The organism is Bacillus sp. PK5-006, assembly GCF_054161415.1.
This window is the reverse complement of sequence record NZ_CP096414.1, coordinates 402,221-632,906: the sequence shown is the minus strand read 5'-3', so window position 1 is coordinate 632,906 and position 230,686 is coordinate 402,221. Positions and strand designations below refer to the sequence as shown.

Below are 230,686 nucleotides of genomic sequence, written 5' to 3'. Positions count from 1 at the left end.
CCCCGGTTTCTCACAGCGCCTAACCCTTGATTGGATTGATGGATTACCCGGAAACGCTCATCACGCTCAGCAAATGCTTCAAGCCATTCACCGCTGCGGTCGGTCGATCCATCATTGATAAGAATGACTTCTATATCGGAAAAACTTTGATCTGCAATTGATTGAAGACATTGCTCCACATATTGACTAGTATTGTAAACTGCGACCAATAGACTGATAGCTGGCATTACAGCATGCCCCACCTTTCTTCAAATCTACTTATTAAATATCGTTCTATACGGCAAAACCGAAGAATCGAACGGCATCAGCATGATGCTGTACAGAATATAGCAAACAGCAATCCCTACATACATAAACACATTAGACCGCTGATCAAAAATGCGTGTGAAATATGGCAGTAAAATGAGCTGATACAAGCCAAAATAAATATGAAATCTTGCATAAATGACATCCTTCGTTGCAAGGATGCCAAACAAGAAACCAAGCAAACAAAAATTCACAATGTAATCACTCTCAGGCGTCAGCTCACGAAGTCGTTTTCGATAAAAGAAAGCAAGCAGAAGCGGCAAAATCAAGACACCGATTTTTGTCACATTCATTCCATTCGTATTCGTTGTGAGCCATTCCTCGTAATGACCATATGAACTGCCTTGCAGCATCACGACAAACACCGAGACAAAACGGTCATAAAGAGCGGTTAAGCCTAAGAACACCAGGCATAAGACCAGCATCATCCAAGACCAAGCCTTTGTTCTCACAATAAAATACACAGGAATCATGATGAGAGCGGATGAATGAAACAATGAACATACAAGGACGAGCGGAAAATACAATTTCCACTGACCATTGATCACCAACCGGATGGCATAAAAAAGAATCGCTGCCACCATATACTGGCGCATGCCATTAAATGACGCATAATAATGAAAGGTTCCAAGAAAAAGCAGCATACTCAGCTCAAATGGACGGCCATATTGAATAAGCGTCTTGATGATAAAAAAATAAGTAATGGCTCCGACTGAGATATACATGATTTGCGGATCATGAGACAGTTGATTAAGCATCCATAAAATAAACGTAAACCCTGGATCCGTTGCGGCCTTCTCCACACCGAAGCCGAATATATGCCAAGGCTTTTCGTAGTTGATGGAGAACTCATACATCTGGCCATATGTGACAAAATCGGTTCCTACTTTATACCGAATACCAGCTACGATACAAAGAAACAGAAACGGAAAAAACACCAGAAGCTTATTAGGCCGCCATCCGCTTTGAATGGTATCATCACGCCTGCCGTAAAATGCGGCAAAGCTCGACCATAAATAGACCATGATCATGTTCACCAAATAAACCGCCATCTGCCCTTCCTTCCTTACAGTCCATATAGATTCATCACACGTGTAATATTCTGTTTCACATCAAATCCCCTTTGTTCAAGCTGAGAGGTAATGATCTCTTGAAGAGGAGGTTCTGCATGATATGCTTCAAGCACCGCCTTCATCCATTCATGCGCGGACTCTCGCAGGGACATCCTTTTCACAAGCCCGCAGCCTAAATCTACTTCCTCTGTAATATGATCTGAAATCACACAAGGAAGACCAGACGCCTGTGCTTCCACTAATACAAGTGGAAGACCTTCAAACAAGGAAGGCATCACAAATACATCAAATGCTTTCATATACTGTGGAACGTCTGATACGACGCCTGTAAAGACAATGTCCTCCATCAAGCCTGCCTTCTCTGCATACGATTCGACTACTTGCTTCAGCGGTCCATCTCCTACGAGGACAAGCTGAAATGAAACCCCTTGCTTCTTTAAGGTCTGTGCCAGCTCTATAAAAAAAACATGATTTTTTTGCTCATGGAACCGCCCAATATGACCAATGACCATGTTTTTTCCGCAAAGATGAAACTGCTTTTTCATCTCTGCCTTTTCGTCTGGATCAGGCTGAAAAAAAAGGGATAAATCAATCCCATTTGGCAGCACCTCAACTTGCCCGTTCTGCATTTTTTTCTGTCCAAATAAAAAGACACCGGCATCCTCGCCGCATGCAACAAGCTGTGTAGAGAATGCAAAGATCAGCTGGCGAAATCCTTTGAGCATCATATGATCCAGCCAGTTTGGCGACTGCTTCCACGCTGTATTATGTGAATGGCAAATGCGCACCTTTACACCCGCTAGTTTGGCAGCAAGTGCGGAAAAACCCGTCTGAAAATCCGTATGTGCATGCACTGCCTGATAGGGCCCTGTTTGCCTAATTGTCTTGGTCAATGTTTTCACAAAAGCAACCGGAGAGGACGCCCCAATACTTGGGACGTAAAAGATTCGTCCCCCAAGCCGGCGAATTTCCTCATCATAATCACAGACGTCCTGCCGGTGAGTAATGAAATCAAATTGAAGGACATTTCTGTTGAGTGCACGATAGATGTTCATAATCATCGTTTCAGCTCCGCCGCGGTTCATTCCGCCCACAATATGAAGCACGCGCTTCGGCTCACTCATCTTGAACCGCCCTCCCCTTCAGCATAGACGCCGCCAGCTTCCGGCGATGATAAAGCTTCATGATCTTCGGTGACAAGCAGGCACGGACCACCGGCTTTAGAGCAAATAAATAGTCAAGCGGCGACAGCTTTAATAGCCAGCATGCTTTCAAAACGAGCCAGGCATTATCCATCGAATATCGAAACTTTCGCCGCTGAAAGGCCGCTTCATCCTCTCTCACCAGATATAACGGCTCTTGTAAATTAAAACCTTTCCTCCCAGTAGCAAAAAAGCGGATCCAAAGATCGATATCTTCCATCCGCCTTGTTGTTTTTACAGAACGATAGCCTTGTAAAGCCTTGTAAGCAGAAGCCCTCATCATAATGGTCCCATGACAAAAAGGAGTCCCTCTTGCCAACACCTTCCGATCAGGCTCTGAAACAAGTGCCCGCACACCCTTTGTTCCCGTTTCATCAAAAACCGTCATTGCCGTACCGACCACATCATATTCAGGATATGTATCGAGGAAATGAACCTGTTTTTCTAAACGAACAGGCACTGATAGATCGTCGCCATCCTGCCTTGCAATCAACTCTCCCCTCGCTTCAGCCAGGCAGCGATTGAGACTGGCAGCGAGTCTTTGATTTTGTTGATTACGGATCAGGCGAATTCTTTCAGGATGTCGTTTTGTATAAGACAGCACTTTCTCATAAGTGCCATCTGTTGATGCGTCATCACATATGATGAGCTCCCAGTTTTCATATGTTTGATGAAGAATAGATTCAATGCTTTCTTCTACTGTCTCTTGGCAATTGTAGACGCCCATGATCATAGACACCTTTGGTTTATGCATGCTGTATCACCTTCTCTGCTTGATCCATATAGATTGTATAAATTTCTTCCATTGCACTGACCGTCTGCTCCTGTGCAAATGCATGAGCCATAGAGCGTCCCGCTTTTCCCATGAGGGGCAGCTGATCTTTTTTGTCGTAGAGCTGCTGCAAGTAATCAGCTAAACTATTCACATCTTGCGGTTTAACTAAAAAACCATTGACGCCATGTTTGACAAGCTCACAATGTCCTCTATTCTCCGTTGCAACCACAGGTTTTTCTGCCGACATCGCTTCAAGCAGGTTCATGCCGAGCCCTTCTCTCAAGCTGGTGGAAACACATACATCGCTCATATGCATCCATTCCTCCATTTGTTTGCAAAATCCAGCAAAGTGGACATGATTTTCAAGATGGAGCTGGCGTGTAAGCTTTTCATAGTTCGGCCTCATTGTCCCTTCCCCAGCAAACACGATCTTTATATTTGGTATTTTCCTAGACAGCTGTGCACATGCTTTGATGAGCATCCCTTGATTTTTATTCGTATTTAATTCACCAGCACACAGCACGATAAAATCTTCCGAGGAAAAGCCATAGGCTGCGCGAAGGCTCTGCTTCTCTTTTTCATCGACAGGTGCGAACCGCTTCATATCCACACCCATACCGGGCACATAATAAACAGATGTCCGCTCTTTTGATAGACGGTCGGCTCTTTTAAAATCTTCTCCATTAATGGTGATCAGAGCGTCTGTATAGCGGGCGAGAAATCTCTCTATTGGATAATAGAGCAGCCAGTTTTGAAGCGGCGCCCCCTGCCAAAAGTGAAAGCCATGTGCCGTGTAAAGAACCTTCGTTCCTTTTTTGCGCGTACCTTTGGCTGCGAGCCTGCCAATGACACTTCCCATTGGTGTGTGGCAATGGATGAAATCATAGTGCTCTTTCGCTAACAGCTTCTTCAGTTCTACATACGCAAGCCGGTTGCGTACATGAAAAGGAGAGCGCTGAATCGGAATTGAGTGAGCTTGATTCACATAGGGCAGCTTCAGCTGGCCGTTTGCCGCTGTATGCACTTCCCATCCTTGTTCCTGAAACCACCGGAAATACGGAAGATGAAAGGCCTTAAAGTGATAATCAACCGTTGCGCAAAACAAGACTTTTTTCTTCATTGGCAAGCGCTTCCTCCTCTCGTGTCATCTGATCGGACAACATATCATGCGACTCAATGGCAGCAAATAATGCTTGTCTCATCTGCTCTTCACTCATCATGTCAAATTCATGGATAAAACGGTTCAGCACATATGGGTCACCATCCAGCGCATGGCCGATGTGAATTTTCGGGAAGATTTGCTCCTGTGCTTTTTCATGCTGGTTGAGTAATTCCTCGTACATTTTCTCTCCAGGACGAATGCCTGTGAAAGTGATTGGAATCTGGTCTGTGGTGTAGCCTGAGAGGTGAATGAGGTTTTCTGCGAGGTCCACGATTTTCACTGGCTCCCCCATATCTAAAACAAAAATCTGTCTTCCTTCTGCCAGTGCACCTGCCTGAATCACAAGCCTTGATGCTTCTGGGATGGTCATAAAATATCTTGTCATGGCTGGGTGTGTGACCGTCACCGGCCCGCCTTGCTCGATTTGTTTCTTAAAAATAGGGATGACGCTCCCTCTGCTTCCGAGCACATTTCCAAATCGTACAGCGACAAATTTTGTTTCGCTGCTTGCCCCCATTTGCATGATCAGCATTTCAGCAAACCGCTTTGTGGCTCCCATCACATTGGCAGGGTTGACCGCTTTGTCAGATGAGATGAGGACGAATGTTTCAATGCCGTGCTCGTGTGCGGCTTCTGCGACATTTTTTGTCCCGATAATATTGTTTTTCACAGCTTCTTTCGGACTGATCTCCATGAGCGGGACATGCTTATGTGCCGCAGCATGATAAATCATATCCGGCTGAAATTGACCAACGATTTCACTCATTTTCTGTTTATCTTGAATATCCGCAATTTGTGGATAGAGTCTGATGCTGCCTCCATATAATTCTTTCAGCTCTAGTAAAATAGAATGAATGCTAAATTCTCCATGTCCCACAAGTACAATCGCTTGAGGAGCAAACACACAAATTTGACGGCAGATTTCTGATCCAATTGATCCGCCTGCCCCTGTGACCATGATTGTTTTTCCCTTTAAATGAGCAGATAGACGGCTCGTATCTAATTGAATTGGTTCTCTCCCTAGTAAATCCTCTGGCTGTACATCCCGTAATTGATTCAGTGCATGGGTTCCTTTTAAAATCTGCTCCATTTCCGGCATGATCTGTGTTTTGACTCCGGTCGCGACACATTCCTTATACAGCCCTTTTAAGGTGTGGCTGCTTTTGGACGGAATGGCGATGATGATCTTCTGAATATCCATCATCACGACAGCTGTTTGAATTTGTTCTTTTCCTCCTATAACAGGCAGACCCATAATTTCAAGCCGATGTTTCGTCTTGTCATCATCGATGAAGGCGACTGGCTCAATATGTACATCACTCGATTGCTGAAGCTGACGAACGAGCATGGTTCCCGCTGATCCGGCACCAATAATTAATGCCCGCTCTTTTTCTGCCTGAAGCCGTTTGGCCCCGTCATGAAATAACCTGGAAGCCATACGAGAGGCACCGATGAATAAGATATGAAAAAGCCACACGATGAATAAAAACCGAAATGGCCATGTCTGCACGAAAAGGTACAGCATCGTCATCGAAAATAAAAAAGAACACACAAAGGTCTTCATTAAAGAAAATAACTCTCTTACTCCTGTATAAGCCCATACTTGCTTGTACACATGAAACATGCAGGCAAATATATGGTGCCCAATGAGCAGACTGAGTGAAGAAATGGCGAGCATTTCAAATGTATAAACGGTTAAAGCCGCCTCTTGGACAAATTGAAAACCAAAAAAGACGGAAACTAAGATGAGATATGAATCTAGTGCTACGATGATTGATAATCTTTGGGCGTAAGTCAACGCTCCTCCCCCTTTTTAAAGCATCACTATTCTTACGTAACATGGGCATCAAACCCGTCCTCACATCCCACTACTGATGACGAGCATCTAAGGCACGGTTATGCCCACAGCAGGATCGAGTGCCTCCATTGTTAAAGATTAGGAGACATCACCTATCAATCTTTTTAATACATATACAGCCTTCCCTTTTTCTCTTTCTTGCCATTTAGCATAGCTCCAAGCAGTTTACTTGTTGTTCCTTCTAATACTTCTTTTGATTTCTTCACAGCAGCAATCTTTGTTTTGCCGCTTAAGACAACGAGAATGCTCCCATCCGTCCGGTTCGCCAAGATCTTTGCATCTGCAACTGGCAGAAGCGGCGTGGAATCAACAATCACCATGTCATATTGCTGTTCAATCTCATAAAATAACTGCTTCATTACAGAAGAGGAGAGCAGCTCAGCTGGATTCGGCGGAATGGTTCCGCTCGGAAGCAGCTCTAAATGCTCAATCGGTGTCGGTAAAATGGCTTCTTCCAAGCTGCAATTATTTAATAGCACATTCGTCAAACCGGTATGATGACTCAAGTCAAAATATTCATGGACGGCCGGCTTTCGCAAATCAGCATCCATGAGCAGCACCCGCTTGTTCTGCTGTGCAAAAACAGCTGCTAAGTTTGCAGCCGTAAATGATTTCCCTTCCTTCGGTAAGGAGGAGGTCACTAATATCGATTTCAGCCTTGTTTGGATCGATGTGAATTCGATGTTTGTTCGGATCGTACGGAATTGTTCCGCAATGACAGAGTGAGGATTTAATACAGAAATACAGGATAAATCTCTCTTTTCTCTTTTCTTCCTCTTAAAGATCAATGTTCTGTCCTCCCGTTATGACGGACTGCTTGTCTTTTTTGGCCCTCCTGTCTGCCTGCATCTGATAGACACTGCCAAGCGACGGCAATCCGATCTCTTCTCTTATTTGATGTGTTCGTTTTACAGTATCATCGAGTAAATTCATTAAGAAAATGAGTGTCATGCCCCCTAATAAAGAGGCGCCTAGTGCCAGAACGATATGAACGAACTTCCTTGAATTCATCAGAATCGTGTTGGACAGCTTGGCTTCAGACAAAACATTAATGCGATCCATATTCATTGTTTTTTTGATTTCTTCTTGCAGCACCTCTGTTGCGGTATTCGCAATGGCGACTGCCTTCGCGCGATCCTCATCTTGTACAGAAATATTGATGACCTCAGACTCATTTTCTGTACTTGTGGCAATTTTGTGTTTTAGTCCTTCTGCTGATTCTGTGAGATGGAGTGTTTCTTTTACTTTTTCAATGACGATTGGGCTTTTTAATAAAACTTGAAAGGTACGTGTATATTGAAGGTTCATCTGAATATCGTTTAAATCTGCTTGTGCGTCATTGCTGCGTTTATGAACAAGAATTTGAGTGGTTGCCTGATATACAGGAGTCGAGACATAGAACTGATAATAGGCTGAAATGCCCGTTACGATCAGGACAATCAGGATCAGAAGGGCCATTTTCTCTTTAATGACAGAAAACAGCTGCTTAAAACCTATATTCTCATTCATAGATACCTCCCGATTTCATCATAAAAAGGTTATATATGGTTTCTTTTTGTTAATGATTGGATTATAAAAGATAATACCCGCAAAGAAAAATGTCATAATAGGTCTTATAGTTCTTTTTAAAGAACGAAATCGTTCGTTTTCTTTTGTTTACTTCCTGATTCTTACGTTTTTGAATTTTATAAAGAACAATTTATTTCTTATAATGAACGAAAAGGTCGCAGAACTATTCGCCGGTGAGAAGGGAGATCATTGATCGAATGATAGGCAAGGTGATACGCATTTACCGAAAGAGAAAAGGATACTCGATTCAGCAACTGGCTGAGGATGCTCATGTCTCTAAGTCATATTTGAGCAAAATTGAGCGTGGTGTCCACAGAAATCCATCTGTCCAGTTCTTAAAAAAGGTATCTTCTTCACTAGAGATTGATTTACAAGAGCTGTTTGATGCAGAGACGATGATGTTTCATTACGCTGAGGGTGGTGAACACGAATGGCGGGAGCATATCGTAAGTGCCGTCCAATCAGGCATGCCTAAAGAAGAGCTCTATCAGCTGCTCCAAACGTACCGAAAGGAGCAGGAAGAAAAGTCGTTACATGTCACCCATAGAAAGCTGACCGATTCAAATATCACAGAGTGGAAGCGTCTAATGAGTGAAGCAAAGGCAATTGGCTTAAGCATTGAGGAAGTAAAAGCTTTCCTCAACAACATGGGAGAACGCCGGGCGTAAGCCTTTCAGGAAGAATGATTGCGGGGAGAGGCGTTTGACGCTTCGATGAAAAAGAGCCTTTGATTCATGAAAGGCTCTTTCAGACTGTTGACAAAGGGCTAAAATAATTTTTATTTTAGCCCTTTGTCTTCTTTTCAGCGTGATAGAAAACCTTTGCAGCCCTAGGAAGGGCGAGTACCGGAGCGGAGCGAATTGAAACATTCGTGAGCACCGGAGCGCAGACCTGCGGGCGAATGCGAGGGTTTGTCTACACGCTGAAAGAGCCTTTGATTCATGAAAGGCTCTTTTTTCTGTTATTCTTCTTTTTTTGTTCGTGCTTTTTTCGTTATATCATTGTTTTTCCAATAGGCCCATAGTGATGTAATTCCCAGAAAGGCCAGTGTGATGAATTGTTGAACGCCTTCTTCATCAATAGGAATTGGGCTTTTTCCCGCAGCAGTTAGCGCACTATTAACAAGCGCCAGTAAAAGCAGCACAAGCCTTGCAATCGTACCTGCACTAATTTTTTGAACCTCCAACTGTAACCCCTCCCTTTCCTCTTCTCACGGGCGGTATTGCTCGTTCTCTCTCATATGTATGCATCAGCCGAATGAATAGAAGAACGAATCAAAAAAAGAGACATCATTCCTATATGCGGAATGATGCCTGATTTCATTTGCTATTTATTTAGAAAACATCTCTTTTGCTTCATCCAATGCCATTTTATTGCCTAGAGCTGAGTAATCGAGCCACGGCTGATCGGCAATCGGATAGACTTGGTTTTTCTTCACTGCTTTTAGACCTTTCCAAATCGGAGTCTTTTCTAATTGCTTGAATGCCTGCTGCGCTTTATCATCACGGTTGACAACGACAAAGATCGCATCAGCATCATAATCAGGAAGAACCTCTTGAGAAATCACTTCAAACGGGCGCTTGCTGTCCAGCTTTTTCACACCATCGACAGGTGTCAGGCCTAAATCCTCGTATAAAATAGGACCCATTGGGCGCTTCATGCTAAATACGCGAAGCTCCTTTGCTGTCACACGGATCGCCATGACTTTTCCGTTTCCAATCTTTTTCTTGATGAGCGATTTGACCTCTTTTGCTTCTTGATTGTAATTCTTAATATATTGATCCGCTTCTTTTTCTTTATTGACGTGTTTGGCGATTTTTTTCAAATGATCCCGCCATGTGCCATCATTTAAATTAAACACTTCTGTTTTGGCGATCTTCTTATATTTCGATAAGTCTTGTCCGGCTAATTCTTCATCAACATAAATGACATCTGGCTTTAACGCAAGCAGTGATTCCATATCTGGATCAGCTGCAATGCCGAGCTTTTTCGTCTGACTCAGCTGCTTTTTCGCATGTGGAAGGAAATCTTTTAAGTCTCCTCCTACAACAGAGCCCGCCGGTTTGATCCCGAGTGCTAACAAGTCATTTGTTAAATGAATAGACAAGGAAGCAATCTTTGGTGTGCCATTGGTCTTTTCATTTGTTGTATTCTTTGTTTCCTGTTGTCCACAAGCGGCAAGCAGCAAGAAACAGAGCGTTAATCCAAATACTAGTAGTTTTTTCATGATGAGTTCCTCTTTCATATTTATTTCGTTTTAGTTAATAAATAGAGAAAATACGGGGCACCGATAAAGGCCACGACCACACCCGCCGGTATGGCATTTGGAGCAAAGATGGAACGTCCGATTGTATCGGCACTGACTAAAATCAACAAGCCAAGCAGCGCACTAACTGGTAAAAAATACTGATGCAGTGAACCGACAAGCCTCCTGGCCAAATGCGGGGCGACGAGGCCAATAAAGCCAATACCGCCTGTCATTGAAACACTTGCACTAGCGAGGCCTACCGCTAAGGTCAAGAGGAGAAGACGTTTACGCTGGACACGTACACCTACACTTGAGGCGACAGCATCTCCTAATGTCAATGCATTGAGCGTGTTTGTCTGCATCAGCGTAAGCGGCACAAGGCATACAATCCAAGGCAGAAGCGCCAGCACATGAATCCAGTCTCTCCCCCATACATTGCCCACAAGCCACCTTGAAGCAAACGTGTATGTATCTTCATCCAGCTTCAATGACAAATATAAGGTGAGTGCACTAAATCCCGCAGCAACCGCAATGCCAACTAAGATCAGCCGGATAGGAACAAGCCCTTCATGCCGGTCATATGCAAGAAGCACGATGACAGCTGCCGCAAGCAGTCCGCCGCCAAACGTAAAGAGCGGAATAAGAAGAGACGGATTGCCTTCAAGTGCGTGAAAATATGTCACAAACACAATTAAGCCAAAGGCTGCCCCTGCATTCAATCCAATAATCCCAGGATCGGCCAGCGGGTTACGGGATAAGCTCTGCAAAATGCCGCCAGCAATGCCAAGACCAATACCAGCTAACATCGTCACCACAATTCGAGGCAGACGATAGTCAAACAGCACCGTTTCACTTTGGAAATCTCCAAAGCCAAATAACGTCTTGATGACCATGACAGGGCTTAGTTTCAGCGTACCGGTATTTAAACTATACAGCACAACAGCCGCACTCAGGCAAAGCAAAACGAGTGTCACGACAAGAGCACGCTGTTTCTCTCTCATGACAGGTTCCTCCCTTCTTTTCTGGCAATGTATAAGAAGAAAGGAACACCAACAAGTGCCACCATCACGCCAATGGCAAGTTCTCTTGGCGGATTGACTGTACGGCTGGCAAGGTCTGCAAAGACAAGCAGCATTGCGCCTAGTATCGCTGACATCGGAATGACGAAACGATAGTCTACACCAACAAGCTTTCGTGCAATATGAGGAATGACAAGACCGACAAACCCAATCGATCCGACTGCTGAAACAGAAACCCCTGCTAATAACACAGCAGCAGTCATTCCTAGTATTCGCACTTGCCGTGTTTTCACCCCTAAATTTGCCGCTGTATCTTCACCGAGCGATAGTAAGGAAAGTGACCGACCTAATAGCATTGCCCATACGATCACAATTAGAATAACCGGAGCGAGAATCGTCAGCTGCGGCCATTTCACACCAGCTACCCCGCCTGCATACCAAAAAGCCAGATCCTGACTCAGGTCAAAATAAATCGCAATCCCAGAGCTGAGCGCATGAAGCAATGCGGCTACAACCGCTCCTGCTACAGTGAGGCGCAGCGGTGTCAATACGCCGCCAGCCGCCCCAATCGCAAAGATCAGCAGCGTACTGAGCACAGCACCAATAAAGGAAAAAAACATCAATGCCGAATAAGGTATTCCTGGAAAAAAAGCAAAACAGAGAGCGACCACAAACATCGCACCTCCATTAATGCCCAAAATCCCCGCATCTGCCAGTGGATTTCTTGTGATGCCCTGCATAAGAGCACCCGCTACGGCAAACGCCGCTCCCACTAGAGCTGCCCCTAAAACACGAGGGAGTCTTAATTCATGGATGATCTGCTGCTCTGTAACATTTGACTGGTAGTCAAATACAGCTGTCCACACCGTTTGCAGAGACAATGTTTTTGCACCGTATGACACAGCAAAAAACATGGCAGCCGCTAAACCAATAACGGCGAGAAAAAATATCAAAAAGAACAGAATATGTGATGATCGTTTTTGTTGAGGTGTTCGCTTATCCTGCAAAATCGGTGTCATCCTTTTCTTCATTAAAAGTCAGTTTGAAAATGAGAATCATAATCAACAAAATTATAGCCGCCAGCCTCTAAAAAATCAATGTACACCCTATTTTTTAATTAATGAAGGTATGTGCAGGGCAGAGAGGGGAGATTTCTTTTTGCCGCTCAGAACGGCCTATCATTTTTTCTCATAGTTTAATAGGAAAATAGTTGACATTTCGCATGAATATCCCCTAAAATTACAAAAGTAAGTCAAATGTTATAAAAATATTACAAACAGATGTCAAACTAATAAAGAATGACCCGTCATGAGAGGAGATTTGAAAGTTGTGTCAGTAAAGGGAAAATGGAGTATCGTCCTATTTGCGCTTGCAGTCGTCATTGGAGCAGTTGCTTTCTTTCAAAATCAACAAGCAAGCGGTACAGAGAAGAAAAATGTAAAGCAGGATACGAACTATAAAAACGTAGAAATTGTCACTCTCGTAAATGACGGGAAATTTATGAGATATGCAGTCAACTATCCTCTTTTTCATCAAAAAGAGCTAGATGACAAGATTCAAAGCTATGCCAATTCGGCATTAGAGCATTTCAAAAAAACATTCAGTGAAGCAAAGGATATCGATGAACATAAACGCTATGAACTGAATATTGATTATGAAATGGTGCATTATGCAAAGCAGTCTGCTGCCATTCGTTTTACGACCTATACGTATACTGGCCAGCAAAATGGAACCACCAATCATCTCACGATTAACTTTGATTTTCAGAAAAAAACCTTTCTTGACACAAAAGATCTATTTCTGCCTAAAACCAATTATTTAAAGAAATTATCCTATATTACATATACGGAACTTCGAAAGGATAAAACCTTATCTAAGGATCAGCCTCTCCTTCAGAAAGGAACAGCCCCTGATGCTCAAAACTTCAGTCAATTTGCCTTGAAAGACAAATATGTAGAATTTTATTTCCCTGCATCTCAAGTAGCCGCAGAGGATCTTGGTCCGCAAACACTCGCGATCAAAAAGACATTGCTGAAGGACATATTAAAGCCAGAATATATGGATAAACTGAAAAATAAAAATGAAATGAAAGAACCGAATCCAAAAAGAAAAGCCGTCAAGCTGCCGCAAAAATCAAAGCTTGACCCGAATAAAAAAGCCATCGCACTCACATTTGATGATGGACCGAATCCAGCGACAACCTCAAAAATTTTAGATGCGCTGAAGGCAAATAAAGGACATGCTACCTTTTTCGTATTAGGCAGCAGGGTGCAATATTACCCTGGAATGCTTGCCGATATTTTAAAAGGCGGGAATGAGATCGGAAACCATTCCTACAATCACCCTTTATTAACAAGACTGCCTTTAGATGAAGCGGTGAAACAAGTGAAAGACACCCAGCAGCTGATTGAGAAAGCTAGCGGATATACACCTACGCACTTTAGACCGCCATATGGCGGTACAAATCAAGATATCAATCATGCAATTGGGATGAAGGTCACTTTGTGGGATGTTGATCCTGAGGATTGGAAAATCCGCAACAGCCAGCAAATCACAAACCGCGTTCTCTCACATGCAGCCGATGGCAGAACAGTGTTAATGCACGATATTTATGAAAGCTCAGCCCAAGCTGCCGTAAAGATCATCCATGAACTCACCAAACAAGGCTACCAGCTCGTCACAGTGAGTGAACTTGAACAATTAAAAAAAGAACGACATGAACAAACCCCTGTAGAGTAAACAGGGGTTTTAGATTGTTGACAAAGGGCTAAAATGATCTTTATTTTAGCTCTTTGTCTTCTTTTCAGCGTGATAGAAAACCTTTGAAGTCTAGGAAGGACGAGTACCGGAGCGGAGCGAATTGAGCATTCGTGAGCACCGGCACGCAGGACTGACACCGAATGCGAGGGTTTGTCTACACGCTGAAACCCCTGTAGAGTAAACAGGGGTTTTCTTTTATGACTCCAAAGACTTTTTTTGTTTCAATAATGCTTGAAATGTCTCTTCAAGCTCTTGCGACGGCTCAATACTTAAACGGCTGAGCACTTCAGACAGCTGCATATCAATTAACAGAAGCTCCTCTTCTCTATTTGTCACAGCTGGTTTTTCTTCCTTTTGTTTATAGGCTTCATATGTGCCTTCAAAAGCTTCAATACGTTCCTCGTGAATATGGAAAATACGAGTGGCAACCTCTTCAATCAGCCTGCGATCGTGGGAAACAAACACAACGGTACCTGGGTAATCCTTCAATAGACCTTCAAGTGCTTCAACTGCCGCTAGATCTAAAAAGTTCGTCGGTTCATCCAGCATGAGAACATTGGCATCACTGACGAGCAAGGACGCAAGCATCGTCTTCACCCGTTCTCCCCCGCTTAATACCTCAACAGGCTTGTGCACATCATCCCCTCTAAATCCTAGTCTCGCCAAAACCGTTCGAACCACTGTTTCATCTTGAACTGCCTCTTTCAGCGCATTTTGTAAAATCGATTCATCTACCTTCAATCCTGACAGATCCTGACGAAAATAGGCTAGCTTGACAGCCTCTGAACGAGTAACTCCGGGATGTCCATTCACTAACATACGGAGAAATGTCGTTTTTCCGCTCCCGTTCTTTCCGATAATGGCAACCTTGTCTCCGCCCCTCACTTCCACATTCGCCTGCCTCCAAAGCACTTTATCGCCCGCCTTGCCATCTACATTTTCCACTCTCAAAATGGTACGGCTTGCAGTTTCCTTCATCGTATGCTGAGTCATGTGAATGGGCTGAATGTCCTTTACCTTCTCAACCTTTTCTAATTTCTCCATCCTTGTTTCAATGGATTTGGCTGTTTTTTGCAGTTTTTTTTGCTTATTTGCATAGTAGGGCTTTGCAATTTTAGGTCCTGAGGATTTCACCTTTTGGGAGGGCTTTGTCGCTTTGTCCGCCTTTTTCTTTTTCTTTTCCAGTGCATGCTCTAACTGTTTTTTCTTTTGTGTATAGGCTTCATACGCTTCCACCTGCTGACGATGTGCCAGCTCTTTTTGCTGTGCAAAATGTGTGTAGTTGCCTTTGTAATGATGAAGCTTCCCATGATCCAGCTCCCAAATCTCCGTACATATTGCATCTAAAAAAGCACGATCATGTGAAACAACAATGAGAGCTCCTTGATAATGACGCAGCTTATCTTCCAGCCACTCAATATGCTCCGTATCCAAATGAGTGGTCGGTTCATCTGCTAATAAAAGGGCAGACGGCCGGCTTAATGCTCTTTCAATATAAGCCTGGGTCATTTCACCGCCACTCTGTCTGCCGTCTCCTTGTTTCAATTGAGGAAGCAGCGTACAGACCGCTGTGGCGGCAACCGTGCCGCTGTCTGGTGTTTCCTGTCCTGCCAGCACATGCAATAAAGTCGTTTTTCCGCTGCCATTTGTCCCTACAAGACCAATGCGATCACCTTGATGGATGGCGAGTTCCTCAATATCAAATAACAAGCGATCTTTTCGAAATACCTTTAACTGATTGGCTTTTAATAACATCCAATCCTCTCCTTTCATATCAGGAGACATGAAAAAGCCTCCCATTCTCAGAATAGGGGGCAAAATGGTGTACAAAAATAAGCGGATTGATCCAGTATGGTGTGCCGTTCATATTTGAACACACACATTCCACGTATCAATCACTTCATTTTTTGATTCCCAAGCTGTACCATCCTATTCCGAAGCTAAAAAATGAAAACGCAGCAAACATGGCAAACTGATCGTTTGCTCACTGCCTTCGTTCGTTCATTTTGCTTACAGGTCATAGGATTAGTACTTCATTGCATTGGGTCACCCTTCCGTCGTTTGTTACGTATACGATAAAAGATTGGTTATTTTTTGTCAAGCTGAAATGGCATAAGTGAGTCGATTAATTGGAGTGTAAATGGATGGGACACTTCAAACAGTTCGTCCTTTTTGCATTCTTCCACTAGGCTTCCTTCATGTAAAAATAGAAGGCGGTCACATAGATACACCGCTGCTTCTACATCATGAGTAATGAGAAGCATGGTCATGTCTAGCTCTTGTTTTAATGTCTCAAGCAGCTCCAATATTTGTACTTGAACAGAGACATCCAGTGAGCTCAAGACTTCATCTAGTATAAGAATGGCTGGATGCGTTGATATAGCTCGTGCGATGCACACTCGCTGGAGCTGACCACCGCTTAGCTGATGAGCATATTGATTCAGCACAGACGAGGGCAGCCTGACTTGCTCAAGTAATGACAAAACCTTCTGATCCATATTCTGATTCTGCTTTAACAAACGCATCGGTTCTGCTATGATCTCTTTCACCGTAAAGGAGGGATGAACAGAAGATAGATAATCTTGAAAGACAACACTCATTTTCCCCCGATTCACCCTCCGCCATTTGTCAGCTGTCATACCATCAATCTGTACCTCGCCTCCATCTATTTTTTCTAAACCGAGCAGGATACGTGCCAATGTACTTTTGCCACTGCCGCTCTCACCGACTAATCCGGCACATTGTCCTTTTTCGATTTGAAACGAAACATTTGATATGCGGTCTTTTGGTTTCTTTTGTTTTGAAAAAAGACCTTTCTTCTCACCGTGTTTGACTAGATCGATAGCTGTGATCAACATAGAAACGCCTCCACTCTCTTCTGCTGCCGCAGTGCTTCAGTAGGGGCAGATAATCGAAGCCTCGTCTCAAGTAAATGCTTTGTTTGGGGATGCCCCGGTGATGTGAACACTTCCTTGGCTGACCCATGCTCAAGCATTACTCCTTGGTGCATAACCATCAATTCATCAGCAATTTCCTGAACGATGCCTAGATCATGCGTTATGACGATTAAGGTAACACCCGTTTCTTCCTTTAGACTGTGTAATTGTCTGATGACTTCACGCCGATTAAAGGCATCAAGTGATGCAGTTGGCTCGTCTGCAATGATCATGTCTGGAGAAAGCATCATCGTGATGCCAATCATCACACGCTGAAGCATTCCTCCAGACAGTTCATACGGATATTTTTTCATCAAATCATATGGATTTTTTAAATGGACACATGTAAGCCCAGCCATAGCATGTGCTTTCCCTTCTTTCCCTCGTAAGCCCAAATGCTGCTGAAATGTTTCCACCATTTGATGACCTATCGTTTCGATAGGGTTGAATGCATTCATGACATCCTGTGAGATGAAACCTATTCGTTTACCCCGCCATTGATGCGCTTCTTGATTTGTTAATGTTTTGCCGTCAAAAATGATCGTTCCTTCCACTTCTAGCGAAGGGGCGACAAGATCAATTAACGCTTTGGCGACAGTTGATTTTCCACTGCCACTTTCTCCAATGACGGCTAAACAGCGTTGTCGATGTAAAGAAAATGTGATATTCGTCACTATATTCTTTTGCTGCTGTGGATCATGTACGGACAGATTTTTTACGTCGATTAAAGGCAAATGGTCTCACCCCTTTCTTTCTGGTATGATGCATGGCAGGATTCGCGGCATGCTGAAGGCTGTCTCCTAAAAAGCTCAATGCCATGACCACAAACAAGATGGCAAGTCCAGGCGCAAGCATATGGGCTGGATGTGTCACCATGACATTCTTCGCCTCATTGAGCATCATGCCCCATTCTGGTGTAGGTGCACTCACACCTAATCCAAGAAAAGACAGTGCTGATATATTTAAGATTACCCAGCCCGCATCAAGTGTCGCAAAAACAGCAATTTCTCCTGAGATGCGAGGAAATAGATGTCTCCTCAATATGTAAAAGGGTTTGCCGCCAGTCACCTTTGCAAATTGAACAGAAGGTTCATTCGCATATTGAAGGACAGACGAACGAATCATTCTTGTATACCAGGCCCATTTCGCTAGGACATTGGCCAAAATAATATTGAATAGTCCAGGTCCGAGTATTCCCACAACCGCAAGAATCATCACCTCTGCTGGAAAGGACAGCATGACATCACACAGCCTCATCAAAACCCCATCCACCTTTCCTCGAAAGAAGCCTGCCATGAGTCCAAGTGCGCTGCCAATGAGCATCGTGATACACATCGTCAGCATAGCTGCAAGCATTGTTGTCCGAATGCCATATAAAAGCCTCGATAATACACATCTCCCTAGATGATCCGTTCCGAGTGGGTAAGTAAGACTGATACCGGCATATTTTTGAAGAATGTTCGTATTTGTTGGGTCATGTGGTGCTAACATTGGAGCAAACAGTCCAGCTAATGCGACAAGCGCTAACAGCCAGATTAAAAGAATCGCCATACGGTCTTTTCTTAATTGATGCCACCCTATCATTGTTGTCATACCTCCTTTCGCAATTGCGGATTCATGGTCATTTGCATCATATCAGCGATGAGATTGCACATAACAAACAGGAACCCCATCACAAACAAATAGGCTTGAATAATAGGGAAGTCAGCATGGAAAATAGCAGTTACACACAACCGGCCAACCCCTGGCCAAGCAAAAAGGTTCTCAATAATGACAGTTCCCGCAATGAGCTTTGGAATAGACATGCCAAGTGCTGTTACCGCTAATTGCAGGGCATGCCTCATGATTTTCAGTTGAACGGTTCGTTCTTTTAAACCACGTGCTCTTGCATAAAAAACAAAGGGCTCGTGCTGAAATTTTAGAATTTGATTACGTATGAGTCTCACATAAGTCGATAAGTAGCCAAATGATAATGTGACAGCTGGAAGAAGAATCGATTTGAACCCTTCCATTCCACTCGTATTAACCCAATTGAATTTGACAGAAAAAAGCCAAATCAACAAAATCCCCAGCCAAAAACTAGGCATTGAAGCGGCGATAAACACAAAGGCTCTCAATAAACGGTCCACCCAAGTGTGAGCAGCATATGCACAGATCACCCCGAACAATAAACTGAGCACTATGATAAAAAAGAGCGCTGCTCCTGCAAGCTGCAATGTCGCAGGCAGCGCCTCCATGATAAGATCAAAAACGGGCTCCTGAGTGACATAGCTCCTGCCAAAATCACCTGTTAATCCATTTTTAAGCCATGTGGCATAGCGGATGAAAAATGGCTGGTCTAAGCCTAACTCCTGCCGCATCGATTCAATCATTTCTTCTGTTGGAGTGACTTGATTCACCCGCAAAGCGACCTCTGCTGGATCACTTGCCCGCATCGTCAGCAGTACAAAAGCAAAGAAGGTGATAAAGATCATAAGCGGAAAAAGCATCAGTATTCGTTTTAAGAGATAGCGAGTCATGTCTCTGCCTCCGTTTTATGACGCAAAATACATACGGTCAAATGGGATTTCATACTGAGACACATGAAAACCTACGCCTTTCAGGCGCTTATTATAAACAGCCTTTGTCACAGAATAAGAGATTGGGAGGTAAACATTTTCATCATGGATATACGTCAATATTTCTTGATACATTTGTTTCCGCTTTTGCTCATCTGGTTCTACTAATACTTCCGTAATCGTCTCGTCCAGCCACTTTTTCTTTTTCAATCCTAATTGAGCTTGATAATCAGCATGGGATGCTACACGGAATGAAGAGACATAAGTTTGTGGATCATAAGGAAGCCCCCAAGACAGCGAGTACATCAGATCGAACTTTCCTGTTTTTTGGCGATCTAAGAATGCCTGTTTTTCTTCTCCTCTAATATCCAGCTTGATCCCCACCTGCTTGAAATCTTGTTGAATCGATTCACTGATCGTTCTTTCCCCTGCATTATCGGAATTATAGTAAATAGCCACACTCAGCAGTTTGCCATTTTGATAGCGATACCCGTCTTCTTTCATCCTCCAGCCTGCCTCATCCAATATTGCCTCTGCTTTCTTCTTTTGATAAGTTTTCTTTTTCAGTGGAATATCTGCGTAAGGGACAGAAGGAGCAAGCAATGTGTGTGCCACCTTTTCCGTTCCATTTAAAATGCCTTCAGTGATCATGTCCTTTTGAATGGCGTATTGAAAAGCTTCTCTTATTTTCGGATCTTTTGTGATTGGCTGGTTTGAATTAATCACAATCGATCTTGAACCAACAGGAGGGCTAACGGTGACACCATATTGCCCTGCTTCTTTTAAAGCCTGGAATGAGTCTCCATCAATCATGTCACCATCTGCTCCAAATAAAAGATCAATCTCTCCTTTTTGAAGCGCAAGTAAGATGGTTTGGTGATCCGGCATGACTTTCCATTTCACAGTTGAAATTTTCGGCTTTTGCCCCCAATAGTGGTCATTCATTTCAAAAATGGCATATTGATTTTTCTTATGTTCCTTTAGCACATAAGGACCTGTACCTGCATAGCTTTTAACTCCTTTTGCAGTCGTTCCATCAATGAAGCTTTTTGGAGAAATAAAACGGAAGGGGCGTGTTAAGCCCAGCTCTTCTAACGTAGGATAATAAGGCTCTTTCAACGTGAGAACAAATGTATCGTCATCTACCGCCTTTGTGGATTTGATTTCAGATACGAGATTAAGCCAAGCGTTCTTTTCAATATTTTTGACGACAGCATCAATATTCAATTTCACTGCCTTTGCATTAAAAGGCTCACCATCTGAAAAAGTCACACCTTTTCGAAGATGAAAGGTATAGGTCCTTCCATCCTTTGATATGTCCCAGCTTTTCGCTAAGGCAGGCTGAACGCCCTTCTCTGTATTGACGACAAGCGATTCAAACACCATATTTTGAGCAGCCATCTCTCCGCCGTATAGATGGGGATTAATGTCCCTGATATCTTTTGTACTTGCATACACGAGCTCATCTTCTTCTCTATCATTCATGCTGGAAGATGCTTTGTTTCCAGAGCATGAGGCCAATAAAAAACAAGCCATCACTGAAAACAGCATCAAAGTGTATGTCACATAGGGATGCTTTTTCTCATATTTCTTCTTTATGTAAACAGGTTGATCACTCATATGTACTTCCTCCAATTCAACATTATCGTAATCATTACGATTTTTAATCGAAATGATTACGAATTGAATATTAGCATACAGAAATGGGAAATACAACGTCTTTTCATAAAAAAACAGACTCATGATTGAGTCTGTTTCGCTTGTATAAATTGGTCAATCACCTTTAATGCTTTTTCTGTTCCACCTGCTGCTTGGAAGCTTTCTTCAATTTTCTCAATCCCCGCACGGTACGTGTCACTGCCTAAAACCTTCTCAACAGTTTCTCTTAGCTGCTTTGGTGTCAGCTGATCTTTATCAAGTGTACAGGCAGCAGATAATTCGGTCAGTCTTTGTGCCACCATCGGCTGATCTTTGTCGACTGGAATGACGACCATCGGAACGTGGTAATGAATTCCTTCATTGACACTATTCATCCCGCCGTGCGTTATAAACACATCTGTCAGTTCGAGCACTTCAAGCTGCGGCACATAAGGCTCGATCAGAAAATGAGCAGGCGCCTCTTTTAAGAGAGAACGATCTACTTTTTCACCTGTTGCGATAATCACTTTTCCGTCAAAGTCTTCGAAAGCATCTATACACATATTAAAAAATGCTTCTGTATCCCCAAGAACGGTGCCCATGGAAATAAAAACGACTTTTTCTTGCTCAAGTGCTTCCAGCGGGAAATCATGCTGGTCGGCTCTTTTTAGAAAGCTCGGTCCAATGAAAACAAACGAATCGTTTAATGAATCAACAGACGGCTGGAAATATTCACTTGTATAGACGATATTCAGTTCTCCACGATTTTTCATAAATTGCATCAAACGCGTTGGCTGAACGCCAAAACGCTCTTGTATTTTTTCTAACAGATGATCGGCTTTCTCATCCTTTCTGTATAGCGGTGTATCAAAATGCGCCTCTTGCAGCACAAAAGATGGGTTGGACCCAATGCTCGGAATGTGCAAGTAATCTCGAACAAGCTCCCCTGCCCCAAACATATCAAAGTAAACCAAATCAAATGAATGCTTCTCGGAAAGTGTTTCCACCACCTCTAAAATATCATAGGATGTTTGCAGCATGGCATGAAAGAACGGCTGCATAGAATCTAAATCTCCTTCTTCCACATGTAATGTCCGAATATAGTCTGGATGTATATGTACGTGAGCGCCTAAGCGTTTGATCCGTTCCTCATAATGTACAGTTGTGACCGCATGCACTTCATCGCCTCGATCCGCCCATGCTTTGATCATTCCTAACATAGGGTTCACATGTCCTTCAGCTGGAAACGTAATCAATAAAATCTTCGCCACAAGAAATCCCTCCTCATTGTCAATTCCCTTCCATGTTAATCATATACAGCAAGCCGGCTCAACAAATACGCCTGAGAAGGGAAGAAATGAGTCTTACGTCCAGTATTTCATGATGAAGCGGCATGAAAAAAGACAAAGTCTCCTAATGAGCACTTTGTCTTTTTCACATTATGATTTGAGCAGCATTTTTTTAAATGCAGCAGATTGTTTTTCAATGGAGATTGGATCTGCATAGATAAATTCCTTGATTGAGTAGTACAGGACATGTCCTTGCTTCACCGCTTGATTTTTCTTCCATACACCGCTTTTCGTAATATCAAGATTTGGCTCTTTTCCATCCTTTGTTGGTACAAGTAAATAGTCCCCTGTATACTCATTCATCTCTTCTAGTGAAATCCCGAGATAACCTTCCTTTGGAAGTGCCTTTTCTGCCTTTTCAGGCAAGCTGAATCCATAGCCTTGATAGATGACTTCCCCGCCGCGGCCAAAGTCTGTACCAAATAAGTACACTTGCTTTGGCTGGACATCCATAATGGAGAATGTCTTGTCATCACCAATTTTCGCTTTCACTTCTTCCCCGTCTTTCTTCAGCTTCTCATCCATTTCTCGTATTTGTTTTTTCGCTAACGCTTCTTTTCCAAGAATCTTTCCAATTTCAATATGCATTTCTTTGAAGCTGTGTTTACTTGTCGTAAACGTGATCGTTTTGGCAATCTTTTTATATTTTTCAATCTGTTCGGTTTGTGAATAAGCAATGATCAAATCAGGCTTCAGCTTTGCAATCGCCTCCACATTTTCGATCGGTACCCGCTTCACACCTGTTTCATCTAAAAATGATGATTTAGGATAAACATCCGTCATGCCAACAGGTGTCACACCTAACTTTTTAAAGTTCCCAAGCTGCGCTGTTAACACAACAATCCGCTTCGGTTTGGCAGGAATGGTGATCTTTTCACCCGTTTCCGTTGTATATGTACGCGTACTTGCTGCTTGCTCTTTATTCTCTTTCTGCCCGCATGCCACTAACAGCAGTGCCAGCAGACTGACCAGCCAGATCATTTTTTTCACTTACGAAACCACCTTTAATTGAGAATGATTATTAATTATAGCATAAATAACCATTCATAGATGAAAAGTTTTAAAAGTGAATCATACATATAGCGGAACGAAAAAACCCTCTCCAAAGGAGAGGGTTTCGTGAGACCATTGTCTATCGTAAGCAAGGTCAGATACGCGCTCGGAGGGATTCGAACCCCCGGCAGACGTGGTACCGGAAACCACCGCTCTATCCAACTGAGCTACGAGCGCACGATATGTTTTTTGAACGTCAGCATATCAAATTATAAGGGAAATGCTGCAAGAAAGCAATGATTAATCATTCGCCTTAATGATGTATTTTCTTACTTTGTATTCATACACTAATATGATGGTTTGAAGTAGAATGATTTTGGGGAAAATGGATAGGGGTATTTGAATTTAGGTCAGCGTTTTGTTTGACCTTTATTGACCAAAAATGTATCATTGAATTACATACTTACCTAAAAGGTGAAGGAGGAACATTATGAATTTAATACCTACAGTCATTGAGCAAACAAATCGTGGGGAAAGAGCTTACGACATTTATTCTCGTCTTTTAAAAGACCGTATTATCATGCTTGGTTCTGCGATCGATGACAATGTTGCCAACTCCATCGTGTCACAGCTGCTTTTCTTGGAAGCTGAAGATCCAGAAAAAGATATTTCTATCTACATTAACAGCCCTGGCGGTTCAATCACAGCTGGTATGGCCATTTACGATACGATGCAATTTATTAAACCAAAGGTATCAACTATTTGTATTGGTATGGCTGCATCTATGGGTGCGTTCCTGCTTGCTGCTGGAGAAAAAGGTAAGCGTTATGCTCTTCCAAACAGTGAAGTCATGATTCACCAACCACTCGGCGGTGCCCAAGGTCAAGCAACAGAAATTGAAATTGCGGCAAAACGAATCCTTTCTTTACGCGATAAACTGAACCAAGTACTTGCTGAACGTACTGGTCAGCCAATTGAAGTCATTGAGCGCGATACAGATCGTGACAACTTCAAAACAGCGGAAGAAGCACTTCAATACGGACTCATTGACAAAGTCTTGACCCGTAATACAGAAGACCAAAAATAATGACCACAACACAAACCGTCTGTTCCTTGAACAGACGGTTTTTTGTGATTGACATATACTTTAAGACAGCTCCGTCCATTTCTGCTGAAGAGACGGTGTTTGATAAGAAGCCATCTGCGTGATTAATTCCTCCGGTTCACTCGAAGCATGTAACAATTGAAGGTGTGATTCATTCGAAAAACCTTCCTGTACACTGAATTTCACCATGTCTATGAGTGGATTGAAGTAGTCATTTACTTGATACAATCCAATTGGCTTTTGATGGATGCCGATTTGTGCCCAGCACAGCACCTCAAATAATTCTTCATATGTACCAAAGCCGCCTGGCATCGCAATAAACCCATCGGCCAGCTCGCTCATTTTTGCTTTTCGTTCATGCATGCCTGTTACCTCAATTAGCTCTGTCAGCTCTTGATGCACGACTTCTCCTCTAAAAAGCCCCTTAGGCATGACCCCGATCACTTGCCCGCCATGTCTCATGACCTCATCGGCAATCGCGCCCATTAACCCAATACGCGATCCGCCGTAAACAAGACGAATGCCCTGCTTCGCCATATAAGCACCCAGCTCTACAGCCTTTTGTTTATAGACATCATTTACACCTGGATTCGAACCAGCAAACACACAAATCGTTTTCATCAAAACAGCTCCATCTCTCTCTATGATTTCTTCACCCACTCATTCTACTATAATGATTTGTAAAGAAACAGCCGTTTCTTCTATATATAGTGTAAAATCAAAAGAGTGAACACCATATAAGGAGCTGTATAGAGAGAATGCAAACAACTGAGATGGAGAAGTGGATCAAGTATTTTTATCAAACGAGAAATTGGACAGAATACGGACCGTTTATCCGGTTAGGCTTCTTAATGGAAGAAACGGGAGAACTCGCTCGCGCTGTTAGAGCAATAGAAATCGGACGAGACCGGCCTGATGAGCAGAGACAGGAATCATCTGAGCTGAAGAAAGAACTCATCGAAGAAATGGGAGATGTTTTAGCAAATCTCCTCATTTTAGCGGATCAATATGATGTCACAGTAGAAGAGATCTTCAGCGCTCATCAACAAAAACTCACAAAGCGTTTTTCTGGAGAAAAAGAGCCAGTAAAAAACACGTGACCAAGCTGTCACGTGTTTTTTACGCCTTAAAGATGCTGTGGTGAAATGTCATCCGTTCGTTCAAAGAAATGCTGTTTTCCGATATGATGGAATAGACCTGTTCGATGCAAAAGCTCCTTAGGCTGTGATTGAAGTCCAACGATCATCAGCTTTCCATTATGATGCTTTAACCGATTGGAGATATTCATGAGAACCGCTTCTGCCGATGTGTCCATATAATTGACTTTATTCATAAGCAGAATGAGCGTTTTCGGTTTTGTTTGAACATGATCCAATATCGAATTTTCTAATGAATCTGTTGTTCCGAAAAAGAGCGGCCCTTCAATGGAATACATACTGATCCCTTTCTCCTCTGTCTGTTTTTCTAAAGCAGCTGCTGTTTCCATTTGAGGAACGGCGACATTTGTATGGATATTGGTCGTCTGGCTCATTTTTTTGATAAAGGCGATAAATGCTAAAATGAGACCAGCAGTGACGCCAATAATCAAATCACCGATCACTGTGAGCAGGAAGGTCACGACCAGTACAAGCGAATCAGCATTTTTCACTTTCAAAATATTGATAAACTCTTTTCTCTCACTCATATTCCAAGCAACAAACATTAAAATCGGTGCCATTGCAGCAAGTGGAATCATCGACGCATACGGCGCAAATACCATTAAGATCAGCAAGACGACAACGCCATGCACCACACCAGAAATCGGACTTGCCCCGCCATTTTTTATGTTCGTTGCCGTTCGGGCAATAGCTCCCGTCGCTGGAATTCCTCCGAAAAGCGGTGCCGCCATATTGGCAATTCCTTGCCCCACAAGCTCTTTATTGCTGTCATGCTTAGAGCCTTTCATATTATCAGCGACCATTGCGGACAAAATCGATTCCACGCCGCCTAAAAGCGCAATGACAATTGCTGGAGGCAGGAGGTATATCATTTTTTCAATCGTCAATTCAGGAAAAGCGAAGGTTGGCAGCTGACGAGGGATTTCACCATATGCAGAGCCAATCGTTTCAACTTGTCCTTGAAAAAAGAGAACGGCTAGAAACGTAGAAGCCAATAAACCTAATAGAGCACCAGGTATTTTGGGAATGTATTTTTGTGCCGCCAAAATCACGATGAGCCCGATGACGGCTGTGACAATGGCGAGACTGTTTGTGGTACCAAGATGGACCACGATTTCTCTCATATTGAGGAAAAAGCTTTCATGTTTTTCAACACCCTTTAATCCGAGGAAGTTGGCAATCTGTCCTGAAAAAATAATGACAGCAATGCCAGCAGTAAAACCGATGATAACCGGACGAGGAATAAATTTCATGAGCTTTCCTAGTTTGAATATTCCGAATAATACAAGCATACAGCCTGCCATAAAACCGGCAATGAGCAAGTTTTCAATACCGTACTGGCTGACGATCCCGAATAAAATTGGAACAAACGCCCCGGTCGGCCCGCCGATCTGATACTTTGAACCACCAAACAATGAAATCAAAATGCCGGCAACGATGACTGTGTATAATCCATATTCTGGTCCGACACCAGATGCAATGGCAAATGCCATGCCTAAAGGAATTGCCACAACGCCCACGACAAGCCCAGCGATTAAATCGCGTCTAAACTTTGATGAATTGTACCCTTCAAATCTTCCATAAAAACGCATGGTATGTGTTGGCCTCCTTCAAGTATGTGTAGATGATTTAGGTATACTGTGGGTCAATTTGTTTGTCTTTCACTACGACATCCAGCTTTCCTGTCGCTGGGTGAATCACCAGTCCATGAACTGCCACATCACTTGGCATCAGTGGATGCTCTTTCACTAATTTCACACTTTGGGCCACGCTTTCTTCAACTGACTCAAAGCCTGTCAGCCAGCCCTTTAAATCAACTCCTGAGTTTTTCACAATGCTTAAGCATTTCTCTTCAATTCCGCGTGCTTTCGCCTTTTCAAGTAAAGGGTCCGCCGCAAGACCTGCCATTCCGCATTCATGATGCCCTACAATGCATACTTCCTCTGCCTTTAGTTCATAGATAGCTAGCAGGATACTCCGCATCACACTGCCGAACGGATGTGTCACGATGGCACCTGCATTCTTAATGATTTTTGCATCCCCGTTGCGCAGACCCATAGATTGCGGCAATAATTCCAAAAGACGGGTATCCATGCACGTTAAAATAACCAGTTTTTTCTCAGGAAATTTCCCCGCTTTGTAAGGCTCATAATGTCTCTCATTCACAAACTCTGAATTGTGCTGAAGAATCTGTTCTAATTTTGACTCCATTTTGCCATCTCCCATCTTTTTTTAAGTAACGTAAGCTCTGCCTGTCCTCCTTTTCTTTCTTGTGTTCTCAAGAATAGAGAAGAAAAATGATAGAAAAAAAAGAAAAAAATGAGAAAACGATGAGAAGAAATATCATCATTTTCTCTATTTTACGCTGCATCCCAACGGCTTCGCGGGTTTGTTTTCAATCTATTGTTCTCATCACACCAAAAGACAATAAAATGGTTTAGTAGAAAATGATCATCCCGTTTAATACATTTCAAATATAATAAATTTTCTATCAAAAAGTCTCGATCTATTTTCCAGTTTGTCAGATAATCTCTCGTAAATTTTTGCAATTTCACATGTCTCATCTACTATCAGCTTATTTTTATATAGATAAAAAATGCATCAGATGGCATAAGAATCTACTTTTTCACTAAGAAAATGTCTTTCTTTACCGTTATTTCAGTATATTAAATATTGAGCTGCTAACATTCAAACGTGTTCTGCCGAAATCGTTGCTTTATAATAAAAGGAGTAAGATGACCATGTGAAAGGAGCGAATTGACTGTGACACCACACATTTTTGTCGCCAAACCCTTGCCTGCCTCTTTTGAGGAAATGCTAAAGGAACATTGTACATACGAGGTTTGGCAATCCAAAGACCCTATTCCAAGAGACATTTTGTTTGAGAAGCTGCAGCACGCTGATGGTCTTTTAACGTCTGGAACAAAAATCGATCAAGAGCTGTTAGATCACGCACCAAAACTCAAGGTGGTGAGCAATAACTCTGTCGGCTATGACAATTTTGATATAGAAGCGATGAGGCAAAGAGGCGTGATTGGTACGCATACTCCTTATACGCTCGATCATACCGTGGCTGACCTTGCCTTTTCGCTCATTCTCTCGTCTGCGCGAAGAATCGCCGAGCTTGACCGTTTTATCCGTGAAGGAAAATGGACGAAATTCGTACAGGAAGAAGAGATCTTTGGCATCGACGTACATCACCAAACGCTCGGTATTATTGGCATGGGACGTATCGGAGAACAAGTGGCCAAACGGGCAGCACATGGTTTTGATATGAACGTTCTTTATCATAACCGAAGCCGGAATGAAAAGGCTGAATCGGCGTATGGCGCTGTCTATTGTGCACTTGATGATCTTTTAAAACAAGCTGATATCATCGTGTTGATTACACCGCTGACCGAGGAAACATATCATATGATTGGGGAACGAGAATTGAAGTTAATGAAGCAAACGGCTTTATTTGTAAACATTTCCCGCGGGAAAACAGTGGATGAAAAAAGCCTCATTCAAGCACTTCAGGAGGGATGGATCAAAGGCGCTGGTCTTGATGTGTATGAGCAGGAACCGATTCAAGAGGATCATCCTTTCAAAGAGATGAACAATGTCACCCTAGCTCCTCACATCGGTTCCGCTACTGAAACAACAAGGGATCTCATGCTGAAACGAGCCATTCATAATGTGATTCATGGAATAGACGGGAAAGCGCCTGTTGATGTTGTGAAGGAGCTTGCTTCATCTTGAACTGAAAAGACGCAGAAACAGCGTCTTTTTATTTATTTCTTCAGTAGACATCAGGAGAAAAGACTCATTTTAGCAAAAATCCTGATTCTTTACATTTCCTTCATGTTCGGGTGCTATAATATGAGCTAGACAAGCATCAAGAGGACGGCATCCGATTTCCTTAATAGGAGGATGAAGATGAAAAGATTGAGTTCGGTTTTTACTATGTTCGCTCTGATCGCTGCTATTCTGTTTTCTGGATTTGTCCCGCAGCAAGCTCATGCAGAAACACCTCTTACACCAACAGCCACAACTGAAACTGCTTCTATTCAGCTCACGCCAGATGTGCGTACCCTTGCCGTCATTAATACGTTTGATGGTGTAGCAGATTATTTAATTCGCTACAAACGACTGCCTGATAACTACATTACGAAATCACAAGCAAGTGCTCTCGGATGGGTGGCATCTAAGGGAAATCTAGCCGAGGTGGCGCCAGGTAAAAGCATTGGTGGAGATATTTTCTCAAACCGGGAGGGACGTCTTCCTTCAGCAAGCGGCCGAACATGGCGTGAGGCAGACATCAACTACGTTTCAGGCTTCCGCAATGCAGACCGTCTTGTGTATTCAAGCGACTGGCTCATTTACAAAACAACAGACCATTATGCGACTTTCACACGTATTCGATAATCAATAAAAAAGACAGCCCTATTTGATTTGGGGCTGTCTTTTCGTATGGTGGTTTACGGTATAAGCTTTTTTACGTAATCCTCAAAAGGAATCGGCAGCGGCTTTTTCGACACTTCTTCGTGTTCATGTGTGGTGACATGATCCTCAGTAACGATCACACGTCCTGTTGGCGTGAGCTTTGACGCAAGCGGTCTTTTGTTAAATGGAGAGGATTCATTTTCATAAATCTCGTGTCTCATTTGGGTCAATACAGACTCGTCCACCTCGTTCAATGTGAAAGCATAGCCTGTTTCAGCGCCATCTCCCTTATCTAATTGGAGCAGATGTGTCCCTTTTTCGGTTTCCTCAGCTTTGACGCGAAACCTCATTGACGCTCCTTCCACCCAATCTCCTGTAAAAGGCACAGGCTGAAGAGGTAAATTCACACCAAATCCCGCATCAATGAGGAAGCGTTCGTTGTGATGCTTCAACATGATGGCTACGTGCGTGCCATCAATTGCCCACGTATCCGCTTCTTTGTTATACACTGTGCCTTGAAGAAGCTGTACAGAGAGCCCTGCCTCTTTTAACACATAGTATAAGAGAGGATTGAGATCATAACAAAGACCTCCTCTGTTTTCTTCAAGAAGATGCTGCTTCAATCCTTCTTGATTCAAAGCGTAGGATTGTTTGTTCAAAACAGATCTATTTTCGAATGGAAAGGTATAGGCCATTTTTTTTAATAATACAGGCAAGTCTTTAAAGGTGATGGACTGGCCTTCATATCCGACCTTCTGTAAAAAAGCTGATTGAATCATGACATTCCCTCCTAAAAAAAACTGAGCCTTTGAAGAGACTCAGTTTTCTTGATTGATAAAATCTGTTAACGCCTCAATGGCTTCTTGTTCATCTGCACCATCTGCAATCAGTGTGACAGTAACCCCAGAGCTGATCGCAAGACTCATGAGACCCATAATGCTTTTCGCATTGACTTTTTTCCCATCTTTCTCTAGAAAAATATCAGCACCAAAGCGATTGGCTTCTTGTACGAACAAAGCAGCTGGACGTGCCTGCAAGCCTGTTTTCAGCTGGATGGTGACCGTTTTTTCCACCATATGATCTGCCTCCCTTTTTCATTCTCCTATTTGAGTGTAACAGCTTGTCCGTTTCGTAATTGTTCTGCGATTTGATCTAGCTTTCTTAAACGGTGGTTAATCCCTGACTTGCTGATCTTGCCGCTTTCCACCATTTCTCCAAGTTCCTTCAGCGTGACCTCTTGATAGTCGACTCGCAGTTTGGCAATTTCACGAAGCTTTTCCGGCAGGGCATCAAGCCCAATTTTTTCATCAATGAATTGAATGTTCTCGACCTGACGCAGTGATGCACCAATCGTTTTATTCAAGTTTGCTGTTTCACAATTGACGAGCCGGTTGACGGAGTTCCTCATATCTCGGACGATCCGCACATCTTCAAAGCGGAGCAGTGAGTTATGAGCACCCACAACGCTTAAGAATTCCGTGATTTTTTCTGCTTCCTTCATGTACGTAATGTACCCTTTTTTGCGCTCAAGTGTTTTACTATTGAGATGAAATTGATTCATCAGCTCACAAAGGGCATCATTATGTTCTTTATATAGTGAAAAAATTTCAAGGTGATAGGAGGACGTTTCTGGGTTATTCACAGAACCGCCTGCTAAAAAAGCACCTCTCATATAGGAGCGCTTGCAGCATCTTTTCTTCACAAGTTCTTCTGAAATATTGCGCTCAAATACAAATTGCTCACCTAATATTTTTAAATCCTCTAAAATGGTTTTCGCTCGTTCTACCAGTCTGACAATATACACGTTATTCTTTTTCAATCTCATTTTTTTACGGACGAGCAGTTCGACTGTCACATCGTATTTCTTTTTGAGCAGCGTATAAATCCGTCTTGCAATGGCTGCGTTCTCTGTCTGTATATCTAAAATCAATTTTCGATTAGAGAAAGATAATGAACCGTTCATACGGATGAGGGCAGAAAGCTCTGCTTTTGTGCAGCAGTCCTTCACGTCCAGATTAGTCAGCTCTTTTTTTGTTTCGGATGCAAATGACATCCTTGCCACCCCCATTCCTATTTTTTCTGTTGCAGCAGATCGACAAGCAGCGAGGCTACTTTCAGCGTGTCATGACGAATGACATGCTGGTCATATGTAATGATTTCTCCTGGAATCACTTCTAGTCCCATTGCTTTCAGTGCATCTGTGTCGAATTGGACAGGCTGTGCCTGTTCTTCTGCATATTTTGCTTTGATTTCTTCTGGAATTTCTTTATTGTTCACAAAAATCGTATCGATAAATGGACGATCCATATGATCATTTAATGCCTGAACATGATCAGCTGCACTGTAGGAAAGCGTTTCCCCCGGCTGCGTCATGACATTGCATATATACACTTTTTTCGCCTTAGAGCGAATCACTTCTTCTCCAATATGCGGGACAAGCAAGTTTGGCAAAATACTCGTATACAGGCTGCCAGGCCCAATCACGATTAAATCCGCCTCACGAATGACTTGAATGGATTCTGGCAGCGGTTCAATCGTATCGGGTGTGAGGAACACTCGTTTAATTCGCTCACCATAGGTAGGAATTTTCGATTCTCCTGTCACCATTTGCCCATTTTCTAATTCCGCATGAAGAACAACACTTGAATTTGCTGCTGGCAATACTTTTCCTCTCACATTTAAAACCTTGCTCATTTCAGTGACGGCATGAAAAAAATCACCGGTTATATTTGTCATGGCCGCAAGAATGAGGTTGCCAAGTGAGTGGCCTGTTAAGTCATTCCCTTTGTTAAAACGGTGCTGAAATAAATCTTCTACAAGCGGTTCAACATCAGAGAGAGCCGCAAGGACATTTCGAATATCACCTGGAGGGGGAATATTCAAATCATGCCGCAGTCTGCCTGAGCTGCCTCCGTCGTCAGCAACCGTTACTATAGCGGTAATGTCCACCGGCTTCGTTTTAAGCCCTCTGAGCAAAACAGATAAGCCAGTGCCGCCGCCAAGAATGACCACCTTTGGTAATGTCGTCATCTATTTTCTGCTTCTCTTTTCAATGTCCCGGTGAGTGACATGTGTATAGTAATCGTTTTTAAAATACTCCGATAAATAGTTGGCCAGTGTCACAGATCGATGCTGTCCGCCTGTACAGCCGATGGCAATCACAAGCTGGCTTTTTCCTTCTCGTTTATAGGACGGAAGCATAAAGCTGAGGAGATCGATTAATTTCTCTGTGAATTTTTGTGTTTCAGTCCATTTCATCACATAGGAGCGCACTTCTTCATCGTTTCCAGTCTGTGGACGCATGCTCTCAATATAGTAAGGATTCGGCAGGAATCTCACGTCAAAGACAAGATCAGCATCAATCGGCAGACCGTATTTAAAGCCAAAGGACATCACGTTTACTGTAAACACCTGCCCCTGATTCGTGGCAAAGTGCGTGACAATTTTTTCTCGCAGCTGTTTTGGTTTTAAATCCGATGTATCAAAAATCATTTGAGACCGGCCTTTTAACTCCTCTAACAGCTCGCGCTCCATTGCAATTCCTTCAAGCGGCAAACCTGTTGTCGCAAGGGGATGCGAACGTCTCGTTTCTTTGTATCTTGAGACAAGTACCTTATCATTTGCATCTAAAAATAGAATCCTTGGCGTGATCCAGTCAAGATCACTCATTTCATCTAACGCGGCAATTAAACTGTCAAAAAATTCGCGTCCGCGCAAATCCATCACAAGAGCGACCTTGCTCATCTTGGAATTCGATTCCTTCATGAGCTCTAAGAACTTCGGTAAAAGTGATGGCGGCAGGTTATCAACACAAAAGTAGCCTAAATCTTCAAAGCTTTGAATGGCGACGGTTTTCCCCGCACCTGACATTCCTGTAATAATCACAAGCTGAATATCTTCTTGTTTGTGTGTATTCATGCCTGCTTCCTCTCCTTCTTTATGAAAACGGTTCATGTATTATTCTCCCTGAGGATCTAACCGATAAGCAATCAGCTCAAAATCGGGTGTATACGTAAAAGTGCCGTGCAGAAGTCCTTTTCCTTTAAGCATGAAATCAAGAATATGGGAATCTCCTGGGGCCATCGGCAAATGAGGCACATCCTTTACGTCATGCCATTTTAAAATGCCTTCCTCTGACTCTGTTACGTTTTTTCCAGTAAATGAATCTGCCATAAAGGTGAACATCATCCACTCTTGAACGATTTGATCGCCTTCTTTTATGATAAAGGTAAAAACACCTTTTAGCTGCGGATTTAAAATATAAATACCTGTTTCTTCTCTATATTCTCGAACGACTGAATCCTTGACCGATTCTCCGCTTTCCATCTTGCCGCCCGGCGCTACCCACCAGCCCCGTCTTGGCTTTTGCAGCAAGAGAACTTGATCTTCGTGATGCAGCACACAATTCGTTACTCGTTGCATCAGCTGTCACCTACTCTTTTATGTCTTTAACTTATTATACAGGTTCAACCTGACTCCCACAATGAACATGCCCGTTCTTCCCCGAAAACAGACAGGTTTTCGTTTGAATAGTGTAACGGGCCATTTCTCTACTCTTTATTTTACAGCATCTAATGGTTCTCCATGCGTCATTTGTGAACATCTCGTGAATTTCTGATTTTAGGCAAAAAAAAGGACACGGATTCACATCCGTGCCAAACATGTATTCCTTATAAAAGGGGGTCAATTACTAGCTTTATCATAACGGAAAATTATTTCACCCGTGTTACATTCCAGTTAAAAGCCCATGACGCTATATTAAGGATTTACGACAGCCTTTTATTTCGTTGCTTTGAGTTTTTCAGCAAGCTCTTCTACATAATGCTGTGCGCTTTGTGCTGCAATACTTCCGTCACCTGTTGCTGTCACAATTTGACGAAGTGTTTTTTCTCGAATGTCACCAGCGGCGAAAATACCTTCCACTCTTGTTTCCATTCTTTCGTTTGTCTCGATGTAGCCTTCTTTATTTGTAATGCCGAGATTTTCAAATGGTTTAGACAGTGGCAGCATGCCGATATAGATAAAGGCGCCGTCTGTTTTAAAGTCTTCTTCTTCACCAGTCACCGTATCAACCAATGTCACACTGCCGACTTTCCCGTTTTCTTCATTGATCTGTTTAACGGTTTTGTTCCACTTGAAGTCAATTTTTTCATTATCAAAGGCGCGTGCTTGTAAAATGCTTTGTGCACGAAGTTTATCGCGTCTATGGATAATCGTTACTTTAGAAGCGAAGCGTGTGAGATACACACCCTCTTCTACCGCAGAATCACCGCCGCCGATGACGACAAGCTCTTTGTTTTTAAAGAAAGCCCCGTCACATACTGCACAATATGATACGCCGCGGCCGCCAAGTTCTTTTTCACCTGGTGCACCGATTTTTTTATATTCAGCCCCTGCCGCGATAATGACAGAGCGTCCTTTGTATTCTTTTGAGCCGGCTTTGACGATTTTATATTCTTCACCGTTCACGATTTCTTTAATATCGCCATATGCATACTCTGCACCGAATTTCTTCGCATGCTCAAACATTTTATTTGAAAGTTCCGGCCCTAAAATACTTTCAAAGCCAGGATAGTTCTCGACATCTTCCGTATTTGCCATTTGTCCGCCTGGAATTCCTCTTTCAATCATTAATGTTGAAAGATTTCCCCGTGATGTATAAACAGCGGCTGTCATTCCGGCAGGACCCGCTCCAATGATGATCGTATCGTAGATTTTTTCTTCTGACACAACTGTCACTCCCTCTTCAATTGCTGCTCGCATTTCTTATTAGAATGCCCTTGGGTGATGCTTCCATTCATGACAGATAGCATCATTTCCACTCTTAGCTTTTATTCCTTACCCATATCCTATTAAATCTGCGGGGAATAAGCGAATCATTTGCTCATATCTTCAAAAAAAGAAAAAGCTTCCTTAAACTGCTGTTTAAGGAAGCCTGTTTACGGTTATATAAAAAGTAATGATTTATTCAACGACTCTTCTTACAACGCCATTGAAAGCTTTTTTCCAGTATACGTTGTTCATTGAGTCAACTGAAACACCGCGAGAGCTGTTATCGTTCAAGAATGAACCGTTTCCTAAGTAAATACCAACGTGTCCATTTACTTTATACGTATCAAAGAACACAAGGTCTCCGCGTTTCATGTCAGATGCACTTACAGCTCTTCCTTTACCTACAAGCGTATCTGTTGTTGTACCGCCAACTGGTCCAAGGTTGATGCCTGCTGATGCAAATGCCCAGCGAACGAATGAAGAACAGTCAAAACGACGTGCGTCAATATCGGCTTGTGATCTGCCGCCGCCCCATTTATATGGAGATTGTCCAACAATCGTAGAACCTGTGCTGATCGCACCTTCAATTCCGCCTACGTTACTGCTGACAGGTGATCCACCGCCAGAAGATGGCTTCTTGCTTGGTGCACTGCTGTTGCTGTTATTGTTGTCATTAGAAGATGATCCACTGTTACTTGAAGACGGGCTGCTATCGTTTGAGCTGTTGTCTTCCGCTTGGACACTAGCTTGACGCTGCTGCTGTTGTCTTTGCGCTTTTTCTTCTTTTGCTTTTTGAGCTGCTTCCCTTGCTTCTTTTTCAGCTTGTTTTTGTGCAGCGATTGTTGCGTCTTTTTCAGATGCAATGCTGTTAGCCTCACTGTTTAACTCGCTGATTTCAGAAAAAGCACTTCCTTTTTGCTTTTTCACTTGCTTGAATAGCTTGTCTTTTTCATCAAGCTGTTTATTCAAGTCTGATTGAAGCGTTTCAAGCTTTGCAAGTGTGTTTTGCACATTTTCAAGCTTTGTGTTTAATTCGTTTTCAGACTTTTGAAGTTCTGCTTTGTCTTTTTCCTGCTCTTTAATGATTTCACTGTCTGCGTTGATCAGTGTCGATACTGCACCTGCACGGCTGATGAAATCGCTAAAGCTTTTTGCTCCTAGTAATACATCTATGTATTTCGTAGAACCGCCGCTCTCTTGAAGGGCACGTACACGCTTTTTCAAGAACTCGTTTCTTTCTTCAATACGTTTTTCTGTATCAGCAATTTCTTTTTTCAGTGCTTTGATTTCTTTTTTTGTTTTTTCATTTTCTTTTTGTTTTTCTTCGATTTGATCACTTGTTTTTAAAGCTTTCTCATCAATATCTTTAAGCTTTTGGGCAAGTGCCTCTTGTTTTGCTTCAAGCTTTGAAAGCTCTTCTTTTTTCTTTTGAAGATTCTTGTTTACCTCAGATTGCTTGCTGTCTAGTTCTTGTTTCTTTTGTTCAAAGTTCTGTGCGTTTGCTTCATGCGTAAATGGAATAAATAAACCGCTCGCTCCGATCACCGAAGCTAAACCAAAAGTAATAAACTTTTTCACGAATAGTTCCTCCTTTGACAATTTCCCAAGCGACATTAGAAAGCAGCAAATTCTCTGCGATCAATCTGTGCTCTCTATGTCTTTTTTCCTGATTGTTCAGTCAGATGTTGACCAGATTGTTTCTATCACTAGGTGTTTCATTATGTATAGTAAAATATTTAAATATCTATCTTTGTTTTAATCCACGAGTTTCATTATACATGAGACATCGACAAAATGAGCTAATATTTTTATTACATTTATGTTTCAAAAACATGTCGTGATTGTCATACTTCGCCAATTCCTTGCAAATCCCACCTTTTTATCCAAGAAAAAAGCATGACCTTTTCGGCCATGCTGGGATGTTCTGAATCTATTTACCTATTTAATCGATTAACGTACAGATCTCTCGTTCGTATTTAGACAGTGTTTGAACACTGATCTGAAAAGCGGACGCAACATCTTTTTTGCTGACAGCTGCTTCTTGTTCATTCATCCATAGATAATAAGATGCTGCTGCCCAGGCAGGTGCATTTTTCTTATCAATACCAGAAGCACGTGCCTGCTGAATAATATGGAATAACCAAAAATAAGGCATATGGCTGTCAGGCTGAACCGCTTCCTCCAGACTGGATGCCGCCTGTTTTGCAAAAATTGCATCTTCTGAAAAAGACTTTTCTTTCATTTCATCTTCATATAAAAGCAGTTCTATGAATTGCTGTTCAAAGGCCGTTTTCGCTGCGCGTGCATCAAGGACAGACTGCAGAACGTCACGTTCCCCTTTTTGTTTACTGACGTAGTACGCAGTCAGCCGTTCCTCAATCGAGACCATTGGCTCAGTCACCTCAGGTTTATCCTGCCACGGCTTGATTTCATCTGCATCGATATCCTCTTCGACCATCTTATCCCAAACCGTTTGGGCGAGCGTCTTGTGGCCTGTATGATAGGCTGCGCTTGCAAGCCAGTATAAAAATGTACTATCTCCTTGAAAACCTGTTTTGTACAAAGAATAAAGCCATTTAAAGGCCCATTCAAATTCTCCCACAAGGGCAAATGTTGCACCAAGCTTATAACGCTGTTCACTTAGTATTGGATACACGTGCGTTAATTGCTTTGCTAACACATTGACCTTTTCTTCTTCTTTTTCATAATGGTAGAAGACTAGCTGGTTGCAAAGGGCATGCAGATTACCGGGATTTTCATGAAGGACCCGGTTCAACATTTCTTTCGCCTGATGGATTCGGCCAGAATAAAAATAGGCCAAAGCGAGATTATTATACGCCGACCAAAATTCTGGATACTCAACAATCATCTGTTCCAGCATCTCAATGGCTTCATCGAGTCTGCCGCTTTCTAGCAAATGGTTTGCTTGATCCTGCTTCACAATCAGGTCATCCTGATCATAAGGAAAATCTTCGTCCTCTTCGTCGCTCATATCGAGCAGGTCAAGAAGGTCGTCATTTTCATCCGCAAATTCCCCGTTCTCTTCCAGCGCGGCATAAGCAGTAGCTGATTTATATGCCTCTTGAAACAGTCCGAGATTCGCATAATTATTGGCTTTAAAATAGTGGCACTCAGACATGTTTTCATCGATGTGTTCAAGAATAAAATCAAGCAGTTCGTTTGATTGCTGGTAATGACCCATTTCAGTATAAATAATGGCAAGCTGTGACAGCATTTCTACATTTTCAGGCTCAAGTACAATGGCCCGCTGTATCAGCTTACTTGCCCTAGACAGATTTCTTTCTCTATATGCTTTAAGACCTTTATGAAAAAAGTAATGCCCATCTTGAAATAGCTGGACGACTTGTGTGTGATTATTTTGAGAAGTGTATTTACTCACCGATACCCTCCATTTCGAACAGTGTACCGTGTGTAGTATAACATACTTCACCAGTCGTCACATAGAACAAAAGGAAAGGAAGGATTTGTTTTTCATTTAAAAATAAAAAGCCTGGGATATCCCCCGGCTTTTCATTCACCTTGATGACGTTTTTTTAATACCTTTAATACATCATCAAGCGGCAATTGCTGTTCACGTAATAATACAAGAAGATGATAGAGAAGGTCAGCAGTTTCCCATTTCAATTCTTCTTGATCCCGATTTTTCGCTGCAATGATCACCTCGGACGCCTCTTCCCCTACCTTTTTCAGGATTTTATCGACCCCTTTTTCAAATAGATAGGTTGTATAAGCCCCTTCTGGCATTTCCGCCTGACGCTTTGCAATGACCTGTTCAAGTTCATTTAATATCGCAAAACGTTCCTGCTCTTCGCTCAGGCGTTTTACGCCTTCTTCCGAAAAACAGCTATAGCTGCCAGTATGGCAGGCTGGGCCGCTTGGCGCGACAAGGACAAGCAGAGCGTCCTTGTCACAGTCATATCGAATAGAAATCACTTGCTGGGTATGTCCAGAGGTGGCGCCTTTATGCCAAAGCTCGTTTCTCGACCGGCTATAAAACCATGTTTCACCTGTCTCCAGCGTTTTTTCATAGGATTCTTGATTCATATATGCAAGCGTCAATACTTCCTTACTTTGAGCATCCTGTACAATCGCAGGAATCAGGCCTGCTTCATTAAAGGTTAATTCATTTGCCTGTTTCATCTGACCTTCACCCCGTGTTCTCTCAAATATGTCTTCACCTCATGAATGGAGGTTTCTTTATAATGGAAAATGGAGGCTGCTAATGCTGCATCAGCTTCTCCTTTTGTAAAGGCCTCGAGCATATGCTGAGCATTGCCAGCGCCGCCAGAAGCGATCACTGGCACATTGACCGCCTCTGATACAAGCTTTGTCAATCGATGATCAAAGCCTGTCTTTTCACCATCAGCATCCATACTTGTCAGCAAAATCTCTCCTGCCCCTCTCTGCACAGCTTCCTTCGCCCAGTCGCTGACCTCTAAATCAGTTTGACGGCGTCCTCCGTGTGTATAGACCATGTATGCTTTTTTCTCTTCATCGTATTTTGCATCAATTGCGACAACGATACACTGTGAGCCAAAAAAGTCAGCACCTTCTGAAATCAGTTCCGGTCTTAACACAGCTGCTGTGTTAACAGATACTTTGTCTGCACCCGCTCTTAATATACGCTTCATGTCATCAAGGTGGTTAACCCCGCCTCCCACCGTAAATGGTATCGCAAGCGTAGACGCGACTTGTTTGACCACATCCACCATCGTTTTCCGGCCTTCATGAGAAGCAGAAATATCAAGAAAGACGAGTTCATCCGCCCCTTCCTCATCATAGATCTGCGCCAATTCAACCGGATCACCAGCATCTTTTAAGCCAAGGAATTGCACCCCTTTGACAACACGCCCTTCCTTCACATCAAGACATGGGATAATTCGTTTTGTCATCATATGCGGTCAAGCCCTTCAAATGCTTCTGCTAAAGTAAACTGCTTTGTGTAAAGTGCCTTTCCAACGATCGCACCAGACACACCAGACTGTTTTTGCGCTGACAGCTTTTGAAGATCAGCTACTGCGCTGACACCACCTGAAGCAATCACTTGTTTGCCGGTTGCTTTCGCTAAGCGAACCGTGCTTTCTACATTGGGACCAGACAGCATGCCATCCATTTGAATATCGGTGAAAATAAAGACCTCAGCGCCTTCCTTTGCCAATTCCTTGCCGAGTTCCTCTGCCTTTACTTTAGATGTTTCAAGCCATCCTTCAGTCGATACAAAGCCATTTCGCGCATCAATCCCAATTGCGATTTTCTCTCCATATTGCGCCAGCATTTTTTTCACAAAGGCTGGGTTCGAAACAGCTGAGCTGCCGAGAATCACTCTATCTACGCCGCTCTTTAAATAAAAGGCAACGTCTTCTTCCGTCCGAATACCACCGCCGATTTGTACCTTCACATCTAAGGAAGAAGCAATCGCCAGCACATGCTCATGATTGACACGTTTCCCTGCTTTTGCACCATCTAAATCCACAAGATGAATCCATGCTGCTCCATCCTTCGCAAATTGCGCAGCCATGTCGAGCGGTGAATCTCCATAAATGGTTTCTTGATCATAATCTCCTTGCACAAGACGTACACATTTGCCATTTCTCATATCAATCGCCGGATATAATGTAAACTCACTCATTTGCTCACCCTCTGTTCGTTTGCTAATTGAATAAATTGTTTGAGCAGCGCCATTCCCGTTGTACTGCTTTTTTCAGGGTGAAACTGTGCTCCAAGCACATTTCCCTTGCCAACAACAGCTGGTACTTGAACACCATAGTCCGCGCTTGCTAATTGCTCATCTGGATTCATATCGCTCACATAATACGAGTGAACAAAGTACGCAAATCCTTCTGGTACACCGTCAAACAATGGGGAGGGCTGATGAAATGTGAGCTCATTCCACCCCATATGAGGTACCTTCAATCTTTGCCCGTCCTGATCATGACCCTTTAAAAGAACGACACGCCCTTTTAACAGCCCCAATCCTTTTGTGAGGCCTGCCTCTTCGCTTTCTTCAAATAACAGCTGCATGCCAAGGCAAATGCCGAATAACAGCTTTCCTTCCTGCACAACTTGGTGAATAAACGCCTCAAGTCCAGTCTCTTTTAACAGCTGCATTGCATCACGAAACGAACCTACTCCGGGCAATATATAAGCATCTGCTTTTTTCAGCTCCTCCACATCAGAGGAGACGATATAGCGGGCACCTGCTCGTTCCAGTGCTTTTGATACGCTGAACAAATTTCCCATTCCGTAATCAATAACTCCGATCATTAGAGCATCCCCTTTGTTGAAGGAATTCCTTTCACACGTGGATCAATGGTTGTTGCTTCATCTAAGGCACGTGCCATCGCTTTAAAAATGGCTTCAATCATATGGTGTGTATTGGTTCCGTAGTGAACAATGACATGAAGGTTGATCCGGGCTTCAAGTGCAAATTTCCACAGAAACTCATGTACTAGCTCTGTATCAAAGGTACCAACCTTTTGACTCGGAAAAGCCGCTCTCATTTCCAAATGAGGACGGTTGCTTAAGTCGACCACGACCTGGGCAAGTGTTTCATCCATCGGAACAAAGCTGGAGCCATACCGCTTAATCCCTTTTTTATCGCCTAACGCTTCCTTAAACATTTGCCCAAGTACAATGCCGATATCTTCTGTTGTGTGGTGATCATCAACATCCGTATCTCCTTTCGCATCGACGGTCAAATTAAAGTGTCCATGCTTCGTAAATAAATCAAGCATGTGCGTCATGAAAGGGACATCTGTTTGAATATCCGCTTTTCCTTCTCCATCAATTTCTAGCGCTAATGAAATGTTCGTTTCATTTGTTTTTCTCGCTGTTTCCGCCTGTCTCATTACGATTCCTCCCGCTTTCTCGCTTCAATTGACCTTGCATGTGCTTCAAGCCCTTCTAATCTGGCAAATGCCGCAATGCTTTCCCGGTGTGTTTCAAAGGCTTCTTGACTATATGAAATAATGCTCGTTTTCTTTTGAAAATCAGTCACACCAAGCGGGCTGGAGAATCGAGCTGTTCCGTTTGTTGGCAGCACGTGATTCGGCCCTGCAAAATAATCGCCCACCGGCTCTGGACTATAGCGTCCCAAGAAAATTGCGCCAGCATGCTTGATTTGACCAAGAAGTGATTCTGGGTATGCTGTCAGCACCTCTAAGTGCTCTGGTGCTAATTGATTGATGACGTCTACTGCACGATCGATTGATTCTGTCACGTAAATACGGCCATGATCTTGTATAGATTGTGCTGCGATTGATTTTCTCGGCAAAGTATCCAGCTGCTTTCGAACTTCAGCCTGCACACTTTCAGCAAGTGTCTTAGACGGTGTTACCAAAATACTAGATGCCAGCGCATCATGCTCTGCCTGTGAAAGTAAATCCGCCGCTACCTCATGCGCGACTGCTGTTTCGTCTGCTAGAACTGCAATTTCACTTGGACCTGCAATCATATCAATATCTACCTGACCAAATACTTCCCGCTTTGCCAGCGCGACATAAATGTTGCCTGGACCTGTGATTTTATCAACAGGCTTGATGCTTTCCGTCCCATAGGCAAGTGCAGCAACCGCCTGTGCTCCGCCCATTTTATACATTTCTGAAATACCAAGCTCCTTCGCCGCTGCCAAGACTGCGTCAGAGAGACGGCCATCTTTCCCAGGGGGTGTCACAAGTACAATTCGTTCAACGCCAGCGACTAGCGCAGGGATCACATTCATTAATACAGATGATGGATAGGCAGCTGTTCCACCGGGGACATACACACCTACTGCATCAAGCGGTGTTACCTTTTGTCCAAGCATTGAGCCGTCCTTTTGGTGATAAAACCAAGAGGACGTCAGCTGGCGCTCGTGGTATGTGCGAATATGCTTGATAGCCGTTTGAATAATTTGAACCATCTCTTTGTCCAAGCGGTCGCAGGCTTTTGCCATTTCATCCTCTGTGACAAGTGAATCTTCAATCAACACCCCGTCAAATTGCTTTGTAAAAGACCGTACAGCATCATCACCATTTGTTCTTACTTCTTGTATAATGCGCTGAATAGCCTGACGCTGCTCCTCTGTTCCTGTATCTAAGGACCGTTTGAGTGAGAGAGTATCTGTCTCACCTTCTTGTAGATAGGTGATGTTCATGATGATTCCTCCCCTTCTCCAATGATTTTTGCAAGACGCTGCGCCATTTCATCGATCACCGTATCCTTCATCCTATAGCTCACAGGATTAACAATAAAGCGTGACGTGATATCACAAATATGCTCCGTTTCCACAAGTCCATTTTCTTTTAATGTTTGACCTGTAGAGACAATGTCTACAATGCGATCGGCAAGCCCAATAAGCGGTGCTAATTCTATGGAACCATTCAGCTTAATGATCTCCACCTGCTCCCCTTGCTCTCTAAAATAGGATGATGCGACATTGGGGTACTTTGTTGCCACACGCGGTGCGACACCACCCCAGCTCGCTCCTGGCAAGCCAGCAACAGCTAAATGACATTTACTGATGTTTAAATCGAGCACTTCGTACACATCACGAGCTTCTTCGAGCATGACGTCCTTCCCTGCAATGCCAACATCCGCCACGCCGTGCTCTACGTAGGTGGTCACATCCATTGGCTTGGCTAAAATAAAGCGGAGGTTTTCTTCTGGTACATCAATGATTAATTTTCTTGAATCCTCGAATTCCTCTGGCAGCTGGTACCCCGCCTGTCTTAACAGCCCTGCTGCTTCTTCAAATATCCGGCCCTTTGGCATCGCCATCGTCAACACTTTACCCATTCCGCTCTTCCTTTCTAGCGCCGATAAAATAAGTCACCTGTTGAAATGCCTTGGTCATCGCGTCAATATTTTCAATCCCCGCTAAGTCTTGCAGGACGATCTTTTTCCCTTTTGACCGCTCCTTTTCTGCAAAAGCAAAGGCTTCCAGTCTTTGTTCTTTACTAAAAATCACAGCCTCCTGCGGCTCAATGATTTCTTTTGCATCGAGCGCTTCAAGAAGACGGTCTAGTCGAAGTCCGAACCCTGTAGCTGGTGCAGGTGCATCAAAGTGAGCAAGCAATTGATCATATCTCCCGCCGCTTCCGATGACCGACCCAACATGATCTGCAAATACTTCAAACAAAATACCCGTATAATAGCTCATATGACTCACCATGCTTAAATCTAAACGGATATATTCTGTACAACCGTAATCTTCAAGTGTCTCCCAAAGCGACTTTAACTGTGCGAGCACCTCTTTTCCTTCTTGTGAAACGACGATTTCCTCTGCCCGCTCTATAACCTCTTGGCCGCCTCTTAACTCTAAAAGCTGTAACAGCCTCGTTTTATCGATGGAGGAAAGCGGTAATTGTTTCACATGCTGACGGTATCCCACATAATTCTTTTCATATAAGAAGCGGCGAAGGACGTTTGCACGCTCTGTATTTCCGAGTACATCGACAAATAACGTCTCTGCTAAAGCGACATGCCCGATCGCGATTTTGAAGAACCTTAGCCCGGCATTTTTTAATGCAAATACGGCAAGCGCGATGACTTCAGCATCTGCGCTAATCGAGCCATCACCAATCAATTCAATTCCGACCTGCTCAAACTCTGACGGCCTTCCACCTTCTCTTTCCTGGGCACGGAACACATTGGCTGCATACCCAACACGAAGCGGATACGCCTGTTCATGAAGCTTGGAAGCCGCCACTCTTGCAATCGGACCTGTCATATCAGGTCTCAGCACTAGAGTTTGCCCGTTTTGATCAAGAAGCTTAAAAAGCTGTGTATCAGTAATCGCCGATTGAACACCGACTGTATCGTAAAATTCAAGCGTTGGTGTCTCCATCAAACGGAAACCCCAACCAGTCATGACCTCTGTTAAGGAATGCCTCACTTTTTTTTTCGTCTCATACAATCCAGGTAATGAATCCCGCATACCATATGGTTTCTCAAACATAAACATGTTTCTTCCGCACCTCCAACACATTAAAACAAAAAATTCCGAATCCTTTAGTTCGCTAATATGATAATATGCTAACAAAATAAAGTGATTAAATCAATCATTTTTATTTCTACCTATTTTCATCAACATATTCTGGAATTATTACATTCAAGTGACACCTGTGCCTTTTCTGTATGTTCGATGAAGGAACATGCTATAATACTTAAAAATATTGAATAACACAGGAGATTAACAGTGAAGTTCATCCAGACATTCATCTTAACTTTGTTGTGCGCATGTCTTGTTTATTTCGGCTTTATATACGTTTCACAAATCGATCAAGTCAAGAAAACAGCTTCGCCGCAAAAAGCAGCAAAAGAAAACGATACAGCACTTGCGGCTGAAGAAACTCGTTCAACGAAAAAAGCAGAAACCACACATCATTCATTAAAAGGAAGCAAAAAAGCCATGGACGTCATCCTCTACAATCAAATGGATGCGCCAAGGCTTTATAACGGATGTGAAGTCACGAGCTTAGCGATGCTGCTTCATTACAGCGGCTATGAGCAAGTAACGAAAAACACATTGGCAAATGAAATCAAACGCGTTCCGCTCAATTATGAAAATGGTTTAAAAGGAAACCCTCATGACGGGTTTGTAGGCGATATGGAGAATGGACCGGGTCTTGGGGTTTACCATGAACCGATTTATCAGCTTGCGAAAAAATACGCGGGCGATCAAGTTGTCGATTTAACCGGAAAGCCTGTAAAAAAAGCCATCTATCAGTCACTTGAAAAGGGCTATCCTGTCTGGGTGATTACGACATCCACCTTCGACAAAACCGATAACATCGAAACTTGGAATACACCAAATGGCAAAATAGATGTAAGCTTTAATGTGCATAGCGTAGTCATCACAGGCTATGACAAGGAGCATGTCTACTTGAATAACCCCTATGGAGAAAAGAATCAAAAAGTCGACCGTGATCAATTTGAAGATTCTTGGGAACAGATGGGCAGTCAGGCGATTATCATTAAAGCGTAAAAAAACAACCTCTATTCACGTAGAGGTTGTTTTTATTGCTTCATTTTCCTAGTAATTCCTTCAGGCGGTCTTCAAGCTTTTCAGCTGTCATCGCACCTCCGCCCAGGCTGAAGGATTCATCCCCTCTTTTTAATAAAAGTGTAGGATAGCCGTTCACATGAAGTTGATGAACCTTCGCAAAGTCGGCATACGCATCATTCATCGCTTCTTTTGTTTTCATGCGTTCTATGACTGCGTCAGGATCAAGATGATGCGCCAAAGCGATCTCCCGATACGTTTGTTCATCACTCAGGCTTTTTCCGTCTTGATAAAAAGCCTTTTGCATTGATGAAGCCAAGTACAATGCGTGCTCAGGTTCGATGGATCTTAATGCAGAAAAACCAATGGCCGCAGCCTCAGAGTCTAAAAGAAACGTTCCATTTGCTAACAGCTCCTGATAACGTTCTCCAAACTCGACACCAGTCAGCTGACTAATACGCTGATTTGCTTCTGGAATGTGTGGATAATCCTTTATTGGAAGACTTCTTTCCCCTACAAATAAACCGCCCGACACAAGTGTTAGTGATATCTCCGGATGATTTTCATGCAAAGAACGCATACTGTTTGAAAATCCATAACACCAGCCACAATACGCATCCCATACATAGATGAAAGACAATTCTTGCTCATTCATACGTTAGACTCCCTATTTACCATTTTTAGGCGGCCATGAAACTGCTTATTCAGCTTCAGATACAACGGTAAAACGTTCTCCAACATGGGCTGCCTGCTCCACCTCATCAACCAGCGCAATGGCGTAGTCAGCATAGCTCACATAGCTGTCACCTTTAGAATTGACAATCAGATGGTCTTTCCCTTTCACATAAGAACCTGTACGTTTGCCAGCTGGATTAAAGAATGCAGCTGGGCTGAGGAAGGTCCATTTTAATCCCTCTGTCTGTTGAAGATCTTTTAGGTTTTCTCCTTGCTGTGAAGCCGTAGCAACAAATTCTTTAGGAAACTCTGGTGTGTCCACTAGTCTTGTTGTTTTCGCCTCATCTACAAATAGACTTCCTGCTCCGCCCACAACGATCAAACGAGTCTCAGGAGCCTCTTTTAAAATATCGATCAGCTTTTTCCCAGCTTCTACGTGAAGATGCTCTTTTCCAGCAGGTGCGCCAAATGCATTTACAATCACATCAAAGCCTTTGATGTCTTCTGCTTGCAAGTGAAACACATCCTTCTCAAGAACAGCTAGAGATGAATCTGTCACCTTTTGTGCATCACGGACGATTGCCGTTACTTCATGTCCTCTTGATTGGGCCTCTTTCACAATTTCTTGTCCTGCTTTACCTGTTGCACCAATAATTCCAATTTTCATGTTAACTCCTCCTGCAATATGATTTTATGTTGATAAAGATAGGTGTAACTAATACGGTTACAACAGAGGTAAAAAAAATTGAATAGATCATCCAATTTTTTTGATTAGCACATGCGTTAGTTCACTTAATTTGATCTCAGCAAGCACTTGCTCCATCGCACTTTGAGCGCGGCATAAAATTAATTCTAGCACCGCTTGAATATTTGCACCGATCGGACAGTCAGGATTTGGGCTTTCATGAATTTGAAACAATTCTCCCTCATCTACGACTTCAACCGCTTTATACACATCGAGCAGTGTGATGTCGTCTTCACTGCGGTTCAGCTGAGAACCACCTTTGCCAAGACTCGTTGAGATTAGACCTGCTTTTTTTAATTTACTCATAATGCGGCGGATGACCACTGGGTTTGTATTCACACTTCCCGCGATATCCTCCGAAGTCTGTAATGATCCTTTTTCAAGTGATAGCAAGGCCAGAATATGGACAGCGACAGTAAATCTGCTGCTGATTTTCATGTTTTCTCACCTCTGTTGTAATCATTATAGTTACACCATGTCACATTGTCAACAAAAAAGTCTGCCGAGCTACTCAGCAGACGTAGATTGACGTGCTTCCATTTCTTCTTTCGTATAAATCATGCGCATTGGATTTCCTCCAACAAATGAGCCTGCTGGCACATCCTTATGAACAAGTGTACCAGCCGATACGATCGCTCCATCCCCAATGGTCACACCAGGTAAAATAGTTGAATTAGCTCCAATTAAGACTTCATCACCAATATAGACTTCCCCAAGTCTGTACTCTTTAATCAAATATTCATGGGACAAGATGGTTGTGTTATAGCCGATCACACTATTTCGACCGACAGTGATTTTCTCAGGAAACATCAGATCAACCATCACCATTAAGGCGAACGCCGTATCCTCGCCGACCTTCATACGAAGAAAGGTTCGGTAAATCCAATTTTTCATTCCCATAAAAGGCGTGTACCTTGCCATTTGAATAAAAATGAAATTTTTCACCACTTTGAAAAAGGGAACTGTCCGATAGACTTGCCGGAGCGAATTGACCCCTTTTACAGGATAACGATCTGTTTTTCTCAACTTAATCAGCTCCAACAATCGCCAGGAGATCACTCATTTTCTTCAGCATGAAATCAGGGCGATGCTTTAAAAGGGCCTCTTCTCCCTTAATCGACCAAGCAACACCTGCCGTCTTTGTCCCTGCCGCTTGACCAGACAAAATGTCGTGATAATTATCACCGACCATCACCGCTTCATGCGGATCACTGCCAAGCTTTGATAATGCCAGCTGAACAGGCTCCGGATGCGGCTTCTCATTTTGTACATCATCGAGCGTCACAATGACCTCAAAGAACGGCTCTAAACCGGTCAGCTTCAATCCCATTAAAACCGTATCCCGTATCTTCGTTGTGACAATACCGAGCTTAAATCCTCGATCCTGCAGGACTTTCAATGTGTCGATAACGGTCTCATATTCAGTCACAAGCAGATCATGCTGCTTATGATTAAACGTGCGGTACATCTGAATCATGTCATCTGTCAAATCAGGGTCCATCGCAGAAAATGTATCAAACAAGGACGGACCAATGAAATGAAGAATATCCTCACGGCTGTACTGACCAGGGTAATAGTGATCCAGCGTATGCTGAAATGAAGCAATAATTAATTCATTTGTATTGATTAATGTGCCATCTAAATCAAATAGCACTGTGTTGATCGTTGATTCGTTCATATGGCTTCCTTTCTAACAGCTGCATGTTCCCGCTTCCGCCAAATATAGCTAATGGCAGCTGTCAATAAAATTGCAGAAATCAGGCGGATCACAAGAAGCGGCCATACTGGAATACCAAGTGGAATAAAAACCAGCGTATCTTCGACCACCGCATGGCAGGCAACAAGGAAAATAAAGGCAAGGGTTAAGTCCTTTTTACTCACACCGTCCTCTTCCACTGCCTTCATCATCACACCGGCTCCATAAGCGAGACCAATCGTTAATCCAGCCACCATCGTCATAGACGTATTTTCTTTCATTCCAAGCATTCTAGTAAAAGGTGACAGCCACTTAGACAGTGTATGGAGCCACCCTAAATCTCTCATGAATTGAATGATGATCATGAGCGGGATAACGATACAGGCAAGCTGCAGCACACCGAGTACTGCTTTTTGTAAAGCAAGAAGGACGATCATGTACCAGCTGGAAGGCACATCAGCCGCCTGAGCTGCACTAAGCAGTCCATATTGTGCCGGCTCCTCGCCTCCCTGCCAAACGAGATGAATGACAATCGCAGAAATAACAGCAAGACTGATTCTAACCAGCAAAATCACAGATACTCTCAGTCCAACCTTTGCTGCCACTGTTGATTCGATGATCAAGTTATGGCAAAAGGACAGCATCACTGCCAAAATAAACACTTCCTTCACAGGAAGCTCTAATGTCAAAATGGCAGCAATCCCCGCATATAAATTCAGCATATTTCCTAATACAAGCGGAATAGCCGCTTCCCCCGAAAGACCAAACAGCCCCATAAATGGCTGAATGAATCGGATGATCCAATCCATGACAGGCGTATGCTGCAAGATACTGACGAGAATGGTCACTGGAAAGATGACTTTACCAAGTGTCCAAGTTGTCGACAGCCCTGCTTTCAAGCCGTTTTTCCATGTCTCTCCCATCTTCTTCTGATCCCCCCTGCTTAATTCGATGAGTTGTTCTCTTTATACGGAATCGATGCGTATCCTTTCATTCTTCTAAAGAAAATCAGTAGAACAGCCACTGCGAATATCGCAATCGAAATCATCTGTGCGACTCGAAGATGCTCTGTCAGCATTAAGCTGTCTGTTCTCATCCCTTCAATGAAGAAACGGCCGATTGAATACCAAATTAAATAAGACAAGAAAATTTCGCCTCTGCGCAGCGAAGTTCTGCGTAATAAAATCAAGATGACAACACCAACAAGATTCCATAATGATTCGTATAAGAACGTCGGGTGATAATAGGTACCATCAATATACATTTGATTAATGATAAACTCAGGCAGATGCAAATTTTCTAAAAAGGTTCTTGAAACCGCCTCACCATGCGCTTCTTGGTTAATAAAGTTCCCCCAGCGTCCAATTGCCTGCCCTAGTAAAATACTAGGTGCTGCGACGTCAGCTATTTTCCAAAAGGATACCTTTCTCACTTTTGTAAAAATGATGGCTGTCAGCACGGCACCGATCAGCCCGCCGTGAATCGCAATTCCACCATTCCAAATCTTAATGATTTCGTTTGGGTGCTGCTGATAGTAATCCCATTCGAAGGATACATAATAAATTCGGGCACAAATAATCGCTATTGGAATGGCAAATAAGATTAAGTCAATAAACAGATCTTTATTGATTCCTCTTTTTTCACATTCTCTCAAGGCGAGCCAAAGTCCAAGCAAGGCCCCGATCCCAATAATCACACCATACCAATGAACCGAAATAGGTCCGAGGTGAAAAGCAATCGGATCAATTGGCTGAATTGCTTCGTTCATATAGTCAACTCCTATTCATCCTGGCCATTGTCTTCAATGACATCAGCAAGTTTACTTGTAAATTGTTCCGCTGCATTATGTCCCATACGTTTCAGCCTGAAGTTCATCGCAGCCACCTCAATGATGACCGCTAAGTTTCGACCTGGCCGCACAGGGATCGTCAGCTTCGGCACATCTGTATCGATGATGCGCATTTTCTCTTCTTCAAGTCCTAAACGATCATACTGTTTGCCTTGTTCCCAAAGCTCAAGGTTCATTACAATCGTAATTCTCTTATAGCTTCTGACAGCGCCTGCTCCAAATAAGGTCATCACATTAATAATGCCTAACCCGCGGATTTCTAAAAGATGTTCAATCAGCTCAGGTGCACTTCCGACTAACGTATCCTGATCCTCTTGACGGATTTCCACGCAATCGTCTGCAACCAGCCGATGTCCCCTCTTCACTAATTCTAATGCTGTTTCACTTTTCCCTACTCCGCTTTTCCCAATTAATAATACACCTACACCATATACATCTACGAGCACACCATGAATAGCAGTCGTTGGTGCAAGTTTACTTTCTAAAAAGTTGGTCAATCGACTCGAAAGTCTTGTCGTTTTTAGGCTAGATCGTAAAACGGGCACGCCATTTTCATTTGATGCTTCGATTAATTCCTTCGGGACATCACGATCTCGTGACAAAATAATGGCAGGGGTAATATCTGTACAAAGAGACATCATTCTCTGCTTTCGTTCGCGTTCTGGGAGCTGTTCAAAAAAAGAAAGCTCTGTTTTCCCTAAAAGTTGAACTCTTTCTTTTGGGTAATATGTAAAATAACCAGCCATTTCAATACCTGGTCTGGAAAGATCACTGATTGTAATGGGACGATTAATCCCTTCTTCCCCACTTACCAGTTCAAGATGAAATTGTTCCATTATGTCCTTCGTACGAACTTTCGGCACGCTTCTTCCTCCTTTTATCACAGGCGATTCAGAAATACAGCTCTATTTTATCACTTTCAATGATGAACCCAAAACAGTATTTTATCCTGTTCCTGTTTCACCGCCCTAACTGGTATAGACAACTATACTTAAAAAGAGTAAACTTAAATGAAAGATAACGAATAAGGGGGCTTAAACATGAGCGGTTCTTTATTGCTCTCCAACATTCATATTGTGACAAAGACAAAGGTCATTGAAAACGGTTTTGTCGGTTTACGCGATGGCAAGATTGACTATATTTCAACATCACCACCGACAGGAAATTATGAAAAAGTATATATTTCCCGGGAAAACTTTTATTTACTCCCTGGAATGATTGATATTCACATCCATGGCGGATATGGTGCAGACATGATGGATGCGACAGCAGAAGCAATGAATACGCTCGCTGACAACCTTCCGTCAGAAGGAACGACAAGTTTTTTAGCGACAACCATCACACAAAACCATCATGAGATTGAGCATGCACTTAAAAATGTCGCTCAGTGGAAACAAAGTAATGAAGCACAAGCAGGAAATCAGGCACAATGTATAGGAATCCACCTCGAAGGTCCATTTATTTCTAAAGATAAGGCAGGGGCACAGCCTGTTCAATGGATTAAACAGCCTGATATTCCGCTTTTTAAAAAATGGCTGGATGCTTCTGATCAGCTCATTCGAATTGTCACGTTTGCACCTGAGGAAGACACAGATTTTGCATTTCTTTCTCTATTACAGGAAAAGAACATTATCCCTTCTATTGGACATACGAATGCCCATCATGACATGATCAATTTAGCAGCTAAGCATGGTGCACGCCATGTAACGCACCTTTATAACGCAATAAGTTCGTTTCAGCACCGTGAACCGAACGCTGTAGGTGCTGCTCTTACGAACGAGAATCTTCATACTGAGCTGATCACAGATGGAATTCACTCCCATCCTCTTTCCATCAAGCTTGCGTATTTGGCAAAAGGAAGTGATCGTTTAATCATGATCACAGACTCGATGCGTGCAAAAGGGCTTGGGAATGGAACGTATGAATTTGGCGGTCAGACGGTCACAGTCAGCGGCGAAAAAGCATTGCTGAACGATGGTACACTTGCAGGATCGATTTTGCGAATGAAAGACGGCGTCAAAAGGATAAAACAGCTCACAAATTGTGATTGGACAGAGATTGCGAAGATGACCTCAACCAATGCGGCTGCTCAGCTGGGACTTGATCAACTGCTCGGTTCCATCGAAGTTGGAAAACTAGCAGATCTGGTGATTTGGGATGAATCTGGTGAACTGATGATGACGATCTGCCGTGGACAAATCGTCTTTGAAAAAAAGGAGGCCGACCACTAATGAACATCATCGAATTTGAAAGCAAAGAGCAATTAGGAAAAGAAGCAGCTGCCATTATTGCAAGGACAATAGCTGCTAAACCCGATGCCGTACTCGGCCTAGCAACAGGCGGTACACCTATTGAAACTTACAAAGAGTTAATTCAACTTCATCAAGCGCGTCAATTGTCTTTCAAGCAAACAAAAACAATCAATTTAGATGAATATGCAGGACTCAATCCAGAACACGAAAATAGTTATATGACCTACATGAAACGTCATTTATTTGACCATATTGATCTCCCTCAGGATCAGTATTTTCTTCCAAATGGCAATGCAGCTCATTTAGAAAAGGAATGCTTAAGATATGACCAGCTCATTGAGGCTGTAGGCGGCATCGATCTTCAGCTCCTTGGAATCGGTCAAAATGGGCATATCGGTTTTAATGAACCAGGTACCCCTTTCAACTCAAAAACTCATGTTGTGCAGTTAGATGAAAACACGAGACAGGCTAACGCAAGATACTTTTCTTCTATTGATGAGGTACCTACACATGCCATCACAATGGGAATTGCGAGCATTCTTTCAAGTAAAAAGATTCTCCTTCTTGCTTCGGGAAAATCAAAAGCGAAAGTGATACAATATTTAGAACAGGCAGAGATTCATCCGGACTTCCCAGCGTCTGCACTGAAACTTCATGAAGATGTAACGGTCTTGATTGATCGAGATGCTGGATCACTACGCTAAAAACGAGAGGATTTTCACATGTTTATTGATAAGCAGTCACCTATTCCGATGTACCATCAGATTATGGAGAACCTGAAAAAACAGATTGAGGATGGAACATTAGCACCTGATACACTCATTCCTTCTGAAAGAGAATATGCCGAACGCTTTGGTATTAGTCGAATGACTGTCAGACAAGCCTTATCGAATCTTGTGAACGAAGGATATTTGTATCGACAAAAAGGAAAAGGCACCTTTGTTAGCCGGAAAAAATTTGAACAGCCGCTTCAAGGCTTAACAAGCTTTTCAGAGGATATGCGCCAGCGTGGACTCAAAGCATCAAGCCAGCTGATTGACTTCAAAAAAATTACATGTCCAGAGCACTTGCTGCCAGTCTTACAGCTGTCTAATAGTGATGCTGTATTTGAGCTCAAACGGATACGCCTTGCAAATGATGAACCGATGGCGATTGAAACGAGCTATATACCTGAAAGATTCGCCGGAGATTTAACAAAGAAACATTTAACTGGCTCTTTATATGAATATATAGAAACTCACACTGGACATGTCATTGCTCATGCCAAACAGGAGCTTGAAGCCAATGTTGCCTCAAAGGAAGAAGCACACTTGCTGTCTATTTCAGCAGGAGACCCTGTGCTGTCCATAACAAGAACGACTTTTTTTCAACAAGACATTCCATTTGAGTATGTTGTTTCCGTTTATAGAGGGGATCGTTATAAGCTCATTCATACAATGGAAAGATAAACAGTGCCCCTGACACGGAGCACTGTTTTTTTATTTCCTAAGAAATTTTGTTTCGTCATCATCTTTTGTATGAATTTTCCATATTGGTGAAATGGCTTTTCCTTGAAAACGATCTTTTGCTACAGTGTACCAATAATAATCTTCATTTGGCTTTAAGCCCTTCCACTCAAAGCTTGCTTTTTTGCCGCTTTTTACGCCGCGCGCTTCTCCTAGAAGAACATTCGTATACACATTGAGTTCAAAATAATTGGTTTTGACAGATTTCATTTTCGGTTTCAAATCTACATCGATTGAAAATTCATCCTGATCTCCATACGTTTTAGGATCATAAAAATGCTCTTGATTCAAGTAAGGAGAGTATGTCGTAAAATGAAGTTGATTTTTTTCTTGATCGGCTGTTATGACCCTCATAAACCCTTGACCACCTTCAGGTCCTGACTGATAATCGGCGAGTATTTGATATACTTTCCTGTCGACTTTTCCATCATGGTCATCATCAAGCTCATCTACTTTCCTGCTTGCTCCATGGTAATGGCCGCTAAATACGGCCACAATATTAGGATGGCGTTTCACCACTTGGTGGAAGATGAGGTCGCCAATCGGGCTTCGGTTGCCGCTCACTAACAAATATTCATGGAAATTTAAAATGACGATACGATCTGGATGCTCAGAAATTACACGGTTTAACCAATCAATTTCATCTTGCTTAATCCCCCAGCCCATGTACACCATCATATAATCATTGCCGCCGGCAGAGATGAGATCATAATGACCTTTATTGTTTCGATAGGATTCACCATAATAAGGCTTATCGGCAAAGCGCTTTTCCCCGAAATATTTCCCGTATTCCGCATATAAACCGTCCTTGTGTCTAACATCATGATTTCCTGCTAAAACCCCATAGGGAATGTGATTCTGATCCAATACACGCATAAATGTATCAGCACGGTGCCATTGCTTATCCTTTGAATCATCCACAATATCGCCTGTGTGGAACACATATTGAATGTTTAATTTTTCTCTTTGATCTCTGATCCATTCAACCATTTGTTTAAAGATATGAGGATAGCTCTTTGCATAATATTGAGTGTCAGACATCCATACCATCTTATATGGCTTTTGCGATTTGTTGATTTCATCCTGTACTAGCAAATCAAACGTTTGATTCTTCATGTACTGTCTCACTGACAGCAGCCCTTTCAGATAAAATTCCTTTTGATCCTTGGCAAAGTGATGAGTGATTTTATCCCACTTTTCCTGCTGGTGATTCCACGCGTACATTGTCACCTTTCTCCCTGACAATGAACTCCCTTTCCATACAGCTTCGACGACATCCTTTTCACGTACACTATGATGAACCTTAATTTGAAAACGATGATAAGGAAAACGCTGTAAATCCTTCGTTTCAACTGACTTTCCATCAACAAATGCAATGCGGTTCCTTTCTTGATCAGAAAAAATCATTTCTCCTTTTTGCAGATAACTCTTAGGCGGTTCTGTCTCTGCTGCATACTTAAAAATCTTCATTGAAGGATGCAGCGATGTATATTGATAGGCACGATAAAAAGAGTAATCTAACTTATCATTCGTTGGATCCTTGGTTAGCACAGTTTGTTTTGATGATTTCATATTCGTCTTATCTGCCACCCGCTCTGGTGTTTCTGGATGCTCATGTACCGTCTTGAACTCTTTTTTTAACGTCGACATGTTCCCGGCAGCGTCTTTTGCTTTGATCGTAAACGTGTGCTTCCCAGGCTTTAATTCACTAGAGGACGTCTGATATGGCAAAGAAACTGGTTTGCCATCCACATATGCCTTCAACTCCTCTATGTCACTCCAGCGATCCGTAACTTTTGCTTTTAATGTAAAGGCGCCTTTATATTGATCCTTTGCTTGTACGTTGGTCTTAATTCTCGGCCCAGTGTTATCAACTTTCACACGTACTGAAGCGTGCTCGTCTGAGGTTTTGGCCTCAATCAGGTGCGGCCCTTCTTTCAGCCTTTTTGTGTCCCACTTTATATAGGTTGAAACATACGCCTCTTTTGGAATCTCAAATTGAAACGTTCTCACCTTTTTTGCGTTCCCGCTGTCTCCCATTCTCCATTCTTTTAGCGGCTTCGCATTGATTGGCGGAATTTGTGTTCCATTTGATAAGATCATCCTGACGTTTTTCAATTCAAAATCATCATGATTCTCTCCAGGCAGGCGGTCTACCGGAGAAGACTTTGTGCCAGCGTGAAAAGAGATCGTTTGGAGACCTGCCTTTTTTATCTCTTCTTCGGGTATTGGCATTGTATAGGTACGGTACACTTTTGTCGAATCATCAAAAATAGAAAGTAAACGCCTACCTATAGACACACCATTTTTAAAATATAAATTTGTTCCTTTGACATCAAATGCGATATATGGATCTGCTTCAAGGGCAGAGGATACTTGCTGATTCCGTTTTCCATCTATCCGCAATTCGATGCTTTTTTTCTGATCAGACGTTGCCTTTAATGAAAATAAACCTGATACCGTATCTCCCTCTTCCACATTGAATCGTAGACCGTGGGCTTTGCTGACCTGCTCCACATCAATCGTTTTTTTCAACGTCTTGGCTTCATTTTCGCCGTCTGACGCTTCAAGCTGATATTCCAATTGTTCTTTCCCAATCAACTCAGGTGAATAAATAATATGATGAAATAACCGGTCATTATGGTCTTTTTGCAGCAGTATTTCCTTAAACGGATCTTTTCGATTCGTTCGATAGCGCAGCTTGACGGTTTTCACGGCCTGATCATCTTGGACATCTGCTTTAATCTCTACACTTTCAGTTGGTTTCACCGGCTTCCTTACCGTCATATCTTCAATCACAGGTTTATGGATATCTTGAGAAATTTCCTTTTTTTCAGATGGAATTTGTGCTTTTAGCACTTTACCTGGAGTGGGTTCTTCCTCAATTTTCGAAATCAGCTTCGTCTGCGTCGTACCATCCATTGGATACTTAAACAGCAAGGATTTATGCTCGCTAAACCATGATGGCTTCAAACGAAAAGCGGCAGAAGAAATTTCTTCACCTATATTTGTTGTGATCGAAACAAGACGAGATTTAGAGTTGGACAGCCCTTTGCTCTCGATAATAGATAGATGCTCGCCCTCTTTTAATTGGCTTTTGTACATGGCATTAAAGTCCGCTGTCGTTAAATGCTCCTGCCCTTTTTTTCTCAGCCAGAATACATAAGGTTTTCCAGGTGAAATGGTGACTGGATTTGTGTGAAAGGAATATACATCATCCATTTCAATGCCCTGTGCAGGATTGCGGTAGCGGAGCTGATAATGTTTAAGAGAGATAGGCGCATGTGTCGTGTTATACACTTCGATAAACTCAAAAGCATCTTTGCCTTTTCGGTTTTTTGAATTGACGACAATTTCTGTGATGAATAAATCCGGAATATGTGAAAGATCTTCTTCAAATCCATTTAAATGAACCGATTTCTCTGCCGTTTTGATTACTGATTTTTGCGTAAGGAACTCTGTATAGTAACGAACGGTTGGATTCCATAATTGATCTGGCGGAATTTTCGCTGTGAATTCTGGCTTCATCCCTGGCAGCCGTTCCATTGGAATCAAGCGGTACCCCAGTTCATCACTTTGTTTATAATACAAGTTCGCAGACAAAATCTGTTCTTGGTCACTAATGGACGCACGAAACTGTAGATCATGGCTTTTTCCTAGAACCGGGCGGACGTCCACATGAAATTGGTCAAAGATAAAAGGCGAAAAAGGCTTGTCCGGTACATTCACTTCTGTTTGAAGAAAAGGGCCTGCTGAAGCAGGCTGACTGAAACAAAAAAGAATGATAAAAAAACATAAAAGCATGATTTGTCTGCTCACGTTCACCATCTTGCACCGCCTCCCTTCGGATATTGTGTCTCCTGAAGGTCGTTTTTATGTCAGATGGAACGGAGAAACGATGCAAATTTGCACAAAAAAACCGTTAGCTTTTTTTCGCTAACGGCTCTACAATTCCTTTTTGTATCAACAGATGGAAAATGGATAAAATGACAGCCATCCAAATGGCCGTTCCGAATCCATCAATGTTAAAGCTATCTCCCATAAAGCTCGATGTCATCATGAGTGTAATCGCATTGATGACAAATAAGAACAATCCTAGTGAAAGAACGGTCACTGGAAGCGTTAAAATGATCAAAAACGGCTTCACTAAAATATTGAGCAAGGACAAAATGATACTTGCCACAATGGCTGCGCCAAAACCTTCAATATACACGCTCCCGAGCCCAGGCAGAATGCCCGAATCAAAATATCCAGCAATGACGATTAAAAGTAATGCATTTACTAAAATACTGACGATCCATCTAAGCATTTATTTAGTGCCTTCTTCCGGAACAACAAAATACCAGATGAAGTAGATCAGGAAGATCGGCATAAATGCTGTCAAAAATCCGATTATGACGGTTAAAATGCGAAGCAGGGATGCATCCACACTTAAATATTCCGCAAGTCCACCAACAACACCCGCTATTTTTTTATCCGTTGCTGAACGATAAAGCTTCTTCATGTAGAATCACTCCTTGTCTGATTGGTGCTTTACTTGTATTGAGCCTGTTTTTGTTTCTGCAAAAATGGATATACTGTGCACCGCTTGTTGATTTGCTTTGATCATTTTCTCTTTTTGTAATGTTTCATTTTTTTCTTTAATCATCTCTGCATCAAGTAAATCGTGAGAGATAGACCCAAGATTGCTTTTCAGCTCAGCGGTCACTGCACATGCACGCGGAATCTGAACGTCCACACTGCCTGTTGTCGTTTTCGCATAGATGGAACGGCACTTTTCATCTGACAGCTGAACAGCAATATTTCCATTAAAGCTTTGAGCATCAATTGATTCACTTTTCCCGCGCAGGTCTATGAGCCCATTGATGGTTTCTACTTCAATCATACCACACTCGTGATCTGCCAGTTTGATTTGTCCGTTTGCTGTTTCTATTCCGACTTTTTCTGCTTGTAACGAAGCAAACGAGACAACACCATTTGTCGTTTTCGCGGCAAGTTCTTTTGTCTTTAGCTTTTCCCCGCGAATCGGTCCATTAAACAGCTTGACCTTGATCTTATCGTATTGGATACGCGGTACGTATAATGTAACATTGACTTTCATCGTCTTCTTTTCGGTTCGAATAAAAAATTTATCTCCTTCAAGCCCGCAGTCCAATTGATTGAGAAATTGCTGTCTTGCCTGCTCTCCATCCTCTGCACGGTAAATTTTTGCATGACACTCTGCTCGAATATCTCGATCGTCCCAAGGCATCACGTTGAGGCTGCCGTTCGCCAATTGAATATCTAAATGGGAAAGCGATGCGTCCTTGAACTGAAAAATGTGCTCAACATCAACGGACTGTCCAAAGTTCAAATCAAGATCCACGTCTTTTACCTTTTTCACCGCAGAGTCTAACCAGCCAAACAGCTTTGCCCCAAGATTTTCGGTGCCGTTTCCTTTGCTCTCTGCTCCAGCTTTTTCTTCATGAAAGGTGTGATCAGCCGTAGACTTTTCTAATGAGACTGACTGACCTTCTTCTAGTTTTTCCAGCAGCGTAATTGCTTCTTTTGCTGATAATACTCCGTCTTCTACTAATTTTAAAATTCGTTCTTTTTCATTCATACAAAGCCCTCCTAAGATTTGATGGATTGAAGTACTTTAATACCTTGAATGATATTCCAAATGACAGAGATCAAAAAGCCAATGACTACTAAAAAAGACAAGATGAACACCATCATGACTGGAATGAGCGAGTCACCTGCCTGTGTCGTCAATAAAAATGGGATAGACCCAAAAATCAACAGAATGCACGCTGCGACCGGCAAAAGATGTGACCATAATGCCCGCAATGCGTGCCGCTTCGTTTCCTTTTGATCTACTACAAAAAACGCCACGATCGGTACGATAAACGGCATAAATAATACACTAAAATAACAAATAGAAGCAATAATCGACTGATCTCTATTCATATATATTCGCTCCTTCATAACGAAAATTCCTTTCTAACTCATACGTTTATTGCGTATAAAAAGTTTCAAAATCATTCGATTTACATATGACCTTAGACACAAATTATTTCTTTTTGCACCTAAGAGTAGATTCTTCACAGATTACCCTTTAAAATATGTTGAAAAGATGGTGATTATCAATATAGGGGGTAATTATTTTGACAGATCATCATAATACAAAACAAACGGCTCAAACGCTTTTAGACCTTATACAAAAACAGAAAAGCATGAACAGCGATATGATCAAGGAGCTTGAGACCATTCATCCGTCTCATCCAAAGTATGGTGATATCCGTTATTTAAAGGTACTGCTCGACAGCAGCAGCACCCATATTTTAAAGGATTTAACGCACCTCAGTAATTTAATGCCGAAGGAAGATGTGCAATAAAAGAAAAACCCCTCTTATCGAGGGGTTTTCTTTATGAAGAAGTCACACTTTCCGTTTCTTTAACTAACTGTTTCATGCGCTCACGGTCACGCTCTAAAATAGGCTTCAGGTATTTGCCTGTGTAAGATGCTTCTTCTTTTGCAATGTGCTCAGGAGTGCCAGAGGCAATGATCGTTCCGCCGCCTGCACCACCTTCTGGTCCGAGATCAACGAGATAATCAGCAGCCTTGATAATATCAAGGTTGTGCTCAATGACCAACACCGTATCTCCGTTTTCAACCAAACGCTGAAGCACCTTTAATAAACGGGCAATATCATCCACATGCAGTCCTGTTGTCGGCTCGTCCAAAATATAAAGGGACCTTCCGTTTGAACGGCGGTGAAGCTCAGATGCCAATTTCACGCGCTGCGCCTCTCCTCCGGACAATGTCGTTGCAGGCTGTCCAAGTGTAATGTATCCAAGCCCCACATCATAAATCGTTTGAAGCTTCCGCTTAATTTTCGGGATATTCTCGAAAAATTGGAGTGCGTCCTCCACAGTCATTTCAAGCACATCAGCAATGTTTTTCCCTTTATATGTGACCTCGAGTGTTTCGCGGTTATAACGTTTCCCGTGACACACTTCACAAGGCACATACACATCTGGCAAAAAGTGCATTTCAATTTTAATGATGCCATCCCCGCGGCACGCCTCACAGCGGCCGCCTTTGACGTTAAAGCTGAATCTGCCTTTTTTATAGCCTCGTACCTTTGCTTCGTTGGTTTGTGCAAACACATCCCGCACATCATCAAAGACACCTGTATACGTGGCAGGGTTGGATCTTGGTGTACGGCCAATTGGAGATTGATCAATATCAATGACCTTATCCAAATGATCCATTCCTTTGATTTCTTTGTGCTGCCCTGGCTTCGCCTTCGCTCTGTGCAATTTTTGTGAAAGTGATTTTAATAGAATTTCATTCACAAGCGTACTTTTTCCTGAGCCGGATACTCCGGTCACAGCTGTAAAGACGCCAAGAGGGAACTTCGCATTCACGTTTTTCAGGTTGTTTTCTTTTGCACCTTTTATCTCAATATAGCGGCCGTCAGGCTTTCTTCTCTCAATTGGCAGCGGAATAAATTTCTCGCCAGATAAATATTGTCCTGTTAAGGATTTCGGGTCCTTCATGACTTCTTCTGGCGTTCCAGCTGAAATCACTTCTCCTCCATGAACTCCTGCTCCAGGTCCAATATCTATTAAATAATCAGCGGCTAGCATGGTATCTTCATCATGCTCCACGACAATCAGTGTGTTCCCGATGTCACGCATATTTTTTAACGTCCCGATCAACCGGTCATTATCGCGCTGATGCAGACCAATGGATGGTTCATCTAATATATAAAGAACACCTGTCAGCCTTGAGCCGATTTGAGTTGCCAGGCGAATCCGCTGCGCCTCTCCGCCTGATAGTGTGCCAGCGGAACGGCTCAAATTCAGATAATCTAATCCCACATTATTTAAGAAGGACAAACGCTCTTTGATTTCACGTAAAATGAGCTGGGCAATCTGCAAATCTTTCTCAGACAACTCAATTTTTTCATAGAAATCAAGGGCATCAGAGACAGACAAATCGGTGATTTCTCCGATATGCTTGCCATTGATGAGAACCGCCAGCGTTTCTTTTTTCAGACGATATCCTTTACATGTCGGACATGGCTGATTGGCCATATATTTTTCCATTTGTTCTCGAATATAATCAGAGCTGGTTTCCTTATAACGCCGTTCAATATTACGAAGAACGCCTTCAAACTCAATTTCATTTTCACGTACCTGACCAAAATCATTTTCATATTTAAAATAAATCCGTTCAGATCCGCTTCCATATAAAATTTTATCAAATAAATGCGATGGGATATCTTTCACTGGAATGTCCATGTCGATGCCATAATGTGTACAAACAGCCTCAAGAAGCTGTGGATAGTATTGCGAGCTTTGCGGCTCCCATGGTGCAATGGCATGCTGCCGTAAAGTCAGATCCTTATTAGGAATGACAAGCTCAGGGTCGACTTCCAGTTTTGAACCGAGCCCATCACAGCTCGGGCAGGCACCAAAAGGACTATTAAATGAAAACATTCTCGGCTCAAGTTCACCAATAGAGAACCCGCAATGCGGACAAGCATGATGTTCGCTGAATAACAGCTCTTCTTGTCCAATCACATCAATCATCACTCGGCCTTCGCCCAGCCGCAGCGCCGTTTCAAGGGAGTCAGACAGCCGAGCAGCAACGCCTTCCTTCACGACAATTCGATCAATGACTACTTCAATGGAATGCTTCTTGTTCTTTTCAAGCTCGATATCTTCTGAAAGATCCTCCATCTCGCCATCGACTCTCACTCGTACATAGCCCTGCTTCCGAATTTGATCAAGCACTTTCACATGTGTTCCTTTGCGGCCGGATACAACTGGCGCAAGCACTTGTAATTTCGTTCTTTCAGGATACTCTAAAATACGATCTGTCATCTGCTCAATCGTTTGTGACGTAATTTCAATTCCATGTATAGGACAAATAGGTTTTCCGACTCGAGCATACAAGAGACGCAAGTAATCATAAATTTCAGTGACAGTACCAACTGTTGATCTAGGGTTTCGGCTCGTCGTTTTCTGGTCAATACTAATCGCCGGAGAAAGACCTTCAATGGCATCTACATCCGGTTTATCCATCTGCCCAAGAAATTGGCGTGCATACGCTGAAAGAGATTCAACGTACCTGCGCTGACCTTCTGCATAAATCGTATCAAAGGCAAGCGACGATTTTCCTGAACCAGATAATCCCGTAATGACCACTAGCTGGTCACGCGGGATATTGACATCAATATTTTTAAGGTTGTGGGCTCTAGCACCTTTCACCTCTATTCGTTCCATAGCCATCAGGCAATCATCCTTCCGCTTTTAGCTCTAGCAATAGATCTCTTAATTCTGCTGCTTTTTCAAAATCAAGCGCTTTTGCTGCATCTTTCATTTCCATCTCGACTTTTTCGATCACTTTTTCTCGTTCTTTTTTGCTCATTTTCGAAAGCTTTGGTGCTGCTTTTGTTTCGTATTCTTCTGAATCCTCATGTATCTTTGTTGCCTTAATGACATCTCGAATTTTCTTATGGATCGTTTGCGGTGTAATCCCGAATTTCTCGTTATATGCTTCTTGCTGTTCTCGTCTTCGCTTCGTTTCTTGAATCGCAATGTCCATCGATTTCGTCATATTGTCTGCATACATAATGACCCGGCCTTCTGCATTTCTCGCTGCACGGCCAATCGTCTGGATGAGGGATCTTTCAGAGCGCAAAAAGCCTTCTTTATCCGCATCTAAAATGGCCACGAGCGACACCTCTGGAATATCCAGTCCTTCACGAAGAAGGTTGATTCCAACAAGCACATCATATTTACCGAGACGCAGATCACGGATAATCTCAATCCGCTCAAGGGTCTTAATCTCTGAATGCAGGTAATTCACCTTGATTCCGATTTCTTTTAAGTAATCTGTGAGATCCTCAGACATTTTCTTCGTCAGTGTGGTCACGAGCACACGCTCATTTTTCTCAACTCGTGCATGAATTTCTCCAATTAAGTCATCAATTTGTCCTTCAATCGGACGGACTTCAATGATTGGATCAAGTAATCCTGTTGGACGGATAATTTGTTCCACAACCTCTGGTGTTTTCTCAAGCTCATACGGACCAGGCGTTGCTGATACATGCACAATATGATTGATATGCTTTTCAAACTCATCAAAGGTGAGCGGTCTGTTATCAAGTGCTGATGGCAGGCGGAATCCGTGATCAACCAACACTTGCTTTCTAGCTTGGTCCCCGTTGTACATGGCGCGGATTTGCGGAATCGTCACATGCGACTCATCGACCACAATCATAAAATCATCTGGGAAATAATCAAGCAGTGTGTAAGGTGTTGAACCAGGCGGACGCAAGGTTAGATGTCTTGAATAGTTCTCAATTCCTGAACAAAAGCCCATCTCTCTCATCATCTCAAGGTCATATCTTGTCCGCTGCTCAAGTCGCTGCGCTTCAAGCAATTTTCCATTTTCGCGAAGCTTTTCAAGCTGTTCTTCTAGCTCTTGTTCAATATTGATAATGGCTTTTTCCATTTTTTCTTCTCTTGTGACGAAGTGAGATGCTGGGAAAATCGCCACATGATCTCGATCACCAAGTATTTCTCCAGTCAACGCATCCACTTCACGAATACGTTCAATTTCATCACCGAAAAACTCCACTCTGATACAATGCTCATCTCGTGAAGCGGGAAAAATCTCAACAACGTCTCCTCTGACTCGGAAGGTTCCGCGCTGAAAATCTATATCATTACGAGAATACTGAATATCCACCAGCTTACGAAGCAGCTGATTGCGTTCAATCTCCATTTCAGTACGCAAAGACAGCACAAGCTCTCTATATTCCTCTGGCGAACCTAAGCCATAAATACAGGACACACTGGCAATGATGATGACATCTCTTCTCTCAAATAACGAGGACGTAGCCGAGTGTCTCAGCTTATCAATCTCATCATTGATGCTGGCATCCTTCTCAATAAATGTATCGGTCTGAGGTACATATGCCTCTGGCTGATAATAATCATAGTAACTCACAAAATATTCAACAGCGTTATTCGGAAAAAATTCCTTAAATTCGCTGTATAACTGACCGGCAAGTGTCTTATTATGCGCAATGACAAGTGTCGGTTTGTTCACTTTTTTGATCAGGTTGGAGACAGTAAAGGTCTTTCCCGTACCTGTAGCACCTAACAGCGTTTGATGCTGTTTCCCCTGATGGATCCCCTCAACAAGCTTTTCAATCGCCTTTGGCTGATCTCCTTGGGGCTGATAGTTAGAAACTAATTCAAAGCGGTCACTCACATCAAAGCCTCCGTTTCGTATACGAAATCTATCTAATGAATATATTATCATAAAAGAACACAAAAATACGAACTAAAGTTCGGCTTTTACTTGATTTTTATTTCCAATACAGTCATACCCTCTCTCCCATGGCAAATAACCCTCTTAAGAAAACCTTCCTTTCAGTATGGAACATTTTGGAGTGAGATATTCGATGAGCAGAAAAAGAAAGCTGCGCTTACTAGAAATCGTAAGCACAGCTCTTGTTTAAAACATGTCAATTTTCAGCCATCATGCTCTTGATGGCGATGACATCATTGATTTTCTTCAGCTTTCTCTCTTTTTTCGATTTCTTTCTTAGCCATAAACAAAGCCCCAGCTACTAAAGAAATAATATCTAATCCCACAATAAAGTAGGTTTCTGTATAGCCTTTCATGTACGAAGCAAATAAAAGCGCTGCTGTTAACGCAATGCCCACATAATGATTATAAGTAACCTTTGAAAATAAAATAACGAGCAAGAAAGGAAAAACTAGTGCAAATATGGCTTTTGTAATCACAAAAACCCTCCCTCTTCATGGTCTACTTCCTTGATTATAGTAAAGATTGGCATATTGAACAATTCACAGTTTTCAATTTCGCCTTTTTTCTCCATGTTCGGAGACTTTTGTTTTAGAAATAGCAGGAAATTAGTGAGATTGTCCCCTTTGTAAAGATAGGTCTTTCCGTCTTTGACAATAACATCCAATCAATCCTATGATTAAAATGATAGTGCGCACTATCATTTTAAAAATAGAGACATACAAACCATTGGCTATTTGGATAAGGGGGCATTCCCATGTATTCAGTTTTATTTCATGCGGCTGAAGAATCCGCATCACTCGCAGGGGCAAAAGGCCTGAATTTAATCAAATTAAACAATCACGGCCTGCCAGTCCCAGATGGATTTATTATCAAAACCAACAGCTTTGCAAGCTTTCTTTCATATCACAATCTGCAGCCAGCAGAACAAAACCTTTCTCAAAAAATCAAAGAAGCATCGTTTCCTTTACAAATGGAAGCAGAGCTGCTTTCGTCCTTTCAATCCTTGCGGAAGACTTACCCCTCAGTTGCAGTCAGGTCCTCTTCTGTTGCTGAAGATCTCGAAGGCGCCTCATTTGCAGGACAGTACGAGACTTATTTAAATATCAAAACAAATGAAGAGTTTTTACAGGCAGTCAAAGAATGCTGGTCTTCTTATTTTGCAGCGAGAGTCACAGAATATAAGGAAGAGATGAATGAAAATGAGGAAGAGATGCCGCTCATGGCCGTTGTCGTTCAAGGATTGATCCATTCTGACGTCTCCGGTGTCATCTTTAGTGAGAATCCCGTATCGGGGAAAACAAATGAAATGATGCTGACCGCAAGCTACGGATTGGGAGAAGCAATTGTCTCCGGTCTTGTGACACCAGACACGTTTATTGTAGATAAAGAGAACTTTTCGATTGAAAAAACACTTGGGGCGAAAGAGCTACAAATTGTTCCTTTCCAAGAGGGTGTCATCGAGGAGCCAGTATCGGAGGAAATGGCTGGTCAGTTTTGCCTGAACGATGATCAATTGAAGGAAATCACACAAATCACGAAACAAGTAGAAGAACTTTACGGACATGGAGTCGATATCGAATTTGGAATTGCAGATGGGTCGTTTTATCTACTTCAAGCAAGGCCGATTACTACAGCTCTTCCAAAAGCAGTAAATGAAACAGCAGGTGCTTCTTTTCAAATGAAGCCAGAAGAGCTGCAGGATTTCTGGATTTCAATGGATGATCATATGCCTGGTCCAACGAGCCCTCTTTTCTCAAGCCTGATCATACCAGCCTTAAAAAGCGGGATGAAGAAAAATGGAGAAAAGTATCAAGTACCTGATATGAACATCAAAGATATTAAGCTTTACAGAGGCCACCTATACTCAGCACCGGATCTGCCAGAAGCGCAAGAAGGAGCTGCACCCGTTTTTGATGAAAGCATATTTGAGTTATTTCCTCATTTAAGTGAACGGATGTATGAGATTCTAGAGAAAAATTTCTTTCCATTTTACGAAAAACTCGATCGCCAAATGAATGAACCTATGACCATTGAAAAAGCCATCATTGGCTTTGAAGAATTAAAGGATTTTTATATCCAAGCATATGATGATCATTTTGATATCGTCATACCACAAGTCATTCTATCAGCCATCATTGAAGACATGCTTGTAACGTATACTGGTGATCAAACCCAAGTCGTCTTGCTGCACGAAATGATGATAGGCGTGATGAACAAATCTCTTGAAACAGACAAGGTGCTATCTGATATCGCAAAGGATGTCCTTCAAGATCCAGAACTTCATCAAGCATTTATTCAACATGAAAAGAACTCGGAGCTGTTACATGCACTCAATCACTCGGAAAAAGGAAGGCATTTCATTTCGAAATTGGAAGATTTTCTCCAAGTTTACGGCTGGCGATCTGTTAAAAGTCATGACCTTACAGATGAGACTTGGGCAGAAAACCCGGAGTTTATATTAGATATCATCAGAAATAACATCCATTGCCATTGTGATTTTGATGAAGAATTTGCAAAAGCAGTGATCAAAAGACAAGAGACATATAAACATTTTGTGAGTCAAGTGAAGGATGAATCGTTTAAAACAAAATTTGAGACGCTGTATCAATTTGCCCTTCGAGCAGCGAATATCCGAGATGACCACCACTTCTATATTGATGCCATGTTAGATGCAAAGGCCCGGGTATATCTATTAAAAATAGGTGAACTTCTTGTACAAAAAGGAGCCATTCCTCATCAAGAAGATCTTTGGTATCTCTACGATGAAGAGGTACAAAAAGCGCTCACAACGTCTATCTCATTTGATTCGGTTATCCAGCAAAGAAAGATAGAAATGAAGGAAAATGAAGATATTCAACCACCGGCTTACATTGGTACACCAACTGAAGCGGAACTGCAGCAAGTAGAAAGAATGCTTGGTTCATTAAGAGAAAATGAAAACAACACACACGATGTGATCCATGGAATTGGCGCATCCAGCGGTATTGTTTCTGGAAGAGTAAAAGTCATTACATGTGCTGACGAATTCTCACAATTTCAAAAGGATGATATTTTAGTTTGTAAAACGACCACACCTTTATGGACAAGCTTATTTAGAGATGCGAAAGCAGTCATCACCGATGCTGGAGGCATTTTATCTCATTCAGCTATTATCGCAAGAGAGTATATGATGCCAGCTGTCTTAGGTACTAGAATAGCAACTGAAACACTTCAATCCGGTGACCTTGTGACAGTAGATGGCAGCAATGGACGCATTCAGATATTAAAACAGCATTCGCGTGCATAAATTTATCATTTTGGATGATATTGGCGGTCATAGGTTTTATCGGTATACTTACTTTGTTGCAAACACATTCATAACCTGAGGTGAGTATGCTTGTTAAAATCTACAAATCAACGAATCATTCGCGCAACAATGGATTTATTAACTGAAAAAGGCTATCAAAAAACAACAACCAAAGAAATAGCGACAAAAGCGAATGTGAGTGAAGCAACTATTTTTCGCAACTTTAAAAACAAACGCGGCGTGATTGCTGCCATTATGAAAATGAAATCAACACCGACAAAAACCCTAGAAGCAGAATTCAAAGGCGATTTATACACCGATTTGAAGTTTCTCGGTACCTATTTCCTTGAAGATTTGACTTCCAAAAAAGAATTTATTTATATCAGCATGCGAGATCCGGTTATGTATAAGGATTTAACCAGTCACGAAAAGATTTATCCTCAAGAATTGAGAGAAATGCTCATACAATATTTCAAAAAAATGGGTGCCCAGCATCATGTATTAAAAGGAAATGAAGACATTTATGCAGACATTTTCATTAGTACGTATTTCGGATTTTTCATTCAGCAGCTAGAGCAAGATTTTCAACTCGTTCTCACACAAAAAGAAGATTTTATTGAAACATGCACACACATTTTCATGAGAGGAATTTCTCCCGCTTAAAGGGTGGAATTCTTCTTTTTTACAAAAGGTGGTATACACATTGAGGTTAAAAAAAGAGAGTTTCGTCATCTATTCTTTGTTGCTTGGAGCTATACTAGTTCCAGTCAATTCAACGATGATCGCTGTCGCTCTATCATCCATATCAACTTATTATGATCAATCCCTTGCAAACATCACTTGGGTTGTCACAATTTATCTAATTGTCATGGCAGTCACTCAGCCTATCGCTGGTAAGTTAGGAGATATATACGGACACAGGCGAATGTATTTAATTGGGGTCATGCTCTTTTTAATTGGATCAATTGGATGTGCTTTAGCTCCTAATCTAGCTTTTCTCATCACTTTTCGTTCCATTCAAGCAGCTGGCGGTGCTATTTTAACACCTAATAGCATTGCATTAATTCGTGCAACAGTATCCCCCAAAAAACTGTCTAAAACAATGGGGTATTTTGGGTTTGGAGCCGGTATTGGTGCCGCACTTGGACCTTTTATTGGTTCGATTCTTATTCAGAGTTTTGATTGGCATTCTATATTCTTTGTCAATATCCCATTCTTGTTCCTTACACTTGTTACCGGCGTATTACTCATTCCAAAAACAAAGCATACACGCTTACAAGCAAATGTAGACATCACTGGTTCACTATACTTAACCATCGGGATTGCCACACTCATTCTATGCACTAAAAGCCAATTGCTAAATGAATACTTGATCTATGGAATTCTAGCATTGATCGTCATTCCTTTATTCTTTAAACATGTACGAAAAGTAAAGAATCCGATTATCGATTTGTCGCTTTTTAAAAACAGTTCATTTACAAACGCAAACCTGTCGATCATGCTAAGTAATTTTGTGATGTATGCCATTCTTCTAATTATGCCGCTGTTTATGGAACAACAACTTGCACTTTCTCATACACAAAGCGGTATTATTCTATCAGTATTTTCTCTTTGCATGTCTATTAGCGGCTTGTTAGGGGCAAGACTCCATCCGAAAAAAGGCGCGAAAAAAATGATTGGCTTTTCATTTCTCTGTCTCACTTTATCAGGCATCATGTTAATCACACTCAGTCAGTTCCCTACCTTACCACTGCTTATCGTGACACTTGTCGCAGGCGGAATTTCATCAGGTATTGGAATGACCAGTATGCAGATGGCTTCTTTAACGTCTGTTGATCAAAGCTTATCTGGTTCAGCATCTGGTATTTTCTCTACCTTTCGATATTTTGGCAGTATCATTTCGTCTACATTGATTGGGATCATGAGTGGTTTTCAATCTTTATTTATTGTATTAATGGGTGCAGGCATTCTTGGTTTCCTTTTATCTCAACGTGTAAAAACCAAATCAACCTCCCCATCATCTGAACATTCCGCCTAATGACTCCCTTGCTCTATGTTTAGTTAGAGCGGGGAGTTTTCATCATTTGTATCACTGTAAACTATAGCGAGTGCATCCATCAAATCCTGAAAATCATCTTTTAAAGAAGAAAAAATGGCATATGTCCAGACAAAAAAGGAACTTCAGGTACAAATGGTCTCCCTCACTTACCTAAAAGCTTCTTTCCATTCTTTCAGCATGGATAACTTCAATTTTTTTTCACAATTTTTGTGGTATGATTTTGAAAATAGAGAACGCAAAGGAGCGGAAGAATGGAACGTGTGAAATATGTTTTGATCTGTTTATCAGCTCTACTTTTATTCCTGACAGGCTGTGGAAAAGAACAGCAATTTACGCCGCCAGGCAGCTCTCAATCCATCGCTGTCATCTCTCAATTAAAAAAAGCCTCCTTTTCAATAGTTGATATACAAAAAAATAAAATGCTCTCTTCTGTGGATTTAAAACACCCACTCACTGATCTTATTCAAATCAATAAAGACGTCATCATCGCTACAAGTAAAGAGGGAGAATCCCTTATCGAAATTAATCTAAAACACGGTACAGCAACAGATTATATGAATGTGGATAAAGGACTGACTTCCCTTACATATGATGCAGCTTCTCATACATTAATCGCTGCCAACTCACAGAAAAATGTCGTTTATTTTATTGATACGGAGCGCAAAAAAATAAAATCGACTGTGAAAACTGGAACATTACCTTCTTCTATGACTCTTTCTTCATCAGGTATTTTATTTGTTTTAAATGCAGAAAGTCATACTGTCTCCGTCATAGATATTGAAAAGGAGAAAAATATACGTACGTTTTCTGTACTTGAACGGCCTTCTGGAATTCATTTTGATGGACAGTTCATTTGGATCGGCGGCCACGGTAAACAAGGCACCTTAAATAAGAGTATTTATGCTTATGACCCTAAAACTGGAAAAAAACAGCGAGAAATAAAACTAGGCGTTATGCCTGTTGCATTTTTTCCAGAGAAAAATTCTTCTACTTTATATGTACTATGTCATGGAGATCATACGCTATACAAAGTAGATACCAAAACTAATAAACAGCTTGCTTCTGTTGAAACTGGTCAAAATCCGAATTATATCACCGCTGATACGACATCAATTTATGTGAGTAACTTGGATGACAACTCAGTATCCATCATCGATAAACACTCACTTATCATGAAAAATCAACTGAATGTCCCATCAGGACCTTATGCTATCGTGTTGGAGGAAAAGAAATGAAGGAACAAATGCGTATTTTAATCATAGATGATGAGCTTGATATGCTTGAGTTAATCGGGTCTTTTTTAAAGAGACATGGCTTTCACATTATCACTGCGAATAATGGAAAAGATGCCTTGCATCAGCTTGAAAAGGAATCTGTTGATCTTGTTGTATTAGATATCATGATGCCTGACATGGATGGATTTGAAGTCTGTCAGCGTATTCGACAAACATCTCAAATACCGATTTTATTTTTAACAGCGAGGAGTTATGAAGAGGACCGAATTAGAGGACTTGAAATTGGAGCGGATGACTACATCATGAAGCCTTTCAGTCTGCGTGAGCTTGCAGCAAGAATCGAAACCACTCTGAGACGAATTAGAGGTCTTTCGCTAAAGCGCAGCCGAATACAGATTGGTGACATGGAGATTGATCAAGATGGCAGACAAGTTTACCTCCATCAACAGCCCGTTAATTTAACAAGAAGAGAATTTGATTTACTCATATTTCTTTTGCTCAACCAAGGACAAGTGTTTTCACGAGAACACCTTTATCAAAAATTGTGGGAATCATATTCAACGAGCGGCTCTTTAAGAACTGTCGATACACATATTAAAACGCTGCGACTGAAATTAAAGGAAGCAGAACGATATATTAAAACCGTTTGGGGTGTCGGCTATAAGTTTGAGGAGGAAGAATGAAGCCATTATCGATTAAAAAGAAAGTACTCTTCTTAATCCTTGCAGTGATCGGAATCGTTGCAGCCTCAGCGCTTGCCCTTACCTTTTACTTATACCAGCATTTATATATTGATAAACAGATCGATTCCTTAAGTTTGCAAGGTAAGAAGCTGGCAGAAATCTATCACACACATGGGAAAGACAAGTATTTTACCGACAGAATGAAATGGGCAAATGACTCAAGTCAGGCAAACATTATTTTTACAGATGATCCAATGGAGCTTTCAAGTGGACTTCCTTTTGATACGGACACAAATAATAATCTCATTACGTTCAAGGAACGCCAAAAGCTCCTTCAAGGTGAAACCGTCGTGTTAATTAGAGAACACCCAAAGTTTCACCAAGATATTCTTGGCATCGCCATCCCTGTTTTCTCAAGCAATGATGATCTATCGGGAACTATTTTCCTCTCCATGCCCTTATCAGATGTATATGAACCCTTTGTCCAAATTAGATTGACGCTTGGCATATCCATCTTAATGATTCTGCTCCTGATATTCGTGATCGGATATAAGAGCTCCAATAAAGTAGTGCAGACAATTAATAAAATGAAAGAAATTGCAATGGAAATGGAATCTGGTGATTTCTCAAAACGAATGGCCGTAACCAAAAAAGGAGATGAGTTAAACCAGCTTAGCCGCTCCTTTAATAAACTGTCTTCAACCCTCGAAAAAGTTGAACAGCACCGCAAGGAATTTCTTGCGAATGTCTCTCACGAACTTAGAACGCCTTTAAGTTATATGAAAGGCTATGCAGAAGGAATTGAAGAAGGGATCATTGATCAAAAAAAAGGAATGCAAATCATTCAAGATGAGGCCACACGTTTAAGCCGGCTAGTGCACGATCTTTTAGATCTTGCACAGTTAGAAGGTGACTCTTATCCACTTACGATGGAGCCAATCGTTTTTGCACAGCTGATCCACGATGTTCTTGATCAAATGGCATTCATCGCTGACAAAAAAAGCATTACTTTCAAACGAACGCTTGAAGAGGATTGTATTGTTTATGGTGATAGCGACCGTCTCCAACAAGTGATACGTAATTTACTGGACAATGCCATTCATTACACACCATCTGGAAAATCAATATCGATTGAATTACAAGTTCACCAAGGTGTTGCTGAATTGAAAGTGACCGACGAAGGCAGCGGTATTCCAAAAGAAGATCTCCCACATGTTTCTGAGCGATTTTATCGTGTAAATAAAGCACGAACAAGAAAGGATGGCGGCTCTGGCCTTGGACTAGCCATTGTCTATCAAATCATTAAAAAACATCATGGAACATTCGACATTCAATCTGAACCTGGCTTTGGTACGACAGCCATCATTCAACTTCCCAATGCTCCATTCAATGAGAGCTCACCTACACTATAGCTACTCACATATTTTAAAATATCATTTGGAATTACTATTTTATCAATAAATTCTGCAACCATATGATTTTCTACAACTTGAACAGCTCTTTTCACCAAGAGCTGTTTTTATTTCTAAAAAATAAAAAAATGGTCTTTTTTTATTAACATTTTATTCATATTTGCTTGTTACACTTTTTTCAAGTGAAAAAAAGGAGTGACTTGCTTTTGATCAGACGTTTTCAGAAATTTGATATTTATTTATTTTTCATATTGATCTTATCTGCCATCTTAAACATTTATAACATTTGGGAAGATGACACGGTGAATGCGTATTATACTGCGGCGGTCACAAGTATGATGCAAAGCTGGCATAATTTCTTCTTTGCTTCATTTGATCCAGCAGGATATGTCACGGTGGATAAACCCCCGCTCACCTTCTGGCTGCAAACGATCAGTGCCAAAATTTTTGGTCTGCATGGATGGAGCGTCATCTTGCCTCAAGCTTTAGCAGGCATTGGATCTGTTTATCTAATCTACCGTCTTGTCAAACCAACTTTTGGTCAAGCAGCGGCGAGATTAGCGGCACTTATCATGGCGTGTACACCTATTGCGGTTGCTGTATCTCGCACAAATAATATTGACAGCTTACTTGTCTTTATACTTTTACTAGCAACAGGAATGATGTTCAAGGCTGTAAAACAGCAAAAGGTGCTTTGGGCGATTGCTTCGTTTGCGATGATTGGCGTCGGCTTTAATACAAAAATGCTGCAAGCCTATATGATCGTACCAGCACTCATTCTTTTTTACATCATTGCCTACCGAACGACATGGAAGAAAAAATTGTTATCACTGATGATTTCAATGATTGTTCTTTTAGGTGTATCTGTTTCTTGGTCTATAGCGGTTGATCTCACTTCCAAAGACAATCGTCCTTATATGGGATCTAGTCAATCGAACTCAGCACTAGAATTAGCCTTTGGTTACAACGGTCTTCAGCGGTTGACTGGTCAACAGTCTGGCGGGGGAGGCGGCACAAATCAGGGTGAGGGACAGCCGCCTTCACAGCAGGGTGATCAGCAAAATGACAATGATTCATCCACCATGCCTCAGCCGCCATCTCATGGAAATCAAAACAACTCAGACAATTCAAACCAATCATCCAGTCAGGAACAGCCTTCAATGCAAGGACCACCAAGCAATGCAAACGGCACAACACCACCTGATATGCCTTCAGGCGGTAATGGTGATGGACCGCCAAATGGCGGGGGCGGAAAAATGGGAAATGGCTCCGGCATGTTTGGTACAGGAACCAAAGGACCGTTACGTCTGTTCCAATCTGAACTGTCCGATCAAATCAGCTGGCTGCTTCCATTTGCGATATTCGGTGCGATTGGTATCTTCTTCTCAACAGCCTTTGAAAGAAGACGTCTCAATACAAAACAAAAAGAAACACTATTTTGGTTAGCTTGGCTTATACCTGTTGCTGCATTTTTCAGTGTAGCAGGATTTTTCCATCACTATTATTTGATCATGCTGGCACCGCCAATTGCTGTATTAGCAGGAGCCGGATGGGTTTCTATGACACAATTATTTCAAACAGGAACTGGCTTTAAAAAATGGCTGCTTCCATTTGCGATATTCGTCACAACCGCATTTGAAATCTTTATTCTATCCACTTTTACAAGCACGATCGGTCTTGGACTAAGCATTGCAGTCGGTATCATTGGTGTTGGAACAATCCTTTCTCTGCTTTTGGTAAAAAGAAAAGAAAAACTAAAACAATTCGTGTCTCTCATCGCCATCCTTGGCATGCTGATTGCACCACTATACTGGGCAAGCACACCTCTTCTTTATGGGGGAAACAGTATGCTTCCAGAGGCTGGTCCTCAGCTTGCAACTTCAAGTGGCAGCATGAGTTCACAAGTCAATGAAAAGCTGATCAGCTATCTTGAGAAAAACAATACGGGAGAAGAATTCCTATTCGGGACAACAGATGCAACCACTGCTTCACCTTACATTATTAAAACAGGAAAAGCTGTTATGGCATTAGGTGGATTTAGTGGATCTGATAACATTCTCACGCTTAGTGAATTCAAACAGCTCGTCAAAGACGGCAAAATCAAGTACTTCTATCTTTCTGGTATGAGAGGCGGCAGCTCTGACATTCTCACTTGGATTCAAAAAAATGGCAAAGAAGTATCTGCTTCTAAATGGCAGAACAGCTCTACATCCAAAACGAACCAGCAAACAGACAGCCAACAATCAGAACAAAATGATCGGTCAAATGGAAGAATGGGCGGAATGGAGAGCGGCACTCTTTATGAACTATCCGTTGATTAATTCATCTATTAAAAGGGAGGAAGGATGACTGATGGAAAACAACATACGATATTCTATTGTAGTCCCAGTCTATAATGAAGAGCTTGTGATCCATGAATCCTATCAGCGACTGAAAACAGTCATGGATTCGACGGGAGAAGCATACGAGCTTCTCTTCGTCAATGACGGTAGTATGGATCGAACAGCTGAACTAATTAAAGGGTATTCCCAAAACGATCCGAATGTAAGACTCATTGATTTCTCACGTAACTTCGGACACCAAATTGCCATTACAGCTGGGATGGATTATGCAAAGGGAGAAGCGGTCATCGTGATAGATGCAGACCTACAAGATCCGCCTGAATTGATATTAGAGATGATCGCAAAATGGAAAGAAGGCTATGAAGTCGTATACGCCGTGCGCACCAAACGAAAAGGCGAAACTTTTTTCAAAAAGCAAACCGCTTCCCTTTTCTATCGCGTTTTACGTCAAATCACCGAAGTAGATATCCCAATCGACACCGGTGACTTCAGGTTAATGGATCGTAGAGTGTGCCATGAAATGAGAAAAATACGAGAAAAAAATCCATTTGTTCGCGGCCTAGTCAGCTGGGTAGGTTTCAAACAAATTGCAGTAGAGTACGTTCGAGATGAACGTCTAGCAGGAGAAACAAAATACCCGCTCAAAAAGATGCTCAAGCTCTCGATGGATGGAATCACTTCCTTTTCCTATAAACCTTTGAAGCTAGCGAGTATAGCAGGAATTGCCCTTTCCGCTATCGGATTCATTTCAATGTTTCTTGTACTTTACTTAAAGCTTTTTACAAACAGCACCATTACAGGATGGAGTTCATTAATTGTCATACAGCTGTTCTTTAGCGGCATCATCCTCTTTATGCTGGGAATGATTGGGGAATACATCGGCCGAATCTACGACGAGGCAAAAGATCGACCACTTTACATCGTAAGAGAGAGTTACGGGCTTCAGTCAAAGCCACATCCTGTTCAACCCCCTGTTCATTTCAAGCAATACAAACAGCATTAAAAAAAGCGTGTGAGACCTCTTTAAAGGTCCCGCACGCTTTTTGTATTAAGCGGCTGTGTCAAACCGCTTTTTGTTGATGAAGAAAGAAAGAGTAATTATCAAATAAATGCCCATCGTGACCATCGTTTGGACAATTGGAGTTGTTGACACAACGCCGATGAAAATGGCAATGATCGCAATCACAGAAAACCATGTTGTGAAAGGATACAGCTTCACGCGATATCCTCCTGGTTCTGTTACACTTCGAGATTTTAAATGCCCGACAGCAATAATAAACCAGATGAATAAGACCGTATAGCTTAAAGATCCCATTAAATAATTAAAGGTTTGACTTCCTACAAAAAGAGAAATCAATACAGCGGCATACAATGTAGATGTACACACTAGGATCGCTCTAACAGGCACCTGCTGTTTTGATAGCTTTGAGAAGCCCTTCCATACACGCCCATCCATCGCTTGCGTATAAAGTACCCTTGAGGATGCGTACAGCCCAGAGTTCATAGAAGACAAGATCGCTAGTAAAATGATACCGTTCATTATGTCACTTGCATATGGCACGCCAATCGTTGCAAACACGGTGACGAATGGACTCACTTGCTCATTGTTTACTTGATTCCAAGGAATCAAGCTGACGATGATGAAGAACGGCAGTACATAGAAGCCGATGATTCGTACAAATGTACTTTGGATGGCCTTTGGGATGACTTTTTCAGGGTTTTTTGTTTCTGCTAATGTGACCCCGATCATTTCAGTCCCGCCATATGAATACACCACAACAAGCATGGCCGCAATTAAGCCGCCTGTTCCATTCGGGAAAAATCCTCCGTGGTCGGTTAAGTTGGATAATCCCGGTGCTGCATGCTGACCAAATGAGACAAACAACATGGTTAACCCAATGATAATAAATAAAAGAATGACAGCAATTTTAATAGAAGCTAACCAGTACTCCGTCTCAGCAAACATTTTAACAGAACAAACATTGATCAATGTCACAACAAGTGAAATGATTAACACAAGTATCCAAATCGGCACTTGTGGGAACCAGTACTGAATAAAGATTGCAGATACGATTGCTTCTGCTGCAATGTTCAGCACCCACATTTTCCAGTATATCCAGTCTAAGAAATAAGCCGGATATTTGCCTAACACCGGTTCAATTAAATCACGGAATGTTCTTGCGCCAGGTCGTGCAACCGTCATTTCGGCAAGTCCTTGCATAATAAATAATAAAATAAGACCACCAATCATATATGCCAAAATGACAGCAGGACCTGCGATATCAATAGCAGAGCTGCTTCCTTTAAACAGACCAGCACCAATTGCTCCGCCAAGTGCGAGCATCATAATATGCCTTGACGTCATTGTTCGTTTTAACTGCACATGTTCCTTTTCCATTTTCTATAGCTCCTTTAAATTTGAATCTTCAGACAAATATAGGATAAAAGCATATAAAAAGGCCAGTCATCTCCTTGAAGAGACGACTGACCTTGCAACCGCGTTACCACTCTAATTGATTCAGCCATAGCTAAATCCAACTTAAAACCCGTTAACGGAGGTCACACGTAAAGACTTACTATTCATTCAGTCTTACCGCTCTTTGAGCGAGTTCAATGATTCGTTTTACTGCGTTGCACCACCCCGCAGCTCTCTAAAAAAACGGATGTTCATCTACTATTCTCAAGTCAAAGCGTTTATAGTCAATTTGTATATTCATCAAAGATTTTATTTTTTAAATATACTGACTAACCACGCAATTGTCAACATCCTTTTTCAGACATTCTCTTTTAACGAATCCAAACAGCGACTTCATCCATCGGACGGCGCGTTTTGCCGCGCTTCGGCTCAGTCACACGATAACCAAAGGCTGCCATGACAGAAATATCATACTGACCATCCTCAAGCAGCCCTTCTTCATCTAGAATGCGATGAATCTCATCGTAGCTGAATCCCTCGACCGAGCATGAATCAATGCCAATTTGTGCAGCGGCTGTCATCATGTTTCCAAGAGCAATATACGTTTGTTTTGAAGCCCAATCAAAGAGCGTGCGTTCATTTTCTAACAAATGAAGATCATTCTCTTGGAATTCTTGGTAGCGTCCCTTCACCATCTCGAACGTTTCGTCTGACATTCCTTTGATTTGCTTGTTGATATATTCTGCATATGCTGAATCATAACGGGCGTCTGTTCTTGCCAAGATGATCACAAAATGGCTGGCAGTAGGAAGCTGCTTTTGCGCTCCCCATGTATACTCTTTTAATTTTTCTCTAAATGCTTCATTTTGAACAACGAGGAACTTCCAAGGCTCAAACCCTACAGAGCTTGGGGAAAGTCTTCCTGTTTCTAAAATAAATGCAAAATCATCCTCTGGTATTTTTTTCGTTGGATCAAACTCTTTTGTCGCATGGCGGAACTCATACGCCTCAATGATTTCTTTTTTTAATTGCTCTTTGTCTCGCATTGTATTCATCCTTTCTATTAACCAATTAGGGCGTTAGTTTCATCAATCCAATTTCTTTCCATTTCCATATAGAAATTGTTATGATAAAAAAACAACAGCCCGAATGTGTGATGTGATATCTCTATGGTATAAGAAAAGCTTCGAGTGATTCAAGTACGCACATTTTTGTTCGTTAGTTACCATCTTGTTCGTATATCACCAAATTTGTCTAAGAAAGGCGTGTTAAGATGAGTGCACCATCCAACCCAGTCAGTATTGTCAATCATGGCTGTCCCGTTTCAGTGACGACAAGTGTCATAGGAGGGAAATGGAAAGGAGTGATCCTTTATCATTTGACTTGCGGACCAAAACGCTACAATGAATTGCGCCGGCTGCTGCCAAGAATTTCTCAGCGTGTCCTCACACTGCAATTGCGTGAGCTTGAACAAGACGGCGTTGTCCATAGAGAAGTCTATGAGGAGGTCCCCCCTCGTGTCGAATATTCCCTCACTTCTCTCGGAAATACATTAAAGCCTATCATCTTCGCCATGCGTGAATGGGGCGAATCCTACGGGAAAGAAGCGCGCCCAAAAGAAAAAAGCTGCCATCTCTAGCAGCTTTTTTTTAAGATGAAATTGCCGTTGGTTTTTGCTGTGGATCATCCTTCACAAACAGGATGCCAAGCTGATGATGCTCCCCTTCGTAAGAAGCACGTTTCTCAAATCTTGTCTGACCATTTAAGCCAATGATCTCGAGCTTTGTTAGAGCACGATTGGTTTGAAGGGCTTCATAAAATTCCGAAACGGTTTTGACTTCAATTCCATTCACTTTTGTGATGACTTCTCCGATCTCAAGCTTTAAATCAGCCGCTGGTGTATTTGGAATAATCCCCAGCACCATCAGCCCTTGATTACGCTTAGAGAAGTAGAACGGGGCAGCATTGTCATTGACCCTCTGCTTCCATGAGAGAAAGGCTCTTCCTATCACCGCAATCAATACAGCTCCCCAAGCAATCGGTTCAAACCAAATACTTGCAGCACCTAATAAGGCGACAGCGAGTCCGAGCATGAGAATACGCCGCGCTGTAATTTGAATACTAACAATTGGCAGTGAGCCTTGAATTCTCTGACCGAATCCGATGATATATGGAATCAAAATAAATGAAAAGCTTTGATCATGCACTTGAAGCACCGGCCACCATGGCAGAGAAGAAGTGAATTCACCTGCCGGCATTAGCAAAACAAGCGGTAAAAGCCACAGACGGTTTGCCCGCTGCTGACCAATTAAAAGTCCTCTCGCACTCATCACCATAGCAGGCGATGTACGTAAATGCGCCGTTCGATAGGCTAGAATTCCCTCGGTCATTAATAGAAGTCCTAGCAGAATGACAACGGCTGATGCATTCATCATTGAGAGCTGCGGCAGCCAAGAATGACTCACTTGGAAATGCATCAGTCCAAGTGCCGCAATAAAACTGAAACCGAGTGTGTATGCAGACGAAAGCGCACTCGCCTTAAAGAATAAAGAGAAAACGATGGTCATCGCTGCAATCAGCACGATGAATCCAGGGGGGAGGGCAATCCCTAAGCCTACTGAAATAACGGATAGGCAAATCCCTAGAATCCATCCCTTTGAATATGTAAATTTAAGTTCATCGTATACATCTTCTATTCTTGTTTGAAACGCTTTTCTCTCCCGCTTTACGCGGATGTAGCCATGCAATAGGCTGATTAATATCATGAAATAAAAAAGAGGATGGATTAAAAACAGACCGACCGCTTTTAATCCGGCTCCCATCCACTCCGAGCTCATTATCGTTCACCGCCCAAGTCAAGCATTTTCTCTTATTCTATCAAATAAATCGATGCTTGACATCAGGTTTATTTCTCCTGATTCATCCAAAGTGTGACATTCGACAGTGAAAAATCTTTTAAGTAGTGATTGACATCTACATCTAGTATGCCGCCGAGCAGCTGCATCGACCTCTTGATGTCGGTTAAGTTTATACCAAGTCTCTTATGATTATCCATTAAATAATTGAAGTATATCTCAGCACAGTCTTCATCGATTTCATCGACTGATTCTACCGTTGTGTAATTGACCAAGTACCTGCTTAACAGCATGAGCAGACTTAATGCCTTTGTAGCGGAAAACGTCACATCTTTCGTACGACTCTTAAGTTCCTCTACCAACTCGTAATATTTTTTCTCTCTCACAATACTTGCCCTTTTCAATTGTGTACCCCCATTTACTAGTTCTTTTAAGAAAAGCGCAAACCTCGGTACAGCTTAATGCTCAAGCTGAATATCCGCAAAAAATAAAATATTTAAAATGAGTGCTACTTTTTATTGTAAGAATTATTTATGTAACATACAACTTTCAAAAGTTTCATTTTCATGACATGTTTAAATCAACAGAAAGTCTCTTATATACATATGTTATCGGGTAAAATTGAAGGAATGTTATGTTTTTTGTAAAATAAATGAATATATTTCTCGATATAATTTATTTTTAATCATAAATTATTACATGTTCATGACACTTATGAACCAAAAAAAAGAGGCTATTATTCGCCTCTTTATTTTTTAAGATATAGTGCTTTTAGTGCAGTCTGTAATTGAAGGTCATTTTTTTCGTATGATTTCACTTCATCCACCATTTTGTTCATCATTTCTGCTGTTTTTAAATCAATGACACCTGATTTATCGAGATTGTATGTGCTTTGGAAGGCAAGTACGGCCTTTTTCGTTTCTTCATCAAAGTATCCATCTACTCTGCCAGGGTCAAATGACAATCCCTTTAACAGCGTCTGCGCTTGTCTCACTTCTTCATTGTTCATATCAAGCTGAAGGGGTTCTTTCAGCTGAAGCGGACCTGCGGTAAAGTAATCCGGCTGATGAATCGCAATTGTCGGTACGACGCCTTTTTTGTGAATCCAATTGCCTTTTGGCGTGAGCCATTTATACAGCGTTAATTTAATATTACTTCCATCTCCCATCGGAACCGCCTGCTGCACAGTTCCTTTTCCAAAGGAGACATCACCGACAACTTCATACTTTCCAGCTTCTTTCATGGCTCCAGCAAGTATTTCCGAAGCGGAAGCACTGCCTTTATCAATTAAGACGTTGACTGGGTAAGGCTTTTGTTCTTTTAGTTTTGAAAAATATCGTTTCCGGTCGCCATTCCGTTCTGCGATTTGAATATAGGGCTGATCCTTCGTAATAAAATGCTTCAAAATATCTTCCACACTTTGCAGATAGCCGCCAGGGTTTCCTCTCACATCCAGTACAAGACCTTCTATGCCCTTTTTCTCGAGCTGTTTCAGGCTTGACGTGAAATCCTTCGCCGTATCTTCAGAGAAGCTGGAAATCGCAATATAGCCTGTTTTATGACCATTGACCTCTTTTACAGAGGAAGTCACTGTTTCAAGCGGGATTTCTTCTCGTTTGATATGGAACGTCAGCTCTTTTTCAATCCCGTTTCGTTTGATTGTTAAGGCGACAGACGTACCTTTTTTTCCTCTTATTTTCAGTACAGCATCGTTTAAGCTTTTTTCTTTCATCGGCTCACCGTCAATGCTGATGACCTCATCTTTTGGCTTTAGACCTGCTTTTGCCGCAGGGGATTTTTTAAAGGCGGAGACGATAATGATCTTTCCTTCATCCATCCCCACTTCTGCCCCAATTCCCTCAAAGGAAGAATCAAGCGAATCAGAAAATTGCTTTGCGGTCTGCTTGTCCATGTATACTGAATACGGATCGTTTAACGTCGAAAGCATTCCTTGGATCGCGCCTTCAAGCAGCTTTTGCCGATCCACTTCCTCTACATATTCATTTAAAATAAGGTCATAGGCTTTCTCGATCTTTTCCATCCCATTCTCTTTCGCCTTATCACTTGATTGAGCTTGTCCAGCCATTGCAGCGGCTGCTTGCGGTGACTCCGCATGAGTTCCCTCTTTATGCGTCATCACACCTGCACTTATTAAGAGAACGACACTTGCCATAATAGATGCGATTTGTTTTTTCATATTTGGCCTCCTTCTTCAACTCTTCCTGATGACCTGAGTTATTATATGCCAGAAGAAGGGATTTCATGTAAAGACATTCTCCCGTGAAGGCTTGACGAATCATTTTATTAGGTGTAATTTTTATTTTGTTATGATTGAGAAGGAGTCTTCGCTATGTATATTATCTTGACGATGCTTTTATTAGGAATTTTATTAGGTTTTGTAGGAGCAGGCGGGGCGGGATTTGTCATCGCATTGCTTACATTAATTTTTGATATCCCTATCCATACCGCACTTGGGACGTCATTAGCCGCTATGGCATTTACGACACTATCAGGTGCATACAGCCACTACCGAGAAGGGAACATTCAGCTGAAATCTGGTTTGATTGTCGGGGCTCTTGCTTGTATCGCTTCTTTTGCTGGGGCTAAGGTTGCTCCTTTTATTCCAGAAGAAAGTCTGCACTATTTAACAGCAGGAATGCTTTTTTTATCCGCTGTTTTTATGATGATCAAACTATTTGTTCTTAATGAAGAGGCTGAACAGCAGCCGCTTTCTTCACGTCAGCTGATGACAAGAGGCATTATTTTAGGCCTTGTATCTGGGATGCTGTCAGGCATGTTTGGTATCGGGTCTGCACCATTCATTCAAGTAGGGCTTTTGATTTTACTTAAGCTGTCGATTAGGCAAGCCGTTGGCACGACCATGCTTGTCATTATTCCGATTTCCATCGGCGGTGGAATTGGATATATTTCAGAGGGTTATGTTGATTTTATCTTGCTGATTCAAATATTAATTGGAACCGTATTAGGCGCATTTATCGGCGCGAAATTTACACGCCTTGCACCGAAGCTCTTATTGAAATCAGCTGTTCTGTTAACACCTATTATTGCCGGATTACTGCTGCTGTTTTAATTCTATCTAGACCAAAAAAGCCGATAACATCATGTTATCGGCTTTTTGATTAGCGGATATATTGCGCTGGATTGACTGCATTTGATTTTGCGCCATTCCATAATCCTTTATGAATTTCAAAATGAAGATGCTGACCATGCGATTGGCCAGTATTTCCCATATAGCCAAGGAATTGTCCTTGTTCAACTCTCTGTCCTGTTGACACACTTCTTGTAGACAGGTGGGCGTATACAGTTTGATATGTCTGTCCATTGATATTGTGCGTAATGAACACAACATTTCCATAGCTCGATGAGTAGCTTGAGTTTGTGACGGTTCCAGATGCTGCTGCATAGACAGGAACTGTGCCCTTTGCTGCAATATCTAATCCGAAGTGGTTTCCGCCAGAACGCCCGCCAAAACCAGATGAGAATCGGCCAGCAGCTGGTTTAATAAAGCCTGAGCTGCTTGCTGGTGTATCAGATACTTGATCTGAGCCGCCGCTGTGAGGTGCAGGTGCATTTTTTTCAGCTGCTTGTTTTGCTTTCTTCGCTTCTTCCTTTTGTCGGTGTGCTTCCTCAGATTTCACTGCCGCTTTTTGATTCGCTAGGATTTCTTGTTCATTCTCAAGCTTGCCTAGTTCATCATGTGCATGATTTTTTTTATCTGTCACATCACCTAAAATGTGTTCTTTTTCTTTGTGCTTCTTAGATAAATCTTTTTTCAGTGCTTCTAGCTCTTTCAAAGATGTTTCAAGTCCGCTTAGCTGATTATTTAGCTCTGCTTCTTTTTGCTCCACCAGCTTTAAATCATTTTCATGTTCTGTAATCATGTCTTTGTCTGCTTCGACAATCGTTGTGACAGCCCCAACACGACCGACAAAATCACTAAAGCTGCGAGCACCTAGCAGCACATCTAAATAGTTGATCGTACCGCCGCTTTTTTGCATTGAACGAATTCGGTCTTTGAAAATGGCTTTTCTTTTTTCAATTCGCTCATTGATGACTTGAATGTCTTTTTTTAGCTTCTTGATCTCTTGCTTCGTTTTTTTAACTTCTTTCTCTTTTTCAGCGACTTTTTCAGTTGCAGTACTTACCTTTTGGTCAATTTGTTCAATTTCTTTCTTGAGCTTTGATTCTTTCTTTTCAAGCTTTGCCAGCTCTGATTTCTTCTTCTTCAAGCTTGATTCAGTCTTCGATGTTTTCTCTTCGATTTGTTGACGTTTTTGATCTAGGTCTTCGTATGCGAATGCACGATTCTCGTTCCCTGGAATGTATAGCCACGTTGTTCCAATAAACGCTGCCATTCCAGCCATCATCAGCTTTCTTTTCAAAACGATATTCCCCTCCCATGACAACTGTCGACATGAAGAGCCGACCGGATGAATCGGATCAACCGGTCACATCTTCTATAGAAATCTCGAATGCTGCCATCAAAATATATTTATACTTTTAAGAATTTACGGATAGACGTTAAGCTTCCCCATACCCCAATGATTGCACCGATCACTAGCAGGATCAGTGATACTTGATAGACAAACGGGTTGTATGGAAGCATTGAAATAAATGAGCCTTGTACTCTCGGTGCGACCCAGCCCACTGCATATTGATACGTGCCAAGCAATAGAGCAATAGGTATAATGGAGCCAAATACACCAAGCAATAATCCTTCAATGAAGAATGGCCAGCGGATAAACCAGTTCGTTGCACCTACCAGCTTCATAATCTCAATTTCTTTACGTCTAGCAAAAATCGTAATTTTGATCGTATTGGAGATTAAGAACATAGCTGTAAATAACAGCCCAATAATGAGCACAATACCGACATTACGCGCTACTCCGACTACATTAAAGAGTCGGCTGACCTCTTCTTTTCCATAGGTTACTTTATATGTACCCTTTAGTTTTTCTAATTTCTTCGCTACTTTTGGTGTATCGTGAGGATCTGTTGTTTTCACAATAAACGCATCGTTTAATGGATTTTCTTGATCAACAAGTCCCATGGATTGTCCATTTTCTCCAAAGCTTTTAATCAGTGCTTTCAGTTCGTCATCCTTAGATGAGTACTTCACATCACTGATTTCAGGAATCTTTTCAATTTCTGCTTTTAATTCATCCTGCTGCTTTTGATTCGCCGTTAATTCGATTAATACTTTTACTTCTACTTCTTTTTCAGCGTTCGATGCCATGTTATTCAAGTTGAGCATAATCACAAGGAAAACCCCAACTAAAATCAATGTGACAGTAACCGCACTAATTGATGCAAATGTCATCCACGTGTTTCTTCCAAGTGAACGGAAGCTCTCACGTAAATGCCGCGAGAGAGTTTTAATCATAAATTCCGTACTCCCCTCTTGCTTCGTCACGCACAATCATTCCATCTTCGATTGCGATGACGCGTTTCTTCATGGTGTTTACAATTTCTTTGTTGTGTGTCGCCATAACCACTGTTGTTCCGCGGTTATTAATCTCTTCGAGCGTCTTCATGATTTCCCAGGAAGTGTCTGGATCAAGGTTTCCTGTCGGCTCATCTGCAATGACGACCTCAGGGCTATTGACAATCGAGCGGGCAATAGACACACGCTGCTGTTCACCGCCGGACAGCTGGTCAGGAAATTGACGCGCTCTGTGCTTTAGCTGAACCAGATCGAGAACATCAAGCACTTTTTTCTTAATGATATGAGGCTGTTCACCAATCACTTCAAGAGCAAATGCTACGTTCTCAAACACAGTAAGAGTTGGAAGTAGCTTGAAATCTTGGAATACTACGCCAATTTCTCTTCTTACGTAAGGAATTTCTTTTTCCTTCATTGATCCTAAATCTTTGTTATTAATTAAGATTTGCCCTTTGGTTGGCTTCTCTTCACGATACATCATTTTGATGAAAGTGGATTTACCAGCACCACTTGGACCAACAACATACACAAACTCTCCTGGATGGATAGAGACATTGATTCCATTGATCGCCTTTACGCCATTAGGATAGATCTTGTAGACTTCCTTCATTTGAATCATGTAATCACCTAATCTTTTCTTATTCGCTGACTAACAGCTTATCATGATGTTTTGACACTTCTCGTCAAAAAACGTTATGTATGGTCACGCACATACCCTTCGATACTTACTAACAATTTATGTCCTTTTCATCCAAAAAGATGAAAAAATTGAATCGTCTAAATTTCAACAACTCCAATTATACGTCATGAATCGACGCAATGGTATTACATTTATATTTCAAAACTTATAAATAAAAGGTAAATAGAACAATCAAAACCGAAAAACATGCCTTTATACCCTTATTTTTTAAATAAAATTTAATATAATGCGTTTTCATACTATCCAAAAGTCTTTTTCTACATATAAAAAAACAAAAAAACCTTGTCGATTAGACAAAGGTTTTATTTTTTCTCTGCAAGCCATTTTGCTACTTCTTTTGCTTGCTTCTCATCTACCATACCGCTTGGCATAGAGCCTTTACCATTTTGCGCAATATCTGCGATCTGGCTTTCATTATATTTCTTCCCTACTTCTTTCAGGCTTGGTCCGCCTCCGCCAGATAGGTCTTTCCCATGACAGCCAATACAGTTTTGCTGATAGATCTCCTCACCACTGCTCACAGATGATGCACTTTTGCTGCCTTCTTTGTCACTGCTGCTTGAATTTCCTCCACAAGCCGCGAGAACAAGAAGCATCGCTGCAAACAGCATCGTTAATCCGCTTTTTTTCATCTATTTCCCTCCCTTACAATCATTTGGTCAACGCTATTATATCCTTGTTTATGCCCTTTTAAAACCCTCACCAAGCACCTCTTTTGCATCCATCACGATGACAAATGCTGATGCATCGATTGCTTTCACCACTTGTTTCAACTTTGTGAATTGTGACTGCCCAACGACACACATCAAAATTGGGCGGTCATGATCGGTATATCCTCCGACTGCTGAGATCTTCGTCACACCACGGTCAATTTGATCAAAAACCGCCTGTCTGACCTCATCTTCATGCCCTGTAATGATCATTGCCATTTTTGAATGACTGAAGCCAGCCTGTACCACATCAATCGTTTTACTAGAAATAAACACACCAATGACCGCGTATAGCCCCTCTTCAATTCCAAAGACCGTCATCGCAGCCAGAACAATCAAGCCATCCATCATCGCTAAACAGGTGCCTAGCGTGAGTCCTGTGTACTTATTGATGATTTTGGCAGCGAGTGCCGTTCCACCAGTTGATCCATTTCCAAGGAACACGAGCCCTATTCCGATCCCAATGACCACACCGCCAAAAATAGCCGCCAGCAGTGCTTCATGTGTGACAGGTGCAATATGTCTTGTGACAAACACCATGAAAGGTAAAAAAATCGAGCCGACGAGTGTTTTCACTCCAAATGTACCGCCTAATAAATAAAAGCCAGCGATAAACAGGGGAATATTGAGCCCCCATTGCACATAAGCCGCTTCAAAGCCGAATGACTGCATAATGGTACTAATGCCGCTCACACCGCCTGCTGCAATCTGATTCGGTAATAATAACGTATTAAATCCAATCGCCACGATGGCTGATCCGATTAAAATGAACAAATAATTTTTCACTTCGATCCAAAATTGTGAATGTTCCTGCTTCATGTCTTTCTTCCTCCGTTACTTCTGAATGCACACCTATTTTAAGCCCTCTTAAAACGATTGTAAATAACAGCCAAATGCAGTGCTAATGGATTAATACTTTATCACACAGACGGATCAGCGCACTTGCCGGTTGGCATAGGAGTAAATGATGGTATATTTAATATGTACTTGAGAAAGAAGGGGCATGCGATGAAGAAAATACTGAAGATAACAGGTTTGACATTACTTGCACTGATCATCTTAGCTTTTGGTGCTTTCTATACATGGAGCCGCTTTACATATGGACCATCAGAAGCATTAAAAAAACAGGTGAACATTGAGCAAGTGGAACATAAAAACAATGTTTATACATTTAAAGCACCAAAAAGTGATACTGGCATCATTCTCTATCCTGGGGCAAAGGTGGAACCACTTGCGTATGCCTATATCGGGGATACGCTGATGAAAAAAGGCTACTCTGTCTTTATCCCTGACATGCCATTTTCCTTTGCGATTTTCAATCCAAACAAAGCGCAGGACATCATCAAAGATCACCAAACAATCAAACACTGGTATATTGGCGGACATTCACTTGGCGGGGCAGCTGCCGCTATGTTTGCAGAAAAAAATCAGAGCAAGCTCGATGGACTCTTTTTCCTAGCATCTTATCCAGCATCAGATGATCTGAAACAATCTTCATTGAAAGTCCTTTCTATTTCAGGTGAAAAGGATGGGCTGGCAACACAAGAGAAAATCAAGAAATCGAAAGCAAATCTGCCGTCTCAAACCGTTTATCATGAAATAAAAGGCGGGAATCATGCGCAATTTGGCATGTATGGCAAACAAAAAGGGGATCACCCTGCGGACATTCCAGCCCTGTCGCAGCAAAATGATCTCATTCAGACAATGCTTGACTGGCTTAAGCCAGCAAAAAAGCTCCCGTAATGGGAGCTTCAGCGTGTAGACAAACCCTCGCATTCTTTGTCAGTCCTGCGCGTTGGTGCTCACGAATGTTCGATTCGCTCCGCGCCAATGCTCGTCCTTCCTAGACTTCAAAGGTTTTCTATCACGCTGAAAAAAAGAAGACAAAGAGCTAAAATAAAGATCATTTTAGCCCTTTGTCAACAGTCTGAAAGCTCCCGTAATGGGAGCTTTTCATTATTATTTTTTTGTCACTTCTAAAAATTCTTCAGCATCTGCTACAGCCAAACGAATGGCTTCTTCCCAAAATGCTTTTTGGGTAAGGTCAACGCCTAGATGCTTTTTGGCTAAATCTTCTACTGTCATTGAAGCAGTATCTTTTAATAATGCAATGTATTTCTCCTCAAACGATGTACCAGCCTGCAATGCTTTTGCATAAATTCCTAACGAGAACATGTATCCAAAGGTGTATGGGAAATTATAAAATGGAACATTCGTGATATGAAAATGCAGCTTAGACGCCCAGAAATGCGGATGGTATTCATCTAATGAGTCACCGAACGCTTCCTTCTGTGCTTCGACCATCAATTCATTCAACCGATCAGCCGGCACTTCTCCTTTTTTACGCTCTTCATAAAAGCGCTGTTCAAATAAGAAACGAGATTGAATGTTCATGAAGAAAGCTACACTGCGCTGCAGCTTATCCTCTAACAGGCTGAGCCGCTCCTCTTCATTTGCCGCTTCTTTTAAAGAGGCATCAGCTACAATCATTTCTGCAAAGGTCGACGCTGTTTCAGCTACATTCATTGCGTATTTGCGATTCAGAATGCGAACATCCTGCATCACTTCCTGATGGAACGAATGACCAAGTTCATGCGCTAGTGTCGCCACATTGGATGGACTTCCTGAGAAAGTCATAAAAATACGTGATTCTCCGCTGTCAGGGAAATTTGTACAAAAGCCGCCTACCCGTTTGTTTGGACGGTCCTCAGCTTCTACCCAGCGTTCATTAAAGGCTTTTTCTGTAAAAGCAGCGAGCTCTTCTCCAAATCCAGCGAAATGTTTCACAATAAAAGCAGCTGCTTCTTGATAAGGATAGATTTTGGTCTCACTGCCGATAGGAGCCCCAACATCGAACCAGCTCAGCTTATCCACTCCAAGCATGTCAGCTTTTCGGTGTAAATAATCAATGAATGGCTGCTTATGTTCATCAATCACAGACCACATCGCATCAAGGGTTTCTTGTTTCATACGGCAAATTTCAAGCGGCTCTTTTAAAATGTGCTCCCAGCCTCTTGCTTCATACACTTGCAAACGAAAACCAGCAAGGTGATTGAGCGTACTAGCAAATAAATGTTCATCCTGCGTCCACGCATGCTCTAGGTTGTGGTAAACGGCCTTTCTGACTTCACGATCTGAATCATCCATCGCATTTTCTGCTTGGCCTACAGAGATCATCTGTGTTTCTCCATGCTGTTCAAACGGAATGGTAATTTTATTCACTAAGCTGGAATAAAGCTCATCCCACGCATGGTACCCATCTACAGCCAGCTTTTGAATCAGCGTTTCTTGTTCAACAGGTAATTGATCCTTCACACGGTCTCTCCGCTCATTTAATATGTAGCGGACATCTGAAAAGGCTGTTGAATTCATCAGTTCTTCCCACTTGTTTGCTGGGATAGCAGCAAGCGCTTGATCAAACAGTGCAAGGATTGTTCCTAAATCAGCTTCCAGCTTGGCAATCGTACCTCGAAGGCTGCCTGCTTTCATATCCTTCGTATTTTGGGCTTGGAGGCAGGTTACAAATGAACCTGCTTGAGATAATTTTTTATATGTAGTTTCATACGTGTCAAGGACAGACGTTAATTTGCTTTCAATGTGTGTATCTTCTTTTGAAAAGGCATTCACCTTTTGTCGTAATTCATCTAATAGCTGCTGAATATGTTGCAGGTATGTCTTAAATTCTGGTGAAGAACTGCCTCCTTTAAAAAAGGCATCTAAATCCCACGTTTCTTGCAATGGTGTTAATCCCAAAATATTTCCCCCTTTATTTGCTAATTTCATCATACAAAGGATATAGAATCAGTATGTCGTATGTATTCCTTTATATTCATTATATTTTCTCACAATTAAAAAAACCCGGCAAGAAGCCGAGTTTTTATGATAATTTCGAACGCAGGTACGCATCGATAAATGAATCTAAATCTCCATCCATCACCGCTTGAACATTTCCCATTTCCGTATTGGTTCGATGGTCTTTCACAAGAGAATAAGGGTGGAATACATAAGAGCGGATTTGGCTTCCCCAGCCAATTTCTTTCTGCTCTCCTCTGATTTCGTCCAATTCTGCCTGCTGTTCTTCGATCCGTTTTTGATAAAGTTTCGATTTCAGCATTTTCATCGCACGTTCTCTGTTTTTAATTTGTGATCTTTCTGTTTGGCATGTCACGACGACATTCGTTGGAATATGTGTGATACGAACGGCAGAGTCCGTCGTATTCACGTGCTGGCCACCTGCTCCGCTTGCACGATACGTATCTACCTTGATATCCTCTGTCCGAATATCAATATCAATTTCTTCATTGAATTCCGGCATGACATCACAGGAAACGAAGGATGTATGTCGGCGGCCAGAAGAATCAAAAGGAGAAATACGAACTAAACGATGGACACCTTTTTCAGCTTTTAAGTAACCGTACGCGTTATGCCCTTTGATGAGCAAAGTCACAGACTTAATTCCTGCCTCATCACCTGGAAGGTAATCAAGCGTTTCGACCTTAAAGCCTCTGCGCTCTGCCCAGCGAGTGTACATTCGCAGAAGCATAGAACCCCAGTCCTGTGATTCAGTTCCGCCTGCACCTGGGTGAAGCTCCAGAATGGCATTGTTTTTATCATAAGGTTCGCTTAAGAGAAGCTGCAGCTCAAATTCGTTAAACTGCTTCGTTAAGTTCTTCAGCTCTTTTTCAAGCTCTGCATGAAGCTCCTCGTCATAATCTTCCTTTAATAAGTCATGCGTCATTTGCAGCTCTTCATGCGATTCACTGAGCTCATGGTAGGAATTCACAGAATCCTTCAGTGCATTGGCTTCATTGATAACGCCTTGAGCTTTTTGCTGATCATTCCAAAAATCAGCCTCTGACATCGTCGCTTCAAGCTCTGCGATTTTGGCCTCTTTTGTTTCTAAGTCAAAGAGACCCCCTAAAATCAGCTAGCCTGCTAGCCATATTTTCAAGCTCTTGTCTAATTTCTACTAATTCCATATCCTTCACCTCATAGATGTATGGGGGCTGACATGAATAGAAAGAGGTTTTCACCTCTTTCCATTACTTATTCTGTCTTCCCATGACAATTTTTATATTTCTTGCCGCTTCCGCAGTGACATGGGGAGTTTCGTCCAATGTCTACGACTTTACGTACCGGCTTCTTCTTCACTGTCTTCTCCTCATCGCCCTCTTGCGGCTGATGAGCCGTTGTTTGACCTTGAACCACTTCTTCACGTTCTAGGTTGTTTTGGATTTCTGATTTCAAGACATACTTGGCCACGTCATCTTCAATTGAAGCAACCATATGCTCAAACATCGCAAATCCTTCCATTTGGTATTCACGAAGCGGATTCGTTTGTGCGTACGCACGTAAATGAATACCTTGGCGCAGCTGATCCATTGCATCGATATGGTCCATCCACTTCGAATCCACCGCACGAAGAACGATGACTTTTTCAAATTCACGCATTTGTTCTTCGCCAAATGTTTCTTCTTTTGCATCGTATTTTTCTTTAATACGATCCATGATGAAGCTTGTGATTTCATCTGCTTCTTTACCGAAGATATCTTTGACCGTAATGGCACCTTCGTCTAAATAGTTCGTGTTGATTAATTCAACAAGACCATCTAGTTTCCATTCTTCAGGCAGCTCTTCTTTTGGCGTATAAGATCCCACAGCACGCTCAATTGAAGATTGGATCATATTGATGACAATTGATTTTAAGTTGTCAGAATCGATGACTTCAAAACGCTGTTTGTAGATTACTTCACGCTGTTGACGAAGCACATCGTCATATTGCAGAAGCTGCTTACGGGAATCAAAGTTGTTCCCCTCTACACGTTTTTGAGATGATTCAACGGCTTTAGACACCATTTTACTTTGGATTGGTGTAGAGTCATCCATGCCAAAGCGGTCAAGCATCGCCATCGTCCGCTCTGCACCAAATCGGCGCATCAATTCATCTTCCATGGAGAGATAGAATTGGGTAATCCCTGGGTCTCCTTGACGTCCAGAACGTCCGCGAAGCTGGTTATCAATACGACGGGATTCATGACGCTCTGTCCCGATAACAGCCAGACCTCCAAGTTCTTTTACACCTTCGCCAAGCTTGATGTCTGTACCACGTCCTGCCATGTTTGTTGCAATGGTCACAGCACCTTTTTGACCAGCCTCTTCAATAATTTGTGCTTCACGCTCATGGTTTTTTGCGTTTAACACTTGATGAGGAATGCCTTTATTTTTAAGCAGCTTAGAAATAAGCTCAGATGTCTCAACTGCTACTGTTCCGACAAGAACTGGCTGCCCTGTCATATAGCGCTGCGCAACATCCTCAGCCACTGCTTTAAATTTACCATCCATTGTGCGGTAAATTAAATCAGGTCTGTCATCACGAACCACTGGTTGGTTGGTCGGGATTGACACAACCTGCATGTTATAAATGTTACGGAATTCTTCTTCTTCCGTTTTTGCTGTACCAGTCATACCAGATAATTTTTCATACATACGGAAGTAGTTCTGGAACGTAATTGTTGCCAGTGTCATGCTTTCGTTCTGCACTTCAAGACCTTCTTTTGCCTCGATGGCTTGATGCAGACCTTCACTATAACGGCGTCCTTTCATTAAACGTCCTGTGAAGGAGTCAACGATGACTACTTGGCCTTCTTCTACCACATAATCCACGTCTTTTTGCATCGCAACATGTGCCTTCAGTGCCTGAGCGATGTGATGGTTCAGCGCAACATGTTTGACATCAAACAGGTTCTCAATGCCGAATGCTTTTTCCGCCTTCGTCATTCCGCTTTCAGTCAGCTGCACACTTTTTGTTTTAATATCATACGTGAAATCATCTTCGATTTTTAATGTGCGGACAAATGCATTGGCTTGTACATAAAGCTTTGTTGATTTCGCAGCTTGTCCTGAAATAATAAGAGGTGTTCTCGCTTCATCAATTAAAATGGAGTCAACCTCATCGATCACGGCATAATGAAGCGGTCTCTGAACCATTTGCTCTTTGTAAAGCACCATGTTATCTCGTAAATAGTCAAAGCCGAGTTCATTGTTTGTTGAATACGTGATATCAGCGGCGTACGCTTCTCTTTTTTCATCTTTGTCTAAGCTGTTTAAGTTTAAGCCGACTGTTAAACCAAGAAACTCAAAAATTTTGCCCATTTCCTGCGCATCACGGCTTGCCAAATATTCGTTGACTGTCACGATGTGGACGCCTTTTCCAGAAAGAGCATTTAAATAAACAGGCATTGTTGATGTCAATGTTTTACCTTCACCTGTTTTCATTTCAGCGATGTTACCTTCGTGAAGCGCGATGCCCCCCATGAGCTGCACCTTAAACGGGAACATTCCTGTTACGCGGCGGGATGCCTCGCGAACCGTTGCAAATGCTTCAACCAGCAGGTCATCCACGGATTGTCCTTTTTCAAGTTTTTCTTTAAATTCAATCGTTTTATTTCGTAAAGCCTCGTCAGATAATTTTTCAAAATCTTGAGCGAGAGCTTCGATTTCATTTGCCTTTTTTTCATATCGGCTGATCGTACGTTTCGTAGGATCAAACACTTTGTTTAAGATTCCAAGCATATAATAACGCTCCTCTATTTCATGCAATTTTTCGGCATGTCCAAAAGTTTGACAGGTCCATATTTACCTGCATTTATCATACCATACCTTCTTTCATTTCCAAAGAATTTGCCATAATTTCGCACAAAAAACCCGCCCCTAATGAAGGGAACGGGTTTACTTTATTTAGGTTGTTTTTAAATCAGCATCAACTGATATTTAAGCGTTTGGCTCAATGAGTCCATATTTACCGTCATTTCGGCGATAAACCACATTGGTCAAATTTGTCTCAGCATTTGTGAAAACGAAGAAACTATGACCTAACATGTTCATTTGGAGAATGGCCTCTTCACTATCCATCGGCTTTAAGTTGAAACGTTTTTGTCTGACGATTTCTGTTTCATCAATCTCTTCGTCATCTTGAACTGCTACTTCAGCCGTACCATTTCCTCCAGCAAATAAGTGCTTTTTGGCACCTTGCTCGCGGAATTTACGGTTTACTTTTGTTTTGTGCTTTCTAATTTGACGTTCTAATTTACTGGCTGCTAGGTCTACTGCATTGTACATATCCTCATTATGCACCTCAGCTCGAAGTGCTAGATCAGTCATTGGAATGGTAACCTCAACTTTAGATTCTTGATCGTTGTAAAACTTCAAGTTCACGTTGACTGAAGCATCTACATCTGTCTCAAAATAACGCTCCAGCTTTCCAATTTTTTTCTCGACATGATCTCTTAGTGCAGGTGTTACGTCGATGTTTTCTCCTCTGACATTGTAATTCATGTAAAGAACGCCTCCTTTAAAATTAAGGATATGTAAACCTATTTCTACTTTTCCCTCCTTTTCTCCTGCTCAAACGTAAAAAAAATGTGAATATTTATTGAAATTTGTCGAATTTTGCGGTGCTTCAACTGTTGCTTGATAGGTGATGAATATATATTCGGCTGATTCTTGAAAAAGACCAGCGCACATTAAATGGTAAAAGATGAAATCGATGTTTTCAGCGATTGAGATAAGGATTTTAAATCCTCCGCAGCGGCTTTCATCTCTTCATTGGCGGCTAATGATTCTTCAACAGCAGCAGACATGTACTCTGTTTCTTCTGAGTTTCGTTTCGCACCTTCTTCAATGACACCAACTGTTTGAGAAATTTCCTCTGTACTAGCAGAAATTTGTTCTGCAGTGGCTGACAGCTCTTCTGCTTTCATTGAAATATCACGAATAGATTCCAAGATTTCATGGAAGCTCTGTTCAGATAATTGTGATACTTTTACACCCTTTGCTACATCCCGCTCGACCTTCGTCATCGATTGTGATGACTTTTCTGTATCTTTGTTCACGTTTTCGAGTAATTGACTAATTTGATCTGTCAGCTGACTAGATTCTTCTGCCAGTTTTCTCACTTCATCTGCTACAACTGCAAAGCCTCTTCCATGCTCTCCTGCCCTTGCTGCTTCTATAGCTGCGTTTAAAGCAAGCAAATTCGTCTGGTCAGCAATGGCATGGATATGACCTAACAGATCTTGAATGCCTGTAAACTGCGCTTGCACATGGGTCATTGTAGAATGGTGTTCATTCACAGACTCTTTTATAGAACTCATTTGTTTCACAAACTGTTGAATAAGGGCCGCGCCCTCTTCAGCCTTTTCAGTCACTGAAATTGAGTGACCCGAAACATCGGATGTGTGTACAGATGCATTTTGCATGCCAGTCGACACTTCCTGAATGGCGGATGCTACTTTTCCGACCGCATCTGATTGTTCACGTGAAGCTTCACTGACCTGTTCAATCGAGCTAGATGTCTGCTCACTAGCCGATAACGTTTGACTGATGGTTTCCTCAAATTGAGCAGCAGAATCAGCAAGCTGCCTTGATCCGCTTTGCACCTGCAAAATAAGCTGACGCAAATGAGCCGTCATTTGATTAAAGGCTGTGCCGAGTTGACCAATCTCATTTTTAGAGGTCACTTCAATCTCTTCAAGGGTTAGATCACCATCTGCCATCCTTTTTGCGGCATTTGTGACAGAAACAATTGGTTTTGTCATGCGATGAACAAATCTGATCCCAATCACCAAAAGGCCAACAATAATCGCTGCACTGACCAAAATGAGTGTAAGCAATAATTGATTACTATCTTGATTGAGCTGATTGATTTTTTGATCACGTTGTTTTAGCTGATGTTGAGCGAACTCTTTTGTAAAGGTATGTATTTCTTGTTCGATAGGTTGTAATTCTTGACTGAGGCGGGTGTTGAATTCTTTTTGATTTTGCATATTTAATGAATTAAATAATCGATTTGTTGAGGTGTAGTAGAGATAATTTTTTTCTGAGATTTGATCTAATAGATTTTTTGCTTGTTTGACCGTACTCATTTTCGAAGCTTCTGCTGTTTTCTTATTAATATCTTCATATGTTTGCTCAATTTTCTGCAAATTTTCAGCATCTTGTACGACGACATATGTTTTAATCTGTGCTTCCTGCTTTTGAAGAAGCGCTTCTAATTCAAGCGAGGTCTGATAAAGCTTCACTTCCTTGCTTAATAACGCTTTATAGGATTGATCTGTTTTGTAATAGAGAAAGCTTGAGAAGCCTAACATACTGACAAACAATACACATATGACAATAAGCCCAAATAAAAATTGATTTTTTAGTCTCATAAATTCCTCCGAATGGTCTGAATTGGACAAAAATTAATGAATGACATACGGCCTCATACAGGCATGTATTTCATCCATCCACTTTCTATATTCAGGTATAAAGTATGTTTTCAGGAATGATTGGAAGTGATTTGAAGGGAATGTATAGAAAGCTAGTATATCAAAACTTAAAAATATTTGATCAAACGAACGAATCGTTTTGGCAAAGTGTTCATTTTCAATAATTGAAAGCAGAAGAGGATGTGTTGTGTCTAAATGAAAGAAGGCATGGATCAGATCATTAAAGATCCGATCCCCTTCTGTTTTGTCAAAATCCTTCTCAATTTCATCTAAATAGTTTAGACTCTCTTCTATCGTGTATAGAAGTTCATAATATGTGGTTAATAAAATATAGTCATTTGAACGATACGCCACAGGTCTCACCTATTTATTTCCGTTTATCGTAGTATACGCCGTCACTCGTTATGGGCTGGTATGGATTTTGATAATTCAGCTGTTTTGTTTTCTTTTTTTGAATGGCTTGAATATCTGCTTTTATCCCATTTTGGATAACCGTTAATTGTTGCGCCATCTGTTGATCTGTTTGGATGATTTCTCGAATTTTCTCTTTTTCTTGATCCGTCAATACATGCTGTATATCTCTCATTAATTCGTCTCTCTCAATTAAAAAGGCATCAAAGTCTTCAACAAGTGTCTCACTTTGCGGATTTTCCGCTATTTCGGCTGCCATTTTTAATGTTTGATCATGCAGCTGGTCCACAATACTCATAGAGAACCCCCGATAGAGTGGTGACGGCCTTTTCGATCGGTTTGAATGACTTCCTTCCACGCATCACGGAAATCAGTTACATACTCTTCTACTTCATTCAATATCTCTTCGTCATTTTGAAGATTGGCTTCTATCAGTCTGCGATAAATGTAATCATACATACTTGCCATACTCTTTGATACGTCATAGGAACGATTTAAGGTGACATTTAATTCTTGAATGATGTTTTGAGCCTTTTTTAGGTTCAAGTTTCTCGTTTCTGCATCCTCTTTTTGAATGGCATGCTTCGCTATTCTGATGAACTTTAAGCAGCCTTCATAAAGCATAAGCGTCAACTCGGCAGGTGTTGCGGTCTCAATAGAATTTTTCTGATAGGCGGCATAAGGGTTCTGTATTGCCATATGTTATAAACCTCCAATTATTGTCCAAGCAGTTGAGAAAGGTAGCCAGATTGGTTGTTTAGCTTTTGAATTGCACTATCCATGGCGTTAAACTTCGTATAGTAACGGGCTTCAACCATCTTCAAACGGTCTTGGAACGTACTCATTCGTTTGGTCAAAGAGTCAAGGTCCTTACCAAGTCCGTATTCCTTTAATTCCATAGTTGTGCTGCCAGCCTTTTTTTGAATGCTCTTCGAAAAGTCTGATAAGGAATTTTTGACACGATAGATAATTCCTTGTTCTTGATATTGCTGCTGCGCTTTGTCTTTATCCTTTGAATCCACATTTAAACTACCCGATATAAACATTTGTCTGACCTTCTCCGGGTCTTCTTCAATAGCTTTCTTTAATTTCTCTACTCCATTACTATCCTTACTAAATTCAAGCTTTCCGCCATCTTTATAGCTGGATGATGTCGAAATACCGATTTGTGTGAGTTGAATTTTATTCCCATCACTTGTCGTAATATTAGCATACAAATCACTTCTTATTTTAGAGGCACCAGATCGTAAAATGGAATCACTTCTCAGCAAGCCAGACTTCGCGGTCGTTTCCCATAGCTCTATTTCTTTTTCAGACATCGCTTTTTTCTCTTCAGCCGTTAATGGATGATAGTCCCTGTTTTTCTTTTCATTGACTTTACCATTAATCTGTTCAACAAGCTCATTGTATTTATCAACAAATTGCTTAATTTTATCATAGATTGCATCCACATCTGTTGAAACGTTTAAGCTGACGGGCTGATCTGTGGTTGCTTTAAGCTCGTACGTAATATCAGCCTGTGTGAATGTATTGTTGTTATTTTCCATTTTCAGACCATTAATCTCGTATTGTGCCTTCTGTCCTTGAGTAGTCGCAACTAATTTGTTATCTCCATCTACTTGGAAGCCTAATTGCGTTAAAAATGAAGCCGAATTGCCATCAGCTGCTTTAATACTGACGCCTTCACCCGTTGTCCGAGAAGTAAGAGCAATTGTATCCACGTAGTTAGTGCCATCAGAGATTTGGCCTTTGTAAGCCGTCACACCTAATTGAGCGTTGTTTAGCTTTTTCACGATGTCATCGATTGTATCGGAATCAGAAGTATTGATCGTCACCATTTTCGGTTTTGTTGAATCTGGTGTCGTCACTTCAAACGTAAACGTGCCATTTGCTGGTGTAAATCCAGATGTACCAGAGGATTTGAAGACAGAAGCTGTCGCTAGTTGAGTGACATGAATAGAGCCAGAGGTCGCATTTGTTGATCCAGTTGCTGTGACAGCAGATTCATTAGAGCTTGTCACCTTTTTGGCGCCATATGTACTTGGACGCGTTAAGTTTAAACTGTTGATCAAATCATCTAATTCTTTAATTTTCGAGTTAACCTCGCGATAGCTGTCTCTTTGCCATTCAAGTGTTTGTTTCTGACGCGTCATTGTATCAAGTGGTGCTTGCTCCGTTTTCATCAGCTTTGATACGATTTCATCAATATCGAACACATTTGAAAATCCAGTAATACGATTGACCATTATTTATGTTCTCCCTTCATTTACATTCTTTTATCTACAAATAGACCGACAATTTCTGTCATTGCTGCATAGAAATCAAGCCATTCCTTAGACGGAATTTCTCTTATGACTTCTTCTGTTTGGTTATCTACGACTTTGACATAATATTCATTGAGTTTTTCATGTAATTCGAATTGAAGATGAAATTGAGTAGGTTCAATCAGCTTGTTTGCGCCTTGAAGCGTTTTTTCAATTTCTTCTTTTGAAACAGCTCTGCCATTTGCTTGTGAGTCAGAGTTTACATTGTCATTCTGGTTATTAGAAACACGGGTTTGAAATGCATCGATAATTGGCTCTAGCGATGTCAACTTACCAACAGACATAGTTATTCAGCTCCTGTGCTTTAATCTATCTTTTATATCGGCTTTGAATTTGCAAATTAAATATAGATGGACCGATTTGTTAAAGTTTCCTATAGATCATGAACATCTGTATCGAAACGCTTTCACACGGAGAAGGACAGCTGAATGCGATAAAAAAATCCTCACTTTTTTTGTGAGGATAATTGAGAGAGGAGATCTAATGTTAAACTCGCAGCACGATTGTTCTCTTCTTGAATAGACAGGTACACTTCTTTCCTGTGAATATCGATGTGCTTAGGAGCCTCAATCCCGACTTTCACTTGATCGCCTTCGATTGAAATAATCTTGACTTCAATATCATCGCCTATTTGAATCGACTGGTTTAATTTACGAGACAGCACTAACATGAGGATGCCACCTCTAACAAATGTTTTGTATGATAGGCTGAATCATGCAAAATCACCTGCTTGGCTTTCATGTTTTTCCGGTTCACAATAATAGGCGCTCTTAAATTGGCTGTCGTTTTTTCAATAGATGATTCCATTGTTAAAATAACCATTACTTCCACATCATTGGCATCTTCTACTTCCAGAATGTCTACAACCGTTTCGTCTAAATCAAATTCGTATTGATTGAAGAATAAAAACGGGCTGCTGACGATAAAACCTAATGCCGAGTTATTTAATGATTGAAGAACTAAAAATGGAGACTCTTCTGATAAAGGCAAAATGACAAACTGTTTTTGATCCAGAAATCCTGGTATCCCGTTAGAGAAGTGAATGATTTGCTCCTCTTTGATTGTCACTTCACCATGGTATTTTGTTTGAATGATCATAATTCACGACCTTTTTCGTTTTTCTTAACTATACCTTATCACCATTTTGGCCCGTTTCGTCAACTTCTATTTTTAATTCTGGATATTGTAACATATCAATATTGACCTTACCTGGCTGGTAGTTAACGATTGGTTTATGAGGTGTGGCCTCTATGATAGCTTTTTGCGGCTCCACATCAATTTGAAGCTCAGAAGGCTGATAGTGAATTTTCACACTAAAGAATGAAGGTATCACACCAATGGTGAATTGTTTTGCTGGGGGACTGCCATTGATTTTGGCAAACTCAGCAATCGCATTCCCACCATTCTCGATCTTGATGAGTTCACTTCCTTCTTCCGCTCTGCGACCCATTCCTTCTCCAACAGCACGCTTCCCCTCAGCTGCCCATTCCTCAGAACGTCTAAAAATTGACTTGATGTCCATATCGGCAAACGCCTCGGTTTGATCAATGGTTAATTTCGACGGTGTCCTTTTGATATTCATGACAGCTCGTGGTTGCTGAATCTCAAGATCAGCTTGTGGCTGCTCTACTTCTTGCCGAGAAGGAGTTGTCGACATTTGAAGTTTTGCATAGGTTTGCTGCATTAACAATCTAGGGATTTGCATATGTTCACCTCCATGATGCAAAAAAGCACCCATCGGATGCTTTTTATTATCTTAAGAAATCTACAAGAGATGGCTGAATGACTTTAGCTGTTGTCGCTAAAGCAGCTCTATTCACTGTCTCTTGTTGAAGAAGATCAAGAATTGCCTTTTCACTTTCAACATCTTCATTATCTGATTTAGCATTTTTCAGTACTTGGTATTGTGAAGTCAAACGACTTCCTACTAAGTCAACACGATTCGAACGCGCTCCTAGGTCGGATCGCTCAGCACTCATCACTTCTTTGAACTGATCGATACTTCCTAGTGCATCATCAGAATTCGCAAACGTTCCATTTTTCAATGAGTTTTCTAAATCAGTCAGCATTTCAATGACATTTTGACCGTTAGCCTGTCCGCCAAACGCTGAGATTGGATTTGAGTTTACATTTAAAGTGATACCATCAGAAATATTCGCTTGAACAGCATTCGCATCTGTATAATTTTCGAAGTTAAATGTATACGTTCCGTCTGCATTCTCAACAACTGGTTTAACATTTGTATTTGTCCCATTAAATACGAACTTACCTAGCATTTGAGTGTTCATTGCATCAATGATTTGATTCTTCATCTGGCCAATTTCCACTCCGATAGCTGCTAAATCTTCGGGCTGCTTTGTTCCATTTGCCGCATCAAGCACTTTATCTCGTATATTTGACATAATATCAATGATTTCAGTGACACTTGTTTCAGATGTATCAATCCAGTTTTGTGCTTCATTTAAGTTATTTTTATATTGTTCATTTCGAAACAAGGCAGTACTATATTGAAGGCTTTTTACGGCTGCAACAGGATCATCAGACGTTTTCGTAAAGCGTTTGCCTGTTTGTGCCTGTTCATTAATTTTAGAAAGTTTTTCATAACTTTTACTAATATTTCGAAGTGAGTTTTGAGAAATCATACCTTGTGTGACTCGCATCCGTTATCCCTACCTTCCTACGACACCCATGCCGTTTATGACCTTATCCAATACTTCATCTTGTAATGTCATAATTCTCGCAGCCGCATTATATGCATGCTGGAATTGGATCATATTCGTCATTTCTTCATCAATGGAGACAGCGCTAGTCGACATTCTACGTTCATTAGCTGAATTGACAAGAGCAGCTGAACTGCTTTCAAGCGTCATGTTCTTTTTCCCTTGTACCCCCATCTCAGCAATAACATTTTGGTAATAATCCTGAATTGTCGTTGTATTGCCGCCGATTGGTAACTTTAAGTCTTGTATATTAGCTAATTTCGTAGCATTCGAACCGTCACCTTGTGTTTGATTGAGAGATGCAGCAATATTATCTGTTGATGCTAAAATGACATCGCTCACTTTAATACGAGCTGCCAAACCTTTATTCAACTCATTGTTATTTTCGATATCAAAAAAGTCTTGTCCACTTGCACCATTTAACGTATACCCCTGCTTATGTACATCGTTAAATGTATCCATGAATACTTTTGCTACTTCATCCAGCTCTGCAAGCATATCTGGATACATGCCTTTTTCAGCACCGTTTGACATGTAGCCATAAGCCTCAACAAGTGCTTTTACTTTACCGTTCACTTGTAATTGATCCGCTGTAATTGTTGTTGTTCCGAATTGTAGTGAGTTAACAAGTCCCGTTGTATTATCATAAGAGATTTGCAGTTCAGACTTTTCGTTCGTAATACCATTCAAAATGTTTCCAGCTGATTGTCCATTTGCACCGATAATGTCGATGTTGACAGTTCCTTCAGCAATTTTGAGCGCATTACCGCCAGGTGGATTGTAACTGACCTTAATATCAACAAGTGAGGATAATTGATCGACCAAAGTATCACGTGTATCATAAAGATCATTTGGAAGATATCCATTTGGCTCAACTGCTGCAATCTGTTTGTTCACTTCATCTATTTGAGATAAAAGAGTGTTTACATCTTTGGCCGTTGAATCGAGTTCGGTTTTCAAATTCTTTTGTATCGTTGTTAAAGAAGAATTGAGCAGACGGAATTGATCAACTAAAGCCTGTGCACTTGTTTTAACAACTGTACGTGCAGAAGCCGTATCAGCATTCTTTGATTCCGATAAGACCTGTAATGATTTCCAAAGGTTATCAAAGGCTCTGTTCAAGCCTTCATCCGTCAAATCATTCATAACCCCTTCCATCTGTGAAAGGGCATCTGACTTCGTTGAGTAGTAAGATAAGTTATTATTATGATCTCTGTATTGTAGATCTAAAAAGCTGTCTCGAATTCTTTCAACCGTTCCAACTTGTACGCCTGTCCCCATTTGGCCATACGTCTTGCCGTCATAAACAGAAATGACTGGATAAGGATTTTCTGCTTTAAAGGTCACTCTTTGTCTTGAGTAGCCCTCCGTATTTGCATTGGAGACGTTGTTTGATGTGACATAAAGCCCTGCACGCTGGGCTGTGATTCCTCTTTTTGCCGTTTCTAGTCCCATGAATGTAGAACCCATTGGTATCCTCCTTGTTTACGCCTTTGAATCAAACAAAGCCCTTTGCTGTTTAGGCTTTGAACTCTCAAGGCCATTTTGTCCGTAATTCATATTTTCTTTATTAGGGTTAACGAGATCGAATGTCAGTGAAATAAATTGAAGTGACTGCTGAATAAGCTGCTTGTTCAGTTCATTTACATCTTTTAGTTCCACCATGATGTCATTTAGTTTCTCATATAATGAAATGAGCTCTTCTTGATCTGTACCTTCAGCCTTTTCGATACATGCAGTGATGGTTGGTGATTGATCACTTTGTAAAAATTGAACGGTCGCTTCAATTCGTTTTTCTTCTAATTGAGAAATGGCCTGAATATACTTTTGCTCTAAATTCAGGACCTCTGAAAGAGCATCAATCTCATTGCTTTTCAGCATTTCTGTTTTATCCTTAGACAACTTTAAAAGCTGTTCATGCAATCCATAGAGACGATGCAGTTCTTCAATAATTATTTTAACTGACATTCACGCTGCTCCCTTTTGTTATTGTTGTTTATAAAAATTCAGCATTTTATCTGCAATGCCTTTTGTATCTACTTGATATGTTCCGGCTTCAATGCTTTTTTTAATTTGGTCAATTTTATCTTGGCGTTCTCTCATAATATTCGGCACCTTTTGCATTTCGATTGCCTTTTTAGAAATTTCGACTTTATCAGTTGATTTAGCTTGATTCGATTGCAACGTTTGTTTCTCATATGTTTTCTTGTAAGGATTTACTGGTTGTGTTCCATATCGATTAATTTTCACGGGATTCCTCTCGCTTTCCGTTACAGTCTGTCTTGATTCTATCCATTTTATCGACCAAACTGCAACTTAGTTTAGGGAATCAGTCGTTTTTAGGATTAATGGCATAATAGGTGTCTTTTTTCCTAGATTCAATCTCCCTTTTACGCTCCTCTTCTTGGTTCATTTGGCTGATTTGCGAATGAATATCCTGTTCACATTGGCTGCATAGCTTGTTTTTCCTGATCGCTTTGCCACATCTTTCACAAGGATAATTAATATTTGGAAATTGACTAATTTGCAGTCTTTTCAAACGAATAAATTTCAAGATTAATTCTTCATCAACTTCTGTTGCTTCTACTATTTCAGCGATGGTTGATTGTCTATTACTTTGTTTTCTCAAGAATTTATATACGATATCAAAAGAACGTTCTTCTTCTTCAAAGCATTTGTTACAAACCGTTTGGATGGTGGTTTTTAAAAATAGCTGATTACATTGTGGACAGTTTGCCAATTGATTCATAACCAAAACCCCTTACGTTATTTTCTTTTCTTATTATCGGTTAATTATCATGATTTTTAACTACGTATCAACGTAAAAGAAGAAACACTTTTAGCACCTGCGTCTTTCAAAATTCTTGCCGCATCATAGATGGTTGCTCCCGTTGTATAGATATCATCAACTAATATAATATCCCTTTGAACAATCGCATCTGTTTGCTTTATTTGAAACAATCCTTTTTGATCTAGGCGTTCATTTTTCTTTTTTTTAGACTGCTTACTTTGATGTATTTTCACGAGTGGCTGCAATATTGGCTTATCTAGCAAAGAAGCGATTATCACGGACTGATTAAATCCTCTTTCTTTTAGTCTTTCATGACTTAAAGGAATCGGTATCAGCAATGGGTCTTTTATGCAGAAGGAATGTTTAAATGCTGCTTGTACATCTTTTTGAAACAGCTCAGCTAAAGCCGTATCACCCCGAAATTTAAAGCGGGCAAGGACATCTTTCATCAACTCGTTGTAAGTATAAACTGACCTATTTTTTACAAGGATTTTAATAGAATCAGAGCGTTCATTCCATCTGTTACAGTCCTGGCACAATTGGTCATTTGACTGCGCCCTTCCGCATGTTGGGCAAATAGGATGCTCAATCTTCACTAAGTGATTCTTACATGCTACACAAAGGCGATCATCATTTAATAGTAGGAATGATTTCCATGTAAAAGCAGGCACAAAATGTCCCTCGCAAATTTGGCAAATCAATTGGTTTCCTTGTTCAGCAGCAGACGATTTTCACACCTTGGAAATGCAGAGACCTTGGAAGCTGCTTCTGTCAGAATGACCAGCATCGCAGTATTCTTCTGTTTATCCACCATCTCAGATTTACTGTAAGATATTTTATCGATATCTGTTATATATTGTGGTTTCACTTGATTCAGTGAAATCGCTAATACATCTTCCATACACTTTTCACAATGACAAATCATGTTTAATTGGTTGAGATATTGATTAAGAATTTCCTTGAGTAGTATTTCTTTTGCATTGAGTAGCATATTTGTCTCTCCTGCCATTTGTGTATTGTGAATATAATGTACCATGATTTAGTTGAACCCACACTGTTTTTCAGAAAACTCTTTTGCAGCCGTATCATTCATTTTTGCGATATGCTTCTTTGCTTGTTTCATACTTCTCGTTAAACCAAAATGAAAAAGGAAAACATCTCCTGTACAATAATCCGGGTGTCTGCCTACCCGTCCAGATATCTGAACAAGTGCACTCTCTGTAAAAATAGTAGATTCCGAACCTAGTACTCCCACTTGAACATTTGGAATCGTTACGCCTCTTTCTAGAATAGTGGTTGTAACTAGTACATCGTATACGTAATCTCTAAAGTGCTGAACCTTTTGTTTCCTATCCGGATCATCGGCAGATACTCCCTCCACGTTTAAGGATTGTTCTCGAAGAATCTTCGTTACCTTCTTCATGGTAGCAATTGAAGGAACAAAAAGTAATATTCTTCTCCTATTTGCAATATGTCTCTGTATCCAATTCATCACTTTAGGGGGCAGCTGGTTCTTTTTTAATTTCTTTTTCCAATGACCGATCCAATGAAAGGTCGGTACGGGTAATGGTTGCTCGTGAAAACGCAAAGGAATTTTTATCGCTTCCAGTTTTCCACGAGAAACCTCTCTCGTCATTTTTTTAGAGGGTGTCGCACTTAAATAAATCCTAACCCCTCTGTTCTTTCTCATCGCCTTTAGAACAGCAAATTGGAGACGCTCATCCATTGAATAAGGGAAGGCATCGACTTCATCTATAATGAGCACATCAAAAGCATTTTTGTATCTCATCAGCTGGTGGGTTGTGGTGATCACAAGCGGTGTTATTTGAAACCTTTGAGAACTGCCTCCGTAAAGTACGGTAATTGTCACCCCTTGAAATGCTTTTCTAAGCCGTGGTTCGAGTTCAAGTACAACATCTGTTCTAGGTGTCGCAATACAGACACTCATTCCTTGATTTAACGCATATTCGATTCCGTGAAAAAGCACTTCCGTTTTCCCTGCTCCGCAAACCGCCCAAACAAGTAGATCAAATTTGTTTTTAATAGCTTCAATCATTCTTTCTGACGCTCTTTTTTGTCCTTTAGACAGCTCTCCCTGCCATGTTAATTCGGCTCGACATGTTTCTACCATTTGTGGACCTGTCCATTCATAAAGAAACCCACATTCAGTTGCTTTTCCCATCATGATGCATGATCTACAGTACACACAATCCTTTTGACACACCTCACATGGAGAATGAGCGAAATACCGCTTGTGTGATACACCGCACCGGCAGCATGTAAAACCATTTGCTTTCCTCTCAATGGCAGGAGACCGATTGACTAATCCTTTCTCCTCCAGCCAATCTAAATTGGACTGTGGGCACTTTGTTTCAACGGTGAGCAGATGGCGTGAATGCAGCTGCCGCATTAGTTCCATTGCTTTGTCCAAATTCAACATTACCAAACACCTTTCAATTGATGTTTGGCTATTATGCACAAAGACATGACATTTCGTCCAACAGGTAAAATAGAAAAACAAAACCCCTTTCCCATAAGAAAAGAGGTTTTTTAGGAATTATCTAATCACCCAGCCAAGGGCTAAAGAACCTTCACCTAGATGGGTGCCGATTACGGCACCAAAGTAGCTTTTATAAAATTCAACATGAGGATATTTTTCTGATAAGTGCGCAATTAATTCTTCTGCTTCTTCTTCTCTATTACCATGTATCAGTGTTGCTCTCATCGGAACACCACGTGATGCATCTTCATCAAATAATTCAAAAATACGTGAAATGGCTTTTTTACGTGTGCGAATCTTCTCAAAAGGAACAATTAGCTTGTTGTCAAAATGCAAAATAGGCTTTACCTTTAAGAGGCTTCCAATAAAAGCCTGAGCACCATTTAATCTGCCGCCTCTTTGCAAATGAGTTAAATCGTCTACCATAAAATACGCCCGCTGACTTTCTTTTAGGTAATTTAGATGTGCTAACACTTCTTCTAAAGAAGCACCTTCTTGGATTTTTTCAGCAGCTTCTAACACATAAAAACCTTGTGCCATACAGCTTGTTTCTGTATCAAACGGGTAAATATCAATCCCGTCAACTAGATCATTCGCTGAGACCGCACTATTATACGTTCCACTAATTCCACTTGAAAGGTGGATACTAATCACGGCGTCGTATGTTTCACTTAGTTTTTCATATAAGGCTATTAATTCACCGAAAGCAGGCTGAGAGGTTGTTGGAAGATCTTTGTGTTTTTTGATTTCTTCATAATATGTCTTCCAGTCCATTTCTATTTCTTCACGGTATGATTCACTGCCAAAGATGACGTTAAGGGGGATCATATGAATATTATGTTTATCACGCAGCTCTTGTGGTAGATAAGCAGTACTGTCTGTTACAACGGCTATTTTCATTCTTAAATACCTTCCTTATTCGTTAAGTTACTCTTTTTTATTTTAAAAGAATGATCATTTTTTCATTAGATTTATAATAGTAATCAAAAAAGCCTGCCTAATCAATAGGCAAGCCCGCTATATCCGAAAAAGACTCCTTACCCTGTCTATCATTTCTCTCCACCTAAAATGTGAGAGAATAAAAACAGGCGAAAAAGGAGTACTTGTCCGGAACATTATCTCATTTCTACCCAGCCGTTTTTAATAGCTACAACAACAGCTTGTGTACGGTCGTTTACATTCATTTTTTGCAAAATGTTACTCACGTGGTTTTTAACTGTTTTCTCACTAATAAAGAGCGATTCACCGATTCCTCTGTTGCTCTTTCCGTCAGCTAACATTTGAAGAACTTCACATTCACGTCTAGTTAAGATATGAAGTGGTCTGCGAATTTCAGGATATACCTCATGCTGTGGATGTGCTGAAACGCCGCTAGTTGCCAAGCGTCGGAATTCATTTACTAAATTATGAGTGACTTTCGGATGTAAATAAGAGCCTCCGTCAGCTACAACTTTCACTGCTTCGATAAGTGTGTCTGCATCCATTTCTTTTAGCAGGTAGCCTCTCGCCCCTGTTTTCAATGCATGTGTTACATAGTTTTCATCGTCATGAATAGATAGAATAATGACTTTTGATTCGGGATAAAGCTCAACAAGCTGCTTTGTAGCCTCAACACCATTTACATTCGGCATATTAATGTCCATAATGACAACATCCGGATGATAGTGTTCTACGATACGTGCAGCTTCGTCACCGTCGTCTCCTTCTGCAACTACTTCAAAAGTAGGTTCAAAATCTAAAATCCGTTTGACACCTTCACGGAATAATTGGTGGTCATCAATAATTACAATATTTACTTTAGTCACAAGCTACGCCTCCCCATGTTTATTGTTCTACACCTGAACTTTATGGTCAATATGTCTTTTGACTCTATTTTACAATTTTATTTTGCAATGTTAGTGGCACGCGAATCATGATGAATGTCCCTAGACCTATTTTTGAGTCTATGGTCATTTTACCTTCCAGTAAGTCTACGCGTTCTTTCATACCAAGTAAACCGAAGGATTTGTTTTTGTTTGTTTTCACATCTTTCATATCAAAGCCTTTTCCATCGTCTTTAATAATTAAGGTCACAAAGTCTTTCGTTACTTCTACTTTGACAGAGATTTCTTCAGCTTCAGAATGTTTTAATGAATTTGTGACAGCTTCTTGGGCTAGTCTAAACAGTGCTACTTCAAATTGTGAAGCAATTCTTTCGCTTTCTGTATCACCTAGGCATTGGAACGTAATTTTGGTTTTCCCATCATATTCTTCAATTGTGTTTAAGTATTTTCTCAGTGTCGGAATCAGACCCAAATCATCTAAAGCCATCGGTCTTAAATCATAAATGATTCTTCTCACTTCGTACAGTGCATTTCGCACATTCTGTCTGAGACTTCTAATTTCTTTAAAACCTTCTTCTGTACCGCGGTCTCTAAAAATCCGTTCAATTAATTCGGAACGCATCATCACGTTTGCCAGCATTTGAGCAGGGCCGTCATGAATTTCCCGAGACACTCTTTTGCGTTCTTCTTCTTGGGCTTCAATAATTCTCAGCCCAAAATCTTGTTTTGCCTGAGCATCTTCAAGTAAAACACCAACCTGGCGTAAATCCTGGTTGAGATAGTTGAGAACAACTGTAATCTGACTCACAAGCGTTTCAGAACGTTCAATGACGTCTTGTAAGCTTAATAATCTTCTTTCCAGATCGTCTCTTCTTTCTCTCAGCTGCTTCTCGCGCTGCTGAATCATGGTGAGTTCCACTTGCAAGTTATGTGCTTTTTCGTAGGCCTCACGTATTTCTTCTTCGCTGAATTTGTTGAAGTTTCTGCTGACCTCAGATAAGCGGTTTCTAGCATGTCTTGTATGGACTTCCAGCTTATCCCCAAAATCAATTACTTCGTTTACTTGCTGTTTGATTTGCTTCAGCTCTTCTACTAGGCTTTCATATTGTTGACGGGACTGTTCGCCTATTCTAAATACTTCGTCCTTGCTGCCATCAACTGTACTTAGCATTTTCATGATGATTGAATCCAATAATTTCGGATCCATTTTGGGTGTTGTCATGGCTTTTCCCTCCCGTAACAGTGATGTCATCTTTTTTTATTATAAATGTCATTGATCTGCATTTTATGTCGAATTATAATGAAAGAATGCGTATAATCATGAAGTTTTTATGACGACCCTTTTTCCGCTCCTATCATCATAACAAAATACGCTGTAAAATTCTAAAACCAATGCAAATTTTCACTAGTCTTACAATTTGCTTGTCAGGAGGGTATGTCTTTTGCTGAATCGCTATCTTACAGTAAAAAGTCGTGGCGAGCATGAGATCGTCATTGAAAAATCACGTTTTATTTGTCATATACAGCGTGCTGTCTCAGAAGAAGAAGCACAAGCATTTATACAATCCATTAAAAAACAACATTGGAATGCCACACATAATTGTTCAGCCTATCTCATTGGTGAACATGACCTGATTCAAAAAGCGAATGATGATGGTGAACCAAGCGGTACAGCAGGTGTGCCAATGCTTGAAGTGCTAAAAAAACGGAAGCTGAAAGATACAGTCGTTGTGGTCACTCGTTATTTCGGCGGTATCAAGCTAGGTGCCGGTGGATTGATTCGTGCCTACGGAAAATCTGTATCAGAAGCTATCAACCATGTTGGAATGGTAGAGCGCTGTTTAATGCGTACAATGCACACAACAATAGATTATACATGGCTTGGAAAGGTAGAGAATGAGCTTAGAGCCTCATCTTTTCAGCTAAAAGAAATCCATTATGCAGAAGATGTTATTTTTGAGACATATGTCGAAGAAACACAAACAGAGCAGTTCATTGAGTGGATGACTGAGCTGACAAATGGAAAGAGTGTTACAAAAGAAGGCGAACTGATTTATTTAGAAAAGGACATTGGTCCGATAAAGGAGACAGATGAATGGCACAACGAGTAAAAGTGCGTGTACGAAAGAAAAAGAGTAAGAAGAAGAGAATTATCAAACGTATTCTGGTCTTATTTTTGCTTCTTATCATCTGCATGGGCGGATTTGCAGTATATAAAATCGTCAATACTCTTCAAGCTGCTGACAAAACATATGATGAACTAAACCGTGGAGAGAAATCGAATCTTCGTGATGCTGTCATTGATATTAAGAAAAAACCTTTCTCTGTATTATTTGTCGGAATTGAGGATTATGCCACAAAGGGTGATCATGGCCGTTCAGATTCACTCATTGTCGCAACGATTAACCCTCAAGACAAAACGATGAAAATGGTTAGTATTCCTCGTGACACACGCGTACAGCTTGCAAGTGATACAACAGGAAGTAAAGAAAAGATCAATGCAGCATTTGCTAAAGGCGGTAAAGATGAAACGATTGAAACTGTCGAACAATTCTTGCATATTCCGATTGATAAGTATGCAACCGTTGATTTTGACGGATTCAAGGATGTCATTGATGAAGTCGGCGGAATTGATATCGATGTTCCATTTGACTTCAATGAAAAAAGTGATGTTAAAAAATCGAAAAAGATTTACTTTAAAAAAGGCAATATGCATTTAAACGGGGAAGAAGCACTTGCTTACGCACGGATGAGAAAACAAGATCCACGCGGTGATTTCGGACGTAACGATCGTCAGAAACAAATTTTACGTGCAATGATTGATCAAATGGCGAAGCCAAATAACATTGCGAACGTCGATAACATTGCTAAAGAAGTCAGTGATCACATTACGACCAATTTCCGTATCACAGAAGGTCTTGCGCTTCAGCAAATCTACAGCGGATTTAAAGGAGACGACACAGAAACTCTTTCTATTAAGGGATCAGACCTTTATTTAGGGCCAAATCGCACGTATTACTTTGAGCCAGATCCGACCAATTTAGCTAACGTACAAAATGAATTACGGACGCATTTAAAGCTTCCTACTGAATCTTCAACTGAAACAGATTCACAAACCAATCCGTCTTCTGGTGAAACAGGGTCAACTGATACAACTAACTCATCGACCAGCACACCTGGACAATAATAAAAACAGCCCAGTTCCTAGGAACGGGCTGTTTTTTATTGTCTTTTGACCATTCGTTTATAAAATTTCGTAAATGGTTTAAACTCTTCATTCACCAAGCCTGTGACTTCTGCAATCACCTGCATGAACATGACCAGTAAAAAGATAATAATCAGTGATAACCAAATGGTGGCGCTCGTCAGCAAAATCGCACTTAAGCTAAAGACTAAGCCAATCATATAAATCACGATGACAGCCATGCGATGTGACAAGCCAAAGGCCATCAGTCTATGATGAATATGAGACTTGTCAGGTGCTGAGATCGGCTGTTTGTTTAATATTCGTCTAATGATGGCAAAGGTGGTATCGAAAATTGGGACACCTAAGATGATCACTGGGACAACAACACTAAACAAAGTGACACTTTTGTACAGCCCTAATAGTGACAACACCGAAATCATATAGCCTAAAAAAAGCGAACCGGTGTCACCCATAAAAATCTTCGCTGGATGAAAATTGTAAAAGAGAAAGCCGATGGTACTGCCAATGACAACAAGTGATAATGAAAGAATCAAAATTTTATCAGCTGAAAATGCCATCACGGCAATGGTTGATAAACCGATGACAGAAATACCGGCAGCCAGTCCATCAAGGCCGTCAATTAAATTAATGGCATTTGTGATTCCGACAATCCATAACACGGTTAGGGGATATGCCATCCAGCCTAACTCAATTCGATCTGTTAAGAAAGGAACAGAGAAAAAGTCCATTTTTAAGCCCGTGCTTACAATCAGGCAAGCAACAAGAACTTGGACGAGAAATTTAAATCTTGCACTTAAATTATATTTATCATCAAATATACCTAGAATGACGATAAGTACGGCACCAACTGAAATTGCTGTAATTTTATTATGTAGAAACAGCCCGCCTGCTAATGCTCCAGCCGCTACCCCAATAAAAATTGCCAAACCGCCCATTCGAGGCATTACTTTATCATGAACTTTTCGTTTATTCGGCTGGTCCACTGCACCAATCTTAATTGCAAACTTTTTGACGATTGGTGTCACAATTAAAACTGTAGCCAGAGAGACAAAAAACGCTAATAAGGCGCGTTCGTAATCCATAGGTCAGTCTCCTTCTAAATTGAAATCTGTATTTTGTATATTGGCCGCTCTTTCCATTATACAATTGAATAGAGGATGATCACAAGCTCCCCCTGTGAAGAAGAAACAAATAAAAACGCACAATCCCTGATGAATTATGCGTTTTCTTTAATATTCGTTAGTTCCACCATATTTGTGAACAGCGCGTGCCAATCTTTTTTCTTCGCTCGGCTTTGTCTTAGATGTCTATAGGTCATGTCGTCTTTTTTGCTGATCACTTTTTGGCAGGCTTCTACGAAGAGCGAAGGATCCTCGCCTTCTAAATATTCATACACATCATTCTCTTTTAGCCTTTCCGTTGACGGAAGATTTAAACCAACAACCGGTATTCCTGCGGCTAAAAATTCATATAGCTTGAGCGGAAACACGGCTTGATTGTAAGGAGATTGTTTGTATGGCATCATGCCTACATCAATCAGCTTCATATACGCAGGCACTTCTTCTGGTGCAACAGCACCTGTCCAAATCACATTCGGCAGTTTAAGTGCATGCTGAAAAGATGGATCACCATTTGTTCCATCCGGACCGACAAATAAAAATGTCCAATCAGGCTGCATACGGGCAGCTTCTGCTATCATGTCAAAATCGAGCTTCGGCTTGATGCCTCCAATAAAACCAAGAACAGTTCCTTCTCTACCTTGCAGCACATCCTCCTTACATGGAAGATTGCTTTTTGCAAACACATCGTACTCAACGCCATTTTCCACTGTAAACACATCTTTTGGTTCGCCCATAAGACGCTTTTTGATTTGATCGTGTAAGTATTGAGAAGAGCATGTAATGCTGTGTGCGTATTTGATGATTCGATTTTCTGCTTTCACAATGACACGCTGCCTCATATAAGAAAGCAAATTATTTTTGCCGCTTATCGGCTCTCCCCACAGGTCACTGCAGTCATAGACAATATGTTTCCATTCAAATAAAGAAGATAAGAGCGGAAAGCCCGGAAACGTATACCATAAGCAAACAGCGATTCCCTTCTTTTCTTCCTGCCGCAAATGCTCAAGAAGAGGGGACAATTTATGAATATAGAACATATCTTGATATCGGCCAAAGCGGAAAAATTTGCTCTTGAGCACATCAGGAATGGTCAATTGCTTCATTCGATCGGTTATGGGCTGAAAGGGAGCTGTATGACGGGATGCAGATGGGCATACCCAGATGACCTCTTTCGTTTCTGGATCAGATGCTAGAAATTCCGCCAGTCGATGCCGTCTGTACCTCAAGCCGTCCTGTCCCCATTCTCCCGTCGCTACGATAACATGTATGATCGAGTCTGCTTTCACCTTTATCACCTTTTTTCCCTTCTGTTTATAAGCGCTTCTTCACAGCATTTGTCGCATAGTGCATAAAACACCAAGATGCTTTGACAAAATGAAGCTGCTCAATTTCTCTGTAGACGAACCACGTTTTTTTCGCTGCTTTCCACTTGTTACTAGAGATCGAGTTTCCAACGATGCGGTATTCACTGAGCGGTTCACTCATTCCATAGGCTGTAAATCCTCTTTTTAATATGGACAGCCACGTAGCTAAATCCTGTCTTGTGCGGATGTTCGGCATTTCTACATGTCCTATCTTCTCTACATCAAGCATCACCGTTAAACAGCCGATAATGGTATTTTTCAAAGCTTCATCATAGGTTAATCTTGCTGGTGCAGTGACAGTTTTTTCTAAAGGCTCTCCATTTTCTGCAATGATGTCATATGCCGTAAATGTAAAGGCATAATCGTTTGTCAGCATAAAGTCTACCTGCTGTTCAAGCTTCGTCTCTTTCCACTTATCATCGCTATCTAAAAAAGCAATAAAGCGGCCTTTTGCCTGTTTGATGGCTGCGTTTCTAGCGATGGCGGCTCCCCCATTTTGCTCTAAATAAATGACGTGGATTCTGTCGTCTGCTTCACTTAAGTCCCCAAGCAGCTTCCTTGTTCCATCTGTTGAACAATCATCTGCGATGATCAGTTCCCAATTAGAATAGGTTTGGGCAAGGACGGAATGAACTGTATCCGTTAAATAGCGTTCCGCATTATAGGCCGGTGTAATGATTGATACTAACGGTTGATTGTTCACCTAAGACTCATCTCCAGTTCATCATTAAGATTCTTTGAACACTTCGGGTAAGACCACAAACATGAGCGAGATACTAAAGCCAATGACAAGTCCAAGCAGTGCCCGCTTTTTCGCTGACATGCCTTTATTGCCTTCATCAAGAACTTGAGCAGGATCAACAATCTTCGCCTGCTTCATTCCAAGCTTTGTAGACTCCAATTCATATAAAAATCGCTCTTTATCTACTTTGGAATCGTTGCTGACAGATTCGTCTTCTAGAGCAGATAATCTACTTTCAATCACCTGCTGTCTTTTTGTAAATAATGCTTTGTCTTGCTTTAGAAATGTATCCGACACCTGCTTCACGACAGCTAAAGCATGATCCTTATCAGCATCTGTGAAGGACAGCTGTAATTGTGTATCTGATTGATTGGTGAGGATGAGGCGGCTTTTCACATCCTGCCTTTCTTCTTCTTTCACATCACTGAGTGCTTCATTTAAAAATGCATCGCTTTTTAATAGAGATGTCACTTCTGCGATATTGTTATACACTCCGTCATCATATTTACCAAGTGTAAGCGTAACGGCAGCTGTGTAACTAGACTGCTGCATAGTTCCTTTGGCAAAAAAGAATCCAAAAGCGCCTAATACGACAGGCAGCAGCACAAGCCATACAATATACTTTTTGATTCGCTTCCCTATTCTAGATATGAAACCAGACATGTTCATTCTCCCAACATTGACGTATTTGCTTTTTCATTAGTGTAGCCATACCAGCGCAGCATCACACCCGGTTTACCAAGCGCTGTTTGTTTTTCAACATATTCACCGCTGCGATCACGAGTCCTAAAAAGACCCAGTGGAAATATAAATTCGAGACAGAACTAGGACTGATACTTGAAACGAGAAAGCTCAGCATGGCAGCAAACAAACCTTCAATGATCATTTTTGCTGATCTTGTGTCAGCCCATTGGTATTGTTTATACAGCGTGAACATGAGATAAGCGTAGACGGAGATATAGCCCAGCATGACCGCAAACCCAAAGTTCGTCATCACTTCCAGCAGCCAATTGTGTACTTCAACGACTTGATCTGTATCAAAGATCGAAAAGTGGGCTAAGTAGTAAGACACATTCCCCGCTCCGACACCAAACCCGTATGAATCCGTAAAGAAATGCCATGCATTTTTGATCAAATTCGCTCTCGCAATGTTGGATGGGAGTGGTTCACTAAAAGAATGCGCGACCTGAGAAGCGAGAAACAAGTCATAAAAGACTGAATAAATCTTGGCTGAAAAAACAGCGATACAGATGACACCAAGTCCGCCTGCTGTGATGAGTGACCACTTTTTGAGAAAGCGCGGCATGAGAAGCCACACATAAATGGCCGCTCCTGCAAATATGCCAAGCAGGCTCGCGCGGGATTCTGTTAACAAAATGAGATACAGTGCTGCAATGGCGCCAAATAATCCAAATGCTTTGATATAACCATTTTTCATTTGCCGCATACACGCTAAATACAAGAAAAAGCTAATCGATAAAAACGTTGCAAAGTCATTTTGATTAAAAAAGACAGCTGTAGGATAGTGCTGTTTATACGCCGGCCCAAGATACAATGAAGTATTTGGTAAATGGTTCAAAGTAAAGTGATTATAAAACCCTATCCCCATGACAAATACAGTCATGACAAGCCAAATGCTATAAAAGGTGACAACTTGATCGATTCGCTGAATGTACATGACCACAAGAAAGACAAATCCCATCCCCATAGCAAGCAGGGACATATATTTAAGACCATCTGTCACCGAATGAGCCCACAGCAGTGAGATGAGCCCGTAAAGAAACCATGCAGCGAAAAAACCAAGAATGCCTTTTACACGAATCTGCTGCCACTGCGATATGTACGTCCCCTTATGTCTCATCCGCCATATGAATAAAGCAAAGGCGGCAATGAGCATGATACGGTAGAGAAAAAGACTAAAGAACCCGGCACTAATTGAAAAGAAAGCGTTGTTGAGAAAGGTCAATGCAATTAAAAGATATATGGCTGACATGAACACTTGCTCACCGTTCATGTATAGCTTCATTAACACGAGAAAAGCCGTCAGGACTAAAAGCAGGACCGGAATGGCGACGATCTTTTTTAACCCGGCGGGCTGCGCAGACGCCAATTGTACAAGTCCTAGCCCTGCTGCAAATAATATACAACCGATCATGATTTGCCATGCTGTTTGTTTCACACTCATACCCATTTTCCTCCTAAGCAACCCATCCGATTTGAGGGATTAAGCCTTGACTTCCTGTTTATAGTAGGAAATGGTACGAGCCAAACCTTCCTGTAAACTCACAACAGGCTCCCATGCTAAGACTTGTTTCGTTTCCTCATTTGCCAATGTACTATGCACGATATCTCCTGCACGCTGCGGCTTGTAAATCGGTTCAAGCTGTGATCTCGTTACCCGTTTCATCGTTTGAAACAGTTCATTCACAGTGATGGAATCACCACACGAAATATTTAAACAAACGTTTGATTGGGCTGTTAAAGCCGCAACATTTGCTGCCGCTAGATCACCCACATAGATAAAGTCTCTTGTTTGTTCCCCATCTCCAAAGATAAAAGGAGCCTCATCCTTTGCAAACTTATCAGAGAAAATAGAGACAACACCGCCTTCGCCAAGTGCATCTTGGCGCGGACCATATACATTGCTGTACCTGAGAATACAATAGTCCACATCATAGAGTGATTTTGCCATTTCTAAATACCGCTCTACTGTCAGTTTTGCTAAGCCATAAGGTGAACCAGGCTTCAGCCGGTGAGCGGTGTCTACTGGCAGATACACCGGGTCTCCATAGACAGCTGCCGATGAGGCAAAGATGACTTTTTCCACTCCTGCTTCAGCCGCAGCTTTCATGACGTGCAGAGATCCTTTTATATTGACCTCTTCGTCATATACGAAATCCTGAACGGAAACCGCTACACTTACTTGTGCTGCAAGATGAATGATATAATCCGGTGCGATTTGTTTGATCAAATCAATCGTCGCTGGCTTTGTGACATCTGCCTCCATGCATTGCACGGAAAGATGAGCAATATTTTCTCGTGATCCAGTTGAAAAGTTATCAAGAACGATGGGCTCATAGCCTTTTTCTAGTAAAGCCTCTACCGTATGTGATCCAATAAATCCGCTTCCCCCAGTAACCAATACTTTCTTCATCCAAGCTCCCCCTGTTATTGTGCCTTCGATACCAATTCTGCTTCCCATACACTTGGGCGGCCGATCGACTGGTAAATAAATCCTCTCTCTTTCATTTCTGCTGGATCAAACAAATTCCTTCCATCAATTACAATCGGCGAGCGAAGTAGCTGCTTGAGCTGGTCTTTATCCATCTTCTGTACGTCTTCCCATTCTGTTAGGATGAGACAGGCATCTGTATCTTTTACTGTTTCGTACAGGTCGTTGCTGAAAACCGCCTGCGGGCCAAGCTCACGTTCAGCTTCTACATAAGCAATCGGATCATAGGCTTTCACAAAAGCCCCCAGCTCTCTCAGCATTGGGATAATATCTAGTGCAGGCGCTGAACGCATATCATTCGTATTCGGTTTAAAGGCGAGGCCTAAGACAGAAATGGTTTTTCCTTTAATATCACCGAACACACTCATCAATTTGCTGACCAGGTGGGCTCTTTGGTTGTTGTTCGTTTCAATGACAGATTCGATCAGCTTGAACCGGTACCCAGATGTTTCGGCAATTTTGAGAAGAGCCATCGTGTCTTTCGGGAAACAAGAACCTCCAAATCCAATGCCTGCTTTTAAAAATTTATGCCCGATTCGGCTGTCTAATCCAACTCCTTCACTGACTTTTTCAACGTCAGCGCCTACCCTTTCGCAAATATTTGCAATGTCATTAATAAATGAGATTTTTGTGGCAAGCATGGCATTTGCAGCATACTTAATCATTTCAGCACTTTCTAAGTTGGTCTCCACAACCTCTGTTTGAAACGGATCATGCAGTCTTTTGATGATGCTAGAGGCATGAGTGCTAGTCGAACCAATGACCGCCCGCTCCATATTCATCGTATCTTGAATCGCTGAGCCTTCTCGGAGAAACTCTGGATTGGATACGACATCAAAAGGATATTTACTGCGCGATGCCTTTTCCACAATGGCTTGAACGAGACGGCCTGTTCCAACGGGCACTGTGCTTTTATTGACGATGATTTTATAGCCATTCATGTGTTCACCGATCGTTTGAGCGACAGCCTTCACATACGTTAAATCTGCTTCCCCCTGTGGTGTCATCGGTGTCCCTACGGCAATATAGATAATCTCTGATTCCCTAATAGCGGCAGGAATATTCGTTGTAAAAAACAGTCTTCCTTCTTCTGTATTCTTTTCAATCAATTCTTTTAAACCTGGTTCATAAATGGGAACGACACCACTTTTTAAGCTGTTGATTTTTGATTCATCGATGTCACAGCAGATGACACGATTTCCGATATCAGCAAAACAAGTACCCGATACTAACCCGACATAACCTGTTCCAATCACAGCAATTTTCTTCAACATTTTTCATCCTCTCAGTAAAAGCATATTGTCCGTTCCAAGCTGTTTATCTATCTATCATTCTTTGCACATTTCATCTTGTTTAAACGATGGATGTTGATTGAGCACCTTCTCATATTGCTGAATGAGATGTTTCGCATTATGTTCTGATGAATATTCTGTATGAACCATTTCATAAAGATCGTTCTTCACTTCTTCATTCCATCTGTTTTCATAAAGGCAGGCGTGAATCGCCTCTTTCAGCTGACGCGTCGAACGCGGTTCAACGAGCAGGTGTTGATAGGTTGAAAATAAGGATGGGAGACCACCAACCCGTGTTGCAATGACAGGTACTTTTAAAGCGAGCGCTTCTAGAACGACGGTTGGCATTCCTTCACTGTAGGAAGGGAGTGCAAACAGATCAGCTGCCATTAAGTAGTCTCTCACTTGCTCATTCGGCACCTGCCCTGGGAGTATAATAGATGCCCCCGCCCGTTCCTTGAGTTCGTTTGCAAGGGGGCCTTTTCCAACAAAGACTGCTTTCACTCCATCCATGCTGCTGACAGCTTCAGCTAATTCAAGCAAGCCCTTCTCTTTCACTAAACGCCCGACGAAAACAACGAGCTTATCTTGAAGCGGTAAACGTAAGTGCTTTCTGATGCCTTCTTGACCTTCTTCCGTTCTGGAAAATGATCGGAGCGGAATACCAAGCGGAAGACATTTTGCTTCTACCTTCGTCATCTCATTTGTCTTTTTAGCCAGCTCCTCACTCACTGTCAGAACAGCAGATGCCTGCCTCACCGCCGTTTCAAAGGCTGCCTTCGCCCCTTTGCTATAGTTCGGATATACGTTCACATCACTGCCGTGCAAGGTCAGAAGATAAGGGATTTTCGTTTCTTTCTGAATAACAGCCGCCGCTCCGCCAGACGGCATGGCAAAGTGCGCATGGATAAAATCTGGTGACAGCTGATGACGCTGCATTGCTCTGAGAACGGAAGCCGCTATTCGTTTACTCGGCTGCGCCCATTTCAGCTGTCCAGGGAGCGCTGGATAAGGCGGTCTGTAAACCTTCACTCCGTTCCTCACTTCCTGTTCAGGCAGATCCCTTTTCTGCCGATAGGATGCCTTGAGCATCCGTAAAACCGGTGGATTCACTGGATTAGGACAAATGACAGTCACTTTTATTCCTTGTTTGAGCAGCTCCTGTACTTGCGTTTCATGAAATACACCCTCACTCGGATGTTTTTCACTGGGATATACACTTGTCAGCCATAGTACCTTCATGACGAACGACCTCTTCTCAATAATTTGCCTGCAGCCTGCGGATACATTTTGATGAGCAGCAAGCCATACAATGCAGCACTGACACAAACAGTCAGTAGTAATTGAAGTGAAATATCTGCTGATGTCAGCTTCATCCCTTGATGTAAAGCTATCGCACAGACCGCCATGAGCAGCGTCATGACAGCGGGCTTTCCAAGTGATTTTAAATACACCTTCATATCAAGCTGAATGACATATGCCATGAGCCATCTGCCGATAATAAAGTTGAGCAGACTGACACCTGAGTAGATCCAAGCTACTGTGAGCAGACTGCCTGTCGTGACACCTGCATATAATGCGCAGCCATACACGATAAGCATCCCCGTATCCCAATAAAAGGCTAAGTCCGCTCTCCCTTTTGCAAGAAGGATTGAACCGTTTGGATTCATCAGCACACGCAGAAGGCCAACAATGCACAATATATTTAAAACCGGAACCGCTACTAGCCATTTCTCTCCAAACACGACCTCTATAAAGCTATCTGATACGGCAGCAAGGCCGATTAATAATGGAAAACTAACCAATGCGAGCATATTCGTCATACTCAGGAAGCCCTCTCGCAGCATGGAGTGATCCCGTTGACTTTTTGCGAAAACCGGGAAAGCCACTCTCGTCACAATCGGATTTATCTTCAGCACGGGTATTGTTACAATTTGATACGCCAAGCTGTAAATACCTAACGCTTCCGCTCCAAGAAACCGGCCGATTAAAATCATGTCGATGTTTGATCCTGCTCGGTTAACCAGTCTGGATGCGAGCTGGAATGCACCGAATGAGAAAAATTCCTTCACTTCTCCTAATGCAAATACAGGTGCTGGACGCCACTTCTTCCAATAAGCCGCTGCATACATGAGACCTTTTCCTGATTGCAGCAGCACTTGAGAAATGACATAGGCGACAATCGGATTCATGAAGAAGGCGAAAACGAGTAAAACGAGCAGCGATATGATGGTCGCAATGGCTTCAATGGTGCTTAATGTTTTAAAGGCTAAGTCTTTTTGCATCATATACTGGTACTGCTGGCCAATCGGTGCGATCAGAAACATAATCGATAATAGCTTGAGCAGACCCTCTAGCTCTGGCCGGTTATAAAAAGCGGCTATCATTGGGCTTAGCAGGATGAGCAGACAAAACAAGAGAATCCCTGTGAGCAGGTTGATCCAATATAATGTAGATAATTGACGTTCTGTCGTTTGTTCCTTTTGAATGATTGCTGCCCCAATTCCTAGATCAAGTAAAATCTGCGTAAATATTGTGACAGTTGTGATCATGCCAACGAGTCCAAACTCCTTGAGTGACATCACGTTCCCTAAAAAAGCGAACTGTGCAATTTGGATGATGGTGATGATCAATGCGGACAAGCTTGTCCATTTTGCCCCGCCTAGCATGCTTTTTTTCATACTTGCCATTTCTCTTCCCTACTTTACTTATCTGGCTCCGTCACCAGTCATGATGACTTTTAACGTTTTTACCATAATCTTCGTGTCGAGAGAAAATGTCAAGTTTTGAATATACTGTAAGTCATGTGTTAATTTTTCACTTGGACTCATTTCATATCCGCCATTTACTTGAGCAAGACCTGTCAGCCCCGGCTTTACCGCCAACCTTTTTGTGAAGCCTGGAATCGTCCGATTAAATTCTGCGGTAAACATCGGTCTTTCTGGACGAGGACCTACGATACTCATTTCTCCTTTTAACACGTTGATAAATTGCGGAAGTTCATCAATTCTTGTTTTACGGATGAATGCCCCCACTTTGGTGATACGCGGGTCATTTTTTTGCGCCCATTTCGCTCCTCCGCTTTCTGCGTCAATTCTCATCGATCTGAGCTTCCATAATTTAAAGTAAACACCGTCTTTCCCGACCCTTTCCTGCATATAAAAGGCTGGCCCTGGTGTTTCCAGCTTAATCAAAAGAGCAAACAGCAAAATGATTGGCGTACTCAACATCAATCCGATGAACGAGAACATTAAATCTATGAAACGTTTTGCAAATAAATAACGAACCATATGTTCTGTTAAGGCAAAAGAGTGATTTCGTCTCACTTCATATTCTCTGTAAAGATTCATCGCTTTCTCTGCACTCACTGACCTGCACCTCACCATTCAAAGTAGTTGTTGTGTAAAGAGATGTTCTATGAAAGTCAGTTTAGCAGAGCAACATTAAGCAAATGTAAATGCGCTGTTAAGTCTTGTAAAACTGTGTTAAGAATGTGCACTTATATCAAGTTATGCCCTTTTGAACGTAAAAAAGACCCGCAATTCTGCGGGTCTCCGGGTCTTTTCTTTATTTTGCTTTTACAGATTCGATCGTTTTTAATCGAAGTGTTCCGTTTGCATCTTTTGTATAGGTTACTTTTACTTTTGATTCTTCTTTTAAGCTGTTCACTTGTTTAGAAAATGTATTTCCGAATTGAATAGCTACTTCTTTTCCATCAATGTTGACAGCAATTGTATGTCCATCAGCCAAACCGACATATGTGCCTTCTTTGGTGACTTCATTTTTCTTACTAGTCGTTGATTCTTTCTTTGTTTTAGAGTCACCTTTTGAGTCAGCTTTTGATTGGTCTTTAGCAGGTTCTTCTTTTGTAATTTCTTTGCTTGAGCTGTCTTTTGCCTCTTCATCAGATTGACTTGCTGGCTCTTCTGTTTGAGCAGCTGTTTCTTTACTTTGATCATCTGATTTTTCATTTTTTGATGATTGATCTTCTGATTTTTTGTCCGCAGCCTTATCTTTGTTTTGATCGGCTGCTTCGGTTGTTTCTTTTTTGCTGTCATCCTTTTTGTTATCGCTTGATTGATTTGTTGTGCCGCACGCTGTGAGCAATACACCTAGAAGCAATACTAGAAACGGCATTGTGATTAATTTTTTCAAAATCGTCACCTCTTCATGATTTGTCGGTTTGCTGTCATTTGAAGATTTATGTGTAAACCATTCACCTTCTATGTTTCAATTATAACAAACATAACCAAAAATGAAATGTATTTTTAACTTGACACATCATTCGTGATTCATTTTACGTCAAAGTAGTTGGACACACCAGTTGCAATTCCAGAAGCCAGCCGGTCCTTTGCAGCGGTAGATTTTAAAATACTCGCATCGATTGGACTTGTTACAAAGCCCGTTTCTAGCAAAATACTCGGCATTCTAGAATATTTGATGACGTAGAACCCTGCTGTTTTCACTCCGCGATCTTTTGTTCCAAGGGCACTGACCATTCGAGGCTGAACCTGTTGTGCCAGCTTGACACTATGAGCAGCTGCATATGTCGTATCATAATACGTCTCTGTTCCATTCGCACCGTTGTTATCATTTGCGTTGGCGTGGATACTGATGAATATATCAGCACTTGCCTGGGCTCCTTTACTGACACGTGTCTGCAAGGAGTCAAATGTATCAGAAGTTCTCGACATGACAATAAGTGCACCCGCTTGGTGAAGCCTTGACCGCAGCTTTAATGCTACTTCTAAATTGATGTTCTTTTCAAGCAGCCCATTCCCTATCGCTCCCGCATCCTGCGCACCATGACCTGGATCAATAAAAATTGTTTCGCCTAACACCGCATTTTTCAACTGCGTGATGACATTCGTTTGAACGGTTGATGTTCCGCCTACCACAGAAAAAGCTGACATCTGTTTGGCTCCGATGACTTTTCTGATAGCATCCGGCACCGTTTGAGCGTCTGTAAGAAGAAGGGTTTGGCCCTGTTTCGCTGCTATACTTGCCGCAGCGGCTGCATCTGCATAGGCATACCCATAACTCATAAATGTTTGGCTTGTCTTCATTGGATACGTTTTAGCAATTTGGGCAGCCACCTCATACCGATTGGCTCCGCTTATTCTGACTGGTGATGGAAGCTTTTGAAAAGCCGTTTTATTGACACTTGCTTCTCCGCCGATCACAATGGTCCGCTTGACTGCTTTGTTTTTTAATAGATTGGCTGTTTCCTCGCGCAGTCCTTTCGCATCTGTTAATAAAATAGGATAGCCTTGTTTAGCAGCGTATGGAGCAATCGCGACAGCATCAGCATAAGCAGAACCATTGACGACGACTGCCGCACTAGCACTCTTCATGTGCTTCGCCACATTTGCCGCCAATTCATAGCGGTTCTTTCCTTGAATACGGGAAACGGATAGATTCATCGCTTTTAACTGCTTCACGACTTTTTCAGAAATACTCGCAGTCCCGCCAAGAATTGTTACACGCTTCGTTTTCAGCTGCTGCAACCCTGTCTTTGCAGCATCCGAAAGACTGCTAGCATTCGTTAAGAGGACTGGGGCCCCTTGCTGGTATGCATAAGGCACAGCACTCAGGGCATCTGCATAAGCATCACCGCCCACAAGAACAACGGCAGGCGCTTCCTGCCAGCCCCTTTTCGCGGCATTTACCGCCACCTCATACCGATTGCTTCCTTCTATCCTCGATACAGTGTGCTGGGCAAAAACGGATGGTGTATATAAACATAGTGAAATAGCAATCAGTAACATACATTTGATATCAACACGCATGAAGTCAACCTCCTTGGTTTGAACCCTTCACCCAGGAACTTCATGAACTTTTGAAAAAAGGCTGCCGAGTACGTTCTCGAGCAGCCTAAGAGGAGTATCTGAGGCACCCCTCAGGTTTGTGTTTTCTTATCTAAAATAACCTGACACACCGCTTGAAATACCTGACGCTAATCGATCTTTATACGTAGCAGATTTCAAGATGTTTGAATCAACTGGACTGGAAACAAAACCAGTTTCCAAAAGAACGCTCGGCATCTTAGAATATTTAATGACGTAGAAGCCAGCTGTTTTCACACCACGGTCTCTTGTACCTAGTGCGCTGACCATTTTAGGCTGGATGTTTTGCGCCAGCTTCAGGCTGTTTGCAGCCGCATAGGTTTTGTCATAATACGTTTCTGTTCCGTTTGCACTGCTGTTATCGTTTGAGTTCGCATGGACACTGATAAAGATATCTGCATTTGCTGACGCACCTTTGCTCACTCGTGTTTGAAGACTATCAAATGTGTCTGATGTTCTTGACATGGTCACAAGTGCACCAGCGTTGTTTAATTTCGTATTTAAACGCTTTGCTACATCTAAATTCAAATTCTTTTCATATAATCCGTATCCTACAGCTCCTGAATCATGCGCACCATGACCTGGATCAATGAATACTTTTTTCCCAACAGCCGGGTTTTTCAGCTGGTTCACAACAGTTGGTGTCACTGTATTTGTACTGCCTACGACAGTAAATTTGGTGATTTTCTTACTGCTCACTGTTGCTCTTGTTACTTTTGGCAGTGTCTTTTCATTCGTTAGAAGCAATGCTTTGTTTTGCTTCGCTGCAATGCCTGCAGCAGAAGATGAAGTGGCATAACCAAATCCTCTTCCTACATAGGTATTATTGACACTCATATTGTACTTTTTCACAATATTTGCCGCGACATCATAACGAGTCGAGCCTTTGATCCGTGTTGGTGATTTCAATTGGTTATAAGCTGCTTTTGTGACGTAATTCTCTCCGCCGACTACAATGGTTTGTTTCACATTGCTTGCTTTTGCAACAGAAGCGATTTCAGAACGAAGTCCCTTTTTATCTGTATATAGAATTGGGAATCCTTTTTGAGCTGCTACAGGTGCAATCGCAATCCCATGTGCATAGAAAGAACCCTCAACGACAACGACGCCTGCTGGCTTTTTCATTTTTTTCGCGATATTGGCAGATAGCTCATATCGGTTTTTTCCTGAAATACGCTGTGTGGAGATGCCCATTTTCTTCACTTGGTTGACCACGTTATTTGACACACTTGATGTGCTGCCTAAAACGATCACCGTCTTTGTTTTTAATGAAGTTAAGGCTTTCTTTGTATCACCCGAAAGACTTTTACTGTTTGTGTAAAGAACTGGTCCATTTTTTTGATATGCAAGTGGAATTCCTGCTGTTGCATCTGCATACGCAGTTTTCCCTACTAAAACGACTGTACTTGCAGTTCCCCATCCTTTTTTCGCTACGTTTGCCGCTACAGCATATCTGCTCCCGCCATCAATTCTTGAGACTGAATTGTCTGCCAATGCTGTTGGAACGATAACGAAAATGGCGATGAGGCTGAGGATGGCTGTTTTCATCATTGAGCGCATCTTCTATGTCCTCCTTTTACCCTTTAATAGTTTGTTAGTTTTGTACCTGGATAGTAGAACGAGAGTATGGAAGAATATGAGTTTCCAGATTCAGCTCTCGCTTTGGCTCCGTATTGGCTCATACCAATGCCGTGGCCATATCCTTTTCCTGAAATCGTGAAGTCATTTGTGTTGTTTTTGACTGACGCAAACGTGCTTTTCACCTTTGTTGCGCCCATGACTGATCGAAACTCGGTCATCTTCATACTTGCCGTTGTGCTTTTGTTTACCGAATATGTGCCTGTTTTGTTTTTCAGATGGTATGTCAGTTTGATCGATACCGTCTTCGCACGCTGGCCTTTTGTTTTCCCTGAGAACGTCAGGCTTGAGATCGATGCGATTTTCATATCAGATGCAGCAGTTTCTTTGTTTTTGAGCAACCATGATTTCAGGCCGGCAAGGTCAGCTGCATTTGTCTCTTTTGTTTTAGACCATTGAGAAGCTGCTGTGCTAGCAGTCCATGTCGTGCCTAGTTGTTTTTTAGAGAGTTTCAGTGTCCATGGATTGACTGGATCTTTTGGATCCTTTTTGGCCACTAAGTATGGCAGTGCATTTCCCCATACTTCTTCACTTGCCTCTGTATAACCGCCATTGCTAGAGTAATAGGTTGCTGAAATGAGCTGATTGTTATATTTCAGAACCTTTCCTTTTGTGGCATCGACAGCTTTTGTCGAATTTGTATACCAGTTATATCCTCCATATACTTGGAAGGCTGTTGTATCAGGGACGACTTTTCCAATACTTTTCACCGAATACGTTCTAGCAGCAACCGCCTGTGCTTTTAACGCTTCAACATTCCAGCTTGCAGGCATTTCATTTGGCACTACACCTTTTAAATAGTCTTCAAATGGAATATTTTCGAGAGTCGGCCTGATATACCCTGATTCAATTGCAAAGTTTACGCTGCCTAAATACGGCTTTCCTGCAATTTGAAGGACATTTTTTGTTGAATATTTCTCAGGAACAACTCTTACTGTGTTATACGTCTTTATGCCTTTTAATGAAATTTTTCCGTTAGAAATATTCAATTGGTAGTTTTGATTTTTTTTCAGATAGACTTGTTTGGCTAATGAGTTTTTCAAGCTATCTTTAATTGCACTTGTGCTGCCAGCAAGATGATAAGCATATGTACCTTTTTCCTTCAGCAGTGCTTTTAAAGACGCTGTGACAGAATCGGGCTTTACATACACAACCGTACTGTTAGATTTTGCAGCCAATTGAGACAGCGGCATCGCATAAATATAGCTAGAGGCTTTTGCCAAATAAACTTTATCTGCATTAATATTTAATTTCTTTATAATATTCACAGATAATTCATAGCGATTGGCACCGCTGATTCTTGTCACCTGTGAGGTTTTTTTGATTTGATTTTCAACTTTTTGTCCAGTACTTTTCGTACTACCGATGATGATCACTTTACTTGGCATTCTATAAGACGGAATGGAATCTTTTTTTGTTAACAGGATAGGGTATCCCTTTCTCGATGCGTAGGATGCAATGGCAATCCCATTCATAAATGAGTTCCCGCCGACAACGACAGCTTGCTTATAGTTACCCATTTCTTTAGCGATTTTTTGGGAGATTTCAAACTTATCTTTTCCACTAATACGTCTGACTTTGCCATACTTTTTAATAGACTTCTCAGCAGCTGTTGAAATGCTTTTCGTATTTCCGACAATCAGAATATTATCCGGCTTCATTTTCTTGAGCTGGTTTTCTGTTGTTTTCGTCAGTTTTTCAATATTCGTATACAAAATAGGTGCGCCCAGTTTGTATGCTAACGGTGATACAGAAATTGCATGATCAAATGCATCACGACTGACAATGACAACAGTTGATGGATTTTTCCAGCCAGCAGATGCGATGCTGTTGGCTACTTCGTATCTATTTTTGCCGTCATATCTTTTCGTCACAGCAACATTTGATCCTGATAGCTTGTATTCCCCAGTTGTTGAGATATCCATGCTTGTTTTGTTTCCGATATAATTAGACAATTTCACTGAAATTGCCGAGCTTGCCATGGCAGACTGAAAGGGTGCAACTAGTAGAGTCAGTATCATGAGAACGATTAGTGTAACGCCTGTTTTCTTCAATTTTGTTCATCCCGCCCATCTTTTTTACTTCTGTTTTTCAATCTTCTGGATTTCCTTTTGACCACTGTCATTAATAAAGTAAGAGATTTCTACTGTGTCTCCTGGTTTAAATTCATTTAACACATCTTTAAAATTATCCGTAAATTCATAGCTTAGGGTCGTATTCACTTTTTTCACTTCGACTGTATGTGCATCAGCCATTCCAATAAATTCAGCTTTCTCTTCCAGTACCTGAGGAGTTGAACTGCTTGTCTTGTTTTCTCCTGAGGACTGCTCAGCCGTTCCACATGCTGTGAGCACGATACCTAGTAGCAGTATTAAGAACGGTAAAACGACGATTTTCTTCATTTTTTTCACCTCATGTCTTTGTATCGTCTTATAAGTTATTATTTTAAGGTAAATTTAAGGTTTTTTGAAACCTTTTTTTTGTTACAACGTCTATATCTAGGTTCAGAGTAAAAAAATAACTTGTTTATCAAGATTCGTAAACCTATAATCATGGAAGAATCATAGAAAAGGTGAGGGACATTATGAGAGCTGAAAGAAAAAGAAAGAAGAAAAAGGTTCTTTGGATTGTTTTATCGATTATTGGCTTATTCGTATTAGCAACTGGCGGATACGCATATCATCTTTGGAACACAGCAGCATCGACCGTCGCAGGCATTCAGGAGAATTTAAAGAAGTCAGATAAGCGTGACAAAGATGTCGATTTAAGTAAGAAAGACCCGATTTCTATTTTAGTCATGGGTGTCGATGAACGAAAAAATGACCGAGGCCGTGCAGATACATTAATATACATGACAGTAAATCCAAAAACGAAAACCACCGAGATGGTGAGCATCCCGCGTGATACGTATACGAAGATTGTCGGAAAAGGCACAATGGATAAAATCAACCACTCCTATGCATTCGGCGGTACACAAATGGCAGCAGATACTGTAGAGGAACTGCTTGATGTACCTGTTGATTACTTTGTCAAAGTGAACATGGAAAGCTTCAAAGATATTGTTGATACACTTGGCGGTATTACAGTAAATAGCACGTTTGCATTTAGTTATGACGGCCATTCATTTGGTACAGGAGAAATTAACCTGAATGGGGATCAAGCCCTTGCCTATACGAGAATGAGAAAGCAAGATCCAAAAGGTGACTTCGGACGTCAGCAAAGACAGCGTCAGGTCATTGAAGGCATCATTGCAAAAGGTGCCAACATTTCATCTATTACGAAATTCGGCGATATGTTCAAAGTCGTAGAAAATAATATGAAGACAAACATGTCATTTGATGATATGTGGACGATGATGAATGATTATCGTGATGCAAGACAGCATGTGAAGCAGCACGAGTTGAAAGGATCAGGCACACGTATCAATAACATTTATTACTACCAGCTTGATGACAGCAGCCTTGCGAATGTGAAGAAGGAATTGAAGGAAAGTTTGGAGCAGTAAAAAAGAAGACTACAGAAATGTAGTCTTCTTTTTTTATGATTGAAATGGAACTGGTTTTTCTTCACTTAATCCAAAACGATGGAGAAGCTCTTCGACAATTCGTTTTGACGCTTGTCCATCACCATATGGATTAGACGCCTTCGACATGTTGTCGTACTCTTTCTGATCGACTAACAGCTGTTTTGCCATGTTGTAAATGGTCTCTTCATCTGTACCCGCGAGCTTAAGCGTGCCAGCTTTCACACCTTCAGGGCGTTCCGTTGTATCTCGCAGCACTAATACTGGCTTCCCTAGAGAAGGCGCCTCCTCTTGTACACCGCCAGAATCCGTTAATATAAAGTGTGAGGCAGCAGCGAAGTTATGGAAATCAACGACTTCAAGCGGCTCAATTAAGTGCACACGATCAAGATCACTGAATTCTGTTTGAGCCGCATCACGAACAGCAGGGTTTAAATGTACAGGATATACAACCTGAACATCTTCAAACTCTTCTACAATACGTCTAATCGCTCTAAACATGTTTTTCATCGGCTGGCCGAGATTCTCCCTGCGATGAGCCGTTAACAAGATCATTTTATCTGTGCCTATTTTCTCTAAAATAGGGTGTTGATACTGCTCTGTAACCGTTGTTTGCAACGCATCAATCGCAGTATTCCCCGTCACACAAATCGTCTCTTCTTTTTTATTTTCAATTAAAAGATTCTGCTTTGCCTCATTTGTAGGAGCAAAATGAATATCAGCAATAGTGCCTGTCATTTGTCGGTTCAATTCTTCAGGGAACGGCGAGTATTTATTGTGTGTTCTTAAACCCGCTTCAACGTGACCAACCGAAATTTGGTGGTAGAATGCGGCCAAGCTTCCTGCAAAGGTTGTAGTGGTGTCTCCATGAACAAGGACAATATCAGGTTTTTCCTCTTGGAATAGTTGATCTAGTTTCAAGAGTGCATTTGATGTGATTTCGGATAATGTCTGGCGTTCTTTCATAATATTTAAATCATGATCCGGACGAATGTTAAAGGCTTTCAACACTTGATCAAGCATTTGCCGATGCTGTGCAGTCACAGTGACTGAGGATTTGATTTGCGGATGTTTTTTCAGTTCAAGGACAAGGGGTGCCATTTTAATCGCTTCAGGCCTCGTCCCGAATACAGTCATTACATGTAATGTTTTCAATAGTCGATGCCTCTTTCCTTCTCATTTATCATAAGTGTATTATACAAAAGAATAGGAACGAATCCTAATCATTCTATTTTCAATTTTTACATCTCCTTTACTCTTTTCAACATAAAAATTTACACAAACTCTTTACAATAGATAATGAATCAGATCATGCATTTATCGTAAATCATTTGTCATTTCTATCATTTGTAAGTTACACTTTATGAAAGATGAAAAATGAAGCCAAATCATTTTTTTTATATGTAAGGAAGGTGCAAAGTTCATTGAAAAAAGTACGTAAAGCCATTATACCAGCTGCAGGTCTTGGGACACGTTTCCTCCCTGCAACAAAAGCAATGCCTAAAGAAATGCTCCCAATCGTTGATAAACCAACCATTCAATATATTATTGAAGAAGCTGTAGAATCAGGAATCGAAGACATTATTATCGTCACTGGAAAAGGAAAAAGAGCCATTGAGGATCATTTTGATTTTGCACCAGAGCTGGAGCGCAATCTTGAGGAAAAGGGAAAGAGCGAGCTTTTAGAAAAAGTGAGAAAGTCCTCTAACATTGCTGACATTCATTACATACGTCAAAAAGAGCCGAAAGGACTTGGACACGCCGTTTGGTGCGCACGCAACTTTATCGGTGATGAGCCTTTTGCTGTTTTATTAGGTGATGACATTGTTCAAGCCGAAACGCCTGGGCTTCGCCAGCTGATGGATGAATACGAAAAAACCCTTTCATCTGTCATCGGGGTTCAGCAAGTAGCGGACAGCGATACGCATCGCTACGGGATTATCGACCCTCTTACACAAGAAGGACGCCGCTATCAAGTCAAAAACTTTGTTGAAAAGCCGCCGCAAGGAACAGCACCATCGAACCTAGCCATCTTAGGGCGCTACATTTTCACGCCAGAGATCTTTATGTACCTCGATCAGCAAGAAATTGGTGCAGGCGGAGAAATTCAGCTAACAGATGCCATTCAAAAGCTGAATGACATTCAGCGCGTATTTGCCTATGATTTCGAAGGGAAACGATACGATGTCGGCGAGAAGCAAGGCTTCATCGAAACGACGCTTGAGTTTGCTCTTCAGGATGAAGAATTGAAAAAGAAACTCATTCCATTTATGAAACAGCTTCTCGAAAAAGAAGAAGTGAATTAAAAAAAGCTGCCATCATCGGCAGCTTTTTTATTTAATGACTGAAATAGTCAGTGTATGCTGTTCATTATCAATGACAAACAGGTTGTTTTCGCCCTTCACTGCGAACTTTGTTCGTTTCTCATTCATCCAGACATTTTGTTCTGTCAGCCCAAGTGTAGAAGGAGAAATTGGCATAATGTCGCGAAACATAATCGTGTTTGCCTGACCATTTTGAATGACATAGTCGGTTTTCTCTGTGGTCAATCGCTCAATCGTATCTCCTTGATCATTTTTCACTGAACTCAGCGTTTGCATTCTCTGTTTCAGCACAGATTCTTCTTTTCCAAGGAAAGAAAGTAAATACTCATACGAACCTGCCGATGCAGGCGATACATAGGAATTAAACTGTCCTGGTCCAATGGATAATGACTTTAAATTCTCTGCATTTTGAAGCGCAGCAGGTTTAACAAAATACGTTTCTGACGCAGTTTTAATTTGAACGGTTTGTTTATTTTCAGCCACAGCCTGTACTTCTTGTCCAAATGTCAAAGTGACATCGGCCTTTTTTTTCATGGCTTGGTCTTTGTAAACCTTGAGGGGATCAGCCGTGACAATCGCCTGTTGATCCACCTTTTTCATATCAGGCGCTCCTTTGGTCTGCGGGCTTTTCGACTGAGGCGCTTCTGTCTTATCTGATGGGATTGCACCAAATGTCGCCAATGTACGAAGCGGGCGATCTGAAAACATCGATAAGGCTAGCAATATCGTTAAGACCGCTATAACTGTCACTTGAAATGCAGGTCCGAACAATGAGCGGCGTTTTTCGTTCTCTTGATAACGAGACACCTTTTCCGTCTTTTGTACGCCTTTTCTACCTTCTTTATGTTCCATTTGGTATTTTTGTTTTTCTTTCTTGGAAAGCTTGTTAAACCACTCAACAAACTCCTTATATTCCTTCACGACCTTTTTCGTATCATCAAACATACGAAGCTCACCATAATGCATCCAAGCCACCCGATCACAGATTTTTTGGATTTGGCTAATAGAGTGACTGACAAAAAAGATCGTCTTTCCTTGTTCCTTGAATTCTGTAATGCGGTCCACACATTTTTGATAGAAGGTTTGGTCTCCAACAGACAGTGCTTCATCAATAATCAGGATATCTGGATCGATATGCGCTGAAATGGCAAAGCCAAGACGTGATTTCATTCCACTTGAATAGCTCTTAACCGGCTGGTCAATAAAGTCGCCAATATCCGCAAACTCTACGATTTTTTCATAAAGCTCGTCTATCTCTTTATTCGTTAGTCCCATCATTAAGCACTTTAAACGAATGTTGTCTTTTCCGCTTAACTGGTTGTTCAGCCCTGCTGCAATGGCAATTAACGAAGGCTGGCCGTCCATATCAATTTCACCACTTGTCGGTGGAATGATTTTCGCTAGAAGGTTCGACATTGTCGATTTCCCCGATCCGTTAATTCCTACAAAACCAATTGTCTCGCCTTCATATACATCAAAGGACACATCACGAACAGCAAAAAAACCTTTTTCATTTTTATTAGGAAAAAACAGCCCTTTAATCTTATCTGACTGCTTTTTATATAGGACGTATTGCTTGGATACGTTTCGAAACGAAACCTTTAGTTTCATCGTATAATCTCCTTACTTTTTAAAGAAAATCGACAAATTTATCCCTAAATTTCATATGAAGCAATGAACCGACTGTTAAAAGAAGAAGCGTGATCAGCCAAAAATAAAGTGTGTATTTGACATCATGGAAGAACCATTCTCCCTTTAACAAACTATTTCTAAAACCATCAATAATGTAGAAAAGAGGATTCAATTTTAATATGTCCCCAATCCACGCTTTGTCTCCAGTGAGCTTCTCTGAGATATTCCAAAAAATCGGCAGCAAAAAGAAAAGTAATCGTGTCACGGATTGTAAAAGAAATTGATAGTCTCTCACGAGTACGCTAATCGTGGAATTAAACAAACTAAACGAAAACATAAACGCGATCATACAAATAAGATAGTATATATATTGCAGCCAATGTGCGTCAGGATAGATGCCATAGGAAATCAGCACAATCAGATAGACACCCATCATGACAAAGTAGCTGAACAAGTTGGACATAATCACCACAGACGGCAGCGCACTAATCGGAAAATTCATCTTCGATACCATATTAATGCGTTTAAACACACTGTTTGATCCATCAAGAATGGTCGGACTAATGAAAAACCACGGGATTAATCCGGCAAGCATCCAGATGATAAATGGAATCTCCACACCGCCAATGACAATTGGCTGTCCTCCGCGAATGCCCATACCAAAAACAAACCAGTAAGCCAGCATTTGAATCAATGGATTTAAAAACTGCCATAAAACACCTAAATAATTCATCTGATATTTTGATTTTGTTTCATAAACAGCAAGTCGCATAATCAGCGGAAATGAGCTGATTTGCTCCTTTAGTATCGTCAACATTGCGTTCATTGTTATCTTCCTTAACAAAAGTTTTGAGCACCAAAATTAAAAGCACCGCTCATAATTGTAACAGATGTTGTTTATTTTTTCACTTTAAAGACAAAACAAAGATGCTATCCTTCATAAGTATAGGAATTATTTGCTTGATCATAGGTTATAAGCAAATTTGGGATGATATTTACATTTCAGAATAATGTATGTTAAACTATCTTGACTATATAATCAGAGCATATTAATTGAATATCCATATTATAGTTATTCAGCATTATTTTTACTAATTAAAAGTAGATTATTAACTAGATTTTAAGGAGAGAGACTATGGTTTCTTTAGAAAGTATTTTAACTAGTAACTCTATCTTATCTTTGTTCATACATTCATATGATAAAAAAGACCTAAAAACAATAAATTTCATTCGTGATAATCAATCATTTGATTTTCCTCTACAGCAGAATAAAGATGGTTTTTACGTAGCAGAAATACGTGCTAAAGACATTCTCCCTCTAAAAGGTTCTTCTTTCAGTATCTTCGTAGCAGATCAAGGTGGAATACTCACTCCGCTGCAATATGCCGTTCATCACAAATGGCAAAGAAAGATTCTGCATAGAGAATTGGCTGTATTAATTAAAAGAACAAGCAATGAAAACTTACAAACAAAAATAACATTCGAAATTTTAAATGCTAAAAAAAGAACAAACTTATACAAAACCAATATGATTGATTTCATGCTTGAAAATTATACTCTCACAATAAATGGTGTTTCAAACATTTTAGACATTGATGCTCCATTAGATCAAAGGAAATTCTTTATTTCACTTCATAGAGTACCTTCAAAGGATAAAATATTATTTCCTGTTGATTCAATTTCAGAAGATGGAATTTGGTCTGCACACGCAGATTTAAGTTCACTTGGCCTTCATAATTTATATGAGGGTATCTGGCAAATGCATTTTTATGAAGAAGTAGAGGGTAAGTTACTAGGATCGTTTATAAAAGACAGAAAAAAATTGGTTTCTACAAATTCATTTAAGACTGCTGATCATCTCTTTCAATGTCAATTTAAAAAGAAAAATAGTGGCTTGATATTAGATGTCAAACAAGAGAGTCTACTCGTTTCTTTTAAAGAGAGCTATATTCAAAATCAAACGATGACTGCAAAAATATCTATAGCAAGTGAACAATTAGCATTAATAGATCATCATGTTTCTGAAATTCATATGATAAATAACAAAGACACAGAGAGTACTGTGTTAACTAGAATTAAACGTATAAATGATGAAGATTTTATTTTAAAGATACCTTTTAAACGCATCATCGAAGCCTTACAAGAAGGAAGTCAGAAACAATCTGACTGGCTCTTTTTGTTAACAAATAAGAAAAGCGAGAAGACTATTTTCGCCAAGGTCACAAATACCCCTTTGACTTTTGATGAGAATAACGTTCTGAATATATTTGAGAAAGTGCCTTTTGAAGTAGGACTACACCGAACTGCAAGTCAAAACTTGAGTTTTACAGTTAGGAAAGCTAGAACCGTAAGAAATCTCTATCAAGTCAAAAAAATACGCGGCCACTACTTAAAAGTTGAAGGCGCTGCTATCTTAAGAGGCTTAGAAATGCCTCATTCAGATTCTGTTAAGCGTTCATTAGTCCTAAAAGAACGCGCATCTTTAAAAGAAATAACCATTCCCGTACAAAATAAAAGAGACTTAACTTTTGCTTATCATTATAAACGGGACAAGAAAGACTATACGTACTGTGGGTTCAAAGTGTTATTTGATACATCCACACTTCCTGAAGAAAAAGGAGTTTGGGATTTCTTTATAAGATTCGATACAGAAAAATTTTCATTTAATAGACGTCTAGGGTTTGTTAAATATACTTATAAGAAAGACAAGTACCTTTCTATTATCAAATATAAAGGCAACGATAATAATAAGATTTTTAATTTTTCGTCAACGACACCTAAGGGAAATTTGAAACTAGAAGTGCTTCCCTTTAAATCTTCTATTTCAGAGGATCAAATTAGTGAAAGCAGAGAAGAAGTTTGGATTATAGGAGAAAGACCAGATACTGCTCAAGATACTGGTTATCACTTTTTCAAATATTGCAGAGAAAAGCATCCTGATAAGAAAGTTTATTATGCTATCGAAGAAGGAAGTAAAGATATTCGAAATATCGAACATCTTGGAAACGTTCTGATCATTGGCTCAGCTGAACATATTGAAAAAACACTGCAAGCTACACACTTTATCGGTTCTCATGATCTAGAATATTTCCTTCCATTTAAAATACCACAATATCAACATACGAAGAAAGCAAAAAGAATCTTTCTTCAACACGGTGTAATGGGAAGAAAATCAGCCGAATATCATCGATTTTTCTATCAATATCCTTTTCATATAGTTTGTGTCAGCTCGGTTTATGAAAGGAAAATGATGATGGATCATTTTGGTTACAAAGAATCAGAGGTTAAGGTGACTGGCTTATCAAGATTTGATCATTTAGCTAATTCTAAGACAACAGATCATAATGGTGATAGAGAGATTTTAATCATGCCAACATGGAGAGAATGGCTCAATACAGAAGAAACTTTCTTAAAATCGGATTATTACGAGAAGTATATTTCGATTCTAAAAGATGAAAAACTGCTTCAAGAATTAAAAAAACATAGAGTGAAACTCTTATTTTATCCACATTATCGAATGCAGCCATATATTTCTTATTTCAACAAATATAAGAGTGATGTAGTGTCTATTTTAGAATTGGGTGAAGTAAACGTTCAAGAGTTATTAATGAGAGCCGCTCTCCTTATTACCGATTATTCTAGTGTGTCATTTGATGTCAGTTTTATGAAAAAACCAGTTATATATTATCATTTTGATTTTGAAGAATTTTTCAATAAGGGTATTTTAAGAAGTAAGGAAGAAACTTTCCTAGGTGAAATTGTAGAAGATCAAACAAGCTTAGTTAATGAGATTATTCATACGATTCATAATGGTTTCCGGGAAAAATTATTTGTTGAAGAAAGAAGAGATTTAATTCTAACGTATACTGATAACAAAAACTGCGAAAGAATTTTCAATGAAATATCTTCTTTAAAAGATGATGATTTCTCAATCATTGCTTCCTTAACAAGAGTTTCTAAAGAAACTCTTCAAAATATAAAAATAGCGACCATTCAAACACTAGTCCGTAACTATATTTTCACAATCAGTGTTAAAAAAGTAAAAGTGTTAAAAAGTAAATCTCGAAAAACGCTCAAAGCTCTTAAGACAATTAAAAGACATCTAAAAAGAAACATACACAAAAGAAACTTTTCTAATTAAATATTTATTTTTTGAAGATGCCAGTCCGAGACAATCGACTGGCTTTTTTTGTTTACTAATCGAGATAAAAAACACCTTTAAGTGAAATCAACTTAAAGGTGTTTGTCTCTTGATCAAAATCTTGTTCATACAATAATGCAAGAATTTTAAGCATTATGTTTTTTATCAAACACTACTTCAACGACCCGCTTCGAAGATTCTCCAGTCTCTAAGTAACAGAATTTCTCATAAAACGGTGCAAATGAAGCTGGTAGTGTAAAGTCTGGCTGTTCTGTTTCTCTCACCCAGTCAATGACACTTGCTGTCTCTTTCACAAGTGGTCCAGGTGCTTCTTGTTCAAAGTCGAAGTAGAAGCCTCTGAGCTTGTCACGATATGTTTCAATGTCTGGCACATAGAACAGCATCGGACGTTTGAGGTTTGCATAATCAAAGAACACCGATGAGTAATCTGTGATGAGCAGATCTGAAATCATATAAAGGTCTCTAATGTCTTCGTAATGAGAGAAGTCATAGGCAAAGCCTTCATACGGCCCTAAATCAAAGTTTTCAGCAACTAGATAGTGCATACGCAGAATGATGATATATTCATCTCCGATTGCAGCTCTGAGTTCATGCAGATCAAGGTCTAAATCAAATTTGTACTGCCCTTTTTTATAAAATTGGTCGTCTCTCCATGTCGGTGCGTATAAGATCAATTTTTTATCGAGCGGCAGGTTCATTTTTTGTTTCAGTGCTCTCATCGTTTCTTCATTGTTTTGATTGTGAAGGAAGTCATTTCTCGGATATCCTGACTCAATCATGGTCTTTTGGAATTGGAACGCACGTGTAAAGATTTCAGTCGAGTAGGCATTTGGAGAAATGAGATAATCCCAATTCGATGCTTCTTTTGTGAAATTCTTTTTGTATTTCTTCGTGTTTGTTCCAGGCATATGCACCTCGTCCATGTCCATTGCCAGCCGTTTTAACGGCGTACCGTGCCAAGTCTGCAAGTATGTTGTGTGATCTGGCTTTGGAACCCATAGCGGCAAACGGCTGTTTACGACCCAATACTCGGCTCTTGCCATCGCAAAGATCCATTTTAATGACAGACGATTGATATAGTAGATGCCTTTTTCCTTAAACGGTGCTTCATGACCCTTTTTAACGCTCCAGATCAGCGTATATTCAGGGTGATGTTCTTTCATATACTCATAAATCCCACGCGGGTTACAACTGAATTGTTTTCCGTTAAAACTTTCAAAAACAACCGTTTTCTTTTTCACAGACAGCTTACTCGCCAGTTTAAAGGTCGTTTTAAACGTTCTTGTCACAAGACGGTTACGGACTTTTTTGATTTTACTGATCTTCTTTTTGAATTTCTTCCACTTGCTTTTGACGTAATACTTGGCACGTGTTTTCATTGTGTAATCATTAATACGGATGCCAAGCGTTTGTCTTTTTTTCTTTCGGTACACTTCATATCGAATCGGTACATCGTTTCGTTTATGAATTTGAACAAGTCCTTTGAGTTTGTTCGAGCGGTCTCCAAGCACTAAAGAAGTGGTTGTTAATGTTTCCTCTACTCCGTTTACATCGCAGATAAATTCAAGATAGAAGCGATATACAAAGCGTTTGTTTAATGAATAGGTCAATTCCTCTAAAGGGACTTCTGCTAAAAATTGATAAAGCTGTGGTACATGTTGATCATCACGGTATTCGATCACTTCGTCTTTTATATGGGTGATATTAACCGGAAAGCGATGTTCAATTGGTTCTTCACCATTTTTCTTCAATAGAAGCTTTGCTTCTTTGATCTCATACGGATGTTCTGCACTTAGAACGCCTGCATAACCAGACAAAGCTAACATACATCCTTTGTTGAGCTCGATATGATTGAATTTCACAACCTTTAGCTCACGCTTGATTTTCAAAGAAGCATTCCCTTTGTCTGTACGGTATGGAATGATACACAGCATGGCGTCTTTATTTTCTAAAAAGGTCAGCTCAGGCTTTTCTATTTCCATTTTTAAACGGCGTTTATAGTTTGACGTTTTCTCTTCAGATTCAATATCTGTATTGATATCCGCTTCTTTTACTTCTTCTTCCTCTTCTTCGGAATCAGAATCATAAGCTGAGTCCTCAAGCTCGTCCTCATCCTCTTCTTTGTTTGTGCTCAAATAGTCCGTGACATACAAGTTATATGTCTGGCCTTGCTCTAACGCAAGCGGCAGCGATGCTTCATTCAATACCAATTTGAATAGATTCTCTTCTTGATGAACAAGCGGAAGGAAAAGTTCTTGTTTCGAAACTCTCTCCCTCATAAACAAATAAAATTCTCTATCTGTTAATGGCATGTCATCGTTGATGCGAATCAGCATTTCTAGTTTCTCATGATGATTTTTTAACCCTTCAACGACACTCTTCTTATGAATTCCCTCTTCAATCATTAATCGTTAATCTCCTCTGTTCAGAAATCTTACCGTTATGTTATATCACTATTTCACTTTCCAAGAATAGTTGCCTTGTTTCGTTTGATATGACCATCCATCGATGGACGATGGTTTATTCGTAAGCAGCTCACCTTCTATTTCTAGACGCTGCAAAACCTCTTGAAGTTCTTCTGTTTTAAAACGAATGTAAAAATCCACAAATTTCGTTTGGTTGATTTCAATGTTTTTCTTTGTTTGAAAATGGCCGATTGGGAAGCTGACTTGATGGTTCTCATCGATTGTTTGAGAGATGATTTCAGCTCCATTCACTCGATCATATCCTGCGAAATCAATTTGCACATGATCCGCATGACTCATTTCACCTTTTAACTCGAGTTGAAGGTGAAGAACATGATGCTCAGAGCTTAGATCACGCAAGACCCATTTCATGCTGTCAACGATCCCTCTCAGTTCATCTTTATGCTCACGATTTTCGAGCATATGATGAATCGCCGTATTCCAAACAGTCTCTTCGTCAGAAGGAACAAGATAAAAATAGGCTTGTTCCCCCAATAGTTTTTCGACATCTTCTTTATGTTTAGTATCCCCAAAAAAGACAGCATCCACTTGCTGTTTTCTTATTTGTTTAAATAATTCTCCATATTGAGAATTGACTTGATGCAGGTCTTCTTCATAATGTGCGTGATGCACAAATGCAGCGTAATAGGTTGTTTCAGGCTGATCGATTTTAAACAGGTGGCGGTCCTGATCACGATCCTCTGTGATCATCAGTTTCAAACGGTCATTTTGTGATTGAATGCTGGATAGCCATAATTGTTTAATATCCGTCTTCTTTGTAAATGTTTGAATTCCTGTTTTTTTATACCAATTAATATGCCGAACTGGATTCTTTTTTGCATCACCAGGATAAATGATCTCCATATAGATGCTGCCTTCGTCATTGATTAATTCCTCTAAGTATAGAGCACCTGTATGTGGAACAAAGCTTTGTACTCTGCACAAAATGCCCTGCCAATTGTATTCTTCCCTCTTCACTAATTGCTGGTTTTCATTATATTGATCAATATAACAAATGGGAGAAGAAGGCAATTCATATCTCGTCACTTGAATCGCGGACGTATCTTCTGGAAAAATAGCTTCATTGATCTGATGTGACGATTCACCAGCAATAAATTCTGAGTAACGTCTTTTACTTCCGCTTTCCGGTAAGATGTAGTGTTCAAATACATTCAAGATGTCCACTTGGCTAGGAAATGTCTCCTCCAAGCTGTGAATACGTTCCTTCACATTTGCATCGTAATTTAAAGTTAAAATTGCAGTACGTTTATGTTGATCAGCCAAAGGCTTAATCCTTGTCTTTAAAGACTTCGTTAAGCTCTCATCCTGTTTTGGCACATCACCCACAATAAAGTAATAGTCCATATCAGGCACGTCCATTGATGCCATCGTTTCATGTTGTTCAGATTGATCCAATGTGTCTTCAACTTTTTTCTTCATCCAATTTTGAAACAAAGGAAGCTCTCCTTAAAAATAATGATGACTTGCTCATTGTATTTTACATGAAAAAGTACTTCTCACCAAAAGATAAGAAGTACTTTTTTTCGATCTATTAAAGTCCCGCAATTTCTTCCTTAATTTGTGTTGTCGAGATGCCTTCTGTTCTCTTCAAGTATACGACTTCGCAATGTTCTTTTAAGAAATCGAATTTACCTTCCCAGTCATCTCCCATGACAAACACATCGATATCATGCTCTTGCACGTCACGGACTTTTTGATCCCAGCTGTTTTCTGGAATGACTTCGTCTACATAACGAATGGTTTCAAGAATCAGCTTTCTATGCTCGTAGCTGTGATAAGCTTTTTTTGATTTTTGTAAATTAAACTCGTCTGTAGAGATGGCCACCACTAAGTAATCTCCGAGCTGCTTTGCACGTTCTAGCAGCTTAATGTGCCCCCAGTGTAATAAATCAAATGTACCGTAAGTAATAACTTTCTTCATTGCAAACATAAACTCCTTTCTTCAATCCTTATTCGACTGCATTCGTGCAGTAATTTATCCGTAATTCTGTGATATTCGATTCGCTCTTCGGAACTTCATTATATCACAGCGCCCACCAAACGTTAAGCGGATGTAAAGACAAACTATTTCCAATTTATTGGGCGCAGGAGGAAAAGTCCGAAGAATCAATGTTTCACAAAGGATCGTCCAGATGAAATGATGAAAATGTCATGAAATTTAAAGGTTTGTAAAGTTATTGTTAATATTTCATGAAGCATCTGTGATAAAATGATGAGTAGGCGAAGAATGAATTTACAATGAACGTTCATAGATAACAAGTTAAAAAGGAGGTCTAAACAATGCAAACAGAAGTGGTCTCTAACCTTTCTTATGTAAACGGCGACTTAAATGAATTTATCAGCTATATGAACCAGCATCATATTTCTCAAAGAAGAGGCGCCATGATTGCGACTGTCAATCCAGAGATAGGCTATGCCGTCATGAAGGATCATGCGTACCATCAAGTCGTCTCATCTGCGGATTATGTACTGCCGGATGGCGTAGGCGTCGTATTGATGTCCCGCATGACCCAAAGTCCGCTTAAGTCTAGAATTGCCGGCTTTGATGTCTTCATGTCTATGCTTGATCTAGCAAACAAGCAGTCTAAAAGAATCTTTTTATATGGTGCCAAAAAAGAAGTGCTTGAGGCTGTGAAACAGCGAATTGATACGGAATATCCAAATGTGGTCCTCGCAGGAAGCTGTGACGGCTATCAAGCCGATAAACGTTTCGTAGCGAAGCAAATCGCGCGCTCGAAACCTGATATGGTGTTCGTTGCATTAGGTTATCCAAACCAAGAGAACTTTATTTACGAATACCGCCATTTATTCCCGCAGGCTGTTTGCATCGGTTTAGGCGGAAGCTTTGATGTATTTAGCGGAACGGTGAAGCGTGCACCACGCTGGATGATTAAGACAAATACAGAATGGCTGTACAGATTGATTGTGAATCCATGGAGATGGAAACGAATGCTCAATATTCCTAAGTACGCTTTTGCCGTATTGAAGGAAAGCAAAGGAAAAAAACGTTACTATCCTGAGCAGGTAAAGGATCAGACGAAGCAGCTGTGAGAGACTGATAAATGATGAATATACGCTCAATGATGATTTCATGTTACGCAGCTTTTATTTCTTTCATTGGATGGCTGATGAGCGGCGTGAAGCCTCGTGAAAACCAGGTGACGCTGCTTGTTTCATTCCAAGAGAATGCGGCTGCTCTCATTCATACTTATCAACAACAGGCGAACATGACAATGAAGCTCACTATCCTCTATACGAAGCATGCTTCTGCGATAGAAAAGGACGGGCCTCATCTGTCATTTCGCTATTTTCATGAAAAAAATCCTCTCCATCTCATTCAATGTATATATACGATGTTTAAAAGCAAGGTTGTCTTGACGGATAATTACTTTCTCATGACGAGTGTGCTAAGAAAACGGCCTTCTACCACCTGTATTCAAGTATGGCATGCCAATGGGGCTTTGAAAAAGTTCGGGCTTGAAGATGCTTCAAATTCTGAACGAAGTCCCCGTGACATCGAACGCTTCAAACGTGTTTATGCGTCTTTCGATTACATTGTGACAGGCTCAGATCACATGCGTGAGATTTTCAAGACCTCGTTTGGGGTCAACGATGAACGCTTTTTACCAACTGGTGTACCACTGACGGATGTGTACTACGAACAGCACCAGCCTTCCTTGAAGCTGAATGATATCCCAAAAGGGAAAAAGATCCTGCTTTATACACCGACCTATCGAGACTTTGCAATGGACGGTCTTGTGCTGCCTTTTTCAAAAGAGCAGTTGCAAACTGATCTGAACGGCGATTACATTCTGCTCGTCAAGCTTCATCCTGCGGTCAAACATTTAGCGAAAGCAGAAACAGACGGTGAATGGATATTTGATGTGTCCGATCAGCCGCTCTATCCATTGCTTTGTGCTTGTGATGTCCTGGTGACAGATTATTCGTCCATTGTGTTTGAATATGCACTGCTCGAAAAGCCTGTGTTGTTCTTCACTTATGACTTAGACACTTATCGAGAGAAACGCGGCTTAGTCGATCGGTATGAAGATATCATTCCTGGTAAGGCTTGCGTCACTCAAGACATGCTCTTGCAGGAGCTTTTACACCTAAACGGATCAACCAATAAAGAACGAATCAAAACCTTTGCTGAGGAATGGAACCAATATTCAAAGGGACAATCCAGTCAGCAGCTCCTCTCATTTATTGAACAGCAGCTGCTCCTACACAAAAAACGTCCGGCTTCTCATTAGGAAGCACGGACGTTTTTTTATTTGTTATACACCGGGATATCATAATACAGCGTATAGTCATCAAGCAGGTTATACAAACTATACATGCGAGTGACTTGCTTAGAAGCCCAGCCAATATCTGTTGCATATTGATGAGTCGCTGCAGCCGACCAGCGCATTTTATAAATTGTATCTTGCTTGTATGTGGCATTATTGATATAGCTGTTGCCAATGAATTTTGCTCCGCCAATAATGGCCGCCTCTGGCGTGAACCATTGTTGTTCATACGCATACTTTGCACCAAGATAATTTGGATTGCTGTCATATGCGCCAATGCCATACATGTTATAAACTTTCTTTCCATTATACAATGTACCATTCGCTAAAATGGAACTTCCGTTACCCGTTTCAAGCAACGCATGAGAAATAAGATAAATTTCGTTGATATGATACGTTTTTGCTGCTGTAATAAAGGCTTGTCCTTTACCCGCAAGAATCCCTTTTCCTGCTAAAATCTTTGAATTGACCTCTGCTGGATTGAGATTCGCAGCTTCAGAGAGTTTCAGAAATTGAAAATAAGATTGCGTGCCTTCGGCAATATTAGCTGGATCTACATATTTTTGCACCTCTGCTGCACTTGCATTTCTCCAGCCGAGGTTGATCCTGATCCAGTTCCCTTCTTTCCCAAGCTGTTTCACTTTTGCTCCTTTATTGAGCTGTGCCACAATGTTGCTTGCAGAGCTCGAATCAGGTGTAGAACGGACATTTAAACCATCCGTATTCACTGTCGATGTGGCCTGGTCTACATATGCTGCATAAACATAGGCCGCACCATCTGTCTGTGGTGATACCTTCATTTGTTTGTTGACCATCTCATTGACAGTAAGGTTGTAGTTCGTTTGCATGACCATTGGGCCATTTTTAATTTTTACGGCTGTGGCGGTCCAGCCATATTGGCTTTTCACAAAAGCAATGGCTTCATTTACAGTTGGTAACCCTGTAAATTGCTGCGTAATGTTGATTTTGTAAGTTGATTTCGTTGTTGTTGTATACGCAGCGGTTTCATTCCGTTTTTTGAAAAATGCCAAGCCTTGGTCACGCAGTGCAGCGGTTGAGATGACACCTGTTTTGATCTGATATTGAGCATAATCGGCTGTGCCTGTTTTTTGAGCAGCGGCCTTCATTTTTTGTTTCGTCAAATAGCTGAGTGCTTGATTCAGTTTTGTCTGATTCACTGTCGGCTCTGTCGTGATACGGTATTGCTTGACCGCTTCTGTCAGCGTTTTTGTACTGCTGGCAACGCCATTTTTCTTGATAATCTCTTGAGCCTGCTTCACTTTACTTTGTTCATATACAGGTGTTGTCTTGAGACTATACGTTTTGCTGACAGCCTGTCCGTTACTTGCCTTGATGCTGCTTGTCAGCTTCTGCGTTTTTAAGTAGGCGGCACCTTTATTCACTTTCGCTTGGTCCACTGCTTGATTGACGACGAGTCGATACGTGCTGTCTGATACCTTGCCTGTTTTTTTCGTTGTCGCAGATACTTTTTTCTTTTGGAAGAAAGCCGCTGCTTTTTTCGCCTCTTCATCTCCTAAAAGGTTTCCCGTCACGACTTGATATGGCTGTGTGGAAGAAATCTTTTTGGACGTGTAGCGCCATTTCTTTTTCTTGAAAAAGGCTACCGTTTTGCCGTAAGCTGTATCGTTCAATTGATTGAGCTTCACGATATAATTTTTTGTTTTTCCCACTCGCTGGACAGCACCTGCAGCACCGGTTTGTTTCTTAATCTGAGCTGCAGCTGAAGCTGCTTGTTTGTTGTCTTTAAAATAGCCTGATTCCAAGCTGTAGACATTTTTTAAGGCACCAGTCTTTTGAATCTTCCCGCTGATCTTTGCTTCTTTTTGCAGCTGGGTAAGGAGCGTCTGTGCTTTCGACTGGTTCGCTTGTGCAGCGGATGTGACGATGTAATAAGGCTTACCCGCTGTCACCGTTTGAAGCACTGCTGTTAAGCCAGATGCCTTTTGAAAGCCTTGTAGAATGGTATTCGCCTTACTTTGTCCAACAATACCGCTTGAAATCAGCTGATACACAGTGCCAGCTTTCGTTTCGGTTTGGTATGTACTGGTAACACCTGCCTGCTTTTGCAGCTCAGTTTGAATATTTTTCACTTTCGTTTCAGAATCAATGGTTCCTGATATGACCTGATAAGAAGGTTTGCTTTGATTGATGACTTCATAGGAGCTATTGAGCCCTGATGTTTTCGTTAGTTCAAGTGAGAGCTTTTTCGCCTGACTTTCATCATTGACTGGGTCAGATACGACCTTTTGTAAAGGAAGGCGGTCACCTACTGGAGACACCGTACCGCTCATGCCCACTTCTTTTTTTAATGCAGCTGCACTTGCATTCGCTGCTGCTTGTGACTCATATCCTGAAGCAGTGAGCTGATAGGTCGACGTATTTCCTGAGGTTTGATAAGTGGCTGTCCACTTTTTGTCTTTCTTTAGTGTTTCCACTGCTTTTTTCACTTCTGCTTCTGTTGTAAATACCTTTGAGGTGTTCATCGTATAAATGGATTGGTCGACATAGGAGGCTGCTTGCGCTTCTTTACCCGTGTGTAATGTCATACCAAAGGCAGCTGCGAGTAACATAATCTTGATGGTTTTTTTCACGTTCCCTGTCCCTCTCTTAACTTTGCATAATAGTCTACTAATCTCTTTATCGACAAAAACAAGTACTCTTTCAAGTCATTTATGCAATAGAAAAATAGAGGACCCCCTCGAAGTCCTCTTTGCCTTATATATGCGACACAATCAGTTCACAAGATCCTTCAATTGAGAAGCTTCCTGTTTCAGCCGGCAGAATAAAATGAGCGCCCTTTGGCAGTGGATATGTGTGTCCGTCATGCTCTAAAGACCCTTCTCCATGAATCACACTGCATAGCAAAAACGGATAATCCTGCGTAAGCTCTACTTTTTGATCAATTTCCCATTTATACACAGAGAAATATTCTGCTTCGACAAATGTACGAATGGTCACTCCCCGCCGTGTTTCAACTGATTCATCTGCATACCCGTCTACATGAGGAACTGTTGTGACATCAATCGCTTGCGCAAAATGAAGTTCACGTTCGTTGCCATCCTGGTCTTTTCGTTCATAATCATATACGCGATAGGTTGTATCTGAGCTTTGCTGCGTTTCAAGGACAAGCGTTCCTTCGCAAAGCGCATGGATGGTACCGCTTGGCACATAATAAAAATCACCAGGCTTAATCTTCACCCGCCGCAAAAGACCTTCCCAATCTCCACTATTCATCATGGTGACTAGCTCAGTTCTTGTTCTTGCATTGTGCCCATAGATCATTTCTGCTCCTTCTTTGCAGTCAATGATGTACCAGCACTCTGTTTTTCCAAGCTCGCCATTTTCATGTCTTTCCGCATAATCATCATCTGGATGAACTTGAACGGACAAGTCTTGGTTTGCATCTAATATTTTAGTTAACAGCGGGAAGCGGTCGCCTTCTATCCCCCCGAACAATTCTCTATGATTGTCCCAAAGTTCGATCAGCGTTTTCCCTTTATATGGACCGTCTTGCACGACACTTGGTCCGTTTGGATGAGCAGAAATTGCCCAGCATTCTCCCGTTTGATCAGAAGGAATATCATAGCCAAATTGATCCCTTAAGGCTGTACCTCCCCATATTCTCTCCTTCAATTCAGGCAGTAAAAAAATTGGTGACTGCTTCATTCAGGATGACTCCTCCCTTTGCTACCCTTTGATAATCCTTACCTAGCTTGATGAAAACTAGTAAGTCTCAACTTTTATTATGACGCTATCTAAAGAGAAGTCAATCCTTTCAGTACACCGAATGAAAACGATAACACAAAAAATATTTTACCCTTTGACAGAGCCAGCGAGAAGCCCTTTGACAAAGTATTTTCCAAGAAGAATATAGACGAGTAGTGTCGGCAGCGCAGCCAATATCGCTCCTGCCATTTGGACGTTCCATTGCACAATTTGACTGCCTGATAGATTTTGCAAGGCAACCATCACCGGCTGATGCTCCGCAGTGGTCATTGTGACCGCAAATAAGAATTCATTCCACACATTTGTGAACTGCCAAATGGCCACCACAACAAATCCTGTGATCGAAAGCGGAAGAATCATATGTCTGAAAATCCCGATAAACCCTGCACCATCCATTTTCGCCGATTCAATCATTTCATCTGGGATGCTCACATAGAAATTTCGGAACATGAGTGTTGTGATCGGAAGTCCGTATACGACATGGACAAGCACAAGCCCTGGAATTGAATTATACAATCCGACTTCACGCAAAAATTGAATGAGTGGGATCAGGATACTTTGATATGGAATAAACATCCCAAACAGCATCAGCGTAAAGACGACTTCTGATCCTTTGAAACGCCATTTTGATAGGACATAGCCATTCATTGCACCTAATACAGCTGACAGTAAAGTAGCAGGAATGACAAGATAAAGAGAATTCATTAAATTGGGCGCCAGCTTTTCAAACGCGATTTGATAGCTTGAAAAATCGATAGTAGATGGCAGTGACCACATTCGCTCAAGGGTGACTTCACCTAATGGCTTCAAGCTTGTGACGAGCATGACATAAACAGGCATCAGAAAAAAGAGACTGCACAAAATCAATAAAGCATAAAGAACTGGACGGACAAACCATCTGGCTGTCATGATGAAGCCCCCTTCCGGCTCGACAGGAGATATGGCACGATAAAGACCGCAACAGAGATCAGCATGACAACCGCAATGGCGGCACCGCCTGCATAATGGTTTCCTCTAAAGGTCATTTCAAACATATACACGCCCGGAACATCTGTGACAAAGTTCGCACCCGGCCCTGTCATCGAGTAAATCAAATCGAAGATCTTTAAAGAAATGTGAGCCATGATGATAACAACACTTGCAGTAATCGGTTTTAAAAGAGGAAAAATGATTTTCCAGTAAATCTGCCACTCCGTTGCGCCATCCATTCTAGCAGCCTCTCTTACTTCCTCTGGAATTCCTCGCAGACCCGCCAAATACATCGCCAGAGAGAAGCCTGTCATTTGCCAAACAGCTGCAATCACAACAGCAATCATGGCCGCAGGTACACCAAACTCAATTTTCCCCCAGACAAATCCGGCCAATATGTTCGTATCCGTATACCACTTAGGCTGGATACCAAGCGTTTTCAAAAATAAATTCACCCCAGTTGACGGGTTTAAAATCCATTGCCATACGACTCCTGTGACAACGAAGGAAAGGGCCATCGGAAAGAAGAATAAATTCCGAAAAAGAGATTCCCCCTTGATCTTCTGATCTAGTAAAATCGCAAGTGCGAGACCAGAGACAATGACCGCTCCAATAAAAAATAAAGTGAAAAAGACCGTGTTTCGAAGATCTGATTGAAAGCGGAAATCTTGAAACAGCATGACATAATTGCGAAGACCTGCGAAAGAGAAATCAGGAACAAGCGTGGTCCAGTTTGATAATGACACATATCCTGTCCAGCCAATAAAACCGTAAACAAAGATGAATAATAAAACCGCTGACGGGGCTAAAAAGAGCAGCGCCAGCAGCTGGTCTCCATTCCATTTTTTCCGCATACGTTTAACTTTGGGCACAGGTGTTTTTGTCATCGGCGATGTGTCCATGCGCATGAAGCTACACTCCTTTTTAAAAAAAGAGGCGGTGCCTAGCCGCCGCCTCCTTCGTCTTTATTTCATTGCATCTTTTAATGATGAAACAAACTGACTGCTGTCTTTTTGTGTCACGAAGATATTGACGGCTTGATTTGCTTTTGTCACAAACCCTTCTTCAGCAGCTGAGCCATGAGCAAGAGACGGCGCCAGTTTTGACTCTTTAAATGCCTTCATCGCCGATTTTCCGTATTCATCATATTTTGATACATCTGCATCCACACGTGCTGGAATCGATCCTTTTAGCGGATTAAACGCATCCTGTCCTTCCACAGATCCTAAAACGGATAAGAATTTCTTCACGTTTTCTGGCTGTTTCACACCCTTTGGCAGTCCAAATGTATCGGTGATCACCATAAAGCTTCCTTCCGTTCCAGGAGTCGCCGTGTATCCAAAGTCTTGATTAACCTTCAAATCAAGATCATTCACAAAGTACCCCTTCGCCCAGTCGCCCATGACATTCATTGCCGCTTCTCCTTTTGCCACGAGCTGTGAGGCATCCTGCCAGTTACGTGAACTGTGATCGTCATTGACGTATTCGAGCATACGTCCAAAGATGTCTGCCGCTTCCTTCACTTTCGGGTCATCCATTTTCATGTCGCCAGCCCAAAGTTTTTGATAACCATCTGCACCTAATACACCCAGCAAAACACTTTCAAACAAATGAGTCGCTGCCCAAGGCTCCTTATCTCCAAGTGCAAGTGGTGTGATTCCTTTTTTCTTTAATGCATCTGCTGTTTTGAAAAATTCATCAAATGTCGTTGGCGGCTCTAAGCCTGCATCATCAAATACCTTCTTGTTATACCAAAGCACATTGCCCCTGTGAATGTTCACTGGCACGGAATAGATTTTCCCATCTTTGCTGACAAGGTCAATCAGTGATTCTGGAAATTTGTCTTTCCAGCCTTCTTTTTCATATAAATCATCCAGAGGCTCCATTTTGCCTGCCGCGACCCAGCTCTCATTCAGCTCCGCCCCGCCATGCACTTGAAACGTAGCAGGCGGATCATTTCCCTGCATACGGCTAGTCAGGACAGCCTTTGCATTCGTACCAGCACCACCTGCGACGGCTGCATTTTCAATTGGAATGTCTTTATTCTTCTCTTCAAACAATTGGATGAGTGCCTTCAGCCCGTCTTCCTCACCTGCTCCTGTCCACCAAGAGAAAATTTCGAGTTTTTCCGCTCCGCCTTCTTTTTTTGCCTCTGAGTTCGTCGATGAGCTGCAGGCAGTGACGATAAGCATACAGAGTGCCAGCAGCGTAAAGCCTAATTTAAGCTTCATAATTGATCCCCCTATCCCCATTTTGTAAGCGTTATCAAAATAAGTATAATGGCAGATCCTTGCTTTTTTTCAGGCAAACTTCTTCACTTTTTTATGAAATTCTTCATTTTTTTACGGCCTGTTTTCGATATTCCTTCGGTGAACAGCCGACCATTTTCTTAAACACACGGCTGACGTAATTAGGATCTGTATATCCTGCCTGAAAGGTAATTTCTTTTAAGCTAAGCGTGCTGTCTTTGAGGAGCTTTTTGATTTTATCCAGCCGGCAGGCTGTCACATACTCTTTAAATGTCAGACCCGTCTCGTCTTTAAATCGTTTTGTGAAATAGGTGGGACTTAAATCAACATAAGCGGCCGTTTGCTCAAGCGTGATCTGTTCACAATAATATGTTTTGATGTAACGTTTTGCCCGCTCGATGTCATTGATGGTCTGGGTTCTCGCTTCATACACATCAAATAGGTGTTCACAGCACTGGCGGCATTCAGCTGCGGTGCTGATTGTCAATATCGATAGGTCTGTACGGAGGCGTGATTTGAAGAGAATCAGCAGTTCTTTTACCTGCGAAATCGTCGCCCCCTCTAATTGAAAGGCATCAAATAAAGCCAGCGCATCCTCTCTTCTCCCTTCCTCGAGCGCCTGCATCATGCTGTCTGCAAGCTCCGGCAGATGAATCAATGGACCGGGCTTCACCTCTGTTTGGTAAAAGCCATAACGAACAACGCCGCCACTCTTTTTTCGCTGATAATAGGAAAGCTTCGCCTCTGCTGCACTTTTCTGAAGATGAAGCGGGTTTGAGACTGGGTGCCCTATGCCAACGACAGGTGAAGGCTGACCGTTTGTCATGGCAGCTCGAATGGCTTGCAGCACCTCTGCCTTTAGCGGACCTGGTCCCTGCTGACTATAAATGAGGCATGTAAACAGTTCTCCCCCCATCTGAATAGGCACCGTATGAAATCGTGCAGATTTCTGTAAATCGATCAACAGCTGGTCTCCTTCTGTTCGCTGCACAGCGATGATAAGACCTGCTTCATATTCGGAGAATAGTTGTTGAAACTCCATGGATGTATAGGATTGACCGTTCATGACATGCGCTTCAAGCCACTTTGACTGCTGATCGGCCGCTGCCGCCTGCCGCAGAGACGCCTCCTGCTGTATCTCTGCTGCTACAAATTGAATGGCTGCGATGGTTTCATCTTTGTCAGCTGGTTTGACGAGGTATTGTTTCACCCCCTCCTGCATCGCTTGCTTGGCATAATCGAATGTATAGTAGGCTGTCAGCATAATGAATTTTGTATGAGGACTGATTGCTTTGATCTGTTTGATCGCTGTCAGTCCATCCATGCCAGGCATCTGAATATCCATGAGCACAAGATGAATGGACTCAGATCGCACGAATTCAACCGCCTTCTTTCCATTTTCCGCTTCTCCTGCTATATGACACTCTGGAACCCATTCGGTTAAGAATTTCCGCATCGCTAGCCGTTCTATTTTTTCATCATCGACAATCAGCACGTTCAGCATGCCGGTCCCTCCTTCATCGGAATAGCCAATTGTATGGTGGTGCCTTCGTTTGGCTTTGAATCAATTTGAAGGGCATCTTGCACCCCGTAAAACAAGCGCAGTCTTGACATTACATTCCGAAGACCGATTCCTGTCGAGTGGCCTTTACTCAGTATGTTCGGATCTTCCTCTTCTTTTTCTGACAGCAATCTTCTTTTCTCCTGTTCATTGATGCCCATCCCATTGTCCCGAATCCGAATCATCACATAGCCGCCTTCTTCATAGATCGAGAGCTCGACAAATCCCTTTTCCTCCTTTGGCTCGACGCCATGAATAAAGGCATTTTCAACAAGCGGCTGTAAGGTAAGACTTGGGATATGCACAGATAAACATGATTCATCGATGGACGTTTTGCACGTAATACGATCGGCAAATCTCGTTTCTTGTATATGAAAATATTCTTTCACCACTTTCACTTCTTGTTCCAATGTAACGGATGTACTAAGAGCAGACAGCGAATACCGCATCAGCGTGGAAACGGATTGAATCAGCCTCGATGTGGCTTCTGCTGATTCTAAGTAAGCCATACGTGAAACGATGTTTAATGTGTTAAATAAAAAATGCGGGTTCATTTGGTTTTGCAGCGTTTTTAGCTTCATATCTTTGATTTTTTGATCCAATGCTGCCTTTTGTTTGATCTCTTCAATCATCATTTTCATCTCTTGCCGCATTCGCTGAAAGGCTTCATTTAAAACAGAGATTTCATCCTTTGAGGTAACATGCAAATTCGCTCCATCAAAATGTCCTTCTGATACTTCTTTTACGCTTCGGGACAGATGAACGATGGGTCTTGAGATCCCGCCAGCAATCATATACGCCATCCATAAGGCGACCCCGATTGATAACGTAAACAGGCATAAGGTAAAGAGCGCATAGGTTTGATGCCTTTTTTGAAGAGTTTGATAGAGTATCTGATACTCAGATAATTCATCATCAAGCAGGGTCATCGTCTGCTCTTGTATATAGGAGGAGACGGTTCTCACTTCCTTCACACTTGCAGCATATTCTTCGATTTTCCCTTCTTTTACATGTGTCATGGTCGCATCACTTTCATTGATGAGCGTCCGCATCATATATTGATATTTTTCAATAGAAGGAATCGCCGCATGAAGCCCGGCATCCTTTCGCAGCGCTTGATCGTATGATTTCATTTTCTGCTTTGACGTAAGATATTCTTTGGCAAACTTCCGATCCTTTTCAATGGCATAGGCATTGACCTTTTCATACATCGTTTTCGCCTCTGTCGAGATATCATTGAGCAGGAGAAAAGAACGAAAGCTCCGGCTATATTCTGATGTGATTTTTGAACTGCTCCAGTAGACAAAAAAAGCGGCTACGTTGCCAAGAAGCACAAGGATTAAAAATGCCAATAACAGCTTACTTCGAATCCTTCTCATGGCTGCATCCCCTGCTTTCTGTCTGTTTGCTGAAGAGGCAGATCCCCGCGCCGGATCACACTCGTTCCCGTGTACTGAAGCGGTTCTTCTTTTTCACCTTTCTGCAAACGAACAAGCGATTCAACCGCTTGATAGCCCATTTCATAAGGATGCTGCACGACCACAGCATCAATTGTCCCATCATCAAGCGCCTGAATCGTATCAGGCAATGTGTCAAATGCAAGCACATAAAAATCAGTGGATGATCGATACTGTGCGATTGCTTGAATGATGCCTGCACCATCTAACGCACTTGTACCATAAAATGCGGTGAGCTTCGCATGATCGTTTAATAGTTTATAAGCCGCACCTGAGGCGCCTGACTTCGTAATGGCTGATTCTTCTATTCCAGCAATATGAATGCGTTTTTCAGCAGAGACTGCATCTCGAAAGCCTTTGACACGCAGCTTTTGATGAATGGCATCCAGCCTGCCTGTGACAATTCCTACATACTGTTCACCTTTTGTATCTGCGATGAGTGCCTGTCCTGCGATAAAGCCTGAATAGTAATTGTCCGTCCCTACATACACTTGTCGCTTGCTCCCCTCTGCATCTGTATCGACGGTGACAACATCAATTCCTTTTTCCCTCGCCTTCTGAAAAAGCGGTTTGTATTTTTTCGCATCAAGTCCCTGTGTCATAATGCCGTCAACATGTCCAGCGATTGCCATATCAATAGTTTTCAGATGATCGTCTACATCCGCTTGCTTTGGGCCCAAATATTCTAGATACACGTGATGAACGTCTGCCGCATCCGCAGCTCCCTTTTGTACAAGCTGCCAATATTCATTATCAAGTTCCTCCGGTACAAGGACAAAATGATATTGATACGTTGACTCCGCTTTATCGGAAGCGCTTTCAATTTTAAATAAATCTTGACCTAATAACGTTAAGAAGATGACAGATACCACACAAAATGTGAGAAATGCGCTCATTCCAATCCACTTAGATAATTTCACCGAGTCCTCCTCCTTTCCACTATTTCCGCATAAAAAAAAGAGCTGCTTATAAGCATACTCTCTCGACCTCTATAATTCCTTTGTCATAAATAAACTGTTTGGATCTTCTTGATATGTACCAAAAGGCGGACAATACTGAAACCCAGCGCTCTCATATAGTTTTCTTGCTGGTTCAAAGAAAGCCATTGCGCCTGTCTCTAAGCTGACACGTGTGTAGCCGCGCCGTTTTGCCTCTTGGAGAAGATGATTCAGCATATATCTCGCTACACCTTTTCGCATATGGAGGGCTGCGGTTCTCATCGATTTGATTTCCCCATGTTCACTTGACAGTTGCCTTAACGCTCCGCAGCCAAGAAGCTCCTCTCCATCTCGCACACTCCACACGGTGACATCTTGCTTTTTTAAATCAGTTAATGGAAGGGCATGAATGCTTTCTGGCGGCGAATGCTCCTTCATCTCTTCTATATGTGCGGTAATCAGCTGGTCAATTCGTCCATCCGTGAGTTCATCTTGTAGAATGTACATTCAATCACTCCTTCATGATCATTGTACGTGAAGAGTTAAATGTTTACCTGCTGTTATGTCAGATAAACGAACAAACAACCGGCATCAACGAGCCAGTTGTTTGTTCGTTTGACAAGTATTTATGAAGAAAGAACGGCTTGTAATTCCTCTGCTGTACTGCTTTCAAGCTGACTTCCGACACCAACAGCCACCGCGCCTGCTTTGAGCCACTTTGGAACATCAGCTGGATGAATGCCGCCCGTAGGGATAAATTCAATTTCTGGAAATGGACCTTGTAAGTTTTTCATATAGGATAAACCGAAAGAGCCGCTCGGAAAAAGCTTGAGCAAGCAATAGCCATCTGCTTTTGCCTGCATGATTTCACTCGGGGTGAGAACCCCTGGTACATAGAGTGTGTCGTAAAATGAAAGATGTTCTCCAATCATAGGAAGGTATCCTGGACTAACGATAAACTGCGAACCTGCCTCAATGGCTGATTGCGCCTGCTCCAGCGTCGTAATTGTTCCCGCTCCTACTATGAGGTCCTGCTCCTCCTGAAAGGATGCGATGATGCGTTCAGCATTTGGCGTGGTATACGTCACTTCAATGGCACGAACTCCTTTTTTCTTTAAACGCTCAATCATTTCAATACCTTCTGCTTCACTACCCGCTCTCACAACTGCGATCAATTTACAAGACGCGAGCTGCTTTTTAACGCTCAAACTTGCTGACTTTCCCATATCTCTCATCCCCTTTCATGTACTCCCGCCTTTGATATCGCTTGGCTTCTTTCATAAAAGCCTGAAGCTCCTTCCGGGTTGGCAGTCCGTCCTTATCGCCAGGTGACATCACTGCAAGTGCCCCGACCGCATTGCCTCTTGTCACGGATTTTTCATGTGATAAGCCGTCAAGCAAGCCGCTGATGACCCCCACTGCAAATCCATCACCAGCTCCAACTGTGTCTACGACATCCTGCACATAAAACCCATTCACAATTCCCTGACCGGCTGCACTTTTATAAAAGGCACCTTCTGCCCCTAGCTTAATGACCACTAGCTTGACACCTTTTTGCAAATAAACATCTGCAATCTCTTCTGGCTCGTGATAACCTGTGAGCCTTTGCCCTTCTGCAAGCCCTGGAAAAAACCAATCCGATTGTGAGGCGATATGATTCACCGTCTGAATCATATCTTTCTCCTCTTTCCATAGCTGAAGCCTTAGGTTTGGATCAAATGAAATGGTTTTGCCCGCTTCCTTCATTTCTTGAAGGGCATGAAAAGAAAACGCTCTCATTTCACTAGATAAGGCAGGCGGAATACCAGTCATATGAAGGTGGCCTGCCTGTTTGAAATAAGCGGCGGGAAAGTCGCTTGGACTCATTGTGCTCGCAGCAGAGCCTTTCCGATAATACGTGACGTCAGGGTCTCCTTCCGTCACTTTAGATTTAAGTAAGATTCCCGTTTGAGACCCATCATTTGAACGGAGCACTGCACTTGTATCGACACCCTCTTTTTGAAGCTCTTCTAAAATAAATGTGCCAAGTGAATCTGCTCCGACTTTGCTCACCCAGCCCACATGAAAGCCCAGCCTCGCCAAGCCGACAGCCACGTTACTCTCTGCACCAGCAAGTGCCTTTTGGAATGTATGCACTTGATGAAGCTCTCCAACTTCTTTTGCATAAAACATCGCCATTGATTCCCCAAATGTGACCGCATCCAACGCTTTCACTCATTTCTCCCCTTTCTTGGTACCGGTTTCAAATTGGTTGAAAAAGAGAGAGCATGCACGTATGTATACTCTTCTCTGCCTATCATTTATAAAGATTTCCTCATAATGATTTCTCCATCAAGCTGAATCGTTTGGGGCGCACTTTCATCCCCTTCTAGCCGCGTCTTGATTTTTTGCATGGCTGCTTTCCCCATTTCATGAGATGGCTGGGCAACCGTTGTGATTCCAGGTCCAATCAGCTTATACCATTCTGTATCATCAAACCCTGCAATGCCTATCTCTTTAGGTATCTTCACCCCAAGCTCTACAAGTTCACTAATCAGCTTCAGCATGAGTAATCCATTACCGGCTAAAATCGCTTTTTTCTGTTCGTTTGATTGTAAAAAACGGACAATCTCTTCACGCATTTGTTCCTTTTGCTTTAAATCAATTTCTGCAATGATCGGCTTCTTATGTTTACTCAAAGCTGTCTGTTCATATGCTTCCTTTCGTTCTTCACGAGGGCTGATTCCATCGACAGGCTCAGTAAAGAAAGCGATGTGATCATAGCCTTTCTCATACATTTGTTGAAGCAGCCGGATGGTGATATCACGGTTGTTCGTGGTCACTGTGTCTACTTTCAGTTCAGGCAGCTTCCGGTCCACAAGAACAATCGGTACACCGTTTTTCTTAAAATCCTCCAGAATGTCATTGTTCTGTCCTGTCGTATTGATGATGAGCCCTTCAATATAATGTGCATTCAGCTTTAGGAGCATTTCCCGTTCTTTTTCTGGACGATTATCTGTGTTGCACACCATGATGCTGTATCCATTTTCATCACAAATCTCTTCGACCCCGCGAAGTGTTGCCACAGAGAATGGATTCGTAATGTCGGCTACAATAAACCCAATGACCTTGCTTTTTCTGACCTTCAATCCTTGAGCAAGCTGACTCGGACGATAATGGAGTTCTTCAATGGCTTTCTTGATTTTTTTTACCTTTTCTGAAGAAATTTCATTTGTTCTGCCATTGATATATCTGGATACAGTTGATTTTGAGACCCCTGCATATGCTGCAACTTCATTTATGGTGACTTTCGTTTGCTTTTTCTCTTTCATTCAAAAAAACTCCCACAATTGATCTTCTCATTTGGTTCGAAACCGATTTCAAATAAACTTAAAAAGAGCATATCATAATTGAACGCATTTCAGAAGGTTTTTTTGCATGATGATAGAAAGAATTTGTCTAATCAGAGTAAAAGAAAGCGATTTCAAAATAACAGTTGACGGCGCTCTCTTTTTCCTCTAAAATTTTCCTTGAAACCGATACCAAATAAAATATCAATATTTGTTTCAGATGGAAAGGGAGGCTTATCCAAATGGAAAATCGTTATGCTGTACATCCTGAGCAGGTCAAACGTTTTACTACAGAGGAACTTCGTCGTCATTTTCATATTCCTACGCTGTTTGTCAGTGGTGAATTAAAGCTCTATTACTCGCATGAGGACCGCGTGGTGATTGGCGGAGCGATGCCGGCAGCTGAGCCAATCACACTAGATGCCGGAGACTTTTTACGGACGGAGTATTTTCTTGAAAGACGAGAAATCGGGATTGTGAATGTCGGCGGACAAGGAACGGTCACTGTTGATGGTGAGGCCTTTGTGCTGGAGCATAAAGATTTCTTATATATTGGCCTTGGTCACGAAGATGTACAGTTTACTAGTTCATCAGGCGAGCAGGCCAAGTTCTATTTAGTATCAGCCACGGCTCACAGGGCGTACCCTACGCAAAAAGCAGCCATCGCTGAATTAACACCAAACCACTTAGGGGAAGCAGCTGCTTCCAACGTACGAAACCTGTATCAAGTCATCCATGCAAGTGGCATCCAAAGCTGTCAGCTCATGATGGGCATCACTCAGCTTGAAACCAATAACACATGGAACACGATGCCCGCTCATATTCATGATCGCCGGATGGAAGTGTACTTATATCTTGATATCGAAGAGGATGCACGGGTCTTTCATTTTATGGGGGAGCCATCTGAAACGAGACATCTTGTGGTGGCAAATGAGGAAGCAGTCATTTCACCTGCCTGGTCCATTCATTCAGGCTCAGGAACAGCGAATTATTCATTTATTTGGGCAATGGCGGGCGAAAACTATACGTTCAAAGATATGGACTTTGTCCCAATGGATCAGCTGAGGTAACGAGGATGATGACAACTTCATATGCAGCGTCCCTCTTTTCCCTTGAAGGAAAAACAGCCCTTGTGACAGGTCCTGGAACCGGTATTGGGCAAGGCATTGCCGTCGCGCTTGCCAAATCAGGTGCAGATATCATCGGTACGTACCATCACACACCGCTTGAAGAAACAAAGACACTTGTCGAACAGGCAGGCCGATCATTTCATGCGGTTCAGGTTGATTTTTCTAATCCTCAGTCTGCAAAGCAAGCTGTCGATGCCATATTAAAGAAGCATACGATTGATATTTTAATCAATAATGCTGGAACCATTAAAAGAGAGCAGGCGGCTCACTATTCAGAGGAAGATTGGCATACGGTCATGGATGTGAATATCAACAGTCTCTTTTTCCTCACGCAAAAGGTTGGACAGCAGATGCTGAAAAATGGGCAAGGGAAAATCGTTAATATCGCCTCCCTTCTATCGTTTCAAGGCGGCGTCTTTGTCCCTGCTTATACAGCAAGTAAGCATGCTGTCGCTGGGCTGACGAAAGCTTTTGCCAACGAATGGGCAAGCCAGCATATTCAAGTGAATGCGATTGCGCCTGGGTATATTGCGACTAATAACACACAAGCCATTCGTGACGATGAAAATCGAAATGAAGAGATTCTGAAACGAATTCCCGCCGGGCGCTGGGGAAAGCCTGAGGATCTAGCCGGTGCTGCTGTTTTCCTTAGCTCACCAGCTTCTGATTATATGAACGGCCACATTTTAGCTGTTGATGGCGGATGGCTTGCAAGATAAACAAACGAGAGAATTCCTATCCAGGATTCTCTTTTTTCTATTTGTATAATTCTCCACCTTCCGAGTCACTCTATAAAAAACATGTGATGAGGGTGAGGTATTATGAAAAGTCGTATTGAACAAGATATAGCGTCCGTCATTAAGCGTGTCAAAAGCTTTGCCGGAAGAAGTGATGATATCGTGTTCCACTCTTTTTCATTTGGTCCTTCCACTATTTCTGCATGTCTCGTGTACGTTGAAGGACTCACAGAATTTGAGATGCTTTCTAAGCAAATCATTTCACCAATGCAAAAGGAACTCGACATCACTGAGGTTGGTTCTACTACACTTTCCTCCCTTTCAAAAACGTTCTTTGGCATTCAAAATGATGTGCTGGATGATATGAACCTTGCCATCGAGCAGTTATATAGCGGCAAGGCTATTTTATTTGTAGATGGAGCGGCTCAAGCGCTTGCGCTCCATACAAATCTTTTTCAATTTAGGGAAGTAGAAGAGCCGCAATCTGAAGTTCTAGTGAGAGGACCACGGATCGGATTTATTGAGAATCTTGAAAAAAACACGGCTTTACTCCGTGAACGGGCAAACGACCCAAATCTTGTGATTCAAAAGGTGAGTATCGGTACTCGCAATAAAAAATCCGCTGCTCTTGTGTATGTTCGCGATATTGCTGATCCTAAACTAGTAGAAGATGTTCTATCACGCATGACCGAAATCAAAATGGATGACATCCCTGAAACCGGCTATATTGAACAGTTGATTGAGGACAGTCACATCTCCATTTTTCCACAAATTCAAAACACAGAACGTCCTGACCGGGTGATTGCATCTGTGCTTGAAGGAAAAGTCTCCATTTTGCTCGATGGGACTCCTTTTGCCCTTATTTTACCTATGACACTTACAGCTTTAATGCAATCTCCGGAAGATTATTATCAGAGGTGGACAAGCGCGACTCTTTTGCGTTTACTTCGTTATATTGCCGTGCTCCTCACGATTTTTTTACCCGGGCTTTACATTGCACTTGTCTCTTATCATCCCGGTTTATTACCGACAAGAATGGCACTCACCATCGCAGGCAGCAGGCAGAATGTTCCCTTCCCTCCTGTTGTCGAAGCCATTCTCATGTCTTTTACGATAGAGCTGCTGCGTGAAGCTGGACTACGGCTTCCAAGAGCCATCGGACAGACAATTGGGCTCATTGGCGGCGTAATTATTGGTCAGGCAGCTGTCCAAGCTAATATCGTCAGTGCCTTAATGGTGATTATTGTGTCACTGACTGCATTGGCTGACTTCACGGCACCGTCATATGACTTTAGTTTCCCACTGCGTATTTTGCGGTTTATGGCGATTTTTAGTTCAGCATTGTTTGGATTATACGGCTTAATCATGTGTTATTTATTTGTGCTTTGTCACTTGATGCAATTAAAGACCTTTGGTTTTGACTATTTCACACCAGTGTTGTCTTCACCGTTTTCAGATCTAAAGGATACGTACGTTCGTTTACCAATCGGGCTATTTAAATCCAGACCAAAAACAGCAAAAATAAAAAATCTCAAAAGACAAGGAGATTAAACGATGTACAGACCTGAAAGGCTATCATTGTTACAAGTCACCATCCTCTGCAGCTCTACAATGATAGGCGCTGGAATTTTAACCATTCCACGCAGTTCTGCCAATTCAGGATACCCTGATGGCTGGATCATTGTATTAATACAGGGCGTCATCTTTGCTTTCGTTGCTTTTTTGTTGGGGTGGATTGCCGAAAAAAATGCACCAGACACCATTTTTGAGTCAAATACAAAAGGAGCAGGGGCATTCTTCGGGACGATCTTTAATTTAATGCTGGTCGCCTATTTACTAGGCATTGTCGGCTTTGAGGCACGTGTTCTTGGCGAAGTGGTCCAGTTTTTCCTGCTGCAATCGACTCCCATGGCAGTGATTGTAATGATTTTTCTACTTGTGGCGATCTATCATTTGAAAAGCGGTATCTTTCCAGTTGTCAAAATGGTGACCTATATTTATCCAATCACCATGGTCATTTACATAGCGCTCATGCTGTTTTGTTTGAAAATATTTGATTTTGATTATTTGCGTCCTGTGATGGCGCATGGTTTTAAAGATTTTAGTAAGCTGTTCTCTCAAACCTTTATTCAATTTACAGGCTTTGAAGTGATTTTGTTTATCGTGCCACTCATTTATAAAGACAAATGGTCGAAGGCAAAATGGGCAGCTGCCATCGGCGTTGGCATTACGTCTCTCGTGTACTCCCTCACACTCTTTATAGTGATTGGCTCCATGACCGTGGGTGAAACGAAATCTCTCACCTGGCCAACCGTGTCCCTCATTCAAGCGCTTGAAATTGAAGGGGTGTTTATCGAACGATTTGATATTTTCTTACTGACGATCTGGACGTGTCAGCAGTTCATTTGTATGCTGGGCTTTTTCCAGTTTGCGATTAAAGGCTGTTTCACCGTTTTTAAAACAACCAATTTAACGAGACTGTTATGGCTGCTATTTTTGATTACATCAGCCCTCTCACTTTTCCCTAAAAATATTAATGAAGTCTTTTACTATTCTACTTTACTCGGCTACGCATTGTTCGCGGTTTTAGCCATTCCTTTTATTACTGCTATCCTGCTGATGATACGCAAAAAATGGGGAGGTCGTTCTGCATGAAAAGAAGGCGTATACTGTTATTCTTTTTTTCCTGCTGCCTTATCCTTTTATCAGCAGGCTGCTGGGACTTAAAGGATATTGAAAAACTATCGTTTGTACGCGGTGTTGGCATAGATGAGGAAGAAGAGAATGGGGTTAAGCTGACCTACCAAAACCTTGTACCGAAAACGGGTGGAACACAAGAAGCCGATTCTCCCGGCTATGTGAATGTCGTCTCGAAGGGAAAAAATGTGTTAGAGGCTGTCAGTAATGTCGCCTTGAAGGACCCGCCGATCTATAGTGATCACCTGAAAATCTTCTTGTTTGGCAGAAATCAAGCGGAGCATCACGATATTCAAGGAACACTTAATCATTTTATTCGAGATGATGAGGTTCGGCGCAGCAGCTATCTCCTCGTGTCACGAGGAGATGCGTCAAAAGTCATCAACCAAAAATTGAAATCACAGCAAAAGGTTCCGGTTGAACATATCTTCGAAACATCCAAAAACCGAAGCTTTAACGGAAAAATCGCACTGCCAACACGTATTGGCCGGGCGTCTGATTACTTTCAGATGGGCGTTAGCTTCCTTGTGCAAAGTGTAGATGTGATCGACAGTGAAATTATTTATGATGGGGCAGGAATTATTCATGGGAAAACACGAAAGCTAATCGGTTTTATCCCGGCAAAAGATGTCCAATCTTTAAACTGGGTGATGGGCCGTATCACTGGCGGCGTTGTACCTGCCACCTACAAAGGTTATCCGATAACGTATGAAATAAAAAAAGCTAAAACGAAGGTCGAGCCCTATCTGAAAGATGGAAAGGTTTCCTTTAAAATTAACGTACAAACAAATGGAAAATTATCAGAGGATCAATATCCTCCAGAAAACTCATATGATGAGCAGTACATCAAACGATTTGAGCGGCTCTTTGCTCATAAAATTAAAGAACGCATTCAAAAAGCAGTAAATCATGTGCAAAAAGAAGTCGGCGTTGATCCCATATTTTTAAACCAGCAGTTCCGTATGAAATATCCCGACTATTGGGATCAGCATGGTACCGAGTGGGATAGGCTATTCCAAGAAGCAGACATCGATTACGATATCAAAGTGAGCATCTTGAACTTTGGCGCAGAAGGCGCAACAAAAAGCTTCAAATGGTAATACCAAAAGGCGGTTATCCCGATGAGGAACCGCCTTTTTTACGTACAACGATTAGAAGCTGGTATAGCGTCACTTGATCAGACAACTCTTTTGTTTGAAAGCCAAGTGATGCTCCTATCCTCGCCACCTCGTCAAAAAACAATTGGACGTTTTGATCAATCTGTACATTGATCGGCTGCTCGATCACGCGTTCAAACAATGGGTCTGGAAAAAGCGCACGCATCGTGTTTGGTGTGAAGAACCGCATATGGGTTCGGTCTAAAATTCCTACATCTTGATACGTAAAATCCCCTGTCATCAAAGGAAGAAGCACCTCTGCATGCATCATGTTAGGCAAACAGCAAATGATAACACCGCCTGGCTTTAAAGATGCGTGGGCTTGCTCAATGATGTGCCAAGGATCTGACACATGCTCTAAAACATCTGAAAAAATGACCGCATCAAAAAAGGCCTCTTTCTCTGACCATGGGTATTCATCTGCATTTGCCTCGATGATTTCTTCATAATACGCCTTTGCGACCGCTGCTTTTAACGTATCCGCCTCTACCCCGTACATGTGTACTGACTGACGATTCATTAGTTCAAGCCCGGTAGCCCCTGCGCCGCACCCAACATCCAGCACGCGAGCAGCGTCCTCAGGGAGTAATTCCGCAAAATACGGATGAGGGGTGATCAAATTTAGATCTATGCCCCACTTATCTAAAAATCGAAGTCTATTCTCAGTAAACAGTGTAGAGATGTTCGTTTCTTGATTGGCATTGAAGGTAGCATGACCATGATGATGCACAAAGGAATCATGCACAATTTGCAGCTGATATCCTTTTAGTAATGACCGCAAACATAGATCGTCATCCTCAAATGATCCATATACAAACCGCTCATCAAATAATCCCACATCCTCGATCAGCTTTCTTTTCACGAGCAAGCAAAACCCTACAAGCCGGTGCACATAAGTTCTCTGACCTTTTCTCTTAGACGTATACTCCTTAGCAAAGGCTGGGAGCTCCTTCACATCTGTATACGACGGCTGGACCATCTGAGGGCCGCTCACATAATTAGAGACGGGCCCCACCATCCCAATCCGCTCTGATGCAAATAACGCCTCTTTTAATGGAGGCAGCCAATTTTCCGTCACGATCGTGTCATTATTTAAAAAGAGAATGCTGTCTCCTGAAGCTTTTTTTGCTCCTTGATTACACCCCTTTGCAAAACCTTCATTCTCTTCATTATCAATGAAAATCACATCATCCAGCTCTCTTACATATTCCTTCGTGCCGTCAGTTGACGCATTATCGACAATGATGAGTTCATATTGGTCGCTATCCGTATGCTGTTTAATGCTATCGATACATTTTTTCGTCAAATGCAGTTCATTGTACGTCAGCATGACAATGCTTGTTTTCCCTTTCATCTCATTTCCACCTTTCTCCCGCCTGTTCCATATGTATGTGATAGGCAGCACGTTCAGAAGATGAGGGAATGACCTTTCTTGATTAAACGTTTGTTTAACATAGAAAAACCAGCTGCACACGGCAGCTGGCCATTGTTCATACCGTTTTTCCTTCGCCACTTGCGACGGCACGATTTCTCTTTTTTAAATCCTCTTCGATTTCTTCAAGACTTTTCCCCTTCGTTTCGGTCACCAAGTATTTCACAAATAAGAAGGCGCCTACGCCAATGACCGCATAGATGAGGAAAAGATTACTGATACCAATCGCGCTTAATAAAGCTGGGAATGTCAGCGAGATGATTAAATTTCCTGTATGAAGAAGGAAGGTCGAGACACCTGTACCGATTCCCCTGACATGTACTGGGAACAGCTCTGGGAGCATCACCCAAACGACTGGCCCCCAGCTGACAGCAAAGATGACGATAAAGAGACCTAAACAAATAACGGTTGTCCATCCTGCAGCTGTTGAACCTTCAAAAAATCGGTTGACCACTGACAGGACAATTAAACTAAGGACCATTCCTGCATTCCCAAATAGGAGCAGCGCTTTACGCCCTACACGGTCAATGATTTTAATGGCAACAAACGTCATAATGACATTCACTGCACCAATTCCAACAGTTCCTAAAATCGCTGCTGAATTCCCAAAACCAACACTTGTGAATGTTTTTGGTGCATAGTAAATGATCGTATTTGTACCGATAAACTGCTGCAGAAAGGCTAGGCCGACACCGGCAATCAATGCTGGGCGTACCCACGGCTCAAATAATTCCTTAAAACCGCCTTTCTCTTCACTTTCCGCCTTTTGAATATCTGAAATTTCTTCTTCCACTTCTTGCTGACTTTTTCTGAGTTGAGATAATATCTTCTTCGCACGGTCAGCCTGTCCGTGAACAAACAGCCAGCGGGGACTTTCCGGCATAAACAAAATCCCGAATAATAATAGAACAGAAGGAACAACCGCAATTCCAAGCATCAAGCGCCATGCCTCTGCATCCGCTAAAGCGTAGTTCACAATATAGGCAAGAAGAATACCAAATGTGATCATGAGCTGGTTTAAAGAGGACAGTGCCCCTCGTGATTCCTTTGGCGCAAGTTCAGATAAATATAATGGAACAATCGTTGTCGAACACCCGACAGCGAGCCCTAGCACAATTCGAAATAAGACCATCACTTCTGTATTCGGTGCAAGAGCTGTACCAAATCCGCCGATAATAAACAAAATAGCTGCGGCGATGATGGCTTTTTTCCGCCCAAATTGGTCTGTCAGTTTTCCAGAAAGAGAGGAACCGAGCATCGCCCCGATTAAAATCGAGCTGACGACAAGCCCCTCTGTAAACGCATTTAAACCTAAATCCTCTTTCATAAATAAGATGGCGCCAGAGATGACACCTGTATCATAGCCATATAAAGCACCGCCAAGGGCGCCGAAGAAATAAAGCCATCCATTCCGATTTTTCATATACATAACCCCACTTTTGTCTCTGTACTCTTATGAAAAGTCATTTTCCTCACTTCCTGTCATTTCAAACATTTCGATGTTTTATGACAAATATATTTCATTTGTGTATCTTTGAAACTTTTTATGAGAAGGAAACGTCAATTAAGCGTTAGTGAAAAAAATGTCGCACTATATCCCGTTTTAAGGTATATTTGTTTTAGTTTGTAAGCAGAAAGAAGGACATCTTTACTATAAAATCATAGCGAGGGTTTAAAATATATGGATCAATCACGAAGTAAACGCAAAGGGAAAAAGCGTTTAAAACCATGGGTGAAAGTCACTCTTTTTATTATTAGTATTCTTTTACTGACAACTGCTTCAGTCACAGGCTATGCCTACTATAAAATAACAAATGCTGCCAAAAAGGCTCAAGTATCTCTTGATCGCGGCGCACAATCTGTGAAACGGATTGAAGCATTCGATCCAGGAAAAGACAGCTTTTCTGTCTTGCTGCTTGGAATTGACAGCAGACCGGGCGAAACAGTGAAACAAGCACGAAGTGACGCAATGGTTTTGGCAACCATTAACCGCACAAATAAAACCGTTAAATTATTAAGCATTCCTAGGGACTCATACGTTAATATTCCAGGCCACGGTTTTGATAAAATTACTCACGCACACGCATTTGGCGGTGCAGATTTAACAGTGAGCACAGTTGAAGATTTACTAGATATTCCGGTCGATTTTGTCATCCAAAGTAATTTCGTAGCGTTTAAAGAAATCGTCAACGAATTAAACGGTGTTCCTATTAACATCAAGGATGAGTATCTTGTGAAACAGATTAAAAAGGATACAAAAGGCAAGGTTGTGCTTCAAACTGGAACTCATACACTAGATGGTGATCAAGCGCTCGCATATGTGAGAACGAGAAAAGCAGATAGTGACTTAATGCGTGGGCAGCGACAAATGGAAGTGTTAAAAGCCATTTTTGATAAATCAAAATCATTAACGTCTATTCCGTCATACGACAATATCATTGATACACTCGGTGATAATGTGTCAACCACCCTTTCTATGAAGGAGTTAGTCGGTCTTTTCCCGCTTCTGACTTCATTGAAATCGGTTGATACCATTCAGCTTAAAGGATCCGATTACCAGCCAAACGGCGTTTATTATTTCCAATTGGATCAAAACCAGCTGAACGAAGTAAAAACAGAATTGAAGAAGCAGCTTGAATTATCATAAATAAAAGCGTCCCTATGGGGCGCTTTTTCTTATTTCCTTGATCATTCACTGATTTTTGTTTAGCCTTGATAGAGAGGAATCAACCTTCCTTTTTTATGAGAATGAAGAAAATCGTACATACTTTGAAGAGGCTATTGCATGAATGAAGGAGGATTTGACAGCGATGAAAAAAATGATTGCGATTGATTTAGACGGTACACTCTTAAATACAAAAAGTGAAATATCCGCTCAAAACCGAGAGGCATTGATTCGTGCGAAGGAAGCTGGATATATTGTGACGATCTGTACAGGGCGGGCAACTTTTGATGTCAAGGAGCTGCTTGGCGATTTGGACATCCCCATTATTGCGGCAAACGGCGGGACTGTCCATACAGAAGGATACGAGCTCTTCAGCCGAATCACATTGGACCAAGAAGCGGGCAAGCGGGCTGCAAAGGCATTAGTGGAACGAAACATTTACTTTGAAGTCTATACAGATGATGCTCTCCTCTCTCCTTTTGATGGAAAAGAGAAGCTGAAAGCAGAATTTGATCTGATCAAAAGTGCAAACCCAAATGAGGATCTCGCTGATCTATGGGAAGGAGCCATGACGCAATTTAAACAATTTGGCATCAAACCAGTGGATGATATCCGTGAGATTTTTGAGTCGAACGAACCGACCTATAAATTACTCTGCTTCTCTTTTGATATGAACAAACTGAACGAAGCACGAAATCTTCTGGCAGACATGCCTGGGCTTTCATTGACCTCGTCTGGAAAGCATATTATTGAGGTGCTGCCAAAAGAGTCTGGAAAAGGACATGCCCTGAAAAAGCTCGCAGCCCATTATGGTGTAGACCGCTCACATATTTATGCAATTGGTGACAGCCCAAACGACCTTTCTATGTTTGAAGAAGCAGGCCACCGCATTGCAATGGGGAATGCTGTTGATGTCATTAAAGAAAAGAGCACCTTCATCACAAAAGGAAATCATGAAGACGGTGTCGCTTATTTTATTGATCTTCTTTTACAAAATCAATTCCATGAAAAAAAGACGCTTGTCTGATCAGCGCCTAGAGAGAAGTCCAGAAGTCCGATACAAGTATTGATCGGGCTTTTTCTTTATTTTTTGATTCTAACAGCCGTTTCATATTTGTCCTTCCAGTACGTACTTGTTTTCATATTGGTTAAGACAACACCGTTTGAGACAGTCACATGAATGACTTGATTGGATCCTGCATATATCGCCGGCATCAATGATGTTCCGCTGAAGAAGACAAGATCTCCCGGCTGAAGTTCAGAACGTTTCACAGGTGTACCTGCTTTAACTTGACCTGATGCATAGCGGGGTAGCTCAATGCCAAGCACTTTTTGATACACGTACTGCGTGAACCCTGCTGTATCAAATCCTTCCTTTGGGTTCGTACCGCCTTTGACATAAGGGACTTCACCAATATACGTAGCGGCTTTTGATACGATAGGGTCCTCTTTCGCAAGCTCCAGATCTGTTAACCGTTTCGCACCTGTCCATTTTTCGCGCCAATACGATTCAGACAAATAAGAAATTGTCACACTTTCAGAACGGCTCGCATGAATAAAGCGGTCGCCTCCAATATACATACCTACATGAGAAATTCCGGGCTTATATGTGTTGCTAAAAAAGACAAAATCCCCAGGGCGGATATTGTCTAATGATACTTTTTCTCCAACGATCCACTGCTGTTCAGCACTTCGAGGTAAATAAATCCCAAGCGATTTTTCAAATAAATACTGTAAAAATCCTGAGCAGTCGAATCCAGTCTTTGGATCTGCTCCTCCAAATTCATAAGGAATTCCTAAATAGGTCAGCGCATCTTTCACAAGAGGGTCATCAGAAATTTCTTGCGTGCCGGGCAGGCGTTTGACAGCATAAAATCGGTCTGTCCAATATTTGCTTTTGCTGACATCCGTTTTCACCACACCTTGACTAAGCGTGATGTGGATGACCTGATTGTTCCCAGCGTACAACGCCACATGTGTTGGGATATCCTTTGTTTCTTCAAGGCTTCGGAAATACACAAGGTCACCGGGCTGCGCTTTATCCCATGATACCTTTTTTCCAATCTGATATTGGTCGATTACCTTCCGCGGCAAATCAAATGTTTCGGATGTCTTGTACACATATTGAATAAACCCAGATGCATCAAAGCCCGTTTTTGGATCGGTTCCTCCTTTATGATAAGGTGTTCCAATCAGCTTTTCCGCTTGCTCCAAAAGAGATGGTGTTTGAGCAGATACCGCTGATTGAGACATGAACATCAGCCCAACAAGCGCACACCCTCCTATCAATATTCCTTTCCATTTCATGATCTTTTCCCTCCAATCTTCTATAGTTTCGGCATGACACCTTTCATTTTACACCCTTTTTCGACAAAAAAAGAGCACGCGATGTGCGTGCCCTTTATCCTTTTTAGGTTATTTACCTGCTTCCGCTTTTGACTGCTTTTGCTGTTCAATTTTCTGCATTTCAACCGAAATCTTTTGTTTTTCGTGATCTGTCAGACTGTCACTAAATTTAAAAGCAGACATAAAGACAAAGACTAAAATTAACGCAACAAACGGCCAGCTTGCTTTTAGGAATTTCATTTCTTCTCTTTCCCTCCGTTTTCTTTTAAGTTTTTAACTTTATCAGCGTGATCTACTTCAAAGAAAATGTGTCCGTCTTTTTCTTTCCAATCTGCATTCGTTCCATTGGTCAGCATACGGATAATGGCTTTTGATTCTAGAGATCCTGCTTTTACTGGAGCAGGTGTTGCTTCTTTGATGTACATTGGGACAACTTCAAATGTCGCTTTTCCATCTTCATTCAGATGATACTGAACAAGTGCAGAATCACGTGTTCTTGACCAGCCTTGGTCAAAAATAAAGTTGCCTAGGCTATAGAAAATCGCTGTTCCGTTATAGACTTCCATTGGTTCAAGGACGTGCGGATGAGCACCGATAATGATATCAGCTCCGGCCTTAGACATCGCTCTTGCCAATTCTCTTTGTCTGTCGTTTACTTCATTGTTGTACTCCTGTCCCCAGTGAGCATGAACAACGACGAGATCTGCCTTTTCAGCAGCCTGCGAAATCATCGGAATAAAGATAGATGGATCGGCTGGCAGAATACCCGCCTGGCGATTCGTTGCTTTGAAATCTTTCCCATACACATCTGTAAAACCAAGTGTAGCAATTTTGACACCATTTACTTCTTTATACGAAATGTTCTGCTTCGCATCTTGGAGGTTACGGCCTGCACCTGTATAATCCATACCATTTTGTTCAAAGGCATTGATCGTGTTGTTCAGCCCTTTTTCACCATAGTCTGCCGCATGGTTATTCGCAAAGTTTAAGACAGAGAAATTTAAATCCTTCAACGCTTGGACAGAATCTTCATCTGTTTTTAAATGAATATTCTTTTGGGCTGCCTGTTCCTTATCTGATGCGACGGGATGCTCAAAGTTACCTGTCACATAATCTGACACATCAAAATATGGCTTGGCATAACGAAAGAGATGCTCTTTTCCATAGCGGTCTGTTACTTTCTCTACGTTTCTTCCAAACATAATGTCACCGACAAACGAAGCGGTCAGGATGTTTTCTGGATTCTTTTGTACAGTTGGCACTTGTGCTTTCCCGATAAACGTAAATAGAAATGTACAAGCAATGACGATCGGTAAAGCAATTAATACGTGTTTATTCGTCTTTTTCTTTTGATTCTTTGTGATTTTCAGCAGCTTTTCCTGAAAGCTCAATTTTTTATTCATCATTGGACACACCTTATCTTAAAATAGATAGTAAACATACATGATGGCAAATGTTGCACCACTTAGAAGTAACGTGCTTCCAAGGGTAATTGTAAGACCTTGCTTTTGAATCGTATTTGCAATCAATCCAGGGACGATGATTCCGATTCCGCGGAATTCTGCTATTTCAAATGGGACCACTGGATAGAAGAAATCAAATATCAGCTTTAAGGCAATCCCTGTAATCAGCATCGCTGCAAACTTTCTGCGTCCGTATAAAATCATGAATTTTGATAAGCCAAAGCGAACGATCACATACGTAAGCAAGCTGACAGATAAGACGACTAAAATGAAGACTGGCTGGTTAAATACGAGCGCCAGATAACCCGGGACAACAAGTCCAGCTGGTACGATTCCTGTTTTTTCTGCAAAGATTAAACTAAGTAGAACACCTAAAATTAACGAGATATAAAGATCTGATCCGAACATTTTCTATATTTCCTCCTAGCTGACAAGCTGCTTAATTTTGTATTCTTGAATTTTTTCGATTAACGGTTCAGCGGCACCATGGATATTGCCGACTCCATAAACCACTCGATTATGAAGCTTTTTCTCAAGCATATTCATAATTTCTTCTGTAGATTGATATTCAAGGTTGTGTAAGTGGTCAGCCGGAATTTTCCCTTCCTCATATGCCTTCACAATTGGATCAGTTGTTTCACCAATTAAGACAAGATCACTTGCTTCAATATATGGAAGTACATCCTCCGCAAACTGGATCGTTCTATCTACCCGATCCGCACGGCAGTTCATAATAATAATCGGTTCATCTGTTGGATATCCAATTTCTTTCACACGCTTCCAAATGTTCAATGTAGATGCTGCGTCATTTGCCGCAAATCCATTTACAAAGTGTCCAGGTGTTTTCGCGTCCATTAATGGGAGAATTCTCATCGCTCCTGGATCAGGCGGCGCATTTAACATTCCTCTGAATGCCGTATCTTCATCAATCCCTAATGCTTGGGCAACACCAAGTGCCAGTGAAGCATTATCTGGGAAAACCATGTACTCAAATTTCCGCAAAAACTCATCGGAAATCTTGGAATTATCCGCAACAATGACTTCTGTGTTGCGTTTTTTCGCAATCTCTTTAAAGAAATCTGTATATTCACTATCCGTAATAACCAAGTGTCCATTGTAAGGAATTGTCGCTGTAAAGGCTTCTGCTATTTCATCAAGTGTCGGCCCCATAACGTCCATATGGTCTTCAAGAACGTTTACGATCACGCCAATATTTGCTTGAAGCAGCTCTTCCTGAAAGATAATTTGGTAATCTGGATTTACTGCCATACATTCACTGACGATGGCATTTGCTCCTCTTTCAACTGTTTCTCTCATAACTTCCTTCTGCTCTCCGATATTCGGTCCTTGCGGTTTCCTTTTAATCGGTTTCTCCTCTGGCGTATCCCAATAAATCATTCTTGCATCCGTTCCCGTTGTTTTACCGACAGTTTTATAACCTGCCTCCATTAAGATACCGGTTGTCAATCTTGTGACGGTAGACTTTCCGCGAATACCATTAATATTGACGCGCACCGGCAGGGCATCGATATTTTTCTGATGACGCTTCTTTTCAATAAAGCCAATCCCTAACATGATGACACAGGCTATAACGATTAACCACATCGCTATCTACATCTCCTTTTTTTATGAGTGTGATATGTAAATTCAATCAACAGTATATCTGTTCAGCATAAAATCACAATCGGTATTATGTAACATAATCTTTCACTTCCTCGTATGCCAAATTCCTCTAATCAGAAGGCTTTTTTGCCTACCCATCCTTTAAATGAAAAGGCCAAAAGGCGGACAAAAATCAATCTGAATTTCTGCTGAATTCATGAGAAAGCGTTACCATCAATGATCCGAAAATCTTTTGTCCTTTTCTCCCTAAATTTTTTGACAATTATTAAGATGTATTTTGAATCAATGTTTTAAAGCCCGCTCTTCTCTATAACATCAGTCATATCAGCGCTTTAAATGAATAGTGCGTGTTTTGGAATGTTTTATATTTTTGAACGAACAGGTTAGAAAGTCATCCTCATTGGTCAGATTGCTATGTGTTGACCTATGACAAAGGTCACCTCTAAAAAAATCAAGTCATATGCTTATTTTTAGGTCACGAAAAATTGGGATAAGATGTAAATATTTGATCATTTCGGTGTACCTTCTCTTTACGATATTCACACCTTATGACCTAAACAATGAAACATTATTCATTTGTTTTTATCAAGATTCATCATTTCTTAACATTTTTAATGTGAATTTAGTTGAAAGTTGTCAGCTTATTTCATGCTTTCCCCAAAGAAGACGAATAAAATCCGCTTCTCCGCTTACACTATGGGTAAAAAATCTGTGAGAGGAGGCTAAAGATGCCAAACACCAATGAGCAGACACGCCTGCATTTTTTATCAGGCAGCTTCGAGGAAAAAATCCGTATCCTAAAAAAAACATTTCAGCAAAGCGGCGATTTTGAATACCGAGAGTTAATGGTGAATGAAACAAAATCTGTGCTGTTCTTTATTAAAACAAGAATAGATGAAGGCAAATTAAATGATTTCATTATCGGTAACTTGTTAGGCTCTCCTGGAAAGCAGAATTATATAAAGTCTCTTAGCACACTTGAAACAGGCGACTTGACGCTGATCACAGACAGTATTATTGCGGGAAGTATTGCCTTTCTTGATGAAAACTCCTCGCAAATCAAGCTGTTTGCTGTCGGACAGCCGCCGCTGCGCTCTATTACTGAACCGTCTTCTGAAAGTATTATCGCGGGTGCACATGACGGGTTTGTTGAAAGTCTTGATACCAATATTTACTTACTGCGTTCGCATTTAAATGATCGGAAGCTCGCCATTCAATATCATAAGGTCGGTACAAAATCGGAAACAAGGCTTGCAACGGTTTATATATCTGATATTGCCAATCAAGAAAAGGTCGAAGAAGTCAACAGACGGATTTCTTCTATTAAAGTAGACACACTGATAAGTCCTGGCTCTATCGTTGAGGCAATTGAGGAAGATTCATATTCTATTTTCCCGCAGCTGATTGATACAGAACGTCCGGACAAGGTAAGATCTGCGATTCTTGAAGGCAGAATAGTCGTACTCATGGATGGCAGTCCAATGGCCATCATTCTGCCTATCACGTTCTTTAGTTTTTTTCAGTCGCCGGATGATTATAACAGCCGCTGGATTCCTGCTACGTTTATTCGTATTCTTCGTTATCTTGCCTGCATCATCGCAGTCATATTGCCATCTTTTTATATTGCGGTTATTGCGTTTCATTATGAGGTTGTCCCAGATGAACTAGCTATTACGATGAAGAACTCTATTATTGGCATCCCTTTTCCTCCATTGATTGAGGCTATGCTGATGGAGATCACAATTGAACTTATACGTGAGGCTGGGGTGCGTCTGCCTAAACCCATCGGGCAGACCATTGGCATCGTAGGAGGTTTGGTTATTGGGGATGCGGTTGTACAAGCAGGACTTATTTCGAATGTCCAAGTGATAGTAGTCGCTGTGACGGCTGTCGCTTCATTTGTACTTCCGTCGTTTGAAATGACGTCCACCATCAGGATGCTTCGTTTCCCGCTCATGTTTATGGCATCGATGTTTGGATTTATTGGCATTTCATTTGGGCTTGCCATTATTCTCATGAATTTATGCCGCCTAGAATCACTAGGGGTGCCATATTTATCACCTGTTGCTCCCTTTAACTGGCAGGACTTAAAAGATACTGTGGTTCGACTCCCAATGTGGATGTACAAAAACCGCCCTGTTTATTTAAATCCGCAAAAGAACAAACAAATTGAACAACTGAGAGGGTGGAAAAAGAAAAATGAAAAATAAAATATCTCCACCTCAAGCTGTTTTTTTTATCATCCAATCTCAAATTGGTGTTGGTATTTTAGCGCTCCCCCATTTGCTAATGAAAGACATGGGACACGATGGCTGGATGGCAATAATTGTCGCGTGTTTTTTTATCCAAATCATCAATACCATTTTTCTTTATATCATCTACAAGTATCCAGAAACGTCATTTTTCCAAGCGCTGATTGAGGTCTTTGGAAAATGGATTGGACGCACCTTGGTCGTGCTCTATACGGTATACTTTGCTTCGGTTTGCATTGTTGTACTTTCTATATTCACAAGGATTCTTGGCATATGGGTGCTCCCGCTCACACCAAACTGGGTGATTAACCTATTACTGATGATATGCATTGTCTATATCGCAAAGGAGCAAATTACAGCCATTGTCAGGTTTAACTTTATCTTAACTCCCTTTTTGCTCATGCTCTCTCTATTGATGTTCTATTCATTGAAAGGAACCAATATTGATTACCTTCTGCCCTTTTTCCAAACAGATATTTCTCAATTTCAGCTTGGATTGAAGGACGTGGTGCTGTCAATGAATGGATTTGAGATGATTTTAATCATCTCTCCACTGATGAAGGGCACCATTAAGGAACGATATAAAGTGATGACCATTTCAAATATATGCACGACGCTTTACTACCTATTTATTACATTAATTTGTTTTATGTTTTTCAGCCCAGCTGAGCTTGATGTTATCCCGAATCCTGTTTTGTATCTATTAAAAACCATTACATTCGGTGTCATTGAGCGCACGGATTTAATTTTTCTAAGCTTTTGGGTCTTTGTCATTTTAGCCACACTGAGTAATTATCTGTACTTTTGTGCAAATGGTGTGTCCAGTATGCTGAAGAAAAAAAATCACAAAAAATATGTCTACTATTTTGCCATTTTGATTTATGCTGCAAGCTGTTTTCTTTCAACTGATAACTTTAGAATTCAGCGCTTCAATGACTTTACTACCGCTGCACAATATTCATTTATATACACACTTCCGATCATGATGGCCGTTATCATCTTTATCAAACACCGCAAAAAGAAGGTGAAATCACATGCATCATAGGTACATATTGACACTGCTTATGTGTGTTTCCCTCATTTTCATGCCTGGCTGCTGGGATCAAAACCTATTAAAAGACATCTCTCTCGTATTAACTTCAGCTGTTGATCAAGGAGAGGATGACAATGCGAGATATTCGATTACCTATCGAAAGGTGCAGCAGTCTCAAAGTATGCAGCAAGGGAATTCAGGCAGCTATTTAACCACTGTTCTCACAACCGATGCGCCTACTTTAAGAAAAGCAAGAAGCAACTTTAGCCGGAGTGTAGACCAAAAAATTGATATGTCTAAAATGAGGGTGCTGCTGATCGGTGATGAATTTGCCCAAAACCGGCTGCTCCCTTACTTAGATATGTTTTATCGCGATCCCAAAAGCCCTTTGCTCGCAAACTTGGCAGTGGTGCAAGGCGGGAGTTGTGTGGACTTAATCAATTCTCTGCTCAAGGAAAAACTCATTGTGAGCGACTATTTAAACAACCTGATCACTTCTGCATCACGCTCCTCACAAGTTGCACCTAAGAACATTCAAAATATCCGGTCCAAAATGCTGCAAACCGGCGAGGATTTCACACTGCCATTACTCTACTACGATAAATCAAAAAAGTTAACGAGTGTAAGGGGGGTCGCCTTATTTGATAATGAGAAAATGAAAGGAGAACTTTATGCGCAAGATGCCATTCTGCTCACCATCATGGATGGAAAAATGGGCAGTTATGCAAACTTCACAAAAAAAGTAAGAAGTGATATGAAATCAAAAGAGAACAATTACATCAGCATTCAAGTTACCGATACAAAAAGAGACATTAAAATCGTCAATCCTGATCATCGAAACGTAACCTTCTCTCTTGAGTTTGAATTCAATACCTCTGTTATTGAATATCCGAAAGATAATTTAGATACAGACAAGAAAATTAAAATGCTAAATAAAAGGCTGTCAGCTATTTTGACTAAAGATGCCGAAAGAGTCATTGCGGCCCTGCAAGAAGCAAATTCTGACGTCCTAAGCCTTGGCAGAAAATATAGGGTAAAACACTATGATGAATATATGAAAATGAACTGGGTCACCGATTATCCGAAGGTGAAAATCATTCCAAAAGTGAAAGTGAACATTACACAAACAGGTATTATTAGTTAAGAAAAGGAAGAAGCCTTCTTTCTTTTCTTTTTTTATTTTTTTTAGATTGTCATTTCGATGCTTTCGTGATAATCTATGTGTGTAAACGGTTACACATTCATGAAGGGAGGCTCTCCATTGGCTACAATTAAAGATGTCGCAAAAGCTGCACAAGTGTCTGTTGCCACTGTTTCACGCGTGCTCAATGATACTGGATATGTTCATTCAGATACGAAAACCCGCGTGACGCAAGCGATGCAGGAGTTGAACTACTTTCCCAATGAAGTGGCTAGATCCCTTTTCAAAAGAGAATCACGCTTAATCGGCTTAATCTTGCCTGATATCACAAACCCCTTCTTTCCTCAGCTTGCTAGAGGCGTTGAGGATGAGATTCATGCGCACGGTTTTCGGTTATTATTCGGAAACAGTGATGAAGATCGAGAGAAAGAAATGGCATACTTGCAAACCTTTAAACAAAATCAAGTTGTCGGTGTCATCGCGGTCACAAATGAACCTGAGTCAGATATATACAATGATGATGATCTGCCTGTTGTGTTTTTAGATCGAACAGTTCCACATGCACCTTCTGTTTTTGCAGATGCTGCAGCTGGCGGGAAAATGGCGGCAATGGAATTAATCAGACGCGGTAGCCGGCAGATCACACTGTTAAAAGGACCTGCCCATCTGCAAACAGCGCGGCAGCGATTCAAAGGCGCACTCGATGTTCTCACGGAAACAGGTGTCGACTTTCATGTGATGTCTAATGCTTCCTTTTCCTTTCAAGAAGCCCGAAAAAGTGCCAAGGCCCTTTTCCAGCTGTACCCTGAAACAGATGGGATCATTGCCAGCAATGATATCGTCGCAACAGCGGTCATCCATGAAGCGCTTCGAATCGGAAAAGCGATTCCAGGAGACGTTCAAATCATTGGATTTGATGATATTCCGCAAAGTGAGCTGCTCTTCCCTTCCTTATCGACCATAAGGCAGCCCGCCTATGAGATGGGAAAAGAAGCGGCACAGCTGTTAATCAAAGCGATTCAGAAACAACCGATAGATCAACCAGTTATTCAAATGCCCGTCTCTTTTATTGAACGAGAGACCACAAGAAAGGTGGATTCACAATGAGTCATATTGTTGTAGTAGGAAGCTGTTCAATGGATTTAGTCGTCACTTCAGATAAACGGCCAAATGCCGGTGAAACGGTTTTAGGCGAATCGTTTAAAACGGTCCCAGGCGGGAAAGGTGCCAATCAGGCAGTCGCAAGCGCCAGACTCGGTGCAGATGTATATATGGTCGGCCGAGTTGGTGATGACGCTTATGGCCATGATATTCTCAGCAATTTACAAGCACAAGGTGTCCGTACCTCATATATGAAACCGGTTACCGAAATGGAGAGCGGCACAGCTCATATCATTTTAGCAGAAGGTGATAACAGCATTGTAGTGGTCAAAGGGGCAAATAACGAGGTTACTCCTGACTATGTAAGTACTGCTCTTTCTACAATTGATGATATTGGGATGGTTCTCATCCAGCAGGAAATACCTGAAGAAACGGTCGAAGCGGTCTGCGCCATTTGCAGTGAAAAAGAAATCCCTGTCATATTAAACCCTGCACCAGCCCGTAAAGTATCGAAGCAGGTTTTAGATCAGGCTGCTTACATTACACCGAATGAACATGAAGCTGTTCTGATGTTTGATGGTCTGCCAATTGAAGATGCCTTGCGTCAATACCCTAACAAATTATTGATCACAGAAGGAAAAAATGGGGTTCGATATTTTGATGGAACGAAAGACGTGTGGGTTCCAGGCGTTCCTGTCGAAGCAGTCGATACAACAGGAGCTGGTGATACCTTTAACGGAGCCTTGGCTGTCGCTCTAACAGAAGGCAAATCCCTCTATGACGCACTTGCCTTTGCCAACCTTGCAGCATCAATGTCCGTCACAAAGTTTGGCGCACAAGGCGGCATGCCAACAAGAGAAGAATTGGAGAAAAAGAAATGAAAAAAAACGGCATCCTAAACAGCCATATCACCAAGGTGCTTGCTGACCTTGGCCACACAGATACAATCGTCATCGCAGACTGTGGTCTTCCTATCCCAGAAGGTCCAGTCAAAATTGACCTAGCATTATCAATCGGCACACCATCCTTTCAGGAGGTCACCTCCCTCCTTCTTCAGGAAATGGCCGTTGAAAACATCACTGTAGCTAGTGAAATCAAAGAAGCCAATGAACGAGATCATTTATTTCTTAAGAAAGCGCTCTCAAAACCGTTACATGAAGTAGACCACGAGACGTTCAAAGACATGACCAAACAGGCAAAAGCAGTCATTCGAACGGGTGAAGCCACCCCATACGCAAACTGCATTCTTCATGCCGGTGTCATCTTTTAAAAGGAGGAGCCAGATATGAACATAGAGATGCATAACATCCATAAGGCTTTTGGAAAAAACACCGTTCTCTCCGGGGTCTCCTTTGACCTCGTCACAGGTGAAGTCCACGCACTCATGGGTGAAAATGGTGCGGGAAAATCAACTTTAATGAATTTGCTTACAGGTCTTTATTCTTTAGATCAAGGAACGATACAAATCGACGAAAAAGAAACCGCTTTCAAAAATCCGAAGGAAGCGGAGCAGCACGGCATCGCCTTCATTCATCAGGAGCTCAACATATGGCCGGATATGACCGTCTTGGAGAATCTATTCATCGGGAAAGAAATCTATACGAAACTCGGACTGCTAGATACTAAGAAAATGAAGACCCTCGCCCAAACGCAGCTGGACCGTTTGTCTGTGAATCTCTCACTTGAACAAGAGGCAGGCAGCTGTTCTGTTGGACAAAAACAGATGATTGAGATTGCAAAAGCATTAATGACCGATGCAAAGGTCATCATCATGGATGAGCCGACAGCAGCTCTTACGGAACGGGAAATCGAGAAGCTCTTCCAGGTCATTGAATCTCTCAAAAAAGAAGGCGTTTCCATTGTCTATATTTCTCACCGTATGGAGGAAATCTTCGCCATCTGTGACCGGATTACGATCATGCGTGATGGGAAAACGGTCGATACGAAAGCCATACCTGAAACGAATTTCCATGAAGTCGTCAAAAAAATGGTCGGCCGTGAATTGACAGATCGATATCCTGAGCGAACGCCCTCTACAGGAGACATTGTCCTTGAGGTGAAACAAGCAACGAGAAAAGGACAATTTCAAGATATCAGCTTCTCAGTTAAAGCTGGAGAAATCGTTGGTGTTGCAGGCTTAATGGGTGCTGGCCGGACCGAAATGATGCGGTCGCTGTTTGGTCTTGATCCTCTTGATCAAGGAGAAATATGGGTTCATGGAAAAAAGGCTGTTATTAAAAAACCAAGTGATGCCGTCAAGCTCGGCATCGGCTTTATCACAGAGGATCGCAAGGATGAAGGATTGATGCTTGATGCATCCATCCGTGAAAACATCGGTCTGCCAAACTTAAAAAGCTTCTCTCCAAAGGGATTGATTGATAAGAAAACAGAACAGGATTTTGTCGACCTTCTCATCAAACGACTGACGATTAAAACGGCTTCCTCTGACATCTCTGCCCGAAGCCTGTCTGGGGGAAATCAGCAAAAAGTCGTCATTGCCAAATGGATCGGCATACAGCCGAAGGTCTTGATTTTAGATGAACCGACACGAGGTGTTGACGTCGGAGCGAAACGAGAAATCTATCAGTTAATGAATGAACTGACTGATCGAGGCGTTGCCATTTTAATGGTCTCCTCTGAACTCCCAGAGATACTCGGGATGAGCGATCGGGTGCTCGTCATTCATGAAGGAACCATCAGCGGGGAATTAGACAAAACAGAAGCTACACAGGAACGAATTATGACACTAGCTACAGGAGGGAAGTAACATGAAACCACTTACTTCAAATGGACGATTTGATCACATCATGCAAAAGCTTGGGCCATTCTTAGGACTCATCATCCTTGTCGCCATTGTTTCTATTTTAAATCCGGCCTTTTTAGAGCCATTAAACATCTTAAACTTACTGAGACAAATCTCCATTAATGCCCTCATTGCCTTTGGCATGACGTTTGTTATTTTAACTGGAGGTATTGATTTATCAGTCGGTGCCATTCTTGCACTGTCCAGTGCCCTGACTGCCGGCTTTATCGTTTCTGGCATGGATCCGATTTTAGCCATTATCGTCGGCTGTATCATCGGTGCCGTTCTTGGGATGATCAACGGTCTTTTAATCACAAAAGGCAAGATGGCTCCATTTATCGCAACGCTTGCCACGATGACAATTTTCAGAGGTTTGACACTCGTTTATACAGACGGAAACCCGATTACTGGGCTTGGCTCTAACTATGCCTTTCAGTTATTCGGCCGCGGATATTTCTTAGGCATTCCTGTTCCAGCGATTACGATGCTTCTCACCTTTATCGTACTTTGGGTACTGCTTCATAAAACACCTTTCGGCAGAAGAACATATGCCATCGGCGGGAATGAAAAAGCGGCTCTCATCTCAGGAATCAAAGTACCACGCGTGAAAATTATGATCTATTCATTAGCAGGCTTCATGTCTGCCTTAGCAGGTGCGATCTTAACATCTCGCCTAAATTCAGCGCAGCCAACAGCTGGTACGTCCTATGAGCTTGATGCCATTGCTGCCGTCGTACTTGGCGGGACAAGCCTGTCCGGCGGAAGAGGAAGAATTGTCGGCACACTCATCGGGGTGCTCATTATCGGTGTCCTGAACAATGGTATGAACTTACTTGGCGTTTCATCATTCTATCAATCTGTTGTGAAAGGGATTGTCATCTTGATTGCAGTCCTATTAGACAGAAAGAAATCTGCTTAAGGAGGCAGCCGCTATGAAAAAATATCTTATTCTCATCCTGACTCTCTCATTGTTCATGCTTTCTGCCTGCTCACTTGAACCGCCGGAGTGGGCCAAGTCATCAAAGGATGGCAAGAAAAAGGACATCAAAATTGGGCTGTCGATCTCGACGTTAAATAACCCATTCTTCGTTTCTCTGAAAAACGGTGTGACAAAAGAAGCGAAAAAGCTAGGCATTGAAGTCGTGATTGCAGATGCACAAAATGATTCAGCTAAACAAACAAGTGATGTAGAAGACCTTATTCAGCAAGGCGTCGACGCATTGCTCATCAACCCAGCGGATTCATCTGCCATATCAACCGCTGTCGAATCAGCAAACGCTTCTGATATACCTGTCATCACATTAGACCGCTCAGCCGAAAGTGGAAAGGTAGAAGCACTTGTCGCCTCAGATAACGTCAAAGGCGGAGAAATGGCAGCTAAATTTATCATTGACAAGGTTGGCAAAGGAGCAAAAGTCGCTGAATTAGAAGGCGTACCAGGCGCTTCCGCTACACGTGAGCGTGGAAAAGGATTCCATCAAATAGCGGATAAAGATCTAAAAGTGACAGCAAAACAAGCTGCTGACTTCGACCGGACAAAAGGACTGAATGTCATGGAAAACCTCCTTCAAGGAAACCCTGACATCAAAGCCGTTTTTGCCCACAATGATGAAATGGCACTTGGCGCACTAGAAGCGATTCAAAGCTCTGGGAAAGACATTCTTGTCGTTGGCTTTGACGGCAACGAAGATGCACTCAGCTCAATCAAAGCAGGAAAGCTCTCTGCAACGGTTGCGCAGCAGCCAGAGCTGATCGGTCAACTGGCAGTCGGTGCTGCAAACGACGTATTAAAAGGGAAAAAGGTACAAAAGAACATCGCAGCTCCACTCAAACTAGAACAGAAGAAATAAACAGAAAACCCCCGATTTCCCTCGGGGGTTTTCCTATTACTGTGGTCTTTTCAGCACAAATGACATGCCTAAATGGGCATAATCATTACCTGCTAGGCGAGCGACTGGTTTCAGTTCATTAGTAGAAACATAGCCTTTTTCTGCATCATAAACACCCTCATCTAAATGTGCACATACAACCCGGCCAATGATATGATCAACTGTGATCTCCCCTTCATCATTTTGAAAGGTCAGATGTTTTTCCAGCTGACATTCAAAACGAATGCGCGCTTCCTTGATTCCCGGCACTGAAATGACATGACTCTCTACTTGGTGAAGTCCGGTGCGATCCAGCTCACTCTCTTCCCGAGGCAATGTAGCAGCTGTTTCATTAATATCTTCTATCATGTCTTCATCACTCACATGGACGACAAACTCTTCCCTGTCAATGATATGCTGCGCAGTATCTTTCATCTGACCATCACGTCGTCCGATAGAAACCGCAATGAGCGGCGGGTGTCCGCTGATGACATTAAAGAAACTAAATGGTGCGGCATTGACAACATCTTCTTTAGACAGACTTGTAATAAACGCTATCGGTCTTGGAACGATAGAACCAGATAATAATTTATATGCCTCTTTTCGTGACAGCTGATCCATTTGCAATGTAATCAATTCAGGTACGCCTCCTTTTAATGTAACGACATCATACCATAACCCGTTCCCTATACCTCTTATTCCAGCTCGGTGCGATGCAGGATATGGTGAACAAGATGAAATAAAGCAGGATTATGATTTTCCCGTCTATAGGAAATCGTCCATTCCGCCAGAAGCTTTTCATCCTCAATGGCCCGATAGACAACATCCAGATTAAATAAACGCCGGGCTGATTTTGGAATCACTGCAATACCGATCCCTGCTGTGACGAGGCCAATGATCATTTGATATTCCGCCGCTTCCTGCACGATATTTGGAGAAAACCCGTACTTTTCACATAGCAGGACAAAGTGCTGATAAAGAGACGGCCATGATTCCTGTGATAAAGAAATAATCGGTTCATGACGGATATCTTCAATCGCGACCGTCTCTTTATTAGCCAATCGATGATTTTTTGGAATCGCAAAAATACATTCACTTTGCTTCATCAAACGACTCACTAATTCTTCATGCGGCGGTGTAGGATGTAAAAAACCGATATCAATCTCACCATTTAAAAGTGCCTCTAGCTGCTGCGGAACAGAAAGCTGCTGCAGCTCAATACTGACAGAGGGATACAGCTCCCTGAATTCACGTACAACGGGCGGCAGAATATCATACGTCGCCGTTCCAACAAAACCTATGATGATTTTCCCCAGCTCTCCTCTTGCTGTATGACGGGCATGATCAACGGCTTTATCAAGCTGCTGCAGCACTCCCCGAATCTCATGTAAAAAGACCTTTCCAGCTGCTGTTAGCTCCACTACCCGCTTCGACCGGTGAAATAAAGGAAAACCCAATTCTTCCTCAAACTGCTTAATTTGCTGACTAAGTGGAGGCTGTGTCATATTCAACCGCGCGGCTGCTCTGCCAAAATGCAGCTCCTCCGCTACTGTGACAAAATACTGCAAATGTCTCAGTTCCATCCTTTCACTCCTCACACACTTATTCGTGAAACATATCAAAACCACGTTAAACATATATTGGAAAATTTATTTTATGAAATGTATAGTAAATCATATCATGAAAATATATTTTCATAAAAAATTTTACTTGCCGAAAGGAGTGCGGGGTAAATGAAATCTCAAGCACAACCCCTAACAAGACGAGGAGCAGAGTTGATTGTTGATACGCTGATTGCTCAAGGTGTGACCCATGTTTTTGCGATTCCAGGTGCAAAAATTGACGCTGTATTTGATGTATTAAAAGACAGAGGTCCAGAGCTTGTCCTATGCAGACACGAACAAAATGCAGCCTTTATGGCAGCTGCTGTTGGACGTTTAACCGGCAAACCAGGTGTTTGTCTTGTCACATCAGGTCCTGGTGCATCTAATTTAGCAACAGGTCTATTAACAGCCAATACAGAAGGTGATCCTGTTGTCGCAATCGCCGGAAACGTCATTCGTGCAGATCGTCTGAAACGAACACATCAATCACTCGACAATGCGGCATTATTCAAACCAGTCACAAAATATAGCGTTGAAGTACAAGACGTTCATAATATACCAGAAGCATTAACGAATGCTTTTCGCGCGGCACAAAAAGGGCAGGCTGGAGCAGCATTTATCAGCTTTCCACAAGATGTCGTGACAGAACACACCACACAAACACCAGTGTCTGCTCACCCTTCTCCAGAATTAGGTCCTGCACCAGATGCTCTCATCAGTTCGGCTATCGCCAAAATTCAAAATGCACACTTACCTATTGCGATTGTGGGAATGAAAGCTAGTCGTCCAGCTGCTGCAAATGCCACAAGAGCATTATTAAAAACACTTGGTATCCCATTTGTTGAAACGTACCAAGGAGCCGGCGTTCTCTCAAGAGAGCTCGAGTCTCAATATGTAGGCAGAATCGGCTTATTCCGTAATCAGCCGGGTGATCTTCTCATTGAACATGCAGATGTCCTTTTGACCATTGGCTTTGATCCAATTGAATATGATCCGAAGCATTGGAATCTTCAGCCGCAGCAGCGTCAGATCATCCATGTTGATGACATGCAGGCAGATATTGACCATTTTTATGAGCCAGCTCTTGAGCTTGTAGGCAATATTTCTGAAACCGTCAAACATCTAGCGCATGACAGTGTTCCCCTTTCTCTAAGCAAAGAGAACATAGAATTCGTCACTGAATTACAGGAACTATTAAGCGACATCGAAAAGACACCAGAAAGAGAAAGTCATCGATCTCACCCTCTGGATGTCATTCATACATTGAGACGTCTGATTCCTGATGACACGAAGGTCACGTGTGATATCGGATCTCACGCGATTTGGATGTCCCGTCACTTCCGCGTCTATGAACCGAACTCATTCCTGGTGAGTAACGGCATGCAAACATTAGGCGTCGCATTACCATGGGCAATTGCGGCTTCTATCATGAATCCAGATGAAAAGATTATCTCGGTCTCAGGTGATGGCGGTTTTCTCTTCTCCGCAATGGAGCTAGAAACAGCTGTCCGGAAGAAAACAAACCTCGTTCACCTTGTTTGGAACGACAGCACATACGACATGGTCGCGTTCCAGCAGGAAATGAAATATGACCGTACATCCTGCGTTGAATTCGGGCAGATCGATTTAGTGAAATATGCGGAAAGCTTTGGAGCGACTGGACTAAGGGTCAACTCACCTGAGGAGCTTTCAACCGTCCTTCAAAAGGGTATAAACATAGAAGGACCCGTGATTATTGATATTCCGATTGACTATCAAGACAACCCTGACCTCGCCAGTCAAAAATGGCCAGAAGTCTTTCGCAAAAAACATGCAATGAACGTCAGATAAGACTTCGATACATTACATTAAAGGAGTGAGCGGTTATGGGTATGATGCACCCAATGAATCAACAGAATGACACAAGACAGCATGACAAACAACAAGAGGTCTATCAAGTATCGACAATGACCTCCCTGCTGGAAGCCGTATATGATGGAGATTTCTCCCTCGCACATATTCCTGAACACGGTGATTTTGGCATCGGTACATTCAATCAATTAGATGGAGAGCTGATCGGCTTTGACGGCGCATTCTACCGGCTGCGCTCGGATGGAACAGCGACACCGGTCACCAATCAAGATTATTCACCTTTCTGCTCTCTAGCATTCTTTGAAACAGATATCGTTCATCGAATTGATGCACCTATGACGTCCAAAGAACTTGAAGAAGAAATCGACCGCATTTTACCAAGTAAAAATATCTTTTATGCGGTCCGCATTGATGGATCATTCAAAAAGGTTCAAACACGTACGGTTGAAAAACAGGAAAAACCTTACGTTCCGATGGTAGAAGCAGTCAAGTCTCAGCCTATTTTCGACTTTGAGGATATTCAAGGTACGATCGCAGGCTTCCGTACACCGCAGTACGCACACGGCATTGCGGTGAGTGGATATCATCTTCATTTTATTGATGAAGATCGAAGTGTTGGTGGACACGTATTTGATTACACCGTTGATCAAGTCACCATCCGCATTTCTCAAAAACGCCATATGAATTTACATCTGCCAAATACGCAGGAATTCTTCCAAGCAGACATTGATCGAGCTGACCTTGCACAGCAAATTGCCAGTGCAGAAAGCAGCCCGGATCAATAAATGAAAACACCCCGATGAGATCGGGGTGTTTTTTTATGCATAAAGATAATTTCTTACATGCAATGTTTTCGTTTCGATAGCAAATGATAATTCATTCATTCTATTCGTAATAAATATGATAGAATATCAACAGAAGAAAGGTGGTTATACGGTGTCAAAAGACTATAGCATTCCAAACCTAACATTAGACGAAAGAGATAAACAAATTTTATCCCTATTACACGAGGACGGGCGCATGTCTTATACAGATCTCGGCAAACAGGTCGGTCTGTCACGTGTTGCCGTACAAGCCCGCATTCAGCAGCTCGTTGAAGTAGGGGTCATTGAACGATTCACCGCTGTAATTAACCCCGCGAAGGTCGGCATTCATGTTTCTGTCTTCTTTAATGTAGAGGTAGAGCCGAAATTTTTAGAAGCGGTTGCCCTTCAGCTTGAAAAGGAAACGGCTGTCACAAGCCTTTATCACATGACAGGACCAAGCAAGCTGCATATGCATGGCATTTTTCAACATGAACATGAAATGGAGACTTTCCTGACAAAAAAGCTATACCCGCTAGAAGGCGTTGTCAGTGTGGACTGCCAAATGCTCATTAAACGATACAAAAGCCGCATGGGCATGAAATTGTAGACAGGAGTTGAACCACTTGCAATCATATATCGAACTCATTATCGCTATGGTGCGAACCGGTATTCTCGGTTTTGGCGGAGGCCCTTCCGTGATACCGCTTATTCGCCATGAAGCGGTGGTGAAATACCAATGGATCAACGATGACGAATTCGGAGAAACACTCGCCATCGCCAATGCCTTACCAGGCCCGATCGCAACAAAAATGTCAGCATACCTCGGCTATCGATTAAAGGGCGTATCTGGCGCAATTGTCGCCACAGCTGCTCATATTTTACCAACATGTCTCGCCATGGTAGCCCTTGTCACACTTGTCAGCGTCTTAAGCTCCTCACAAATCATTCAAAATATGATTGGTGCTGTGACCCCTGTCATTGCCGTGCTTCTCGGGATCATGGCATATGAGTTTGGACAAAAAGCGCTGAAAGGCTTCGGCATGATCTTCGGGATCGCTCTATTCCTTCTTGCCTTTATTGGGCTACAAGTGCTGTCCATTCATCCAGGAATTATTGTCATGATCTTTTTACTTTATGGCGCCTTTCATTTTAAACTGAAAAATCGCTGGAATCGGCTAAATAAAGAGAAAGGAGTGTCTTCATGATACTGATTCTCTTTTTATTCTGGGCATTCTTTTTATCCAATCTATTAGGTTATGGCGGTGGTCCTGCATCCATCCCGCTCAATTATGAAGAAATCGTCAATCATTTTCATTGGATGACGAACGAAGGATTCTCCAATATGCTGGCTTTAGCCAATGCACTGCCGGGGCCAATCGCTACGAAGATTGCAGCATATGTCGGCTATGACGTCATGGGCTGGCCAGGCTTTATCGTGGCACTGCTTGCAACTGTAATGCCGTCCGCTGTTGGGCTGATTTTATTGCTCAAGCTGATTGACCGCTTTCGTCAATCTCCCGTCGTAAAAGGCATGACCTTATCCGTTCAGCCTGTCATTGCGATGATGATGCTTTTATTAACATGGGAAATCGGCGGAGATGCTGTGAAAGCCATCGGCTGGACGCAATCGCTCGCCATTGCTGCGATCTCCTTTTTCCTGATGACCAAATTCAAGCTGCACCCTGCCTTTCTGATTGTGGCTGCATTTTTATATGGCGGATTCATTCTGCCGCATTCATAAAAACCGATAACATTCACTGTTATCGGTTTTCTTTTACATATAAATTGGAGAAACTGATCTGCGCCCAATCGAATGATACTCGACCCCTGCTTGTTCTGCCGCTTCAAGTGTATGACAGTTTCGCCCATCGAAAATAAGCGGCCGCTTCATCCATTTCTTATAGGACGCAAGTGGAAACGACTGAATATCCGCCCACTCTGTTAATAGACAGACCGCATCGGCATCCTTGATCGCTTCCTCAATCGTTTGAGCAAATAAGACTTGATCCGGCAGCTCGCGAGCTGCATGCCGGGCAGCAACAGGATCATATGCCACAAGCTCCGCACCTAATTGATGGAGCTCATGAGCGATCGGAATAGATGGCGCCTCCCTCATATCATCTGTATTCGGTTTAAAGGACAGACCAAGTAGCGCAATTCGCTTCCCTTCAAGAACTGCCCCCAGCCGCTCCTGAATATTTTGGATAAAACCCGCCCGCTGCTCATTATTTACTTTGATGACAGCCTTTAACAGCTCAAAATCATGGGACACATGCCCTGCAATTTGGACAAGTGCATTTGTATCCTTTGGAAAACAAGAACCTCCATAGCCAATGCCCGCTCTGAGAAAGGAAGAACCAATCCGCTGATCAAGCCCCATTCCCTGCGCCACCCATTCAACATCAGCACCAGTTTTTTCACAAATGGAAGCAATTTCATTCATAAAACTGATTTTTGTCGCAAGAAATGCATTTGATGCGTACTTGATCATTTCAGCACTTTTACGGTCTGTTTTCACCAATGGAAGATGGAAATCAGCATACATCTCCTCTAACTGGTCTAATACGGCTTTTGTTTCAGCTCCAATCACTAGCCGATCCGCCCTCAATGTATCTGAAATGGCAGAGCCTTCCCGTAAAAATTCTGGGTTAGATGCAATCGCTAGTGGCTCCTTCCGTCCTAATTCTTGATGGATCAACTGATCGATTTGATCACCCGTTCCGACAGGCACTGTACTTTTCACCACAAGAATCGCCCCTGACTTTGCTTTTAAGCCCATCTCTTTTGCAGCCTGAAACACATACTGTAAATCAGCTTGGCCATCTGCCTGCTGCGGGGTGCCGACTGCAATCATTAACACATCAGCCCGCGAGTAGACTTCCGCTTCATCTATGTGAAAATGAATTCGTCCCTGCTCAAGATTGCGTTTCAATAGCTCTTTTAACCCTGGCTCATACATTGGGGGATTTCCTTGTTTCAGCTGCATGACCTTTCGGCGGTCAATATCAATACACGCCACATCATGACCTGCCTCCGCTAAACACACACCTGTCACAAGCCCCACATACCCACAGCCTGCAATCGCAATATTCATGACACCATCAGCTCCCCATACTCCTTATGCTTGTAATGACATCGTATGCCGGGAGCTTTCATTCCATTCTTAAAAGCATACAAAAACCCCCTGCCATCACTAGCAGGGGGTCACTTTTATGAAACAAGACCATTTCGAATATGAGCAATCAGATTTTCAAGCATTTCTTTTGTTGTGACATCATTTGAATTTTCACCAATATCATGAGCGTACATCAAAATCTTTAAAAATTCTTCTTGATTTAAACCCTTATTATCCATGTCTGTATCCTTTCGGTTCCACTAATTTCATTATTATATGCTGTAAGGTTGGTTTATGCAATACTCTATTACATCATTCGACAGCTTTTGAAATTTATGACCATTTTCATGAAAAACTTTTTTATAAATCCCCATTGAGCTATAATAAAAGAATTGGAATCTTTTACTTGGTTAGGAGCGGATCAAATGCTTCAGCACAACATCAACGAAGAAGAAATCAAACAAACAGCCGAACAGATCAAAGAACTTCTTCCTGCAACAGATGAAAACAAACAACTCATCAAAAAAGCATTGATTACTTATAGACAGGACAGCGTATATCGGCTCAAGCAAGAGTCTGATACCGAATGGTCAGCTTATGTACATGATGTCGTGGCAGCAAGAGTCCACCTTCATGTGCTGTTTCCTGTGAGAAGCAGCTGCTCATGTCCAGCAGATGGACTTTGTAAACACATTCTCGCTGTCTTCTTTTCGCTATACGCTCAAGTAGAGAGTGTGACCGGATTTACAGAACATTGGTCAGAAAAGGATGAATTACAGCGCAGCAAAGAACTGATTCGCCAGCACTTCCAAGTGAAGCGCCCAGACGAACAATCACTCCAAAGCTGGCTGACTTTTTTCCAAGAGGAATTTAACCTCTGGCTGAAACGGACACCGAAGCACCAGCAAACACCGCAGCATTTATATTACGGCTATTTATCGATCCTAAAAAAACACGCACCTGCTTCACCTGAATTCAAGAGCTTGTATGCGATTCATACGTCGATCGATGTATGGCTGAGGCTTCATGAACTCGTCGACCTCGGCCGGCTTGATGCCGAAAAAGACTTTTATTCCATGAATCCCTATGTAGAACAGCTCATGAACACCATTTTCGATTCAGTGGATCATTTGAAGACATACGCCCTTTCCTTTTCCCTCGATCCGTTTCTTGAAAACACACCAACTGCCGTTCGCACACTTCTTCAAATCAATGGACCTTTCCAGCATGAACGAGTAGCGGTCTTTATGGAGATTTGGGGCACCATATTAAATAGAGGGAAATGGGTCAAAAAAGAAACAGAATTACTAAAGAACGCCCAGAAGAAAGAACAAACGGTTGAACGTACCATCGGGCTGATGCACATGGATTATTTACTGAAAGAAGACGACAGCCTCTTTCAACAATTACAGCTGCTCAATGCGGATATGCTGCCAAATGTGCTCAATTGGCTGAAGGATCTCACAAACCGAAAGGACTGGAAGCGGCTCAAGCTCTGGTATCATGAAATCACCTATATATTAGAGGAATATTGCCAGCTCGACCTTTCCTACAGAGAACTGCGGGGAGCCGTCAGTGATTTCTTCTTTTATTTAGATGCATACTTTAAGCAGACGAAGGATCATCATTTATATGAACGTTATCTCCAAATCTGTATGCCCTATGCGTTTACAGAATACAGTCAGCTCTTGTATGCACAGCAGCGTTATGCGGAATGGATTGAGATTCACAGCCTTGTTGGTTTCTCCATTAGTGAACTGGAGAAGGATTTGATCAAACAGATTGCAAAAGAGGAGCCAGAAGCCCTCATTCCATCGTACCACCGTGAAATCTCACTGCTTCTCGATCAAAAGAATCGAAGTGCTTATCGAGAGTCTGTAAAAATGCTGAAAAAACTGCGCACGCTTTATCATAAAACGAAAAAAACCGCGATCTGGGAAAGGTATGTAAAGCAGCTGCAAGATTCAACAAAACGGCTGCGTGCGTTCCAAGAGGAAATGAAGAAAGGAAAATTGATTGATGACACGCCATAAACAAATTGTCATTCATGCAGAACAAACTGAAGATTTCTCTTTCACCATTTCAGCGCAAGCAGAGGACGGACACCCTGTTCCGCTTAATGAAATGAAGAGGCAGCTTTTCCAATGGCACGAATCTTCTTTCTACGGAACATTTTTAGAAGATGTCAGCTTTATTGGCACTCCTGCCTTTCTATTAAGCCCTTGGATGACCGTTGAATTGCTAGGAAAAAATTCATTTAATACGTTTAGTCATGTGACATTAACGGATGAAACGGAACCACTGATGAAGACAGCCTCCACCATTTACGAATTCATCGAGGACGAAGATTTCGTTCCCGATTATGAGGCGTGGACAAAAGGCGAGCTTCGTTTTAAAGATAAAGAAGGCCTATTAGACGGCTATACGGCTGATTGGTTCTCCTTTGCTGTACAAGATTACATTCAGTATGATGATGCCTTGCAGCACAAATGGAACCGTATGACTGCACAATCGCCTGCGCTCTCATCCTTCCAAGGACATTTTTTAGATGAGCAGGATTTCCTGGAGACGATTGGCTGGATTGATGACGAGACGCCGTTCACTGTCGGCTTGCGCTTAAACGAGCCTGATTTTGACGGTGATGATTGGAAAATCGAATTGTTTTTACGTGATAAGAAAAACAGCGACCTTCACTTTTTTGAAGGCATTCGTTCATTGAAAAGGTCTTGGCACCCGTATCAAGATAAAATTTCAAGAGAGCTGGAACGATTCAGTCAAATTGTGCCTTGGCTTTCTTTCACATCTGGTACCACACTTATGTCAGAAGAAGAAGCATGGCTCTTCCTATCTGAAGCAAGTGAAACACTTGTCAATATGGGCATTGAGATTCTGCTCCCATCATGGTGGCAAATTGTTAAAGACAGCACGATGATGTTAAAAGCAAGGATTTCTTCTACACCGCGAGGCGAATCGCATGTCGGAATGGACGCATTAATGGACTTTAATTGGCGCTTTGCTACAAACGGCATTGAACTGACAGAAGATGAGTTCAACGAACTTGTCCAAAGCAAACGACGTCTTGTCAATATTCGAGGACAATGGATCAAAATAGATCCGACCTTCATCCAGCAAATGAAAAAGTGGATGGAGCGTGCCGAAAATGAAGGGCTTCACATGTCTGATATTTTGTCACGCGAACTGGCAGATCAAGAAGCTTCCTCTGAATCGATTCCAGAACTGCTAGACAGTTCAGCATTTGCCCATATTCAATTTGAACTTTCATCGCAATTAAGAGGGCTTGTCCACCAATTAAATGATTCGCACGAGCTGCCTTCTTACGAAATGAGTGAGTCCTTCAAAGGCACACTGCGTCCGTATCAGCAGCATGGCGTGAATTGGCTTTTATTTTTAAGATCTCATGGATTTGGGGCTTGTTTAGCAGATGATATGGGACTTGGAAAAACGATTCAAATGATCGCGTATTTCACGTATTTGAAGGAGCAGGAGCAAAATGCCGCTCCATCTCTCATCATTGCGCCGACCTCTGTTTTAGGAAACTGGCAGCGAGAGCTCGAAACATTCGCACCACATTTGAAGGTTGCCCTGCATTATGGCCCATCGCGTCCACAGGGAGAGGACTTCACAAAAGCATACGAGTCAACAGATATTGTCTTGACGTCTTATGGACTCTCACATTCTGATCGTGATGAATTAACGGCAGCAAAGTGGAATACCATTTGCTTAGACGAAGCCCAAAACATCAAGAACGCCCATACGAAACAATCAAGAGCGATTAGACAGCTCAAAGGACAGCATCACATTGCCCTCAGCGGGACACCAATGGAAAACCGTTTGACAGAGCTTTGGTCCATATTCGACTTCGTCAACAAAGGATATCTCGGCAGCCTGACCAGCTTCCATAAAAAGTTCGTCCTTCCGATTGAAAAAGACCGTGAAGAAAAAAGAATTGAACAGCTCCAGCAGCTGATCAAACCATTTTTATTAAGACGAACAAAACAAGATGAAGAGGTTGCCCTGAACCTGCCTGAGAAACTCGAAGAAAAAGAATTCATTCCGCTCTCCGCTGAGCAGGCGTCTTTATATGAACAGCTCGTGAAGGATACATTTGAACATATGGCATCATTAACAGGGATGCAGCGAAAAGCCATTATTTTAAGTATGCTTGGCAGACTCAAACAGATTTGTGATCACCCTGCACTCTATTTAAAAGAGAGCGGTACAGATGTGAAACTGCTGAAACGTTCGTTAAAAATGGATAAACTCGCAGAGCTGTTAAAAGCGATACATGAGCAAGGAGAAAGCTGTCTCATCTTTACGCAGTATATTGAAATGGGCAACATGATCAAGCAGCTGGCAGAAAAGATGTTTGGAGAACCAGTCCAATTTTTAAATGGCAGCCTCTCAAAACAAGAGCGGGACAAAATGGTGGACCGCTTCCAGAAGAAAGAATTCAACATCTTAATTCTCTCTTTAAAGGCAGGAGGAACAGGACTCAACCTAACCGCCGCAAACCATGTCATTCACTACGATAGATGGTGGAATCCTGCTGTGGAAAACCAAGCGACAGACCGAGCTTATCGGATTGGACAAAAACGATTTGTTCACGTCCATAAGATGATCACAACGGGCACAATCGAGGAAAAAATCGATCAAATGCTCGAAACAAAACAAACATTAAATGATCAAATTATCCAAAGCGAAAGCTGGATTACAGAGCTATCGACAAACGAACTAGAAGACTTATTTACCTTAAGTGCCGCCGCTCAATCATCTTAATCACAGCAAAAAGAGGACTTTTCTCAAGCCTAATGAAAAGTCCTCTTTTTTGTTTCATATAAACGTACGCTAAATGTTCAGTTTTTTCAATGCAGATTTCACATTCATAAACGTATTTAATTCACGGAAGTCCTCTCTCATTTCTCCCATTTTCATTGCAAGATTCGGTTTAATTCCTGTCACAATGAGTTCAGTACCTGTCATTAAAATCAAATCGTTCAGCTTAAAGATCGCATCTGCCACAAATGAATCCACTTCTAATAATCCGGACAGATCGACAATAAAATAATCATCCTTGGATTGAGAGATATAGGTGGAGACCGTTGAAATGATCTTATCAAATCTAGGCGCTGTTAACGTACCAATGATCGGTAACACAGAGATACCATCTTTCACCGGAACGATGGGGACAGAAATATTCAGCACTTCATCAATTGATTGCTCAAGAAGCTCCTGCTGTTCCTTCTCTTTCGTGACATCCTTTTGCAGACCAACGAAATAAAGACGTTTTCCTTCCTTTTCGTCAATCCAAAGAGGAGCGACACTTAACTCGTTCCAAAACATTTGTCCAGATTTTTTATAATTTTTCAGCTGAACCGTGACAGCCTCTTTGTTCTCAATGGCTGTTCTAATTTGCTTGAGAGCGATTTGCTCAGTTTCATCTCCTTGAAGGAAACGACAATTCTTCCCCAATACTTCGGGTTCTTGATAGCCTGTCATATCTAAAAAGCCCTTATTCACATATATTAAAGGATTATCAGGTAAAGACGGGTCCGTCACCGTCAGGCCAACCTGAGTATAGTCCAAGGCTTCCTTGATTAAATGCAGATTTTCGGACTTATAAGATTCCAGCGCCATTCGTTTACTCTCCTTATTTTCCTTACAAGCGGGTTATATTCATAATTAAATTATATGATGTTCCACATCATGTGTAAATAGAAGTGGTTCTGAATTCCTCTTTTGTAGAATGCGCTTCATCCTATGTGATTTATACCACGACATCTGATTCATCTATTTCAAAAGGTGCCGGATCATATGCGCGACTCCGTGTTCATCATTTGATAACGTCACGTGATCAGCGATTTCTTTTATATCCTGTCTCGCATTTCCCATCGCAACCCCAACACCAGCAGCTCGAAGCATTGATTCATCATTTAAACTGTCTCCTACAGCCGCTGCCCTACTTAAAGGAATACCTAGTCTTTCTGCCAGCCTTGTTAATGCCTGCCCTTTAGACGCGTCCTTTGAACCAATTTCAAAGTTATGATCAGCCGAACTGACCAATGTTAAATCTGAATCATGACCAAACATATCCCATCCGGCTTTCAATCTGTCTTGAAAAAAAGAAAAACCTAAGATATTGTAAAATGAAAGCTTTCGATCCTCACGAAACAATTCTTTATATGTATCAATATAAGAAAAACCCGACTGGCTGTATTGAACTTCTGCCGCTTGTTTTAAGACATTTTGATCCGTTTCTGGATTTGCACTTTTTAAACGGTCCATTTCAATCGCAAGAAGCTCTCTGCCGCGATTTGGTGTGAAAATGGCTTCGTTTGTAAAGACTTCATAATAATAATCACGTTCTTCAAGCCATGACAATATGTGTTTAGCCTTTTCTTCTTGTAAAGCAGCTGAATGGTACACTTGTCCAGTTGGATCATGAATCACAGCTCCATTGGCACTAATCACCCATGTATTCATACCAAGCTGGTCAAAAATAGACCTCACATCAAAATACGCTCTCCCTGTTGACACGACAACCTCAATTCCATTCGCAGCTGCTTCCTTTAATGCCTGCTCGTTTTCCTGACTCACTTTGTGTTCACTGTTCAATAAAGTTCCATCTAAATCCGTTGCGATTAATTGAATGTTTGTCATCGTTCTCTCCTTTTTATTTTTATTTTCAACCGACATACCGTTAACAAAATCCATCATCATTATGAAATGAGTATCCACTATTTGCAAGAGCTGATCGGTTAAACAGTGAATAAAAGGGTATCCGGCCACGCAAATATGACCGGATACACACATAGGGGATTCACAAGGGGACACATGACCTATACAAAGAAGCATTGGTTCTATATTACGCAGTGTTCATATGAACAAGGCAGCATCTATCAGCTTTAGCTAGAGGGGGGCTGTCAGATGATAGACGTTACCTTGTGATTCGGGACTTGCCTCCTTTCCTTTCAGCTACCCCTAGTCTACGGAGAAAGGCCGTATGTGACAAAACAGGAAAATAGCAAAATAGGCCTTCAAATTCTCTATATCCTCATTAATTTCTGTTTTTTACCGCTTGCGTATAAAACATCATCTTGTTTTGTTTGATGAAATACTTATTTTTCATAAATTGATAAAAAATATCTGAATGAATCCAATTACTAGAAGGCATGTGAATATAATCAGATCCGTCCCACGCAAACCAATAAAAACAAAGCCGACCATCATGAATCGACAGCTGAAACTCAAAACAGTCCATTTGATCCTTGGTGACATATTGAAACGTGAGTGACTCTCCTTCTTCCATATACACATCACAAAATGAAAGAATGTCTCCCCACGAATAAACACGTATATCACTCTTTGCCTTGTCGTCGCCAATATGAATGTTTCTCAATTGATAGGACTCCATAAAACATCTCCTTTCACTCATGTGCAGCTAGTTCTAAGCAGGCAGCGGTTTCATTTATACAGATGTTGTATGCTATAATAATACTTACGAATAATGAACGCTTGTGAGGTGATAAATATGAAAACCTTTAGGCTGATTGATTTAAAAATTGAACTTGATCCACAGCAAGATAAAATGTCCAGCATTCCCCTTCGTGACGGTTTAATCATTAATAAAGAAGACGGTGAAAATCACTGGATGATTGAGGCACTCATTCCAAAGAAACATAGACAGGTATTTGAGGTACTCTTTCAGCAGCACACAGAAGTGAAGATTCTTGTAACGATCACTAAAGAAAACAACCGCCCTGTTCATCTATCTGTCCAAGTCAAAAACATCGTTGCCTTAGAAGAAAACATTTCTGTATTACTCGATGGTAAAATGATTACAAATCGTTACAGAACAGAAACTGAAGAAGTATTAAAAGACCTCGTCAAAGAGGGGCTGTCAGGAGAAAAACTACTGGATGCTTTTAAACAAAACACATAAAAAAGAGCGGGATCAGCCGCTCTTTTTCTATTGCACATCTTTAGACTGGCTTTGATTTTTCAATAAATCTCTAATTTCAGTTAGCAGAACTTCCGTTTGATCCGGCGTTTCCACAACCTCTTCTTCCTCAACCTTTTTCCGTTTTAACTTATTCAAATAGCGAATAAAGATAAAAATGGAAAACGAGATAATTAAGAAATCAACCACTGTTTGAATAAAGTTCCCATATAAAATTTGAGCAGCTCCGATTTTAATGGATAAACCGCTAAAATCATGCCCTCCAATAATAATACCGACAAGCGGCATGATTAAATCATTCACAAGAGAAGTGACAATTTTGCCAAATGCTCCCCCAATGATGACACCTACAGCCAAGTCAATGACATTGCCCTTGACGGCAAACTCTCTAAATTCTTTCAGCATCCTTTATCACCTTCATCTTTTTTTGTCTAATATGACGTTTTTTTGTCAAAATTGCAAGTCCTTATCCGTTCTAACTGAACGTTTCTAAATAAAAAAGCGATTCATGCTTAATGAACCGCCAGGAAAATCATGATACTTTAGGACCGATAGAAAATGTCAGTTCTGCTTCACATGCAACTTCGCCATCTACTGTCGCTACTGCTTTTCCTTTTGCAACCGGCCCGCGGAGGCGCGTCACTTCAACCTCTAAACGAAGTTGGTCACCAGGCTTGACCTGTCTTTTGAAGCGGCATCCGTCAATCCCTGCAAACAAACCAATCTTTCCTTTGTTTTCTTCCTTGCCTAACATAATCACACCAAAAACCTGTGCGAGTGCTTCTACTATAAGCACACCAGGCATGACTGGGTAACCAGGGAAATGGCCATTAAAAAATTCTTCATTCACTGTGACATTTTTAATTCCAACCGCTCTTTTTTCTCCCTCAACCTCTAAAATACGGTCGACCAATAAGAATGGATAACGGTGTGGAATAATGTCTTGAATTTGCTGAGCATCAAGCATATCTTGATCTCTCCTTCTTTTCTATATCGCTGATCTTCATTTGATTCCTATAGAAGTATATTATGAATGCTGGCATTTTTCAATATTCGCCTTATGCATATGGTAAAAAATAGAATCTACCATTACCAATTGTCATCAAATATAATCCACACTACACTCATTGTTTTTTCACAAATATGGTAATATATATTACAACATTGATTGAATAAGAGGGTAAAAATGAATTTTATGAGCGATAAATCCATAAAAAAACTTCTCCATTCCTGGTATACAATGCTAAAGCATCGACATTTTTCGAAGGCTGAAGAAATCAAAAAAACACTGCTAAAATATAAACGCAAATTATCAAAAAAACAGGAACTCTATTTCCATTATCAGCTGATGCTTTTCCGTCATCAGCTCTGGATGAATCAGACAGAAGACTTAGAAAAACTCAAACATGAACTGCTGCCCCACAAAGATGAAATGAACGAAGAACTGCAATATTATTTTTATTTCTTTCTCGGATTATATGAATCTTTAAAAAGTGATCAAAATGATGCGATTCATTATCTCGAAAAGGCAGAGGAACGACTGCCATTACTTAACGATGAGCTGGAGGAAGCAGAGTTCCATTTCCGTACAAGCGGTGTTTATTATAACAACCGTTACTCGTTGTTATCGATTCGTCATATTCAAAAAGCCATGGATATTTTTGCAAAGCACGGAGATATCCATAGCATCTATCGGTGTAAAATTGTGCTCGCTCTTAACTATAGCGACCAAAAAAAATATAAGGAAGCGGAAGATATTTTCATTGAAATTATTGATTATGTGAAAAAGATTGATGATCAAGAGCTGCTCGGTATCGTTTACTATGATGCTGGCTTTATTCAGTCAAGACAAAACCGTCATAAGGAAGCGCTAGAATACTTCAAAAAAGCACTTCGTCTTCCAGCATACCGAAAGTCAGCACACTCCTATGTATCGTGCCTATACGAAACTGTGCGTTCCTGTTTTAAAGAAAATTTAACCGATGAAGGGATGAAATATATTCAAAAAGGACTGAAAGAAGCCGTTGCTTCCCAGTTTGATATATTAAGAATGAAGTTTCAAATCTTATCTCTACTCTACAGCCAAACGCCAAAGGCAGATGAGCAGATCGCCACGCTCGTCACATGTCTTGAACGAAAAGAAGCCTGGATTGATCTTGAGGATCTGCTTGCTGATGTCTCAGATTTTTATAAAAAAAAGGGCGACTTTGAGCGAGCCGCCTTTTTTATCATGAGAGGCTGATACCAGCCTGCTGATTATCGAATTGTATTAATTAATCCCAGCATTTGATCGCCCATCGTAATCGTTCTAGAATTCATCTGATAGGAACGCTGTGTTGTCATGAGGTCTGTTAATTCTTTCGACATGTCCACATTTGACGTTTCCAGTGCACCTTGCTGAAGCTGAATCGCCTCTCGGTTTGCTCCATTTAGTGCTGTTAATGCACCTTGATAGGTTCCGTCGACTGAGAACAAATTATCTCCTTCAGAGACAAGTGCTGACGAATTATTGACTTGTACAACGCCTAGATTCACTTGCTGATTCGGTTGATTATCTCTTGAAATCGCCGTCAGCCGTCCATTTTTATCGATTGAAATATCACGGAAATTCGCATTTAAAACGATCGCATTTCCGTTTTCATCAAGAATCGGATAGCCTTCGCTCGTGACAAGCTGCACTTGGTTACGGTTATTGCCCGGCTGTAAGTAAAGTGAACCGTCTCTTGTATAACGGATATTACCGCCGGCGTTGACCTGTAAATACTGCGACGGCGCTCCGAATGCAACATCAAGATCACGTCCTGTTTGTTTAATCGAGCCTTGCAGCGAGTTAATGGACGCATTGACCATTGTACCCGTTCCAAGCCTTAACCCAGCAGGTGTCAGACGACTGTTTGCCACCTGCTCATTTTTTTCATCTACCTGATTAAACTGCTGTCTGATCAGCTCTGAGAAACGGGTGTTTTTCGCGCGGTATCCTGTTGTTTCACTGTTCGCGATGTTGTTGCTGATGATGTCAAGCTGCTTTTGCACTTCATTCATCGATACAGCTGCGTTTATCATCGTTCTAAGCATAATTTTCCTCCTTTCTTTTTCATTTCTTGATTAGTACACTCTGCCAATTTCATTCACTGCTTTTTCTAAGCTTTTATCATACGCCTGAACCACTTTTTGGTTTGTTTCAAATGCTCGGTAAGCCGTTGTCATATCTGTATATGATTTCGTCACATCCACGTTCGACAGCTCCGATACGCCTTGGCTTAACGTATAGGACATTTGACCGTTATTGACTGCACTTGGCAGGGGCTGGTTATCAGCTGTACGGTATAAATCATTTCCTTCACGCGCTAGGTTTCTTGTATCCATCGCAACACGTACATCGATCTGACCAAGATTTTGGCCATTTTCAGACACAGTACCATCTGCATTCACTTTGAAGTTCTCACTCTGAACCGTAATCGGCTGACCCGTCACGGAAAGAAGAGCGCGTCCATTAATCGTCAGCTGCTTTTGTGCGTTCAATGTAATGGAGCTGCTTTTCGTATAACGAACGCCTTCTGGTGTGTTGACCGCATAAAATAGCGCTGATTTCTGATTGGTCTCCGGATTGATCGGCACATTATTTTCAACTAGTGCTACATCTGTTGTTTGATCTGTTGTTTTTAAAGTTCCCTGTGTAAATTGAGGGATTAATTCCTGCATATATGTCCCAGTATTAATTCCACCAATCGGCGATTGCAGTGGAACACTAAAGCCTTTGCCTGAGGATGTTTGGAAACGTCCTGATTCCATTCGGCTCAGTAGCATTTCTGGAAATGCACGCATTGCCCCTTCATCCGCTTTATAGCCTGGGGTATTCGCATTTGCGATATTATTTGAAAGCATTTCTGTCCGCCGCTCTTGAGCGATCATGGCAGATGTTGCGGTGTATAGTCCTTTTAACACGTGCTCACCTCATTCAAATTCTTTCACATGACCTAAACACAATCTTCTATGAAATATATCGGCTGATTAGCAGGGTTCTTTAATAAAAATCCCCCATTCTTTCTAAAAAGAATGAGGGAAATCATTAGCTGAGTTTACGCTTTGGCAGCTTGTCCATATTATCAAGCATCACGCCCGTACCAACTGCTACACAGTCCATTGGATTTTCAGCAACGAAAACTGGTACTTTCAGCTCTTCTGCAAGCAATTGATCAAGCCCGTTTAGAAGAGCTCCGCCACCTGTAATGATGACGCCGCGATCGATAATATCAGCTGATAATTCAGGCGGTGTTCTCTCAAGAACTTGTTTCGCAGCCTGAACAATCGCAGATACAGATTCACGCAATGCTTCTTCTACTTCTTTGCTTGTGACGGTAATCGTTCTTGGTAATCCTGTCACCATGTCTCGTCCACGAATCGAAATCTCTTCGTGACGTGCGTCTGGGAATACCGTTGCAACTTGGATCTTAATATCCTCAGCCGTGCGCTCACCAATCAACAGCTTGTACTCTTTTTTAATGTAGTTTAGAATTTCCAGATCAAATTTGTCTCCAGCCATTTTAATAGAAGAGGCGGTTACAATGTCACCCATTGAGATGACAGCGATATCTGTCGTTCCGCCTCCAATATCTACGACCATGTTTCCACTTGGCTGAAAAATATCCATACCAGCACCAATCGCTGCTACTTTTGGCTCTTCTTCAAGAAATACATGCTTACCACCGCTTTTTTCAGCAGCTTCTTTGATCGCCTTCTGCTCAACAGATGTAATATTTGTCGGGCAGCAGATGAGCATACGCGGCTTAGAGAACAGCCCTTTCACATTTAATTTGTTAATAAAATGCTTGAGCATCGCTTCAGTTACTTCAAAATCAGCGATTACGCCGTCTTTTAATGGACGAATCGCAACAATATTCCCAGGCGTACGTCCAACCATACGTCTAGCCTCTTCTCCAACAGCCAAAACTTTCCCGCTGTTTTTATCAAGAGCTACCACAGATGGTTCATTTAACACAATTCCTTTTCCTTTGACATGAATCAGTACATTTGCAGTACCAAGATCAATTCCAATATCCCTAGCAAACATCTATATATATCCTCCTTGAAAATCTGTTTCCATAGCAAATACCACATTCTGCCCTAATTATATATTCTATCATAATTTGCAGAAAAAAAGATATTTCTTTACAAAAGTCTTTACAAAATTTGTGGTTAGAAACTACCGATATGAGGAAGATATATATATCATGTTTATGAACAAAGAACTAAGCTTACTGTTTCACAGGTTCGCCTTCTAGAATTTCTTCTTTTTTATACTTTAACTTGGTGGCTTCTCCTCCTCGCAAGTGGCGGATTGATTTATGATAATCCAGTATCTCCTTCACTTCATTAGCCAGATCTGGATTAATTTCTGGCAGTCTTTCTGTTAGATCCTTGTGTACAGTACTTTTAGAGACTCCAAATTCTTTCGCAATAACACGAACGGTTTTCTTTGTCTCCACGATATACTTTCCTATCTTGATTGTTCGCTCTTTGATGTAATCGTGCACACCACTCGACCTCCCTAAAATGGATGTGAGAAGTGTGAAATGAGATCCGTATGAAGATTATCCATTTTCAGCGGCGCTTGTTCGTCGTAATTTCTCATCCATTAGGTAGTAAATTCCAAACACGATCCCTCACCTCAAACACTCTCTTTGTCAGGTTTGTAACAGTGTATTAGCATTGAATAGGGAATATGCTAAAAATGAAGATGGGACAAGGGATTTATCAGAAAAGCCAAAACAAAAAATCATTTCGGGGCGCGAAAATTTCCACTTTACAAGAAAGGATTCAGCACGTAAAATAGAAAAGGTGAATTTATTTACCTAGCTAAATATTTAAAAAAGGTGAGCATATGGATACGTTAAATAGAGAGTGTTTACATCAAATACATCAAGGCGCACGGCTGCTGTCTAAAAAGGCGAACGAAGCGCTTGCTGCTTATGACTTGTACATGTCCCAGTGGACTGTGCTTTTTTGTTTGGATACATTCGGCCCAAAAACCCAAAAAGACATCTGGACATATTTAAACGTCGAAGCACCGACCATCACCAGAACCGTCACCCGCTTAGAAGCAAACGGCTGGGTGAAACGTGTACAAGGCAAAGACAAACGTGAGAATCTGATCGTGATGACAGATGATGCAAAAGCCCGATTTGAAGAAATCAAACGCACGATGGAACAATTTGAAGAAGAATGTCTTTCAGATTTTACCTACGAAGAAAAACAACTCCTCCATACACTTTTACACAAATTATCTACTGAATAGGAAGTGACATACATCATGAACGAACGCATATGGACAAAAGATTTTATCATGATTGTCCTGGTGAATTTATTTACGTTCACCTCTTTTTATGCCCTTTTGACATTACTGCCCATTTACACAATGGATGAACTAAATGGAACAGAATCACAGGGCGGTCTCCTTGTGACGGTCTTCTTATTATCTGCTATTGTGACAAGACCTTTTTCTGGCGCCATTATTGAGAAATTCGGCAAAAAACGGATGGCGATTTTCTCTTCTACAGCCTTTGCCTTACTCACTTATTTATACATTCCGATTGATCAATTCCAAACGCTTCTTGTGCTGCGTTTCGTACAAGGAATCTTTTTTAGTATTTTGACGACAGTCGCCAGTGCCATTGCGGCTGATATGATCCCGAAACATAAACGCGGGGAAGGACTCGGATACTTTGTGATGTCCATGAACCTCGCTGTTGTCATCGGTCCGTTTATCGCACTAAACCAAGTAGGAAAAATAGGATTTCATTCCTTATTTCTTCTCTTTTCCATTATCGTGACGATCGGAGCCGCTTTTACAATGCTGATTAGACAGCCAGAGCCTGAAAACGGCGGAAGCATCGTCTTCCGATTCACGTTTTCTCACCTGTTTGAAAAAGGCGCATTAAAAACAGCGGCCGTCGGTATTATTATTTCTTTCTGTTATTCGCCGATTATTTCATTTATTTCAGTATATGCCAATTCACTCCATTTGATGGGTGCAAGCAGTTATTTCTTCATTGTGTTTGCGGCTGCAATGCTTGGATCACGTCCATTTACAGGCAGACTTTTTGACCGAGTTGGAGCTCACGTTGTGATCTATCCTTCGATTGCCCTTTTTGCTATTGGTTTATGGATGCTGACAGCGACACATTCAGCCACAATGCTTCTTCTATCAGGCGCTGTGATTGGACTTGGCTATGGTTCGCTCGTGCCATGTTTACAAACACTTGCGATTCAGCACTCACCAGCTCACCGTACGGGGTATGCGACGGCTACTTTCTTTACTCTGTATGATACAGGTATTGCTGCTGGCTCATTTGTCTTTGGACTCCTTGTCAGTTTCACAGACTTTTCAAATGTGTACCTCATTGCAGGCATTGTTGTCTTGCTGAGTATGGGCGTTTTTTATTGGAGCGAACGAAAACCCCAGGAAGCAAATGCACAAAAGGTCTCCCTTTCAGAATAAAAGGATACTATTTTAAACTTCGCCGGAAACATGCTAAAATATAGGATATTTCATATAGAGCATACAGGCTTTTTTGAAAAATAGTTGGCATTAAGCGAAAGTATAGGTGATGTTTTGAATTACGAATTGTTTAAAGTCATACACGGGATGGCTCACCATTCTGAGTTTTTAGATCAGGCCATGATCTTTATTACGAAAAAGGCCATTCTTGTGTACGCCCTTGTCTTATTGATTTGCTGGTTTTTAGGGAATCACAAATTTAAGAAGCATGTCTTCTTTTCCGGTGTAACAGGCATTGCAGCACTTATCGTCAACTTTGCCATTACATTGTTTCATTATGAAGAGCGGCCGTTTGTGGCGCATAAAGTCGACACACTCATCCCGCATTCAGCAGACGCTTCCTTCCCAAGTGACCATACAACAGGTGCATTGGCTCTTTCACTAGCCATTCGATCCCGTAATAAAAAGCTCGGCAACATATTGCTCGTCTTTGGATTACTTACAGGATTCTCCCGCATCTGGGTCGGTCATCATTATCCATTTGATGTTTTAGGCAGCTTGGTCGTATCGATTGTGGTTGTCTTTATCATGAATAAATTATGGAAGTTCTTTGACTCTCCTATCGATCGTATCGTGACATTTTACGAGACAATTGTAGGGAAAATTTTCAGAAGGAAGACAAAGGATCAGGGCTCAGACCTGTCCAATTCTTAAGCGGCCTTGCGATAACGTGATGAAGATTCTTCTCTCACTTATCGCGCCGCTTTTTTTATTGGCTGTCTCCCTCTAACCATATTTGAAAAATAAAGACTGACGCCAATGCCAATAAGAGAAATGATGATCAACGTCCAGCCTAATTGCGCAAAATGAGCACCAGCAATTTCATCCCCAAACAGCATACCAAGCACAGCAGACGACAGAATAGAACCAAGGTAGCGGCATGTTTGAAAAAGTCCAGAGGACGTGCCAATCATTTGCTGAGGGCTTGCCTTGAGCATCGCAGCTTGAAGCGCGACATTCCCAATCCCATAACTGAGCCCAAGCAGCGCCAGAACCAATCCTTTTCCCCATAATGGCGCAGGAATAAAAAAGAAAGTCATGGCAGACGCTCCAGCCAGCATCAATACAGCACTCGCTAAAACTGGATGGCGTTCATCCCCGCGATCCACCCACTTTCCTGTCAGCGGCGACACAATAATGCTCACCCCTGACATACACAGCATAAAAAGACCCGTCATCTCCACACGCCAGCCTAACTCATCCTGAAAATAACTCGGCAAACCAAAAAAGAGACAATAGAAAAAGATATTTAAAATGATAAATTGCACATACACAAGTGACAGCCGCTGCTCTTCTCTGAACATCCGTATTTGAATAAACGGTTCATCCACCTGATACTCCCACCAGATAAAAGCGCCTGCACTCAGGAGACAAAGAATGCCTTGAACATATTGAATGCCATCACCCAGTGATAATAAAAATGAAAGGAGGAGAACAATGCAGACGGTAAAAAGAAGCATCCCTGGCAAATCGAGTGTTCGCACAGTTTCGCCTATGCGCAGCTTTCTCTTTTTCTGCTCCTTCGGAAACAACAATAAACCGAGAAAGAAACTGATCAAAATAAACGGCAGATTCACTAAAAAGATAGCCGGCCAGCCGCCAATGGTCATCAGAAATCCGCCAAGCGTCGGTCCAAGCGCCGTCATCGCTGAAGCAAAAATGGATAATACCGCTAACGCCGAAGCCTGTCTTTCTTGAATATGATCCCGAATGAGTCCGACCCCAGAAGGATAAATGGCACTGCTTCCAATCGCCTGTAACAAACGGATCACAATCAGCACCGCAAACGTTGGGGCAAACGGCGCGCAAATGGCTGAGACTGCGACAAGAACGAGACCGAATAAAAATAAGGTTCTCCGGCTCATCACATGATCCCCAATCCGGCCGCTCACTGGCTGTGTTACTGCACTGGCTAAATAAAAAGAAGAAATAAGCCAAGATACGGTCGTAAACGACAAACCGAATTCATGCTGAATTTGATGCAAGGCCAAAGAAATCATTGATGAATTCAGCGGATTCAACATCGTTCCAAAGGCAATAGCGGTTAAAAAAACTTTTCGATTGTCTCTCCACTTGTTCATACACTGACCTCCTTTTTGCAACCCTTTCGTTATTATGAGATTCATTTCCCTTTTTTACCCTAATCAATTCAAGTTCTCTCTTAGAAAAGCAAGACATACATTCTAAAAAGGACGGTTGTTGGAATAACACATATAAAATTGAGAATATGAGGAACAAATGGTAAGATGCTACACATATTGAAAAGCCTACTTTCTCCTTATATGGAGAACGGCTGAAAAGGAGGAGAAGCTTATTATTAAAAAAAGACGGTTTTGGGTCCCAGCCCTTTTCTCGGTTGCAGTATTACTTCTGTCTTCGTGTGGTTCAAATGAAACAAATGGGAACGGAGATAAACGTAATTCTACAGCGAAAGGGTCGCCAATTTTGGAGGATGGAAAATTTATTTTTGCAGCATCAGGTGAATTTCATCCGTTTAGTTACATGGATGGAAATCAGATGTCCGGCTTTGATATCGACGTAGGCAATGCGATTAGTGACAAACTAGGTCTCGAACCTATACAGAAAAAATATAAATTCGCAGGCATCGTCGAAGGCGTGAAAGCAGGTAAATTTGATGCGGCGGTTGCAAGTCATACCATCAATGAGGAACGAAAAAAACACGTCCTTTTTTCTAAGCCCTATTACTACTCTGGTCCGCAAATTTTCACAAGACCCGGATCAGACATTCAGCATGCTGATGACTTAAAAGACAAAGAAATTGCTGTATCCAAAGGATCGTCCTACGCTGATATTGCTAAGGAACATAGCGGGCAAGAACCAAAATATTATGATAGTGATGTCGTCGCCTTAGAAGCACTGGCCAAAGGAAAACACGATGCAGTCGTAACAGATTTCGCCACAGGTGCAGAAGCGATGAAGAAAAAATTGAACATCACAGCGCAGGAAAGACTCGGACAAAGTGAGCAGGCAATTGCTGTATCAAAAGAAAATGAACAGCTCATAAAAGAGATCAACGATGCGATTGACGCACTAAAAAAAGACGGAACATTAAAACAAATTAGCGAAAAGTACTTTGATGAAGACATCACGGTCAAACAAGATTAAAACCACGATTGTGCGCCTTTTTTATAGGCGCACTTTCTTCAAATGGAGATGATTGTTTTGCCTACCCTATCACACTTTTTTCAGACACTGATTGATTCTAGAGGTATTTTCTTAGAAGGAATGCTGATCACCTTACAGCTGACGGTGATCAGCATCTTCATCGGTATGTTCATCGGGCTTTTCTTTGCTTTATTGAAAATATCCCGCATAGCCGTTTTCGGTTATATCGCCAATGCGTATATCTTTCTTGTACGCGGAACACCACTGATTGTTCAAATTTTCATCCTATACTTCGGCCTCACAGAATTGAATATACCCGACTTCTGGGCTGCTTCCATTGCGCTCGCCTTTCATAATGGGGCCTATATAGCGGAAATATTTAGAGGTGCCATCCAATCCATCGATCAGGGGCAAAAAGAAGCAGGACGATCTCTTGGGATGGGTCGTTTTTTAACAATGAGACGCATCATTCTCCCTCAAGCGATGCGGCGCGCCCTCCCCCCTCTTGGCAACCAGTTCATTATCGGCTTAAAAGATTCATCACTCGCCGCCTTTATCAGTGTCAATGAACTATTTAACGTCGCCACCACGCAAGGCTCCAACAGTTTTGATAATATGACGTATTTACTTGTTGTCGCCGTCTATTACTTAGTTCTTGTCCTGCTGTTAACATTCGCTGTCCAAACCTTTGAGAAGAAACTATCAGCCAGTGACCAATAGGAGGAGAAGCATGACAGAATCAAAGGAAATCATTCGTGTTGAAAAACTCAATAAATATTTTGGAGAGCTTCATGTTTTAAAAGATATCGATCTCACTGTTTATGAAAATGATGTGGTCGTCTTAATTGGCGCAAGCGGTTCTGGAAAAAGCACCCTGCTCCGCTGTATGAACTTTTTAGAAATAAAAAATGATGGAGATATTATCATTGATGGCAGCCCTGTTCATCCAAAGCGCGATCAATTAAACGAAATGAGACAAAAAATAGGGATGGTGTTTCAGCATTTTAATCTTTTCCCGCACAAAACTGTGCTTGAAAATATCATCGAAGCGCCTGTTATGGTGAAAAAAACAAAGAAAGCGCAAGCCATCGCTGAAGCCAGCGCCTTGCTAGAAAAAGTCGGACTTGCGGATAAAGCCAACGTATATCCTTCTAAACTATCAGGCGGCCAAAAACAGCGTGTAGCCATAGCCAGATCTCTCGCCATGAAGCCTGATGTCATGTTATTTGACGAACCTACGTCTGCCCTTGATCCAGAGCTTGTAGGCGAAGTGCTGCAAACGATGAAAAGCCTCGCAAAAGAAGGCATGACCATGGTCATTGTCACACATGAAATGGGCTTTGCGAAAGAAGTTGCCGATCGTGTCGTCTACATGCACGAAGGCCGCATCGTCGAAGAAGGCGTCCCTTCGGAATTGTTTGATTCTCCTAGGGAGGAACGTACAAAACTGTTTCTCAGCTCCATTTTATAGGTCAAACGCCCTTCATTTTTAGTGCTTAACTTACGTTTTTGCTCATTTTTTACGAACTTTTCATCCATTTATATTGAACTTAACCAAAAAACCATGTCAGATAAACTTACATGTATATGTTATATATGACTTTTCTCTCTATAATGAAGAATTAAGAAAACAATAATTCTGAATGATTCGGGGGAATGCAGCATGCAAATGGGTGATACAGTATTTATGTTCTTCTGCGCACTACTCGTGTGGTTAATGACACCGGGTTTAGCTTTATTCTACGGAGGACTCGTGAGGAGCAAAAACGTGTTAAGCACAACCATGCACAGCTTAACGTCACTAGCGATCGTTTCAATCGTATGGATCGTATTCGGTTATTCCTTAGCTTTTGCACCAGGCAATGCATGGATCGGAGGATTAGACTGGGTGGGCCTGAAAGGCGTAGGTTTTGAGCCTGGTTCCTATAGTGAGACCATTCCACATTCATTGTTCATGATGTTTCAAATGACTTTTGCCGTCTTAACAACAGCCATCATCTCAGGAGCCTTTGCTGAACGGATCCGCTACTCAGCAGTCGTTGTATTTACACTCCTTTGGGTCACATTTGTATATGCTCCAGTCGCACACTGGGTATGGGGCGGCGGTTGGATTGGCGAGATGGGTGCTCTTGACTTCGCAGGCGGAAACGTGGTTCACATCTCATCCGGTGTTGCGGGTCTTGTCGTGGCGATTGTGCTCGGGAAGCGTAAAGAAGCAGCAAGCTCTTCTCCGCATAACTTGATCTACACCCTTCTTGGCGGAGCTGTCATCTGGTTTGGCTGGTTTGGTTTTAACGTTGGTAGTGCTCTTACATTAGACAGCGTGGCCATGTTTGCCTTTATTAACACCAATACAGCTGCTGCTGCAGGAATCATCGGCTGGCTGTTAGTAGAGTGGATGATCAACAAAAAACCAACCATGCTCGGCGCGATCTCTGGAGCCATCGCAGGTCTTGTCGCCATTACACCTGCCGCAGGCTTTGTTACACCGTTTGCTTCTATTATAATAGGAATCATTGGCGGGATCGTCTGTTTCTGGGGAGTCTTTTCACTCAAAGCCAAATTTGGCTATGATGACGCACTAGATGCATTTGGCCTTCACGGAATTGGCGGTACTTGGGGAGGAATTGCAACAGGACTATTCGCCACAACTTCTGTCAATGACGGCGGAGCCAATGGCTTATTTTACGGAGATCCCAGCTTACTTTGGAAGCAAGTGGTCGCGATTGTCGCTACGTACGCTTTTGTTGCCGTTGTGACATACGTGATCATCAAAGTGGTCAATGTCTTCTTCAAAATTCGTGCAACCGAAGAAGAAGAATCAGTGGGTCTTGATTTAACCATGCACGGTGAAAAAGCTTATCAAGATTAAAGAAAAGGGGTGTCTCTATGAGCAAAATGTATAAAGTGGAGATTGTCACACGTCCAGCTAATTTTGAAACATTAAAGGTGGAGCTTGGAAAGATTGGTGTCACCTCGATTACCTTTTCAAATGTACACGGCTGCGGCTTACAAAAGGGACATACAGAGCTATACCGCGGCGTCAAAAAGGAAAGCAACGTGTACGAACGATTAAAGATCGAAATCGTCCTAAGCAAAGTACCTGTCGAACAGGTCGTAGAAACAGCTCAAAAGGTACTTCGTACAGGCGAACCAGGGGATGGGAAAATTTTTATATATGAGGTAGCGAATACAATCAACATCCGGACAGGTGAAGAAGGACCTGCCGCCCTATAGTGTATCCTCCGCCGAGTGGCGGGGGATCTTTTTAAGCAGAAAAAACCTCTGCATATTCATATACACAGAGGACCTTGTAAGACATTAAGATTGTTTTGTTTCTTCTGACTGACTGCTGTCTTTAGAGGAATCAGAAGACTTTTCTTGATCAGAGGATTTACCCTTCTCATCAGACTTTTCTTCAGATTTTTCTCCAGCTGGCTCTTTGGCTTTATCTTCAGCAGCAGGTTCTTTCGTTTTTTCCTCAGTCTTTGGCTGAGCAGGTTCTTTTGCTTGTTCCGTCACTTCTTGCGCTGCTTTTTCAATTGTAGAAACAGGCTTGTCAATGAAGCTAAGCGGATTAAGCGCTAAACCTTCCATACGAATTTCAAAATGCACATGGTTGCCGCTTTCAGCACCATATAGATTTTTACCAGAAGCACCAATGACATCATTCTGCTTGACTTCATCGCCTTCTTTGACACTCACTTGTGACAACGATTGATAAACAGTCGATAATCCATCTTCATGTTCAATTTCAACAACGTGACCAAGAACTGGATCTTTTTTCGCTTGAACCACTGTTCCACTAAGAGCAGCTGTGACATCAAACACTTTGCCATCTTTATCTGCAAGATCAATACCTTTGCTCAAGGTATAGGTGTTATTATAGTTTACAAGTGCTGCTTCTTTTTCTTTTTGGTCAGCATCTGCTTCATAGAACTTTTTCACGACAGAAACATTATCAGAATTCTGGACCGGCATTGCGACATTTTCAATTGGCTTTCCAACTTCAACGGCATCATCGCGCTGTTCTTGCCCTGTTTGATTTCCATCAGATAGTTGGTCTTTCACATCTTTTGATACAGCTTGATACCAAAGAACGGCTGTTAACACGACCGCTGCGCTGACCAAGTAAATAGCAGGGAATACCCAGCGCTTACGGAAAAATTGCTGAACTTTTGTGATTTTGGAAGTACGTTTCTTTTCTTCCTCTCTCATTTTTCATCACCTCAGCAACATTCTGAACACTTTTCAAAAAATATATACACACGAAATCATTTTTCTTTTTATTTTGCGCAATCGCATCAATAATATGTATGATAAATGAAAAAAAGATGGGAGACTTAATTGTGAAAACTTTCAACCGTATAGCAACAGAAGATGACCTCAAAGCGATCGTTGATATCTACAATTCAACCATTGCTTCAAGAGAAGTGACCGCAGATACAGAACCAGTTTCTGTCGAGGACCGCCGGCAATGGTTTTTGAATCATTCCGAGAAAAGACCTCTCTATGTGAAAACAGATGAGGATGGAAATATATACGGCTGGCTCAGCTTTGAAACCTTTTACGGAAGACCTGCATACAACGGGACCGTTGAAATGAGTATCTATTTAAACCAAGACTATCGAGGAAAAGGCTTAGGATCACTTTTCTTGCAAGAAGCCATTGATTTAGCACCATCATTAGGCATTCGAACGTTACTTGCCTTTATTTTCGGGCACAACGAAGCTAGCATTCGACTATTTAAAAAGCACGGCTTTGAGACATGGGGCCACCTGCCACGCATCGCAGAAATGGACGGCAGCAGATACGATTTAGATATCCTAGGAAAAGAATTATAAAACGAGCGTCTCCCTGAAAAAGAGACGCTTTTTTATGACGCATGTAACAGCTGTTCAAACTGTTTCGCATTTTGAAGAGATTTTCTTTGCAGAATGATACCATGTTCATCAATGAGAATCGCTTGTGGAACAACCGTTACCCCGTATAGCTCCATGATTTGTGAAGAACGAGTATACACAGCCTGGGACGGCAGCAATTCAAGGATCTGCGTATCATCCGCCTGTTCATCCCCATTAATAAAAATGAATTGAGTATCATCAACAGCGATTTGCTGCTGCAAGTCTGCTAAAATGCTTTTGCACGTCATACAAGTAGAGTTCACAAATAACAGCATCACAGCACTCCCGCTTTGAAAATATTCCTTCAAAATGACCTTCTCCCCTAAATGGGAATAGCTTCGAAATAACGGTGCAGGCTCCCCCACATCCGCTTCCTTTAATTCAATTCCATCAAGGGTTTTGATTTTATTCATAAATTTTCCGATAAAACGGGCGAGCAAAAATATCACAGCCAGCTGAGCAATGACAATGAATAACACAATAATCAATAGAATATCTGTCATTTCACATCGTCTCCTTCTATAAATAATTCAAATTGATTGATCCATTTTCTTTTAAACATTAAGACTTCTTGACCCACCGCTATTATGAAAGAGACAGCCACGGCAATGAGAAAACAAATGATGTTATATTGCCATGGAATGGTTTCTGCATAGGAATGCACATAAAACAATCCGATCACAAGAGCCAGCATCGACACATTGCGAATCACAATTCCCCAGTGAAGGCGTTCATTATCAAGCAGTCCACCACAGCCGCAAGAAATATCACGATGTCCTCTCAATAAATTGAAGGTCACCGCTCCAGTATAAATACTTAAAAGTGCTGTAAGACCAATCGCAGGTACAAGAGTCATATGCCATACGAATAAAAAAACAGTACAAACCAATTCTGCAGTTAAAAACAAATAAAACATGGGTCCCGTGAAAGAAGAAGGCAGCAGCCGATAAGCATTCATCTGCTGCATATGTGCCGTCTGTTTTTTTACTTTATCAAGCCAAGCACCAGCAAAAATGATACCTAATAAATAGACACCTATGTAATAAAAGACACTCACCTTACGCCATCTCCTTTTGTTGAAATAATTGAGATTGTGCCTCGTAAAGCCTTTTGTACTCTCCGTTTAACACCATCAGTTCATCATGGTTCCCCTCTTCAACGAAAGCACCATCTTTCATTACGATTATACGGTCTGCTAAACGGGCTGCTCCCATTCGATGTGTGATAAACAAGACACCCTGATCCTGCGTGTGATCGAATAGCTTTCGAATAAGTGAAATTTCCGATAGTGGATCAAGAGCAGAAGTTGGTTCATCTAAAATGATAAAATCACTCTCTCTAAAGAAGGTTCTAGCCATCGCGAGCTTTTGCCATTGCCCGCCAGACAGTTCATGGCCTTCTTCAAAAAATCGGCCAAGCTGCGCATCATACATTTCTTCCATTTGATGAATTCTTTTCTCTATGCCTGCTTGCCGGGCAGCTGAGATCATCCGCTCTCCCTCGTCCATATGATCAATACGGCCAAACCCGATGTTTTCTTTCACAGTGAACTCGTACTTCATAAAATCTTGAAAAAGAACAGCCATTCTCGCATGATATGACTTTTTATGAATAGTAGAAATGGACTCACCGTTGACTTTTTGCATGTTCGACTGATCTGGATCATATAAACCGGTCAAACATTTGATCAAGGTGGTTTTACCTGATCCGTTATCCCCCACCAATGCAATACGTTCACCTTTATTGATATGAAAATGTATATGCTCAATGGCAGGTGTTTTCATATTCGGATAAGTAAAAGAGAGATTTTCAAGTGTAATGGACTGAATACACTCGATTTTTCGAAGCGATGCTCCTTCTTCTGTCTGCTCATGAATTTCTTCTTCTCTCTTTTGAAAAGCTCTCATTTCATCAACATAAAGACTTGTTTCATATAAACTAGAACATTCTCTTGTTAAGTCTTGAAAACCACTTTGGATGTTTTGCACCGCTTGCAGCACAGCGACAAATGTCCCGGCAGCTAATTTTTTTTGAAAAATAAGAAAAACAATAAAAAGGCCGCAGCATACATAGGCAAATGTCATAAGCAATCCGCCCGCCATCTCCCAGCGGACTTGCCGCTTAAGCAGTTTATATTTTTCATCTGCACTTTTTACATAATGATCTTTCCATTTCTGAAGAAGATAATTCCCGATTCCATATAAACGGATTTCCTTCAATGAATCCCGTTGTGCGACAAGATCGGACACATACATTTCTCTTCTGTCATTGGCTGTTAACATACGGTTTAATTGATAACGCGCTCCTCCAAAGAAAAGCTCAATCCACAAGACAGGCAGGGTAAACACGATCAGAATGACCGCCAAGCCCCAATGGATACCGATCATATAGATAAGAAGTGATACAACAGTAATCAATGCGCTCATGATGGTAAAGATACTTCTAACCATGCTCAGAACATGCTGATGACTGTTCATCACACGTTGACTTTCATTGTAAAAAGACGGGTGTTCAAATGTAATAAACGGCAGCCTGATCGCCTTTTGAAGCAATTCACCCTTCAAATGCAGACCAATCAAATTTGTCGCTTTCTGCTGGCTAAGCTGAAGAATGAATTGAAGCCCATATCCTAAAACCACAATGACCATTTGCAGCCCAAATAACCACAAAACCTTTTGAATGTCTCCTGAAGACGTCATGAATAAAATAATTTCATTAATCAAAGTTTGAATAATCCAGACACTAGCCAAAGGCATAAAACCAACGATCACTTGGATCAACAAGGTTAAAAGAAGATAAGATCGGCTTCTTTTCCAAGTATAGGAAATTGCATATAAACAATGGTTCACTGTACTCATCAAACGCTCCACCTTACACCATTTAGTATAATTGACATATTTTTGATATTTATATTATGATAGCTTTGCGTAACTTTACTCTGAGAGGACGATATACGATGAATTCAATCCTACTTTTACAGCTCACTCTTATTCTTTGCAGCCTATTATTAACGATCGGAGTCATCATCTATTTAAAACAACAAATGGAACTGATCATCTTACCGATACAGCATGTTGGACAAAAACTTGTGCATCCGCTGCTTGAAAAACCATCACCTATTCCAGTGAATGATTTACTGCAAACCAACAACAAGCAGCAGCTACTTATTTTCACTGATACATCATGTCCGCATTGCATCCCATCACTTGAACAATTCCTAGAAACGAAAAAGCAGCGTAAATTGGACGTTTCATTTAGTATTTTGCTAAAGAATGGGCAAAAAGAGGATCAAGAATTATATCGTGATAATAAAACCAACATGCGAATTATCCCTGTGGACGAGCAAATGATAGACGCATTCCAAATTGAAGAATTTCCTTATTACATTATGGTAGAAGATGAAATCATCTCATACGCAGCACCTTTTCCGGATGGTCTTTATTCAAGGATATCTGCAAAATAAAGATAAATGAGGCATGTGAAGACTATCAAACACATGCCTCATTTTTTATTGTGGATCTGACTGAACATCTTGATCTTTTTCTCCTGCAGCAGCTTCACTCGCTTCACCTGAAGCCTGTTCCTCAGCTTGTTCAAACTCACTCCGAGCCTCATTTGAAATGTCTACTTGGTCACCATGCTCATTCACAGTAACAGACGAAGAAGACGTCTCTTTTTGAGCCTCTTTCTCTAGTTCCTTTAATTTAGAAACATGAAGTTCTAAATCTTTTCCTTGCTGAACTAGAGTAAGTTGTTGAAATAATGCCTTTCTCTCTTCTGGAGAATGGTCACCTTGAACAATTTGAGCCGCTTGGGTTAAAAAAGAATTTGATGTTTGACCCGCTTGACGTCTATTTGACGTCTGCATAGCATTTGTTAAGAATGAAATTGAAGATATGCTCATGCGTTCACATCCTATTAAATATGATCCTTAGATTAGCAGCCACATCTAACGCGTTCTTGACTAGTACAAATCTCACCTGTGTCACGATCCACGTAGTAACGGAAAGTTCCAACACCTTGAAGGAAACAAGTCGGTGCTGATTTACATGAAGTGACTAATTTTTGCAAAATACATCTTGCAGCTGCCGGTTGAACATTGGTCATCTTGTTTAAGAAACGATCTAACATATGAATTCCACCTTCCAATTTTTATGGTAACACAACACAATAATAACCAATTACTAGAAAACTAACAACATATTTTGATAAATTTACTAATTATTTTTTACTACCAATCTTATTTATGACATAATTTGTTGATAATTTTTATAGTAAATGTTACTTTTTTCTTATTTGAAAATAATTTATTTATCTGTAAATGATGAAGTGAAGATAGAAACATTTTAATTAAACAACATTCACTCTTCCTAAAGCACTACTTACTCAAGTATGATAAAGAGTGAATACATAAAGGAGTGAACACCATTGCAACAAACTGAGAAAATCATTCAATCTCTTCATTCAATCGTAAAGTGGGGAAAGGTTGGTAGCATCTTTCTCTATATTTCAGGCGGTCTGGCTATTCTTATTGGTTTTTGGCTTGTTCTTCCTGCAGCCCTTGGCGTCTTCCTCATTATGATGGGAATTCATGTACAAAAATCTGTAAAAGCAGCTGAACACTTGATTCAGGCTCCAGTTACTTCTTACGAAGAATTATTAGAACAGTACGCTAAGATGATGAAAATGCAAACACTGTTTGCCATTTCAAGTATTGCCGCAGTTATTCTTTCATTCATTGCTATCGTTTTGATACTTATACTAGGCGGGTTAGCCTTCCTCCAAGAAATTCCTTATGATGTCCAGCAGTATGAAGGTGATTACGAACAAGAACTCGGTGACTTTTATTAATGGAGAGGGGTATCAATAGTCATTCGATACCCCTTTTGTTTTTATCATTTGACTTGGATCATTCTCCTATGCTTGACATTCAGTCTTGATCATTTTAAAATACAAATCGTAACTATTACGAATTAAAGGAGGATCCTATTACTTATGCGCGTGAATATTACGTTGGCCTGTACTGAAACAGGTGACAGAAACTACATCACAACAAAAAATAAAAGAACGAATCCTGACCGATTGGAGTTAAAAAAATATTCTCCTCGATTAAAGAAATATACCCTTCATAGAGAAACAAAATAAATTTTTTAGATTACAAATCGTAATGATTACTTTTTAAGTGAGGCGGAAAACAAAATGATCGTTTTCAAAAAGGACAAAAACAAATGAATAAGCGTATACCTGTTACAGTATTAAGCGGCTTTTTAGGAGCAGGAAAAACAACGATATTAAATCATGTTCTTCAAAATCGCAAAGGATTAAAAGTGGCTGTGATCGTCAATGACATGAGCGAAATTAATATTGATGCAGAACTAGTCAAACAAGGCGGCGAGCTTTCTCGTTCAGATGAGAAACTCGTTGAATTATCTAACGGCTGTATTTGCTGCACTTTGAGAGAAGACTTGTTAATCGAAGTAGAACGCCTTTGTAAAGCGGGTAATATTGATTATATTGTCATTGAATCAACCGGAATTAGTGAACCAATTCCCGTCGCTCAAACGTTTTCTTATATTGATGAAGAAATGGGTATAGATTTGACCCGCTTTTGCCGTCTAGATACGATGGTCACAGTAGTAGATGCAAATCGTTTCTGGACTGATTTCCAGTCAGGAGAGAGTTTATTAGATCGTAAAGAAGCGGTTTCCGATGACGACGAGCGAGAAATTTCCGATTTACTCATTGATCAAATTGAATTTTGTGACGTGCTTATTATCAATAAATGTGATCTAGTATCTCCCTCTGAATTAGATCGACTTGAGCATGTGCTGAACAAACTACAACCAGAAGCATCCATCATCAAAACCTCAAAAGGTATAGTACAGCCAGATGACATTTTGAATACTGGTTTATTCGACTTTGAAAAATCAAGTGCCTCTGCTGGGTGGATCAAAGAAATCAACGCAGGACATGGTCAGCATACACCGGAAACAGAGGAATACCAAATTTCATCTTTTGTTTACGAAAGAAGACTCCCTTTTCATACCGGCAGACTGAATGCTTGGTTAGATCAAATGCCTGAGCAGATCGTTCGTGCGAAAGGTTTTACTTGGCTTGCCACACATCATGATTTAACCATTTTAATTTCACAAGCTGGGAAATCTGTTGCGATTGAACCAATTGCATACTGGATTGCTGCTTTGCCTGAACAAGAAAAAGCACGGTTATTAAATCAGGAACCAGAGCTTCTAGATGAGTGGGACGCAGAGTTTGGTGATCGCCATACAAAACTTGTGTTTATCGGTGTAGATTTGCCTAAAGCAGAAATCATTCGTACTCTTGATCAATGCTTGCTCACACCTGAGGAATTTGATCAAGATTGGACTACATTTGAGGACCCCTTTCAATGGAAAATACAAAATTAGGCCAGGAGGGTTTTAATTGGCAAAGAAATCTAAGATTGCTAAAGAAAAAAAACGACAGCACCTTGTATTGAAATATGCAGAATTAAGGAAAGAGTTAAAAGAAAAAGGTGACTATGAAGCTTTACGAAAATTACCTAGAGACTCTTCCCCTACCCGCTTAAAAAACCGCTGTGAATTAACGGGCCGTCCCAGAGGTTATTTACGAAAATTCAAAATGTCTAGGATTGCTTTTCGTGAGCTTGCCTATAAGGGTCATATCCCTGGAGTGAAAAAATCGAGCTGGTAAAGAATGATTTGATCTTATCACAGCACTCGTAAAAGTAAAGCCGCACACAATGAGGGAAAATCTATTTTCCAATCTTATCTCAATCTTTTTGAGGTGCAAAATAGCAATTTAAAAACCAGCAGAAATTCTGCTGGTTTTTTATAGTGACTGAGTTCATAAGATAAAAAGACCTGTTTTCAAAAAAGGATTTTCAACCACGATTATGACATTTTCTCTTCTTTTCAAAAATACATGATCATGATACTTTATTGTCATTACCCACCGATGTATGACATCTCAACCTTTTTCTGATCTTTTTTCTGCTCTCTCTCGGCTGAATATTGGTCATGTCTATTCGACCATAATTCCTTTAACCTGTTCGTTAATTCTTCATTATCTTTTGTCGTACGAATCATCTGTTTCAGATCAAAACCCGATGATGCAAACAGACATGTAAATAATTCCCCCCGTGCAGACAGCCTTGCTCTGTTACATGTTCCACAAAAAGCATCTGAAACGGAAGAAATAATGCCTATCTCTCCTGAACCATCTTTGTAAAAAAATCGTTTGGCTACTTCACCTGTATATTGAGGAGGTTCTGGTTTGATAGGATATGTTGAATCAATTAATTCAATTATTTCTTTCTTTGTCATGACATGTTCTAGATTCCATTTATTCGTATTACCGACATCCATAAATTCAATAAATCTGAGAACGTGTCCTTCTTTTTTGAAGTAAGCTGCCATTGGTAAGACATCCTGATCATTCACACCTTTTTGAACAACCATATTAATCTTGATAGCAAGTCCAGCCTTTTTTGCAGCCTCAATACCATCAAACACTTTTTGGATAGAAATATGCCTTCCGTTCATTTGCTTAAAACGGTCGGGATTTAATGAATCTAAACTAATGGTGACTCTATTAAGACCAGCTCTCTTCAACTGATCAGCATATAAAGGTAAAAGCGTTCCATTGGTTGTCATCGCAATGTCTTCAATCCCTGGAATGTTTGCGAGCTTTTCTATTAAGACAGGCAGATCCTTCCGCATTAAAGGTTCTCCGCCCGTGATGCGTATTTTTACCACACCTAGGTTCTTTACAAAAAGGGTAGCAAGTCGTTCTATTTCTTCGAAACTAAGCAGTTCTTCTTTTTTCAAGAAAGGATAATCCGGTCCAAAAATTTCAGCAGGCATACAGTACGTACATCTAAAGTTACAACGATCAGTTACTGATATTCTTAAATCGCGCAATGGTCGATGTCTTTTATCTAAAATACTGACCATACTTTGCCTCCTATTCTGTAATACGCTGAGGATGCGTGTAAATGTTAAAGGATTTCCCTCTGACGAATCCAACTGTCGTAATATTTAATTCTTCTGCCATTTTAAGCGCCAGCTCAGTAGGTGCTGATTTTGAAATGACGATAGACACTCCTAGTTTTGCTGCCTTCAATAGAACTTCTGACGATATCCGGCCGCTGAAAACAAGGATTTTATCTCTAAGTGGAATTCGCTGAAGTAAACAATATCCATAAATTTTATCTAAAGCATTATGTCTTCCTATATCAGTTCTAGTGATGAATAGCTTCTCTGTGTCACACAGACCAGCATTATGCACTCCACCAGTATGTTGAAATAATTGGCTTTCTTCTTGCAAACACTTCATGAGATGCATACAGGTATCAGCAGAAATACTGATTCGATCAATGGCCGTTTTTGCCGTCTTCACATCTTGAAGGAAATAAAAGTGTCTTCCTTTCCCGCAGCATGAACCAATCACTCGTTTTGTAAAATCTGATGAATCAAATCCACTTGAGTGAACTAAATCAACATAGGCAAAACCCATACTTTCATCTATTGTAAACCTTTTAATCTCATTTTCAAATCGAATGACCCCTTCTGAAGCCAAAAAGCCGATAACCAATTCTTTCAGGTGCTCTGGGGAACAAACAAGTGTCACAAATTCTTCTCCATTCACCATCACAGTTAAAGGATATTCTTCTACAATTTCATCAGTTTTGCAGGTAAACTGGCCTTCACGGTATTGGTGTATGACCCGTTTCTTTTTAACAGATGAATTCATTGTATGATCCTTCCTTTCAATGCAAATTTAGTTATATGATCCAATCAAATTGTGATATTATTTTAAAAAGTCATAAAAATGTAACATATTTCTATCTTATCAAACTTCTTGATTGCTTTATATGGGGGGAACAAAATGAACAAATCGAAAAATCGCTGGCTCATCGCAGCAAGTGCTGTAGGAATTCATTTATCTATTGGGTCTGTTTATGCTTGGAGTGTTTTTACGAATCCTTTACATGAAGCCTTTCAGTGGTCATTAACAGAAATAAGTCTCACATTCAGTATTGCTATTTTATTTTTAGGTTTATCTGCTGCTTTTATGGGACATTTCGTTGAAAGGTATGGTCCAAGGGCATCGGGGCTCTTCTCAGCTATTTTCTTCGGCATCGGAATGACTGGTTCAGGATTCGCTGTCCACATGTCCTCACTGCCTCTCCTCTATTTATTTTATGGTGTACTCGCTGGAATTGGTTTAGGGGTAGGCTACATTGCACCTGTATCAACTCTAGTCAAATGGTTTCCGGATCGAAGAGGTCTTGCAACCGGCTTAGCCATTATGGGGTTTGGGTTTGCTTCTCTTATTTGCAGCCCAATTATTCAATATCTCATTGAAAAAGTGAATATCGCAAATACTTTTTATATTCTTGGAATCTCCTATTTTATTATCATGGTGATCTCATCTCTTTATTTATCACCACCAACGCCTGATGACGTCAAACAATTTGACGTATTCAAAACAAAGAAAAGAAAAATCCCTCAAGATTTATCACAGCTTACAGCAAATGAAGCGATCAAAACAAGACGTTTTTATTATTTGTGGCTTATGCTTTTTATTAATATCACATGCGGAATCGCTATTATTTCAGTAGCGTCACCTCTTGCCCAAGAAAGTGTTGGGTTCACTGCAGGTGCTGCAGCTACTCTTGTGGGCATTTTAGGTGCTTTTAATGGTTTAGGACGCATTGGCTGGGCATCGTTTTCAGATTATATAGGAAGACCGAATACGTATACGATTTTTTTCAGTATCCAGCTCATTGCTTTTCCTTTACTCCCCTATTTAAAAGAACCGCTCATCTTTTCAATCGTTATGGCGATCATTTATACGTGCTATGGAGGAGGATTTGCTTCAATTCCAGCCTATATTGGGGATTTGTTTGGTACAAAGCAGCTTGGTGCCATTCACGGTTATATTTTGACTGCTTGGGCCGCTGCGGGATTAGCAGGACCACTATTTTCATCCTTCATCCGAGATATAACAGGTAATTACACACAAAGCCTTATGGTGTTCTCTGGCTTATTTTTCATTGCTTTTATCATATCACTTCTCATTCGAAAGGATATTCAGCAGCTAAGAGAAAGAAACCTATCTGCTGCTTCCTCTGTCTCAGCCCGATCTTAATTTGAATTTGACAGAATCACAATCTAAAGGTAATTTTTAGAT

220 protein-coding genes, 1 tRNA gene, 1 pseudogene and 1 other annotated feature (1 of these 223 only partly in view) are annotated in these 230,686 nt (G+C 41.5%); of the genes and pseudogenes, 69 read left to right on the top strand and 153 right to left on the bottom strand.

The genetic code is table 11. From position 1 onward, the window contains the following. The 8 genes from M1D84_RS03125 to M1D84_RS03090 form a co-directional block, all read right to left on the bottom strand. Positions 1-227: the beginning of a glycosyltransferase family 2 protein gene (locus M1D84_RS03125; protein ID WP_103131641.1), read on the bottom strand. It extends 796 nt beyond the left edge of the window; the window shows 227 of its 1,023 coding nt (coding positions 1-227); the start codon lies at positions 225-227; its stop codon lies off the left edge, out of view. Positions 228-254: 27 nt separating this feature from the next. Further along, positions 255-1,358 (bottom strand): EpsG family protein, encoded by a 1,104-nt coding sequence (locus M1D84_RS03120; protein WP_024426091.1) that lies wholly within the window; start codon positions 1,356-1,358, stop codon positions 255-257. Positions 1,359-1,372: 14 nt separating this feature from the next. After that, entirely contained in the window at positions 1,373-2,503 is a 1,131-nt protein-coding gene (locus M1D84_RS03115) for a glycosyltransferase family 1 protein (RefSeq protein ID WP_458106481.1), read from the bottom strand. After that, entirely contained in the window at positions 2,496-3,335 is an 840-nt protein-coding gene (locus tag M1D84_RS03110) for a glycosyltransferase family 2 protein (RefSeq protein WP_044333944.1), read from the bottom strand. The genes M1D84_RS03115 and M1D84_RS03110 overlap by 8 nt, the downstream gene beginning before the upstream one ends. Then, the gene (locus M1D84_RS03105; RefSeq protein ID WP_185853860.1) at positions 3,328-4,476 is read right to left on the bottom strand and encodes a glycosyltransferase family 4 protein; all 1,149 of its coding nucleotides are present in this window, start codon (positions 4,474-4,476) and stop codon (positions 3,328-3,330) included. Before M1D84_RS03105 ends, M1D84_RS03110 begins: the two co-directional genes overlap by 8 nt. Further along, positions 4,442-6,316, bottom strand: a complete 1,875-nt coding sequence (locus M1D84_RS03100) for a polysaccharide biosynthesis protein (RefSeq protein WP_149126268.1) — start codon at positions 6,314-6,316, stop codon at positions 4,442-4,444. Before M1D84_RS03100 ends, M1D84_RS03105 begins: the two co-directional genes overlap by 35 nt. Positions 6,317-6,480: 164 nt before the next feature. Further along, a complete protein-coding gene (locus tag M1D84_RS03095) occupies positions 6,481-7,164 on the bottom strand; it encodes a CpsD/CapB family tyrosine-protein kinase (RefSeq protein ID WP_024423527.1) in 684 nt (227 codons plus the stop codon). Beyond that, positions 7,154-7,885, bottom strand: coding sequence for a YveK family protein (locus tag M1D84_RS03090; RefSeq protein ID WP_024423528.1), 732 nt, complete (start codon positions 7,883-7,885; stop codon positions 7,154-7,156). Before M1D84_RS03090 ends, M1D84_RS03095 begins: the two co-directional genes overlap by 11 nt. 257 nt (positions 7,886-8,142) lie before the next feature. Here M1D84_RS03090 and slrR point away from each other — a divergent pair, with 257 nt between their 5' ends. Further along, complete coding sequence (gene slrR / locus M1D84_RS03085; protein ID WP_024423529.1) at positions 8,143-8,613, top strand: HTH-type transcriptional regulator SlrR; 471 nt, start codon at positions 8,143-8,145, stop codon at positions 8,611-8,613. A gap of 293 nt (positions 8,614-8,906) precedes the next feature. On the opposite strand, the gene M1D84_RS03080 is transcribed toward slrR, so the two are convergent. The 4 genes from M1D84_RS03080 to M1D84_RS03065 form a co-directional block, all read right to left on the bottom strand. Next, on the bottom strand, positions 8,907-9,131 hold the full coding sequence (locus M1D84_RS03080) for a phage holin (protein WP_024423530.1): 225 nt from the start codon (positions 9,129-9,131) through the stop codon (positions 8,907-8,909). Positions 9,132-9,275: 144 nt separating this feature from the next. After that, positions 9,276-10,175 (bottom strand): iron-hydroxamate ABC transporter substrate-binding protein, encoded by a 900-nt coding sequence (locus tag M1D84_RS03075; protein ID WP_372713610.1) that lies wholly within the window; start codon positions 10,173-10,175, stop codon positions 9,276-9,278. A 17-nt stretch (positions 10,176-10,192) separates the two neighbouring features. Then, complete coding sequence (locus M1D84_RS03070) at positions 10,193-11,194, bottom strand: FecCD family ABC transporter permease (protein ID WP_044333952.1); 1,002 nt, start codon at positions 11,192-11,194, stop codon at positions 10,193-10,195. Beyond that, entirely contained in the window at positions 11,191-12,219 is a 1,029-nt protein-coding gene (locus tag M1D84_RS03065) for a FecCD family ABC transporter permease (RefSeq protein ID WP_025094018.1), read from the bottom strand. Before M1D84_RS03065 ends, M1D84_RS03070 begins: the two co-directional genes overlap by 4 nt. A 322-nt stretch (positions 12,220-12,541) precedes the next feature. Here M1D84_RS03065 and M1D84_RS03060 point away from each other — a divergent pair, with 322 nt between their 5' ends. Beyond that, the gene (locus tag M1D84_RS03060) at positions 12,542-13,951 is read left to right on the top strand and encodes a polysaccharide deacetylase family protein (RefSeq protein WP_034624494.1); all 1,410 of its coding nucleotides are present in this window, start codon (positions 12,542-12,544) and stop codon (positions 13,949-13,951) included. Between the two features lie 216 nt (positions 13,952-14,167). On the opposite strand, the gene abc-f is transcribed toward M1D84_RS03060, so the two are convergent. The 9 genes from abc-f to M1D84_RS03015 form a co-directional block, all read right to left on the bottom strand. Beyond that, the gene (gene abc-f, locus M1D84_RS03055) at positions 14,168-15,727 is read right to left on the bottom strand and encodes a ribosomal protection-like ABC-F family protein (RefSeq protein WP_458106460.1); all 1,560 of its coding nucleotides are present in this window, start codon (positions 15,725-15,727) and stop codon (positions 14,168-14,170) included. Between the two features lie 332 nt (positions 15,728-16,059). Further along, positions 16,060-16,830 (bottom strand): ABC transporter ATP-binding protein, encoded by a 771-nt coding sequence (locus M1D84_RS03050; RefSeq protein WP_073207507.1) that lies wholly within the window; start codon positions 16,828-16,830, stop codon positions 16,060-16,062. Beyond that, positions 16,824-17,642, bottom strand: coding sequence for an ABC transporter ATP-binding protein (locus tag M1D84_RS03045; RefSeq protein ID WP_103131645.1), 819 nt, complete (start codon positions 17,640-17,642; stop codon positions 16,824-16,826). Before M1D84_RS03045 ends, M1D84_RS03050 begins: the two co-directional genes overlap by 7 nt. Further along, positions 17,605-18,492 (bottom strand): nickel/cobalt ABC transporter permease, encoded by an 888-nt coding sequence (gene opp1C / locus M1D84_RS03040; RefSeq protein WP_458106459.1) that lies wholly within the window; start codon positions 18,490-18,492, stop codon positions 17,605-17,607. Before opp1C ends, M1D84_RS03045 begins: the two co-directional genes overlap by 38 nt. A gap of 5 nt (positions 18,493-18,497) precedes the next feature. Next, on the bottom strand, positions 18,498-19,427 hold the full coding sequence (gene opp1B / locus M1D84_RS03035; protein WP_044333963.1) for a nickel/cobalt ABC transporter permease: 930 nt from the start codon (positions 19,425-19,427) through the stop codon (positions 18,498-18,500). Positions 19,428-19,442: 15 nt separating this feature from the next. After that, positions 19,443-21,086, bottom strand: coding sequence for a nickel ABC transporter substrate-binding protein (gene nikA, locus M1D84_RS03030; RefSeq protein WP_103131647.1), 1,644 nt, complete (start codon positions 21,084-21,086; stop codon positions 19,443-19,445). A gap of 119 nt (positions 21,087-21,205) precedes the next feature. Then, on the bottom strand, positions 21,206-22,375 hold the full coding sequence (locus tag M1D84_RS03025) for a macrolide family glycosyltransferase (protein ID WP_070326049.1): 1,170 nt from the start codon (positions 22,373-22,375) through the stop codon (positions 21,206-21,208). Positions 22,376-22,543: 168 nt separating this feature from the next. After that, positions 22,544-23,434 (bottom strand): ABC transporter substrate-binding protein, encoded by an 891-nt coding sequence (locus M1D84_RS03020; protein ID WP_332285197.1) that lies wholly within the window; start codon positions 23,432-23,434, stop codon positions 22,544-22,546. 173 nt (positions 23,435-23,607) lie between these two features. Continuing rightward, positions 23,608-23,683 (bottom strand) — tRNA-Arg (locus tag M1D84_RS03015). Between the two features lie 253 nt (positions 23,684-23,936). On the opposite strand from M1D84_RS03015, the gene clpP reads away from it, so the two are divergent. Beyond that, entirely contained in the window at positions 23,937-24,533 is a 597-nt protein-coding gene (gene clpP / locus M1D84_RS03010; protein WP_024427684.1) for an ATP-dependent Clp endopeptidase proteolytic subunit ClpP, read from the top strand. A 60-nt stretch (positions 24,534-24,593) separates the two neighbouring features. Here the strand turns inward: clpP and M1D84_RS03005 are convergent, their stop codons facing one another. Then, positions 24,594-25,172: an LOG family protein gene (locus tag M1D84_RS03005; protein WP_041107909.1), complete on the bottom strand. Its 579-nt coding sequence runs from the start codon at positions 25,170-25,172 to the stop codon at positions 24,594-24,596. Between the two features lie 137 nt (positions 25,173-25,309). Here M1D84_RS03005 and M1D84_RS03000 point away from each other — a divergent pair, with 137 nt between their 5' ends. Next, positions 25,310-25,651, top strand: coding sequence for a MazG nucleotide pyrophosphohydrolase domain-containing protein (locus tag M1D84_RS03000; protein WP_044333970.1), 342 nt, complete (start codon positions 25,310-25,312; stop codon positions 25,649-25,651). Between the two features lie 26 nt (positions 25,652-25,677). Here M1D84_RS03000 and M1D84_RS02995 read toward each other — a convergent pair whose 3' ends face one another. Then, positions 25,678-27,300 carry a SulP family inorganic anion transporter gene (locus M1D84_RS02995; protein ID WP_122631958.1) on the bottom strand — a complete coding sequence of 541 codons (1,623 nt, stop codon included), beginning with the start codon at positions 27,298-27,300 and terminating at the stop codon, positions 25,678-25,680. 37 nt (positions 27,301-27,337) lie between these two features. Further along, positions 27,338-27,919: a beta-class carbonic anhydrase gene (locus tag M1D84_RS02990; RefSeq protein WP_122631975.1), complete on the bottom strand. Its 582-nt coding sequence runs from the start codon at positions 27,917-27,919 to the stop codon at positions 27,338-27,340. Between the two features lie 552 nt (positions 27,920-28,471). On the opposite strand from M1D84_RS02990, the gene M1D84_RS02985 reads away from it, so the two are divergent. Both M1D84_RS02985 and M1D84_RS02980 read left to right on the top strand, forming a co-directional pair. Then, positions 28,472-29,449 (top strand): 2-hydroxyacid dehydrogenase, encoded by a 978-nt coding sequence (locus tag M1D84_RS02985; RefSeq protein ID WP_122631959.1) that lies wholly within the window; start codon positions 28,472-28,474, stop codon positions 29,447-29,449. 177 nt (positions 29,450-29,626) lie between these two features. Then, positions 29,627-30,115 carry a ribonuclease gene (locus M1D84_RS02980; RefSeq protein ID WP_024423547.1) on the top strand — a complete coding sequence of 163 codons (489 nt, stop codon included), beginning with the start codon at positions 29,627-29,629 and terminating at the stop codon, positions 30,113-30,115. A gap of 53 nt (positions 30,116-30,168) precedes the next feature. Here M1D84_RS02980 and M1D84_RS02975 read toward each other — a convergent pair whose 3' ends face one another. The 17 genes from M1D84_RS02975 to M1D84_RS02895 form a co-directional block, all read right to left on the bottom strand. Then, positions 30,169-30,912 carry an arylamine N-acetyltransferase family protein gene (locus tag M1D84_RS02975; RefSeq protein WP_122631960.1) on the bottom strand — a complete coding sequence of 248 codons (744 nt, stop codon included), beginning with the start codon at positions 30,910-30,912 and terminating at the stop codon, positions 30,169-30,171. Between the two features lie 39 nt (positions 30,913-30,951). Then, positions 30,952-31,209 (bottom strand): HPr family phosphocarrier protein, encoded by a 258-nt coding sequence (locus M1D84_RS02970; RefSeq protein WP_024423549.1) that lies wholly within the window; start codon positions 31,207-31,209, stop codon positions 30,952-30,954. A gap of 26 nt (positions 31,210-31,235) precedes the next feature. Then, on the bottom strand, positions 31,236-32,186 hold the full coding sequence (gene whiA / locus M1D84_RS02965) for a DNA-binding protein WhiA (RefSeq protein ID WP_024423550.1): 951 nt from the start codon (positions 32,184-32,186) through the stop codon (positions 31,236-31,238). Between the two features lie 17 nt (positions 32,187-32,203). After that, positions 32,204-33,163, bottom strand: coding sequence for a gluconeogenesis factor YvcK family protein (locus M1D84_RS02960; RefSeq protein WP_024423551.1), 960 nt, complete (start codon positions 33,161-33,163; stop codon positions 32,204-32,206). Continuing rightward, entirely contained in the window at positions 33,164-34,051 is an 888-nt protein-coding gene (gene rapZ, locus M1D84_RS02955; RefSeq protein WP_024423552.1) for an RNase adapter RapZ, read from the bottom strand. Between the two features lie 39 nt (positions 34,052-34,090). Beyond that, positions 34,091-34,555 (bottom strand): 8-oxo-dGTP diphosphatase, encoded by a 465-nt coding sequence (locus M1D84_RS02950; RefSeq protein ID WP_024423553.1) that lies wholly within the window; start codon positions 34,553-34,555, stop codon positions 34,091-34,093. A gap of 357 nt (positions 34,556-34,912) precedes the next feature. Continuing rightward, the gene (gene trxB, locus M1D84_RS02945; protein WP_024427675.1) at positions 34,913-35,863 is read right to left on the bottom strand and encodes a thioredoxin-disulfide reductase; all 951 of its coding nucleotides are present in this window, start codon (positions 35,861-35,863) and stop codon (positions 34,913-34,915) included. Between the two features lie 234 nt (positions 35,864-36,097). After that, positions 36,098-37,483, bottom strand: coding sequence for a C40 family peptidase (locus M1D84_RS02940; protein ID WP_122631961.1), 1,386 nt, complete (start codon positions 37,481-37,483; stop codon positions 36,098-36,100). Positions 37,484-37,847: 364 nt separating this feature from the next. Then, positions 37,848-39,305 carry a tetratricopeptide repeat protein gene (locus M1D84_RS02935; RefSeq protein ID WP_122631962.1) on the bottom strand — a complete coding sequence of 486 codons (1,458 nt, stop codon included), beginning with the start codon at positions 39,303-39,305 and terminating at the stop codon, positions 37,848-37,850. Positions 39,306-39,436: 131 nt separating this feature from the next. Further along, positions 39,437-40,066 carry a bifunctional phosphoribosyl-AMP cyclohydrolase/phosphoribosyl-ATP diphosphatase HisIE gene (hisIE, locus tag M1D84_RS02930; protein ID WP_024423556.1) on the bottom strand — a complete coding sequence of 210 codons (630 nt, stop codon included), beginning with the start codon at positions 40,064-40,066 and terminating at the stop codon, positions 39,437-39,439. Then, positions 40,063-40,821: an imidazole glycerol phosphate synthase subunit HisF gene (gene hisF, locus M1D84_RS02925; RefSeq protein WP_122631963.1), complete on the bottom strand. Its 759-nt coding sequence runs from the start codon at positions 40,819-40,821 to the stop codon at positions 40,063-40,065. Before hisF ends, hisIE begins: the two co-directional genes overlap by 4 nt. Further along, a complete protein-coding gene (gene hisA / locus M1D84_RS02920; RefSeq protein WP_172880213.1) occupies positions 40,818-41,555 on the bottom strand; it encodes a 1-(5-phosphoribosyl)-5-[(5-phosphoribosylamino)methylideneamino]imidazole-4-carboxamide isomerase in 738 nt (245 codons plus the stop codon). Before hisA ends, hisF begins: the two co-directional genes overlap by 4 nt. Then, a complete protein-coding gene (gene hisH / locus M1D84_RS02915; protein WP_044334252.1) occupies positions 41,552-42,190 on the bottom strand; it encodes an imidazole glycerol phosphate synthase subunit HisH in 639 nt (212 codons plus the stop codon). The genes hisA and hisH overlap by 4 nt, the downstream gene beginning before the upstream one ends. Beyond that, positions 42,190-42,774, bottom strand: coding sequence for an imidazoleglycerol-phosphate dehydratase HisB (gene hisB / locus M1D84_RS02910; protein ID WP_088001131.1), 585 nt, complete (start codon positions 42,772-42,774; stop codon positions 42,190-42,192). The genes hisH and hisB overlap by 1 nt, the downstream gene beginning before the upstream one ends. Then, positions 42,774-44,060 carry a histidinol dehydrogenase gene (hisD, locus tag M1D84_RS02905; protein WP_198456579.1) on the bottom strand — a complete coding sequence of 429 codons (1,287 nt, stop codon included), beginning with the start codon at positions 44,058-44,060 and terminating at the stop codon, positions 42,774-42,776. Before hisD ends, hisB begins: the two co-directional genes overlap by 1 nt. Then, positions 44,057-44,701: an ATP phosphoribosyltransferase gene (hisG, locus tag M1D84_RS02900; protein ID WP_095409635.1), complete on the bottom strand. Its 645-nt coding sequence runs from the start codon at positions 44,699-44,701 to the stop codon at positions 44,057-44,059. Before hisG ends, hisD begins: the two co-directional genes overlap by 4 nt. Further along, positions 44,694-45,869 carry an ATP phosphoribosyltransferase regulatory subunit gene (locus tag M1D84_RS02895; RefSeq protein ID WP_375850422.1) on the bottom strand — a complete coding sequence of 392 codons (1,176 nt, stop codon included), beginning with the start codon at positions 45,867-45,869 and terminating at the stop codon, positions 44,694-44,696. Before M1D84_RS02895 ends, hisG begins: the two co-directional genes overlap by 8 nt. A 234-nt stretch (positions 45,870-46,103) precedes the next feature. On the opposite strand from M1D84_RS02895, the gene M1D84_RS02890 reads away from it, so the two are divergent. Then, positions 46,104-46,892, top strand: a complete 789-nt coding sequence (locus M1D84_RS02890; RefSeq protein WP_103131658.1) for a C39 family peptidase — start codon at positions 46,104-46,106, stop codon at positions 46,890-46,892. Between the two features lie 40 nt (positions 46,893-46,932). Here M1D84_RS02890 and M1D84_RS02885 read toward each other — a convergent pair whose 3' ends face one another. The 8 genes from M1D84_RS02885 to hprK all read right to left on the bottom strand — a co-directional run bounded on the left by M1D84_RS02885 (position 46,933) and on the right by hprK (position 52,738). Then, a complete protein-coding gene (locus M1D84_RS02885; RefSeq protein WP_332284969.1) occupies positions 46,933-47,565 on the bottom strand; it encodes a DsbA family protein in 633 nt (210 codons plus the stop codon). A gap of 45 nt (positions 47,566-47,610) precedes the next feature. Then, positions 47,611-48,252 carry an NAD(P)-dependent oxidoreductase gene (locus M1D84_RS02880; RefSeq protein WP_024423566.1) on the bottom strand — a complete coding sequence of 214 codons (642 nt, stop codon included), beginning with the start codon at positions 48,250-48,252 and terminating at the stop codon, positions 47,611-47,613. Positions 48,253-48,339: 87 nt separating this feature from the next. Then, positions 48,340-48,768, bottom strand: a complete 429-nt coding sequence (locus M1D84_RS02875) for an Rrf2 family transcriptional regulator (RefSeq protein WP_024423567.1) — start codon at positions 48,766-48,768, stop codon at positions 48,340-48,342. Between the two features lie 69 nt (positions 48,769-48,837). Continuing rightward, positions 48,838-49,356, bottom strand: a complete 519-nt coding sequence (locus M1D84_RS02870; RefSeq protein WP_024423568.1) for an acyltransferase — start codon at positions 49,354-49,356, stop codon at positions 48,838-48,840. A 1-nt stretch (position 49,357) separates the two neighbouring features. Next, the gene (ppaX, locus tag M1D84_RS02865) at positions 49,358-50,008 is read right to left on the bottom strand and encodes a pyrophosphatase PpaX (RefSeq protein ID WP_024423569.1); all 651 of its coding nucleotides are present in this window, start codon (positions 50,006-50,008) and stop codon (positions 49,358-49,360) included. After that, complete coding sequence (locus M1D84_RS02860; protein WP_024423570.1) at positions 50,005-50,949, bottom strand: nucleoside recognition domain-containing protein; 945 nt, start codon at positions 50,947-50,949, stop codon at positions 50,005-50,007. Before M1D84_RS02860 ends, ppaX begins: the two co-directional genes overlap by 4 nt. 20 nt (positions 50,950-50,969) lie before the next feature. Continuing rightward, complete coding sequence (gene lgt / locus M1D84_RS02855; protein ID WP_024423571.1) at positions 50,970-51,794, bottom strand: prolipoprotein diacylglyceryl transferase; 825 nt, start codon at positions 51,792-51,794, stop codon at positions 50,970-50,972. A gap of 11 nt (positions 51,795-51,805) precedes the next feature. Beyond that, positions 51,806-52,738: an HPr(Ser) kinase/phosphatase gene (gene hprK / locus M1D84_RS02850; protein ID WP_024423572.1), complete on the bottom strand. Its 933-nt coding sequence runs from the start codon at positions 52,736-52,738 to the stop codon at positions 51,806-51,808. Between the two features lie 177 nt (positions 52,739-52,915). On the opposite strand from hprK, the gene nagA reads away from it, so the two are divergent. The 3 genes from nagA to M1D84_RS02835 are packed head-to-tail and all read left to right on the top strand — an operon-like array spanning position 52,916 to position 55,575. Beyond that, complete coding sequence (gene nagA / locus M1D84_RS02845) at positions 52,916-54,106, top strand: N-acetylglucosamine-6-phosphate deacetylase (RefSeq protein ID WP_024423573.1); 1,191 nt, start codon at positions 52,916-52,918, stop codon at positions 54,104-54,106. Then, entirely contained in the window at positions 54,106-54,831 is a 726-nt protein-coding gene (nagB, locus tag M1D84_RS02840; protein ID WP_332284972.1) for a glucosamine-6-phosphate deaminase, read from the top strand. The genes nagA and nagB overlap by 1 nt, the downstream gene beginning before the upstream one ends. 18 nt (positions 54,832-54,849) lie before the next feature. After that, on the top strand, positions 54,850-55,575 hold the full coding sequence (locus tag M1D84_RS02835; protein ID WP_024423575.1) for a GntR family transcriptional regulator: 726 nt from the start codon (positions 54,850-54,852) through the stop codon (positions 55,573-55,575). Between the two features lie 30 nt (positions 55,576-55,605). On the opposite strand, the gene M1D84_RS02830 is transcribed toward M1D84_RS02835, so the two are convergent. The 5 genes from M1D84_RS02830 to M1D84_RS02810 form a co-directional block, all read right to left on the bottom strand. After that, a complete protein-coding gene (locus M1D84_RS02830) occupies positions 55,606-59,460 on the bottom strand; it encodes a metallophosphoesterase (protein WP_024423576.1) in 3,855 nt (1,284 codons plus the stop codon). A gap of 94 nt (positions 59,461-59,554) precedes the next feature. Further along, complete coding sequence (locus tag M1D84_RS02825; protein WP_024423577.1) at positions 59,555-59,941, bottom strand: phage holin family protein; 387 nt, start codon at positions 59,939-59,941, stop codon at positions 59,555-59,557. Further along, entirely contained in the window at positions 59,942-60,136 is a 195-nt protein-coding gene (locus tag M1D84_RS02820; protein ID WP_024423578.1) for a PspC domain-containing protein, read from the bottom strand. A 6-nt stretch (positions 60,137-60,142) separates the two neighbouring features. Beyond that, positions 60,143-61,234 (bottom strand): DUF4097 family beta strand repeat-containing protein, encoded by a 1,092-nt coding sequence (locus M1D84_RS02815; protein WP_024423579.1) that lies wholly within the window; start codon positions 61,232-61,234, stop codon positions 60,143-60,145. Positions 61,235-61,245: 11 nt separating this feature from the next. Continuing rightward, positions 61,246-61,581, bottom strand: a complete 336-nt coding sequence (locus M1D84_RS02810; protein WP_024423580.1) for a hypothetical protein — start codon at positions 61,579-61,581, stop codon at positions 61,246-61,248. A gap of 197 nt (positions 61,582-61,778) precedes the next feature. On the opposite strand from M1D84_RS02810, the gene M1D84_RS02805 reads away from it, so the two are divergent. Beyond that, positions 61,779-62,009 (top strand): hypothetical protein, encoded by a 231-nt coding sequence (locus tag M1D84_RS02805; RefSeq protein WP_024423581.1) that lies wholly within the window; start codon positions 61,779-61,781, stop codon positions 62,007-62,009. 31 nt (positions 62,010-62,040) lie between these two features. Here M1D84_RS02805 and uvrA read toward each other — a convergent pair whose 3' ends face one another. The 3 genes from uvrA to M1D84_RS02790 form a co-directional block, all read right to left on the bottom strand. Beyond that, positions 62,041-64,917, bottom strand: coding sequence for an excinuclease ABC subunit UvrA (uvrA, locus tag M1D84_RS02800; RefSeq protein WP_024423582.1), 2,877 nt, complete (start codon positions 64,915-64,917; stop codon positions 62,041-62,043). 7 nt (positions 64,918-64,924) lie between these two features. After that, complete coding sequence (gene uvrB / locus M1D84_RS02795; protein WP_212051195.1) at positions 64,925-66,910, bottom strand: excinuclease ABC subunit UvrB; 1,986 nt, start codon at positions 66,908-66,910, stop codon at positions 64,925-64,927. A 293-nt stretch (positions 66,911-67,203) separates the two neighbouring features. Beyond that, a complete protein-coding gene (locus M1D84_RS02790; RefSeq protein WP_024426229.1) occupies positions 67,204-67,449 on the bottom strand; it encodes a CsbA family protein in 246 nt (81 codons plus the stop codon). Positions 67,450-67,727: 278 nt separating this feature from the next. Between M1D84_RS02790 and M1D84_RS02785 the strand changes: the two genes are divergently transcribed. The 8 genes from M1D84_RS02785 (at position 67,728) to M1D84_RS02750 (ending at position 78,993) form a co-directional block, all read left to right on the top strand. Continuing rightward, positions 67,728-70,259 (top strand): PEP/pyruvate-binding domain-containing protein, encoded by a 2,532-nt coding sequence (locus tag M1D84_RS02785; RefSeq protein WP_458106399.1) that lies wholly within the window; start codon positions 67,728-67,730, stop codon positions 70,257-70,259. Positions 70,260-70,349: 90 nt separating this feature from the next. Further along, a complete protein-coding gene (locus M1D84_RS02780; protein ID WP_025093985.1) occupies positions 70,350-70,922 on the top strand; it encodes a TetR/AcrR family transcriptional regulator in 573 nt (190 codons plus the stop codon). A 40-nt stretch (positions 70,923-70,962) separates the two neighbouring features. Beyond that, positions 70,963-72,297: an MFS transporter gene (locus M1D84_RS02775; protein WP_149126239.1), complete on the top strand. Its 1,335-nt coding sequence runs from the start codon at positions 70,963-70,965 to the stop codon at positions 72,295-72,297. A gap of 272 nt (positions 72,298-72,569) precedes the next feature. After that, on the top strand, positions 72,570-73,553 hold the full coding sequence (locus M1D84_RS02770; RefSeq protein ID WP_044334229.1) for a surface antigen: 984 nt from the start codon (positions 72,570-72,572) through the stop codon (positions 73,551-73,553). Further along, the gene (locus M1D84_RS02765; protein ID WP_149126237.1) at positions 73,550-74,236 is read left to right on the top strand and encodes a response regulator transcription factor; all 687 of its coding nucleotides are present in this window, start codon (positions 73,550-73,552) and stop codon (positions 74,234-74,236) included. The genes M1D84_RS02770 and M1D84_RS02765 overlap by 4 nt, the downstream gene beginning before the upstream one ends. Beyond that, complete coding sequence (locus M1D84_RS02760) at positions 74,233-75,648, top strand: HAMP domain-containing sensor histidine kinase (protein ID WP_151862855.1); 1,416 nt, start codon at positions 74,233-74,235, stop codon at positions 75,646-75,648. Before M1D84_RS02765 ends, M1D84_RS02760 begins: the two co-directional genes overlap by 4 nt. Before the next feature lie 206 nt (positions 75,649-75,854). Then, on the top strand, positions 75,855-77,969 hold the full coding sequence (locus M1D84_RS02755; RefSeq protein WP_172880199.1) for an ArnT family glycosyltransferase: 2,115 nt from the start codon (positions 75,855-75,857) through the stop codon (positions 77,967-77,969). A 31-nt stretch (positions 77,970-78,000) separates the two neighbouring features. Further along, entirely contained in the window at positions 78,001-78,993 is a 993-nt protein-coding gene (locus M1D84_RS02750) for a glycosyltransferase family 2 protein (RefSeq protein ID WP_103131673.1), read from the top strand. Between the two features lie 45 nt (positions 78,994-79,038). Here the strand turns inward: M1D84_RS02750 and M1D84_RS02745 are convergent, their stop codons facing one another. Next, positions 79,039-80,388, bottom strand: a complete 1,350-nt coding sequence (locus tag M1D84_RS02745) for an amino acid permease (RefSeq protein ID WP_024423593.1) — start codon at positions 80,386-80,388, stop codon at positions 79,039-79,041. 75 nt (positions 80,389-80,463) lie between these two features. After that, positions 80,464-80,688, bottom strand: a binding site (T-box leader). An 89-nt stretch (positions 80,689-80,777) separates the two neighbouring features. Beyond that, the gene (locus M1D84_RS02740; RefSeq protein ID WP_458106398.1) at positions 80,778-81,452 is read right to left on the bottom strand and encodes an NAD(P)H-dependent oxidoreductase; all 675 of its coding nucleotides are present in this window, start codon (positions 81,450-81,452) and stop codon (positions 80,778-80,780) included. Between the two features lie 227 nt (positions 81,453-81,679). On the opposite strand from M1D84_RS02740, the gene M1D84_RS02735 reads away from it, so the two are divergent. Continuing rightward, entirely contained in the window at positions 81,680-82,045 is a 366-nt protein-coding gene (locus M1D84_RS02735) for a winged helix-turn-helix transcriptional regulator (protein WP_024423595.1), read from the top strand. A 10-nt stretch (positions 82,046-82,055) separates the two neighbouring features. Here the strand turns inward: M1D84_RS02735 and M1D84_RS02730 are convergent, their stop codons facing one another. The 3 genes from M1D84_RS02730 to ctpB form a co-directional block, all read right to left on the bottom strand. Next, positions 82,056-83,243: a PDZ domain-containing protein gene (locus M1D84_RS02730; protein ID WP_024423596.1), complete on the bottom strand. Its 1,188-nt coding sequence runs from the start codon at positions 83,241-83,243 to the stop codon at positions 82,056-82,058. Positions 83,244-83,311: 68 nt separating this feature from the next. Further along, positions 83,312-83,665 (bottom strand): swarming motility protein SwrAA, encoded by a 354-nt coding sequence (locus tag M1D84_RS02725; RefSeq protein WP_007500014.1) that lies wholly within the window; start codon positions 83,663-83,665, stop codon positions 83,312-83,314. Positions 83,666-84,009: 344 nt separating this feature from the next. Next, the gene (gene ctpB / locus M1D84_RS02720) at positions 84,010-85,458 is read right to left on the bottom strand and encodes a carboxy-terminal processing protease CtpB (RefSeq protein WP_044335916.1); all 1,449 of its coding nucleotides are present in this window, start codon (positions 85,456-85,458) and stop codon (positions 84,010-84,012) included. Positions 85,459-85,611: 153 nt separating this feature from the next. Between ctpB and M1D84_RS02715 the strand changes: the two genes are divergently transcribed. Then, the gene (locus M1D84_RS02715; protein ID WP_024423598.1) at positions 85,612-86,352 is read left to right on the top strand and encodes a sulfite exporter TauE/SafE family protein; all 741 of its coding nucleotides are present in this window, start codon (positions 85,612-85,614) and stop codon (positions 86,350-86,352) included. Between the two features lie 49 nt (positions 86,353-86,401). Here the strand turns inward: M1D84_RS02715 and M1D84_RS02710 are convergent, their stop codons facing one another. From M1D84_RS02710 to M1D84_RS02690, 5 genes are all read right to left on the bottom strand, one after another. After that, positions 86,402-87,664, bottom strand: a complete 1,263-nt coding sequence (locus M1D84_RS02710; RefSeq protein WP_024423599.1) for a murein hydrolase activator EnvC family protein — start codon at positions 87,662-87,664, stop codon at positions 86,402-86,404. A 110-nt stretch (positions 87,665-87,774) separates the two neighbouring features. Beyond that, positions 87,775-88,665 (bottom strand): permease-like cell division protein FtsX, encoded by an 891-nt coding sequence (gene ftsX, locus M1D84_RS02705; protein WP_024423600.1) that lies wholly within the window; start codon positions 88,663-88,665, stop codon positions 87,775-87,777. Further along, the gene (gene ftsE / locus M1D84_RS02700; RefSeq protein WP_024423601.1) at positions 88,658-89,344 is read right to left on the bottom strand and encodes a cell division ATP-binding protein FtsE; all 687 of its coding nucleotides are present in this window, start codon (positions 89,342-89,344) and stop codon (positions 88,658-88,660) included. The genes ftsX and ftsE overlap by 8 nt, the downstream gene beginning before the upstream one ends. Before the next feature lie 383 nt (positions 89,345-89,727). Next, complete coding sequence (gene cccB, locus M1D84_RS02695) at positions 89,728-90,057, bottom strand: cytochrome c551 (protein ID WP_024423602.1); 330 nt, start codon at positions 90,055-90,057, stop codon at positions 89,728-89,730. A 48-nt stretch (positions 90,058-90,105) separates the two neighbouring features. Then, the gene (locus M1D84_RS02690) at positions 90,106-90,954 is read right to left on the bottom strand and encodes a YitT family protein (protein ID WP_024423603.1); all 849 of its coding nucleotides are present in this window, start codon (positions 90,952-90,954) and stop codon (positions 90,106-90,108) included. A 189-nt stretch (positions 90,955-91,143) separates the two neighbouring features. On the opposite strand from M1D84_RS02690, the gene M1D84_RS02685 reads away from it, so the two are divergent. Next, positions 91,144-91,878, top strand: a complete 735-nt coding sequence (locus M1D84_RS02685) for an alpha/beta family hydrolase (protein ID WP_458106397.1) — start codon at positions 91,144-91,146, stop codon at positions 91,876-91,878. A gap of 216 nt (positions 91,879-92,094) precedes the next feature. Here the strand turns inward: M1D84_RS02685 and M1D84_RS02680 are convergent, their stop codons facing one another. From M1D84_RS02680 to M1D84_RS02560, 25 genes and pseudogenes are all read right to left on the bottom strand, one after another. After that, on the bottom strand, positions 92,095-93,888 hold the full coding sequence (locus tag M1D84_RS02680; protein ID WP_024423605.1) for a M3 family oligoendopeptidase: 1,794 nt from the start codon (positions 93,886-93,888) through the stop codon (positions 92,095-92,097). Positions 93,889-94,012: 124 nt separating this feature from the next. Continuing rightward, a protein-coding gene (gene prfB, locus M1D84_RS02675) for a peptide chain release factor 2 (RefSeq protein ID WP_098677688.1) occupies positions 94,013-95,114 on the bottom strand; the annotation gives its coding sequence in 2 pieces (ribosomal slippage) (positions 94,013-95,041 and positions 95,043-95,114; 1,101 coding nt in all). Between the two features lie 67 nt (positions 95,115-95,181). After that, positions 95,182-97,707 (bottom strand): preprotein translocase subunit SecA, encoded by a 2,526-nt coding sequence (gene secA / locus M1D84_RS02670; protein ID WP_024423607.1) that lies wholly within the window; start codon positions 97,705-97,707, stop codon positions 95,182-95,184. 198 nt (positions 97,708-97,905) lie between these two features. After that, positions 97,906-98,469, bottom strand: a complete 564-nt coding sequence (gene hpf, locus M1D84_RS02665) for a ribosome hibernation-promoting factor, HPF/YfiA family (protein ID WP_024423608.1) — start codon at positions 98,467-98,469, stop codon at positions 97,906-97,908. A 188-nt stretch (positions 98,470-98,657) separates the two neighbouring features. Continuing rightward, entirely contained in the window at positions 98,658-99,605 is a 948-nt protein-coding gene (locus M1D84_RS02660; RefSeq protein ID WP_458110437.1) for a methyl-accepting chemotaxis protein, read from the bottom strand. 39 nt (positions 99,606-99,644) lie between these two features. Further along, a pseudogene (locus tag M1D84_RS02655) lies at positions 99,645-99,689 on the bottom strand (hypothetical protein); the annotation flags it as partial. Between the two features lie 687 nt (positions 99,690-100,376). Continuing rightward, a complete protein-coding gene (locus M1D84_RS02650) occupies positions 100,377-100,757 on the bottom strand; it encodes a hypothetical protein (protein WP_024426250.1) in 381 nt (126 codons plus the stop codon). A gap of 13 nt (positions 100,758-100,770) precedes the next feature. Further along, on the bottom strand, positions 100,771-101,112 hold the full coding sequence (locus tag M1D84_RS02645) for a flagellar protein FliT (protein ID WP_073207589.1): 342 nt from the start codon (positions 101,110-101,112) through the stop codon (positions 100,771-100,773). After that, positions 101,109-101,513 carry a flagellar export chaperone FliS gene (gene fliS / locus M1D84_RS02640; RefSeq protein ID WP_024423612.1) on the bottom strand — a complete coding sequence of 135 codons (405 nt, stop codon included), beginning with the start codon at positions 101,511-101,513 and terminating at the stop codon, positions 101,109-101,111. The genes M1D84_RS02645 and fliS overlap by 4 nt, the downstream gene beginning before the upstream one ends. 17 nt (positions 101,514-101,530) lie before the next feature. Further along, the gene (locus tag M1D84_RS02635; protein WP_024423613.1) at positions 101,531-103,060 is read right to left on the bottom strand and encodes a flagellar hook-associated protein 2; all 1,530 of its coding nucleotides are present in this window, start codon (positions 103,058-103,060) and stop codon (positions 101,531-101,533) included. 20 nt (positions 103,061-103,080) lie between these two features. Continuing rightward, the gene (gene flaG / locus M1D84_RS02630; RefSeq protein WP_039181788.1) at positions 103,081-103,422 is read right to left on the bottom strand and encodes a flagellar protein FlaG; all 342 of its coding nucleotides are present in this window, start codon (positions 103,420-103,422) and stop codon (positions 103,081-103,083) included. A 161-nt stretch (positions 103,423-103,583) separates the two neighbouring features. Then, a complete protein-coding gene (csrA, locus tag M1D84_RS02625) occupies positions 103,584-103,808 on the bottom strand; it encodes a carbon storage regulator CsrA (RefSeq protein WP_122631682.1) in 225 nt (74 codons plus the stop codon). Beyond that, a complete protein-coding gene (gene fliW / locus M1D84_RS02620) occupies positions 103,802-104,236 on the bottom strand; it encodes a flagellar assembly protein FliW (protein ID WP_024423615.1) in 435 nt (144 codons plus the stop codon). Before fliW ends, csrA begins: the two co-directional genes overlap by 7 nt. A gap of 28 nt (positions 104,237-104,264) precedes the next feature. Next, a complete protein-coding gene (locus M1D84_RS02615) occupies positions 104,265-104,843 on the bottom strand; it encodes a DUF6470 family protein (protein WP_024426253.1) in 579 nt (192 codons plus the stop codon). 46 nt (positions 104,844-104,889) lie between these two features. Next, positions 104,890-105,798: a flagellar hook-associated protein FlgL gene (gene flgL / locus M1D84_RS02610; RefSeq protein ID WP_024423617.1), complete on the bottom strand. Its 909-nt coding sequence runs from the start codon at positions 105,796-105,798 to the stop codon at positions 104,890-104,892. A gap of 9 nt (positions 105,799-105,807) precedes the next feature. Beyond that, positions 105,808-107,328, bottom strand: coding sequence for a flagellar hook-associated protein FlgK (gene flgK / locus M1D84_RS02605; RefSeq protein ID WP_122631681.1), 1,521 nt, complete (start codon positions 107,326-107,328; stop codon positions 105,808-105,810). Positions 107,329-107,343: 15 nt separating this feature from the next. Further along, positions 107,344-107,826, bottom strand: a complete 483-nt coding sequence (locus tag M1D84_RS02600) for a flagellar protein FlgN (RefSeq protein ID WP_024423619.1) — start codon at positions 107,824-107,826, stop codon at positions 107,344-107,346. Between the two features lie 18 nt (positions 107,827-107,844). Further along, positions 107,845-108,108 carry a flagellar biosynthesis anti-sigma factor FlgM gene (flgM, locus tag M1D84_RS02595; protein WP_024423620.1) on the bottom strand — a complete coding sequence of 88 codons (264 nt, stop codon included), beginning with the start codon at positions 108,106-108,108 and terminating at the stop codon, positions 107,845-107,847. Between the two features lie 79 nt (positions 108,109-108,187). Then, a complete protein-coding gene (locus M1D84_RS02590; protein WP_024423621.1) occupies positions 108,188-108,607 on the bottom strand; it encodes a TIGR03826 family flagellar region protein in 420 nt (139 codons plus the stop codon). A 56-nt stretch (positions 108,608-108,663) separates the two neighbouring features. Then, positions 108,664-109,245: a ComF family protein gene (locus tag M1D84_RS02585; RefSeq protein ID WP_240503400.1), complete on the bottom strand. Its 582-nt coding sequence runs from the start codon at positions 109,243-109,245 to the stop codon at positions 108,664-108,666. 101 nt (positions 109,246-109,346) lie between these two features. Next, the gene (locus tag M1D84_RS02580) at positions 109,347-109,640 is read right to left on the bottom strand and encodes a late competence development ComFB family protein (protein ID WP_024423623.1); all 294 of its coding nucleotides are present in this window, start codon (positions 109,638-109,640) and stop codon (positions 109,347-109,349) included. A 48-nt stretch (positions 109,641-109,688) separates the two neighbouring features. After that, positions 109,689-111,089 carry a DEAD/DEAH box helicase gene (locus M1D84_RS02575; protein ID WP_029706323.1) on the bottom strand — a complete coding sequence of 467 codons (1,401 nt, stop codon included), beginning with the start codon at positions 111,087-111,089 and terminating at the stop codon, positions 109,689-109,691. Between the two features lie 117 nt (positions 111,090-111,206). Beyond that, positions 111,207-112,049, bottom strand: coding sequence for a DegV family protein (locus M1D84_RS02570; RefSeq protein ID WP_024423625.1), 843 nt, complete (start codon positions 112,047-112,049; stop codon positions 111,207-111,209). 215 nt (positions 112,050-112,264) lie between these two features. Continuing rightward, a complete protein-coding gene (degU, locus tag M1D84_RS02565) occupies positions 112,265-112,954 on the bottom strand; it encodes a two-component system response regulator DegU (protein ID WP_008348273.1) in 690 nt (229 codons plus the stop codon). A 64-nt stretch (positions 112,955-113,018) separates the two neighbouring features. Further along, positions 113,019-114,194 (bottom strand): sensor histidine kinase, encoded by a 1,176-nt coding sequence (locus M1D84_RS02560; RefSeq protein ID WP_003213166.1) that lies wholly within the window; start codon positions 114,192-114,194, stop codon positions 113,019-113,021. Between the two features lie 220 nt (positions 114,195-114,414). On the opposite strand from M1D84_RS02560, the gene M1D84_RS02555 reads away from it, so the two are divergent. Together M1D84_RS02555 and M1D84_RS02550 are read left to right on the top strand one after the other, a co-directional pair. Further along, entirely contained in the window at positions 114,415-115,083 is a 669-nt protein-coding gene (locus tag M1D84_RS02555; protein ID WP_012011434.1) for a YigZ family protein, read from the top strand. Continuing rightward, complete coding sequence (locus M1D84_RS02550; protein WP_024423626.1) at positions 115,068-116,159, top strand: LCP family protein; 1,092 nt, start codon at positions 115,068-115,070, stop codon at positions 116,157-116,159. Before M1D84_RS02555 ends, M1D84_RS02550 begins: the two co-directional genes overlap by 16 nt. Positions 116,160-116,194: 35 nt before the next feature. Here M1D84_RS02550 and M1D84_RS02545 read toward each other — a convergent pair whose 3' ends face one another. The 15 genes from M1D84_RS02545 to M1D84_RS02475 all read right to left on the bottom strand — a co-directional run bounded on the left by M1D84_RS02545 (position 116,195) and on the right by M1D84_RS02475 (position 133,817). Next, a complete protein-coding gene (locus M1D84_RS02545; RefSeq protein WP_024423627.1) occupies positions 116,195-117,262 on the bottom strand; it encodes a glycosyltransferase family 4 protein in 1,068 nt (355 codons plus the stop codon). A gap of 134 nt (positions 117,263-117,396) precedes the next feature. Then, positions 117,397-118,596 (bottom strand): teichuronic acid biosynthesis protein TuaH, encoded by a 1,200-nt coding sequence (gene tuaH, locus M1D84_RS02540; protein WP_081372101.1) that lies wholly within the window; start codon positions 118,594-118,596, stop codon positions 117,397-117,399. 16 nt (positions 118,597-118,612) lie between these two features. Beyond that, positions 118,613-119,368: a teichuronic acid biosynthesis protein TuaG gene (tuaG, locus tag M1D84_RS02535; RefSeq protein WP_024423629.1), complete on the bottom strand. Its 756-nt coding sequence runs from the start codon at positions 119,366-119,368 to the stop codon at positions 118,613-118,615. A gap of 24 nt (positions 119,369-119,392) precedes the next feature. Next, the gene (tuaF, locus tag M1D84_RS02530; RefSeq protein WP_024423630.1) at positions 119,393-120,070 is read right to left on the bottom strand and encodes a teichuronic acid biosynthesis protein TuaF; all 678 of its coding nucleotides are present in this window, start codon (positions 120,068-120,070) and stop codon (positions 119,393-119,395) included. Positions 120,071-120,131: 61 nt separating this feature from the next. Beyond that, positions 120,132-121,592: a teichuronic acid biosynthesis protein TuaE gene (gene tuaE, locus M1D84_RS02525; RefSeq protein WP_286098772.1), complete on the bottom strand. Its 1,461-nt coding sequence runs from the start codon at positions 121,590-121,592 to the stop codon at positions 120,132-120,134. Positions 121,593-121,631: 39 nt separating this feature from the next. Then, positions 121,632-122,561, bottom strand: a complete 930-nt coding sequence (locus M1D84_RS02520; protein ID WP_024423632.1) for an NAD-dependent epimerase/dehydratase family protein — start codon at positions 122,559-122,561, stop codon at positions 121,632-121,634. A 14-nt stretch (positions 122,562-122,575) separates the two neighbouring features. Next, positions 122,576-123,913, bottom strand: a complete 1,338-nt coding sequence (gene tuaD / locus M1D84_RS02515; protein ID WP_151039828.1) for a UDP-glucose 6-dehydrogenase TuaD — start codon at positions 123,911-123,913, stop codon at positions 122,576-122,578. 54 nt (positions 123,914-123,967) lie between these two features. After that, positions 123,968-125,173, bottom strand: coding sequence for a teichuronic acid biosynthesis protein TuaC (gene tuaC, locus M1D84_RS02510; protein WP_458106395.1), 1,206 nt, complete (start codon positions 125,171-125,173; stop codon positions 123,968-123,970). Further along, complete coding sequence (tuaB, locus tag M1D84_RS02505) at positions 125,170-126,621, bottom strand: teichuronic acid biosynthesis protein TuaB (RefSeq protein WP_024423635.1); 1,452 nt, start codon at positions 126,619-126,621, stop codon at positions 125,170-125,172. The genes tuaC and tuaB overlap by 4 nt, the downstream gene beginning before the upstream one ends. A gap of 18 nt (positions 126,622-126,639) precedes the next feature. Next, positions 126,640-127,299, bottom strand: a complete 660-nt coding sequence (locus M1D84_RS02500) for a sugar transferase (RefSeq protein ID WP_024423636.1) — start codon at positions 127,297-127,299, stop codon at positions 126,640-126,642. Between the two features lie 199 nt (positions 127,300-127,498). Then, positions 127,499-128,086 (bottom strand): prolipoprotein diacylglyceryl transferase, encoded by a 588-nt coding sequence (locus tag M1D84_RS02495; RefSeq protein WP_372713472.1) that lies wholly within the window; start codon positions 128,084-128,086, stop codon positions 127,499-127,501. Between the two features lie 137 nt (positions 128,087-128,223). Then, entirely contained in the window at positions 128,224-129,720 is a 1,497-nt protein-coding gene (locus tag M1D84_RS02490; protein ID WP_257802396.1) for a cell wall-binding repeat-containing protein, read from the bottom strand. A gap of 126 nt (positions 129,721-129,846) precedes the next feature. Continuing rightward, positions 129,847-131,337 (bottom strand): N-acetylmuramoyl-L-alanine amidase, encoded by a 1,491-nt coding sequence (locus tag M1D84_RS02485; protein ID WP_024423639.1) that lies wholly within the window; start codon positions 131,335-131,337, stop codon positions 129,847-129,849. Between the two features lie 23 nt (positions 131,338-131,360). Then, positions 131,361-133,469: a SpoIID/LytB domain-containing protein gene (locus M1D84_RS02480; RefSeq protein WP_073207608.1), complete on the bottom strand. Its 2,109-nt coding sequence runs from the start codon at positions 133,467-133,469 to the stop codon at positions 131,361-131,363. A gap of 24 nt (positions 133,470-133,493) precedes the next feature. Next, positions 133,494-133,817 carry a hypothetical protein gene (locus M1D84_RS02475; protein WP_024423640.1) on the bottom strand — a complete coding sequence of 108 codons (324 nt, stop codon included), beginning with the start codon at positions 133,815-133,817 and terminating at the stop codon, positions 133,494-133,496. Positions 133,818-133,999: 182 nt separating this feature from the next. On the opposite strand from M1D84_RS02475, the gene tagU reads away from it, so the two are divergent. Further along, positions 134,000-134,920 carry a polyisoprenyl-teichoic acid--peptidoglycan teichoic acid transferase TagU gene (tagU, locus tag M1D84_RS02470; RefSeq protein ID WP_024423641.1) on the top strand — a complete coding sequence of 307 codons (921 nt, stop codon included), beginning with the start codon at positions 134,000-134,002 and terminating at the stop codon, positions 134,918-134,920. A 33-nt stretch (positions 134,921-134,953) separates the two neighbouring features. On the opposite strand, the gene wecB is transcribed toward tagU, so the two are convergent. Continuing rightward, positions 134,954-136,093 carry a non-hydrolyzing UDP-N-acetylglucosamine 2-epimerase gene (gene wecB / locus M1D84_RS02465; RefSeq protein ID WP_024423642.1) on the bottom strand — a complete coding sequence of 380 codons (1,140 nt, stop codon included), beginning with the start codon at positions 136,091-136,093 and terminating at the stop codon, positions 134,954-134,956. 269 nt (positions 136,094-136,362) lie between these two features. On the opposite strand from wecB, the gene galU reads away from it, so the two are divergent. Next, positions 136,363-137,244, top strand: coding sequence for a UTP--glucose-1-phosphate uridylyltransferase GalU (gene galU, locus M1D84_RS02460; protein WP_008343198.1), 882 nt, complete (start codon positions 136,363-136,365; stop codon positions 137,242-137,244). 27 nt (positions 137,245-137,271) lie between these two features. On the opposite strand, the gene tagH is transcribed toward galU, so the two are convergent. Together tagH and M1D84_RS02450 are read right to left on the bottom strand one after the other, a co-directional pair. Next, the gene (gene tagH / locus M1D84_RS02455) at positions 137,272-138,873 is read right to left on the bottom strand and encodes a teichoic acids export ABC transporter ATP-binding subunit TagH (RefSeq protein WP_024423643.1); all 1,602 of its coding nucleotides are present in this window, start codon (positions 138,871-138,873) and stop codon (positions 137,272-137,274) included. Between the two features lie 19 nt (positions 138,874-138,892). Beyond that, positions 138,893-139,720, bottom strand: a complete 828-nt coding sequence (locus M1D84_RS02450; RefSeq protein ID WP_024423644.1) for an ABC transporter permease — start codon at positions 139,718-139,720, stop codon at positions 138,893-138,895. A gap of 309 nt (positions 139,721-140,029) precedes the next feature. On the opposite strand from M1D84_RS02450, the gene M1D84_RS02445 reads away from it, so the two are divergent. Then, positions 140,030-143,035: a CDP-glycerol glycerophosphotransferase family protein gene (locus M1D84_RS02445; RefSeq protein ID WP_458106394.1), complete on the top strand. Its 3,006-nt coding sequence runs from the start codon at positions 140,030-140,032 to the stop codon at positions 143,033-143,035. 146 nt (positions 143,036-143,181) lie between these two features. On the opposite strand, the gene M1D84_RS02440 is transcribed toward M1D84_RS02445, so the two are convergent. The 3 genes from M1D84_RS02440 to tagD form a co-directional block, all read right to left on the bottom strand. Beyond that, positions 143,182-145,461 carry a CDP-glycerol glycerophosphotransferase family protein gene (locus M1D84_RS02440; protein ID WP_024423646.1) on the bottom strand — a complete coding sequence of 760 codons (2,280 nt, stop codon included), beginning with the start codon at positions 145,459-145,461 and terminating at the stop codon, positions 143,182-143,184. A 48-nt stretch (positions 145,462-145,509) separates the two neighbouring features. Next, on the bottom strand, positions 145,510-146,976 hold the full coding sequence (locus tag M1D84_RS02435; RefSeq protein WP_024423647.1) for an alpha-glucosyltransferase N-terminal domain-containing protein: 1,467 nt from the start codon (positions 146,974-146,976) through the stop codon (positions 145,510-145,512). 97 nt (positions 146,977-147,073) lie between these two features. Next, positions 147,074-147,463 carry a glycerol-3-phosphate cytidylyltransferase gene (gene tagD, locus M1D84_RS02430; RefSeq protein WP_008343212.1) on the bottom strand — a complete coding sequence of 130 codons (390 nt, stop codon included), beginning with the start codon at positions 147,461-147,463 and terminating at the stop codon, positions 147,074-147,076. 359 nt (positions 147,464-147,822) lie between these two features. On the opposite strand from tagD, the gene M1D84_RS02425 reads away from it, so the two are divergent. Beyond that, positions 147,823-148,593, top strand: a complete 771-nt coding sequence (locus M1D84_RS02425) for a WecB/TagA/CpsF family glycosyltransferase (RefSeq protein WP_024423648.1) — start codon at positions 147,823-147,825, stop codon at positions 148,591-148,593. Between the two features lie 11 nt (positions 148,594-148,604). Next, on the top strand, positions 148,605-149,795 hold the full coding sequence (locus tag M1D84_RS02420; protein WP_302052041.1) for a CDP-glycerol glycerophosphotransferase family protein: 1,191 nt from the start codon (positions 148,605-148,607) through the stop codon (positions 149,793-149,795). Between the two features lie 17 nt (positions 149,796-149,812). On the opposite strand, the gene M1D84_RS02415 is transcribed toward M1D84_RS02420, so the two are convergent. The 12 genes from M1D84_RS02415 to M1D84_RS02360 form a co-directional block, all read right to left on the bottom strand. Next, positions 149,813-152,443 (bottom strand): glucosaminidase domain-containing protein, encoded by a 2,631-nt coding sequence (locus tag M1D84_RS02415; RefSeq protein WP_458106393.1) that lies wholly within the window; start codon positions 152,441-152,443, stop codon positions 149,813-149,815. A 124-nt stretch (positions 152,444-152,567) separates the two neighbouring features. Further along, positions 152,568-153,518 (bottom strand): mannose-6-phosphate isomerase, class I, encoded by a 951-nt coding sequence (manA, locus tag M1D84_RS02410; RefSeq protein WP_044333314.1) that lies wholly within the window; start codon positions 153,516-153,518, stop codon positions 152,568-152,570. Positions 153,519-153,665: 147 nt separating this feature from the next. Beyond that, complete coding sequence (locus M1D84_RS02405; RefSeq protein ID WP_024426281.1) at positions 153,666-154,487, bottom strand: carbohydrate ABC transporter permease; 822 nt, start codon at positions 154,485-154,487, stop codon at positions 153,666-153,668. Beyond that, on the bottom strand, positions 154,484-155,455 hold the full coding sequence (locus tag M1D84_RS02400) for a carbohydrate ABC transporter permease (protein ID WP_133744493.1): 972 nt from the start codon (positions 155,453-155,455) through the stop codon (positions 154,484-154,486). Before M1D84_RS02400 ends, M1D84_RS02405 begins: the two co-directional genes overlap by 4 nt. A 57-nt stretch (positions 155,456-155,512) precedes the next feature. After that, a complete protein-coding gene (locus M1D84_RS02395; protein ID WP_151039802.1) occupies positions 155,513-156,778 on the bottom strand; it encodes an ABC transporter substrate-binding protein in 1,266 nt (421 codons plus the stop codon). Between the two features lie 103 nt (positions 156,779-156,881). Further along, positions 156,882-158,300, bottom strand: a complete 1,419-nt coding sequence (locus M1D84_RS02390) for a response regulator transcription factor (protein WP_458106392.1) — start codon at positions 158,298-158,300, stop codon at positions 156,882-156,884. Next, entirely contained in the window at positions 158,294-159,736 is a 1,443-nt protein-coding gene (locus M1D84_RS02385) for a histidine kinase (RefSeq protein WP_458106391.1), read from the bottom strand. Before M1D84_RS02385 ends, M1D84_RS02390 begins: the two co-directional genes overlap by 7 nt. After that, positions 159,733-160,734 (bottom strand): sugar-binding protein, encoded by a 1,002-nt coding sequence (locus M1D84_RS02380; protein ID WP_198456609.1) that lies wholly within the window; start codon positions 160,732-160,734, stop codon positions 159,733-159,735. Before M1D84_RS02380 ends, M1D84_RS02385 begins: the two co-directional genes overlap by 4 nt. A 69-nt stretch (positions 160,735-160,803) precedes the next feature. After that, positions 160,804-161,259, bottom strand: coding sequence for a GNAT family N-acetyltransferase (locus M1D84_RS02375; RefSeq protein WP_044333324.1), 456 nt, complete (start codon positions 161,257-161,259; stop codon positions 160,804-160,806). 119 nt (positions 161,260-161,378) lie between these two features. After that, positions 161,379-161,978 carry a bifunctional 4-hydroxy-2-oxoglutarate aldolase/2-dehydro-3-deoxy-phosphogluconate aldolase gene (locus tag M1D84_RS02370; protein ID WP_044333326.1) on the bottom strand — a complete coding sequence of 200 codons (600 nt, stop codon included), beginning with the start codon at positions 161,976-161,978 and terminating at the stop codon, positions 161,379-161,381. Then, positions 161,950-162,930, bottom strand: a complete 981-nt coding sequence (locus M1D84_RS02365; protein ID WP_234107954.1) for a sugar kinase — start codon at positions 162,928-162,930, stop codon at positions 161,950-161,952. Before M1D84_RS02365 ends, M1D84_RS02370 begins: the two co-directional genes overlap by 29 nt. Before the next feature lie 122 nt (positions 162,931-163,052). Beyond that, on the bottom strand, positions 163,053-164,063 hold the full coding sequence (locus M1D84_RS02360; protein ID WP_206534267.1) for a LacI family DNA-binding transcriptional regulator: 1,011 nt from the start codon (positions 164,061-164,063) through the stop codon (positions 163,053-163,055). A gap of 260 nt (positions 164,064-164,323) precedes the next feature. Here M1D84_RS02360 and kduI point away from each other — a divergent pair, with 260 nt between their 5' ends. The 5 genes from kduI (at position 164,324) to M1D84_RS02335 (ending at position 169,745) form a co-directional block, all read left to right on the top strand. Further along, complete coding sequence (kduI, locus tag M1D84_RS02355; RefSeq protein WP_332285004.1) at positions 164,324-165,151, top strand: 5-dehydro-4-deoxy-D-glucuronate isomerase; 828 nt, start codon at positions 164,324-164,326, stop codon at positions 165,149-165,151. Between the two features lie 5 nt (positions 165,152-165,156). Further along, positions 165,157-165,930, top strand: a complete 774-nt coding sequence (gene kduD / locus M1D84_RS02350; protein ID WP_024423660.1) for a 2-dehydro-3-deoxy-D-gluconate 5-dehydrogenase KduD — start codon at positions 165,157-165,159, stop codon at positions 165,928-165,930. A gap of 102 nt (positions 165,931-166,032) precedes the next feature. After that, positions 166,033-167,499, top strand: a complete 1,467-nt coding sequence (locus tag M1D84_RS02345) for a spore germination protein (protein ID WP_024423661.1) — start codon at positions 166,033-166,035, stop codon at positions 167,497-167,499. A gap of 3 nt (positions 167,500-167,502) precedes the next feature. Next, positions 167,503-168,603 carry a GerAB/ArcD/ProY family transporter gene (locus tag M1D84_RS02340; protein ID WP_024423662.1) on the top strand — a complete coding sequence of 367 codons (1,101 nt, stop codon included), beginning with the start codon at positions 167,503-167,505 and terminating at the stop codon, positions 168,601-168,603. Next, positions 168,600-169,745: a Ger(x)C family spore germination protein gene (locus M1D84_RS02335; protein WP_332285008.1), complete on the top strand. Its 1,146-nt coding sequence runs from the start codon at positions 168,600-168,602 to the stop codon at positions 169,743-169,745. The genes M1D84_RS02340 and M1D84_RS02335 overlap by 4 nt, the downstream gene beginning before the upstream one ends. A 13-nt stretch (positions 169,746-169,758) precedes the next feature. Here M1D84_RS02335 and M1D84_RS02330 read toward each other — a convergent pair whose 3' ends face one another. Together M1D84_RS02330 and M1D84_RS02325 are read right to left on the bottom strand one after the other, a co-directional pair. Next, positions 169,759-171,156 carry a bifunctional glycosyltransferase family 2 protein/class I SAM-dependent methyltransferase gene (locus M1D84_RS02330; RefSeq protein ID WP_185853895.1) on the bottom strand — a complete coding sequence of 466 codons (1,398 nt, stop codon included), beginning with the start codon at positions 171,154-171,156 and terminating at the stop codon, positions 169,759-169,761. A gap of 136 nt (positions 171,157-171,292) precedes the next feature. After that, positions 171,293-172,657, bottom strand: coding sequence for a sugar porter family MFS transporter (locus M1D84_RS02325; RefSeq protein WP_103131702.1), 1,365 nt, complete (start codon positions 172,655-172,657; stop codon positions 171,293-171,295). A gap of 258 nt (positions 172,658-172,915) precedes the next feature. Between M1D84_RS02325 and M1D84_RS02320 the strand changes: the two genes are divergently transcribed. Then, positions 172,916-173,881: an LCP family protein gene (locus M1D84_RS02320; protein WP_025093927.1), complete on the top strand. Its 966-nt coding sequence runs from the start codon at positions 172,916-172,918 to the stop codon at positions 173,879-173,881. 163 nt (positions 173,882-174,044) lie between these two features. Then, a complete protein-coding gene (locus M1D84_RS02315) occupies positions 174,045-174,926 on the top strand; it encodes a Cof-type HAD-IIB family hydrolase (RefSeq protein WP_185853896.1) in 882 nt (293 codons plus the stop codon). Positions 174,927-174,982: 56 nt separating this feature from the next. Here the strand turns inward: M1D84_RS02315 and M1D84_RS02310 are convergent, their stop codons facing one another. From M1D84_RS02310 to pgsB, 5 genes are all read right to left on the bottom strand, one after another. After that, positions 174,983-176,206, bottom strand: a complete 1,224-nt coding sequence (locus tag M1D84_RS02310; protein WP_151039790.1) for a C40 family peptidase — start codon at positions 176,204-176,206, stop codon at positions 174,983-174,985. A 108-nt stretch (positions 176,207-176,314) separates the two neighbouring features. Further along, positions 176,315-176,485, bottom strand: a complete 171-nt coding sequence (locus M1D84_RS02305; RefSeq protein WP_087976066.1) for a hypothetical protein — start codon at positions 176,483-176,485, stop codon at positions 176,315-176,317. Continuing rightward, on the bottom strand, positions 176,482-177,648 hold the full coding sequence (locus tag M1D84_RS02300; protein WP_024423669.1) for a CapA family protein: 1,167 nt from the start codon (positions 177,646-177,648) through the stop codon (positions 176,482-176,484). The genes M1D84_RS02305 and M1D84_RS02300 overlap by 4 nt, the downstream gene beginning before the upstream one ends. An 18-nt stretch (positions 177,649-177,666) precedes the next feature. Next, on the bottom strand, positions 177,667-178,116 hold the full coding sequence (gene pgsC, locus M1D84_RS02295) for a poly-gamma-glutamate biosynthesis protein PgsC (RefSeq protein WP_007497520.1): 450 nt from the start codon (positions 178,114-178,116) through the stop codon (positions 177,667-177,669). A gap of 15 nt (positions 178,117-178,131) precedes the next feature. Continuing rightward, entirely contained in the window at positions 178,132-179,313 is a 1,182-nt protein-coding gene (gene pgsB, locus M1D84_RS02290; protein ID WP_024423670.1) for a poly-gamma-glutamate synthase PgsB, read from the bottom strand. A 746-nt stretch (positions 179,314-180,059) separates the two neighbouring features. On the opposite strand from pgsB, the gene M1D84_RS02285 reads away from it, so the two are divergent. From M1D84_RS02285 to rbsB, 9 genes are all read left to right on the top strand, one after another. Further along, a complete protein-coding gene (locus tag M1D84_RS02285; protein ID WP_024423671.1) occupies positions 180,060-181,541 on the top strand; it encodes a spore germination protein in 1,482 nt (493 codons plus the stop codon). Continuing rightward, the gene (locus M1D84_RS02280; RefSeq protein ID WP_024423672.1) at positions 181,531-182,628 is read left to right on the top strand and encodes a GerAB/ArcD/ProY family transporter; all 1,098 of its coding nucleotides are present in this window, start codon (positions 181,531-181,533) and stop codon (positions 182,626-182,628) included. The genes M1D84_RS02285 and M1D84_RS02280 overlap by 11 nt, the downstream gene beginning before the upstream one ends. Beyond that, entirely contained in the window at positions 182,618-183,760 is a 1,143-nt protein-coding gene (locus M1D84_RS02275) for a Ger(x)C family spore germination protein (protein WP_024423673.1), read from the top strand. The genes M1D84_RS02280 and M1D84_RS02275 overlap by 11 nt, the downstream gene beginning before the upstream one ends. 117 nt (positions 183,761-183,877) lie before the next feature. Further along, positions 183,878-184,864 (top strand): LacI family DNA-binding transcriptional regulator, encoded by a 987-nt coding sequence (locus M1D84_RS02270; RefSeq protein ID WP_024423674.1) that lies wholly within the window; start codon positions 183,878-183,880, stop codon positions 184,862-184,864. Next, a complete protein-coding gene (gene rbsK, locus M1D84_RS02265; RefSeq protein ID WP_024423675.1) occupies positions 184,861-185,739 on the top strand; it encodes a ribokinase in 879 nt (292 codons plus the stop codon). The genes M1D84_RS02270 and rbsK overlap by 4 nt, the downstream gene beginning before the upstream one ends. Continuing rightward, the gene (gene rbsD, locus M1D84_RS02260) at positions 185,736-186,128 is read left to right on the top strand and encodes a D-ribose pyranase (RefSeq protein ID WP_024423676.1); all 393 of its coding nucleotides are present in this window, start codon (positions 185,736-185,738) and stop codon (positions 186,126-186,128) included. The genes rbsK and rbsD overlap by 4 nt, the downstream gene beginning before the upstream one ends. Before the next feature lie 15 nt (positions 186,129-186,143). Continuing rightward, positions 186,144-187,625 carry a sugar ABC transporter ATP-binding protein gene (locus tag M1D84_RS02255; protein ID WP_024423677.1) on the top strand — a complete coding sequence of 494 codons (1,482 nt, stop codon included), beginning with the start codon at positions 186,144-186,146 and terminating at the stop codon, positions 187,623-187,625. 1 nt (position 187,626) lies between these two features. After that, entirely contained in the window at positions 187,627-188,580 is a 954-nt protein-coding gene (rbsC, locus tag M1D84_RS02250; RefSeq protein ID WP_024423678.1) for a ribose ABC transporter permease RbsC, read from the top strand. A 13-nt stretch (positions 188,581-188,593) separates the two neighbouring features. After that, the gene (rbsB, locus tag M1D84_RS02245; RefSeq protein WP_024423679.1) at positions 188,594-189,511 is read left to right on the top strand and encodes a ribose ABC transporter substrate-binding protein RbsB; all 918 of its coding nucleotides are present in this window, start codon (positions 188,594-188,596) and stop codon (positions 189,509-189,511) included. Between the two features lie 36 nt (positions 189,512-189,547). On the opposite strand, the gene M1D84_RS02240 is transcribed toward rbsB, so the two are convergent. Beyond that, complete coding sequence (locus tag M1D84_RS02240) at positions 189,548-190,165, bottom strand: flavin reductase family protein (protein WP_081372103.1); 618 nt, start codon at positions 190,163-190,165, stop codon at positions 189,548-189,550. 59 nt (positions 190,166-190,224) lie between these two features. Beyond that, positions 190,225-191,112, bottom strand: a complete 888-nt coding sequence (alsR, locus tag M1D84_RS02235) for an acetoin biosynthesis transcriptional regulator AlsR (RefSeq protein WP_213404734.1) — start codon at positions 191,110-191,112, stop codon at positions 190,225-190,227. A 150-nt stretch (positions 191,113-191,262) separates the two neighbouring features. Here alsR and alsS point away from each other — a divergent pair, with 150 nt between their 5' ends. The 5 genes from alsS (at position 191,263) to M1D84_RS02210 (ending at position 195,531) form a co-directional block, all read left to right on the top strand. Then, positions 191,263-192,963, top strand: a complete 1,701-nt coding sequence (gene alsS, locus M1D84_RS02230) for an acetolactate synthase AlsS (protein WP_024426310.1) — start codon at positions 191,263-191,265, stop codon at positions 192,961-192,963. A gap of 35 nt (positions 192,964-192,998) precedes the next feature. Then, positions 192,999-193,769, top strand: a complete 771-nt coding sequence (gene budA / locus M1D84_RS02225) for an acetolactate decarboxylase (protein WP_024423683.1) — start codon at positions 192,999-193,001, stop codon at positions 193,767-193,769. Positions 193,770-193,920: 151 nt separating this feature from the next. Then, a complete protein-coding gene (locus tag M1D84_RS02220) occupies positions 193,921-194,397 on the top strand; it encodes an Lrp/AsnC family transcriptional regulator (RefSeq protein WP_103131707.1) in 477 nt (158 codons plus the stop codon). A 46-nt stretch (positions 194,398-194,443) separates the two neighbouring features. After that, positions 194,444-194,995, top strand: a complete 552-nt coding sequence (locus tag M1D84_RS02215; protein WP_044333385.1) for a chromate transporter — start codon at positions 194,444-194,446, stop codon at positions 194,993-194,995. Next, positions 194,992-195,531: a chromate transporter gene (locus M1D84_RS02210; protein WP_249116498.1), complete on the top strand. Its 540-nt coding sequence runs from the start codon at positions 194,992-194,994 to the stop codon at positions 195,529-195,531. Before M1D84_RS02215 ends, M1D84_RS02210 begins: the two co-directional genes overlap by 4 nt. 33 nt (positions 195,532-195,564) lie before the next feature. On the opposite strand, the gene M1D84_RS02205 is transcribed toward M1D84_RS02210, so the two are convergent. Then, the gene (locus tag M1D84_RS02205) at positions 195,565-196,884 is read right to left on the bottom strand and encodes a UDP-glucose dehydrogenase family protein (RefSeq protein ID WP_213404733.1); all 1,320 of its coding nucleotides are present in this window, start codon (positions 196,882-196,884) and stop codon (positions 195,565-195,567) included. A 116-nt stretch (positions 196,885-197,000) separates the two neighbouring features. Then, the gene (locus tag M1D84_RS02200) at positions 197,001-197,144 is read right to left on the bottom strand and encodes a hypothetical protein (RefSeq protein ID WP_003214884.1); all 144 of its coding nucleotides are present in this window, start codon (positions 197,142-197,144) and stop codon (positions 197,001-197,003) included. A gap of 186 nt (positions 197,145-197,330) precedes the next feature. Between M1D84_RS02200 and M1D84_RS02195 the strand changes: the two genes are divergently transcribed. Then, on the top strand, positions 197,331-198,938 hold the full coding sequence (locus M1D84_RS02195; protein WP_458106390.1) for an SWIM zinc finger family protein: 1,608 nt from the start codon (positions 197,331-197,333) through the stop codon (positions 198,936-198,938). Beyond that, complete coding sequence (locus tag M1D84_RS02190; RefSeq protein WP_056765594.1) at positions 198,925-201,702, top strand: DEAD/DEAH box helicase; 2,778 nt, start codon at positions 198,925-198,927, stop codon at positions 201,700-201,702. The genes M1D84_RS02195 and M1D84_RS02190 overlap by 14 nt, the downstream gene beginning before the upstream one ends. A gap of 69 nt (positions 201,703-201,771) precedes the next feature. Here M1D84_RS02190 and M1D84_RS02185 read toward each other — a convergent pair whose 3' ends face one another. The 3 genes from M1D84_RS02185 to M1D84_RS02175 form a co-directional block, all read right to left on the bottom strand. Next, positions 201,772-202,560 carry a PAS domain-containing protein gene (locus M1D84_RS02185; RefSeq protein ID WP_151039781.1) on the bottom strand — a complete coding sequence of 263 codons (789 nt, stop codon included), beginning with the start codon at positions 202,558-202,560 and terminating at the stop codon, positions 201,772-201,774. A 153-nt stretch (positions 202,561-202,713) separates the two neighbouring features. Beyond that, positions 202,714-203,574 carry a Cof-type HAD-IIB family hydrolase gene (locus M1D84_RS02180; protein ID WP_213404744.1) on the bottom strand — a complete coding sequence of 287 codons (861 nt, stop codon included), beginning with the start codon at positions 203,572-203,574 and terminating at the stop codon, positions 202,714-202,716. Positions 203,575-203,980: 406 nt separating this feature from the next. Then, entirely contained in the window at positions 203,981-204,337 is a 357-nt protein-coding gene (locus tag M1D84_RS02175) for a hypothetical protein (RefSeq protein WP_024426317.1), read from the bottom strand. Between the two features lie 117 nt (positions 204,338-204,454). Here M1D84_RS02175 and M1D84_RS02170 point away from each other — a divergent pair, with 117 nt between their 5' ends. Beyond that, entirely contained in the window at positions 204,455-204,865 is a 411-nt protein-coding gene (locus tag M1D84_RS02170) for a YwpF-like family protein (protein WP_024423692.1), read from the top strand. A 27-nt stretch (positions 204,866-204,892) separates the two neighbouring features. Here M1D84_RS02170 and mscL read toward each other — a convergent pair whose 3' ends face one another. Continuing rightward, a complete protein-coding gene (mscL, locus tag M1D84_RS02165; RefSeq protein ID WP_024423693.1) occupies positions 204,893-205,288 on the bottom strand; it encodes a large conductance mechanosensitive channel protein MscL in 396 nt (131 codons plus the stop codon). Between the two features lie 127 nt (positions 205,289-205,415). Further along, entirely contained in the window at positions 205,416-205,850 is a 435-nt protein-coding gene (gene fabZ / locus M1D84_RS02160; RefSeq protein WP_012011512.1) for a 3-hydroxyacyl-ACP dehydratase FabZ, read from the bottom strand. 219 nt (positions 205,851-206,069) lie between these two features. On the opposite strand from fabZ, the gene M1D84_RS02155 reads away from it, so the two are divergent. Then, positions 206,070-207,125 carry a tetratricopeptide repeat protein gene (locus tag M1D84_RS02155; protein WP_213404731.1) on the top strand — a complete coding sequence of 352 codons (1,056 nt, stop codon included), beginning with the start codon at positions 206,070-206,072 and terminating at the stop codon, positions 207,123-207,125. Between the two features lie 14 nt (positions 207,126-207,139). Here the strand turns inward: M1D84_RS02155 and M1D84_RS02150 are convergent, their stop codons facing one another. The 4 genes from M1D84_RS02150 to spoIIID form a co-directional block, all read right to left on the bottom strand. Next, the gene (locus M1D84_RS02150; RefSeq protein WP_268415690.1) at positions 207,140-207,958 is read right to left on the bottom strand and encodes a flagellar hook-basal body protein; all 819 of its coding nucleotides are present in this window, start codon (positions 207,956-207,958) and stop codon (positions 207,140-207,142) included. 30 nt (positions 207,959-207,988) lie between these two features. Next, positions 207,989-208,828 carry a flagellar hook-basal body protein gene (locus M1D84_RS02145; protein ID WP_024426320.1) on the bottom strand — a complete coding sequence of 280 codons (840 nt, stop codon included), beginning with the start codon at positions 208,826-208,828 and terminating at the stop codon, positions 207,989-207,991. 124 nt (positions 208,829-208,952) lie between these two features. Next, the gene (gene mbl / locus M1D84_RS02140; protein WP_007497573.1) at positions 208,953-209,954 is read right to left on the bottom strand and encodes a cell shape-determining protein Mbl; all 1,002 of its coding nucleotides are present in this window, start codon (positions 209,952-209,954) and stop codon (positions 208,953-208,955) included. Positions 209,955-210,138: 184 nt separating this feature from the next. After that, positions 210,139-210,417: a sporulation transcriptional regulator SpoIIID gene (gene spoIIID / locus M1D84_RS02135; protein WP_008343327.1), complete on the bottom strand. Its 279-nt coding sequence runs from the start codon at positions 210,415-210,417 to the stop codon at positions 210,139-210,141. Positions 210,418-210,764: 347 nt separating this feature from the next. Here spoIIID and M1D84_RS02130 point away from each other — a divergent pair, with 347 nt between their 5' ends. From M1D84_RS02130 to M1D84_RS02120, 3 genes are all read left to right on the top strand, one after another. Beyond that, positions 210,765-211,178: a MarR family winged helix-turn-helix transcriptional regulator gene (locus M1D84_RS02130; RefSeq protein WP_024423697.1), complete on the top strand. Its 414-nt coding sequence runs from the start codon at positions 210,765-210,767 to the stop codon at positions 211,176-211,178. Between the two features lie 15 nt (positions 211,179-211,193). Further along, a complete protein-coding gene (locus tag M1D84_RS02125) occupies positions 211,194-212,381 on the top strand; it encodes an MFS transporter (RefSeq protein WP_041108129.1) in 1,188 nt (395 codons plus the stop codon). A 114-nt stretch (positions 212,382-212,495) separates the two neighbouring features. Continuing rightward, a complete protein-coding gene (locus M1D84_RS02120; RefSeq protein WP_024423699.1) occupies positions 212,496-213,095 on the top strand; it encodes an undecaprenyl-diphosphatase in 600 nt (199 codons plus the stop codon). A gap of 38 nt (positions 213,096-213,133) precedes the next feature. Here M1D84_RS02120 and M1D84_RS02115 read toward each other — a convergent pair whose 3' ends face one another. Beyond that, entirely contained in the window at positions 213,134-214,522 is a 1,389-nt protein-coding gene (locus tag M1D84_RS02115) for an MFS transporter (RefSeq protein ID WP_073207701.1), read from the bottom strand. 199 nt (positions 214,523-214,721) lie between these two features. Here M1D84_RS02115 and M1D84_RS02110 point away from each other — a divergent pair, with 199 nt between their 5' ends. From M1D84_RS02110 to M1D84_RS02090, 5 genes are all read left to right on the top strand, one after another. Further along, complete coding sequence (locus M1D84_RS02110; RefSeq protein ID WP_243837421.1) at positions 214,722-215,567, top strand: transporter substrate-binding domain-containing protein; 846 nt, start codon at positions 214,722-214,724, stop codon at positions 215,565-215,567. 42 nt (positions 215,568-215,609) lie between these two features. Then, complete coding sequence (locus M1D84_RS02105) at positions 215,610-216,287, top strand: amino acid ABC transporter permease (protein WP_080652918.1); 678 nt, start codon at positions 215,610-215,612, stop codon at positions 216,285-216,287. A 10-nt stretch (positions 216,288-216,297) separates the two neighbouring features. Continuing rightward, positions 216,298-217,038 carry an amino acid ABC transporter ATP-binding protein gene (locus M1D84_RS02100; RefSeq protein WP_034622553.1) on the top strand — a complete coding sequence of 247 codons (741 nt, stop codon included), beginning with the start codon at positions 216,298-216,300 and terminating at the stop codon, positions 217,036-217,038. A 192-nt stretch (positions 217,039-217,230) separates the two neighbouring features. Then, positions 217,231-218,439, top strand: coding sequence for an ammonium transporter (locus M1D84_RS02095; protein ID WP_024426325.1), 1,209 nt, complete (start codon positions 217,231-217,233; stop codon positions 218,437-218,439). Positions 218,440-218,456: 17 nt separating this feature from the next. Further along, on the top strand, positions 218,457-218,804 hold the full coding sequence (locus M1D84_RS02090) for a P-II family nitrogen regulator (RefSeq protein WP_024423704.1): 348 nt from the start codon (positions 218,457-218,459) through the stop codon (positions 218,802-218,804). 84 nt (positions 218,805-218,888) lie between these two features. Here the strand turns inward: M1D84_RS02090 and M1D84_RS02085 are convergent, their stop codons facing one another. After that, positions 218,889-219,785 (bottom strand): peptidoglycan DD-metalloendopeptidase family protein, encoded by an 897-nt coding sequence (locus M1D84_RS02085; protein WP_034281210.1) that lies wholly within the window; start codon positions 219,783-219,785, stop codon positions 218,889-218,891. A 116-nt stretch (positions 219,786-219,901) separates the two neighbouring features. Here M1D84_RS02085 and M1D84_RS02080 point away from each other — a divergent pair, with 116 nt between their 5' ends. After that, a complete protein-coding gene (locus M1D84_RS02080) occupies positions 219,902-220,411 on the top strand; it encodes a GNAT family N-acetyltransferase (RefSeq protein WP_029706351.1) in 510 nt (169 codons plus the stop codon). A 32-nt stretch (positions 220,412-220,443) separates the two neighbouring features. Here M1D84_RS02080 and M1D84_RS02075 read toward each other — a convergent pair whose 3' ends face one another. Genes M1D84_RS02075 through M1D84_RS02065 form a run of 3 tightly spaced genes read right to left on the bottom strand, consistent with a single transcriptional unit; the run spans position 220,444 to position 223,329 of the window. Then, entirely contained in the window at positions 220,444-220,974 is a 531-nt protein-coding gene (locus tag M1D84_RS02075) for a TlpA family protein disulfide reductase (protein ID WP_024426327.1), read from the bottom strand. After that, positions 220,971-221,528, bottom strand: coding sequence for a MauE/DoxX family redox-associated membrane protein (locus M1D84_RS02070; protein ID WP_377939436.1), 558 nt, complete (start codon positions 221,526-221,528; stop codon positions 220,971-220,973). Before M1D84_RS02070 ends, M1D84_RS02075 begins: the two co-directional genes overlap by 4 nt. Position 221,529: 1 nt before the next feature. After that, positions 221,530-223,329 carry an ABC transporter ATP-binding protein gene (locus M1D84_RS02065; protein ID WP_135031387.1) on the bottom strand — a complete coding sequence of 600 codons (1,800 nt, stop codon included), beginning with the start codon at positions 223,327-223,329 and terminating at the stop codon, positions 221,530-221,532. Between the two features lie 98 nt (positions 223,330-223,427). Here M1D84_RS02065 and M1D84_RS02060 point away from each other — a divergent pair, with 98 nt between their 5' ends. Then, positions 223,428-223,934, top strand: coding sequence for a hypothetical protein (locus tag M1D84_RS02060; protein ID WP_025093903.1), 507 nt, complete (start codon positions 223,428-223,430; stop codon positions 223,932-223,934). 45 nt (positions 223,935-223,979) lie between these two features. Here M1D84_RS02060 and M1D84_RS02055 read toward each other — a convergent pair whose 3' ends face one another. Then, a complete protein-coding gene (locus M1D84_RS02055; RefSeq protein WP_024423711.1) occupies positions 223,980-224,375 on the bottom strand; it encodes a hypothetical protein in 396 nt (131 codons plus the stop codon). A 524-nt stretch (positions 224,376-224,899) separates the two neighbouring features. Between M1D84_RS02055 and M1D84_RS02050 the strand changes: the two genes are divergently transcribed. The 4 genes from M1D84_RS02050 (at position 224,900) to rpsN (ending at position 227,182) form a co-directional block, all read left to right on the top strand. Next, on the top strand, positions 224,900-225,322 hold the full coding sequence (locus M1D84_RS02050) for a hypothetical protein (protein ID WP_185853903.1): 423 nt from the start codon (positions 224,900-224,902) through the stop codon (positions 225,320-225,322). A gap of 144 nt (positions 225,323-225,466) precedes the next feature. After that, positions 225,467-225,616, top strand: a complete 150-nt coding sequence (gene rpmG, locus M1D84_RS02045) for a 50S ribosomal protein L33 (protein ID WP_024423713.1) — start codon at positions 225,467-225,469, stop codon at positions 225,614-225,616. Between the two features lie 83 nt (positions 225,617-225,699). Beyond that, entirely contained in the window at positions 225,700-226,896 is a 1,197-nt protein-coding gene (locus M1D84_RS02040) for a GTP-binding protein (protein ID WP_056765572.1), read from the top strand. A gap of 16 nt (positions 226,897-226,912) precedes the next feature. Continuing rightward, the gene (gene rpsN, locus M1D84_RS02035; protein ID WP_024426333.1) at positions 226,913-227,182 is read left to right on the top strand and encodes a 30S ribosomal protein S14; all 270 of its coding nucleotides are present in this window, start codon (positions 226,913-226,915) and stop codon (positions 227,180-227,182) included. A 254-nt stretch (positions 227,183-227,436) separates the two neighbouring features. Here rpsN and moaA read toward each other — a convergent pair whose 3' ends face one another. Beyond that, positions 227,437-228,444, bottom strand: a complete 1,008-nt coding sequence (gene moaA / locus M1D84_RS02030; RefSeq protein ID WP_029707486.1) for a GTP 3',8-cyclase MoaA — start codon at positions 228,442-228,444, stop codon at positions 227,437-227,439. A 10-nt stretch (positions 228,445-228,454) separates the two neighbouring features. Next, positions 228,455-229,243 (bottom strand): formate dehydrogenase accessory sulfurtransferase FdhD, encoded by a 789-nt coding sequence (gene fdhD, locus M1D84_RS02025; protein ID WP_024423717.1) that lies wholly within the window; start codon positions 229,241-229,243, stop codon positions 228,455-228,457. Between the two features lie 135 nt (positions 229,244-229,378). On the opposite strand from fdhD, the gene M1D84_RS02020 reads away from it, so the two are divergent. After that, complete coding sequence (locus M1D84_RS02020) at positions 229,379-230,644, top strand: L-lactate MFS transporter (RefSeq protein ID WP_024426335.1); 1,266 nt, start codon at positions 229,379-229,381, stop codon at positions 230,642-230,644. Positions 230,645-230,686: the final 42 nt, after the last annotated feature.

Excerpts from the sequence above, each read along its gene's own strand:
- M1D84_RS03120 (WP_024426091.1), bottom strand. The coding sequence starts at position 1,358 with ATGGCGGTTTATTTGGTGAACATGATCATGGTCTATTTATGGTCGAGC.
- M1D84_RS03115 (WP_458106481.1), bottom strand. The coding sequence starts at position 2,503 with ATGAGTGAGCCGAAGCGCGTGCTTCATATTGTGGGCGGAATGAACCGC.
- M1D84_RS03110 (WP_044333944.1), bottom strand. The coding sequence starts at position 3,335 with ATGCATAAACCAAAGGTGTCTATGATCATGGGCGTCTACAATTGCCAA.
- M1D84_RS03105 (WP_185853860.1), bottom strand. The coding sequence starts at position 4,476 with ATGAAGAAAAAAGTCTTGTTTTGCGCAACGGTTGATTATCACTTTAAG.
- M1D84_RS03090 (WP_024423528.1), bottom strand. The coding sequence starts at position 7,885 with ATGAATGAGAATATAGGTTTTAAGCAGCTGTTTTCTGTCATTAAAGAG.
- slrR (WP_024423529.1), top strand. The coding sequence starts at position 8,143 with ATGATAGGCAAGGTGATACGCATTTACCGAAAGAGAAAAGGATACTCG.
- M1D84_RS03070 (WP_044333952.1), bottom strand. The coding sequence starts at position 11,194 with ATGAGAGAGAAACAGCGTGCTCTTGTCGTGACACTCGTTTTGCTTTGC.
- abc-f (WP_458106460.1), bottom strand. The coding sequence starts at position 15,727 with ATGTTATTAAAAGCCAATCAGTTAAAGGTATTTCGAAAAGATCGCTTG.
- M1D84_RS03050 (WP_073207507.1), bottom strand. The coding sequence starts at position 16,830 with ATGTTGATCACAGCTATCGATCTAGTCAAACACGGTGAGAAGAAAGGT.
- opp1C (WP_458106459.1), bottom strand. The coding sequence starts at position 18,492 with ATGATAGGGTGGCATCAATTAAGAAAAGACCGTATGGCGATTCTTTTA.
- opp1B (WP_044333963.1), bottom strand. The coding sequence starts at position 19,427 with ATGACTCGCTATCTCTTAAAACGAATACTGATGCTTTTTCCGCTTATG.
- nikA (WP_103131647.1), bottom strand. The coding sequence starts at position 21,086 with ATGAGTGATCAACCTGTTTACATAAAGAAGAAATATGAGAAAAAGCAT.
- M1D84_RS03020 (WP_332285197.1), bottom strand. The coding sequence starts at position 23,434 with ATGATCTGGCTGGTCAGTCTGCTGGCACTGCTGTTAGTGGCATGCGGG.
- clpP (WP_024427684.1), top strand. The coding sequence starts at position 23,937 with ATGAATTTAATACCTACAGTCATTGAGCAAACAAATCGTGGGGAAAGA.
- M1D84_RS03005 (WP_041107909.1), bottom strand. The coding sequence starts at position 25,172 with ATGAAAACGATTTGTGTGTTTGCTGGTTCGAATCCAGGTGTAAATGAT.
- M1D84_RS03000 (WP_044333970.1), top strand. The coding sequence starts at position 25,310 with ATGCAAACAACTGAGATGGAGAAGTGGATCAAGTATTTTTATCAAACG.
- M1D84_RS02995 (WP_122631958.1), bottom strand. The coding sequence starts at position 27,300 with ATGCGTTTTTATGGAAGATTTGAAGGGTACAATTCATCAAAGTTTAGA.
- M1D84_RS02990 (WP_122631975.1), bottom strand. The coding sequence starts at position 27,919 with ATGGAGTCAAAATTAGAACAGATTCTTCAGCACAATTCAGAGTTTGTG.
- M1D84_RS02980 (WP_024423547.1), top strand. The coding sequence starts at position 29,627 with ATGAAAAGATTGAGTTCGGTTTTTACTATGTTCGCTCTGATCGCTGCT.
- M1D84_RS02975 (WP_122631960.1), bottom strand. The coding sequence starts at position 30,912 with ATGATTCAATCAGCTTTTTTACAGAAGGTCGGATATGAAGGCCAGTCC.
- M1D84_RS02970 (WP_024423549.1), bottom strand. The coding sequence starts at position 31,209 with ATGGTGGAAAAAACGGTCACCATCCAGCTGAAAACAGGCTTGCAGGCA.
- whiA (WP_024423550.1), bottom strand. The coding sequence starts at position 32,186 with ATGTCATTTGCATCCGAAACAAAAAAAGAGCTGACTAATCTGGACGTG.
- M1D84_RS02960 (WP_024423551.1), bottom strand. The coding sequence starts at position 33,163 with ATGACGACATTACCAAAGGTGGTCATTCTTGGCGGCGGCACTGGCTTA.
- rapZ (WP_024423552.1), bottom strand. The coding sequence starts at position 34,051 with ATGAATACACACAAACAAGAAGATATTCAGCTTGTGATTATTACAGGA.
- M1D84_RS02950 (WP_024423553.1), bottom strand. The coding sequence starts at position 34,555 with ATGCAACGAGTAACGAATTGTGTGCTGCATCACGAAGATCAAGTTCTC.
- hisIE (WP_024423556.1), bottom strand. The coding sequence starts at position 40,066 with ATGAAACAGGCAAATGAATTAACCTTTAATGAAGCAGGCCTGATTCCT.
- hisF (WP_122631963.1), bottom strand. The coding sequence starts at position 40,821 with ATGATGACAAAACGAATTATCCCATGTCTTGATGTGAAGGAAGGGCGT.
- hisA (WP_172880213.1), bottom strand. The coding sequence starts at position 41,555 with ATGAGTGAGTTTACATTATATCCGGCGATTGATATGAGAAATGGCAAA.
- hisH (WP_044334252.1), bottom strand. The coding sequence starts at position 42,190 with ATGATCGGAGTTATTGATTACGGAATGGGAAATTTGTTCAGCGTATCA.
- hisB (WP_088001131.1), bottom strand. The coding sequence starts at position 42,774 with ATGAGACAGGCGGAAACAGCGAGAAAAACAAATGAAACGAACATTTCA.
- hisD (WP_198456579.1), bottom strand. The coding sequence starts at position 44,060 with ATGAACATCACCTATCTACAAGAAGGTGAGACAGATACTCTCTCACTC.
- hisG (WP_095409635.1), bottom strand. The coding sequence starts at position 44,701 with ATGGGTAAAGTGTTGACGATGGCGATGCCAAAGGGCCGGATATTTGAA.
- M1D84_RS02895 (WP_375850422.1), bottom strand. The coding sequence starts at position 45,869 with ATGTTTATGTTTGAGAAACCATATGGTATGCGGGATTCATTACCTGGA.
- M1D84_RS02885 (WP_332284969.1), bottom strand. The coding sequence starts at position 47,565 with ATGAATGAGCAAGAATTGTCTTTCATCTATGTATGGGATGCGTATTGT.
- M1D84_RS02880 (WP_024423566.1), bottom strand. The coding sequence starts at position 48,252 with ATGAAAATTGGAATTATTGGTGCAACAGGTAAAGCAGGACAAGAAATT.
- M1D84_RS02875 (WP_024423567.1), bottom strand. The coding sequence starts at position 48,768 with ATGAAAATCAGCAGCAGATTTACTGTCGCTGTCCATATTCTGGCCTTG.
- ppaX (WP_024423569.1), bottom strand. The coding sequence starts at position 50,008 with ATGAACGAATCAACGATCAACACAGTGCTATTTGATTTAGATGGCACA.
- M1D84_RS02860 (WP_024423570.1), bottom strand. The coding sequence starts at position 50,949 with ATGGGAGAGACATGGAAAAACGGCTTGAAAGCAGGGCTGTCGACAACT.
- lgt (WP_024423571.1), bottom strand. The coding sequence starts at position 51,794 with ATGAACGAAGCAATTCAGCCAATTGATCCGATTGCTTTTCACCTCGGA.
- nagA (WP_024423573.1), top strand. The coding sequence starts at position 52,916 with ATGAGCGGTTCTTTATTGCTCTCCAACATTCATATTGTGACAAAGACA.
- nagB (WP_332284972.1), top strand. The coding sequence starts at position 54,106 with ATGAACATCATCGAATTTGAAAGCAAAGAGCAATTAGGAAAAGAAGCA.
- M1D84_RS02835 (WP_024423575.1), top strand. The coding sequence starts at position 54,850 with ATGTTTATTGATAAGCAGTCACCTATTCCGATGTACCATCAGATTATG.
- M1D84_RS02830 (WP_024423576.1), bottom strand. The coding sequence starts at position 59,460 with ATGGTGAACGTGAGCAGACAAATCATGCTTTTATGTTTTTTTATCATT.
- M1D84_RS02825 (WP_024423577.1), bottom strand. The coding sequence starts at position 59,941 with ATGCTTAGATGGATCGTCAGTATTTTAGTAAATGCATTACTTTTAATC.
- M1D84_RS02820 (WP_024423578.1), bottom strand. The coding sequence starts at position 60,136 with ATGAAGAAGCTTTATCGTTCAGCAACGGATAAAAAAATAGCGGGTGTT.
- M1D84_RS02815 (WP_024423579.1), bottom strand. The coding sequence starts at position 61,234 with ATGAATGAAAAAGAACGAATTTTAAAATTAGTAGAAGACGGAGTATTA.
- M1D84_RS02810 (WP_024423580.1), bottom strand. The coding sequence starts at position 61,581 with ATGAATAGAGATCAGTCGATTATTGCTTCTATTTGTTATTTTAGTGTA.
- uvrA (WP_024423582.1), bottom strand. The coding sequence starts at position 64,917 with ATGGCTATGGAACGAATAGAGGTGAAAGGTGCTAGAGCCCACAACCTT.
- M1D84_RS02785 (WP_458106399.1), top strand. The coding sequence starts at position 67,728 with ATGTATTCAGTTTTATTTCATGCGGCTGAAGAATCCGCATCACTCGCA.
- M1D84_RS02770 (WP_044334229.1), top strand. The coding sequence starts at position 72,570 with ATGGAACGTGTGAAATATGTTTTGATCTGTTTATCAGCTCTACTTTTA.
- M1D84_RS02765 (WP_149126237.1), top strand. The coding sequence starts at position 73,550 with ATGAAGGAACAAATGCGTATTTTAATCATAGATGATGAGCTTGATATG.
- M1D84_RS02760 (WP_151862855.1), top strand. The coding sequence starts at position 74,233 with ATGAAGCCATTATCGATTAAAAAGAAAGTACTCTTCTTAATCCTTGCA.
- M1D84_RS02750 (WP_103131673.1), top strand. The coding sequence starts at position 78,001 with ATGGAAAACAACATACGATATTCTATTGTAGTCCCAGTCTATAATGAA.
- M1D84_RS02745 (WP_024423593.1), bottom strand. The coding sequence starts at position 80,388 with ATGGAAAAGGAACATGTGCAGTTAAAACGAACAATGACGTCAAGGCAT.
- M1D84_RS02740 (WP_458106398.1), bottom strand. The coding sequence starts at position 81,452 with ATGCGAGACAAAGAGCAATTAAAAAAAGAAATCATTGAGGCGTATGAG.
- M1D84_RS02735 (WP_024423595.1), top strand. The coding sequence starts at position 81,680 with ATGAGTGCACCATCCAACCCAGTCAGTATTGTCAATCATGGCTGTCCC.
- M1D84_RS02730 (WP_024423596.1), bottom strand. The coding sequence starts at position 83,243 with ATGAGCTCGGAGTGGATGGGAGCCGGATTAAAAGCGGTCGGTCTGTTT.
- ctpB (WP_044335916.1), bottom strand. The coding sequence starts at position 85,458 with ATGAAAAAACAAATCGCATCTATTATGGCAAGTGTCGTTCTCTTAATA.
- M1D84_RS02715 (WP_024423598.1), top strand. The coding sequence starts at position 85,612 with ATGTATATTATCTTGACGATGCTTTTATTAGGAATTTTATTAGGTTTT.
- ftsX (WP_024423600.1), bottom strand. The coding sequence starts at position 88,665 with ATGATTAAAACTCTCTCGCGGCATTTACGTGAGAGCTTCCGTTCACTT.
- ftsE (WP_024423601.1), bottom strand. The coding sequence starts at position 89,344 with ATGATTCAAATGAAGGAAGTCTACAAGATCTATCCTAATGGCGTAAAG.
- cccB (WP_024423602.1), bottom strand. The coding sequence starts at position 90,057 with ATGAAAAAAAGCGGATTAACGATGCTGTTTGCAGCGATGCTTCTTGTT.
- M1D84_RS02690 (WP_024423603.1), bottom strand. The coding sequence starts at position 90,954 with ATGAAGCAGGAACATTCACAATTTTGGATCGAAGTGAAAAATTATTTG.
- M1D84_RS02685 (WP_458106397.1), top strand. The coding sequence starts at position 91,144 with ATGAAGAAAATACTGAAGATAACAGGTTTGACATTACTTGCACTGATC.
- secA (WP_024423607.1), bottom strand. The coding sequence starts at position 97,707 with ATGCTTGGAATCTTAAACAAAGTGTTTGATCCTACGAAACGTACGATC.
- hpf (WP_024423608.1), bottom strand. The coding sequence starts at position 98,469 with ATGAATTACAATGTCAGAGGAGAAAACATCGACGTAACACCTGCACTA.
- M1D84_RS02660 (WP_458110437.1), bottom strand. The coding sequence starts at position 99,605 with ATGACGGCTCATTTGCGTCAGCTTATTTTGCAGGTGCAAAGCGGATCA.
- M1D84_RS02645 (WP_073207589.1), bottom strand. The coding sequence starts at position 101,112 with ATGAGTATTGTGGACCAGCTGCATGATCAAACATTAAAAATGGCAGCC.
- fliS (WP_024423612.1), bottom strand. The coding sequence starts at position 101,513 with ATGGCAATACAGAACCCTTATGCCGCCTATCAGAAAAATTCTATTGAG.
- M1D84_RS02635 (WP_024423613.1), bottom strand. The coding sequence starts at position 103,060 with ATGGTCAATCGTATTACTGGATTTTCAAATGTGTTCGATATTGATGAA.
- flaG (WP_039181788.1), bottom strand. The coding sequence starts at position 103,422 with ATGTCTGTTGGTAAGTTGACATCGCTAGAGCCAATTATCGATGCATTT.
- csrA (WP_122631682.1), bottom strand. The coding sequence starts at position 103,808 with ATGTTAGTGCTGTCTCGTAAATTAAACCAGTCGATTCAAATAGGCGAT.
- fliW (WP_024423615.1), bottom strand. The coding sequence starts at position 104,236 with ATGATCATTCAAACAAAATACCATGGTGAAGTGACAATCAAAGAGGAG.
- M1D84_RS02615 (WP_024426253.1), bottom strand. The coding sequence starts at position 104,843 with ATGCAAATCCCTAGATTGTTAATGCAGCAAACCTATGCAAAACTTCAA.
- flgL (WP_024423617.1), bottom strand. The coding sequence starts at position 105,798 with ATGCGAGTCACACAAGGTATGATTTCTCAAAACTCACTTCGAAATATT.
- flgK (WP_122631681.1), bottom strand. The coding sequence starts at position 107,328 with ATGGGTTCTACATTCATGGGACTAGAAACGGCAAAAAGAGGAATCACA.
- M1D84_RS02600 (WP_024423619.1), bottom strand. The coding sequence starts at position 107,826 with ATGTCAGTTAAAATAATTATTGAAGAACTGCATCGTCTCTATGGATTG.
- M1D84_RS02590 (WP_024423621.1), bottom strand. The coding sequence starts at position 108,607 with ATGAATCAATTGGCAAACTGTCCACAATGTAATCAGCTATTTTTAAAA.
- M1D84_RS02580 (WP_024423623.1), bottom strand. The coding sequence starts at position 109,640 with ATGCTACTCAATGCAAAAGAAATACTACTCAAGGAAATTCTTAATCAA.
- M1D84_RS02575 (WP_029706323.1), bottom strand. The coding sequence starts at position 111,089 with ATGTTGAATTTGGACAAAGCAATGGAACTAATGCGGCAGCTGCATTCA.
- M1D84_RS02570 (WP_024423625.1), bottom strand. The coding sequence starts at position 112,049 with ATGAAAATAGCCGTTGTAACAGACAGTACTGCTTATCTACCACAAGAG.
- M1D84_RS02560 (WP_003213166.1), bottom strand. The coding sequence starts at position 114,194 with ATGACAACACCCAAAATGGATCCGAAATTATTGGATTCAATCATCATG.
- M1D84_RS02550 (WP_024423626.1), top strand. The coding sequence starts at position 115,068 with ATGGCACAACGAGTAAAAGTGCGTGTACGAAAGAAAAAGAGTAAGAAG.
- M1D84_RS02545 (WP_024423627.1), bottom strand. The coding sequence starts at position 117,262 with ATGGATTACGAACGCGCCTTATTAGCGTTTTTTGTCTCTCTGGCTACA.
- tuaF (WP_024423630.1), bottom strand. The coding sequence starts at position 120,070 with ATGTCTGGTTTCATATCTAGAATAGGGAAGCGAATCAAAAAGTATATT.
- tuaE (WP_286098772.1), bottom strand. The coding sequence starts at position 121,592 with ATGAGTGTGAAACAAACAGCATGGCAAATCATGATCGGTTGTATATTA.
- M1D84_RS02520 (WP_024423632.1), bottom strand. The coding sequence starts at position 122,561 with ATGAAGAAAGTATTGGTTACTGGGGGAAGCGGATTTATTGGATCACAT.
- tuaD (WP_151039828.1), bottom strand. The coding sequence starts at position 123,913 with ATGTTGAAGAAAATTGCTGTGATTGGAACAGGTTATGTCGGGTTAGTA.
- tuaC (WP_458106395.1), bottom strand. The coding sequence starts at position 125,173 with ATGAAGGTACTATGGCTGACAAGTGTATATCCCAGTGAAAAACATCCG.
- tuaB (WP_024423635.1), bottom strand. The coding sequence starts at position 126,621 with ATGGCAAGTATGAAAAAAAGCATGCTAGGCGGGGCAAAATGGACAAGC.
- M1D84_RS02490 (WP_257802396.1), bottom strand. The coding sequence starts at position 129,720 with ATGCGTGTTGATATCAAATGTATGTTACTGATTGCTATTTCACTATGT.
- M1D84_RS02485 (WP_024423639.1), bottom strand. The coding sequence starts at position 131,337 with ATGCGCTCAATGATGAAAACAGCCATCCTCAGCCTCATCGCCATTTTC.
- M1D84_RS02475 (WP_024423640.1), bottom strand. The coding sequence starts at position 133,817 with ATGAAGAAAATCGTCGTTTTACCGTTCTTAATACTGCTACTAGGTATC.
- tagU (WP_024423641.1), top strand. The coding sequence starts at position 134,000 with ATGAGAGCTGAAAGAAAAAGAAAGAAGAAAAAGGTTCTTTGGATTGTT.
- tagH (WP_024423643.1), bottom strand. The coding sequence starts at position 138,873 with ATGAAACTAAAGGTTTCGTTTCGAAACGTATCCAAGCAATACGTCCTA.
- M1D84_RS02450 (WP_024423644.1), bottom strand. The coding sequence starts at position 139,720 with ATGAACGCAATGTTGACGATACTAAAGGAGCAAATCAGCTCATTTCCG.
- M1D84_RS02445 (WP_458106394.1), top strand. The coding sequence starts at position 140,030 with ATGGTTTCTTTAGAAAGTATTTTAACTAGTAACTCTATCTTATCTTTG.
- M1D84_RS02440 (WP_024423646.1), bottom strand. The coding sequence starts at position 145,461 with ATGATTGAAGAGGGAATTCATAAGAAGAGTGTCGTTGAAGGGTTAAAA.
- tagD (WP_008343212.1), bottom strand. The coding sequence starts at position 147,463 with ATGAAGAAAGTTATTACTTACGGTACATTTGATTTATTACACTGGGGG.
- M1D84_RS02425 (WP_024423648.1), top strand. The coding sequence starts at position 147,823 with ATGCAAACAGAAGTGGTCTCTAACCTTTCTTATGTAAACGGCGACTTA.
- M1D84_RS02420 (WP_302052041.1), top strand. The coding sequence starts at position 148,605 with ATGATGAATATACGCTCAATGATGATTTCATGTTACGCAGCTTTTATT.
- manA (WP_044333314.1), bottom strand. The coding sequence starts at position 153,518 with ATGAAGCAGTCACCAATTTTTTTACTGCCTGAATTGAAGGAGAGAATA.
- M1D84_RS02405 (WP_024426281.1), bottom strand. The coding sequence starts at position 154,487 with ATGACAGCCAGATGGTTTGTCCGTCCAGTTCTTTATGCTTTATTGATT.
- M1D84_RS02400 (WP_133744493.1), bottom strand. The coding sequence starts at position 155,455 with ATGCGCATGGACACATCGCCGATGACAAAAACACCTGTGCCCAAAGTT.
- M1D84_RS02395 (WP_151039802.1), bottom strand. The coding sequence starts at position 156,778 with ATGAAGCTTAAATTAGGCTTTACGCTGCTGGCACTCTGTATGCTTATC.
- M1D84_RS02390 (WP_458106392.1), bottom strand. The coding sequence starts at position 158,300 with ATGCTGAACGTGCTGATTGTCGATGATGAAAAAATAGAACGGCTAGCG.
- M1D84_RS02385 (WP_458106391.1), bottom strand. The coding sequence starts at position 159,736 with ATGAGAAGGATTCGAAGTAAGCTGTTATTGGCATTTTTAATCCTTGTG.
- M1D84_RS02375 (WP_044333324.1), bottom strand. The coding sequence starts at position 161,259 with ATGTACATTCTACAAGATGAACTCACGGATGGACGAATTGACCAGCTG.
- M1D84_RS02370 (WP_044333326.1), bottom strand. The coding sequence starts at position 161,978 with ATGGGAAAGTCAGCAAGTTTGAGCGTTAAAAAGCAGCTCGCGTCTTGT.
- M1D84_RS02365 (WP_234107954.1), bottom strand. The coding sequence starts at position 162,930 with ATGGCGATGTTTTATGCAAAAGAAGTTGGAGAGCTTCATCAAGTGCAT.
- M1D84_RS02360 (WP_206534267.1), bottom strand. The coding sequence starts at position 164,063 with ATGAAAGAGAAAAAGCAAACGAAAGTCACCATAAATGAAGTTGCAGCA.
- kduI (WP_332285004.1), top strand. The coding sequence starts at position 164,324 with ATGGAAAATCGTTATGCTGTACATCCTGAGCAGGTCAAACGTTTTACT.
- kduD (WP_024423660.1), top strand. The coding sequence starts at position 165,157 with ATGATGACAACTTCATATGCAGCGTCCCTCTTTTCCCTTGAAGGAAAA.
- M1D84_RS02345 (WP_024423661.1), top strand. The coding sequence starts at position 166,033 with ATGAAAAGTCGTATTGAACAAGATATAGCGTCCGTCATTAAGCGTGTC.
- M1D84_RS02340 (WP_024423662.1), top strand. The coding sequence starts at position 167,503 with ATGTACAGACCTGAAAGGCTATCATTGTTACAAGTCACCATCCTCTGC.
- M1D84_RS02335 (WP_332285008.1), top strand. The coding sequence starts at position 168,600 with ATGAAAAGAAGGCGTATACTGTTATTCTTTTTTTCCTGCTGCCTTATC.
- M1D84_RS02330 (WP_185853895.1), bottom strand. The coding sequence starts at position 171,156 with ATGAAAGGGAAAACAAGCATTGTCATGCTGACGTACAATGAACTGCAT.
- M1D84_RS02325 (WP_103131702.1), bottom strand. The coding sequence starts at position 172,657 with ATGAAAAATCGGAATGGATGGCTTTATTTCTTCGGCGCCCTTGGCGGT.
- M1D84_RS02320 (WP_025093927.1), top strand. The coding sequence starts at position 172,916 with ATGGATCAATCACGAAGTAAACGCAAAGGGAAAAAGCGTTTAAAACCA.
- M1D84_RS02315 (WP_185853896.1), top strand. The coding sequence starts at position 174,045 with ATGAAAAAAATGATTGCGATTGATTTAGACGGTACACTCTTAAATACA.
- M1D84_RS02310 (WP_151039790.1), bottom strand. The coding sequence starts at position 176,206 with ATGAAATGGAAAGGAATATTGATAGGAGGGTGTGCGCTTGTTGGGCTG.
- M1D84_RS02305 (WP_087976066.1), bottom strand. The coding sequence starts at position 176,485 with ATGAAATTCCTAAAAGCAAGCTGGCCGTTTGTTGCGTTAATTTTAGTC.
- M1D84_RS02300 (WP_024423669.1), bottom strand. The coding sequence starts at position 177,648 with ATGAATAAAAAATTGAGCTTTCAGGAAAAGCTGCTGAAAATCACAAAG.
- pgsC (WP_007497520.1), bottom strand. The coding sequence starts at position 178,116 with ATGTTCGGATCAGATCTTTATATCTCGTTAATTTTAGGTGTTCTACTT.
- pgsB (WP_024423670.1), bottom strand. The coding sequence starts at position 179,313 with ATGTGGTTAATCGTTATAGCCTGTGTCATCATGTTAGGGATTGGCTTT.
- M1D84_RS02285 (WP_024423671.1), top strand. The coding sequence starts at position 180,060 with ATGCCAAACACCAATGAGCAGACACGCCTGCATTTTTTATCAGGCAGC.
- M1D84_RS02280 (WP_024423672.1), top strand. The coding sequence starts at position 181,531 with ATGAAAAATAAAATATCTCCACCTCAAGCTGTTTTTTTTATCATCCAA.
- M1D84_RS02275 (WP_024423673.1), top strand. The coding sequence starts at position 182,618 with ATGCATCATAGGTACATATTGACACTGCTTATGTGTGTTTCCCTCATT.
- rbsK (WP_024423675.1), top strand. The coding sequence starts at position 184,861 with ATGAGTCATATTGTTGTAGTAGGAAGCTGTTCAATGGATTTAGTCGTC.
- rbsD (WP_024423676.1), top strand. The coding sequence starts at position 185,736 with ATGAAAAAAAACGGCATCCTAAACAGCCATATCACCAAGGTGCTTGCT.
- M1D84_RS02255 (WP_024423677.1), top strand. The coding sequence starts at position 186,144 with ATGAACATAGAGATGCATAACATCCATAAGGCTTTTGGAAAAAACACC.
- rbsC (WP_024423678.1), top strand. The coding sequence starts at position 187,627 with ATGAAACCACTTACTTCAAATGGACGATTTGATCACATCATGCAAAAG.
- rbsB (WP_024423679.1), top strand. The coding sequence starts at position 188,594 with ATGAAAAAATATCTTATTCTCATCCTGACTCTCTCATTGTTCATGCTT.
- alsR (WP_213404734.1), bottom strand. The coding sequence starts at position 191,112 with ATGGAACTGAGACATTTGCAGTATTTTGTCACAGTAGCGGAGGAGCTG.
- alsS (WP_024426310.1), top strand. The coding sequence starts at position 191,263 with ATGAAATCTCAAGCACAACCCCTAACAAGACGAGGAGCAGAGTTGATT.
- budA (WP_024423683.1), top strand. The coding sequence starts at position 192,999 with ATGGGTATGATGCACCCAATGAATCAACAGAATGACACAAGACAGCAT.
- M1D84_RS02215 (WP_044333385.1), top strand. The coding sequence starts at position 194,444 with ATGGTGCGAACCGGTATTCTCGGTTTTGGCGGAGGCCCTTCCGTGATA.
- M1D84_RS02210 (WP_249116498.1), top strand. The coding sequence starts at position 194,992 with ATGATACTGATTCTCTTTTTATTCTGGGCATTCTTTTTATCCAATCTA.
- M1D84_RS02205 (WP_213404733.1), bottom strand. The coding sequence starts at position 196,884 with ATGAATATTGCGATTGCAGGCTGTGGGTATGTGGGGCTTGTGACAGGT.
- M1D84_RS02200 (WP_003214884.1), bottom strand. The coding sequence starts at position 197,144 with ATGGATAATAAGGGTTTAAATCAAGAAGAATTTTTAAAGATTTTGATG.
- M1D84_RS02195 (WP_458106390.1), top strand. The coding sequence starts at position 197,331 with ATGCTTCAGCACAACATCAACGAAGAAGAAATCAAACAAACAGCCGAA.
- M1D84_RS02190 (WP_056765594.1), top strand. The coding sequence starts at position 198,925 with ATGACACGCCATAAACAAATTGTCATTCATGCAGAACAAACTGAAGAT.
- M1D84_RS02185 (WP_151039781.1), bottom strand. The coding sequence starts at position 202,560 with ATGGCGCTGGAATCTTATAAGTCCGAAAATCTGCATTTAATCAAGGAA.
- M1D84_RS02175 (WP_024426317.1), bottom strand. The coding sequence starts at position 204,337 with ATGGAGTCCTATCAATTGAGAAACATTCATATTGGCGACGACAAGGCA.
- M1D84_RS02170 (WP_024423692.1), top strand. The coding sequence starts at position 204,455 with ATGAAAACCTTTAGGCTGATTGATTTAAAAATTGAACTTGATCCACAG.
- mscL (WP_024423693.1), bottom strand. The coding sequence starts at position 205,288 with ATGCTGAAAGAATTTAGAGAGTTTGCCGTCAAGGGCAATGTCATTGAC.
- fabZ (WP_012011512.1), bottom strand. The coding sequence starts at position 205,850 with ATGCTTGATGCTCAGCAAATTCAAGACATTATTCCACACCGTTATCCA.
- M1D84_RS02155 (WP_213404731.1), top strand. The coding sequence starts at position 206,070 with ATGAATTTTATGAGCGATAAATCCATAAAAAAACTTCTCCATTCCTGG.
- M1D84_RS02150 (WP_268415690.1), bottom strand. The coding sequence starts at position 207,958 with ATGCTTAGAACGATGATAAACGCAGCTGTATCGATGAATGAAGTGCAA.
- mbl (WP_007497573.1), bottom strand. The coding sequence starts at position 209,954 with ATGTTTGCTAGGGATATTGGAATTGATCTTGGTACTGCAAATGTACTG.
- M1D84_RS02130 (WP_024423697.1), top strand. The coding sequence starts at position 210,765 with ATGGATACGTTAAATAGAGAGTGTTTACATCAAATACATCAAGGCGCA.
- M1D84_RS02125 (WP_041108129.1), top strand. The coding sequence starts at position 211,194 with ATGAACGAACGCATATGGACAAAAGATTTTATCATGATTGTCCTGGTG.
- M1D84_RS02115 (WP_073207701.1), bottom strand. The coding sequence starts at position 214,522 with ATGAACAAGTGGAGAGACAATCGAAAAGTTTTTTTAACCGCTATTGCC.
- M1D84_RS02105 (WP_080652918.1), top strand. The coding sequence starts at position 215,610 with ATGGAGATGATTGTTTTGCCTACCCTATCACACTTTTTTCAGACACTG.
- M1D84_RS02100 (WP_034622553.1), top strand. The coding sequence starts at position 216,298 with ATGACAGAATCAAAGGAAATCATTCGTGTTGAAAAACTCAATAAATAT.
- M1D84_RS02095 (WP_024426325.1), top strand. The coding sequence starts at position 217,231 with ATGCAAATGGGTGATACAGTATTTATGTTCTTCTGCGCACTACTCGTG.
- M1D84_RS02090 (WP_024423704.1), top strand. The coding sequence starts at position 218,457 with ATGAGCAAAATGTATAAAGTGGAGATTGTCACACGTCCAGCTAATTTT.
- M1D84_RS02085 (WP_034281210.1), bottom strand. The coding sequence starts at position 219,785 with ATGAGAGAGGAAGAAAAGAAACGTACTTCCAAAATCACAAAAGTTCAG.
- M1D84_RS02080 (WP_029706351.1), top strand. The coding sequence starts at position 219,902 with ATGGGAGACTTAATTGTGAAAACTTTCAACCGTATAGCAACAGAAGAT.
- M1D84_RS02075 (WP_024426327.1), bottom strand. The coding sequence starts at position 220,974 with ATGACAGATATTCTATTGATTATTGTGTTATTCATTGTCATTGCTCAG.
- M1D84_RS02065 (WP_135031387.1), bottom strand. The coding sequence starts at position 223,329 with ATGAGTACAGTGAACCATTGTTTATATGCAATTTCCTATACTTGGAAA.
- M1D84_RS02060 (WP_025093903.1), top strand. The coding sequence starts at position 223,428 with ATGAATTCAATCCTACTTTTACAGCTCACTCTTATTCTTTGCAGCCTA.
- M1D84_RS02055 (WP_024423711.1), bottom strand. The coding sequence starts at position 224,375 with ATGAGCATATCTTCAATTTCATTCTTAACAAATGCTATGCAGACGTCA.
- rpmG (WP_024423713.1), top strand. The coding sequence starts at position 225,467 with ATGCGCGTGAATATTACGTTGGCCTGTACTGAAACAGGTGACAGAAAC.
- M1D84_RS02040 (WP_056765572.1), top strand. The coding sequence starts at position 225,700 with ATGAATAAGCGTATACCTGTTACAGTATTAAGCGGCTTTTTAGGAGCA.
- moaA (WP_029707486.1), bottom strand. The coding sequence starts at position 228,444 with ATGGTCAGTATTTTAGATAAAAGACATCGACCATTGCGCGATTTAAGA.
- fdhD (WP_024423717.1), bottom strand. The coding sequence starts at position 229,243 with ATGAATTCATCTGTTAAAAAGAAACGGGTCATACACCAATACCGTGAA.
- M1D84_RS02020 (WP_024426335.1), top strand. The coding sequence starts at position 229,379 with ATGAACAAATCGAAAAATCGCTGGCTCATCGCAGCAAGTGCTGTAGGA.